Source organism: Metallococcus carri (assembly GCF_011440275.1).
GTDB classification, from domain to species: domain Bacteria; phylum Actinomycetota; class Actinomycetes; order Actinomycetales; family Dermatophilaceae; genus Metallococcus; species Metallococcus carri.
The window spans coordinates 57672-246140 of record NZ_JAAOIV010000005.1 but is presented as its reverse complement, the minus strand read 5'-3'; the positions used below and the strand labels follow the sequence as shown (position 1 = coordinate 246140).

Annotated in this window: 203 protein-coding genes, 6 tRNA genes, 1 pseudogene and 1 other annotated feature (1 of these 211 cut by a window edge); of the genes and pseudogenes, 115 read left to right on the top strand and 95 right to left on the bottom strand. The window is 69.3% G+C overall.

Annotated elements, in window-relative coordinates; genetic code table 11:
• Positions 1–223: 223 nt before the first annotated feature.
• The 6 genes from G9U51_RS09120 to paaA form a co-directional block, all read right to left on the bottom strand.
• Positions 224–1120, bottom strand: a complete 897-nt coding sequence (locus G9U51_RS09120) for an endonuclease domain-containing protein (RefSeq protein WP_166196176.1) — start codon at positions 1118–1120, stop codon at positions 224–226.
• 366 nt (positions 1121–1486) lie between these two features.
• Positions 1487–2611 (bottom strand): 1,2-phenylacetyl-CoA epoxidase subunit PaaE, encoded by a 1125-nt coding sequence (gene paaE / locus G9U51_RS09115; protein WP_166196174.1) that lies wholly within the window; start codon positions 2609–2611, stop codon positions 1487–1489.
• Entirely contained in the window at positions 2608–3081 is a 474-nt protein-coding gene (paaD, locus tag G9U51_RS09110) for a 1,2-phenylacetyl-CoA epoxidase subunit PaaD (protein WP_166196171.1), read from the bottom strand. Before paaD ends, paaE begins: the two co-directional genes overlap by 4 nt.
• 2 nt (positions 3082–3083) lie before the next feature.
• Positions 3084–3860, bottom strand: coding sequence for a 1,2-phenylacetyl-CoA epoxidase subunit PaaC (gene paaC, locus G9U51_RS09105; RefSeq protein ID WP_166196169.1), 777 nt, complete (start codon positions 3858–3860; stop codon positions 3084–3086).
• On the bottom strand, positions 3860–4162 hold the full coding sequence (paaB, locus tag G9U51_RS09100) for a 1,2-phenylacetyl-CoA epoxidase subunit PaaB (protein ID WP_166196167.1): 303 nt from the start codon (positions 4160–4162) through the stop codon (positions 3860–3862). Before paaB ends, paaC begins: the two co-directional genes overlap by 1 nt.
• Positions 4159–5199 (bottom strand): 1,2-phenylacetyl-CoA epoxidase subunit PaaA, encoded by a 1041-nt coding sequence (gene paaA / locus G9U51_RS09095; RefSeq protein ID WP_166196165.1) that lies wholly within the window; start codon positions 5197–5199, stop codon positions 4159–4161. Before paaA ends, paaB begins: the two co-directional genes overlap by 4 nt.
• A gap of 83 nt (positions 5200–5282) precedes the next feature.
• Here paaA and G9U51_RS09090 point away from each other — a divergent pair, with 83 nt between their 5' ends.
• From G9U51_RS09090 to G9U51_RS09080, 3 genes are read left to right on the top strand one after another with little or no spacing between them, the layout of a single operon-like run.
• On the top strand, positions 5283–5816 hold the full coding sequence (locus tag G9U51_RS09090; RefSeq protein WP_235945776.1) for a GNAT family N-acetyltransferase: 534 nt from the start codon (positions 5283–5285) through the stop codon (positions 5814–5816).
• Positions 5809–6498 (top strand): AzlC family ABC transporter permease, encoded by a 690-nt coding sequence (locus tag G9U51_RS09085; protein ID WP_166196161.1) that lies wholly within the window; start codon positions 5809–5811, stop codon positions 6496–6498. Before G9U51_RS09090 ends, G9U51_RS09085 begins: the two co-directional genes overlap by 8 nt.
• Positions 6495–6809: an AzlD domain-containing protein gene (locus G9U51_RS09080; RefSeq protein ID WP_166196159.1), complete on the top strand. Its 315-nt coding sequence runs from the start codon at positions 6495–6497 to the stop codon at positions 6807–6809. Before G9U51_RS09085 ends, G9U51_RS09080 begins: the two co-directional genes overlap by 4 nt.
• Before the next feature lie 102 nt (positions 6810–6911).
• On the opposite strand, the gene G9U51_RS17840 is transcribed toward G9U51_RS09080, so the two are convergent.
• The gene (locus G9U51_RS17840; RefSeq protein WP_166196157.1) at positions 6912–7649 is read right to left on the bottom strand and encodes a FadR/GntR family transcriptional regulator; all 738 of its coding nucleotides are present in this window, start codon (positions 7647–7649) and stop codon (positions 6912–6914) included.
• Between the two features lie 98 nt (positions 7650–7747).
• Between G9U51_RS17840 and G9U51_RS09070 the strand changes: the two genes are divergently transcribed.
• Genes G9U51_RS09070 through G9U51_RS09050 form a run of 5 tightly spaced genes read left to right on the top strand, consistent with a single transcriptional unit; the run spans position 7748 to position 13352 of the window.
• The gene (locus tag G9U51_RS09070) at positions 7748–9427 is read left to right on the top strand and encodes an L-lactate permease (RefSeq protein ID WP_166196155.1); all 1680 of its coding nucleotides are present in this window, start codon (positions 7748–7750) and stop codon (positions 9425–9427) included.
• Positions 9412–10167 (top strand): (Fe-S)-binding protein, encoded by a 756-nt coding sequence (locus tag G9U51_RS09065; RefSeq protein WP_328823394.1) that lies wholly within the window; start codon positions 9412–9414, stop codon positions 10165–10167. Before G9U51_RS09070 ends, G9U51_RS09065 begins: the two co-directional genes overlap by 16 nt.
• Positions 10164–11642, top strand: coding sequence for a LutB/LldF family L-lactate oxidation iron-sulfur protein (locus G9U51_RS09060; RefSeq protein WP_166196153.1), 1479 nt, complete (start codon positions 10164–10166; stop codon positions 11640–11642). Before G9U51_RS09065 ends, G9U51_RS09060 begins: the two co-directional genes overlap by 4 nt.
• A complete protein-coding gene (locus tag G9U51_RS09055) occupies positions 11639–12271 on the top strand; it encodes a LutC/YkgG family protein (protein ID WP_166196151.1) in 633 nt (210 codons plus the stop codon). The genes G9U51_RS09060 and G9U51_RS09055 overlap by 4 nt, the downstream gene beginning before the upstream one ends.
• 43 nt (positions 12272–12314) lie before the next feature.
• Positions 12315–13352 (top strand): LLM class flavin-dependent oxidoreductase, encoded by a 1038-nt coding sequence (locus G9U51_RS09050; protein WP_166196224.1) that lies wholly within the window; start codon positions 12315–12317, stop codon positions 13350–13352.
• 50 nt (positions 13353–13402) lie between these two features.
• Here the strand turns inward: G9U51_RS09050 and G9U51_RS09045 are convergent, their stop codons facing one another.
• Together G9U51_RS09045 and dapB are read right to left on the bottom strand one after the other, a co-directional pair.
• Positions 13403–14047, bottom strand: a complete 645-nt coding sequence (locus tag G9U51_RS09045) for a DedA family protein (RefSeq protein ID WP_166196149.1) — start codon at positions 14045–14047, stop codon at positions 13403–13405.
• Between the two features lie 322 nt (positions 14048–14369).
• A complete protein-coding gene (gene dapB, locus G9U51_RS09040) occupies positions 14370–15122 on the bottom strand; it encodes a 4-hydroxy-tetrahydrodipicolinate reductase (RefSeq protein WP_166196147.1) in 753 nt (250 codons plus the stop codon).
• A gap of 202 nt (positions 15123–15324) precedes the next feature.
• Here dapB and G9U51_RS09035 point away from each other — a divergent pair, with 202 nt between their 5' ends.
• Positions 15325–15966: a uridine kinase family protein gene (locus tag G9U51_RS09035; RefSeq protein ID WP_207948152.1), complete on the top strand. Its 642-nt coding sequence runs from the start codon at positions 15325–15327 to the stop codon at positions 15964–15966.
• Between the two features lie 6 nt (positions 15967–15972).
• Here the strand turns inward: G9U51_RS09035 and G9U51_RS09030 are convergent, their stop codons facing one another.
• From G9U51_RS09030 to rpsO, 6 genes are all read right to left on the bottom strand, one after another.
• On the bottom strand, positions 15973–17622 hold the full coding sequence (locus tag G9U51_RS09030) for an alkaline phosphatase D family protein (RefSeq protein WP_166196145.1): 1650 nt from the start codon (positions 17620–17622) through the stop codon (positions 15973–15975).
• Between the two features lie 21 nt (positions 17623–17643).
• Complete coding sequence (locus tag G9U51_RS09025) at positions 17644–18615, bottom strand: TRM11 family SAM-dependent methyltransferase (RefSeq protein ID WP_166196143.1); 972 nt, start codon at positions 18613–18615, stop codon at positions 17644–17646.
• A 44-nt stretch (positions 18616–18659) separates the two neighbouring features.
• The gene (locus tag G9U51_RS09020; protein WP_207948151.1) at positions 18660–19208 is read right to left on the bottom strand and encodes an AMIN-like domain-containing (lipo)protein; all 549 of its coding nucleotides are present in this window, start codon (positions 19206–19208) and stop codon (positions 18660–18662) included.
• Between the two features lie 184 nt (positions 19209–19392).
• The gene (locus G9U51_RS09015; RefSeq protein WP_166196141.1) at positions 19393–20481 is read right to left on the bottom strand and encodes a hypothetical protein; all 1089 of its coding nucleotides are present in this window, start codon (positions 20479–20481) and stop codon (positions 19393–19395) included.
• A 121-nt stretch (positions 20482–20602) separates the two neighbouring features.
• Entirely contained in the window at positions 20603–23110 is a 2508-nt protein-coding gene (locus G9U51_RS09010) for a polyribonucleotide nucleotidyltransferase (RefSeq protein WP_166196139.1), read from the bottom strand.
• Between the two features lie 128 nt (positions 23111–23238).
• A complete protein-coding gene (rpsO, locus tag G9U51_RS09005; RefSeq protein ID WP_166196137.1) occupies positions 23239–23508 on the bottom strand; it encodes a 30S ribosomal protein S15 in 270 nt (89 codons plus the stop codon).
• Positions 23509–23709: 201 nt separating this feature from the next.
• Between rpsO and G9U51_RS09000 the strand changes: the two genes are divergently transcribed.
• Positions 23710–24546, top strand: coding sequence for a phytanoyl-CoA dioxygenase family protein (locus tag G9U51_RS09000; RefSeq protein ID WP_207948150.1), 837 nt, complete (start codon positions 23710–23712; stop codon positions 24544–24546).
• Between the two features lie 62 nt (positions 24547–24608).
• On the top strand, positions 24609–25079 hold the full coding sequence (locus G9U51_RS08995; RefSeq protein WP_166196135.1) for an SRPBCC family protein: 471 nt from the start codon (positions 24609–24611) through the stop codon (positions 25077–25079).
• On the opposite strand, the gene G9U51_RS08990 is transcribed toward G9U51_RS08995, so the two are convergent.
• The 4 genes from G9U51_RS08990 to mreB are packed head-to-tail and all read right to left on the bottom strand — an operon-like array spanning position 25072 to position 29456.
• Positions 25072–27099, bottom strand: a complete 2028-nt coding sequence (locus G9U51_RS08990) for a penicillin-binding transpeptidase domain-containing protein (protein WP_328823392.1) — start codon at positions 27097–27099, stop codon at positions 25072–25074. The two genes, G9U51_RS08995 and G9U51_RS08990, sit on opposite strands and share 8 nt — an antisense overlap.
• 23 nt (positions 27100–27122) lie before the next feature.
• Positions 27123–27611, bottom strand: a complete 489-nt coding sequence (gene mreD / locus G9U51_RS08985; protein ID WP_166196133.1) for a rod shape-determining protein MreD — start codon at positions 27609–27611, stop codon at positions 27123–27125.
• Positions 27608–28438 (bottom strand): rod shape-determining protein MreC, encoded by an 831-nt coding sequence (gene mreC, locus G9U51_RS08980; protein ID WP_166196131.1) that lies wholly within the window; start codon positions 28436–28438, stop codon positions 27608–27610. The genes mreD and mreC overlap by 4 nt, the downstream gene beginning before the upstream one ends.
• Positions 28439–28442: 4 nt before the next feature.
• A complete protein-coding gene (mreB, locus tag G9U51_RS08975; RefSeq protein ID WP_171715598.1) occupies positions 28443–29456 on the bottom strand; it encodes a rod shape-determining protein in 1014 nt (337 codons plus the stop codon).
• A gap of 256 nt (positions 29457–29712) precedes the next feature.
• Between mreB and G9U51_RS08970 the strand changes: the two genes are divergently transcribed.
• Positions 29713–30249: a MarR family winged helix-turn-helix transcriptional regulator gene (locus tag G9U51_RS08970; protein WP_166196129.1), complete on the top strand. Its 537-nt coding sequence runs from the start codon at positions 29713–29715 to the stop codon at positions 30247–30249.
• Positions 30250–30386: 137 nt separating this feature from the next.
• Here G9U51_RS08970 and ndk read toward each other — a convergent pair whose 3' ends face one another.
• The 7 genes from ndk to G9U51_RS08935 form a co-directional block, all read right to left on the bottom strand.
• Entirely contained in the window at positions 30387–30809 is a 423-nt protein-coding gene (gene ndk, locus G9U51_RS08965; RefSeq protein ID WP_166196127.1) for a nucleoside-diphosphate kinase, read from the bottom strand.
• Between the two features lie 21 nt (positions 30810–30830).
• Positions 30831–31667, bottom strand: a complete 837-nt coding sequence (locus G9U51_RS08960) for an undecaprenyl-diphosphate phosphatase (protein WP_166196125.1) — start codon at positions 31665–31667, stop codon at positions 30831–30833.
• Positions 31664–32050 carry a DUF4233 domain-containing protein gene (locus tag G9U51_RS08955; protein ID WP_166196123.1) on the bottom strand — a complete coding sequence of 129 codons (387 nt, stop codon included), beginning with the start codon at positions 32048–32050 and terminating at the stop codon, positions 31664–31666. The genes G9U51_RS08960 and G9U51_RS08955 overlap by 4 nt, the downstream gene beginning before the upstream one ends.
• On the bottom strand, positions 32047–33399 hold the full coding sequence (locus G9U51_RS08950; RefSeq protein WP_166196121.1) for a bifunctional folylpolyglutamate synthase/dihydrofolate synthase: 1353 nt from the start codon (positions 33397–33399) through the stop codon (positions 32047–32049). Before G9U51_RS08950 ends, G9U51_RS08955 begins: the two co-directional genes overlap by 4 nt.
• Positions 33396–33908 carry a GNAT family N-acetyltransferase gene (locus G9U51_RS08945; RefSeq protein WP_166196119.1) on the bottom strand — a complete coding sequence of 171 codons (513 nt, stop codon included), beginning with the start codon at positions 33906–33908 and terminating at the stop codon, positions 33396–33398. Before G9U51_RS08945 ends, G9U51_RS08950 begins: the two co-directional genes overlap by 4 nt.
• A complete protein-coding gene (gene ileS, locus G9U51_RS08940) occupies positions 33905–37162 on the bottom strand; it encodes an isoleucine--tRNA ligase (RefSeq protein ID WP_166196117.1) in 3258 nt (1085 codons plus the stop codon). Before ileS ends, G9U51_RS08945 begins: the two co-directional genes overlap by 4 nt.
• Before the next feature lie 298 nt (positions 37163–37460).
• Positions 37461–38036, bottom strand: coding sequence for a GAD-like domain-containing protein (locus G9U51_RS08935; protein ID WP_166196115.1), 576 nt, complete (start codon positions 38034–38036; stop codon positions 37461–37463).
• Positions 38037–38141: 105 nt separating this feature from the next.
• Between G9U51_RS08935 and valS the strand changes: the two genes are divergently transcribed.
• The 6 genes from valS to G9U51_RS08905 all read left to right on the top strand — a co-directional run bounded on the left by valS (position 38142) and on the right by G9U51_RS08905 (position 44787).
• A complete protein-coding gene (valS, locus tag G9U51_RS08930) occupies positions 38142–40760 on the top strand; it encodes a valine--tRNA ligase (RefSeq protein ID WP_166196112.1) in 2619 nt (872 codons plus the stop codon).
• Between the two features lie 61 nt (positions 40761–40821).
• On the top strand, positions 40822–41490 hold the full coding sequence (locus tag G9U51_RS08925) for a DUF4129 domain-containing protein (RefSeq protein WP_166196110.1): 669 nt from the start codon (positions 40822–40824) through the stop codon (positions 41488–41490).
• Positions 41480–41998: a hypothetical protein gene (locus G9U51_RS08920; RefSeq protein WP_166196108.1), complete on the top strand. Its 519-nt coding sequence runs from the start codon at positions 41480–41482 to the stop codon at positions 41996–41998. Before G9U51_RS08925 ends, G9U51_RS08920 begins: the two co-directional genes overlap by 11 nt.
• On the top strand, positions 41995–42960 hold the full coding sequence (locus G9U51_RS08915) for an AAA family ATPase (RefSeq protein ID WP_166196106.1): 966 nt from the start codon (positions 41995–41997) through the stop codon (positions 42958–42960). Before G9U51_RS08920 ends, G9U51_RS08915 begins: the two co-directional genes overlap by 4 nt.
• Complete coding sequence (locus tag G9U51_RS08910; RefSeq protein WP_166196104.1) at positions 42947–44239, top strand: DUF58 domain-containing protein; 1293 nt, start codon at positions 42947–42949, stop codon at positions 44237–44239. The genes G9U51_RS08915 and G9U51_RS08910 overlap by 14 nt, the downstream gene beginning before the upstream one ends.
• Positions 44236–44787, top strand: coding sequence for a hypothetical protein (locus G9U51_RS08905; protein WP_166196102.1), 552 nt, complete (start codon positions 44236–44238; stop codon positions 44785–44787). Before G9U51_RS08910 ends, G9U51_RS08905 begins: the two co-directional genes overlap by 4 nt.
• Positions 44788–45063: 276 nt before the next feature.
• Here the strand turns inward: G9U51_RS08905 and clpX are convergent, their stop codons facing one another.
• The 5 genes from clpX to G9U51_RS08880 all read right to left on the bottom strand — a co-directional run bounded on the left by clpX (position 45064) and on the right by G9U51_RS08880 (position 49611).
• Positions 45064–46350, bottom strand: coding sequence for an ATP-dependent Clp protease ATP-binding subunit ClpX (clpX, locus tag G9U51_RS08900; protein ID WP_166196100.1), 1287 nt, complete (start codon positions 46348–46350; stop codon positions 45064–45066).
• A gap of 227 nt (positions 46351–46577) precedes the next feature.
• Entirely contained in the window at positions 46578–47213 is a 636-nt protein-coding gene (locus tag G9U51_RS08895) for an ATP-dependent Clp protease proteolytic subunit (RefSeq protein WP_166196098.1), read from the bottom strand.
• A complete protein-coding gene (locus G9U51_RS08890) occupies positions 47210–47827 on the bottom strand; it encodes an ATP-dependent Clp protease proteolytic subunit (RefSeq protein ID WP_286168604.1) in 618 nt (205 codons plus the stop codon). The genes G9U51_RS08895 and G9U51_RS08890 overlap by 4 nt, the downstream gene beginning before the upstream one ends.
• Positions 47828–47999: 172 nt before the next feature.
• A complete protein-coding gene (tig, locus tag G9U51_RS08885) occupies positions 48000–49415 on the bottom strand; it encodes a trigger factor (protein ID WP_166196096.1) in 1416 nt (471 codons plus the stop codon).
• A 122-nt stretch (positions 49416–49537) separates the two neighbouring features.
• Positions 49538–49611: transfer RNA gene (locus tag G9U51_RS08880), tRNA-Pro, on the bottom strand.
• A 106-nt stretch (positions 49612–49717) separates the two neighbouring features.
• Between G9U51_RS08880 and G9U51_RS08875 the strand changes: the two genes are divergently transcribed.
• Positions 49718–49791, top strand: a tRNA-Gly gene (locus G9U51_RS08875).
• 505 nt (positions 49792–50296) lie between these two features.
• On the opposite strand, the gene G9U51_RS08870 is transcribed toward G9U51_RS08875, so the two are convergent.
• The 3 genes from G9U51_RS08870 to G9U51_RS08860 all read right to left on the bottom strand — a co-directional run bounded on the left by G9U51_RS08870 (position 50297) and on the right by G9U51_RS08860 (position 52646).
• Positions 50297–51433 (bottom strand): PP2C family protein-serine/threonine phosphatase, encoded by a 1137-nt coding sequence (locus G9U51_RS08870; protein WP_166196094.1) that lies wholly within the window; start codon positions 51431–51433, stop codon positions 50297–50299.
• A gap of 93 nt (positions 51434–51526) precedes the next feature.
• Entirely contained in the window at positions 51527–51991 is a 465-nt protein-coding gene (locus G9U51_RS08865) for a ribose-5-phosphate isomerase (protein WP_166196090.1), read from the bottom strand.
• Between the two features lie 10 nt (positions 51992–52001).
• Entirely contained in the window at positions 52002–52646 is a 645-nt protein-coding gene (locus G9U51_RS08860) for a mycothiol-dependent nitroreductase Rv2466c family protein (protein ID WP_456238028.1), read from the bottom strand.
• A gap of 64 nt (positions 52647–52710) precedes the next feature.
• Between G9U51_RS08860 and pepN the strand changes: the two genes are divergently transcribed.
• Complete coding sequence (gene pepN, locus G9U51_RS08855) at positions 52711–55287, top strand: aminopeptidase N (protein WP_166196088.1); 2577 nt, start codon at positions 52711–52713, stop codon at positions 55285–55287.
• A 13-nt stretch (positions 55288–55300) separates the two neighbouring features.
• On the opposite strand, the gene malQ is transcribed toward pepN, so the two are convergent.
• Positions 55301–57421, bottom strand: coding sequence for a 4-alpha-glucanotransferase (gene malQ / locus G9U51_RS08850; protein ID WP_166196086.1), 2121 nt, complete (start codon positions 57419–57421; stop codon positions 55301–55303).
• Between the two features lie 67 nt (positions 57422–57488).
• On the opposite strand from malQ, the gene G9U51_RS08845 reads away from it, so the two are divergent.
• The 3 genes from G9U51_RS08845 to G9U51_RS08835 are packed head-to-tail and all read left to right on the top strand — an operon-like array spanning position 57489 to position 60559.
• A complete protein-coding gene (locus G9U51_RS08845) occupies positions 57489–58406 on the top strand; it encodes a mechanosensitive ion channel family protein (RefSeq protein WP_166196084.1) in 918 nt (305 codons plus the stop codon).
• Positions 58407–58425: 19 nt separating this feature from the next.
• A complete protein-coding gene (locus G9U51_RS08840) occupies positions 58426–58815 on the top strand; it encodes a globin (protein WP_166196082.1) in 390 nt (129 codons plus the stop codon).
• Positions 58816–58849: 34 nt separating this feature from the next.
• A complete protein-coding gene (locus G9U51_RS08835) occupies positions 58850–60559 on the top strand; it encodes a glycoside hydrolase family 13 protein (RefSeq protein ID WP_407941433.1) in 1710 nt (569 codons plus the stop codon).
• Positions 60560–60642: 83 nt separating this feature from the next.
• Here the strand turns inward: G9U51_RS08835 and G9U51_RS08830 are convergent, their stop codons facing one another.
• Together G9U51_RS08830 and G9U51_RS08825 are read right to left on the bottom strand one after the other, a co-directional pair.
• Positions 60643–61230 (bottom strand): hypothetical protein, encoded by a 588-nt coding sequence (locus tag G9U51_RS08830; RefSeq protein WP_166196080.1) that lies wholly within the window; start codon positions 61228–61230, stop codon positions 60643–60645.
• Positions 61227–61679: an acyl-CoA thioesterase gene (locus G9U51_RS08825; RefSeq protein ID WP_166196078.1), complete on the bottom strand. Its 453-nt coding sequence runs from the start codon at positions 61677–61679 to the stop codon at positions 61227–61229. The genes G9U51_RS08830 and G9U51_RS08825 overlap by 4 nt, the downstream gene beginning before the upstream one ends.
• Before the next feature lie 49 nt (positions 61680–61728).
• Between G9U51_RS08825 and G9U51_RS08820 the strand changes: the two genes are divergently transcribed.
• From G9U51_RS08820 to G9U51_RS08805, 4 genes are all read left to right on the top strand, one after another.
• Positions 61729–62691, top strand: a complete 963-nt coding sequence (locus G9U51_RS08820) for an acyl-CoA thioesterase (RefSeq protein ID WP_328823390.1) — start codon at positions 61729–61731, stop codon at positions 62689–62691.
• Positions 62692–62749: 58 nt separating this feature from the next.
• Positions 62750–63400, top strand: coding sequence for an NAD(P)-dependent oxidoreductase (locus tag G9U51_RS08815; RefSeq protein ID WP_166196074.1), 651 nt, complete (start codon positions 62750–62752; stop codon positions 63398–63400).
• A 231-nt stretch (positions 63401–63631) separates the two neighbouring features.
• Positions 63632–64417 (top strand): class I SAM-dependent methyltransferase, encoded by a 786-nt coding sequence (locus G9U51_RS08810; protein WP_166196072.1) that lies wholly within the window; start codon positions 63632–63634, stop codon positions 64415–64417.
• Positions 64401–64928 carry a GNAT family N-acetyltransferase gene (locus G9U51_RS08805; protein ID WP_166196070.1) on the top strand — a complete coding sequence of 176 codons (528 nt, stop codon included), beginning with the start codon at positions 64401–64403 and terminating at the stop codon, positions 64926–64928. The genes G9U51_RS08810 and G9U51_RS08805 overlap by 17 nt, the downstream gene beginning before the upstream one ends.
• Here the strand turns inward: G9U51_RS08805 and G9U51_RS17835 are convergent.
• The 5 genes from G9U51_RS17835 to G9U51_RS08780 all read right to left on the bottom strand — a co-directional run bounded on the left by G9U51_RS17835 (position 64922) and on the right by G9U51_RS08780 (position 71718).
• Positions 64922–65779: a DUF402 domain-containing protein gene (locus G9U51_RS17835; RefSeq protein ID WP_166196068.1), complete on the bottom strand. Its 858-nt coding sequence runs from the start codon at positions 65777–65779 to the stop codon at positions 64922–64924. The two genes, G9U51_RS08805 and G9U51_RS17835, sit on opposite strands and share 7 nt — an antisense overlap.
• A 5-nt stretch (positions 65780–65784) precedes the next feature.
• On the bottom strand, positions 65785–67467 hold the full coding sequence (gene ettA / locus G9U51_RS08795; RefSeq protein WP_166196066.1) for an energy-dependent translational throttle protein EttA: 1683 nt from the start codon (positions 67465–67467) through the stop codon (positions 65785–65787).
• 80 nt (positions 67468–67547) lie between these two features.
• A complete protein-coding gene (locus G9U51_RS08790; protein ID WP_166196064.1) occupies positions 67548–68096 on the bottom strand; it encodes a single-stranded DNA-binding protein in 549 nt (182 codons plus the stop codon).
• A gap of 269 nt (positions 68097–68365) precedes the next feature.
• Positions 68366–70009, bottom strand: coding sequence for a GTPase family protein (locus G9U51_RS08785; protein ID WP_166196062.1), 1644 nt, complete (start codon positions 70007–70009; stop codon positions 68366–68368).
• Positions 70006–71718: a dynamin family protein gene (locus G9U51_RS08780; protein ID WP_166196060.1), complete on the bottom strand. Its 1713-nt coding sequence runs from the start codon at positions 71716–71718 to the stop codon at positions 70006–70008. The genes G9U51_RS08785 and G9U51_RS08780 overlap by 4 nt, the downstream gene beginning before the upstream one ends.
• Before the next feature lie 74 nt (positions 71719–71792).
• On the opposite strand from G9U51_RS08780, the gene G9U51_RS08775 reads away from it, so the two are divergent.
• Positions 71793–71866 (top strand) — tRNA-Arg (locus G9U51_RS08775).
• On the opposite strand, the gene G9U51_RS08770 is transcribed toward G9U51_RS08775, so the two are convergent.
• The 7 genes from G9U51_RS08770 to G9U51_RS08740 all read right to left on the bottom strand — a co-directional run bounded on the left by G9U51_RS08770 (position 71835) and on the right by G9U51_RS08740 (position 77938).
• Positions 71835–73574: a recombinase family protein gene (locus tag G9U51_RS08770; RefSeq protein ID WP_166196058.1), complete on the bottom strand. Its 1740-nt coding sequence runs from the start codon at positions 73572–73574 to the stop codon at positions 71835–71837. The two genes, G9U51_RS08775 and G9U51_RS08770, sit on opposite strands and share 32 nt — an antisense overlap.
• Complete coding sequence (locus tag G9U51_RS08765; protein WP_166196056.1) at positions 73571–73957, bottom strand: recombinase family protein; 387 nt, start codon at positions 73955–73957, stop codon at positions 73571–73573. Before G9U51_RS08765 ends, G9U51_RS08770 begins: the two co-directional genes overlap by 4 nt.
• Before the next feature lie 172 nt (positions 73958–74129).
• Positions 74130–74276 carry a hypothetical protein gene (locus tag G9U51_RS08760; RefSeq protein ID WP_166195719.1) on the bottom strand — a complete coding sequence of 49 codons (147 nt, stop codon included), beginning with the start codon at positions 74274–74276 and terminating at the stop codon, positions 74130–74132.
• Between the two features lie 71 nt (positions 74277–74347).
• Positions 74348–74977, bottom strand: a complete 630-nt coding sequence (locus tag G9U51_RS08755; protein WP_166196054.1) for a hypothetical protein — start codon at positions 74975–74977, stop codon at positions 74348–74350.
• Positions 74978–75039: 62 nt separating this feature from the next.
• On the bottom strand, positions 75040–75564 hold the full coding sequence (locus tag G9U51_RS08750; protein ID WP_166196052.1) for a single-stranded DNA-binding protein: 525 nt from the start codon (positions 75562–75564) through the stop codon (positions 75040–75042).
• A gap of 119 nt (positions 75565–75683) precedes the next feature.
• Positions 75684–77411 (bottom strand): type IV secretory system conjugative DNA transfer family protein, encoded by a 1728-nt coding sequence (locus G9U51_RS08745; protein ID WP_328823395.1) that lies wholly within the window; start codon positions 77409–77411, stop codon positions 75684–75686.
• Positions 77412–77443: 32 nt separating this feature from the next.
• Positions 77444–77938, bottom strand: coding sequence for a hypothetical protein (locus G9U51_RS08740; protein WP_166196050.1), 495 nt, complete (start codon positions 77936–77938; stop codon positions 77444–77446).
• Between the two features lie 415 nt (positions 77939–78353).
• Between G9U51_RS08740 and G9U51_RS08735 the strand changes: the two genes are divergently transcribed.
• Together G9U51_RS08735 and G9U51_RS08730 are read left to right on the top strand one after the other, a co-directional pair.
• Entirely contained in the window at positions 78354–79601 is a 1248-nt protein-coding gene (locus G9U51_RS08735; protein WP_166196048.1) for a sodium:proton exchanger, read from the top strand.
• A 34-nt stretch (positions 79602–79635) separates the two neighbouring features.
• Positions 79636–80283: a metal-dependent transcriptional regulator gene (locus tag G9U51_RS08730; protein WP_207948148.1), complete on the top strand. Its 648-nt coding sequence runs from the start codon at positions 79636–79638 to the stop codon at positions 80281–80283.
• An 82-nt stretch (positions 80284–80365) separates the two neighbouring features.
• Here G9U51_RS08730 and G9U51_RS08725 read toward each other — a convergent pair whose 3' ends face one another.
• The 5 genes from G9U51_RS08725 to G9U51_RS08705 all read right to left on the bottom strand — a co-directional run bounded on the left by G9U51_RS08725 (position 80366) and on the right by G9U51_RS08705 (position 85828).
• The gene (locus G9U51_RS08725; protein ID WP_166196044.1) at positions 80366–81883 is read right to left on the bottom strand and encodes a TraC family protein; all 1518 of its coding nucleotides are present in this window, start codon (positions 81881–81883) and stop codon (positions 80366–80368) included.
• An 83-nt stretch (positions 81884–81966) separates the two neighbouring features.
• Entirely contained in the window at positions 81967–83424 is a 1458-nt protein-coding gene (locus G9U51_RS08720) for an SCO6880 family protein (protein WP_166196042.1), read from the bottom strand.
• Positions 83424–84980, bottom strand: a complete 1557-nt coding sequence (locus G9U51_RS08715; RefSeq protein ID WP_166196040.1) for a conjugal transfer protein TrbL — start codon at positions 84978–84980, stop codon at positions 83424–83426. The genes G9U51_RS08720 and G9U51_RS08715 overlap by 1 nt, the downstream gene beginning before the upstream one ends.
• Positions 84981–84990: 10 nt before the next feature.
• The gene (locus G9U51_RS08710; RefSeq protein ID WP_166196038.1) at positions 84991–85317 is read right to left on the bottom strand and encodes a DUF6112 family protein; all 327 of its coding nucleotides are present in this window, start codon (positions 85315–85317) and stop codon (positions 84991–84993) included.
• Between the two features lie 127 nt (positions 85318–85444).
• Complete coding sequence (locus G9U51_RS08705; protein WP_328823389.1) at positions 85445–85828, bottom strand: DUF6112 family protein; 384 nt, start codon at positions 85826–85828, stop codon at positions 85445–85447.
• A gap of 454 nt (positions 85829–86282) precedes the next feature.
• Between G9U51_RS08705 and G9U51_RS08700 the strand changes: the two genes are divergently transcribed.
• The gene (locus tag G9U51_RS08700) at positions 86283–86963 is read left to right on the top strand and encodes a dienelactone hydrolase family protein (RefSeq protein WP_207948147.1); all 681 of its coding nucleotides are present in this window, start codon (positions 86283–86285) and stop codon (positions 86961–86963) included.
• On the top strand, positions 86960–87370 hold the full coding sequence (locus G9U51_RS08695; RefSeq protein WP_166196036.1) for a VOC family protein: 411 nt from the start codon (positions 86960–86962) through the stop codon (positions 87368–87370). The genes G9U51_RS08700 and G9U51_RS08695 overlap by 4 nt, the downstream gene beginning before the upstream one ends.
• Before the next feature lie 129 nt (positions 87371–87499).
• On the opposite strand, the gene G9U51_RS17830 is transcribed toward G9U51_RS08695, so the two are convergent.
• The 7 genes from G9U51_RS17830 to G9U51_RS08660 form a co-directional block, all read right to left on the bottom strand.
• On the bottom strand, positions 87500–88672 hold the full coding sequence (locus tag G9U51_RS17830; RefSeq protein ID WP_166196034.1) for a C40 family peptidase: 1173 nt from the start codon (positions 88670–88672) through the stop codon (positions 87500–87502).
• A gap of 14 nt (positions 88673–88686) precedes the next feature.
• Positions 88687–89358 carry a hypothetical protein gene (locus G9U51_RS08685; protein ID WP_166196032.1) on the bottom strand — a complete coding sequence of 224 codons (672 nt, stop codon included), beginning with the start codon at positions 89356–89358 and terminating at the stop codon, positions 88687–88689.
• 118 nt (positions 89359–89476) lie between these two features.
• A complete protein-coding gene (locus G9U51_RS08680) occupies positions 89477–90640 on the bottom strand; it encodes a ParB N-terminal domain-containing protein (protein ID WP_166196030.1) in 1164 nt (387 codons plus the stop codon).
• Complete coding sequence (locus G9U51_RS08675; protein WP_166196028.1) at positions 90633–91529, bottom strand: hypothetical protein; 897 nt, start codon at positions 91527–91529, stop codon at positions 90633–90635. The genes G9U51_RS08680 and G9U51_RS08675 overlap by 8 nt, the downstream gene beginning before the upstream one ends.
• Before the next feature lie 513 nt (positions 91530–92042).
• Positions 92043–92819, bottom strand: a complete 777-nt coding sequence (locus G9U51_RS08670) for a DUF2637 domain-containing protein (RefSeq protein ID WP_235945809.1) — start codon at positions 92817–92819, stop codon at positions 92043–92045.
• Positions 92820–92878: 59 nt separating this feature from the next.
• Positions 92879–93796, bottom strand: coding sequence for a bifunctional DNA primase/polymerase (locus G9U51_RS08665; protein WP_166196024.1), 918 nt, complete (start codon positions 93794–93796; stop codon positions 92879–92881).
• Positions 93797–93798: 2 nt separating this feature from the next.
• The gene (locus G9U51_RS08660) at positions 93799–94863 is read right to left on the bottom strand and encodes an ArdC family protein (RefSeq protein ID WP_235945774.1); all 1065 of its coding nucleotides are present in this window, start codon (positions 94861–94863) and stop codon (positions 93799–93801) included.
• A 397-nt stretch (positions 94864–95260) separates the two neighbouring features.
• On the opposite strand from G9U51_RS08660, the gene G9U51_RS08655 reads away from it, so the two are divergent.
• Entirely contained in the window at positions 95261–95728 is a 468-nt protein-coding gene (locus G9U51_RS08655) for an XRE family transcriptional regulator (protein WP_166196022.1), read from the top strand.
• On the opposite strand, the gene G9U51_RS17825 is transcribed toward G9U51_RS08655, so the two are convergent.
• The 3 genes from G9U51_RS17825 to G9U51_RS08640 all read right to left on the bottom strand — a co-directional run bounded on the left by G9U51_RS17825 (position 95711) and on the right by G9U51_RS08640 (position 97951).
• Positions 95711–96178 (bottom strand): phosphatase PAP2 family protein, encoded by a 468-nt coding sequence (locus G9U51_RS17825; RefSeq protein WP_166196020.1) that lies wholly within the window; start codon positions 96176–96178, stop codon positions 95711–95713. The two genes, G9U51_RS08655 and G9U51_RS17825, sit on opposite strands and share 18 nt — an antisense overlap.
• A 130-nt stretch (positions 96179–96308) precedes the next feature.
• A complete protein-coding gene (locus tag G9U51_RS08645) occupies positions 96309–97457 on the bottom strand; it encodes an MAB_1171c family putative transporter (RefSeq protein ID WP_166196018.1) in 1149 nt (382 codons plus the stop codon).
• Positions 97454–97951 (bottom strand): hypothetical protein, encoded by a 498-nt coding sequence (locus tag G9U51_RS08640; RefSeq protein ID WP_166196016.1) that lies wholly within the window; start codon positions 97949–97951, stop codon positions 97454–97456. The genes G9U51_RS08645 and G9U51_RS08640 overlap by 4 nt, the downstream gene beginning before the upstream one ends.
• A gap of 511 nt (positions 97952–98462) precedes the next feature.
• Between G9U51_RS08640 and G9U51_RS08635 the strand changes: the two genes are divergently transcribed.
• From G9U51_RS08635 to G9U51_RS17820, 5 genes are all read left to right on the top strand, one after another.
• The gene (locus tag G9U51_RS08635; protein WP_166196014.1) at positions 98463–99404 is read left to right on the top strand and encodes an extracellular solute-binding protein; all 942 of its coding nucleotides are present in this window, start codon (positions 98463–98465) and stop codon (positions 99402–99404) included.
• Between the two features lie 65 nt (positions 99405–99469).
• The gene (locus tag G9U51_RS08630; RefSeq protein WP_166196012.1) at positions 99470–101041 is read left to right on the top strand and encodes an ABC transporter permease; all 1572 of its coding nucleotides are present in this window, start codon (positions 99470–99472) and stop codon (positions 101039–101041) included.
• 8 nt (positions 101042–101049) lie between these two features.
• Positions 101050–101619 (top strand): ABC transporter ATP-binding protein, encoded by a 570-nt coding sequence (locus G9U51_RS08625; RefSeq protein WP_235945771.1) that lies wholly within the window; start codon positions 101050–101052, stop codon positions 101617–101619.
• Between the two features lie 45 nt (positions 101620–101664).
• Positions 101665–102908, top strand: a protein-coding gene (locus tag G9U51_RS08620; RefSeq protein WP_166196010.1) for an IS3 family transposase whose coding sequence is annotated in 2 segments (ribosomal slippage) — positions 101665–101953 and positions 101953–102908 — 1245 coding nt in all. Because the reading frame shifts where the segments join, the coding sequence is not laid out codon by codon here.
• Positions 101952–102080: a sequence feature (AL1L pseudoknot), on the top strand. It overlaps the preceding gene by 129 nt.
• 58 nt (positions 102909–102966) lie before the next feature.
• Positions 102967–103464 carry a TOBE domain-containing protein gene (locus tag G9U51_RS17820; protein WP_166196008.1) on the top strand — a complete coding sequence of 166 codons (498 nt, stop codon included), beginning with the start codon at positions 102967–102969 and terminating at the stop codon, positions 103462–103464.
• A gap of 99 nt (positions 103465–103563) precedes the next feature.
• Here the strand turns inward: G9U51_RS17820 and G9U51_RS08610 are convergent, their stop codons facing one another.
• Positions 103564–104592: a cation diffusion facilitator family transporter gene (locus G9U51_RS08610; RefSeq protein ID WP_328823387.1), complete on the bottom strand. Its 1029-nt coding sequence runs from the start codon at positions 104590–104592 to the stop codon at positions 103564–103566.
• Positions 104593–104870: 278 nt separating this feature from the next.
• On the opposite strand from G9U51_RS08610, the gene G9U51_RS17635 reads away from it, so the two are divergent.
• The 4 genes from G9U51_RS17635 (at position 104871) to mobF (ending at position 111930) form a co-directional block, all read left to right on the top strand.
• Positions 104871–105158 carry an ArsR/SmtB family transcription factor gene (locus G9U51_RS17635; RefSeq protein ID WP_328823386.1) on the top strand — a complete coding sequence of 96 codons (288 nt, stop codon included), beginning with the start codon at positions 104871–104873 and terminating at the stop codon, positions 105156–105158.
• A gap of 394 nt (positions 105159–105552) precedes the next feature.
• The gene (locus G9U51_RS08600; protein ID WP_166196004.1) at positions 105553–107049 is read left to right on the top strand and encodes a ParB/RepB/Spo0J family partition protein; all 1497 of its coding nucleotides are present in this window, start codon (positions 105553–105555) and stop codon (positions 107047–107049) included.
• 85 nt (positions 107050–107134) lie between these two features.
• Positions 107135–108076, top strand: coding sequence for a DNA-processing protein DprA (locus G9U51_RS08595; protein ID WP_166196002.1), 942 nt, complete (start codon positions 107135–107137; stop codon positions 108074–108076).
• A gap of 281 nt (positions 108077–108357) precedes the next feature.
• A complete protein-coding gene (gene mobF, locus G9U51_RS08590) occupies positions 108358–111930 on the top strand; it encodes a MobF family relaxase (RefSeq protein WP_166196000.1) in 3573 nt (1190 codons plus the stop codon).
• 5 nt (positions 111931–111935) lie between these two features.
• On the opposite strand, the gene G9U51_RS08585 is transcribed toward mobF, so the two are convergent.
• A complete protein-coding gene (locus G9U51_RS08585; protein WP_166195998.1) occupies positions 111936–112508 on the bottom strand; it encodes a TetR/AcrR family transcriptional regulator in 573 nt (190 codons plus the stop codon).
• A 91-nt stretch (positions 112509–112599) separates the two neighbouring features.
• Here G9U51_RS08585 and G9U51_RS08580 point away from each other — a divergent pair, with 91 nt between their 5' ends.
• Positions 112600–113526: a zinc-binding dehydrogenase gene (locus G9U51_RS08580; RefSeq protein WP_166195996.1), complete on the top strand. Its 927-nt coding sequence runs from the start codon at positions 112600–112602 to the stop codon at positions 113524–113526.
• Positions 113527–113680: 154 nt separating this feature from the next.
• Here G9U51_RS08580 and G9U51_RS08575 read toward each other — a convergent pair whose 3' ends face one another.
• Together G9U51_RS08575 and G9U51_RS08570 are read right to left on the bottom strand one after the other, a co-directional pair.
• Positions 113681–115270, bottom strand: coding sequence for an NRAMP family divalent metal transporter (locus G9U51_RS08575; protein ID WP_328823385.1), 1590 nt, complete (start codon positions 115268–115270; stop codon positions 113681–113683).
• A complete protein-coding gene (locus tag G9U51_RS08570) occupies positions 115267–115635 on the bottom strand; it encodes an ArsR/SmtB family transcription factor (protein ID WP_166195994.1) in 369 nt (122 codons plus the stop codon). Before G9U51_RS08570 ends, G9U51_RS08575 begins: the two co-directional genes overlap by 4 nt.
• 412 nt (positions 115636–116047) lie before the next feature.
• Between G9U51_RS08570 and G9U51_RS08565 the strand changes: the two genes are divergently transcribed.
• From G9U51_RS08565 to G9U51_RS18000, 5 genes are all read left to right on the top strand, one after another.
• A complete protein-coding gene (locus tag G9U51_RS08565) occupies positions 116048–117724 on the top strand; it encodes an NRAMP family divalent metal transporter (RefSeq protein WP_166195992.1) in 1677 nt (558 codons plus the stop codon).
• A 54-nt stretch (positions 117725–117778) separates the two neighbouring features.
• Positions 117779–119086 (top strand): magnesium transporter MgtE N-terminal domain-containing protein, encoded by a 1308-nt coding sequence (locus G9U51_RS17815; RefSeq protein WP_166195990.1) that lies wholly within the window; start codon positions 117779–117781, stop codon positions 119084–119086.
• A 114-nt stretch (positions 119087–119200) separates the two neighbouring features.
• The gene (locus tag G9U51_RS08555; protein ID WP_166195988.1) at positions 119201–119887 is read left to right on the top strand and encodes a hypothetical protein; all 687 of its coding nucleotides are present in this window, start codon (positions 119201–119203) and stop codon (positions 119885–119887) included.
• Positions 119888–120037: 150 nt separating this feature from the next.
• Entirely contained in the window at positions 120038–120820 is a 783-nt protein-coding gene (locus G9U51_RS08550) for an MgtC/SapB family protein (protein WP_166195986.1), read from the top strand.
• Positions 120817–121299 carry a helix-turn-helix transcriptional regulator gene (locus G9U51_RS18000; protein WP_166195984.1) on the top strand — a complete coding sequence of 161 codons (483 nt, stop codon included), beginning with the start codon at positions 120817–120819 and terminating at the stop codon, positions 121297–121299. The genes G9U51_RS08550 and G9U51_RS18000 overlap by 4 nt, the downstream gene beginning before the upstream one ends.
• 20 nt (positions 121300–121319) lie before the next feature.
• On the opposite strand, the gene G9U51_RS08540 is transcribed toward G9U51_RS18000, so the two are convergent.
• The 5 genes and pseudogenes from G9U51_RS08540 to G9U51_RS08525 all read right to left on the bottom strand — a co-directional run bounded on the left by G9U51_RS08540 (position 121320) and on the right by G9U51_RS08525 (position 124307).
• The gene (locus G9U51_RS08540; protein WP_166195982.1) at positions 121320–121679 is read right to left on the bottom strand and encodes a sulfate permease; all 360 of its coding nucleotides are present in this window, start codon (positions 121677–121679) and stop codon (positions 121320–121322) included.
• 203 nt (positions 121680–121882) lie between these two features.
• A complete protein-coding gene (locus tag G9U51_RS08535) occupies positions 121883–122647 on the bottom strand; it encodes a ZIP family metal transporter (RefSeq protein WP_166195980.1) in 765 nt (254 codons plus the stop codon).
• A gap of 151 nt (positions 122648–122798) precedes the next feature.
• Positions 122799–123338 carry a cation diffusion facilitator family transporter gene (locus G9U51_RS17630; RefSeq protein ID WP_328823384.1) on the bottom strand — a complete coding sequence of 180 codons (540 nt, stop codon included), beginning with the start codon at positions 123336–123338 and terminating at the stop codon, positions 122799–122801.
• 79 nt (positions 123339–123417) lie between these two features.
• Positions 123418–123624, bottom strand: a pseudogene (locus tag G9U51_RS17625) (cation transporter); the annotation flags it as partial.
• 272 nt (positions 123625–123896) lie between these two features.
• Positions 123897–124307 carry an ArsR/SmtB family transcription factor gene (locus G9U51_RS08525; RefSeq protein WP_407941432.1) on the bottom strand — a complete coding sequence of 137 codons (411 nt, stop codon included), beginning with the start codon at positions 124305–124307 and terminating at the stop codon, positions 123897–123899.
• Between the two features lie 155 nt (positions 124308–124462).
• On the opposite strand from G9U51_RS08525, the gene G9U51_RS08520 reads away from it, so the two are divergent.
• Entirely contained in the window at positions 124463–124783 is a 321-nt protein-coding gene (locus G9U51_RS08520) for a TFIIB-type zinc ribbon-containing protein (protein ID WP_328823383.1), read from the top strand.
• Positions 124784–124802: 19 nt separating this feature from the next.
• Here G9U51_RS08520 and G9U51_RS08515 read toward each other — a convergent pair whose 3' ends face one another.
• The 3 genes from G9U51_RS08515 to G9U51_RS08505 all read right to left on the bottom strand — a co-directional run bounded on the left by G9U51_RS08515 (position 124803) and on the right by G9U51_RS08505 (position 127732).
• Complete coding sequence (locus G9U51_RS08515) at positions 124803–125387, bottom strand: cation transporter (RefSeq protein WP_207948146.1); 585 nt, start codon at positions 125385–125387, stop codon at positions 124803–124805.
• Between the two features lie 230 nt (positions 125388–125617).
• Positions 125618–125944, bottom strand: a complete 327-nt coding sequence (locus G9U51_RS08510; protein WP_166195976.1) for an ArsR/SmtB family transcription factor — start codon at positions 125942–125944, stop codon at positions 125618–125620.
• 621 nt (positions 125945–126565) lie between these two features.
• On the bottom strand, positions 126566–127732 hold the full coding sequence (locus tag G9U51_RS08505) for a PrsW family intramembrane metalloprotease (RefSeq protein ID WP_166195974.1): 1167 nt from the start codon (positions 127730–127732) through the stop codon (positions 126566–126568).
• Positions 127733–127788: 56 nt separating this feature from the next.
• On the opposite strand from G9U51_RS08505, the gene orn reads away from it, so the two are divergent.
• On the top strand, positions 127789–128406 hold the full coding sequence (gene orn, locus G9U51_RS08500) for an oligoribonuclease (protein WP_407941431.1): 618 nt from the start codon (positions 127789–127791) through the stop codon (positions 128404–128406).
• 73 nt (positions 128407–128479) lie between these two features.
• Positions 128480–128555: transfer RNA gene (locus G9U51_RS08495), tRNA-His, on the top strand.
• A 55-nt stretch (positions 128556–128610) separates the two neighbouring features.
• Here the strand turns inward: G9U51_RS08495 and G9U51_RS08490 are convergent.
• Positions 128611–130329: a YhjD/YihY/BrkB family envelope integrity protein gene (locus G9U51_RS08490; protein ID WP_166195972.1), complete on the bottom strand. Its 1719-nt coding sequence runs from the start codon at positions 130327–130329 to the stop codon at positions 128611–128613.
• Positions 130330–130465: 136 nt separating this feature from the next.
• Between G9U51_RS08490 and G9U51_RS08485 the strand changes: the two genes are divergently transcribed.
• Positions 130466–130538, top strand: a tRNA-Lys gene (locus G9U51_RS08485).
• On the opposite strand, the gene G9U51_RS17995 is transcribed toward G9U51_RS08485, so the two are convergent.
• Positions 130500–131069, bottom strand: coding sequence for a helix-turn-helix domain-containing protein (locus G9U51_RS17995; protein ID WP_166196186.1), 570 nt, complete (start codon positions 131067–131069; stop codon positions 130500–130502). The genes G9U51_RS08485 and G9U51_RS17995 overlap by 39 nt on opposite strands.
• Between G9U51_RS17995 and G9U51_RS17990 the strand changes: the two genes are divergently transcribed.
• From G9U51_RS17990 to G9U51_RS08465, 3 genes are read left to right on the top strand one after another with little or no spacing between them, the layout of a single operon-like run.
• A complete protein-coding gene (locus tag G9U51_RS17990; protein WP_407941430.1) occupies positions 131060–131380 on the top strand; it encodes a helix-turn-helix domain-containing protein in 321 nt (106 codons plus the stop codon). The genes G9U51_RS17995 and G9U51_RS17990 overlap by 10 nt on opposite strands.
• A complete protein-coding gene (locus tag G9U51_RS08470) occupies positions 131377–132207 on the top strand; it encodes a hypothetical protein (protein WP_166195968.1) in 831 nt (276 codons plus the stop codon). The genes G9U51_RS17990 and G9U51_RS08470 overlap by 4 nt, the downstream gene beginning before the upstream one ends.
• The gene (locus tag G9U51_RS08465) at positions 132204–132491 is read left to right on the top strand and encodes a hypothetical protein (protein ID WP_166195966.1); all 288 of its coding nucleotides are present in this window, start codon (positions 132204–132206) and stop codon (positions 132489–132491) included. Before G9U51_RS08470 ends, G9U51_RS08465 begins: the two co-directional genes overlap by 4 nt.
• Positions 132492–132601: 110 nt before the next feature.
• Here G9U51_RS08465 and G9U51_RS08460 read toward each other — a convergent pair whose 3' ends face one another.
• Positions 132602–132811 carry a hypothetical protein gene (locus G9U51_RS08460; RefSeq protein ID WP_166195964.1) on the bottom strand — a complete coding sequence of 70 codons (210 nt, stop codon included), beginning with the start codon at positions 132809–132811 and terminating at the stop codon, positions 132602–132604.
• A gap of 235 nt (positions 132812–133046) precedes the next feature.
• Here G9U51_RS08460 and G9U51_RS08455 point away from each other — a divergent pair, with 235 nt between their 5' ends.
• The 53 genes from G9U51_RS08455 (at position 133047) to G9U51_RS08195 (ending at position 171265) form a co-directional block, all read left to right on the top strand.
• Positions 133047–133421 (top strand): hypothetical protein, encoded by a 375-nt coding sequence (locus G9U51_RS08455; protein ID WP_166195962.1) that lies wholly within the window; start codon positions 133047–133049, stop codon positions 133419–133421.
• Between the two features lie 64 nt (positions 133422–133485).
• Positions 133486–133914: a hypothetical protein gene (locus G9U51_RS08450; RefSeq protein WP_166195960.1), complete on the top strand. Its 429-nt coding sequence runs from the start codon at positions 133486–133488 to the stop codon at positions 133912–133914.
• Positions 133911–134054 (top strand): hypothetical protein, encoded by a 144-nt coding sequence (locus G9U51_RS08445; protein WP_166195958.1) that lies wholly within the window; start codon positions 133911–133913, stop codon positions 134052–134054. Before G9U51_RS08450 ends, G9U51_RS08445 begins: the two co-directional genes overlap by 4 nt.
• Positions 134051–135112 (top strand): ParB/RepB/Spo0J family partition protein, encoded by a 1062-nt coding sequence (locus tag G9U51_RS08440; protein ID WP_166195956.1) that lies wholly within the window; start codon positions 134051–134053, stop codon positions 135110–135112. The genes G9U51_RS08445 and G9U51_RS08440 overlap by 4 nt, the downstream gene beginning before the upstream one ends.
• 136 nt (positions 135113–135248) lie before the next feature.
• Positions 135249–135530, top strand: coding sequence for a hypothetical protein (locus G9U51_RS08435; protein ID WP_166195954.1), 282 nt, complete (start codon positions 135249–135251; stop codon positions 135528–135530).
• 209 nt (positions 135531–135739) lie between these two features.
• Positions 135740–136030 (top strand): hypothetical protein, encoded by a 291-nt coding sequence (locus G9U51_RS08430; protein WP_166195952.1) that lies wholly within the window; start codon positions 135740–135742, stop codon positions 136028–136030.
• The gene (locus G9U51_RS08425; protein ID WP_166195950.1) at positions 136023–136220 is read left to right on the top strand and encodes a hypothetical protein; all 198 of its coding nucleotides are present in this window, start codon (positions 136023–136025) and stop codon (positions 136218–136220) included. The genes G9U51_RS08430 and G9U51_RS08425 overlap by 8 nt, the downstream gene beginning before the upstream one ends.
• Positions 136217–137050, top strand: a complete 834-nt coding sequence (locus G9U51_RS08420) for a hypothetical protein (RefSeq protein WP_166195948.1) — start codon at positions 136217–136219, stop codon at positions 137048–137050. Before G9U51_RS08425 ends, G9U51_RS08420 begins: the two co-directional genes overlap by 4 nt.
• Positions 137051–137075: 25 nt before the next feature.
• A complete protein-coding gene (locus G9U51_RS08415; RefSeq protein WP_166195946.1) occupies positions 137076–138554 on the top strand; it encodes a ParB/RepB/Spo0J family partition protein in 1479 nt (492 codons plus the stop codon).
• Positions 138551–138754 (top strand): hypothetical protein, encoded by a 204-nt coding sequence (locus G9U51_RS08410; RefSeq protein WP_166195944.1) that lies wholly within the window; start codon positions 138551–138553, stop codon positions 138752–138754. The genes G9U51_RS08415 and G9U51_RS08410 overlap by 4 nt, the downstream gene beginning before the upstream one ends.
• On the top strand, positions 138751–139017 hold the full coding sequence (locus G9U51_RS08405) for a hypothetical protein (RefSeq protein WP_166195942.1): 267 nt from the start codon (positions 138751–138753) through the stop codon (positions 139015–139017). Before G9U51_RS08410 ends, G9U51_RS08405 begins: the two co-directional genes overlap by 4 nt.
• Before the next feature lie 112 nt (positions 139018–139129).
• Positions 139130–139342 carry a hypothetical protein gene (locus tag G9U51_RS08400; RefSeq protein WP_166195940.1) on the top strand — a complete coding sequence of 71 codons (213 nt, stop codon included), beginning with the start codon at positions 139130–139132 and terminating at the stop codon, positions 139340–139342.
• 48 nt (positions 139343–139390) lie between these two features.
• Positions 139391–140563, top strand: a complete 1173-nt coding sequence (locus G9U51_RS08395; RefSeq protein ID WP_166195938.1) for an HNH endonuclease — start codon at positions 139391–139393, stop codon at positions 140561–140563.
• 2 nt (positions 140564–140565) lie between these two features.
• A complete protein-coding gene (locus G9U51_RS08390) occupies positions 140566–140778 on the top strand; it encodes a hypothetical protein (protein ID WP_166195936.1) in 213 nt (70 codons plus the stop codon).
• Complete coding sequence (locus G9U51_RS08385) at positions 140775–141365, top strand: hypothetical protein (RefSeq protein WP_166195934.1); 591 nt, start codon at positions 140775–140777, stop codon at positions 141363–141365. The genes G9U51_RS08390 and G9U51_RS08385 overlap by 4 nt, the downstream gene beginning before the upstream one ends.
• A 223-nt stretch (positions 141366–141588) precedes the next feature.
• Complete coding sequence (locus tag G9U51_RS08380; RefSeq protein WP_166195932.1) at positions 141589–142575, top strand: hypothetical protein; 987 nt, start codon at positions 141589–141591, stop codon at positions 142573–142575.
• Positions 142568–142780 (top strand): hypothetical protein, encoded by a 213-nt coding sequence (locus tag G9U51_RS08375; protein ID WP_166195930.1) that lies wholly within the window; start codon positions 142568–142570, stop codon positions 142778–142780. The genes G9U51_RS08380 and G9U51_RS08375 overlap by 8 nt, the downstream gene beginning before the upstream one ends.
• The gene (locus tag G9U51_RS08370; protein ID WP_166195928.1) at positions 142777–142977 is read left to right on the top strand and encodes a hypothetical protein; all 201 of its coding nucleotides are present in this window, start codon (positions 142777–142779) and stop codon (positions 142975–142977) included. The genes G9U51_RS08375 and G9U51_RS08370 overlap by 4 nt, the downstream gene beginning before the upstream one ends.
• On the top strand, positions 142958–143320 hold the full coding sequence (locus G9U51_RS08365; RefSeq protein WP_166195926.1) for a hypothetical protein: 363 nt from the start codon (positions 142958–142960) through the stop codon (positions 143318–143320). Before G9U51_RS08370 ends, G9U51_RS08365 begins: the two co-directional genes overlap by 20 nt.
• Positions 143321–144115: 795 nt before the next feature.
• Positions 144116–144418, top strand: a complete 303-nt coding sequence (locus G9U51_RS08360) for a hypothetical protein (protein ID WP_166195924.1) — start codon at positions 144116–144118, stop codon at positions 144416–144418.
• 247 nt (positions 144419–144665) lie between these two features.
• Positions 144666–145133 carry a hypothetical protein gene (locus tag G9U51_RS08355; protein WP_166195923.1) on the top strand — a complete coding sequence of 156 codons (468 nt, stop codon included), beginning with the start codon at positions 144666–144668 and terminating at the stop codon, positions 145131–145133.
• Entirely contained in the window at positions 145099–146682 is a 1584-nt protein-coding gene (locus G9U51_RS08350) for a terminase large subunit (RefSeq protein ID WP_166195921.1), read from the top strand. Before G9U51_RS08355 ends, G9U51_RS08350 begins: the two co-directional genes overlap by 35 nt.
• A 10-nt stretch (positions 146683–146692) precedes the next feature.
• On the top strand, positions 146693–147919 hold the full coding sequence (locus G9U51_RS08345; protein ID WP_328823382.1) for a phage portal protein family protein: 1227 nt from the start codon (positions 146693–146695) through the stop codon (positions 147917–147919).
• Entirely contained in the window at positions 147916–149199 is a 1284-nt protein-coding gene (locus G9U51_RS08340) for a head maturation protease, ClpP-related (RefSeq protein ID WP_166195919.1), read from the top strand. Before G9U51_RS08345 ends, G9U51_RS08340 begins: the two co-directional genes overlap by 4 nt.
• Positions 149199–149561 carry a capsid cement protein gene (locus G9U51_RS08335; protein WP_166195917.1) on the top strand — a complete coding sequence of 121 codons (363 nt, stop codon included), beginning with the start codon at positions 149199–149201 and terminating at the stop codon, positions 149559–149561. The genes G9U51_RS08340 and G9U51_RS08335 overlap by 1 nt, the downstream gene beginning before the upstream one ends.
• A gap of 11 nt (positions 149562–149572) precedes the next feature.
• Positions 149573–150514: a phage major capsid protein gene (locus G9U51_RS08330; RefSeq protein WP_166195915.1), complete on the top strand. Its 942-nt coding sequence runs from the start codon at positions 149573–149575 to the stop codon at positions 150512–150514.
• Between the two features lie 23 nt (positions 150515–150537).
• The gene (locus G9U51_RS08325; protein WP_166195913.1) at positions 150538–150900 is read left to right on the top strand and encodes a hypothetical protein; all 363 of its coding nucleotides are present in this window, start codon (positions 150538–150540) and stop codon (positions 150898–150900) included.
• An 82-nt stretch (positions 150901–150982) separates the two neighbouring features.
• Positions 150983–151450 (top strand): hypothetical protein, encoded by a 468-nt coding sequence (locus G9U51_RS08320; RefSeq protein ID WP_166195911.1) that lies wholly within the window; start codon positions 150983–150985, stop codon positions 151448–151450.
• The gene (locus G9U51_RS08315) at positions 151451–151783 is read left to right on the top strand and encodes a hypothetical protein (protein ID WP_166195909.1); all 333 of its coding nucleotides are present in this window, start codon (positions 151451–151453) and stop codon (positions 151781–151783) included.
• Between the two features lie 6 nt (positions 151784–151789).
• Positions 151790–152083: an HK97 gp10 family phage protein gene (locus tag G9U51_RS08310; protein ID WP_166195907.1), complete on the top strand. Its 294-nt coding sequence runs from the start codon at positions 151790–151792 to the stop codon at positions 152081–152083.
• A complete protein-coding gene (locus tag G9U51_RS08305) occupies positions 152083–152481 on the top strand; it encodes a hypothetical protein (protein WP_166195905.1) in 399 nt (132 codons plus the stop codon). The genes G9U51_RS08310 and G9U51_RS08305 overlap by 1 nt, the downstream gene beginning before the upstream one ends.
• 3 nt (positions 152482–152484) lie before the next feature.
• Positions 152485–152775: a hypothetical protein gene (locus G9U51_RS08300; protein ID WP_166195903.1), complete on the top strand. Its 291-nt coding sequence runs from the start codon at positions 152485–152487 to the stop codon at positions 152773–152775.
• Between the two features lie 70 nt (positions 152776–152845).
• Complete coding sequence (locus tag G9U51_RS08295) at positions 152846–153397, top strand: phage tail tube protein (protein ID WP_166195901.1); 552 nt, start codon at positions 152846–152848, stop codon at positions 153395–153397.
• A 101-nt stretch (positions 153398–153498) separates the two neighbouring features.
• Complete coding sequence (locus G9U51_RS08290; RefSeq protein WP_166195899.1) at positions 153499–153888, top strand: hypothetical protein; 390 nt, start codon at positions 153499–153501, stop codon at positions 153886–153888.
• Between the two features lie 417 nt (positions 153889–154305).
• Positions 154306–158034: a hypothetical protein gene (locus tag G9U51_RS08285; RefSeq protein WP_166195897.1), complete on the top strand. Its 3729-nt coding sequence runs from the start codon at positions 154306–154308 to the stop codon at positions 158032–158034.
• Complete coding sequence (locus tag G9U51_RS08280; protein WP_166195895.1) at positions 158031–158927, top strand: hypothetical protein; 897 nt, start codon at positions 158031–158033, stop codon at positions 158925–158927. Before G9U51_RS08285 ends, G9U51_RS08280 begins: the two co-directional genes overlap by 4 nt.
• 37 nt (positions 158928–158964) lie before the next feature.
• On the top strand, positions 158965–159921 hold the full coding sequence (locus G9U51_RS08275) for a hypothetical protein (protein ID WP_166195893.1): 957 nt from the start codon (positions 158965–158967) through the stop codon (positions 159919–159921).
• The gene (locus tag G9U51_RS08270; protein ID WP_166195891.1) at positions 159921–161345 is read left to right on the top strand and encodes a hypothetical protein; all 1425 of its coding nucleotides are present in this window, start codon (positions 159921–159923) and stop codon (positions 161343–161345) included. Before G9U51_RS08275 ends, G9U51_RS08270 begins: the two co-directional genes overlap by 1 nt.
• Positions 161342–164260 (top strand): phage tail protein, encoded by a 2919-nt coding sequence (locus G9U51_RS08265; protein ID WP_166195889.1) that lies wholly within the window; start codon positions 161342–161344, stop codon positions 164258–164260. The genes G9U51_RS08270 and G9U51_RS08265 overlap by 4 nt, the downstream gene beginning before the upstream one ends.
• Positions 164261–164271: 11 nt before the next feature.
• Positions 164272–164505 (top strand): hypothetical protein, encoded by a 234-nt coding sequence (locus tag G9U51_RS08260; RefSeq protein WP_166195885.1) that lies wholly within the window; start codon positions 164272–164274, stop codon positions 164503–164505.
• A complete protein-coding gene (locus G9U51_RS08255; protein ID WP_166195883.1) occupies positions 164502–164990 on the top strand; it encodes a hypothetical protein in 489 nt (162 codons plus the stop codon). Before G9U51_RS08260 ends, G9U51_RS08255 begins: the two co-directional genes overlap by 4 nt.
• A complete protein-coding gene (locus tag G9U51_RS08250) occupies positions 164987–165352 on the top strand; it encodes a hypothetical protein (RefSeq protein ID WP_166195881.1) in 366 nt (121 codons plus the stop codon). Before G9U51_RS08255 ends, G9U51_RS08250 begins: the two co-directional genes overlap by 4 nt.
• Before the next feature lie 64 nt (positions 165353–165416).
• Positions 165417–166193 (top strand): peptidoglycan-binding domain-containing protein, encoded by a 777-nt coding sequence (locus G9U51_RS08245; protein ID WP_166195879.1) that lies wholly within the window; start codon positions 165417–165419, stop codon positions 166191–166193.
• The gene (locus tag G9U51_RS08240; protein WP_166195877.1) at positions 166190–166909 is read left to right on the top strand and encodes a putative peptidoglycan-binding domain-containing protein; all 720 of its coding nucleotides are present in this window, start codon (positions 166190–166192) and stop codon (positions 166907–166909) included. The genes G9U51_RS08245 and G9U51_RS08240 overlap by 4 nt, the downstream gene beginning before the upstream one ends.
• On the top strand, positions 166906–167271 hold the full coding sequence (locus G9U51_RS08235) for a hypothetical protein (RefSeq protein WP_166195875.1): 366 nt from the start codon (positions 166906–166908) through the stop codon (positions 167269–167271). The genes G9U51_RS08240 and G9U51_RS08235 overlap by 4 nt, the downstream gene beginning before the upstream one ends.
• Positions 167272–167625: 354 nt before the next feature.
• Positions 167626–167838: a hypothetical protein gene (locus G9U51_RS08230; protein ID WP_166195887.1), complete on the top strand. Its 213-nt coding sequence runs from the start codon at positions 167626–167628 to the stop codon at positions 167836–167838.
• An 11-nt stretch (positions 167839–167849) separates the two neighbouring features.
• The gene (locus G9U51_RS08225) at positions 167850–168083 is read left to right on the top strand and encodes a hypothetical protein (protein WP_166195885.1); all 234 of its coding nucleotides are present in this window, start codon (positions 167850–167852) and stop codon (positions 168081–168083) included.
• Positions 168080–168568, top strand: coding sequence for a hypothetical protein (locus G9U51_RS08220; protein ID WP_166195883.1), 489 nt, complete (start codon positions 168080–168082; stop codon positions 168566–168568). Before G9U51_RS08225 ends, G9U51_RS08220 begins: the two co-directional genes overlap by 4 nt.
• Positions 168565–168930 carry a hypothetical protein gene (locus G9U51_RS08215; protein WP_166195881.1) on the top strand — a complete coding sequence of 122 codons (366 nt, stop codon included), beginning with the start codon at positions 168565–168567 and terminating at the stop codon, positions 168928–168930. Before G9U51_RS08220 ends, G9U51_RS08215 begins: the two co-directional genes overlap by 4 nt.
• Before the next feature lie 64 nt (positions 168931–168994).
• Positions 168995–169771: a peptidoglycan-binding domain-containing protein gene (locus G9U51_RS08210; RefSeq protein WP_166195879.1), complete on the top strand. Its 777-nt coding sequence runs from the start codon at positions 168995–168997 to the stop codon at positions 169769–169771.
• Positions 169768–170487, top strand: coding sequence for a putative peptidoglycan-binding domain-containing protein (locus tag G9U51_RS08205; RefSeq protein ID WP_166195877.1), 720 nt, complete (start codon positions 169768–169770; stop codon positions 170485–170487). The genes G9U51_RS08210 and G9U51_RS08205 overlap by 4 nt, the downstream gene beginning before the upstream one ends.
• Positions 170484–170849, top strand: a complete 366-nt coding sequence (locus G9U51_RS08200; RefSeq protein WP_166195875.1) for a hypothetical protein — start codon at positions 170484–170486, stop codon at positions 170847–170849. The genes G9U51_RS08205 and G9U51_RS08200 overlap by 4 nt, the downstream gene beginning before the upstream one ends.
• On the top strand, positions 170846–171265 hold the full coding sequence (locus G9U51_RS08195; RefSeq protein WP_166195873.1) for a thermonuclease family protein: 420 nt from the start codon (positions 170846–170848) through the stop codon (positions 171263–171265). The genes G9U51_RS08200 and G9U51_RS08195 overlap by 4 nt, the downstream gene beginning before the upstream one ends.
• Positions 171266–171627: 362 nt before the next feature.
• Here the strand turns inward: G9U51_RS08195 and G9U51_RS08190 are convergent, their stop codons facing one another.
• The 5 genes from G9U51_RS08190 to G9U51_RS08170 form a co-directional block, all read right to left on the bottom strand.
• Positions 171628–172308, bottom strand: a complete 681-nt coding sequence (locus G9U51_RS08190; RefSeq protein WP_166195871.1) for a type I-E CRISPR-associated protein Cas5/CasD — start codon at positions 172306–172308, stop codon at positions 171628–171630.
• Complete coding sequence (locus tag G9U51_RS08185; RefSeq protein WP_166195869.1) at positions 172305–172691, bottom strand: helix-turn-helix domain-containing protein; 387 nt, start codon at positions 172689–172691, stop codon at positions 172305–172307. Before G9U51_RS08185 ends, G9U51_RS08190 begins: the two co-directional genes overlap by 4 nt.
• 29 nt (positions 172692–172720) lie before the next feature.
• Entirely contained in the window at positions 172721–172945 is a 225-nt protein-coding gene (locus G9U51_RS08180) for a hypothetical protein (protein ID WP_166195867.1), read from the bottom strand.
• A 108-nt stretch (positions 172946–173053) separates the two neighbouring features.
• Positions 173054–173482 carry a helix-turn-helix domain-containing protein gene (locus G9U51_RS08175; RefSeq protein ID WP_166195865.1) on the bottom strand — a complete coding sequence of 143 codons (429 nt, stop codon included), beginning with the start codon at positions 173480–173482 and terminating at the stop codon, positions 173054–173056.
• A gap of 341 nt (positions 173483–173823) precedes the next feature.
• A complete protein-coding gene (locus G9U51_RS08170; protein ID WP_166195863.1) occupies positions 173824–174627 on the bottom strand; it encodes a tyrosine-type recombinase/integrase in 804 nt (267 codons plus the stop codon).
• A gap of 256 nt (positions 174628–174883) precedes the next feature.
• Between G9U51_RS08170 and G9U51_RS08165 the strand changes: the two genes are divergently transcribed.
• The 3 genes from G9U51_RS08165 to G9U51_RS08155 all read left to right on the top strand — a co-directional run bounded on the left by G9U51_RS08165 (position 174884) and on the right by G9U51_RS08155 (position 177581).
• Entirely contained in the window at positions 174884–175270 is a 387-nt protein-coding gene (locus G9U51_RS08165; protein WP_166195861.1) for a DoxX family membrane protein, read from the top strand.
• An 84-nt stretch (positions 175271–175354) separates the two neighbouring features.
• On the top strand, positions 175355–176392 hold the full coding sequence (gene tdh, locus G9U51_RS08160) for an L-threonine 3-dehydrogenase (protein ID WP_166195859.1): 1038 nt from the start codon (positions 175355–175357) through the stop codon (positions 176390–176392).
• A gap of 4 nt (positions 176393–176396) precedes the next feature.
• Entirely contained in the window at positions 176397–177581 is a 1185-nt protein-coding gene (locus G9U51_RS08155; protein ID WP_166195857.1) for a glycine C-acetyltransferase, read from the top strand.
• A gap of 213 nt (positions 177582–177794) precedes the next feature.
• On the opposite strand, the gene G9U51_RS08150 is transcribed toward G9U51_RS08155, so the two are convergent.
• From G9U51_RS08150 to G9U51_RS08140, 3 genes are all read right to left on the bottom strand, one after another.
• A complete protein-coding gene (locus G9U51_RS08150; RefSeq protein ID WP_166195855.1) occupies positions 177795–178706 on the bottom strand; it encodes an endonuclease domain-containing protein in 912 nt (303 codons plus the stop codon).
• Between the two features lie 167 nt (positions 178707–178873).
• Positions 178874–179170: a GroES family chaperonin gene (locus tag G9U51_RS08145; protein WP_235945780.1), complete on the bottom strand. Its 297-nt coding sequence runs from the start codon at positions 179168–179170 to the stop codon at positions 178874–178876.
• Between the two features lie 25 nt (positions 179171–179195).
• Positions 179196–179459 carry a DUF3618 domain-containing protein gene (locus tag G9U51_RS08140; RefSeq protein ID WP_166195851.1) on the bottom strand — a complete coding sequence of 88 codons (264 nt, stop codon included), beginning with the start codon at positions 179457–179459 and terminating at the stop codon, positions 179196–179198.
• Between the two features lie 78 nt (positions 179460–179537).
• Between G9U51_RS08140 and bcp the strand changes: the two genes are divergently transcribed.
• Both bcp and G9U51_RS08130 read left to right on the top strand, forming a co-directional pair.
• Positions 179538–180008, top strand: coding sequence for a thioredoxin-dependent thiol peroxidase (gene bcp / locus G9U51_RS08135; protein WP_166195849.1), 471 nt, complete (start codon positions 179538–179540; stop codon positions 180006–180008).
• 12 nt (positions 180009–180020) lie between these two features.
• Positions 180021–180102: transfer RNA gene (locus tag G9U51_RS08130), tRNA-Leu, on the top strand.
• Between the two features lies 1 nt (position 180103).
• Here the strand turns inward: G9U51_RS08130 and G9U51_RS08125 are convergent.
• Positions 180104–181636 carry a molybdopterin-dependent oxidoreductase gene (locus G9U51_RS08125; protein WP_166195847.1) on the bottom strand — a complete coding sequence of 511 codons (1533 nt, stop codon included), beginning with the start codon at positions 181634–181636 and terminating at the stop codon, positions 180104–180106.
• Between the two features lie 274 nt (positions 181637–181910).
• On the opposite strand from G9U51_RS08125, the gene hchA reads away from it, so the two are divergent.
• The gene (gene hchA, locus G9U51_RS08120) at positions 181911–182777 is read left to right on the top strand and encodes a glyoxalase III HchA (RefSeq protein ID WP_166195845.1); all 867 of its coding nucleotides are present in this window, start codon (positions 181911–181913) and stop codon (positions 182775–182777) included.
• 23 nt (positions 182778–182800) lie between these two features.
• Here hchA and rdgB read toward each other — a convergent pair whose 3' ends face one another.
• The 6 genes from rdgB to G9U51_RS08090 all read right to left on the bottom strand — a co-directional run bounded on the left by rdgB (position 182801) and on the right by G9U51_RS08090 (position 187648).
• Positions 182801–183406, bottom strand: coding sequence for an RdgB/HAM1 family non-canonical purine NTP pyrophosphatase (gene rdgB / locus G9U51_RS08115; RefSeq protein WP_166195843.1), 606 nt, complete (start codon positions 183404–183406; stop codon positions 182801–182803).
• Positions 183403–184158, bottom strand: coding sequence for a ribonuclease PH (rph, locus tag G9U51_RS08110; protein WP_166195841.1), 756 nt, complete (start codon positions 184156–184158; stop codon positions 183403–183405). The genes rdgB and rph overlap by 4 nt, the downstream gene beginning before the upstream one ends.
• Positions 184159–184244: 86 nt before the next feature.
• Positions 184245–185030 carry an MBL fold metallo-hydrolase gene (locus G9U51_RS08105; RefSeq protein ID WP_166195839.1) on the bottom strand — a complete coding sequence of 262 codons (786 nt, stop codon included), beginning with the start codon at positions 185028–185030 and terminating at the stop codon, positions 184245–184247.
• Positions 185027–185857: a glutamate racemase gene (murI, locus tag G9U51_RS08100; RefSeq protein WP_166195837.1), complete on the bottom strand. Its 831-nt coding sequence runs from the start codon at positions 185855–185857 to the stop codon at positions 185027–185029. The genes G9U51_RS08105 and murI overlap by 4 nt, the downstream gene beginning before the upstream one ends.
• 64 nt (positions 185858–185921) lie before the next feature.
• Positions 185922–186695, bottom strand: a complete 774-nt coding sequence (locus tag G9U51_RS08095; protein WP_166195835.1) for a fumarylacetoacetate hydrolase family protein — start codon at positions 186693–186695, stop codon at positions 185922–185924.
• Complete coding sequence (locus G9U51_RS08090; protein WP_166195833.1) at positions 186623–187648, bottom strand: DMT family transporter; 1026 nt, start codon at positions 187646–187648, stop codon at positions 186623–186625. Before G9U51_RS08090 ends, G9U51_RS08095 begins: the two co-directional genes overlap by 73 nt.
• Positions 187649–187692: 44 nt before the next feature.
• Between G9U51_RS08090 and G9U51_RS08085 the strand changes: the two genes are divergently transcribed.
• Entirely contained in the window at positions 187693–188190 is a 498-nt protein-coding gene (locus G9U51_RS08085) for a MarR family winged helix-turn-helix transcriptional regulator (RefSeq protein WP_166195831.1), read from the top strand.
• On the opposite strand, the gene G9U51_RS08080 is transcribed toward G9U51_RS08085, so the two are convergent.
• On the bottom strand, positions 188178–188469 hold the 3' end of the coding sequence (locus G9U51_RS08080; protein ID WP_166195829.1) for an SGNH/GDSL hydrolase family protein. The gene runs 566 nt beyond the window's last position; only the last 292 of its 858 coding nucleotides appear in the window; the start codon falls outside the window, past its right edge; it ends in the stop codon at positions 188178–188180. The two genes, G9U51_RS08085 and G9U51_RS08080, sit on opposite strands and share 13 nt — an antisense overlap.

The window sequence follows — 188469 nt, the reverse complement described above, 5'->3', positions numbered from 1 at the left end:
ACTGCACTCCTGGTGCAACGACCGACCCCCCGCCGAATACGAATCCCTGCACTACGCTCACCCGCAACACCCTGCCGAAAACCCCTCGGCGGGAAAACTCAGCCTCCACTGAACCCGGGGCGGTTCACAGGCGGCCACCGGCACACAACGCCCACTTGGGCGATCCGCGCCACCCGAGCAGGCGGCCACCGGCACACAACGCCCAACTGGGCCATCCGCGTGGTCAGGCTCGGACCGGGAAGTGGCGCTTCCACTCCGGGCTGATCGGGTATGCCGGCCCGCCCGCCGCCGCAACTGCGTCGCTCACTCGGCGGATCGTCCGGTCGGGCGTGGCGTAGATATCAGGTGCGACCACGACGACGAAGCGCCAACCGATCCCTTCAAGGTCTTCACGTCGGGCTAGATCGGCCTGCCATTGCTCTTCACGTTGAATGTGGTGGCGCCCGTCATACTCGATGGCGACCTTCCACTCGGGGTAGGCGAGGTCGAGCCGGCGGGGTCGGCCACGGGCGTCGGTGACCTCCAGATTGACGATCGGCTCCGGCAGCCCCGCCAGCACGAGGAGCAACCGGGCCCGAGTCTCCATCGCTGAGTCCACGCGGTCACTGACGAGTCGGGCGGCTCGGCGCGCGTTTCGCGATGGGCCGCAACGCTGCTGCAGTTCGGGCACCTCGATCAGGCCCAGTCGCACGAGTGAGTCGCCGAGCACGACGGCATCGACGAGGTCCAGCTTGGCGGCGTTCATCGCGAAGGTCTGAGCTGGCGTCGTCAGTCGCCGGTTGTTGCGTCGCAGCAGCGGGATCGGCTTGGAGTAGCGGTGCAGCACGAGCCCTGGACGCCGCAGCCGACGAGATGTGAAGGTGCCAAGGTGGATCGTGCTGGTGTCGGGCACGGTCGCACCCCACTGCCGGGCTGCTGTCTCCAGCACGAGGAAGGCATCGGGTGGCGAGATCGCCAGGGCCGCATCCAGCCACACCTCGCGGGTGATCTCGACGCTGGCATCGACGAAGCATCCCGCGTACAACGGGCGAAAAGCCTTAGACGTCAACCGATGTCGGCTGAGACCCGCTGCTTCGGCATCAGCGATCGTGAACGGGTGACGGAGGTCGAGATGGCGCATCACGAAACGCTGGCACAGATCGGGCCGCTCCCATCGAGGTTATCCACAGACCCGCGCCAGCTGCGCAGAATGCCCACTTGGGCGATCTGCGCCACCCGAGCAGGCGGCCACCGGCACACAACGCCCACTTGGGCGATCCGCGCCACCCGAGCAGGCGCCCACCGGCACACAACGCCCACTTGGGCGATCCGCGCCACCCGAGCAGGCGGCCACCGGCACACAACGCCCACTTGGGCGATCCGCGCCACCCGAGCAGGCGGTCACCAGCACAAAACGCCCACTTGGGCGATCCGCGCCATTCGAGCGAGCGGTCACCGGCACAAAACGCCCACTTGGGCGATCCGCGCCACCCGAGCAGGCGGCGCGTCAGGCGTCGTAGTCGAGGCGGACCTCGTCGGTCACCGGGTGCGACTGGCAAGCCAAGACGACGCCGGCGGCGACCTCGTCGGGTTCGAGCGCATAGTTGCGGTCCATCCGGACCTCGCCCTCCACGACGCGCGCCCGGCAGGTGCCACACACGCCGCCGGTGCAGCTGAACGGCGCGTCCGGCCGCTCGCGCAGCGTGGCGTCGAGGATCGTCTCCTCCCGTGACGCCATCTCGATCCGGGTGGTGCGCCCGTCCAGGTTGACGGTGACGACTGCCTCCGGCGGTGCGCCCGGAGCGACCTCCACCACTGGCCGCACGGGAGCCGCCCCGTCCTCGACATGGAAGACCTCGTGGTGCACGTGCGCTTCGTCAATTCCATTGTCGCGCAACAACTTTCGAGCGTTCTCGACCATCTCGAAGGGCCCGCAGAGGTACCACTCATCAACATCATCGACGGGCACCAGCGTGTCGGTCAGCCGCTGCAGTTTGTCCCGGTCGATCCGCCCGGAGAACAGCTCGATGTCCTGAGCTTCCCGCGACAGCACGTGCATCAGGTGCACCCGCCCGGGGTAGGCGTTCTTCAGGTCCTCCAGCTCTTCGAGGAACATGATCGAGTCGGTGCGCCGGTTGCCGAAGATCAGCCTGACCCGCGACTGCGGCTCCTCCTCCAACGCGGAGGTGAGCAGCGACAGCACCGGCGTGATGCCGGACCCGGCGGCGATCGCGACATGATGCTTGGCGCGCTCCGGGTCGAGCGGACAGGTGAACGACCCGAGCGGTGACATCACCTGGATGCGGTCCCCCGGCTGCACCTCCCGGTTCAGCCAGGTCGACATCACCCCACCCGGAACCTCGGCGCTGGCAATGCGAATCTCCTTGCGCCGCAACGCTTCTGAGCGCGAGCGGCAGATCGAGTAGGACCGCCGCACGTCCTGGCCGTCGACCGTTGCCCGCAGCGTGAGGTGCTGGCCGGGCTCGAAGGCGAATTCCTGCGCCAGCTCGTCCGGCACCGCGAAGGAGATCGCGACCGCGCCGGGCGTGAGGCGGTCGACCGCGGTCACTTCGAGCTCGTGAAACCTGGGCCGGTGCCGGGTCGGTGGGGTCGACAGCAAAGTGGGACTCACAGTGTCTTGAACTCCTCGAACGGTTCCTTGCACGAGCGGCAACGGCGCAATGCCTTGCACGCGGTCGCGCCGAAGGCGGAGGTGACCTCGGTGTCCTCGCTGCCGCACACGGGGCAGGCGACGATCCGCCGGCCGAGCGGCACGACGACCGCGCCACGCTCCCCGGGCGGGGCAATCCCGAACTGGCGCAACGCCGTACGGCCTCGCGCGGAGATCAGGTCGGTCGTCCACGCCGGCTGCAGGGTGACCTCGATCGCGGCGGTGAGACCTGCTGCTTCGATGACGTGCTGCACGCGTTCGCGCATCGCGTCCATCGCCGGACACCCGCTATAGGTCGGCGTCATGACCACGTGCACGATGTCGCCTTCGACCTCGATCGAACGGATCACGCCGAGGTCGTCGAGGGTGATCACCGGGATCTCCGGGTCGAGCACCGCCCGGATCGCCGCCTCGACGTCGACCGGCGCCATGGTCACCACGTCGTTGCGTCGGGGTGGGAACGGTGGATGTGCTGCATCTCGGCGAGCAGATAACCCATGGCCTGGGAGTGGATGCCGTCGCGGCCGCCCCGGGCGCGCCGGCGCGGCTCAGCGGGCATCGCCAGCGTCGCCTCGTCGACCACAGACCTGACGTATGCCGTTGCCGCAGAACGCAATTGGCTTGGGAGGACGCCGACGCCGGACGTGGTTGCGGCCTCATCGGTGGCGGTGTCGGTGAATAGCTCATCGACATACGGGGCGACCCGGTCGAGGGCAGCTTGCATGCGCGCGTGCGACTCAGGCGTGCCATCGCCGAGGCGCAGCACCCACTGGGTGGCGTGGTCGCGGTGGTAGGTGACCTCCTTGATCGCCTTGGCGGCGACCCCGGCGAGCACCTCGTCGGTCGAGGAGGTCAGCTGTGAGTAGAGCTCGAATTGGTAGGAGGAGAACCACAGCAGGCGCGCCATCTCGTCCCCGAAGTCGCCGCGTGGGCGCTCGACCAGGTGGACATTGCGGAACTCGCGTTCGTCACGCAGGTAGGCCAGGGCATCCTCGTCGCGGCCGGTGCCGTCGAGCTCACCGACGCGGGTGAGCAGCGCGCGCGCCTGCCCGAGCAGGTCGAGCGCGATATTGCCGAGCGCCATGTCCTCCTCGATCTGGGGAGCGCGCGACATCCACTCGCCGAGGCGCTGGGTGTAGATCAGCGCGTCGTCGGCGAGCCCGAGCAGGTAGGTCGCGGTCACGTCCGCCGGAGCAATTGTCTTGTCCATCAAAGGTATTCGACGTCGTCGGGGACCTCGTAGAAGGTCGGATGGCGGTAGACCTTGTCGCCGGCCGGGTCGAAGAAGCTGTCGCGTTCGTCCGGGCTGCTGGCGGTGATGTCGTCGGCGCGGACCACCCACACCGACACGCCTTCGCCGCGGCGGGTGTAGAGGTCACGCGCGTTGCGCAGGGCCAATTGCGGGTCGGGTGCGTGCAGCGACCCGGCGTGCACATGCGACAGGCCTCGCTTGGCTCGCACGAAAACCTCCCAGAGCGGCCACTCGGCGCGCGGCGTCTGCGCCTCGCTCATGCCACGGCTCCGGTCGAGCGGGAGGCGAGCTTGTCGGCATACGCGCTGGCGGCCTCGCGCACCCAGGCGCCCTCCTCGTGTGCGGAGACCCGGTGGGCGATCCGCTCCTCGTTGCAGGGACCGTCGCCCTTGAGCACGCGCCAGAACTCATCCCAGTCGATCGGGCCGAAGTCATAGTGACCGCGCTCGGCATTCCACCGCAGGTCGGGGTCGGGCAGGGTGACGCCGAGCTTGTCGGCCTGCGGCACGGTCATGTCGACGAACTTCTGGCGCAGGTCGTCGTTGCTGAATCGCTTGATGCCCCAAGCCATTGACTGCTCGGTGTGGCCGCCCTTGGCCGCCTCGCCGGTGTCCGGCGGTCCGAACATCATCAGCGCCGGCCACCACCACCGGTTGGCCGCGTCCTGCAGCATCGCGCGCTGACGTTCGGTGCCGCGCGAGAGGGTCCACAGCAGCTCGAATCCCTGCCGCTGGTGGAAGGACTCCTCCTTGCAGACGCGGATCATCGCGCGGGCGTAGGGGCCATAGGAGCAGCGGCACAGCGGCACCTGGTTCATGATCGCGGCGCCGTCGACCAGCCAGCCGATCGCGCCCACGTCGGCCCAGGTGAGCGTCGGGTAATTGAAGATCGAGGAGTACTTCTGCTGGCCGTTGTGCAGCTTGTCGAGCAGCTCGGAGCGGTCCACGCCGAGTGTCTCGGCGGCGGAGTAGAGGTAGAGGCCGTGGCCCGCCTCGTCCTGCACCTTGGCGAGCAGGATTGCCTTGCGCCGCAACGACGGAGCGCGCGAGATCCAGTTGCCCTCGGGCTGCATGCCGATGATCTCCGAGTGCGCGTGCTGGGCGATCTGGCGGATCAGCGTCTGCCGGTAGGCGTCCGGCATTTCGTCGCGCGGCTCGACCCGGCCGTCGGTGCTCACCAGCCGCTCGAAATCGCCACCCTCACCTCGCCGCGTCGCGGTCGGCAGCAGCTGATCCAGCGCGCCGCCCTCGGCCGCGTTGAGCTGCTCATCGGGGTCGCGGAAGTCGTTGCCGTACATGCCTCCATTGTGAGCGTTGTTACAGAAATTCGCAAACCTGCATGCTGACTGTCATAACCCCGCACCCCTGCGAGAATCGCCGGATGAGCGATGCCAGCGTGCGCCCCGCCCGCCCCGCGGACGTCGAGGAGATCGGGCGGATCCAGGACGCGGTCTTCCGGATCGCGTATGCCGACCTGCTCGCTCCCGAGGTCGTCGCCGCCTTCTCGCCCGGCGCGTTCGCCGGCGCCTGGCGCGAAGCAATCTCCGCCCCGCCCTCGCCGCAGCATCGCCTGCTCGTCGCCACCGAAGGAGACGACGTGGTCGGCTTTCTGGCGGCCGCGCCGGCCGGGGAAACCGGCGTGATCGAGGTGCTGACCGGTGGGGTCCACCCCGGCCGGCAGGGCACCGGCCACGGGTCGCGGTTGCTCAATGCGGTGGCCGATCTGGCCCGCGAGTCCGGCATACGGCGGTTGCAGGTGTGGACCCTGGCCGACGACGAACGCGTGCGCGCCTTCCTCGGCGGCGCCGGCTTCGGCCCCGACGGCTCGTGGCGCGACCGCGAAGTGGACCCCGACGGCCGCACGGTGCGGGAGGTGCGCCTGGTCACCGAGCTGGCCGATCCGATCGATGAGTGAGCCGGCCGCCACCGCGGTCGCCCGCAAGGGGCTGCTGATCGGCGTCGCGACCGGGCTCTACGGGATCAGTTTCGGAGCGCTCGCGGCAACCGCCGGGCTGGACGTCTGGCAGGCGGTCGCGCTGTCGGCGCTGCTGTTCAGCGGCGGATCGCAGTTCGCGCTGGTCGGGGTGCTGGGCGCGGGCGGCACCGGCGCGGCCGCCGTCACGACCTCGGCGATGCTCGGCCTGCGCAACGGGTTCTACGGGCTGCAGGTGTCGCGACTCATCCAGAAGCGCGGGCTGCGGCGCATCCTTGCCGCGCATCTGACCATCGACGAGTCGACCGCGGTGACCATCGCGCAGCCGAATACGCGGCTGGCCCGGGTCGGCTTCTGGGCGACCGGTGGGGCGGTCTTCGTCTTCTGGAATGCCATGACCGCGGTCGGTGCGGTCCTCGGCAACGCGATGGGCGATCCGAAAGCTTGGGGCCTGGACGCCGCCGCGGCCGCTGCCTTCATCGCCCTGCTCTGGCCGCGGCTCACCACCACTCGCGCCCGCCTCACCGCCCTTGCCGCCGCCGCGATTGCCCTGCTCACCACCCCGCACGCGCCGCCCGGCACGCCGATCCTGGTGGCCGCGACCGCCGCCGTCGTCGCGGGCCTGCTGCCGCACGGCGAGACGGTGGAGGACGAAGGACTGTGAACACCTGGACCGTCGTGTTGCTCGCCGGCGCGATCTCTATCGCCACCAAGCTGCTCGGCTATCTCGTGCCGCAGCGCTGGCTGTCCGGCCGGGTGATCTCCCAGGTCATGCACTATCTGCCGGTGGCCCTGCTGGGTGCGCTGGTCGCCGTGCAGACCTTCGGGTCGGGCTCGCACGGCCCGGCGATCGACGCGCGTTCGGCCGGGTTGCTCGTCGCGATCGTCGCTCTCGTATGCCGCGCGCCCTTCCTTCTCGTGATCGTGCTGGCCGCGCTGACGGCCGCGCTGTTGCGACAGGCCGGACTGGGCTGAGTGACGTCTCGCGGAGATTTACTGACGCTTCGCGAAGATCTAGTGACGTTTCGCGGGGATTTAGTGACGCTTCGCGGGGATTTAGTGACGTCTCGCGGGGATTTAGTGACGTTTCGCGGGGTTGGGGTGCAGGCTCGGCATCCGTTCGAAGGCCGACCAGATGTGGGCCTGCATCAGGTCGGCCGCGTCCTCGCCCCGGTGCTCCTCGATGGCGGTCATGATCGCGTGGTGCTCGTGCCGCAGGGCGTCGCGGGCGGGCAGCCAGTCGTCCAGCGCCTCCAGCCCGGCGAGGATCGGCCGGCGCATCGACTCGCGGATCGCCACGGTGAGGTCGGTGACCAGCCGATTGCCGGCGGCGCGGGCGATCTCGACGTGGAAGACCGTGTCGTGCAGGTTGAAATCCGCCATCGACAACTCGTCGTCGTCCATCGCAGCAAGGGCGGCCCGCATCGCAGTGCGCTGCTCGGGTGAAGCGTGCACGGCGGCGAGGCCGACCGAGGCGCGCTCGAGCGCGACGCGCGCCTGCGTCACGTCATACGGCGGGAAATTCGCGAGCGCGACGTGCAGCGACAGCAGCCGGGTGAGCGCCTCGTCGGGAACTCCGGAGATCGTGGTGCCGCCCGCCGTGCCCGCGCCGACCGCGGACCGCAGCACCCCGGAGGCCTGCAGCGTGCGCACTCCCTCGCGAACGGCGGCGCGGCTCACGCCGAGTTGCTGAGCGAGGTCGCGTTCGGCGGGCAGGGTCGCACCACGGACCAGCCGCCCGTCCAGGACGCGGTCCTCCACCCAGGCGACCACCTGCTCCCAAGCCCGCTGCGGCCTGGACCCCGACGACGTCACGGGCGAACTCTACGTCCCCCGTCCGGGCCCACGCCGCGTGTATGGTGTGCGTCACACTTTTAGTCAGACCATTCGGTCGCCGAAGCATCGGAGCCAGCATGATCAGCACCTACACCCCGCCCCTCACGCCGATCGGGAACGGCCTGTTGCTATCGGCACTCGTCGCACTCTTGCCGCTGCTGACGATCTTCATCACGCTCGGCGCGCTGCGCTGGAAGGCTCACTGGGCCGGCCTGGCCGCCGTCGCGGTGGCCATCGTCGTCGCGGTGCTGGCCTTCAAGATGCCGGTCAAGCTGGCGGCGCTCTCGGCGACCGAGGGCGCGGTCTTCGGCCTCTTCCCGATCATGTGGATCGTCTTCTGCGCGATCGTGCTCTACCAGATCACGGTGGTGAGCGGCCGGTTCGACGACCTGCGCGCGACCTTCCATCTGGTCTCGGACGACCCGCGCATCCAGGCGATCATCATCGCCTTCTGCTTCGGCGCGATGCTCGAGGCGCTGGCCGGCTTCGGCGCGCCGGTCGCCATCACCGGCGTCATGCTGATGGCGGTCGGCTTCTCCCCGTTGCGCGCCGCCGCCGTGGCTCTGCTCGCCAACACCGCGCCGGTCGCCTTCGGCGCGGTCGGCACGCCGATCATCACTGCGGGCAGCCTCACCAAGATCGACTACAACGAGATCGGCGCGTATGTCGGCCACCAGACTCCCGTGCTCGCGTTCTTTGTGCCGCTGCTGCTCACCGCCCTGGTGGACGGCGTGCGCGGCATGAAGCAGACCTGGCCGATCGCGCTGGTCGCCGGCTTCGCCTTCGGCATCGCCCAGTGGGTGAGCGCTACTTGGATCTCGGTCGAACTCACCGACGTCATCGCCTCGCTTGTCGCGCTGGCGGCCTGCGTGCTGATGCTGCGCGTGTGGCAGCCGAAGGGCCGTGACGAGGCCAAGGCCAGCCTCGCCGAGGCACGGCGCCGCGAACTCGGCGACGATGACCTGGCCCCGGCCGACGACCGCGCCCTCGACGAGCACGCGGCCTCACTGACGCCGGGCCGGATCGCCATGGCACTATTTCCCTACCTGCTCGTCATCGTGGTCTTCGCCGCCGCCAAGCTGATCGACCCGATCAAGGAGTTCCTCGTCGGCACCGACCGGCCGATCAAATGGCCGGGCCTGTATGGCGAGGTCGTCACCGCCACCGGCGCGCCGAGCAAGACGCCGATCTACAACTTCCAGTGGCTGTCGTCGCCGGGGTCGCTGCTGCTGATCTGCTCGATCATCGTCGCGCTCGTCTACCGGGTGTCCCTGGCCCGCTGGGCCAAGGAGTTCGGGTCGAGCGCGGTGCGGCTGCGGTTCGCCTTCCTCACCGTCGCCTCGGTGCTGGCCCTTGCCTATGTCATGAACCTGTCCGGCCAGACCATCACCGTCGGCACCTGGATCGCCGGGGCGGGCACGGCCTTCGCCTTCCTCTCCCCCGTGCTCGGCTGGCTCGGCACCGCGGTCACCGGGTCCGACACCTCCGCCAACGCGCTCTTCGCCACGCTGCAGCAGACGGCCGCCAAGAACGCCGGCCTCGACCCGACGCTGCTGGTCGCGGCCAACTCCTCCGGCGGTGTCGTCGGCAAGATGATCAGCCCGCAGAACCTCACCATCGCGGCCACCTCGGTGGGTCTGCTCGGCCAGGAGTCGGCGATCTTCCGCAAGGTGCTGCTGTGGTCGCTCGGGCTGCTCGCCGTGATGTGCGTGCTCGTCGGTCTGCAGGCGACGGTGCTCGCGTGGATGCTCCCGTGACGCGGGTCGCGCTCTTCGCCACCTGCTTCAACGACGCGATGTGGCCGGGCACGCCGATCGCGACGGTCACCCTGCTCGAGCGGCTCGGCGTCGAGGTGGATTTCCCTGCGGCACAGACCTGTTGCGGCCAGATGTTCACCAACACCGGGTATGCCGACGAGGCGATCCCCCGCGTGCGGTCCTTCGTCGAGGTCTTCGGCGGGTATGACGCCGTGGTCGCCCCGTCGGGGTCGTGCACCGGCTCGGTGCGCGAGCAGTATGCCGATCTGGCTCGCCGTTCGGGCGACGCCGGGCTGTCTCGCGCGGTGGCCGAGGTGGCACCGAAGGTCTACGAACTGTCGGAATATCTCGTCGACGTGCTCGGTGTCACCGACGTCGGCGCTTCCTTCCCGCACCGCGTCACCTATCACCCGACCTGCCACTCGCTGCGGATGCTGCACGTCGGCGATCGGCCGCTGCGGTTGTTGCGCGAGGTGCGCGGCATCGACCTGGTGGAGTTGCCGGCCGCGACCGAATGCTGTGGTTTCGGAGGGACTTTCGCGATGAAGAACGCCGATGTCTCGGTGGCGATGGGGTCGGACAAGGTCCGCCACATCCGGGACACCGGCGCCGAAATCGTCGTCGCCGGAGACAACTCCTGCCTGGCCCACATCGGCGGGTTGCTCGGTCGGCAGCGAGCTGGAGTGCGCACTATGCACCTGGCCGAAGTGCTGGCCTCGACGGCGGAGGCGTCGGCATGAGCGCTCGGCATACGGGACCGGTCGCGGCGACGACGCCGACCTTCATCGGTATGCCGAAATTCCCCGCGCTCGCGCGGGAAGCCCTCGGCAACACCCAGCAGCGGCGGAATCTGGCCTTCGCCACGCAGACGATCCGCGGCAAGCGAGCAGCCGTCGTCGGCGAGGTGGGCGACTGGGAAGCGTTGCGGCTCAACGGAGCCGCCGTGAAGGACGAGGTGCTCGCACACCTGGACGACTACCTGATCCAGCTCGAGGACAAGCTCACCGCGGCCGGCACGACCGTGCACTGGGCGCGCGACGCTGCCGAGGCGAACCGGATCGTGGTCGAGCTCGTGCGGGGCAAGGGCGTCGACGAGGTCGTCAAGGTCAAGTCGATGGCCACCCAGGAGATCGAGCTCAACGAGGCGCTCGAGGAGGCCGGCATCGCTGCCTGGGAGACCGACCTTGCCGAGCTCATCGTGCAACTCGGCAACGACCGGCCCTCGCACATCCTGGTGCCCGCGATCCACCGCGGCCGGGCCGAGATCCGCGACATCTTCCGCACCCGGATGGCGGCCGCGGGGCGCCCGGCACCGGAGACGATGACCGACGAGCCGGCGCAACTCGCCGAGGCGGCCCGACTGCACCTGCGGGAGAAATTCCTGCGCGCCAAGGTCGGCATCTCCGGGGCCAACTTCGCGATCGCCGACACCGGCACGCTCGTGGTGCTGGAGTCGGAGGGCAATGGCCGGATGTGCCTGACCCTGCCCGAGACGCTGATCAGCGTGGTCGGCATCGAGAAGGTGTTGCCGACCTGGGAGGACCTCGGCACCTTCCTGCAGTTGCTGCCCCGCTCCTCCACCGGCGAACGGATGAACCCCTACACCTCGATATGGACCGGGCCGGCCGACGGGGACGGTCCGCAGGAGACGCATGTCGTGCTGGTCGACAACGGCCGCACCCATGTGCTTGCCGATCCCGTTGGGCGACAAGCACTTCGGTGCATTCGGTGCTCCGCGTGCCTCAACGTGTGTCCGGTTTATGAGCGCGCCGGCGGGCACGCCTACGGCTCGGTTTATCCCGGGCCGATCGGTGCGGTGCTGACCCCCCAACTGCGTGGCATCGACAATCCGATCGACGCGTCACTGCCCTATGCGTCGAGCCTGTGCGGTGCGTGCTTCGAGGTGTGTCCGGTGCGCATCGACATCCCGCGGCTGCTGGTCAACCTGCGCACCCAGGTCGTCGACGCCCATCGCGGACGGCCGAGCGCCGAGGGCCTGGCGATGAAGTCGGCGGCGTGGATGTTCGCCGAGCCCGGTCGTTGGGCGTCGATGCAGAAGGGCATCACCGCCTCGTCAAAGCTGTTGCGCGGCAAGCGAACTCTGCAGCATCTGCCGTGGCCGGGGTCGGTCTGGACCGACGCGCGCAATGCACCCGTGCCGCCCCGCGAGACCTTCCGGCAGTGGTGGCAGCGCACGCATGGGGAGTCGCGATGACCACCGCTCGCGAAGAGGTGCTCGCCCGGATCCGAGCCGCCGGCGCTGCCCGCCCGGTGGAGGTCCCGCCGGCTCCCGAACCCTCGCCTCAGCCCGCGCCCGAGACCGTCGACCTCTTTGCCGAGAATGTCGCCGACTACCGCGCCGTGGTCGAGCGACTTGCTGAATCCGCTGTGCCGCAACGGATTTCCTCCGCCCTCGGCCAGTATGGCGTCACGTCCGTCGTCGTGCCCGACGGGTTGCCGTCCGGCTGGCTGACCGACGCTGCGCTGAGGGTGCTCGCGGACGAGAGGCTCACGGCATACGACCTGGACGCGATCGACGCGGTGGTGACCCAGGCGGCCGTGGGCATCGCCGAAACCGGCACGATCGTTCTCGACCACACGGCCGGCCAAGGACGCCGCGCACTGTCGCTGGTGCCCGATGTGCACCTGTGCGTGATCCGTGCCGACCAGGTGGTCGGCGATGTGCCAGCCGCGGTGCGCCAGCTGCGGCCTGCCGTCGAGACCGGCCGGCCACTGACCTGGATCAGCGGCCCGAGCGCGACCAGCGATATCGAGCTCAATCGGGTCGAGGGAGTGCACGGGCCGCGGCATCTGCACGTGCTGATCGTGGGTGACGAGGCCTAGGCTGCGGAGGGAATCATCCGACCCGCCGCGGAGTTGATTGAACGTGCAACGATTTGGTTTTCTCTCCTTCGGTCACTACGGACCGCAGCCGGGCTCGACCACCCAGACGGCGGCCGACTCGCTGCTGCAGGCGATCGAGTTGGCCCAGCTGGCCGACGAGCGCAAGGTCGACGGCGCCTACTTCCGGGTCCACCACTTCGCGACCCAAGGCGCCTCGCCGATCCCGCTGTTGTCGGCGATTGCAGCGACGACCTCGCACATCGAGGTCGGCACGGGCGTCATCGACATGCGGTATGAGAACCCGCTGCAGCTCGCCGAGGAGGCGGCCGCGCTCGACATCATCAGCGGCGGCCGACTGGCGCTCGGCGTCAGCCGTGGCTCACCCGAGCCGGCCCTGCGCGGTTACGAGGCCTTCGGCTACACCGGGTCGAGCGACCCGCGCGGTGCCGACATGGCCCGGGAGAAGTTCGACCTCTTCCTGCGGGCGGTGGAGGGAGAGGACGTCGCCGACGCCGACCCGCGGCAGTTCGGCCCCGGCGCGCGGCTGCCGATCGAGCCGCGCTCGGACACGCTGCGCTCGCACATCTGGTGGGGCGCCGGCACGCGCGAGACCGCCGAATGGGCCGGGCGGCTGGGCGTCAACCTGATGTCCTCCACGCTGCTCACCGAGACAACCGGTGCGAGCTTCGCCGACCTGCAGGCCGAGCAGATCCAGCGGTTCCGCGCCGCCTGGAAGGACTCCGGGCACGAGGGTGAGCCGCGCGTGAGCGTGTCGCGCAGCATCTTCCCGGTCGTCACCGAGCAGGACGCGCGGATGTTCGGGCTGCGGGGCGACCGTGACCAGGTCGGCACCATCGATGGCTTCGTGTCGACCTTCGGCAAGACCTACACCGCGACGCCGGATCGGCTGATCGAGGAGTTGCGCGCCGACGCGGCCGTGATGGACGCCGACACGCTGATGATCACCATCCCGACCCAGCTCGGGCCGCAGTTCGCGATGTCGATCCTCGACAATTTCGCGACCCATGTCGCGCCCGCGCTCGGCTGGCGGGGAGCCACCAGCGCGCCCCTCGGTGGTTGAGCAAGCAAGCGGTGTCCTGAGCGCGTCGACATCGCCCGGCCCGGCCTTCGTCATACCTCGGCGCGTTCACGCCGCTCGTCGGTGACCGGCTCGCTCGACCGACGGCGGTGCCACAGCCAGCGGCCGCCCTCGATCAGGACCGAGGCGAGCAGCGCCAGCCCGATGCCGAGGAGCAGACCCTTGGTGGGCTGGTTCTGGAAGGCCGCGCCGCCGATATAGCCGAGCAACGTGCCGTGCATCGCCCAGATGGTGACGCCGATCACGTCGAACGCGGTGAACTTGCGTCGCGGATAGCGGATGGCGCCGAAGGTCAGCGTGGTCGCGATCCGGCCCCACGGGATGAACCGCGCCACGATGAGCGCCGTCCCCCCTCGTTTGTCGGCGAGTGATCGGGCGCCAGCCAGGATCCGGCCGGTGCGCGTGGTGGCGGGGATGCGATCCAGCCGATCGGCTGCCGCTCGACCCAACAGGTATGTCGCGTGGTCGCCCAGCAGCGCGCCGACCCCGGCCGACAGGACGGCGAGGGCGACATTCGGCTCGCCCGTCGATCCGGCATACACCCCGGCCATGATGAGCGGCGCCTCGCTCGGGAAGACCGGCACGACCGCGTCGAGGAAGGACAACCCGGCCAGCAGCACGTAGATCCACGGCGAACCCATGAGGTCGCCGAGGCTGTTCAGCACACTGTCGAACACATCCGGCTCCTCATGCTGCGACCGTAGGAAGCCAAGGCGACGCCGCGCTGAACACGGCATGACGTGTCGGCTGCGCCCTGTCGGTGGTTGAGCGAGCGCAGCGAGTCGAAGCCCCGACAACCTCCGCGGCGGCCCCTGTCGGTGGTTGAGCGAGCGCAGCGAGTCGAAGCCCCGACAACCTCCGCGGCGGCCCCTGTCGGTGGTTGAGCGAGCGCAGCGAGTCGAAGCCCCGACAGTCCTCCCGAGAGGCGGTCGCTATAACCGCCAGATTCCTCTACTACGCCTGTCGGTCGTTGAGCGCACTAGCCGCCGGAAAGCTCTCCTACGGGTGGAGGCCGAGGTAGTGCTCTAGGCCCACCGTGACGCCGGGGTGGTCGGCGACCTGGCGGACGCCGGTGAGCACGCCCGGCATGAAGCTCGCCCGGTCGAAGGAGTCGTGCCGGATCGTGAGCGCCTCCCCCGGCCCGCCGAAATCGATCTCCTGGTGCGCCACCCGGCCGCGCAGCCGCAAAGCGTGCACCGGCACGCCCTCCACCGACGCTCCGCGAGCGCCGTCCGGATCGGATGACGTCGCGTCCGGCACCGAGCCCAGCCCGGCAGCCGAGCGCGCCTCGGCGATGATCCGCGCCGTGCGCGCCGCGGTGCCGGAGGGTGCGTCGACCTTGTCCGGGTGATGGGTCTCGACGACCTCGACGGATTCGAAGTACGGCGCCGCCTGCCGGGCAAAGCTCATCATCAGCAGCGCCCCGATCGCGAAATTCGGGGCGATCAGCACCCCGACCGGGCCGGCGGCCTCGACTTGGGCCCGCAGGGTCGCAAGCTTGTCCTCGCTCCACCCGGTGGTGCCGACAACGGCGTGCACGCCCTGCTCGACGCAGTGCGCGACATTGGCCGGCGAGGCATCCGGCACGGTGAGTTCGATCGCGACATCGGCCCCGCCGAGATCACCCAGGTCGTCACCGTCGTCGAACCGCCCGACCAGCTCCAGGTCGTCGGCCGCCTCCACGGCCTGCACCGCCTGGCTGCCCATCCGCCCGGACGCCCCGATCACCGCCACCTTGATCCGTTCGCTCATGGCAGCCCACCCTAGAGCGGCAGCCGGCCGGGCTCGGCATACGTCCAGGGACGACTGCGAAAGTCGGCGCACATGTGGACCTGGTCGCCGGCCGGCATCGCCGTGGCCGCTGCGCTCTTGCTCGGGTATGGCGGCCTCGTGGGTGCCGCTGCGCGGCGCGGTGTCCGCCCGCCCGTCTGGCGCATGCGGCACGATCGGGTCCATGCGTCTGCACCCCGGTGAACCGGAGGCCGGCACCTTCGTGCTGATGACCGATGCGGCGATCTCCGACACGATCGCGGATTTCACCGGTCGCGACGACCGCCTGCTGGTGCTCATCGACGGCCGCAGCGGCAGCGGCAAGACGACGACCGCCACCTGGCTGGCGCAACGGCTCGACGCCCCGGTGGTGCACACCGACGACGTGGCGTGGCACCTGCATCCGACCGAGTGGGTGTCGGCACTGCTCGGCGGGGTGCTCGACCCGTGGATCCGGCACGAGGAGGTGGCCTACCGGCCCCCGGGCTGGGTCGAGCGCGGCCGCGAAGGCGCGATCACCGTGCCGGTGTCCGACCGGCTGGTCATCGAGGGTGTGGGCGCCGCCCGGTCGGCGCTCGCGCCGTTGGCCAATGTCGTGCTCTGGGTGCAATCGGATGAGGACATCGCCAAAGAACGCGGCATCGCCCGCGACATCGAGCTCGGTCGCACGCCGGCCGAGGCGGCGGACTTCTGGGAGGAATGGATGGGCTTCGAGCAGCCCTTCCTCGCCCTCGAACGACCGTGGGAGCGAGCGGCCCTGGTGGTCAACGGCACGCCCGACACCCGGGTGCCAGCCCACAGCTGGATCGCGCGCGGGCCGCTGTGAACCGGCTCAGTCCATCAGCACGGTCGCGACGCGCACGAGCTGCGGGTCGTCATACTTCCCGTCGTGCACCTCGCCGCGATCCCAGGTGAACAGCAACCGCGAACCAAGCACCTCGACGCTCGCGAGGTTGTTGTCGAACCACGGGCCGTGCGTCGTTTTCCATTGATAGTCAGGCACTTTCACGCCGGACACCCGCTTGACCAGCCGACGCATCGGACCACCCATCCAGCCGGACAACGTGCCCTGCAGCATGCGCACGTGCGGCGGCAGCGGGTTGCGGATCGGCGAGCACACCGCCTGGATGATCATCGACTCGACCGGCTGCGAGGTCTCGGTGACCTCGTTGATGTAGGAATTGTGCACATCGCCGGAGAGGAAGCTGATCGTCGCCGGCGCCTTGCCGCGCTTGCCGCTCGCGACCTCCATCAGCATCTTCGAGACGGCCTTGAAGGAGGACTCGAAGGCCGCCCAGTGCTCGAGGTCGACCGCCTGGCGGATCTGCTCGCCGTATTTGGCGAGGCGCGGGCGGTCACCCTGGGCCATCGTCTCGTTCAGCGACTCCAGGTCGTGAATGCCGGTCGGCAGCAGGAAGGGCAGCGAGGTGCCGATGAACAGATGCTCCTCGCCTCCGACCATCTCGCGGTCCAGCCAGGCCAGCTCGTCCTCGTCGAGCATTGCGCGGTGCTCCGGGCGCAGGTCGCGCGCCGCCCGCGAGTCGATGACGATCAGCTTGGACTCGCCCAGGTCGCGGGTGAAGGAGAACCGGTAGGTCTTGGGGTCGCGGTCCACGCGCTCGGCGAAGTCGTGCAGCAGCGCGGTGAGATCGAGTTCCTCCGGGCCGGTATGCCGGGCAATCACCTGCCAGATCGGGTCCGCCCGCAGCGACTCGTGGTCAAGGTTGCCGGCGTGCTGGTAGACCCAATAGGACGCGAGCGCACCAACAATGCGGTCGTGCCACCAGGGCTTCTTATTCATCTCGACATGCCAGCTGTGCGAGGTGTTCCAGTCGTCGCGCACGTCGTGGTCATCGAAGATCATCGCGCTGGACAGCGTGGACAGCAGCCACCGGTTGGCCGGGTCGGACCACGCCAGGCGATAGAGCTCGGCATACTCCACGAAGTCCTTGACCTCTTCGCCGGGCGGTTCGTCCAATCCCCTTCTGCGCTCGATGAATTCGCGCATCGCGGGCGAGGTCTCGTCGGCATAGATCTGGTCGCCGAGGAAGAGCACGAAGTCGGGCCAGTGGCTGGGGTCCTTGGCCATGTCGTAGGCATAGGCGCGCAGCGCGTCGACGCCGTGCTTCTTGTTGCCTTCCTTGTCGTGCGACACCGAGGTGCGGCACGAGCCGAAGAGGAAGCGGGCCGGTTTGGACCGGTCGAGCGTGGCGATCTTGCTCGGCGGGAAGGCACTGTCGGACTCGGGCCACACTTGCTGCCCGTCGAGCGCGACGGTGTAGGGCTGGACCGATCCCGGCTGGAGCCCGTCGATGAGCACGATCGCGTAATGCTGGCCGTACGCGCTGAAGGTCGGCATGGCCCACTGCCGCCCGGCGGTCTCCACGGTGACCGTGGCGAAGCCGTCGGTCTGGACGAAGATCGTGGCGGTCGTCTCGCCGACGTGGCGCAGTAACGGACCGAGGACGAGAGCAGGTGCCATGCTCACATCCTCACAAATCCGTCAGCCGCGTGGGCGGCCGCGCTGTCCTTTGTCGTGACGCACCCTCGTCAGGGTGTAGGCAGTCGGGGTGACGCCGTTGTAGCGCAGCGGCTGCTCCTTGACGACCTTCAGGCCCCGCCGGCGGCGCACCGCGTCGGTGAACAGCCGCTTGTCGTCGGTGATCAGCACGGCCCGGCCCGCTGGCGTCAGCAGCCGGTCGAGCTCGGCAAGGATGCCTGGGTAGAGCGTGCGGTTGTCGTCGTGGCTGCCGATCCGCTTGCCGAAGGGCAAATCGGTGACGACCCGGTCGATGCTGCGGTCCGGCAGGTCGAGCCGGGTCGCGTCGGCTTCGGCCACCTGCACGACCACCCCGAGCGCGGCGACATTGGCACGGGCGAGCGCGACCGCCTCGCCACTCGCGTCGGTCGCCATCCGCGATCCGGTATGCCGGGTCAGGGCGTCCACGATCGGCATCGTGCCGACGCCGGCGCAGGGGTCGAGCAGCCGGTCGGCCCCGCTGACCTTGGCCAGCCGGAGCACGCCGGCGGCCACGACCGGCGGCGTGGTGGCCGGCAGCCGCTGCAGCCGTCCGAACCGCGCGGCCCACGCCAGCGGACCGACCTCGATCCGGTCGGCGACGGTGTCGATATTGAGCTGCCAGTCGTTCGCCGAGTTGGTCCAGCCGGTCTGGCGGCTGACCTGCTCGACGAGCTGCTGCCGGGCGGCGGTGTCACCCGGCAGGTGCACGCGGAAGCGTGGCTCGGTGTCGAGCAGCACCGCAGCGGCGCGCCGGGCGGCCTCGTCGGTGCCCGGCACCGCCATCCGGTCGATCATCGGCTGCTCGCGAAGGGTGGCGAGTTGCTCGGGCGAGACGTCGAGGGCAAGCAACTCACCCGCGGCGTGCACGCTGACCTGCAGCCGGGTGGCCTGTTGCACGTCGCCGCGGACGAGGTCCTCGAGCCCGACGGGGCAGGTCAGCAGCAGCGACGGCATCGCACCATCGTGCCAGCCGCCGCTGCCGCTTCACCGCGCGGTGATCAGCTCCAGGTGTGAGCCACGTCGACGACGAGCTTGGAGCCGGTGGAACTGTTGACCGTCCAGACCTTGAACGGCAGCCGGGCGCGCACGCCGAGCCCGATCGTGGTTTGGCCCTCGAAGCTTCCGGCATACGCCACCTGCCGGAAGGTGCGGTAGCCGGTGACATCCGCCAGCTCGGTCTTGTTGGCCACCGGCTTCATGGTCGGCGTCATCGCGACGATCTGCAGCTTCGCGCCGCCGCGCACCGGCACGACCTTGCCGCTGCCGTCCTCGCGGACCTGGTCGACGTACTTCACGATGTAGCCGGGCGCCTTGGGGCCGGAAACGTCGATGACGATCCGGTCGTAGCAGGCGTGCTGACCGGTGCGGACCCGGTTGAACTCGGCGGTGGTGTAGGTGCCGCCGCGCTTCTCGAGCGATCCCCACTGCACGGCACAGGTGCTGGTTGCCGCTTGGGCTCGGTCGGCGGTGCCGGCGATGGCGACGGGCGTCGCGATGAGCGTCGCTGCCGCGAGTGCCACGGCCGTGCGGACAGGTGTGAACCTCATGATGTTTCCCCCTTGTATGTCGTGTCCCCCTGCTCGGGCGGACCGTCGGTCCGACGCTCTGCGTCGCGACGGCGTTCCGCCCGGATCAGCCCGGACCGCTCCCCCATGTCGAGCGGCCCGATAACGGCCAGCGTAGACCCCACGGAGCCGGTCTCGATATGGCCGCCGGATCACGATTTGAGTGTCAGTCCGCTCCGCGCGGGAGCACATATCCCACCCGGCCCGCCACGATCGCCGGCTTGCCCTGATCGGGCACCACCAGCAGCAACTGCACAGCCGCCCGCAGCGTCACCTCCCTGCCCGTGGGGAGCTTGACGCCGTCGACCGTGGCGATGCGCGGGTCCAGGGTGATCCGCTGACCGTCGGGTGCGGTCAGGGTCTGGTCGCAGTCGAGGCTGACCAGCCCGAGCGTCGCGCCCTGCGCCCGCAGCGTGCGCACGGCCGGGGTGCCGAGCAAGGTGGCCGTCGTCGCGGGAGTCCGCTTGGCATCACCCCAGCCGGCGCACTGATAGTTCGAGTTCGCCGCCGCGCGGTCCTTCTGGGCGACCGAGTCGCCCCAGCCGAAGGCGCGGATCTGCTTGATCACGGCCGCGTAGCCGAAGTCGCTCGTGCCCCCGTTGGAGACCGCATAGGCGGCGTTCGACACGGCGTTGGCCATCGTTTGGCGCTGGGGCGCGGTGAGCGGTGCGGGCGCGGTGGTCACGGGTTTCGGCAGGGCCGGTGCGTCCGCTGGACTCCACACCGACCCGAACGCGGTCCACCCGGCCGTGCTCTGGCCGGGTTGCAGCGTGAGGTATTCCCGCCCCGCCGGCGAGGAGCTTGCTGACGAACTGGGCGTCGGGTTGGTCATCGTCTGTTTGCCCACGATCAGCGCCCAGGTGCCCTGGGTGTCGGTCGGTCCGACGCCGCCGTAGGCCGCGGTGGCCGTCGACCGCAGGGCCACCGGCGGCTCCTTGCGGGTCAGCGCCTTCGCGATCGCGGTCTGCCGACGGTCACTGGCGAGCAGGACGCCGGTGTCGGCACTCGCCCAACCGCTCGGGTCATAGCTCGCCGCCTTTTTGATCGCGGCGTTGTTGCGGCGGTCGTAGTCGGTGAGCACCGCATTCGCTTGCGCCACAGACAGATTGGGCGCGGGCGGCGGCGTCGAGGTGCGAGATGGCGTGGCTGGGGTGGTCGTGGCTGCACCACCCCCACCGCTGGAGCAGGCGGCGAGTGTCACGGTCACGGGGGCGACGAGGAGGAGGGCGGCGAGTCGCATCGTCGAGGTCGTCATGGCCGCCAGTGTTGCGCGGCAGGGTCGTCCAAAACGCTATCCACAGGAACTTTCGAGCGCGGATAGAGCGAAGGTGCCCGGCCGCGCGCGGCCGGGCACCCTCGTCATACTGGGGCGGGGTTCAGACCGTCTCGGTCTGCTCGCCACTGTCGGCGGGCTGCTCGTCGCCGGACGAACCGTTCGACTCACCGTCGCGGCCGCGACCGCGGCCACCGCGGCGGCGCTGACGCGGACGGCGCGGACGGTCATCGCCCGCCTCGCCGTCGTTCGGCTGCGAGCCGTCGTTCGCCTGCGCGGCGTCATCGGCCGGAGCTTCGGCAGCAGCGTCACCGGTCGCACTTGCGTCAGCCGAGCCGGCATCGTTCGAACCGGCGTCGGCCGTCGCAGCCGGGTCGCTCGTGCCCGCGTCCGAGGCGGCCGGCGCACCGGAGTCGCCGCCACCCTCCTCGACGACGGCCAGCGAGAGCTTGCCGCGCGGGTCGATCTCCTTCAGCTCCACCTGGACCTTCTGGCCGACGGCCAGCACGTCCTCGACCGCGTCGATCCGCTTGCCGCCGACGAGCTTGCGCACCTCGGAGATGTGCAGCAGGCCGTCCTTGCCGGGCAGCAGCGAGATGAACGCGCCGAAGGTCGTCGTCTTGACGACGGTGCCGAGGAAGCGCTCGCCGACCTCGGGCATCTGCGGGTTGGCGATCGCGTTGACCGCCGCACGGGCCGCCTCGGCCGACGGACCATCGGTGGCACCGATGTAGACGGTGCCGTCGTCCTCGATCGAGATGTCGGCGCCGGTGTCCTCCTGGATCTGGTTGATCATCTTGCCCTTCGGGCCGATGACCTCGCCGATCTTGTCGACCGGGACCTTCACCGAGATGACGCGCGGGGCGAAGGGCGACATCTCGTCGGGAGCGTCGATCGCCTCGTTCATCACGTCCAGGATGTGCATCCGGGCGTCGCGGGCCTGGGTGAGCGCCTTGGCCAGCTCCGCGGCGGGGATGCCGTCGAGCTTGGTGTCCAGCTGGATCGCGGTGACGAACTCACGGGTGCCGGCGACCTTGAAGTCCATGTCACCGAAGGCGTCCTCGGCGCCGAGGATGTCGGTCAGCGCGAGGTACTTGGTCTCGCCGTCGACCTCGGCCGACACCAGACCCATCGCAATGCCCGCGACCGGTGCGCGCAGCGGCACACCCGCGTTCAACAACGCCAGGGTCGAGGCGCAGACCGAGCCCATCGAGGTGGAACCGTTGGAGCCCAACGCTTCCGACACCTGACGGATGGCGTAGGGGAACTCCTCGCGGGTCGGCAGCACCGGCACGAGCGCCCGCTCGGCGAGCGCGCCGTGACCGATCTCGCGCCGCTTCGGCGAACCCACCCGGCCGGTCTCACCGGTCGAGTAGGGCGGGAAGTTGTAGTTGTGCATGTAGCGCTTGCGGGTCACCGGCGACAGGGTGTCCAGCTGCTGCTCCATGCGCAGCATGTTCAGCGTGGTGACACCCATGATCTGGGTCTCGCCGCGCTCGAACAGCGCCGAACCGTGCACCCGCGGCAGCACCTCGACCTCGGCCGAGAGCGCCCGGATGTCCTTCGGGCCACGCCCGTCGATGCGGACCTGGTCACGCAGGATGCGCTCGCGCACGAGCTTCTTCTGCAGCGAGCGGAAGGCCGCCGAGATCTCCTTCTCGCGCTCGGCGAAGGGCTTGCCCTCACCGGCGAGGTCGGCCTTGAGCTGCTCCTTGAGCTCATCGAGGCGCGTCTCGCGCTCCTGCTTGTCGGCGATCTGCAGAGCGGCGGTGGTGTCGGAGGTCGCAGCCTGCTCGACGGCGGCATACGCGTCGTCCTGGTAGTCCAGGAAGAGCGGGAACTCCTGCACCTCCTTGGCGGCCTGGCCGGCCAGCTCCTGCTGGGCCTCGCACAGGACGCGGATGAACTTCTTGGCGGCCTCGAGGCCCTCGGCAACGACGTCCTCGGTCGGCGCCTGCTTGCCCTGGGTCTTCACCAGGTCCCAGGTCGACTCGGTGGACTCGGCCTCGACCATCATGATCGCCACGTCGTCACCGACGATGCGACCGGCGACGACCATGTCGAAGGTCGAGCGCTCGATGTCGGAGAAGTTCGGGAAGGCGACCCACTGACCGTCGATGAGCGACACGCGGGTCGCACCGATCGGGCCGCTGAACGGCAGACCGGAGATCTGCGTCGAGGCGGACGCGGCGTTGATCGCGAGCACGTCGTACTGGTGGTCGGGGTTGAGCGACAGCACCGTGATGACGACCTGGACCTCGTTGCGCAGCCCCTTGACGAAGGCCGGACGCAGCGGACGGTCGATCAGCCGGCAGGTGAGGATCGCGTCGGTCGAGGGACGACCCTCGCGACGGAAGAAGCTGCCCGGGATCTTGCCGGCGGCATACATCCGCTCCTCGACATCCACGGTCAGCGGGAAGAAGTCGAACTGGTCCTTCGGCTGCTTGCCGGCAGCCGTGGTGGACAGCAGTGCGGTGTCCTCGTCCAAATAGGCGAGCACCGCGCCGGCGGCCTGCTTGGCCAGGCGTCCGGTCTCGAACCGGACCTTGCGGGTGCCGAAGCTGCCGTTGTCGATGACAGCCTCGGCGAAAGTGATCTCTGGACCCTCCATGGGCCCTCCTGTTCTTGTTTCTCTCTTGAGCGGGGCGCATCGTCGTTGTGCGCCCGCCTGTGCTTCGTCCTACGCCAGAAGGCGGCCACCGCGATGGGTGACCGCCTCCATGGTCGCAAGTTCGATGATTATCGGCGCAGACCGAGTCGCTTGATCAGCGAGCGGTAGCGCTCGATGTCGATCTCCTCGAGGTAACGCAGCAAACGCTTGCGCTGACCGACGAGCAGCAGCAGGCCGCGACGGCTGTGGTGGTCGTGCGGGTGCTGACGCGCGTGCTCGGTGAGGTCCTTGATGCGCTGGGTGAGCATCGCGATCTGGACCTCGGGCGAACCGGTGTCGCCCTCCTTCTGGCCGTACTCGGCGATGATCTTGGACTTGGTCTCGGTGTCGAGCGGCATGAAAGGGTGACTCCTTCGAGGTCGTTGCGCGGTGCTCCCGGGCTGATTCACCGGGGCGCTCTGGATCCGCGGCCGATTCACGGCATCGCTCAGACTACCGGCAACCCGCCACTCCCCCTAATCGCCCGTATGCCGGCGCGGCACGTTTGCGCGTGACGAGGGTCACAGTAGGGTGGCGTGAGGCCACTGGGAGGAGCCATCGTGCCGACACTGGGACAGCCCGTCGATGTCGACGGATTCTGGAAAGACGGCTACACCATCGTCAAGGGCGTTTATAGCCCGGAGGAGATCGCGGCCTTCCGCGAGCAATGCCGCGCGGGGGGCGGCGCGAAGGGCGGCGATCTGCTCGCCCGGCCCGGTCTGCGCTCGGTCCTCACCGATGGCGCAATGATCGAGATCGCCCGAAAGATCCTGGGCAAGGACGAGATCTACTACGCCGGCGACAGCGCCTTCACGATCAACGCGACCGGGCGCGGCTGGCACAAGGACAACGCCGACCGCACCGACGGCAATGCCCCGGACTGGCGCAGCCGTTACACCCAGTTGCGGTTCGGCATCTACCTGCAGGACCACACCAAGCACACCGGTGGCCTCAACCTGCGCAAGGGCTCGCACGAGATCCTGTCGCTCAAGGAGGGCGAGAACATCTACGTGCCCTTCGAGCCGGGTGACATCGGGGTGTGGAGCATGCGCATCACCCACTCCGGCAACGGTCAGCTGATCCGCTTCCCGCGCCGCAAGACCACCGACCCCGACGACAAGGACACCAAGATCCCGTCGTGGCGGATGGCGCCCAAGGACGGTGACCGGATGGCGATCTTCGCCGCCCTCGGCTTGGACGACGAGCACGCCGCGCGGTACACCGACTACCTCAAGACGCGCAAATATGCCGTCGACCTCTGGCGCGGTGGTCCGTACTCAGCCGAGGCTCTGGAGGAGGCCCGCCGCGCCGGGCTGAAGGTGCGCGACGTGCCGTCGGAGGTCATCAACGACCCCAACGCCGGCAAGAACGCCGACTACGCCCCGATCCCCTACTGACGGTCCGCAGCGGCCAGTCTCCTGTCGAGGAGAAGGCGACCGCTGCGGCATACGCTGAAGGTATGCCGCAAGTCGAGCGCGAGGTCACCGTCGCCGTCGAACCCGAGGTCGCGTTCGCGGTCTCCCAGACGACCGGCGAGGTGCGGCTGCGCTGGGATCCGTTCATCCGCCAGCAATACCTGATGGACGGCGCGGCGCGACCCGGCAAGGGCGTGCGCACCTTCACCCGATCGCGGCACGGCCTGTCGATGGTGAGTGAATACGTCTCCTACAACCCGCCGCGCAATGTCGGTATGACGATGCGCCGCGGCCCGTGGTTCTTCGCCACCTTTGGAGGCGGCTGGCGATTCACGCCCGTCGAAGGTGGCACCCGGGCGGTGTGGAAATACACCTTCGCGATCCGGCCGAAGTGGCTGGCGCCGATTGCCGACCCCATCGGAATCTGGTTGTTGGGCAAGGATATTCGCCGCCGCATCGACGCCTTCGCCGCGGCCTGTGGCGACCCGCAGATCGTGGCCGCGGCGTCTACCTGAGCGTGCGCAACACGTCCCAGATCGACCGTGCGGTCGGCGCCGCGGCGGTTGCGCCGGTGCCGCCCTGCTCGATCATCACCGCGACGACATACTGGCGTCCGCTCGGCAGCTTCGGCCCGAAGGACAGGAACCAGCTGGTCGCGTCCTTGCCGTAGACCTCGGCGGTGCCGGTCTTGCCCGACAACGGATAGCTGCTCAGGTCGAACCCGCGGAAGGCGGCCGCGGCGGTGCCGAGCGAGCCACTCACCACCCGGCGCAGGCCGGTCGTTTCGATCTGCCGGGCGGCCGCGGGCACCTGCACCGTGCCGGCCGCCTTCGGGGCGATCGTGATCCGGTCCGTGCCGTCCGGGCGCTGCGTCGCCGCGACGAGTTGCGGGGTCCACAGCGTGCCGCCGTTGGCGATCGCGCCATAGGCGACCGCCATCCGCAGCGGGGTGACGAGGGTGTCGCCCTGGCCGATGGCGAAGTTCACCGCGTCACCGGGCTGCCACTGGTAGCCCGCGGCGCAGTTCTCCTTGGCGAGCTGGGTGAAATAGGCCGCCTGCTGCTTGTCCTTCACCTCCGGATAGCCGGTCTTGGCCCGTCGGCAGTAGGTCGGGCGCATCGCCGTCCACTGGTCGAGCTTCCACTGCCGGCCGGGCAGCACGCCGGCGGCCTCACCCGGCAGGTCCACCCCGGTGCGCCGGCCGATGCCGAACCCGGCGGCCATCGCCCGGAACGGGTCGCTGACGCTCGCCGGGGCTGCGATCCCGCCCTGGGCCCGCCACGCGTCATACGCCCAGCGGTAGAACACGGTGTCGCACGAGACCTCCAGGGCGGTCGGCAGGTCGATGGTGCCGAAGGCCGCCGACTCGAAGTTCTTGAAGACCCGCGAGCCGATCGTCACCGCGGAGGTGCACGCATAGCGGCCCTTGGGGTCGATGCCGGCGTTGATCGCGCCGGGCAGGGTGATCGCCTTGAAGGTCGAGGCCGGCGGCTGCAGCCCGCCGATCGCCCGGTTGAGCAGCGGATCGCGCGCGCCGGGTGCGGTGAGCGCCCGGTAGTCGGCCGCGGAGATGCCGCCGGTCCAGATCGAGGGGTCGTATGACGGGTTGCTCGCCATCGCGACCACCGCGCCGGAGGACGCATCGAGCACGACCGCGGCACCACCGGTGACCGGCTTCTTGGCCGCCTTGAGCCGGTTGATCGTGGCGCCGAGCGCCTGCTCGGCGCGGGCCTGCACCCGCGGGTCGAGGTGGGTGAGCACGTCGCGTCCAGCCACCGGAGCGGTGCTGCTGACCGTGCGCTGCGGCAGACCCCGGGCGTCGACCGCCAGCACCGTGGCGCCGGGAGTGCCGCGCAGCGCCTTGTCGTAACCGAGCTCGAGGCCGGACCGGCCGACGAGGTCGTCGGCGGTGAGCGACGAATTCGCTTGCAGGTCAGCGGCATTCGTTTGCCCGAGGTAACCGATGAGTTGCGCGGCATTGATGCCCGACGGCGCAGGATAGGAGCGCACCTGACGCTGCACCACGTTGATGCCGGAGAAGTCCTCGGGGCGTTCGAGCAGGGTCATGGCCCGTGCCGTCGACACTCCGGTCAGCACCGGGATCGGTTGCACCGGGCTGCCGGAGAAACACACCGGCGTGGGGGGCGCGCCGCGCGACCCGCACGGTTTGGTGCGGGCGATCATGTCCTCCACCCGGCCACCCAGCAGAGCGGCAACCCGGGTGAGGATGCCGCGGCCACCGTCGCTGCTGTCGGCGAGCACCGTGGGGTCGATGGTGACGACCGAGGTCGAGCCGTTGGTCACCAGCGCGGTGCCATCGGCGAGCAGGATGCGGCCGCGCTGGGCGGGCACCGACACCGTGCGGGTGTTGATCTGCTGGGCGGCGCTGCTCATCCGATCGCCCTGCACGATCTGCAGTTGCACCAGCCGGCCGAGCAGCACGCCGGACACCAGCACGGTCACCGCGAGCATCGCCCAGATGCGGGCCGCATAGGGCGACCGCCGCTGCGGGCGGTGCCCGCGCGGGTAGAGCACCGACCGCCGCATCCCCCGGGGCCTCACGCCAGCCCCCGGTGCACGAGGGAGCGTTCGATCCGCAGGATCGGTGGGATCAGCACCGCACCGAGTGCCGTGGTGAGAGCCACCGTGATCGCAGCAGCCCCCAGGTCGTATGCCGTATCGCCCAGCACCGCTGCAAGCGCGCGAATCGCTTGAGCCGCAACGGAACTCACCAGGACGCAGCCAGCCGGCAACAGGACCGAAGCGCGCACCGAGCGTTGCACGAGACCGGCGCACGCGCCGAGCCCGGCATACATCAGGGCAGTGAGTCCGAGCGGTGCCCCACCGGGCGGCACCAGGTCGAGCAGCCAGCCGGCCGCGCACCCCATCAGCGCACCCGAGGCGGAGCCGGCGCGCAGACCGACGGCGACCACGAGGACGAGCGGCAGATCCGGCGGCGGCGCCCAGCGCGGGAGCACGCTCACGGTCAGCAGCACCCCGAGGACCAGCAGAACCGCGCGCACGACCGTCAACCGGTGCGGGATCATCGCCCGGTCACCGCCGGCCGCGGGCTCGTGCGGTCCGCGGGCAGCACGACGCCGACGAGCGCGAGCCGGTCGAAGGAGACGTCGGTGCGCACCACCGCCGTCCGGCTGCCCTGACCCCGATCAGGGTCGACCGACACGATCGTGCCGATCGGCACATCCGGCACATAGGGCCGGTTGTCCACGCTGCCGAGCGAGACGAGTTTGTCGCCGACCGCGACCGGGCCCAGCCCGGCGACGGTGAAGGTCAGCAGACCCGGCGCGCGCGTGGGCAGACCGACCGGTGCGACCGAGGACACCGAGCCGACGGTGCCCGACCCGCTCACCCGCGCACCCACCACCGCCGTGGGATCGGAGAGCAACTGCACTTCGCAGTTCCAGCGCGAGGTGGAGATCACCCGGCCGACGAGCCCGCCTGCGGCAATGACGGTGAGGTTGTTGCTCACGCCATCCGCCGAGCCCACGTCGAGCGTGAGTCGGCGCAGGCTCGAGGGCGTGGTCCCGGTGACATAGCCGACGATCTGGGCCGGCACGAACAACCGACCCTGGGCGGGAGCCGAACCCATCAGTGCGGTGAGGCGCTGCAGGGTGGCGCGGTCGGCCGCGTCGGCGGACACCTGCCGCCGGGCCGCGTCGCGTTCGCGGGTCAGCCGGGTGATCGTGCCGTCGCGGCCGGTGACCCAGTTCTGCACCGGACCGGCGACATCGGCGGCGGCGGAGCGCACCGGTGCCGTCAGGGACGGCGCCGCCTGGTCGATCACGATCGCGCCGCAACTGACCGCCAGCGCCCCGACCAGCACTCGGCGCCGCACGCTCGCCCGGAAGGCCACGGCGTCAGTACCGCCGGCCGTCGACCAGCACCCGGGACAGCGCGGCGAAGTCCTCGACGCACCGGCCCGAGCCCAGCGCCACCGAGCGCAACGGTTCTTCGGCAACCCGCACCGGCACGCCGAGCTCGTGCTTCATCCGTTCGTCGAGGCCGCGCAGCAGCGCACCTCCACCGGTGAGGACGATGCCGTGATCCAGGACGTCGCCGGCGAGTTCGGGCGGGCAGACGTCGAGGGTGGCACGCACCAGCTCGCAGATCTGCAGCAGCGGGGGCTCGATTGCGCGGCGCACCTCCTGGGAGCTCACGGTGACCGTCTTGGGCAGACCGCTCACCAGATCGCGGCCCCGCACCCGCATGGTGAGCTCCTCGCGCAGCGGGAAGGCCGAGCCGACCTGCACCTTGATGTCCTCGCTGGAGCGTTCGCCGAGCAGCAGTGAGTACTCGCTCTTGACGAAGGCGATGATCGCCTCGTCGATCTCGTCGCCGCCGACCCGGATCGATCGCGCGTTGACGATGCCGCCGAGGCTGATCACCGCCACATCAGTGGTGCCGCCGCCAATGTCGACGACCATGCTGGCGGTGGTCGCGTCGACCGGCAGGTCCGCGCCGAGCGCGGCGGCCATCGCCTCCTCGATCACGTAGACCCGCCGGGCGCCCGCGCGGGTGGCGGCGTCCTCCAGGGCCCGCCGCTCCACGCCGGTGACCTCGCTGGGCACGCACACGACCATCCGGGGACGGATCAACCGCGAGGGATGCACCTGGGCGATGAACCAGCGCAACATCCGCTCGGCGACATCGGCGTCGTTGATCACCCCGTCACGCAGCGGCCGGACGACGTCGACATGGCCGGGAGTGCGGCCGAGCATCTCGCGGGCGGCGGCGCCGGCCGCGAGCAGCTTGCCGGTGCCGACCTCGATCGCGACCACCGACGGCTCGTCGAGGACCACGCCCCTACCCCGCTCGTAGACGAGGGTGTTGGCCGTGCCGAGATCGACCGCGAGGTCACGTCCGGCGGGCATCAGGCGAGGCGACACCCGGCGATCCTAACGATCGGCTCGCGGTGCGCGGTCCTCGTCCGGCTCTGCGCAGCCGTCCCCGTCGCCGAGGTCGACACGACCGTCCCGTCGCAGAGGTCGACATCATGGAGACTTTCGCCAACCGCACCGGCCAGATCGCCGAGCCCGGGCCCGAAAACTCACCACTGTGGAGACTTTCGCGGGCAGGGCTCGGCCCTTTGGTATGACGCCGCCCGGTGCAATGGCACACTCTTGCGCCATGACGACGCGCAAGCGCACCGGCCCGAGCGAGCAGCAGCTCTACGAATCCGAGGTCGCCGCCTATGTTGCCGCTGGCGGCAACGAGCAGGTGCAGCGCGTCATCACCGCGGCGCAGGCCCTCACCCGCAAGCTGTCGCAGTGGTACACCCTGGCCCTGCAGGATGTCGGGCTGTCGGCCGGCGAGTGGACGGTGCTGTCCCGGCTGGCGCGCGCCGGCGCCGACGAGGTGCTCACTCCCTCTGCGCTGGCCGAGGCGGCCGCCATCGCGCCCTCGTCGATGACCCACCGGCTGGACAAGATGGCCGAACGCGGCCTGATCGACCGCACGACCGATCCGAGCAACCGCACCCGGATCATCGTCACCCTCACCACCGAGGGCTGGAACATGTTCCGCCAGGTGGTGCGCGACAGCGACATCCTGGAGTCGGACGTGCTGAACCGGCTCACGACCGGTCAGCGCGAGCAGCTAGCGACGCTGTTGGAGAAGGCGATCGCCGGTCTCGACGATCTGTCCGCCCAACGCGACCAACACTGACCGGAGCGGTTCGCCTCCAGCGTCCGCGCCTGCGCACCAGCGGTGCTGCAGATCCGCGGACGCGAGCCGGGGTCTCGACTCCAGCGTCCGCGCCTGCGCACCAGCGGTGCCGCAAAACTGCGGACGCGAGCGGCGGATCAGGCGAACCAGATGCCGATCTCCCGCTCGGCCGACTCCGGGGAGTCCGAGCCGTGCACGATATTGGCCTGCACCTTCTCGCCCCAGTCACGGCCGAGGTCGCCGCGGATGGTGCCGGGCAGCGCCGCGGTCGGGTCGGTGGCACCGGCGAGCGCCCGGAAACCCTCGATGCAGCGGTGCCCCTCGACGACGGCGAAGGTCGCCGGACCGCTCGACATGAACTCCAGCAGCGGCTGGTAGAACGGCTTGCCCTCGTGCTCGGCGTAGTGCTTGGCGAGACGCTCGCGATCGGGCGTGGCGACCTTCAGCTCGGCCAGGACGTAGCCCTTGGCCTCGATCCGGCGCAGCACCTCCCCGGTGAGGCCACGGCGGTAGCCGTCCGGCTTGACGATGACCAGGGTGCGTTCGCTCTGCGCTGTCACGCGGGACAGCGTAGCGAGGGGTCAGCTGGTCGGCGCCGCGGCGTCGAGCACGCCGACACCGAGCAGCACGAACAACGCCACCGCCAGCACGATCCGGTAGATCACGAAGGGCTTGAAGTCGTGACTGGAGATGTACCGCATCAGCCAGGCGATCACGGCATACCCGACGCCGAAGGCGAGCAGCGTCGCGATCAGGATCTGCCCCCACCCGGAGCTGTGGTCGCCGACGGCGTCCTTGAGCTCGAACAGGCCCGAGGAGAGCACGGCCGGGATGGCGAGCAGGAAGGAGTACCGCGTCGCGGCGGTGCGGGTGTAGCCCATGAACAGACCACCGGCGATGGTGCCTCCGGACCGGGAGACGCCCGGGATCAGGGCCAGCGCCTGGAAGAGCCCGTAGAGCAAGCCGTCGCGCCAGGTGAGCTGGGACAACTCCTTGCGCTGCTTGGCGGTCGCGTCGGCCACCGCGAGGATGAGGGCGAAGACGAGCAGCATCGTGGCGGTGATCCACAGATTGCGCAGCGGACCCTCGATGACCGACTTCAGCACCAGCCCGAGGATGCCGATCGGGATGGTGCCGATGATGACCAGCCAGCCCATCCGCGCGTCCGGGTCATCGCGACTCACCTTGCCGGTGAGCGAGAGCGCCCACTGGCGGATGATGTGCACGATGTCCGTCCAGAAGTAGATGAGCACGGCGGTCTCGGTGCCGAGCTGGGTGACGGCGGTGAACGCCGCGCCGCCGCCGTCGTTGCCGAAGGCCAGCCGGCTGACGATGAGCTGGTGTGCCGAGGAGCTGATCGGGAGGAACTCGGTGAGTCCTTGCACCAGGCCCAGCACGATCGCCTGCAGCCAGCTCATCCATTGCTCCTCAGATAGTCCTGCGTGAGTTCGTCCATGCGGCGGCCTTGCACGAGCGCGGTGACCCACAGCGCAGCGAAGACCACACCCACGATGAGCATCATCGGCACGATCACGGCCGAGGCGATGGTAACGACCTGCAGCGCCCAGCCGAGGGTGACACCCCACGGACGGCGCAGACAGCCCGCGGCGACGATGCACAACCCCGCGATCACCAGCCCGATGATCAGGTATGCCGTGTGCGCGGACTCCCCGCGCGCCCTCGCCAGCGCTTCGGCCACCAGGGTGCCGAAGAAGATCGCCAGCGACTGCGAACCGATCACCACGGCGGCCAACCGGCGGGTCATCCGCTCACCGACGCCGTAGAACAGCAACCGGCTCACGTGTCGGTCTTCCCCAACGCCTGGCGCACCTCGGCGGCGGTGACGATCGATCCGGTCGCGAGCACGCCACCACCGACCGCACCGCCCTCGTCGGCCAGCTCGACCGCCTTGTCGATCGCGTCGATCAGCACCGGTTCGATCGTCACCCGGTCCTCACCGAAGATGTCAATCGCCAACTGCCCCAACGTTTTCGGGTCCATGGCGCGTGGCGAGGAGGTGCGGGTGATGACGATCTCCTCGAGCACCGGCTCGAGCTCGATCAGCATCTGCTCGGCGTCCTTGTCGGAGAGGATCGCCACCAGCCCGACCAGGCGGGTGAAGGTGAACGAGTCCTCGATCGCGGCACGCAGGGCCCGCATGCCGCCGACATTGTGCGCGGCGTCGACGACCACGGTCGGCGAGCGGCGGACGATCTCGAGCCGACCCGGCGAGGTCACCTCGGCCAGCGCCGCCTGCAACAGCTCGTGGTCCAGCGGCTGCTCTCCCCCGCCGAGGAAGGCCTCGACGGCGGCGATCGCCGTCGCCACGTTGTGCGCCTGGTGCTCGCCGAAGAGCGGCACGAACAGGTCGGGGTAGACCGCGGCGAGGCCCTGGACGGTGATCTGCTGGCCGCCGACCGCGGTGTCGCGCTCGGTGACCGCGAACTGCGCGTCCTCCCGGGCGAGTTGGGCGTCGACCTCTTCGCAGCGCTCGGCGAGGAGGTCGTCGACCTCGGGCTCCTGCCTGCCGACGACGGCGATGGCCCCCGCCTTGATGATCTCTCGCTTCTCCAGCGTGATGTCCTCGACCCGGTCGCCGAGCAACCGGGTGTGGTCAAGGGAGATCGGCGTGACGACCGCGACCTTGCCGTCGGCCACGTTGGTCGCATCCCAGCCCCCCCCGAGCCCGACCTCGACGATGGCGACATCGACCGGAGCGTCCGCGAACGCGGCATACGCCATGACGGTCAGCACCTCGAAGTAGGTGGTGCGCGGGCCGCCCTCGGCGACCGACTGGTCGTCGACCATCTGGATGTAGGGCAACACGTCGTCGTAGGTGTCGATGAAGCGCTGGGCCTCGATCGGCTTGCCGTTCAACGAGATCCGCTCACGCATGTCGTGCAGGTGTGGCGAGGTGAACCGCCCGGTCGACAGCCCGCTCTCGCGCAGGATGCGCTCGACGAGCCGGGTCGTGGTGGTCTTGCCGTTGGTGCCGGTGAGGTGGATCAGCGGGAACGCGTGCTGCGGGTCGCCGAGCAACTCCATGATGCGGCGGACCCGGTCGAGCGAAGGCTCGGGTGAGGACTCCGGGGTGCGCGAGAGGATCTCGGCCTCGACCTCCCGCAGCCGGCTGAGCGTCTCCACCTTCATCGTGCCTCTCCCGTCTGTTGCTGGGGGTCCACCGATCGGCGCACCCAGACGCTGTCCGGCAGGCCGGAGCCACCGCACTCGCGGTCGAACTCCTCGAAGCCGGCCTTGGCGTAGAACCGCGCGGCGGAGGTGTTGCCGTCCAGATAAGACAGCCGCACCTGCGCGAAGCCGCCCTCGCGCGCCTGGTCGAGCACCGCGGCCATCAGGGCCTGACCGATGCCGTGACCCTGTTGGCCGGGCAGCACGTAGAGCTTCCAGAGCATCAGGTGCCCGTCCTGCGGCCCGACGGTCGCGACGCCGACGACCTTGCCGTCGACCTCGGCGACAGTGACCCGGCCGGCCCGGATCGCGGGGATCGTCGCGTCGGCGGTCCACCATTTGGCCAGGCCCATCGCGACATAGTCGTCGCCGGCGATCGGCCCGTAGGTCGGCGGCCAGGTCGAGTGCCCGACATACAGCACGGCCTGCAGGTCGTCACCCTGCGCCTGCCGGATCGTCACGTCGCTCACGCGCTCACCTTCTTGACCGCCACGGTCGCCTTGAGCCCGTCCGAGAGCGCCACCGTGGTGCCGCCCGGCAACTCCTGGTCGCCGCCGGCCGCGCCGAGCTGGACCGCGAGCGTCTCGCCCATGATCAGACCCTGGTGGTCAAGCACCGCCCGCCAGACCGGGTCGTCGCCGACGACGGCCAGACTGATCCGGTCGCTGACGTCCAGGCCCGCATCGCGGCGGGCCTGCTGGACCGCGCGGATGACGTCGCGGGCGACGCCCTCGGAACGCAGCTCGTCGGTGACCTGGGTGTCGAGCACGACGAAACCACCACCGGGCAGCATCGCCGGAGCCGCGTCGGCAGCCTCACCGGCGGATTCGACCACGGTCTGCAGGGTGTACTCACCCTCCACCAGCTCGATGCCACCGCTGGTGACGGTGCCGTCCTCGGCGACCGACCAGTCACCGCTCTTGCTGCCCTTGATCGCCTGCTGCACCTGCTTGCCGAGGCGCGGGCCGGCGGCGCGGGCATTGACGGTGAGCCGCTGCACCAGCCCGAAGTCCTCCGCCGACACCTGCTCCAGATCCAGCAGCTCGACCTGCTTGAGGTTGAGCTCGTCGGCGATCAATCCCGAGAAGCGTTGCAGCGCAACGGGATCGGCCACCACGACGGTGACCTTGGACAACGGCAACCGGGTGCGCAGGTTTTCCGCCTTGCGCAGCGCCGAGGTCGTCGAGCAGACCGCGCGCACCCGGTCCATCGCCGCCACCAGGTCGGCGTCCGCGGGCAGGTCAGCGGCATCCGGCCAGTCGGTCAGGTGCACCGAACGGCCGCCGGTGAGGCCCCGCCATACCTGCTCGGCGGCGAAGGGCAGCAACGGCGCGCACACCCGGCAGAGCACCTCGAGCACGGTGTAGAGCGTGTCGAAGGCCGCCTCGTCCAACTGGCCGTCCGCGGCCCAGAAGCGCTCGCGGGACCGGCGGATGTACCAATTGGTGAGCACGTCGACGAAGGCGGCCGTGGTCTCGCAGGCGCCCGCGACGTCATACGCATCCAGTTGTCCCTCAACGGTTTCCACCAGCTCGCGGGTCTTGGCGAGCAGGTAGCGGTCGAGGACGTCGGTCGACTCGGTCGACCACTTGGCGTCATAACCGGCCGCATTGGCGTAGAGGCTGAAGAAGTACCACGACGACCACATCGGCATCAGCACCTGCCGGACGCCCTCGCGGATGCCCTGCTCGGTGACGATCAGGTTGCCGCCGCGCAGGATCGGGCTGGACATCAGGAACCAGCGCATCGCGTCCGCGCCGTCGCGGTCGAAGACCTCGGACACATCCGGGTAGTTGCGCAGCGACTTGGACATCTTCTGCCCGTCCGAGCCGAGCACGATGCCGTGGCAGATGACGCTCTTGAACGCCGGGCGGTCGAACAGCGCGCTCGCCAGGATGTGCAGCGTGTAGAACCAGCCGCGGGTCTGGCCGATGTATTCGACGATGAAGTCGGCCGGGTAGTGGTGCTCGAACCACTGGGCGTTCTCGAAGGGATAGTGCACCTGGCCGTAGGGCATCGACCCGGAGTCGAACCACACGTCGAGCACGTCCTCGACGCGGCGCATCGTGGACTGCCCGGTCGGGTCGTCCGGGTTGGGCCGGGTCAACTGGTCCACGAACGGGCGGTGCAGGTCAGTGACCTTGACCCCGAAGTCGCGCTCGAGCTCGGCGAAGCTGCCGTAGACATCGACCCGCGGGTATTCCGGGTTGTCCGACTTCCACACCGGAATCGGGCTGCCCCAGAAGCGGTTTCGCGAGATCGACCAGTCGCGGGCGTTCGCCAGCCACTTGCCGAACTGGCCGTCCTTGACGTTGCCCGGCACCCAGTCGATCAGCTGGTTGTTGGCCAGCATCTTGTCCTTGATCTGGGTGACCGCGACGAACCACGAGGACACCGCCATGTAGATCAGCGGATTCCGGCAGCGCCAGCAGTGCGGATAGGAGTGGTCGTAGGTCTCGCGGCGCAGCAGCACCGTGCCCGGGTTGACCGCACCGGACTGCTCGCCGCGGGTGGTGGTCTTCAGATCGTCGATGATGTGCGGGTTGGCGTCGAAGACGAGCATGCCCTCGTAGTCGCTGACCGGATAGGTGAACTTCCCGTCGGGACCGACCGGGATCACCGGCGCGATGCCCTCGCGGTCGGTCACCACCATGTCGTCCTCACCGAAGGCACCCGCGCTGTGCACCAGCCCGGTGCCGTCGCCGGTCGTCACGAAGTCGGCCTCGACCACGCGGAAGGCCTTCTCGTGTCCCTCGAAATAGCTGAACGGCGGGGTGTAGTGGTGGCCGATCAGGTCGGCGCCCTTGAGGCGCTGCAGGACCGTCGGCTCCTCCCCCAACTCCCGGGCGTATGCCGCCAGCCTCGCCTCCGCGATCACGAACCGTTCCGCTGTGCCGGTCGGGCGGTCGGACTCGACCACGACATAGTCGATGTCCGGGCCGACCATCACCGCGAGGTTGGACGGCAGCGTCCACGGCGTGGTGGTCCAGACCAGCACCAGCGCGCCGGCCAGGTCGCCGTCGGTGATCCGGAAGCCGACGGTGACCGCCGGGTCCTGGCGCATCTGGTAGACGTCGTCGTCCATCCGCAGCTCGTGGTTGGACAGCGGGGTCTCGTCATTCCAGCAGTAGGGCAGCACCCGGAAGCCCTCGTAGACCAGGCCGCGGTCGAAGAGCTGCTTGAAGACCCACAGCACCGACTCCATGTAGTCGGGCTCGAGCGTCTTGTAGTCGTGGTCGAAGTCGACCCACCGGCCCATCCGGCCGACATAGTCGCGCCACTCGTCGGTGTACTTCAGCACCGAGGCGCGGGCGGCGGCGTTGAACTGCTCGACGCCCATCGCGATGATCTCGTCCTTGGTCTTCAGCCCGAGCTGGCGCATCGCCTCCAACTCGGCCGGCAGGCCGTGGGTGTCCCAGCCGAAGCGCCGCTCGACCCGCTTGCCGCGCATCGTCTGGTAGCGCGGGATGAGGTCCTTGGCGTAGCCGGTGAGCAGGTGACCGTAGTGCGGCAGGCCGTTGGCGAAGGGCGGGCCGTCGTAGAACACGAACTCGTTGGAGCCGTCGACGCCGGCGTCGCGCTGGGCGATGGAGGCCAGGAAGGTCCCGTCCTCGTCCCAGTAGCGGCGCACCGCCTGCTCGATCTGCGGGAAGTTCGGGCTGGGGGTCACGCCCGCGCTCTGCGCAGGGTCGGCGGCGGTCAGGTCCACCTTGGGGTAGCTCATCAGCGCATCTTTCGTCAGCGTCGGTCGATACCTCGGTGCGAGGACGACGTCACCGGCTCGCGCCGGCAGCACCGCGGTACCACCTCGCTTGTCGCACGCGCGCACTCGACGAACCGAGCACGCGGCATACGACCGCTTCGTGCTGGAGCTGTGACGGGCTCGTCCCGCCCGGTTCTACTGCGCCTCGCTAGGAGTCGGTTCTTCCGGGAGCTCGCCGCTGATGACGGCTCGAACGCTGGTGGTTTCAGTGTATGCCGGGGCCGCCGCTCGCCTCCAATCGGAATCGAGCGCGGCTGCCTCAGCCGGCGCGGCGCTGGCGCAGCCCGGCGTGGATGCGGGTGAACTCGGCGACGCCGTCGCCCTTGGCCAGGGTGTTCGGCGACACCTGGCCGCCGAGCGCGATCGCCGGGTCGAAGTAGTAGGTCTCGCCCTCGGCCAGTTCGCCGAACCGGGCGCGTGCGCCGCCGCGCGGTCCCTCGAGATCGGCCAGGTGTGAGGACGGGCCGGGCAGGTGCTCGCCGAGGAAGCTCGCCATGTCGGGCGCGACGACGGTGTTGGTGACGAAATGCGGGTCGAGGCATTGCACCGGCCCGCTCGGCCCTGCGTGGTAGAGGTGCCCGAAGCTGGTCACCGCGGCCGGCAGCGTGCCGGTGTCGTGGCCCAGCCAGGTGGTGAGCACCGGCAGCCACACGCCCGGGTCGACCAGGGCGATGCGCTGCTCGCCGTAGAACCCCAGCCCGGTGCTGCGCCAGACCTGCAGCAACTCCGGGGCGACCTTGCCCTCGGCATACGCGAGGAAGGCACCGCTCGGCACGCGGGCGTCCCCGTCGGGCGGGTAGGCCTCGGTGAAGCGCTCGGGCTGCTGGTCGGTCATCGCACGCTCCTTGGAGGAAATCAGCCGGTCTCGGCGGCCCAGCCTAACCGGAGGCCGGCGAAACCGATGTGACCGTGCGGCGGGCGGTCTGGGACGATTGGACGCATGACCGACCCGCGTTCCTCCCGTGTGCCCGACAAGCCGACCGTCGACGGTTTGGAGGACAAGTGGGACGGCGTATGGCGCGAGCAGGGCACCTACCGCTTCGACCGCCAGCGGGCGCTGGAGCTGCCACGCGAGCAGGTCTTCGCGATCGACACCCCACCGCCGACCGCGAGCGGCAGCCTGCACGTGGGTCACGTCTTCGGCTACACCCACACCGACTGTGTGGCCCGCTATCAGCGGATGACCGGCAAGGAGGTGTTCTATCCGCTCGGCTGGGACGACAACGGCCTGCCGACCGAGCGCCGGGTGCAGAACTACTACGGCGTGCGCGGCGACCACGCGGCGGCATACGACCCGAATTTCGTGCCCCCGCTGCAAGGCGCCGAGGGCAAGTCGGTGAAGGCGGCCGACCAGGTGCCGATCAGCCGCGCCAACTTCATCCCGCTGTGCGAGCAGCTCACGGTCGAGGACGAGAAGGCCTTCGAGTCGCTGTTCCGCCGGCTGGGGCTGTCGGTGGACTGGGAGATGACCTATCGCACCATCGACGACCGCTCGCGGGCTGCTGCCCAGCAGGCCTTCCTGCGCAATGTCGAGCGCGGTGAGGCCTACCAGGCCGAGGCGCCGGGCCTGTGGGATGTGACCTTCCAGTCCGCGGTGGCCCAGGCCGAGCTGGAAGCGCGCGACTACCCCGGCGCCTTCCACAAAATCGCCTTCCACCGCACCGACGGCGGCACGATCGAGATCGAGACCACCCGCCCCGAGCTCATCCCGGCCTGCGTGGCGCTGATTGCCCACCCGGACGACGAGCGCTATCAGCCGCTCTTCGGCAGCACGGTCACCTCCCCGCTCTTCGGGGTCGAGGTGCCGGTGCTCGCGCACCCGGCCGCCGAGCCGGACAAGGGCGCCGGCATCGCGATGTGCTGCACCTTCGGCGACCTCACCGACGTGCTGTGGTGGCGCGAGCTGCAGCTGCCGATCCGCTCGATCATCACCCGCAACGGCCGCCTCACCGGCGACCTGCCGGAGTGGATCGCGGGCGGCCCGGGCGAACAGCTGTATGCCGAGCAGCTGGCCACCAAGACCGTCCACTCGGCCCGCGAGGCGATCGTGGCGGCGCTGCGCGAATCCGGCGACCTGATCGGCGAGCCGGTGAAGACCCAGCGCAAGGCCAACTTCTTCGAAAAGGGCGACAAGCCGCTGGAGATCGTGACCAGCAGGCAGTGGTACATCACCAACGGTGGTCGCAGCGAGGCGCTGCGCGAGCAGCTCATCGCCCGCGGCCAGGAGATCGACTTCCACCCGGCCTTCATGCGCAGCCGTTATGCCAACTGGATCAGCGGCCTCAACGGCGACTGGCTGATCAGTCGCCAGCGGTTCTTCGGCGTGCCCTTCCCGGTGTGGTACCCGCTCGATGAGCAGGGCGAGCCCGACTACACCCGCCCGATCCTGGCGCCCGAAGCATCGCTGCCGGTCGACCCGCAGAGCGACGTGCCGGAGGGTTACACCCCCGAACAGCGAGGCGTGCCAGGCGGATTCGTCGGTGACCCGGATGTGATGGACACCTGGGCGACGTCGTCCTTGTCACCGCAGATCGTGTCGGGGTGGCCGGTGACGAGCAACGCCGGCGGCCGCAATGACGAGGAGCTGTTCGCCAAGATCTTCCCGATGGACCTGCGCCCGCAGGGGCACGACATCATCCGCACCTGGCTGTTCGCCTCGGTCGTGCGCGCGCACTTCGAGAATGGCTCGGTGCCGTGGACCGACGCCGCGATCAACGGCTGGATCCTCGACCCGGACCGCAAGAAGATGTCCAAGTCCAAGGGCAATGCGGTCACCCCCGAGGACGTGCTCAAGCAGCACAGCGCCGACGCGGTGCGCTACTGGGCGCTGGCCGGCCGGCTCGGTGCCGACGCGGCCTATGACGAGAGCCAGATGAAGGTCGGGCGGCGCCTGGCGATGAAGCTGCTCAACGCCTCCAAGTTCGCGCTGTCGATGGGCGACCCCGGCGACGCGCAGCCGACCGAGCAACTCGACCTGGCGATGCTGGCCGCGCTGCGCGAGGTGGTGGCCGACGCGACCCGAGGCTTCGAGAGCTGGGACTACACCCGCAGCCTGGAGCTCACCGAGGCGTTCTTCTGGACCTTCTGCGACGACTACATCGAGCTGGTCAAGGACCGCGCCTACGGCGGGCAGGGTGAGCAGGCGGCGGCGAGCGCCCAGGCGGCGCTGCGGCTCGCCCTGCGCGTGCTGCTGCGGCTCTTCGCACCCTTCCTGCCCTATGCCACCGAAGAGGTGTGGTCGTGGTGGCAGGACGGCACCGTGCACCGGCAGCCGTGGCCGACCGTCGACGAGCTTCCTTCCGGCGGCGACCCGCGCTCGCTGCACGTGCTGGGTGAGGCGCTGGCCGGCGTGCGACGGGCCAAGTCGGACGCCAAACTCGGCATGCGCGCCGAGGTGACCGCGATGACGCTCGCGCTGCCCGCCGCCGACGCCGAGCTGGTGCGCCGGGCCGAGGCCGACCTGCGCGCCGCGGGCAAGATCACCGGCATGACGTATGCCGAGGGTCCCGCTCTCGCGGTCTCCGAGGTCGCGCTCACCCCGCCGCCGCCGCGGAAGTAGCCCGGCCACGATTAGGTGACGATCGGCGGCATACCGCGAATGCTGGGCTAACGTCGGCCGGGTGCGCAGGGGGATCGTCGGGGCGGCCGCGGGGCTGCTCGTGCTGGTGTGCGTGCTCGCGGTCGGTGTCGACAGCGGGCCGCTGGTGCGCACCAACGACGTCACCTACACCCCGCCGCGCACCCCGACTCCGACGGGCCCGACCGGTGGCGCCCCTCCGCCGCCGAGCCCGCGCACCCTCGACCTGGGCGGTTTCGGCGTCGACATGGTGCGGATCGTCACCGCGCTGCTGCTGATCGGCCTGGTGGTCGCCGCCGTCGTGCTGGCGATCGCGGTGATCCGCGCGCTGCGCCAGCGGTGGCTCGACCGGGCGAAGGCCGTGCACCTGCCGACACCGCAGCAGGCGGTCACCGAGTCGGTCGACCAGGCGCTGGAGGAGCTGTCGGTCGGGTCGCCGGACAACGCGATCATCGCCTGCTGGGTGGGCTTGGAGCAGGCGGTGCGCGCCGCCGGGCTGGAACATCACCCGAGCGAAACCTCCGCGGAGCTCACCCTGCGCGTGCTGAGCGACCTCGACGTCGACGACGACGCGCTCACCCGGCTGGCCCACCTCTACCGCGAAGCGCGCTTCTCCTCCCACCCCCTCACCGAGGGCGACCGCGCCGCTGCCCGCGCCGCGCTGGAGCAGATCCGCACCGACCTCGGCCGGCCGGTGAGCCATGCCGGCTGAGTGGTGGCGCCGCTGGGTCAAGCGCGGCGTCGGGGCGGTGGTGGCGGGCGCCGCCTTCTGGTTTCTCGCCGGTCTCGCCGGCTGGCACGCCCCGCTCGCCGTCGTGCTCGCCGTCGCGGTGGCTGCCGTCGCGATCGGTGGGTATGCCGCCGACACCGGGCCGCAGTGGCCGATCGCGATGCCGACGGTCGACCCGGCCGAGCCGCACTACCGCGGCGCCCAGGAGGCCCGGCTGTTCTACCTGCGCCGCATCAGCGAGGACGCGACCAGCCGCGCCGGGCAACTCGACACCGGCCGCGCCTCCCCCGTCGCCCTGCAGCGGGGCCTGCGCGCGGTGGCCCGGCACCGGGTGGCGACCCGCACCGGCATACCTCTGGAGGCTGACGACCTGGACGGGCTGGCCCGCGCCCTCGACCCGGTGCTCGCCCGCTATCTGTGCACGCAGCCGCCGCCACCGATCAACCCGGCCCAACTCACCGACGTCATCCACCGGATCGAGGAATTGTGAACGACACCGCCGCCACCACCGAACTCGCCGGACGCGTCCTGGACCAGGTCGAGGAGGTCGTCGTCGGCAAACGCGCGCCGCTCGAGCTGGTGCTCGCCGCGATCCTCGCCGGCGGGCATGTCTTGCTCGAGGACAATCCCGGCCTCGGCAAGACGCTCGCCGCACGCTGCCTCGCACAGAGCCTGGGCCTGGAGTTCGCGCGGGCGCAGTTCACCCCCGACCTGCTGCCGGCCGATCTCACCGGCTCCTATGTCTTCGACCAGTCGCGCGGCGAATTCGTCTTCCGCAAGGGGCCGGTCTTCACCGGCCTGCTGCTCGCCGACGAGATCAACCGCACCCCGCCCAAGACCCAGGCCGCGCTGCTGGAGGCGATGCAGGAGCACCAGGTCACCGTCGAAGGCCACACCTTCCCGCTGCCGTCGCCCTTCGTGGTGCTGGCCACCGCGAACCCGGTGGAATACGAGGGCACCTACCCGCTGCCCGAGGCGCAGCTGGACCGCTTCCTCGCCCGGGTGTCCTTCGGCTATCCGAGCCCGCAGGAGGAATTCGACGTGCTGCAGCGGCGGATGCTGCGCCGCCAGGAGGCCGTGCAATTGCCGGCGATCACCGACGCGGGCGGGGTGCTCGCGATGCAGCGGCAGGTCGAGACGATCGAGGTGGAGCCGACCGTGCTGAAGTATTGCGTCGACCTCACCACCGCCACCCGCTCGCACCCGCAACTGCTGCTCGGCGCCTCGCCGCGCGGGTCGCTCGCCCTCATGCTGATGGGCCGGGCGATCGCGGTGATCCGCGGCCGCGATTACGTGACGCCCGAGGACATCAAGCGCGTCGCGGTGGCCGTGCTCGGGCACCGCGTGAGCGTCAAACCGGAGCTGTGGATGGCCAATGTCGCCGGGTCCTCGGTGGTGCGTTCGCTGCTCGACCAGGTGCCGGCACCGCAGGCGCAGCATGGCGCAGCCTGACCCGCCGGCCGGCTGGGTGCCCGGGCCGACCTTCCTCGCCGGCTCCACCGCCGCCGCGGGTCTCATCCTGCTCGCGGTGATGACCCGACGCCCGGATCTGTTCGTGCTCGTGCTGCCGCTGCTCGGGGTGACGGTGTGGTCCCTGCTGACCCGGCCGACCGGCATACCGCAGGCACGCACGGCGATCGCGCAGGACGCTCCCGAGGAGAGCAGCGCGGTGGCCTGGACCGCGTCGCTGACAGGTGCGCGCGGCGCCGAACAGTGGCATGTCGTCGTCGCCACCAGCGAACGGGTGACCTGGGACGACCAGCGCCGGTCGGTGACCCGGCTCCTCGACGGCGACGCTGACACGAGTTCGTTGACCTTCGCCCTCCAGCGGTGGGGCCCGGCGACGATCGGCGCCAGCGAGGTGGTCGCCACCTCACCCTGGGCCGGCTTCGTCTGGGGCCCGGTGCACCTGCCCGGTCAGGAGGTGCGGGGTGTGCCGCGCACCGACCCGTTCAGCGGCCGGGCGCCGGTGCCGCATCCCGTCGGGCTGGTCGGCCCCAACCGCAGCCGCCGGTTCGGCGAGGGTGCGGAGTTCGCCGACATCCGGCCCTTCCGCCCCGGCGACAAACTGCGCACCATCCATTGGCCGGTCACCAGCCGCACCGGGCAGTTGCATGTGCGCACCAGTTACGCCGAGCAGGACGCGCAGGTGCATCTGGTGCTGGACGCCTCGGTGGATGTCGGTGGGCGCGACGACAGCGCGACCTCCCTCGACCTGGGGCTGCGGGCCTGCGCGTCGCTGTCGCAGTATTTCCTGCGGCGGGGCGACCGCGTCGGCCTCGACGTCATCGGTGCCGTCGGCCGCCCGCAGGTGCCGCTCTCGCTCGGTGACCGCCAGCACCGGCGGGTGCTAGACGTGTTGTCCCAGGTGCGGGTCGGCCGGCTCACCGACCGCCAGCCGGACCGGGTGCGCCTGCACGCCGGCCCTGGCGCGATGGTCTTCCTCATCTCCCCGCTCATGGGTGACTTCGCCGCGAAGGTCGCGGCCGACCTGGCCCGACGCGGCCTCGCGGTCGTCGTCATCGACTGCCTGCCCGCCGATCCCGCCTCCCTCGCTGGAGATGCGTGGGACGCCGTGGCGCTGCGCATCCGGATGCTGGAGCGCTCGGTCGAGATCGACGAACTCGGGACTCACGGCATACCGGTGAACCCGTGGCGCGGCCCCGGCAGCCTGGACGCCGTGCTGCAGGTGCTGGCCCGGCGGCCACCGGCGCGGATGCGGGCGCGATGACCCTCGTGCCGCGCTTGGACCGGCTGATCCGCATCGATCGGGGCCGGGTGGTCGCCCTCGCGATGGCGGTGGTGGCTGCGCTCGCCTTCCACCTGTGCGCCGTAGCCGCCGGATCGACGCAATGGTTCGAACTCGTGCTCGTCGTGCTGGCCTGCCTGTTCGTGCTGATCCGCACCGACGGCACGACCGAACTGCTACTGCTGGCCGCGCTCGTCCTGGACTGGTGGGTCGCTGACCCGCCGTCGACCAGCTGGTGGGCCCTGCCGGCGGCGGTCTGCCTGCTGGCCGTGCACAGCGCGACCGCGTTGGGCGCGAGCGGACCGGACGCCGCGCCGCTGCCTCGGCCGCTCGTGCTGCGTTGGGTGCTGCGCACCGCGGTGGTTGCCGCCGGGGGCGTCGCGGTGGGCGCTCTCGTGATCGCCCTCCGCCGGTCGGACGTGTCGGGCCCGTGGTATGCCGTGCCGGCCGCTCTGGTCACCCTCGCGCTCGCCGTCGTCGCCGTGGGCGCCTGGCTGACGCGTCACCCCCGTCCCCCGAAACGTCACTAAATCCTCCCGAAGCGTCACTCATGCCTCGCGAAACGTCACTAAAACCTCGCGAGACGTCACTGGGCGATCGGCGCCATCCCTGCCGGCGCGCCCACTCGCGAACCCGGCGCCGACTCGCGAACCCGGCGCGCACTCGCAGGCACCGGTGCGACCTGCATGCCGTGATCACGGCATGCGAGTGCGACCACGGCATGTGAGTGGGCTATCTGCCTGCGGGTCGGACGATCAACTTCGTTGCCCAGAACGCGAGCAGCGGATGCGCCGCTGCGGCTGGGCTCAGGCGGATTCCTTGCGCTGCTGACGCTTGCGCGAGGGAGCGGCCTCGCGGCGCACAATCGTCGGGTTGACGTTGTCCAGCACCACCTCGCGGGTGACGACCACGCGGGCGATGTCGTCATCGCTCGGCACGTCGAACATCACCGGCAGCAGCACTTCCTCCATGATCGCGCGCAGTCCGCGAGCGCCGGTGCCGCGCTCGTTGGCCTTCTCGGCGATCGCGAGCAGCGCGTCGTCGGTGACCTCCAACTCGGCGCCGTCCAGCTCGAACATCCGCTGGTATTGCTTCACCAGGGCGTTGCGTGGCTCGGTGAGGATCCGCACCAGCGCCTCTTCGCCCAGGCTTTCCAAGGCGGTGACCACGGGCAGGCGGCCGACGAACTCGGGGATCAGTCCGAACTTCAACAGGTCATCCGGGGTCACCGAGGAGAAGAGCTGGTCGGCGTTCTGGGCGTTGCGCAGCGCCGCGCCGAAACCGAGGCCCTGCTTGCCGATCCGCTGCTCGATGATCTGGTCCAGGCCGGCGAACGCACCACCCACGATGAACAACACATTGGTCGTGTCGATCTGGATGAACTCCTGGTGCGGGTGCTTGCGGCCACCCTGCGGCGGCACCGAGGCCGAGGTGCCCTCCAGGATCTTCAGCAGCGCCTGCTGCACGCCCTCACCGGAGACATCGCGGGTGATCGAGGGGTTCTCGCTCTTGCGGGCGACCTTGTCGATCTCGTCGATGTAGATGATCCCGGTCTCGGCCTTCTTCACATCGAAGTCGGCGGCCTGAATCAGCTTGAGCAGGATGTTCTCGACGTCCTCGCCCACATAACCGGCCTCGGTGAGCGCGGTGGCGTCGGCGATCGCGAACGGCACGTTGAGCATCCGGGCGAGGGTCTGAGCCAGATAGGTCTTGCCGGACCCGGTCGGGCCGATCAGCAGGATGTTGGACTTGGCGATCTCGACATGCTCGCCGTCGCGCTTGGCCGAGGAGTCCTCGGCGGCCTGGATGCGCTTGTAGTGGTTGTAGACCGCCACCGCGAGCGACTTCTTGGCCGCGTCCTGGCCGACGACATACTCGCACAGGAACTCGAAGATCTCCCGCGGCTTGGGCAGCTTCTCCAGCCCGAGCTCGGAGGACTCGGCGAGCTCCTCCTCGATGATCTCGTTGCACAGATCGATGCACTCATCGCAGATGTAGACCCCCGGCCCCGCGATGAGCTTCTTGACCTGCTTTTGGCTCTTGCCGCAGAACGAGCACTTCAGCAGGTCGCCGCTCTCTCCCATACGTGCCACGTGGCTCGTTTCCCTTCACTGCTCGGGGCCGGATCAAGGTGACGCTACTGCCCCACCACCATGCTCCCTGTCATTGAAACCCGGTGTGGCGGTGCGCGTCACCCCTGTCCGCTCACAGCGCAATCGCGCTGGACCCACGGTAAGCGGTGGGTATGACGAAGCGCCGGCCCGCCCCCGCGAACGCGGGGGCGGGCCGGCGCTTGACGGCATACGCACCAAGAAGACGCTCAGTCCTGCAAGGACGCCTTACGGCTGGCGAGCACCTCGTCGATCAGGCCGTACTCCTTGGCCTCATCAGCGGTGAGGATCTTGTCCCGCTCGATGTCCTGCTCGACCTGCTCGACCGACCGGCCGGTGTGGTTGCTCAGCGTCTCCTCCAGCCAGCGGCGCATCCGGAAGATCTCGTTGGCGGTGATCTCCAGGTCCGAGGCGGTGCCGCCCGAGCCCTCCATCGCCGGTTGGTGGATCAGGATGCGCGCGTTGGGCAACGCGAACCGCTTGCCCTTGGCACCGGCACCCAGCAACACCGCCGCAGCCGAGGCAGCCTGACCGAGCACGAAGGTCTGCACATCCGGCTGGATGTACTGCATCGTGTCGTAGATCGCGGTCAGCGCGGTGAACGAACCACCGGGGCTGTTGATGTACATCAGGATGTCGCGGTCCGGGTCCTGGCTCTCCAGCACGATCAGCTGGGCGATGATGTCGTCCGCCGACGCGTCGTCCACCTGGGTGCCGAGGAAGATGATCCGGTCCTCGAACAGCTTGTTGTAGGGGTCGGACCGCTTGATGCCGTAGGAGGTGCGCTCCTCGAACTGCGGCAGGATGTAGCGGCTGCTCGGGGTCTGCAAACGCTCGTTCGTCATGCCTTCACCTCACCGGGGGCGTCGATCGACCGCTCGAAGACGTGGTCGACGAAGCCGTAGTCCTTGGCCTCCTTCGCCGTGAACCAGCGGTCCCGGTCGGAGTCCTTCTCGATCTGCTCCGGCGTCTGGCCGGTGTGCTCGGCGATCAGCTCCGCCAGCTCCTTCTTCATGCCCAGCAGCAGCTCGGCCTGCGTCTTGATGTCCGACGCGGTGCCGCCGATGCCACCGGAGGGCTGGTGCATCATGATCCGGGCGTGCGGCGTGGCATAGCGCTTGCCCTTCGCGCCGGCGGACAGCAGGAACTGACCCATGCTCGCGGCCAGGCCCATCGCCACGGTCGCGACATCGTTGGGGATCCAGTTCATCGTGTCGTAGATCGCCATACCCGCGGTGACCGAACCACCGGGGCTGTTGATGTAGAGCCAGATGTCCTTCTCCGGGTCCTCCGCGGCGAGCAGCAGCAGCTGCGCGCAGATCGCGTTGGCGTTGTCGTCCCGGACGTCCGAGCCCAAGAAGATGATGCGTTCCTTGAGGAGCCGGTTGTAGATCTGGTCGTCCAGTCCGACGACGGGCTGTGTGCTCATCGTCGGCTGGGCGTCATTGCTCAGCGTCATCGTCACTCCATCTCACACGTAGTGCGTGTGCTCGTACTTTCACTGGACCCTAACGTCGGGCCTCGCCCTTTTCGTCCCGGGTCCCGGGCACGTTCGCTCACAGCGCAAAGCAACGGGAGGGGCCGACTCGTCGTCGACCGCCTCCCGTCGTGCTTTTCGATCCGGTATGCCGTCAGCTCTTCGCCGGCTCGCCGTCCGCGTCCGCCTCCGGCTGGTCGTCACTCGCCTGCTCGCTGGCCGGTGCGTCGGTGTCGGCGTTGGTGTTGTCGGCCTCATCGGCCGGGCTCTCGCCGGCGTCGTCGTGGCTCTCGGCCGCGTCGTCGCCGGTGTTGAGCTCCTCGAGGTCGACCTCGTTGCCGTCGGTGTCGACCACGGTGGCCTTCTCCAGCACCGAGGCCAGCGCCTTGCGACGCGCCACCTCGCTCAGCACGGCCGGCACCTGACCCTGCTGGTCGAGCGCCTGCGCGAACTGGTTGGGGTCCATGCCGTACTGCTGCGCCGACATGATGAGGTACTCGATCAGCTCCTCCTGGGAGACCTCGATCCCGTCCTGCTCCACGATCTTGTCGAGCACCAGCTGGGTCTTCAGCGCCTCGCGGGTGTTCTCGTCGACCTCGGCGCGGTGCTCGTCGTCATCCAGCCGGTCCTCGCCCTCGAGGTGGCTGTGCACCTCGGCCTCGACGACGCTCTCGGGCAGCGGCACGTCGACCTTCTCCAGCAGCTGCTCGAGCACCTTGTCGCGGGCCTGCAGACCCTGCTCGAAGCGCTTGCGCTGCTCGGCCTGGGTGGTGAGGTCGGCCCGCAGCTCGTCCACGGTGTCGTGTTCGGACGCCAGCTGGGCGAACTCGTCGTCGACCTCGGGCAGCTGACGCTCCTTGAGCGACTGCAGCGTGACGGTGCACTCGGCATCCTCACCCTCGCGGTCGCCGCCGGCCAGGGCGGCGGTGAAGGTCTTGGACTCCCCGACCTTCAGGCCGATCAACGCTTCGTCCAGGCCCGGCAGCATCGTGCCGCTGCCGATCTCGTAGGAGACACCGGAGACATCGTCGATCTGCTCGTCGCCGATGGTGGCCGCCAGGTCGATCGTGGTGAAGTCGCCGTCCTGCGCGGCGCGGTCGACACCCACCAGGGTGCCGAAGCGGGTGCGCAGCGCCTCCAGCTCGGCCTCGACATCCTCGTCGGTGACCTTCAGCGGCTCGACCTCGACCTTCAGGTCGGCGAAGTCGGGCAGCGTGATCTCCGGGCGGGTGTCCAACTCGGCGGTGAAGGTCAGCGGCCCCTCGGCCTCGACCGGCACCTCAGTGACCTCCACCTCCGGCTGACCGAGCGGGCGGATGTCGTTGTCCTCGATGGCCTTTGCGTAGAGATCGGGCAGCACGGCGTTGACCGCCTCCTGCACCACCATGCCGCGCCCGAACCGCTGGTCGATCAGCCGCGCCGGAACCTTGCCCTTGCGGAAACCGGGGATCTGCACCTGCTGGCCGATCGAGGTGTACGCCTCCTCGATGCTCGGCTTGAGCTCCTCGTAAGGAACCTCCACGGTCAGCTTGACCCGGGTCGGGTTCAGGTTTTCGACGGCGCTCTTCACTACGGGCACTCCAGAGTTTGCGAATCGGTGGATCGGGTGGATGGCGTTGGTCGCACCCGCGCCGGACAGGCGCATCGCGCACGTCCGACGTGGACGCACGCCTTCGCCCAGCATCGTATCGGTCGGGGTAGCCGGATTCGAACCGGCGGCCTTCCGCTCCCAAAGCGGACGCGCTACCAAGCTGCGCCATACCCCGCGCGCCAGACGCCTCCCGGATTGGGAACCACACCGGCGAGCAAGTAGGCTAACCGCTCGTCATCCACGCACCACGGTCGCCCCGTGGTGGCCGCGGATCGACGCCCGCGGGTGTAGCTCAATGGTAGAGCCCCAGTCTTCCAAACTGGCTACGCGAGTTCGATTCTCGTCACCCGCTCCACCCTGCTTCGCGCATCTGGCGGGTCCGAACTCGTTCGGACCCGCCACATGCGCTTCGCGGGTGGATTCCCTCTCGCGCGCTCCGCAAGCGTCGCCGCGCGGTCCAGCTACGCGGGTGATCTTTTCTGCGGCGCTCGGCAAGCCTCGCCGCCGCACCGCTCCACCACCCGCGGGTGATTTCTTCTGCGGCGCTCGGCAAGCGTCGCCGCGCGGTCCAGCTACGCGGGTGATGTCTCACCCGGCCCCGGCGAACGAGTTCGCCGGGGCCGTTTCGACAGCTACGCGGGTGATCTTTTCTGCGGCGCTCGGCACGCCTCGCCGCCGCGCCGCTCCACGACACCCGTAGTAGAGGAATCCGGCGGCTATAGCGACCATGACGCTGGGGCCATGTCGGGCCTTCGACTCGCTGCGCTCGCTCAACCACCGACACGAGCGCTGTCGGGGCTTCGACTCGCTGCGCTCGCTCAACCACCGACCGCGCTCGCTCAACCACCGACACCGGCGGGTCAGACGCGGCGCAGGATGACGACCGTGCGGTCGTCGGTCTCGCCCGCGGGCGCAGCGGCGCAGATCCGGTCGGGCGCGCCCTCCCAGCCGCGGGCGATCTCCTGGTCGGCGATGCCCATCATCCGGTCGGTGCCTTGGGTGAGGTCGCCGTTGCGCGACTCGATCACTCCGTCGCTCACGATCAGCAACGCGTCGCCGTGGTCGAGATGCCCGGTCTGGCGCGGGAAATCGGAGGGATCGAGCTCGTCGATCACGCCCAGCACGACACCGGAAGCGGCGCTGAGCGACTCCCACCGGCCGGACCCGGCGTGATACTGCACCACCGCCGGATGGCCCGCCGAGCCCAGACTGAATCGGCCGGTCTGCAGATCCACCGACAGGTGCGTGGCGGTGGCGAATCCCTCGCCCCACTGCTGGCGGACGAGGTAGTTGTTGGCCGCGGCGAGCACGAGCTCGGGCGCCATGACACCGAGCAGACCCGAGATGGCGCCGCCCATGAGCAGCGATCGGCCCGCGGCGGTGAGGCCCTTGCCGGAGACATCGACCACGGCGACGTCGAACCGCTCGTCCGCCCCGTTGACGCAGCCAACGACGATGTCACCGCAGAACGGCTGACCATGTGCGGCCCGCACGCAGTAATCCGCCCGCCACCCCTGCGGCAAGGCCGGCAGTCGCGTCTGCACCGCCTGGCGATAACGCAGGTCGCTGATCAACCGCGATGCATTCTGCTGCGGCATCCCGAGTCGGCTCCAGGTGCGCTGCATCGTCAGCGCGAGCCCGAGCATCACGAGCAGCAGGGCCGCGGCGGCGAGCGTCCGGCTGGTCAACTCGCCGGGGATCACCGTGGTGGCGACCACGAAAGCGGCGAAGGCAACGCCGAGCACCACCGCACGGATCATCCCGATCAGCATGAAACCCGCGGCCATCACGACCGGGAGGAACACCCCGAAGGTGAGATCGGGCCAGCTGACGACCAGCACCATCGCCACGAAGGCGAAACAGATAAGCACTCCGGCGAGGGTCCGCTCGAGGTATTCCGGCGTGCGCCGACCGGTGACGTCGGCCAGATGCCGCAGCGGCGTCCTGGTTGCGGACGCTGCTGCGGGAGGTGCAGCTGCGGCTGGGCTCGTCGCCATGCCTCACACGGTAGGCGAGGCACGGCGTGAGGGAAATCCCTGACGGCAGTTCATGGACCCTTTCGGCCCTTTTTCACCCGCCTGGGTGAGACACTATGCGGTCGGCAGCGTCCCTTCCTGCTCATAGGCGGTCACCATGGCGACCCGGCGACTGTGACGCTCGATGCCGGAGAACGGAGTGTTCAGGAAGGTCTCGACGATCGCCTTGGCCTGGTCGACGGTGTTGAACCGCGCGCCGATCGAGATGACCTGAGCGTCGTTGTGCTCGCGCGCGAGCTGGGCCAGCTCGTCGGTGTAGCACAACGCAGCGCGGATGCCCTTGACCTTGTTGGCCGCGATCTGCTCGCCATTGCCGGAACCACCCAGCACGATCCCCAGCGAACCGGGGTCGCCGGCGACTCCCTCGGCCGCGCGCAGCACGTAGACCGGGTAGTCGTCCTGCTCGTCATACTCCTTAGGACCGTGGTCGATCACCTCGTGCCCCTGCTGCGCCAGCCAGTCGACGAGCGCGCGCTGCATCTCGTATGCCGCGTGGTCGCCTCCGATGTGAACCCGCATCGTCGTCCTCTCAGTCGAAGTTGGGGCCTTCGGTGCGGGTGCGCTTGAGCTCGTAGAAGCCCGGCGTGCCCGCCACCAACAGGCAGCCGTCCCACAGCCTGCCCGCGTCCTCGCCCTTGGGCGCGGGCGTCACGACCGGCCCGAAGAACGCGATGTCACCGATGCCGACCACCGGCGTGCCCACGTCGTCGCCGACGAGGTCCATCGCGCGCTGGTGGGAGGCCCGCAACCGCTGGTCGATGTCGTCACCCGGGGTGTTCTCGCCGGCGTCGATCAGCTCCGGCGGCAGGCCGCACTCCTGCAGCGCCTCGATCACGACGGCGCGCAGGTCGGCGTCGTCCTTGCCGCGGCCACCGGGGTGGATGCGGGTGCCGATCGCGTCATACAGCTTGCCGACGACCTCGTCGCCGTGCTCCTTCTGGGCCGCGATGACGACCCGGACCGGCAGCCAGGCGCGGTCGAGCAGGGCGCGGTAGTCGTCCGGCAGGTCGCGGCCCTCGTTGAGGACCGACAGCGACATGACCGTCCAGGTCACCTCGATCGGCCGCACCTGTTCGACCTGCTTGAGCCAACGGGAGGTCATCCAGGCCCACGGGCACACCGGGTCGAAGAACATCTCGGCGCGCTGGCGCCCTGTCGTCGTGTTCTCAGTCACGTGCTCATCCTGCCACCCGCCCGTGACACCATGACCCGGCCCACGAAGCACCGGAAGGATGAGCATGCCCGGCACCAACCTGACCCAGGCCGAGGCGATCGCACGGTCGTCGCTGCTGCAGGTCGAGTCCTACGACATCGACCTCGACCTCACCCGCGACGAGGCGACTTTCGCGACCTCGAGCCGGATCCGATTCAAGGCAGCCGAGGCGGCCGACACCTTCGTGGACTTCGTCGGCGACTCCGTCGAAGAAATCGTGCTCAATGGCGAATCCCTCGATCCCGCAACGCATTTCAGCGACAGCCGAGTCTCGCTGCCGGGGCTTGCGCAGGGCGCTAACGAGGTACTGATCCGCGCGACCGGGCGATACACCAACTCCGGTGAGGGCTTGCACCGGTTCGTCGACCCGGCCGACAACGAGGTCTACCTCTACAGCCAGTTCGAGGTGCCGGACAGCCGCCGGATGTTCCCGGTCTTCGAGCAGCCGGACCTCAAGGCGACCTTCCGGTTCAGGGTCACCGCGCCCGCACACTGGCAGGTCGTGTCGGTCCAGCCGACGCCGGAACCCGTTGCGGCACAAGGGGTATGGCGTTCGCCTGGCGGCGACGAGCTGCCCACCGCGACCTGGAGCTTCGAGGCCACGCCGCGGCTGTCGTCATACATCACGGCGCTGGTGGCCGGCCCGTATGCCGTCGTCCGCGACAGCGTGACCAGTGGCGCCGGCGAGGTGCCGCTCGCGATCTACTGCCGCAAGTCGCTGCGCGAATATCTCGACGCGGACAACATCTTCGACTGCACCAAGCGCGGATTCGCGTTCTTCGAGCAGATGTTCGGCACGCCCTATCCGTTCGCGAAATACGACCAGCTGTTCACGCCCGAATACAACATGGGCGCGATGGAGAACGCCGGCTGCGTCACCTTCAACGAGATCTACATCTTCCGCGCGGCCGTCTCCGAGGTGCTGGTCGAACGCCGCGCGCTGACGATCCTGCACGAGCTGGCGCACATGTGGTTCGGCGACCTGGTGACCATGAAGTGGTGGGACGACCTGTGGCTCAACGAGTCCTTCGCCGAGTGGGCCTCGACTGCCGCCCAGGCCGAGGCGACCGAGTGGACCGAGGCGTGGACCACCTTCACGGCGATCGAGAAGAACGGGGCGTATGTCGCCGACCAGCTCTCCTCCACCCACCCGATCGTCGCGGACATCCCCCACCTGGAAGCGGTCGAGTCCAATTTCGACGGCATCACCTACGCCAAGGGCGCATCGGTGCTCAAGCAGCTGGTGGCGTATGTCGGCCGCGAGCCTTTCGTGGCCGGGCTGCGGTCCTATTTCGCCAAGCACGCGTGGGGCAACACCACGCTCGCCGACCTCCTGATCGAGCTGGAGGCCACCTCCGGCCGGGACCTGCAGTCGTGGTCGACGAAGTGGCTGCAGACCGCCCAGGTCAACACGCTGCGCGTCGAGCTCGAGACCGACGATGAGGGCGTCATCACCGCCGCTCGCCTGGTGCAAACCGCACCGGAGGACTATCCGACCCTGCGCCCCCACCGCCTGGTGATCGGGTTCTATGAGCCCCGCGCTGCGCAATGGGTCCGCACCGAACGGGTCGAGGTCGATGTCGACGGTGCCGTCACCTCGCTGCCGGGGCTGGTTGGCCTGCGTCGCACGCCGCTGGTGCTGGTCAACGACGAGGACTTGACCTTCGCCAAGGTGCGGCTGGACGAGCAGTCCCTGGCCGCGGTGCGCGAGCACCCCCACGGTCTGCCCTCGCTCCCCCGCGCGCTCGTGCTCGGCGCGCTGTGGGATATGACCCGCGACGGCGAGCTCGCCGCCTCGGACTACCTCACCGCGGCCCTCGGCCTGCTGCGCGACGAGCGCGATCCGGCGCTGCTGAAGATCCTGCTGCTGTCGGTGCACACCACCTCCCGCCGCTATGTGCGGCCCGACCGGCGCGATGCTGCGATCGCTCAGGTCACCGCGACCCTGCGCGAGGTGGCGCTGCAGGCGGAGGCCGGATCGGACACCCAGCTGCAGGTCGTGCAGGCCTTCGCCGGGGCGGCGCAGGAGCCGGACGACGTGGCGCTGATCCAGGGATGGCTCGACGGTTCGCAATCGCTGCCCGGGCTCGACATCGACACCGAGATGCGCTGGACCCTGCTGACCTCGCTGGTGGCGGCCGGTGTCGCCGGTGAGCCGGAGATCACCGCCGAGCTCGGCCGGGACGCCACCGCGACCGGCCAGGAGCGAGCGGCACGCGCGCGGGCCGCCATACCGACGCCGGAGGCCAAGGCGAGCGCCTGGCAACGGCTGGTGCACGACACGGGCGTGCCGAACGAGACGATCAACGCGATCGGTCAGGGGTTCAACCGGGTGCACGACCGGACACTGCTCGAGCCGTATGTCGCGGCGTACCACGCGATGCTGCGCTCGATGTGGCAGGCGCGCAGCTTCCACATCGGCGAGAGCATCGCGCAGCTGGCCTATCCCGCGGCGCTGGCCGACCAGTCCTTGCTGGACGCCACCCAGGGGTGGCTGGACGCCAACACCGACGCGCCGGACGGACTGCGCCGGATCGTCGCCGAGCATCGCGACCAGCTCACCCGGGCCCTGCGCGCGCAGGAGCGGGACGCCGGGGCCTGATCCGGCGCGGCACTCAGCGCGTGTCGCGCTGGTTGACCGCGCGGATCAGCCGCTTGGCCCGGCGCGACACCATCACGTCGTCGAGCAGCAGCGGCTGGTGGTCGCCGTCGGCGAGCGGGAGCCGCCAGTTGGGATATTCCTCGTCCGTGCCGGGCTGGTTGATCGTGCGCACGTCGCCGACGAGGTCGTTGATCGACACTCCGAGCAGCCGGCTCGGTGACCAGGTGAGGAACCGGTGCAGCGCGTCCACCTGCTCTTCGACGGTCGACGTCTGCTTGAGCAGCCCGCGCTCACGCAGGGCGTGCAGCATCGACTCGCGCTGCGCGTCGTCCTCGGCGATCTCCTCCTCCAGCGGCCGGGTGAGCAGCCCGAGCTCATGCCGGACCGCGATGTGCTCACCCTGCAGGTAGCCGGCGGTCGGTGGCAGGTCGTGCGTGGTGACCGATGCCAGGCACAGCGCCCGGTAGGTCTCCGGCGGCTTGGGCCGGTCGCCCTCGCGCTCGAACCACAGGATCGAGGTGCCGAGGATGCCGCGCTCGGTGAGATAGCTGCGCACCCAGTCCTCGACCGTGCCGAGGTCCTCGCCGATGATGACCGCCCCGGCCCGCTGCGCCTCGAGCGCGAGGATGCCGATGAGCGCCTCGTGGTCATAGCGCACATAGGTGCCGGTGGTCGGTGACTGACCGGCCGGCAGCCACCACAACCGGAACAGCCCGATGATGTGGTCGACCCGCAGGCCGCCGGCCATCCGCAGCAGGCTGCGGATCATGTCGCGGAAGGGCGCGTAGCCGCTGTCAGCGAGCCGGTCGGGGCGCCACGGCGGCTGACTCCAGTCCTGGCCGAGCTGGTTGTAGTCGTCCGGCGGCGCTCCAACGCTGATTCCCTGCGCGAGCACATCGCCGAGGGCCCAGGCGTCGGCGCCGTCGGGGTGCACGCCGACCGCCAGGTCGTGGATCGTGCCGATCCGCATCCCGGCCGCGCGCATCTCCTGGTCGGCGTCGGCGAGCTGGGTCTGCACGATCCACTGCAGCCAGCACTGGAACTCGACCTCGTCGGCGAGGCGCTCACGCTCGGCAGTGACGGCCTCGCTGTGCGGCATCCGCAACTCCGGCGGCCACTCCTGCCACGGCAGGCCACGATCGACGGCGATCGCGCACCAGGTCGCGAAGTCGACCAGCGCCTGCCCCTCCCGGGCGCAGAACTCCTCAAACTCCCGGGTGCGCCGGTGGGTGTGCTCGGCGCGGAACAGCATCCGCAGGGCCGCCCGCTTGGACTGCCACGAGCCGTCGCGGTCCAGTTGCGGCAGGCCGTTGAGCCGCCGGGCGTCGTCGCTGTGCCACTCGATCAGCTGGTGTTCGGCGGCCGAGAGGTAGCCCATCTCGGCCACCTCCTCGACCCGGATGTACATCGGGTTGACGAACCGTCGCGAGGTCGGCAGGTATGGCGAGGGCTCCATGGTCGGGATGGGTTCGGCGGCGTGCACCGGGTTGACCAGCACGAAGTCGGCGCCCTGCCTCGCCGCCCACGTGCCGAGCTCGGCGAGGTCTGCGGCGTCGCCGATCCCCCACGACCGGGCCGAGCGGACGGCATACAGCTGGGTCGTGAGGCCCCACGCGCGGTCCTTGCTGATCGACTCACCAAGCTCGAGGCGTTGCGGGGTGACGATGACCGGCGCGGTGTGCGCGCCCTCGCCCGCCCGCACGACCAGCCGGTGATAGCCGAGCGGCAGATCGCCGGGCAGCTCGACGGTGAGCTCGGCGACCCGCACGCCGTCGATCTCGCGCGGCTCGATCCAGTGTTCGACGCGCGGGACCGGGCGGCGGCCGCCGTCCTCCAGCTCGAGCTCGGCGGCGATCTCGGTGCCCTCGGACACGTGCACCGGCACCCAGGGCGTCCACCCTTCGCGCAGCACGACCACACGGGGCAGCGGCCGGCGCCAGGGCTCGATCTGCTTGTCCGCCAACGCTTTTGCCACGGCGTCCGGCGTGCTCGTGTCGATATCGAGCGCGGCCAGCACCGCCGCGATCGTCTCGTCGCTGACGACGACGTGATTGCCCTTCCAGTCCCAATAGTCGGTCGCGACGCCGTAGGCGCGCGCGAGATCGGTCAGCGGCGACGAGGGCTGCGCGGGCATGGCGGCAGTGTGTCACGGGCGCACCGGGTCCGTGAGCCCACCAGGACAGCCCTGCGAGGATAGGAGCATGCGTGCCCTCGACCCCTTGCTCGACAACCGGTCCTCCACCATGGACTGGTTGCTCGGCACGCCGCTGATGATCCTCGGGATCGTCGTCGTCGCCTTGCTGCTGCGGTGGATCCTGCACCGCGCCATCAACCGGGCCGTCGCGTTGATGGAGCGCCGCGGCGCCGAACGCCGTTCGTCGACACCCGGGCGCGCGGAGCGGGTGATCCTGCAGGCGACCGGGCTCGACAGCGAGCGCCGCCGCCAGCGTGCCGCCACGATGGGGTCCCTGCTGCGTTCGGTGTCGACCTTCGTGATCTTCGGCATCGCCGCGCTCACGATCATGGCCGAGGTCGGGGTGCCGCTCGCCCCGCTGCTCACCTCCGCGGGCATCGGCGGTGTCGCGATCGGTTTCGGCGCGCAGAGCCTGGTCAAGGACTTCCTCTCCGGCATCTTCATGATCCTCGAGGACCAATACGGCGTCGGCGACATCATCGACACCGGGCAGGCCGTCGGCGAGGTCGAGGAGGTGACGCTGCGGATCACCCGCATCCGGGACGCCAGCGGCATCGTGTGGTACGTCCGCAACGGCGAGATCCTGCGCATCGGCAACAAATCGCAGGGCTGGGCCACGGCGCTCGTCGACGTGCCGATCGCCTACGACCAGCCGATCGAGCAGGCGCTCGCCACGCTGCGCGAGGTGGTCACCGAGATGGACCAGCAGGAGCCGTGGACCTCCAAACTGCTCGAGGAGCCCACGGTCGCCGGTGTGGAGTCGGTGAGCGGCGGCGTCGTCACGCTGCGGATCATCGCCAAATGCGTGCCCAACGAACAGTTCGCGGTCTCCCGGGAGCTGCGTGAGCGCAGCAAGCTCGCTCTCGACGCGGCCGGCATCCGGGGGCCGCAAATGCCGCTGTTTTCCCCGCCCACTCAGCCCTGATGTATGACGAGGAGTCACCTTGACCTTCTATGACGAGGTCGGCGGTGCACCGGTTTTCGACCGGCTGGTGCACGAGTTCTACCGCGGGGTCGCCGGCGACCCCGAATTGCGCGCACTCTACCCGGAGGAGGATCTCGGCCCCGCCGAGGTGCGGTTGCGGATGTTCCTCGAGCAGTACTGGGGTGGGCCCAACACCTACTCCCAGGAGCGCGGGCACCCGCGACTTCGCATGCGGCACATGCCTTTTCGGGTCACGCCGAAGATGCGCGACCACTGGCTGATGCACATGATGACCGCCGTGGACAGCCTCACCCTCGACGACGCGCACGACGCGCAGTTGCGCGACTACCTGACGCGGGCGGCATACATGTTGGTGAACACCCTCGAGGACGAGCCGGAAGCGACTTGAATCGAGGCGGCGCAGGGTCCCAGACTGGTGCGCCGTGTCCCTTTCGACCAGCCCCCTGACCTTGCCCGACGCCACCACGGTGGTCCACCAGGCGACCGCCGCCCACGAATGGTGGCGGCACGCGGTGATCTACCAGATCTACCCGCGCTCGTTCGCCGACGCCAACGGGGACGGCATGGGCGACCTGCCCGGCATCACCGGCAAGCTGCCCTACCTGCGAGCGCTCGGCGTCGACGCCGTGTGGCTCTCGCCGTTCTACACCTCGCCGCAGGCCGACGCGGGCTATGACGTTGCCGACTACCGCGACGTGGATCCGCTCTTCGGCACCCTCGCCGATGCGGAGGAGCTGGTCACCGAGGCGCACCGGCTCGGTCTGAAGGTCATCGTCGACCTGGTGCCGAACCACTCCTCGGACGAGCATGCGTGGTTCCAGGCGGCGCTGGCAGCAGGCCCGGGGTCAACGGAGCGGGAGCGCTATGTCTTCCGCGACGGGTCGGGCGACGGGTCGCAGCCGCCGAACAACTGGGAGTCGGTCTTCGGTGGCCCCGCGTGGACGCGCGTCCCGGACGGCCAGTGGTATCTGCACCTGTTCGACCCCAAGCAGCCGGACTTCAACTGGGACAACCCGCAGGTGCGCGAGGAGTTCGAGTCGATCCTGCGGTTCTGGCTGGACCGTGGCATCGACGGCTTCCGGGTCGACGTCGCGCACGGACTGATCAAGCAGGCCGGGCTGCCGGACTATGGCGGCCCGCTGGCACTGCTGGACGCTGCCGACGACGCGAGCCAGCACGCGGGCGAGGTGGCCCGGCCGCCGATGTGGGACCAGGACGGTGTGCACGAGATCTACCAGGCCTGGCGGCGCATCCTGGAGTCCTACGCGGGCGAGGACCGGATCATGTGCGCCGAGGCGTGGGTGGAGCCGCCGGAGCGGCTCGCGCTCTATGTGCGACCCGATGAATTCCAGCAGGCCTTCAACTTCGACTTCCTGCAGGCGCCGTGGGAGGCCGACGAGCTGCGCCAGGTCATTGCCAGCTCGTATGCCGCGAACGACCAGGTCGGCGCCCCCACCACCTGGGTGCTGTCCAACCACGACGTGGTGCGGCACGCCAGCCGCCTCGGCCTGCCGATCGGCACCCGCCGGCCCAACGGCATCGGCGCCGACGACCCGCAGCCGGACGCGGTCGCCGGACTGCGGCGCGCCCGCGCGGCGACGACGCTGATGCTCGGGCTGCCCGGCAGCTCCTATCTCTACCAGGGCGAGGAGCTCGGGCTGCCCGACCACACCACGATGCCCGACTCCTACCGGCAGGACCCGGCGTGGGAGCGCAGCGGACACCAGGAAAAGGGCCGCGACGGCTGCCGGGTGCCGATCCCGTGGGTGGCGGATGCGCCCGGGTACGGCTTCGGCCCGTCGGAGCGGACCTGGCTGCCGCAGCCGGAGACCTACGGCCCGCTGGCGGCCGACCGCCAGGAGGGTGACCCCACCTCCACCCTCTCGCTCTACCGCCAGTTGCTGCGGCTGCGCCGGGAGCTGCGCCTCGGCGAGGGCTCGCTGGCCTCGTGGGATGCCGGCGCCGACGTGATCGCCTACCGCAACGAGGCACCGGGCGGTGTGGTGCAGCTGCTGGTCAACCTCGGCGCATCACCGGTCGAACTTCCTTCTGGCGCAACGGTGCTCATCGCGAGTGAGCCGCTGGAGGGCACGGCGGTGCCGACCGACACGGCGGTGTGGTTCACGGTCTGAGGACTGTCGGCGGGGCCTTTCGGGCTCGGTCGAGCTTGTGGCGGCCGGCCGGCCGGGCCTTCGGGCCCGGCCGGTCGCCGGCGTTAGCGGGTGAGCACGTGACCGGCGGCGGTCGACAGCCGGGTCCAGTTGCCGGCGGTGCGCACCTGCGCGGGCTGGTCACCGAGGAAACCCAGGGCGTATGCCGCGAAGGCCGCCCCCTTGGTGACCGCGTCGGTGAGGGCTTCGGCCCACACCGTCTCGGCCGACTCGCCGGCCTTGATGCGCGAAATGCCTTGCAGCGCAGCGCTTTTCAGGCCTTCTGGGTCTATTTCTCCGGCGGCTGCCCAACCGCTGCGGGGTGGCGACATGGCTGCCCAGGCGGCGACCACCTCCTGCGGCGGGACGGGCAGCGAGCGGCCGTTGTCCTCGCGGGCGAGGCGATCACGGATCGCGACGAGGGGCACGACGACGTCCAGGTCGGCCGGCTGCCCCAGGGCGACCGCGCGCATCGCGACGGCCACATTGCGCAGCACGAGTCCGGACCCGGAGAGGGCACCGACCCACAGCGCGAGCGTCATGCCCTGCGCCTGCAACCGGATCGCCCCGTTGCCGTCGACGCGCAGCGCCCGGCCGACGAAGGTCGCCACATCGGCGCGGGTCTGCTCATCGGACAGGATCAACTCGGTCATCCGCGCGCACCCCGGCGCTTCATCTCCACGGGCGCCCCGGCATACCGCTGGAGGATCTCGCGGGCCTCGGTGGGGATGCGCACCGGACGCTGGGCGTCCATGTCGAAGGCGACCTGGGTCGTCTCGGCGCGCACGATCGCCGGTGCGTCGTCGGTGTCCTCCTCGACGATCTCGTAGCTGAGGTCGAAGGACGCGCCCGCAATCCGCGAGGTCCACATCCGGATCACCACCGGCTCAGGCCGGTAGTGCAACTGGCGCAGGTAATCGATCTCACACCGGGCGACGAGCAGCCGCGGGTGGTGCGCCTGCTCCTCGGCGAACCACTCGCGCAGACCGAGCACGCGCGCTTCCTCCAGCAGGCGCGCGACCTGGACATTGTTCACATGGCGCAGCGCATCCATGTCGGACCAGCGGAGGGGCACGCGGACGGCATACGGGCGAATCGGCATACGGACATCATGGCAATCCCCCCGCGCGTGCCTCGCTAGAGTCTGCCGGGTGACCAGCGAGCCCGCGAACAGCGAAGACGTCGACCCGGTGCGCACCCTGCTGGAGGTGCTCGACCTGGAGCCCGCGGGCACCACGCCGTTCGGCCCCGACCCGAGCCCGGCCGACCTCGACGAGGACGACGTGCCGTCGCGCGAGCTGGAGCTGTTCGTCGGCCGCAGCCAGATCACCCCGCACAAGCGGGTCTTCGGCGGACAGGTGCTGGCCCAGTCGCTGATCGCGGCCGGCCGGTCGGTGCAGGCGGTCGACGGGCTGCAGGCGCGGCGGCCGCACTCGCTGCACGCCTACTTCATCCGCCCGGGCGACTCGCTGGAGCCGATCCGGTTCGCGGTCGAGAACCTGCGCGATGGCAACTCCTTCTCGGTGCGGCGCGTCTTCGCGATGCAGAAGGGCCGCACCATCTTGTCGGCGACGCTGTCCTTCCAGGAGCCGGCCGACGGGCTGGACCACCAGGCGCAGATGCCGTCGACCCCCGACCCGGACCGGGTGCGCACCACGGCCGAGGAGCTGAAGGGCATCGACCACCCGGCGGCCGACCATTGGCGCTCGCGGGCGATCGACGTGCGCACCGTGGAGGGGGCGCTCTACTACCAGCCGGGGCGGCAGCACAACGCCCATCAGAACGTCTGGATGCGCTGCGCCGGTCCGCTGCCGGACGACCCGCTGCTGCACACCGCGATCCTCGCCTACGCCTCGGATTACACGCTGCTCGAATCGGTGCTGCGCCGGCACGGTATGGCGTGGGCCGACCGCCGGTTGCGGGTCGCGAGCCTGGACCACGCGATGTGGTTCCACCGACCGGTGCGCATCGACAATTGGGTTCTCTACCAACAGGAATCGCCGTCGGCCTCCGGCGGTCGCGGGCTCGGGCTCGGCAAGATCTTCGGCCTCGACGGCACCCTCGTCGCCTCGGTGGCGCAGGAGGGGATGGTGCGGGTCAAGCAACCGGAATAGCCGCCTGGTCGCGGCGGTTGCCGCGAGCACTCTGGAGAACTGCAGGAGGACTCCCCTCATGGCACGTATCGCACTCATCGGTGGTCACGGCAAGGTGGCCCTGCTCGCCGAACCGTTGCTCGCCGATGCCGGTCACCAGGTGACCGCGTTCGTCCGCAATCCCGACCACGCAGCCGACGTGCGCGCTGCGTCGGCCACGCCGCAGGTGGCCGACATCGAGACGCTCGGGGTCGACGGGCTGACCGAGTTGTTGCGCGGCTTCGACATCGTCGTCTGGTCTGCCGGCGCGGGAGGCGGCTCGCCCGAGCGCACGTATGCCGTCGACCGCGACGCCGCGATCCGCTCGATGGATGCCGCGGTGGCGGCCGGTGTGCGGCGGTACATCATGGTGTCCTATTTCGGCGCAGGGCCGGATCACGGTGTGCCCGAAGGGGATTCGTTCTTCGCGTATGCCGACGCCAAGGCTGCCGCGGACACGCACCTGCGGTCCACCGATCTGGACTGGACGATCCTGATGCCGAGTCGGCTGACTCTTGAGCCCGCCCGCGGCATCGACCTCGACCCGGCGGACAAGGGGTCGGTCTCTCGTGAGGCCGTGGCTCAGGTGATCGCCGCGGTGGTCGATGCGCCGGCCACCGTCGGCAAGGACCTGCCGTTCAACGACGGTGACACCCCGGTCGCTCAGGCCCTCGCCTCCCTCGGCGCGTAAGCGTCGCCCGGTGACTGCGACGCGCCGAACAACACGCCCCACCCGGCGCGTAAGCGTCACCAGGTGACCGCGACGCGCCGAACAACACAACCCACCCGGCGCGTAAGCGTCACCTGGTGACTGCGACGCGCCGAACAACACGCCCCACCCGGCGCGTAAGCGTCACCAGGTGACCGCGACGCGCCGCAAATTGGGTCGCGGCCGATGGTCGGTAGCGGGTAGGGAGGAGTCATGACCTCCGACGACGCACTGCTGGCCGCCTGGCGCGCCGAAGAGCGTGCGCAGCCCGAGGGCTGGGACTTCTCCAGCCTGGCGGGGCGCATGCGCGAGAGCCGCGAGCCCTGGGACCTCGAGTCGTTCTATCGCGAGGCGCTGGCGAGCGCACAGCACGTGCTCGACATGGGCACCGGCGGTGGTGAATACCTCACTCGCTTCGTCGACCACCTGCCCAACGACACCACCGCCACTGAGGGGTGGCCGCCGAATCTCCCTGTGGCACAACGTCATTTGGGTGACCTCGGCATACCCGTCGTTGAATACGGGGCACCCGACAACGACGTCGACGCGGTGTCGATGCCCTTCCCGGACGACCGGTTCGACCTCGTGCTCAACCGGCACGAGTCGTTCTCTCCCCGTGAACTCGCCCGGGTGATCGCGCCGGGAGGCACCTTCCTCACCCAGCAGGTTGGCGGGCGCGACACGGCCGACCTGCTGGAGTTCCTCGGGCGCCCACTGCCCTTCCCGCAGGTGTCGTTCATGGCGTTCTCCACCGACCTCGCCGCTGCCGGGTTCGAGATCATCGACGGCGCGGACGACGTCGGCTGGTACGAGTTCGATGACGTGGCGGCGCTGGTGGCCTTTCTGCAGCTTGCGACCTGGCCGCCGCCAGCCGAATTCTCGGTCGACCGGTATGCCGATCGGCTGCTCGCCCTGCACGCACGGACCGGTGGTCGACCGTTCCGGGTCGAGCGAAATCGCTTCTGGCTCAAGGGAGTTCGCTATGCAAGTCAGACCTGAGCAACCAGCCGACTTCGACGAGATCCGGGTGCTGGTGGCGGCCGCCTTCGGCTCGCAGGTCGAGGCAGACCTGGTCGACCGGATCAGGGCGACACCCGAATACCGGCCGGAGTACAGCCTGGTCGCCGATGACCGCGGTGACCTCGTCGGGCATGTGATGCTCGATGGTTGCGTCGTGCGCAGCGAGGCCGGGAACCGACCGGTGCTGATGCTGTCGCCGCTCGCCGTCCGGCCCGATCGGCAGGGCCAGGGCATCGGCACGGCGCTGATCGAGGCAGCCATCGCCCTGGCCGACAAGGACGGTGAACCCTTCGTGGTGCTTGAGGGCAGCCCGGTCTACTACGGCGCGCGTGGATTCGTCCCGGCACTCGATCACGGGCTGCAGCTCCGGCTGCCCGACTGGGCTCCCGCGGAGGCGGCGCAGGTGCGGCTGCTCAGCGCCTACGACCCGGCCGATCGGTCACTGCGCGGACCGGTCGTCTATCCCTCGTCCTTCGACGCGCTCTACTGATCCGAGATCGCCGCGCGCAGTTCGCGGATGAGTTCGGTGTCCGGCAGGGGCAGCGGCGCATCGAACTCCGGCGTCGGTCGCCACTGCTCGAAGGCTTCGGACAGCGGCCAGGCCCACGGTTCGACGATCTCGCGGCAGAACCGCTCGGCCGCCGCCCGGATGCCGTCCGCCTCCGCCTCGGTGTAGCGGCCCGCCGGGACCGTCTGCTCCAGCTCGTCGGCGTCCTTCAGCCACACCTCCACGGTGCCGCTGTCATCCGGTGCGAGCCACAGGTCGAGGACCAGATCGCGCGTGTGCGTGCGCGTGGTCGCTTCCCCCGGTTCCGTCGAACGCCGGTGTGGCAGTTCGAGATTCACATACCAACCCTCGAACTCGCCGGCGTCGTTCCAGAACCACCACACCGACCACGGTGCACCGGCCGGGATGACGCGCAGCACGCCCGGGCCACGCCATACCGACTCGCGCATGACCCATGCCGAGCGGAACCGCTGGTCCAGCGGCACCGACCGTGCTCCGCCACCCGCGGGCGTGGTCGGGACCAGCCGACCCGCTCCGCTCGGCACCCACAGCACCAACCCGCGCTCGTCCTCGCGAACGACCCGGCTCATGTCGACCGAGCGGCCGAAATGCAGCGCCATCGGTTCACCGGGCTGAGCGTATGGCGGCGCGCCGGTCACCGGCGCCAGGTCACCCAGGGCGGTTGTCCCAAAAATCTCGCGCGGCGCGGTGTGCAGCCAGTCCTCGCGAGCACCCGCAGGAGCGATCGGGATCCAGCCCTCGCCGCGACGGCCGATCAGCGCGATCGTGCCGCCGCTGGGTGTGATGTCGGTGGCACCGACCTCGCGGGTCACCGAGGTCAGTCGCGGGTCAGCTTGCGGTAGGTCACGCGGTGCGGTCGCGCCGCCTCCGGGCCGAGCCGCTCGATCTTGTTCTCCTCGTAGGAAGCGAAGTTGCCCTCAAACCAGTACCACTTGGCCGGGTCCTTCTCGTCACCCTCGTAGGCGAGGATGTGCGTCGCGACGCGGTCGAGGAACCACCGGTCGTGGCTGATGACCACGGCACAACCGGGGAAGTCCAGCAGCGCGTTCTCCAGGGAGCCGAGGGTCTCGACGTCCAGGTCGTTGGTCGGCTCGTCGAGCAGCAGCAGGTTGCCGCCCTGCTTCAGGGTCAGCGCCAGGTTGAGGCGGTTGCGCTCACCACCGGAGAGCACCCCGGCCTTCTTCTGCTGGTCCGGGCCCTTGAACCCGAACTGCGAGACATAGGCCCGCGACGGGATCTCGACGCTGCCGACCTGGATGTGGTCCAGTCCGTCGGAGACGACCTCCCACAGCGTCTTGCTCGAGTCGATGCCGCCACGGCTCTGGTCGACATACGAGATCTTCACGGTGTCACCGATCTTGACCTCGCCGCCGTCCGGCTCCTCCAGGCCGACGATCGTCTTGAACAGCGTGGTCTTGCCGACGCCGTTCGGGCCGATGACGCCGACGATGCCGTTGCGAGGCAAGGTGAACGACAGCCCGTCGATGAGCACCCGGTCGCCGAAGCCCTTCTTCAGGTCCTTGACCTCGATGACTTGTGCGCCGAGGCGCGGGCCCGGCGGGATCTGGATCTCCTCGAAGTCGAGCTTCTTGGTGCGCTCGGCCTCGGCCGCCATCTCCTCGTACCGCGCGAGGCGGGCCTTGGACTTGGTCTGGCGGGCCTTGGCGTTGGAGCGCACCCACTCCAGCTCCGACTTCAGCCGCTTGGCGAGCTTGGCGTCCTTCTTGCCCTGGACCTGCAGGCGCTCCTGCTTCTTGGCCAGGTAGGTCGAGTAGTTGCCCTCGTAGGGGTAGAGGCGGCCGCGGTCGACCTCGGCGATCCACTGAGCGACATTGTCCAGGAAGTACCGGTCGTGGGTGATCGCGAGCACGGTGCCCGGGTAGGCCGCGAGATGCTGCTCCAGCCAGGTCACCGACTCGGCATCGAGGTGGTTGGTCGGCTCGTCGAGCAGCAACAGGTCCGGCTTGGACAGCAGCAGCTTGCAGAGCGCGACGCGGCGCCGCTCACCACCGGATAGGACCTTCACGTCGGCGTCGCCCGGCGGGCAGCGCAGCGCGTCCATCGCCTGCTCCAGCTGGGAGTCGAGGTCCCACGCATCCGCGGCGTCGATCTTCTCCTGCAGCTTGCCCATCTCGGCCATCAACGCATCGAAGTCCGCGTCCGGGTCGGCCATCTGCTCGGAGATCTCGTTGTAGCGGTCGAGATCGGCCTTGATCTGGCCGAGGCCCTCCTCGACATTGCCGCGAACGTCCTTGTCCTCGTTCAGCGGCGGCTCCTGCTGCAGGATGCCGACCGAATACCCCGGTGACAGCCGTGCCTCACCGTTGGACGGCTGGTCCAGGCCGGCCATGATCTTCAGGATCGTCGACTTGCCGGCGCCATTCGGACCCACCACGCCGATCTTGGCGCCGGGGTAGAACGACATGCTGACGTCGTCCAGGATCAGCTTGTCGCCGACCGCCTTGCGCGCCTTGGTCATGGTGTAGATGAACTCAGCCATGGCGTGCAGGCTATCTGGGGCAGGCCTCCCCCTCCGAATCGAGGGACCGCATCGAGGGACCGTATGCCGGCCCGCTCACCTCAGCCGGCGCGCTGCTCGAGCTCCCCGCTGTCACCCGCACCGGCGGGCCGCGCCCAGGGGTCATGGTTGGGCGGGGTGTCGACACCGTCGAAGCGGTCGTCCCGGGGCGCGTCACGATCGTCGTCCGAACCGGATTGCGACCCAGCCGGCACCGTCTCCAGCATCGGACCGGAGGCCTGCTGCGCCTTCTCCTTGGTGAACTTGCTGGTGCCCATCATCAGGTCGTGGCCGACATAGGACGCCACAATCTGCATGCTGGAGTGCTGACCACCGTCGTTGCCGGTCCAGGTGTTGGTCTCGACCCTGCCGACCACCATGACCTGCTCGCCCTTGCGCACGCTGCGGTCGATATTGGTGGCGAGCCGCCGGAAGGCGGTGACGCGGTAGTACTCGGTCGTGCCGTCCTTCCACTCCCCGGTGCGATTGTCCTTATAGCGCGGGTTGACGGCCACGCGGAAGTTGACCAGCGGGTCGCCGTTGCGGGTCGTGCGGCTCTCCGGTTCGGCAACGACATTGCCGACGATGGTGATGGTCGCCTCGTGCTTCATCTGTCCTTCTCCTTGTGCTCCGGGCCGCGGCACTCGCGGCTGGGCTGCCAGCGTGCGCCGCTCGGCACACGGCAGGACAGAGGGACCGGGGCTGGATGTGGACAACCCGAGTTAGCCGATCGGACCGCCTGTGGACAAGCTCGCCGGCCGGCCGAGGCACCGCGGAGGCAGTCCTATAGCAACCGAAATCCTCTACTACGGGTGCAGGAGGGGTCAGCGAGCGGTGGTCGCTATAGCCGCCAGATTCCTCTACTACGGGTGTAGGAGGGTCAGCGGGTGGCTTCGTCGAGGCGTTCGCGCGCCACGCGGTGGTCGTCGAGCACCTGCTGCACCGGCTCGACCACTTGGGCCTGGGCGACCTCGGCCACCGCCTCGCGCAACCGGCGCTCGACCTTGCGGCCACGACGGTCGGCGCCGCGGGCTGCCAGCCAGCGCGATACGAGCGCAAGCAACAGCCCGAGCAGCACGCCGGCGACGAGCATGACCACCGGCACCGGCGCCCAGCCCCACAGGTTGGGCACGCCGACGTGGATCTGGGCCATGTTGAAGCCGACGAGCACGAGCAGCCACACCAGGCCGGCGATGGCCACGATCGCGAAGAGCCACTGCAGGGCACCGACGACGCTCCACCAGGCCGGGGTCTTGTCGCGCAACTCGGTGCCGAGGACGGCCTTGTCGAGCGCGTCCCGCAGGTTTTCGTCCCCGGGCGTCGCGGCATCCTGCACCGCTTCCGCCCACGGCCCGGGCAAGCCGTCCGAGACCCGCTCGCCGAGCCGGTGGGTGGCCAGGTCGACCGAGGCCTTCGCGGCCGGGCTCGCCGGCGGCAGGGATGAGCGGCCGAGCGCCATCTTCAGGTCGCTGCGGCTCATCGAGCCGGCCACGCGATCCAGCCCGAGCCGGTTCAGCGGGCGTGGCCGCAGCCGGCCGACCCAGCGGGTGAACGGCCAGCCACCCTTGCCGGCGGCCGCCATCCGGTAGTCGCGCTTGACCGCATCGACCACCAGCGGCACGGCCGCCGCGCGGCAGAGGGCGTCGTTGAGTTCGTTCGTCGCGCCCTTGCCGAAGCCAGCCTCGTTGTCGCCCACGTGCTGGCGCAGCGCACCGGCCTGCTGCCGCAGGTCGGCGAGCAGCCGCTGCTCGGCGGCGTTGCGCCGCTCGACGACCGAGGAGATCTCGCGCACCAGCGCATCGAGCCCGGTGCCCTGCACCGCGGAGGTGGTGACGACCTTGGCCTTGCCCAGGCCGTCCCGGGCGAGCAGCCGTTCGAGGTCCTCGACACACGCGCGCACGGCCTCGCGGGACAGCCGGTCGATCTGGTTGAGCACGACCAGCGTCACCGCGTCGTGCCCCGCCATGCGCTTGATGTATTCGTCGTGCAGCACGGCGTCGGCATATTTCTGCGGGTCGGTGACCCAGATGAAGACGTCAGCGAGTTCGAGGATGCGGTCGGCCTCGGCACGGTGGGCCGCCACCCTGGAGTCGAAGTCCGGCAGGTCGAGCAGGACAAGGCCGGCGAGGCGGTCGGCATACGGCGCAGTGGGGGGCACCTGGTGACGTGCGCCGACACCGAGCCAGTCCATGAGTTCGGCGGACGGCTCGTCACCCCAGAGCGCCGCAGCGGTCACCGAGGTGGTGGGGCGGCGTGCTCCGATCCGCGAAACCGGTTCTCCCGCAAGGGCATTGAACAAACTCGACTTGCCGCTGCCGGTCGCTCCGGCGAGCGCGACGACGGTGCGCGAGCCGGCGATGCCGGTGCGCTCCCCCAGCCGTTGCCGGATGGCGCGCAACCGCTCGACCTGGTCGGCGGGCAGCCGGTCGCCACCGGCGCGCAGGGCTTCGTCGATCGCGTCGACCCGCCGGGTGAGCTCCTCGCGGGAGACCGGCGCATTGGCGTCCTTGGTCCACAACCTCATCGGGCCGCGTTCACCCCCTGCAGTGCGGGGCCGAGCAGGTCGCGATCAGTCGCACCCTCGGTCACCGTGTCGAGCACTGTCCCGAACCGGCCGGACTCGGCGTCATACAGCTCCTTGGTGCGTTCGAGCAGACGGGCGCGCGCCCGCATCGACAGAGTGCGGACCGCCTGGTCGCCGAAGACCGCTTCGAGCAGCCGCTGGGCCAGCACGGCCGAGCCACCGGCAATGCCGATCTCGGCGCCGGACAGGCCCGCGGTGGCGGAGAAGGTGATGATCATCAGCATCACCGCGATGCCGTTGACCCCAAAGGCGAGGAAGCGAGCGGTGGAGCGCTTCTCCCCCGCCTCGTCGCGGACCATCTGCAGCACGTCGCCCTGCCAGTCGCGCACCAGGCGTTCGACGCGCTCGTGGAAGGCCGGGGACACCGCGGCCAGCTCCTTGTGCCCGTCGGCTAGCGGCGCACCACCGGGCAGTGCCCGCCACTGCCGCACCGTGGTGATCGCGGCGGTCTCGGCGTGCGCGAGCAGCAGCGCTGCCACACCCTCGTGCAGCGCCTCGCCGAGGTTTTCGGCCGGCTCCTGCTTGCCCCGCCCGCGGGCGAACGCGACCACCCTGTCGCGCAGCTTGCCCACGCCGGCTTCGAGCTGGCGCAGGAGTTCACCGGTGCCGACGAACTCCTGCCAGCGGGCGAGCACCTCGCCGCGCAGCAGAGTGCCGTCGCGCATGCCTTCCTTCACACCCTCGATCGCCCCCGCGTATGCCGTCTCGGGCGCCTGCCGCAGCGCCCGCACCGCGGCGACCTGGTCGCTGGAGGCGTTGCGCAGAGCGTTCGCGCGCTGGTCGAGCGAGGCGAGCGCGCCATCGAGCGTGCGCCGGATGACGATCTGGCGAGCATGCGCGTCGGAGGCGAGCGAGCCCAGCCAGCCGCGGATGCGCACCACCTCCGACAGCGGGAGCATGCCGTCGGCGGACAGTTTGGACTCGGCGACGGCGAAGACCGGGCTTTGGCCTAGACCCTGGTCGGCGAGCATGCCGGCGAGGTCGGAGCGCACTTCCTCCATGGCGTCCAGCGGCACGCGGTCCAGCACGATCGCCAGGGACGTGCCCCGCTGGGCCGCCTGGTGCAGCAGATCCCAGGGGACGGCATCGGCATACCGGGTCGCGGTGGTGACGAAGATCCACAGGTCCGCCGCCGACAGCAGCTGGCGCGCGAGGTCGCGGTTGGCCGACACGACCGAGTCGATGTCCGGTGCGTCGAGCAGCGCGAGGCCGAGCGGCAGGTTGTCGGAGGAGACGAGGCGCAAGGTCGCCGGGTCCTGTTCGCCCTGGTCAGCGCCGCTCAACCGGGCGAGCCCTGGCAGCACCCGGTCCCCGGTGAACCAGCGCTCGTCGCGCGGGTTGTGGATCAGCGTCGACGCGCGGGTCGTGGGCCGCAGCACGCCCGGCTTGGTGACGATCTCGCCGACCACCGAGTTGACCAGGGTCGACTTGCCGGCGCCGGTGGATCCGCCGACCACGGCGAGCAACGGAGCGTCGAGCGAAGAGGCGCGCGGGATGATGTAGTCGTCGAGCTGGTTCAACAACTCGGTGCGCGCCGAGCGGGCCGTCGGTGCGTCGGGGGTGTCCAGGGGCAGTCGGGTCGCCTCGACCGCCGCTCGCAACTGGTGCAACGCGGCCGGCAGGGTGGTGGGGTCGTCGGCCGGAGTCACGGGCGTCAGTGTAGGCGGCCAGTGGTCACGCCGTGGGCTCCCGGCGACCCTCCGCCTAGACTCGTGGCCGCCATGCCCCCTTAGCTCAGCTGGATAGAGCAAGGGCCTTCTAATCCCTAGGTCGCAGGTTCGAATCCTGCAGGGGGCACCTGATCGTCGACGTTCAAACCTGGTACCAGCGAAATGGGTTCGCGGGTGTCCAGGCTGCCCGCGTAGGCGGCGGGGTCGTCGGCCCAGGTTTGGGCGCGCTGGTGGGTGCCGGTGTCGAGCAGGATCGCGAACGGGCGGGCCAGTTCGGCGCGGACCGTGTTGTCCTCGTCGAGGTAGAGCTTGGTGAAGAAGGCTTGGTTGCACAGTCGGCGGGTCTCGTCGTCGCCGCGTTCGTAGATGGCGGCGGCGTCGCCGAGCAGGTTGAGGCTGTCTTCCAGCTCGGTGCGAGCCTCCGTGTAGTCGCCGTAGAAGACCTGAATCCGGGAGTTGATGTACTCCAGGTCGGCGTTGATGCGGTCCTGCTCGCGTTTGAGGGCGGGCAGCGCGATGGCGTCGGCGTAGTAGGCGTGGATGAGCTTGGTCTGCTCGGCTTCGAGCTGATCCCGCCGGCTGGTCAGCTCGGCCAGTTCGGTCTCACTGGTGGCGAGCAGGTGGTCGAACTCCGCGGCGAGCATCCCGCGTAGCTGTTCGCGGACGTGCGCTGGGACTTCGATGTTGTGCTGGTAGTAGTCGATGACCAGCCGCTCGGCGTCATCGAGCAGGATCGCCCCGCGGGTGCAGGGAGTGACCTTGCGGTGCCGACCGGCGCACACGAAGTACGGGTAGATGTCCCCGGACCGGCTCTTGGCGTTGGAGACCATCAGCCGCGACCCGCATGAGCCGCAGTACAGGCTGCCCTTGAGGTAGTGGTCGTGACGCTGAGTGCGATCCCCGGCGCTGTTATGAGCCATGAGCACGTTCTGGACCTGATACCACACCTCGGGCGCGATCAGCGGCTCGTGGCTGCCGGCGTACTTGACGCCGCGGTAGATGACGTCGCCCTTGTAGTAGGGGTTGGCCAGCAGCCGGTGCAGCGAGGACAGCGAGATCGGCTTGGCCGGCCGCTTCGGGGTGGCCGGGATCGTCAACCCGCGGGCGACCAGGTCGTCGTGCAGTTGGGAGAGTGTCCAGTTGCCGGTCGCGTATGCCTGGAAGGCCCAGCGGACCAGCTCGGCGCGGTCGGGATCGACCTGCACGGTGCGCACGACGCGGCCCATCTCGTTGCGGACGTGGACGTTGAGGTAGCCGACCGGCGCTTTCGAGGGGGTCCCGCCGGTGGCCGCCTTCTGCGTCATACCTTTGACGACCTCGGTGGCCAGGTTGCGGGAGTAGAACTCCGCGATCGTGGACATGATCCCGTGCAGCAGCATCCCCGAGGGGGTCTCGTCGATGTTCTCCGTGGCCGAGACGAGCGTGACCCCGGCCGCTTGGAGGGCGAGGTGGATCGCCACGTCGTCGGCTCGGTTGCGGGCCAGCCGGTCCACCTTGTGCACAATGCAGTAGGCGACCCGGTGAGCTTTGACGTAGGCGATCATGCGTTGCAGATCGGGCCGGTCCGCGCTCTTGGCCGACTCCCCGGCGTCAACGAACTCAGCGACGATCCGCGCCCCGATCGCCTCCGCCTTGTGCGCGTTGGCCTGCCGCTGCGCCGGGATGGAGAATCCCTCGTCCTGGCCGCCCTTCTCGGCCTGTTCCTTGGTCGAGACCCGCAGATAGGACACGGCCACCGCCAGCTCGCGGACAGTCTCGGGGGTCAGGGCGGCCGGAGCCTGCTCGGCGAACGTTGAACCGATGGCTCGGACTTCTGTGAGGCTGGGGCGGCTCATCGGATCGTCTCCCCCGGCCGGCGGGAGGCGTCCACGATCGCCACCCCGGCGTCGGACAGTGCCTGGTCAATGTCGGCGTAGTGCTCCGCGTCGCGGGAGAACCGGTCGGCCTGGGCGACGATGCAGTAGCCGACGCGGCCGGTCGCCGCCCGGTCGAGCAGCCGGAGTAGGCCGGGCCGGTCGCGGCTCATGCCGGAGTAGCCGAGGTCGATGAACTCCTCGGTCACGGTCAGGCCGAGCCGGTCGGCCGCACGGGTGATCGCGGCGCGTTGCCGGTCGACGGCAGCGCTCTGGTCGGCAGGGAAGGGTGAGGCGACCCGGAGGTAGGCGACGGCGGTCAGGTCGTCGCCTTCGGATGAGGGGGACTGATCGGTGCGGCACATGCTGGCGCTCTTTCTCTGGACTGCGGTGGCGCGCCCTCGCCGTGTGCGGCGGTGAAACAGTCCTAGAGAGAAAGCACCCAAGGCCAGCTTGGGTTCCGACGTTCCGGCGCCGTAGCGCCGGGGTCTTGATATTGCCTGTCCACCTCACACGCTGGGTGCGAAGGCGTTACGTCTAGTCTACCGGTCCTTCGACCTGCGGGAGCGAGACGCGCTGCGGTTCGCGCTGCTCGCGTTCGGCCCGTGCCCGCTCGTAGCGGACCAGGGCGTAGCGCAAGTAGGCCGCGGCCAGCTTGTGCAGGTCGGGCGGGTCCCTGTGCACGGCGCGGATGCTGAACTGCCGCTCGTGGTAGGGGCGGTAGTCGGTCTTGCGCTGGTACGGCCGTCCCCGCGCTACTCGTCCTGTCCGGCGCGCAGGAACTCCGCTTCGGCCTCGGCGCGGCGGTTGACGTCGGCGATGACGAAGGTCACGAAGTCCTCATCGCGATGGGTGATCGGCGTTTCGGCGCCGGCCGGTTCGGCGTCCTCGCCGGGCCAGGTGGTCTGGCGGGTGGGTCGGTCGCGGTCCAGGCGGGTGCCGGACAGCGCGACCCATTCGCGTAGCCGCTGCTGGGCGGCGTGGAAGTCGGCCAACCAGCCGATCGGGGCTGAGGCGTGCTGGGCGGGGTCGTAGGCGCCGAGCCAGTGCAGGTGCAGCGCGGACAGCTCCCACACCAGCTCGGGGTGGTGGTGCCAGTACGGCGGGATGACCGAGGTGGGCAGCCCGAAGGTGTGTCGCAGCCAGTCGACCCACTCGTTGAGGGCCAGCCATTCGTACTCGGCGTCCTCGGCAGTCAGCGAACGCCAGTTGACCGGGTGCGGCACAGCCGTTTCAGCGGTGTCTTCGCCGTCATCGAGGTCGTCGTCACGGCCGGTGTCGTCGTTCGGTGCCTGCGCGGTGACCTCGTCGGGTTCGTCGCGTACGGGCTGGAACTCCTCGTCAGCGCCGCTTTCGGTGGGCTGGTCGGAAGGTGGTGTCGTCATGGTCGGTGGGTCCTTCTCGGGAGTCGACGTCGCTCGGAGGCCGATAGCGGAGTGCAGGAAGGTCAGCGGCTGAGGCCGTCCTGCCCGGCGGGCGCCGGAGCGGGGTGGGCTGGGGCTGGCGGCGGGAGCTGGTCGCGTCGGGAAGCGCCAACGGTCGGCCGGTCTGCGACGGTGCGCCCGTCCCGGGCGACTGGGTCGCGGTCGGCGGCGGGTGTGTCCCGGCTGCTGCCGGTCCGGCGCTGCACTTGGTAGGTGGTGGTGTTCGGGTCGTGACTCATCCGGCTGGTCACGAACTGCTGGTCGGTGACCTGTTCGCTGTTGACCGTGTGGGTGTAGTCGCGCACGTAGCCCTGGGCGAGGAAGTCATCGCCCTTGCGGAACCGCTCGGCGGATAGCTCCGCGCCTTTCCCGAACTGGATCAGGTCGTGGTAGCTGGGGTCCAGCTTCGTGAAGCTGCCGTCGTCCTCACGCTGGTAGTGGTTGATCCCGACCCGGGCGTAGAAGCGGGCCTGTCCCTGCTCGCTGAAGGTGAGCTTGGGGTCGGTGGCGATGAACCCGTTGATGGACTGTGAGGTCTTGATGTCCACGGTTGCCTCCGTCGCTTCCTGTGGTGTCGCGTCGGTGGATCGGCGCTCTACCGGGCAGGTACGTGACGGGTCCCAGCCGGGAGGTGGGTGGGTCGTGGCGGTGGAGTTACGCGGTGGAGTTACACCGCGGCGCGGCGGAGGGCGTGCTCAATCTCGCGACGCTCCGCGGTCAGCTGGCCGGCGTCGGGTCGTCCGGTCCACGGGCGTAGGTCGGAGATGATCGGTGGGGCCGCGCGCAGCAGGATGGTGCCGGTACCGAACGGCATCGTGCGCAGCGCGTCCGGGGGCAGGATCGGCACCCGGCGGATCGAACGTTGATGCGACCGCGCGCCGGTGGCGTCGGTGGTGGTGGAGTCGGTGGTCTCGTCCCGCTCTCCGATGAGGGTGGAGAGGTCTTGCAGGTCGCGGCTGTGCGAGGCGCCGCCGAGGATGATCTTGCTGATCGCCGCGTCCCAGATCGCGGCGGCCTGGTTCTCGCCCCACTTCTGTCGTGCCTGCGCCATTGACTGAAGCACGGTCACGGTGGTGATGCCGGTGCCGCCGCCGTCGGCCATCAGGACTGGCAGGGAGGGCAGGGGCGCGAGGTTGCCGATCTCATCCAGGGCCAGCAGTAGCGGTGGGTCGAGACGTGCGCCGGGTGAGCGGGCGGCGTGACGGCGGGCGGTCTCGGTCAGGTCTTCGATGAAGGCGGCCACCAACGCGGCGCTCGCGCCGGCTCCGGCACCGGTCGCCAGCAGGTAGAGAGTGCCGTGCTCGCCGAGGAAGGCGTCAGGGTCGAAGTCCTCGCCCTCTCTCGGGGTCACCGCATCCAGGACGCGGGGATCGGCGAGCGCACCGAAGGCGAGGCCCACGCCTTGCCAGATCGAGTCGCGAGTGCGGGGGTCGGAGTCGATCATGGATTCCAGCGAGTCCGCCCACCCCTCCGCCGCGCGTGTGTCGGTCTGGAGGATGTGCACGGCATCGGCGGCCGCCGTCGGGTTCAGCGCCCACTGATACAACGTGCGGGCATCCCGTCCGTCGAGGGCGGCGGCGTGCAACAACGTCTGTATCGCCCCGGCAGTCTTCCCTTCCCAAAATCCGCCGCCCTCGACGCCGCCACCGCCGAGTCCGGTACCCGCCGCGAGGCCGGCGGCACGGATCATCGCGGTCAGCGGGTCGTCGCAGCCGCGGACCGGCGACCATCGCAGCCCGGCCGGCAATCCGGCCGCGAGACGTTGCGGGTCGAACACCGCTACCGGCCCGATGCGTTGACGGGCGGTGAGGGTGACGGTGAGGTTGTCCGGGCGAGTCGACGTGGTCACGACCGGGCCGGGCGCGTCGAGGATCGCATTAATCACGATGTGCAGGCCCTTACCGGAGCGCGGCGGGCCGATCAACAGCATCGAGTCTTCGACTGACGCCCAGACCTGCCGGCCCTTCGCCCGCCCCAGCAGATACCCCACCTCGGCCGGAGCTGGGTGGTGCAGCGAAGGGCGCAGGGTGGCGGCGCGGCGACGCAACGCTCGTCCGGAGGCAACGCGTTCGATCTCGATGCCGGTGGCCAGGCCGGCTCGCCGGCGAGGGTCGTTGCCTGGATGGTTGCCGCGGACCAGGCGCACGGCCAGCCAACCGACAAGGCTGGCGGCGAGCAGCAGGACCGCGACGACAGCCCAGTAAGCGATCGGGTTCAGACCCGGTGCGTGCAACGCCGCCGCGGGGTGGACTGGGTGGGCGAGTACGGCCAGCCCCGACCCCAGGTTTGCGGTGGGCTGCGGGATGCCGGTGAGCCAGGCGGCGATGCTGCCCGAGGCGCGCAGGAGTCCGGCCAACACGGCGACAGCGGCGATGCCGCCCAAACCGAGGTTGATCGCAGTGTCGTTGCCCGGCCGGGCCGGGCCAGTCACCGCTGTCGCCGGGGCCACCGGCGGCTCGACCGGGCCGAGCGTGCCGGGGCCGTTCCGCGGACGATCGTGCCCGAGCCGGTGCCGAACAGGATCAACTCATCGACCCGACGAGGCACCCTCGGGGAAACCGGCAGCCGTACGGCGCCGTCGGCGTCGGCGGGAATGCTCGTGGCGACAACCGCCACCAGAACCGGTTCACCCGGCAGGAACCCCTCGCCCCGCAGCACCGGCCCGTCTCCCGTCGGGGCGGGCGCCGGTTCGTCGTCCTCCCGGGGCTCAGGTGTACGGGGTTGGAGGATGTCGGCGTAGCGGGACCCGTCGTGCTCGCGCACCTCGACACGGATGGGGCCGCCGGCTTGTTCGGCGATTGCGGTGAGCGCGGCGCCGAGCCCGCGCCGGTCGACCGGCCCGCCGCTGTTCCCGAGGTCGCTGCGCTCGCCGCTGTCAATGACGATCCGCGCCTGGCCGGCATCGTCGATCGTGACGACCACCTCGGGTAGCACTGCGGGTACCGCCGACGGGGGGTCTAGGTGGGTATCGGGTCCGCTGTGGCGCGACATCACGCGGCCTCAAGACCCGCGTCTGTTTGCGCGCGACTCATACCCATGAGGTGCGCGTCCCCGGCCGTAGACCTTAGGCGCAGTCGGCTCTCGGAACTCCCAAGGATGTTTGAGAAACCAAACATTCAGGTGTGCGTAGACACACCCAGCCCGGTTGGGTCAGGGTTGTCTTTCGAAGGGGAGTAGTTCCTGGCAGCCACCCGGCTGCCAGCGATGTGTCGACATGCTGGCCGTCATAAGGGACGAGCCCGGCGCATCACCCCGCATCGTTTGGGCGAACGAGACCTTCGGCCATTTCGTCGTGGCCGGAGTCTCCGGGTGCGGCGCGTTTCCAGGAGCCTTCCTCATGCCCGCTGCACTGATCCGCCGGGTCGTCCTGTGCGTCCTCATCGCAGCCCCCGCCCTCGTGCTGCGATTCACCGGCCTATCCTTCGCGCCGGTCATCGAGATGGTGGTATTCGGCGCGGCCGTCGTCGCTGCCGCGTTTCTCCTCGCCTGGGCGGCCGAGGCTGCGCAGAAGGACATCTCGGGTGCACTGGCGATCGCACTGCTCGCGCTGATCGCCGTGCTCCCCGAGTACGCCGTCGACCTGTACTACGCGTTCCGGTCCGGTTCTGACCCGACCTACCTGCACTATGCGGCGGCGAACATGACCGGCTCGAATCGACTCCTGCTCGGTTTCGGCTGGCCGCTCGTCGTACTCGTGGCGCTGTTTGTCGCCCGCAGGGCCGCAGCTCGCGCCGGTACCCGCGCGCCCCGGTTCCTTGTCCTCCCGAAGGAGAGCCGTCTCGACATCGGATTTCTTGCCCTGCTTGCCGTGGTCGCGTTCGCGATTCCGCTGCTGGGCACGATCCCGATGTGGTTTGGCATCGTTCTCGTGATGGTGTTCGGCCTCTACCTGTGGCGTGCCGGTCAAACCCAGGACGAGGACGACGAAGACGAGTTCGTCGGCGCCGCCGCGCTGATCGCGAACATGAGCACCCGGCCTCGCCGCGCCACGGTGATCTCCCTATTCGTCGTCTCGGCGGCGATCATCCTGCTGTCGGCGGAACCGTTCGCGGAGGCCCTGGTCGCGTCGGGCTCTGCACTGGGCATCGACAGCTATTTCCTCGTGCAATGGCTCGCCCCGGTCGCCTCGGAAGCGCCCGAGTTCATCATCGCCGTCATGTTCGCCGCCCGCGGCATGGGCTCCGCCGCCATTGGCACCCTGATCGCGTCGAAGGTGAACCAATGGAGCCTGCTCGTCGGCTCCCTACCGATCGCGCACTTCGCCGGCGGCGGGTCCACGGCGCTGCCGTTGGACGCTCGTCAGATAGAGGAGTTCACCCTCACTGCCACGCAGACGCTGCTGGGTGTCGCGATCATCCTCGCGCTCCGGTTCCGCTGGCAGGTTGCCATCGGCCTCGCGGTCCTGTTCGCAGTGCAGTTCGCCATCACGGACACCACCGGGCGGTACGTGCTCAGCGCCACCCAGGCGCTCCTCGCAATCGGATTCCTGATCGCGCACCGCCGCGAGGTTCTGCCTACCCTGGCCGCGCCATTCCGCCGCGCTCAGACCGCACCGGCTCGGACGTCGGCAGGGGTGGCTTCGTAGGATGAGGCGAATGGCGCGTCCCGCAGTCACCCGAATGGTCGAGGACTACCTCACGCTGATCTGGAAGGCGTACGAGTGGCCCGGCGGTCAGCCCTCGACCACCGACATGGCCGCCCGGCTGGGCGTAACACCGTCTACGGTGTCCGCGAACCTCAAGAAGCTCGCCCGTGACGGCTTCGTTCACTACGAGCCGTACGGCGTGGTTGAGCTCACCGGCGTAGGGGGTCAGGTAGCTGTTGAGATCGTGCGTAGGCATCGGATCATCGAGACCTACCTCATGCGGCAGCTCGGACTCGGCTGGGATCAAGTACATGACGAGGCTGATCGGCTCGAACACGCCGTCTCCGACCTCGTCCTCGAACGAATGGACGCCGCCCTTGGCCATCCCTCGACGGACCCGCATGGCGACCCGATCCCTACTGCGGACGGCCGCGTGTTGGTCGATGACACAACTATCTTGAGCGACGCGCTGCCCGGGTCGGAGGCTACGGTTGCCCGCGTCTCTGACCGATCACCGGATATCTTGCGCTACCTCGAAGAGCGGGGAATCGTCGTCGGCGCGCACATCCGCGTGAATCGAGTGTCTAAAGCTGCGGCTGCGATCGGCGTCGCTGTGGGCGACGCCAGCTTCGACATGAGCCTCACTGCCGCTCAGGCCGTACGAGTACAAGTACGGGAATGATCTTTACGAGGCTGTAGAGGGCGCATGTTTGTGCGCTCGACGAGTCCCCGTCACCGTGCAGTCAGGCTCTGAATCCATATAGTCACGCGACTTCACCTTCAGGCGCCGTGAGGTTGCGGGAATCGGCCCGCATCCGGGCCGTGGTGTCGAAGACGGCCAACTCGTCCGGGTGGAGCTGGTGTTGCACGATGAAGGAGCGGTCCTTGATCCGCCACAGCCCTTGCCCAGTGCCGAGCTGGGGCAGCATCTTCTGCTCGGTGCCGGTCAGGTTCAACGTCGTGGCCGTGGTGCCGAGCTGGTCGGACTCTTGGCGGTAGATGATCCGGGTCTCGGCGTTAGCCAGCAGCGACGTAGCCAGCGCGTGCGCGGCGGTGCCCTGGTCGCCCACGTTGTCCAAGTCGCTCAACTTGTGGAAGATCAGCATGTTCGCGATCCCGTAGTGGCGAGCGAGCCGCCAGTGGGCATCCATACGCCGCAGCAGGGCGGGGTGTTGCATGAGCTGCCAGGCTTCGTCATAGACCACCCAGCGCTGCCCGCCATTCGGGTCGAGCAGCGCCGACTCCATCCACGCCGACGAGCAGGTCATCAGCACGGAGATCAGCGCGTTGTTCTCCGCGACCCGCGACAGGTCCAGGCTGACCATCGGCAGGTCGGGGTCGAACGCGACGGTCGAGGGTCCGTCGAAGATGCCGGCCAGGTCTCCGGCAACCAGCCGGCGCAGGGCATGACCGACGTTGCGGCCGTCCTCTGCCAGCCGCGCGTCGTTTCCGGCGTCGGGGTTGAGGATGTGGTCGACGACCATCGGCAGGATCGGTGTCTGCGATCCTGCGACGGCGGCGTTGAGGGCGATGTCGACGGCGGTGTGCTCCACGGGCGTCAACGCCCGCCCAAGGACGGTCTCGGTGAGCGCGCCGATCAGGTCGCGGCGGCGGGCGCTGACCATCGCGTCCCACTCGATGTCCGAGATGCCCGAGGGGCGTCGTCCGGCATCGAGGGGGTTCAGCCTGTTGGGTAGGCCGTGGCCGAGCACGATTGCTTGACCGCCGACCGCGCGGGCAACTGGGGTGTGCTCGCCTTTCGGGTCGCCAGGCACATACACCCTTCTCCCGAAGCCGATGGAGCGGGTGTAGAGCGCTTTGGCGAGCGCGGACTTGCCGGCGCCGACGATCCCGGCCAGCACGACATTGGGGGCAGTGATGAGCCCGTGTTGGTAGAGGACCCAGGGGTCGTAGACGAAGCTGCCGCCGGAGTAGAGGTCCTGGCCGACGAACACGCCCTCGCCACCCAGGCCGCCCTCGGCCAGGAAGGGGTATGCCCCGGCCAGGGTGGCGCTGGTGTCTTGGTGGGACGGCAGTTTGAATCGCCGCCATGCCCGCAGCGCGGCCGGGCCGGGGTCGCCGCTGCGCGGCAGGTAGGTGATGGCCGCCCGCTCGGCACGCTCGGCGTCCGCGTCGGCTTTGGCGGCTGCTTTGCGTTCGGCCGCGTCGGCGGCGTAGGCGTGGGCGGCGGCCCGGCGCGCCGCGCGCCTGTCGCGGCGGTGTTGGCCTGCCCGGCCGACCAGGACGGTTGAGTACAGCTTCTTGTCAGTGCGGGGATTCATCAGCGGCCGGCGCCTTTCAACGACAGATCGGTGGTCTGCCGTTCAGGTGCGCGACCCTCTCCAGTCGTCCTCGGCCGGTGTGGCTAGAGCCCGCGGCCGAGTGGGAGGGCGGCGGCGGTGAAGGCTTGGGCTTGTTGGCCGACCAGGCGGCGGGTTTCGCAAGAGGCTTGGACAGCGGCCTGTTCGAGCGCGGCGACCGCGGCGTCCAGCTCGTCCACGGTCGGAGCGCTCACGGCGATGAGACCGATGTCGCGCAGCACGCCGTGCCCCGCGATAAGGTCGGCTTCTTGCTGGAGGACGTCGCGGTATTCCGCGTTCTGTTCGGCGTCTTCGATCTGCCCGGCCTTCGCGCGTTGGGCGGCGTCGGAGAGGTAGCCGGTCTTCTTCTTGCGGATGTCTCGCGCCGCTTGATCGGCGCGCACGGGGTCGTAAAGCAACGTGAACGCCCGCCGCACCCCTGACGACAGCAGGATCGGGGCCAGGAAGCCGGGATAGACCTGCGAGCGGGGCCACTCGCTGACCCACAACACGACGTGGTACGCGGAGTCCGAGCGCAGCCGGTCCCAGGTCTCCTCAACCGCCACCGGCCCCGCGGTGGCCAGGTCCCGGCCGAGCGCGCTGCGCTCCAGCGTTGCCGCCACCGCCGGGTCATAGGCCGAGCGCAATAGCACAGCGAGCTGGCCGGGCGCGTACCACGCGCTCGGCGTGAGGTCGGCCGCCCGCAGTGCCGTCGTGAGGGTGCGCATTTCCGCGCGCAGCACAGCGGCAGCACCGCGCATCCCATGCCCGGCCGAGCGGATCGCCCGCGCCGCCGCCTTCATATCCAACGACAGCGACAGCGTGGTGACATGGCGCTCGGCGGTCGGCCCGGCCCGCTCGATCAACTCGGCGTAGGTGCGGGCGACCCACGAGCCATCGTCGGTGCCGTGGGCAGCCCACCATTGCTCCAGCCCTGTCCCGGAGTCGGGCACCGTGCGTTCCAGCACTTGTAGGCGGGCGATGCGCCCGGACCGGCAGACAGTGGCCAACACCCGTCCCCAGGCGGTGACCCGGCGTTGCTGCTCATCCGGGTCGAGCAGAATAAAACTCGGATGCGTCACCTCCACCAGCGCCGTCAACGTCGCGCGGTGGGGGTCGTGGACCATGACCGCCCCGGTGTCTGGGTCGAGGTACTGACGCAGCGCCGCCGCGTCACCGGGCAGCGCGAGGGTTCCAGCCGGGCGCGGCTTGGTGACCCGCCACCGATACACGGTCTGCCCGAGGACCACGCGCAGCGCCCAGTGGCCGGCCAGCGATATCCACTCGATCGCCTTGCGACCGCTGATCGGCACCCAGACCAGCAGCGCGCACAGCCCGCACACCGGCCCGGCCAGCAGCAGCCCTTGGCCGCCAGCCGTGTAGAGCGCGCCGATCAGCGCGGCAGCGCCGAGGCCGAGCACGATCACCTGCGGCAGCGACAGGCCCAGCAACAGCCCACGGCGGGTCAGTCGGGAGAACTTGACCGGCGCCAACCCACGGTCGGGGTTCTGCTCGCCAGCCATCACAGGTCACCCTCGGACGGGGACGGCCCTGGGCGCGGTGGCGCTGCCGGCGGCGGAGACGGCCGCTGCTCGCGCGGACTCGTCGCGTCCGGGCCGGACGGCGCCGGGACCGGCGGCGGGGCCGTGCCGCCGGTCGGCGCGGCTGGCGCTGGCTGGCCGGACTGGCTCGACGGACTACTGGTCGGTGTGGGTGTCGATCCTGCGGACGCAGGGGTCGCCGGGGCAGGTGGTACCGGGATCGACCCCGACCGGCTCGACCCGCTCGGCCCGTCGCCGGAAGCTGATTGGCCGGCCGCAGCCTGGCCCGCGTCGGCGTGCTCCTCGGCGGCCCGCCCCACCGCGCGGCCGGTCTCCGGTCCGGCTTTCGCCGCCGCAGTGACGGCCTGCGCTCCTGCGACTGCGGCCAACCCGACCGGGCCGCCGGCAGCACCGGCTGCTTCACCCGCGCCGGCCTCGGATGCACCACCAGCCGCGGCATCACCACTGCCGCCACCGACCGGACTGCCACCGCCAGGTGGGGGCGACCCGCTACCGCCACCGCCACCGCCACCGCTGCCGCTGCCGCTGCCGCCACTGTCGTTGGAGCCGCCACCCAACACCTTGCGCGCGTTGGACAGTCCCGGCAGGACAGGAACCGGGATGGGCCGGTTCATCGCCCCCTTGGCCTCGCTCTCGGCCGACATGGCGTGGTGCAAATCGAAGCCGACGAAGGAGATGAACTTGTAGGCCATATAGGGCGCGAAAGCCGCGACGAACATCAACACGATCCCCGCTACCGGATTGGAGATCGAGGACAAGTCCAGGTTCAGCGGGGCGTTCATCTGGTTGATCGCGACCAGGAAGATCACGACCACCACCAGCTTGGAGACGATCAACGCCACGACGAAGCTGGCCCACTTGCTGAACCAGCCCCGGGCGTGATCCCACGACTGCCCGGACAGGGCGATCGGGGCCAGGACGACCGCGACCAGCAGCAACGCTTTGCGGATCAACAGGCTGAACCACACGATCGCGGCGCCGGTAATGGCCAGGCAGCCGAGGAAGATGATGATGACCGCCCCGGCTCCCGGCGCGGACAAGCTGATCGCGCCGATCCCGGCGGCGAGGGCGGCGATCTTGCCGCCCATCTCGTCCAGGGTGGTGCCGGTGGCCTGGATGATTCCGACGCACAGCTCGTCGACGATCGTCAACGCCAGACCGGTGACGGTGATGACGAGAAAGGACCCGAGCACGGATTTCGCCAGCCCGATCCCTGCTCGGTGCAGCGCGCCGGGGTCGCGGCGGATCAGGCCGGTGAGCAATTGCAGGAGGAAGAACAGCAGCATCAGGAAGACGGCGATCCCGAACAGGACGTCGTAGACCTTCAGGTAGTTCGGGTCGGTGACGTCGACGAGCGTCGTGCTGTCGAAGAGTTGCCAGACGCCTTTGAACATCCACTCAGCGGCGTTGCCGACGCCTTGGGCGATCCAGTCGAACGGGGCGGAGACCACGGTCGCGGCGGCTTTACCGGCGACGTGGCAGACGGTGGAGATGACCGGGACATTGCAGACACCCATTGGAATCCGCCTAGATTCCCTGGCCGACGTTCCAGAAGAAATTGATGAACGCCACCGCGCCGCCGGTGATGATCGCTGCGCCGCAGGCGATCAAGACGCCGGTCTTGCCGCGGGTCGCGAGGTGTGGGTTCGCGGAATGGCTGCCGAATGCCCACACCACCGCGGCCACGATCAGCGCGAGAACGGAGAGGATGAGGCCGACCGTCATGACCGCGCCGACGATGGTGCGCAGCGCGGCGATGCCGGGCAGCCCATTGTCGTTCGGGTTGACGTTGATCGGCCCAGCCGCGATCGGAATGGCGGCGACCAGGTGGGTCACGGGAAGGACGGAGATCATCAGTGGGGCTCCTTGCAGCGGCACGGGACCCGCACACCACCGGTGAGAGCGCCGGATTGCTGGCGGGGTTCACCCCGCAGGTGCGCGTGGTCTTCCGCGCGGCGGCAAGGACTGCGGCAGGGACCGGCTACAGGGTGGGACCGATACCGAGCAGGAAGTTCAACCAGGCGATCGCGGCCCCGTCCAACGCGGCGGCACCGACAGCAACCAGCAAGCCCGTGCGTGCCTTCATCGCCGCCCCGTAGTTGCCGTGCGAGGACGCCACCGCCCACGTGGCGGCGCAGACGACGATCATCAGCACGGCCACGACCAGCACGATCGTCATCAGCGCGCCGATCACCGTCTTCAGGTCGCCGGCACCGCCGATACCGCCGAAGTTCGGGTACACGCCCGTCGCGACCACGGTGGACGCCAGCGAGCGGAGCGCGGTTGAACTGATCACGCCCGTCAGGTGCGCCGCGTAGCCACTTCGCAGATGCACCGCGCTAGCCAAGGGAGCGTGAGTGATCACGCCGCCGAACTCGGACAGGGTGCCGCAGCGGAGGTTCCCACCGGTCTCGCGTGCTTTGCCCGGCCTCCTCGCCACCGCCCCTGGTCACCACGTGACGTGGCACGGCGTCCTGCGGCGAAAGCTAGCCGTCGGTCGGGCGTCGGGGCAGGTAAAGGGCGCCTAAGCGGCCACGGAAACCGGGCACTGAGTTGTCCAGCCAAGCGAGGACCATGAACAGCCCTGACCGGCGGACAAACGTCAGCCATCGACGCCGGCCCGGAGATAACCGGATGAAGCCGCCCCCGGAGGCGCCGACCGAATGGATCACCGGACCGTCGGGCATTACGTCATCATGGCACCCGCAGGAGCCCAAATGTAGATGCGTACCCGCCGCCTGAGCTGGGCGATGGCGTGCGTGCGGTCGACCGGACGAGTTTCGCGGTGCCGCCGAGCGCGGCTGCGTAAGGTACTTGAGGTGCGTTCGCTGACCGGTCGCGGCGACCGGGCCGACAGTGCGAGATCCGCTCCCGGCGTGCGGCGCGGGATCGCAGAGCGGGTCACGATCGCCCTGTTTCACTCGATGTTCGGTCTGCGCCCGGTCGAGCGGGCGGCGGCTGCGCGGTTGCGCGGTTGCGGCTATCGCGTCCTCGTGCCCGACTTGTTCGCGGGGGCGACTGTTGGCGGCGGGGAACCCCCGGCGTGGGAGGAGGGGTTCGCGCTCATGGAGCGCGTCGGCTGGGAAACGATCGTGTCGCGCGCTGAGGCGGCCGTGCGCGACCTCCCGCCAGCCACGGTGCTCTTCGGGGTTTCGATGGGCGCCGGGGTGGTCGGCAGTCTGTGGCCCAGCCGGCTTGACGCGGCCGGCGTGATCCTCTTACACGCTCCCGCCTCGGTGCCCCGGGGCGTCCCCCGCGACACACCGGTCCAGCTCCATGTGGCCGACGACGATCCCTTCGCCCCGCGGGAACAGCTCACGGCATTTCGCGACAGCGCCGCCTCGGCCGGAGTCGATGCGAAGCTGTACACGTATGCCGGCGTCGAGCACTTCTTCATCGATCCCCATCTGCCCGACTACGACTCCAGGGCGGCCGAACTGGCGTGGCGCCGCTCCTTGGCGCTGCTGGACGGCTTGGCGAGAAGGCGAGATGAGACATGACGGGGCCGCTCGATGCCGCACACGTGGTGACGAAACTCCCTGCCCAGGACCTCGAACGCGCCCGTCGCTTCTACCGCGACCGGCTCGGGCTGGAGCCGGTCGAGGAACGCGAGCACGGGCTGCGGTACGTCTGTGGGGCGACCGAGTTCCATCTGTTCTCCTCCTCGGGGAGCGCGTCGGGCACCTCGACGCAGATCGGCTTCGAGGTCGAGGACATCGAGCAGGTGGTCGCCGAGCTTGAGGCGCGTGGGGTTCGGTTCGAGGAGGTCGACGTCGATCGCTTCGAGACGGACCGGCCTATCGTGACCGTCCGTGGCAACTATCCGAGCAAAGGACGCGGAGAGCGCGGCGCGTTCTTTCGCGACAGCGAGGGCAACCTCCTCGCGATCGGACAGGCCACGCCATAGCTGCGCACCTGAATACGAATTTCGATCACGTTTCACCGCGGCTACACCGCCGCCGCAGCCGTCATTGCGGGCAGCGGAGGCCGTGCGCAGGCCGTTGTTCGACTGCCGGGTTCACCGAACCCATCCGAGCTAGGCAAGCCGACGGACGGTGGTGATCTCGTCGCTGAACTCGGACAGGGTGCCGTAGCGGACGTTCTCGCCGGTCTGGGGTGCTTGCACGATCTTGTTGCCGCCGAGGTAGATCACGACGTGGTGGGGCACGGTTTCACCTTGGTAGGTGTAGAAGATGATGTCGCCGGGCTGTTTGTCGTTCCAGGCGACCGAGGTGCCGTCGTGGATTTGGTCGCCGGTGAAGTGCGCCAGCCGCAGCTTCCCGCCCGAGGCTTGATAGGCGGCGTACATGACCAGGCCGCTGCAATCGAAGCCGGGGCCGCGTCCGTCCGAGCCAATGCCGGACGGGCCGGTGAAGGTGCCGCCGGCCCACACGTAGGGCAGGCCGACTTCTTTCTCCGCCGCGCTGATGAACTTGCCGGCGAATCCTGGCGGCAGGTCCCCTGGAGGGTTGGTCCCGGTGTTACCGGTGAGGCATTGGCTGCCGCCGGTCAGGGACACTCCGGTAAGCGTGCTGGCGATCTTCTCGGCGACGGGCTGGTAGTTCGCGTACCGGTCCGGGTACTCGGAGACCTCGACCGCCTGTGCTGCCGCGCCGAGCGACAGCTGTTGCCAGTTGGGGACGTCCAACAGTCCGGCCGGGCTGCCGTGGTTGGGGCCGTCCGGTCCGCCGTAGAACGCTCTGGACGACCAGATCGGGTCCATCAGATTCCCCACCGACCCCCAGCCGGACGCGGGCCGCATCTGAAACAGCCCGAGGCTGTCGTGATCGTGGCCGTCGCCGTCATGGGGGTAGTTCGCGGAGTCGGGGTAGGCACCGACGTTGGACAGCACGCGCAGGGTGGACTCGGTGAGCGCGGCCATCAGGGCGATGACTTGCCCGTTGGCGTCGATGTTCTCGCTGTTGCCGGTCGCGAGGATCGCCGCCGCGCGTTCCAACTGCGTGTGATTCAGCGTGACCGTCTGGCCATCCGCGGTGGTCGCGGTCAGGCTCTGCGGGACGGTCCCAGAGACCGACAGCGACGGACCCGACGGCCCGCTCCCGTTGCTGTTCGCGTTGTCGCTGGCGTTGGTGGCGCAGGTGGCGGCCTGCGCCACGGCTGGGTCGAACAGTGCGGCCAGACCCACGAGCCCTGCGACCGGCAGGAGGAGCACCAACGTCGCCACGATGACCACGGCCTTGCGCCACATCGCACTCACCTCTGCTACTTGAGCGGGTCGTTCAGCTGGGACAGCCGCAACGTGTGACACCGGGGGAACGCCGGGGTGCACGCCTCGAAGACGGTGAAGGACACCGGCTCACTCGTGGCCGCCTGGTCGCCGTACCAGACGCCGGTGCGGTGCCGGGTTCCGCTGATCGTGATCGCTGTCGTCCCCGGACGGAGCTGTCCGTGGGCCTGCGCCAACGCTTCCGGCCACTGCGACGGCACGACGGCGCTGCTGATCGTCAAGTGCTGGGCGACCTGCATGGTGGCCAGTTGCGTCCATTGGTCAGTGGTGGGCTCGTAGCTGGCGACATCGCCGACTAGGCCCGAGACCTCTTCCCCGGAGGGGTCGGCGTCGGTCAGCACCGGGGCCTCGTAGTCCGAGGGCGTGTATCCCGAGGTGGTGTCCCAGTCGAACAGCGCCGACGCGACGGCCTTCGCGTAAGCCACCGGGTCGTCGGTCTGCGGCAAAGCCGCCGGTGCCTGGCCATCGGTTGACGGGCTCGTCTGGCCCGGTGTAGCTGGTCCTCGGCTGGCCGCCGTGCCGCCGCCCGGTGCGCTTGCCGAGTGGCCGGGTCCGCGGAGCAGGCCGTAGACACCGACACCGACCGTGGCCACCGCCAGGACAGCGACAACGACGAGGACGATCAGGCGGCGAGGTGGTGTGGGCACGATGGGCTCCCGTACGAGTCGGCGAGGGGTGGGTTCGCCGGTCAGGTGCGTCAGCTGTGCCTGCGCTGGCCGACGTTCGGCCGGCCTGGCTGATCGGGGTGCGGTACGGGCGGGAGTGTTAGAAGCAGGCGGCTTCGGGCGACCCGTCGGTGCGGTCGCCGCGCTCAGCTCCTGTCGCGTGCTCGCGGGCCGCGGCGATGGCATCGATGAAGGCGAGGCTGGCATCAAGGTTGGCCCGCACTCGCAGCCATTGCGTCTCACTGAGGCCGGCGCCGATCTCGACCGCGTCGTAGTGCTGCCACCAGCCGTCCATATCCTCGATGGTGGCTAGGAACGCCCGCAGCCCGTACCGCTTGATCGGCACGGGCCGAGCCGCACTCGATTCCTCTTCGCGGTCGTCGGGTCGGTCTGATGTCGTCCCGGTGGCGCGGGCGATCGCGGCTTGCGCAGCCTTGACCAGCTCGGCCGGGGGTTGCCCGTGGTCGAGCACGCTCAGCTCTCGGGCGGCGTGGTCGCGGACCGTCGCAGGCTGGGCCACGTCGTCGGCCAGACGGGCGAGGGCTGTGGTGCTGGCGGCGGCCTGCACGGTCAGGTAGTGCGGGTGGATCGTGCCGTCGGCGTCCATCGCGGCCAGCTCGCGACGGGCTAGGTTCCGCAGCGCTTCGGGGGCGCCCCGGTCCTCGGCGATGCGTTGGACGTCCGCCACATGCTCCAGCGACCAGTAGGAGCTACGACCGGTGATGGCGCGGGCCGCCTGCCGACGCGCCTTGCCGATCCCGGCCACTCCGACGCCGGACAGGTCTGAGCCTGTCGGGTCTGGTGGTGGCTGGTCTGACGGTGGTGCAGAGTCTGCACCACCGTCGTTTCCCCCGTGGTGGCGAGGGTTGTGCTCGCTGCTGAATCGGGTGGCGTGCTGGCGACGGGCGGCGTCGGCGGCGTAGAGCTGCTTCAGCTCCGCGTAGAGGGCAGTGGCCTCGGTCGGGGTGAGCGGCTTTCGGGTGGTGTTCTCGTGCTGCTCGGCCAGCACCTCCGCCAGTCGCGAGGAGATGGCCGAGTTGACCCAGACCTTGATCCGGTCCCAGCCGAGCTTGCGCACTGCGGCCAGTCGTCGTGCGCCGCAGACCAGGGTGCCGTCCGGGGTGATCGTGATCGGCTGTAACAGCCCTACCGTTTGGATGGAGGTGCACAGCTCGTCCAGGTCGCCCAGGTCGCCGCGGAAGCGATAGCCGACCTGGATCGAGTCGACCGCCCGGTCCAGTTCGACACCCCCGCCGCTACGCATCGTCCTCACCCCGAGCGGGTCCGGTGGCAGCGATGCCCTGTTGCGGTAGCACGACGATCACGCTGCGGACGAGGGTGTTGTCGTCCAGGAGGTCGCGGATCGTGTCGCCGAGCAGCAGCCGGGCCAGGACGCCCCGGCGGGTTGGTCGGCCCGGCTGGGGACGGCCGCCCAGCAGCACCCCGACCAGTGTGGTCCAGACCGTGCGGTCAAGGTCGAGTTGAACGCGGATCGCGGTGTCGCGGCGCAGCGTCTCGTAGGCCGCGGGAATGCTGCCCGCATCAGCCAGGCGCGCGGCCACGTACTCGACGACGGTGGCCGCCACCGGCTCGGGCCAGCCGAGTAGTTCCAGAAGCGTCGTGGCGTCGGCAATGACCGGTTCAGTGTCGTCGGGGTCCGCTGGCTCGCCGTCCCAGGCTGCTCCCAGGTAGGCGGAGGGGTCGGCGGTCTGGGTCGTGAGGGTGTCGGTGTAGTCGCCGGCGCGCAGAGGTGCGTCGGCGTCGGCGTGCTGGGTGCGGCGCGCCTTTTCGGCCGAGGTCAGGTGTCGGTCGGCGTGGTTCTCGGCCGAAAGGCTGACCTGTACGGCGCGGGTGACGACGGCCCACGGATCGGCGGCGTGGCGTACGCCGTCGTGACGCATGGCCAGGAACGCCGCCGTTGCCGCCTCGCCGGGGTCGCGGTGCCAGGTCCGGGCCAGTGGTGCGTAGCGGTCGATGGTGTAGGCCAATAGCTCGCTGGCGTCCGGGTCCTCTCGCCACGCGTTCGCGCCGGCGTCGTGCAGGCGGTCCAGCAGTGCGCGAAGACCCGCCGAGCTGGCGAAAGCCGGCTCGGGGCTCCTACCCGGCTCGGTGGCCGGGTCCGGAACGGCGGTGGGTGGCTGCTGGGTGGACATCTCAATCTTTTAGGTACGTGGCCCGCCCCATCCGGGCCGCTCGGAGTTCACCGAGGCTCATCGGCGCGGGATGGTGGTGGGCCGGCCAATCGAGGTCATGTCATCGGCTCATCCCGGAGCGTCGTGCTGTCAGCGAGTCCGGGCTGGCGTGCCGGCCGAACGCGGTTAGTGGTGCGAGCCGCCCATGCGAGCTGGTCCGGTCGCGGGTCCTGGATAGCGCGGCCCGTAGTTCGGCGCGTGCTTGCAGATGCGCGGCCGTGTGGGCCGTGATCGCACGAGCCGCGGTTCGGCTGGCGACCTGAGTTGCCAGCTCAGTCGGTCGGAGCCACTGCATCGTCACTACGCCCGCGCGTCTGGGCGCCTGTCGGGTGGGTCTCCGTCTAGAGGGGTCGTCCACGGCGAGGAGGTTGTGCGCTGACTCCGCCTCCCTCGGCGCCAGTTGCTCGTGCCGCGGGTGGTTGTCCCTGTGGGGTAGGTCGTCGCGCGCGGTCTGCAAGGGGTGTTCGTTGATGGTCATAGCGCTGGGCTCCTTTCCGTGCCGGCTTGTTCTGTCGCGGTCTCGGACAGCTCCGGTGGCCCGCTGGCCTCCGCGCCGGCCGGTGGTTCTGCGGATGGCACTTCCGATGGCTGGCGTGCAGGCGTGGACTTCAGCCAGCGGCCGACGGTCGACGGGTGCACGCCGAGGTGGGCGGCGATCTGTCGGTTCGTCAAACCCCTGTCCGTCCGCAGCCGCAGTGCCTCCTGCACGGCCTCGCCGCTCCGCGCGTTGGGTGCGGCAACGATCGTGTTCGGTAGCTCAGTCAGTCGCTTTCGCGTCTCGGTGGCCGGTACACCCCGATCCGGACTGGCGGCATCTGCTCTGGTCACGCCCGCATGCAGCGGGAGATCGGCGTGACCGTCCGAGACCGGGTGGTGAGTGAGTTGGACGGTCAGGTGGGTGGTGGCGACAAGCACGATCGGTGGCACCGCCGCCACCAGCGCGGCGAGGACCGCGGGCACGCGGGCATCAGCGGCGACGACGGCGTGGCTGGCGTTGGCGAGCACGGACACGCCCGCTCCGGCCAGCAGCAGCGTCCACGGGTAGCGGGCCGCCCGCCGTGGTTGTCCGGTGCCGGTGAGGGCGACGACCGAGACGGTGGCAATCACGATCACGCCATCGACCAGCAACGGCCAGACCCAGGACCGGTCGGCCCCGATGCCGCAACGACGGGCGAGATCAGACAGCGAGGTGAACGACAACCAGAACGCACCAAGCGCGATGAACACCGTGCCGGTCACCGCCACCGCCAGCACGCCACGGCGAGTGCGGCGGGCGGTCGTCTGCGTCGTCGGTGGGGTGGTCCAGGCGATCATGGGCCGGGCCGATCCAGCGCGGTGGGCGGCGGCCCGTTCGCGGTCGAGCGGCGCGCCGTGGTGCGGTAGGCCGAGGCCAAGGTGGCGGTGATCTCCCGCTCGTCCAGGCCCGTTCGCGCCGCGGCTGGACCGAGCACGTCGCGGGCCTCGGCTTCGGCGATGCCCGCTTCAACCGCGCGGCACGCCGCCCAGAACAGTGCTCGATTCCGGTTACCTTCCGGCTGGCCGACCAGCCACGCTCCGAGCCGGGCCGACGGTTCACCGGCAACAGCCCGGCCGGATCGTCTCGGCGGCGGTGGTGGGGGCGCGAGCAACTGCCGCAGGGCGCCCGCGTCTAGCGGGTGCGGGTCGCGGCCAGTCCCGATCAGGGTGTAGCCGCGCGGTCGGCCGCGGCCGGTGATCACCCGCGAGGGCGCAGCGATGACGTAGCCGCCGATGCCGCGAAAATCCACGTGCGCAGAGGGCAGCGCCCACGACACTTGACCCTGCTGTCCGCTGGCGGGGTAGTAGAGATGAAGTCCGCCTGACGGCGTGCGGATCAGGCAGGCCCACCCCCCGACCAGACCGGCGCGGCGGGCGCGGGCCAATGCAAGGAAGCCGGACCCACCGGGGTGGATGTCGATGTCTAGAACGTCGAACCCGCCCGCCTCGCCAGCGGCGTGGCCGTCCGTTCGGCCGGTGGGGAGGCCGATGTTTGCGTTCGGCCAGCGTCGCCACCACACCCTGACCTGCTCGGCGTCGCTGCTCGCGTCGAGGTAGCCGTGGCGAGTCAGTGGTCGCTTCGCTCCCGGCGCGCATGGGAACACGGACACTCCCGCCGCCGCATACGCGGCGGCGGCATCGACCAGCGGCAGCCGCGCGGCTGTGGTCAGCACCGTGGCCGGCAACACGACGAGTGATCGTCTGACGGTCATGGTCACCACCCCACGGCCGCGGCTCGTGTCGGCCCGGGTTCTGTTGCCGTGGTTACCCGCCGATCGGGCGGCGGGAGTCGATCGACCCTGTCTGCGCCTCGCTCGGCCGCCTGCTTGGGTGCGGCGCGTTCTGGCCCGGTCTGGTCGCTGGACCGGTCCAGACCAGGTGGTGTGCCGTCGCCGCCCGGTGGCTCGGGCAGCCGGTCCAGAATCGCCAAGGCGGTGCCGCGCACCCGCTCGCCGGTGGCTCGGATGACCTCGATCGGATTCTGGTCTTTCACGGTCGATGACCAAGAGGCGACGTACGGCACGGTGTAGCCGGTGGAGTCCAGTCCAAAGGCGGTGCACACCATGAGGGCGACCGACTCGGCTTCGACCTCGCCGATCCCGCGGTGCAGCCCTTGTGGGCCGCGGTCGCCGTGGTCGAGGGCGACGTGGCCCAGCTCGTGCGCCAGTGTCTTGACTCGTGCGGCGTCATCCATGTCTGCCCGCACGGTCACGGTGTGGGCCACGAAGTCCGTGACGCCGTTGGCTCCGCCCAACGCGAGCGCGTCCGGAGCGTCGCTGAGCGTGTAGCCCCGCTCGGCCACGGCGGCGGCGAGTCCGTCCCACAATCCGGCCGGTGCCTGCCCAGCGAGGAGGAGGGGGCGGGGCCGTTCGGGGATCGGCTCGCCGGTGGTCTGCGAGACGTCCCACACGTACGCGGGTTTGACCGTGACCATCTTGGAGCGGACCGTCTCGCCCGGCCGGGGCTTCTCGCCTCGATCCAGTCGGCGCCAAGACTCGGGATCAGTCGGGTTGGTGCTGGCGAACCGACGCGTCACCGGCGCGTAGATCATGTAGCCGGGCTGGCCTTTGATCACGTGCCGGCCCAGAGTGTTCCACTGCTTGATCCCGGCGACGTAGCTCGGAACCGGATCGGGCACCCGGCCCTTCTCGTAGGCTTCTTGATGCTGGGCGAAGATCAGCAACGTGTTGCCGAACGAGCGCGACCGGAACCGGGCCGCGAACGCCATCACCGCTGCCCAGTCTTCGCCCGACACCAGCTGGCCGACCGCGGTCTCCAACCGATCGGACAGCTCGGCCAGCTTCGCCTCGCGCGCGGCCTGATACTCCTCGGCTGTCGCCCGGGATCGTGTCGTCTGCCGTGCTCGCGGTGCTTTCGTGCGTGCTGCTGCCATCGCGGGGCCTCCTGCCCGGCACCACCTGCGATGCCATCGGTCAGGTGCGTTCCGCGACCCGGCGCACGTGCATGCGCTGTGCGTGGCGCGCTGCGGCGTGCGGCGGTGAGGACACCGGCAGAGATGACACATCACTGGGTCCAACTCTGGGTCAACAAGCTATGATCGGTTCTGACTTCTAGTCAGACCAGACTAACCAGTGGTCAGAGCTATGCCAAGTTGGACGCTTGCGCTAGACTCTTGGTCAGAGAAATGGGTGTTTATCCGCGGGAGAAGGACGGTCATGTCCGCCGGATCAGACGACAAGCCGGGCTCGCTGGCGGATCGCTTGGACCTGCTGTTCCGCACCAAGCACCCGGCCGGCAGCACCGAGCCCGGGTACCAGGAAGTCGTGGACGCTATCGCCGCCGCAGGCGGGCCGTCGGTGACGGCCGCCTACCTCTACGCCTTGCGTACTGGTCGCCGCTCGAACCCCCACACGGAGTTGTTGACGGCCCTGGCTCGGCACTTCGGTGTGCCAGTCTCCTACTTCTTGGACGAGCAGGACGCCGAAGACCTCACCGGTCAGCTCCAGTTGCTCGTCGCCTTGCGCGACAGCGGCGCGGAACGTCTGGCGCTGCGCGCGCACGGCCTGTCTGACGGCAGCCGACAGGTCTTGGCCGCGATGGTCGAGCAGCTTCGCAAAGCCGAGGGCCTGCCCGAGGACGACGAACCTGCCCTCGACGCTGTTCCGTCAAGTCATCAGCGGTAGGACGACTGCGCACACTGCCGCGCCCACCAGCGCACCGGCCGCGACCTCGGCCACCGTGTGCCGGCCGAGCACGACCCTGCTCCACCCCACCGCCGCCGCGATCAGCACCCCCAGCAGGAAGATCGGTCCGTACAACACCGCCAGGATCACGCTGCCGCCCGCCGCCGCGCACGCGTGGTTGGACACCCGGTAGCGCGTGTTGATCACGGCCGCCACCGCGAGGCCGGCCACCATCGTGACCACCACGGCGACCACTCGGTGCGGCCCGCCCAGCAACCCGACCAGCACGACACCGGCGACCGCGCAGCCCAGCGTCACCAACAGATACGCGACGCGTACTCGCCGCGGGACTGGCTTCTGCTCTCGCGGGTGCCGCAGCCGCCAGGTCACGACATAGGGCAGCACTGCGGCGAACCCGGCGGCCAGCAGCCCCCACCCGGCGCCAGCCACCTCCCGCTCGCAGCGCCCACGGCGACGCACACCGCGAGACCGAGCGGCACCGGGCCGAGCACCTCGGACAGCATCCGTGCCCAGCGCTGCCGGTCCGCTTCGGGGACCTCGACCGGGTGCGTCACGCCGATCACGTTGTCACACGCGGCCGGCGCCGATGGCCCGGCTGCCAGGTGCGAGCCAACTCCAGCAGCGGCCGCAATTCTCCACCGGCGTCCTCGGCGGGGTGGTGGCCGCCGCTGGCGTCCGGCGGCTCGTCCCCGTTCCAGCGATCGGTGGCGCTCAGACCCGCCAGCAACGCCGAGACCTGCTCTGGAGTCAGCGTGGGCACCTCCTCGCCCACCCGGGCCGCGAGCGCCACGTCGCGAATCTCAATCGCCCGCCGGTACAGGCGAAACGACGGGTCGCGGCCACACAGGTCTGCCCACAACGACGGACGCCCTCCCAGTACCACCTCCGGCATCGCCCTGGTCAGATCGCGCCACAGTGGGCGCAACCGCAGCAGCGTCGCCCGGTCTCGCAGCCCTGCTGCGAGGTGACGCCAGGTCGTGTCGGCGGCCGGCAGAAGCAGCCCGACGCCGATCACGACGGCACCGGTGACCAGCACGATCGGATCGAGCCGGTCTGCCGCCCGACGTACCGTGCCGGCCCGACCGTCCTCGTCGAGGACCAGCTCGACGATCTTGATCGCTGAGTACACCACCCCGAGGGCGACGCCGACCCCGACGATGCGCAGTCCGATCCGCAACGTCGCCCTGGTTGCGCGCGCGCTGCGGGTGGCCACCATCTGCGCCAGCTCGATCAATGCGACACCGAAGTAGGCCAGGGTGATCGACCAGTACGCCGCGATCACCGGCAGATGCCCGTACTCCTCGGTGAAGTGCGCGGTCTCCACGGGCAATCGCGCCGCGAAGAACAAGACCACCGACGCGCCGACCGCCGCCGCCAGCACCGCCAGCCGCGTCCACCCCCATGCTGTCCAGGTTTGTCGTGCGTGCGCGCCCGACGGCGTGCCGAGGTAGTTCAACGTGACCAGCAGGGCGAACACCCCAACCATTCCGAAGACGTGCTCCACCAGGTCGGCGACGTTGGCAATCCCCAGCCAGCCGTCCACCCGCACGTACACCGCGGGGACGTCCGCCGTCAGCGCGACGGCGAAGGCCAGCAACGCCGCGCACAGCGGACGGCGCTCCCGTGCGTGGACCGCGGATGGCGCGCGGGCCAGTCCACCAGCCCAGAACACGACCGGCACGACCGGCGCTACCAGACCCAGGCTCATCCGAACGCAGTCTCGATCCGGGCCGCCACAGGGTCACCGCCCATGCCTGGCGGCGCGCCGCGAGCGTGGTCCATCACCAGTGATGCAAGCGTCTCCGCCTCGCGTTCCTCCGGGTCGCTGTACCCGCCGCGAGCCAACGCCGCGCGCACCAGACCGGGGTCCAGACCCGGCAACAGCCGCTCCAACACGTCGGTTGAGAACCCTCGCAGCCCGCCGTGCTCGAACAGCAAGTGCATCAGTTCGTGCTCGATGATGTGCTGCTGATGCCGGGGCGAGGTTCCCGTCGCGTAGTAGACGTGATCGACCGCAGGCAGCGACACGTACAGCCCGCAGACCCGTCCTATCCCGACCGGGAGTTCGTGCAACTGCACCCGGCGACCACGCTGAGCTGCGACGTTGGCGCAGAACAGGTCAACGTCGAACGGCTCCGGGACCCCGACCTCGCGCAGCACCGATGCGTACCGGCCCCGGTAGGTCACCGCCTTCGCACGCATACACCCAGCCATACCTACTCGCCCATCCAGACACGCGCCGAGAGCGTCAACATGCGACCAGCGGAGAAGAACTTGCGTCGCACGTCCACTCGCGTGCGTCACGGGCGCACCTCGCTGCGTAGTCGCATCGTCGGACTTGCCAGGCGATCGCGGTCTTCCGGTTCAAGCCCCCGGGCCAACGCGACCAAGGTCGACCGTGTGCCCCGGACTTGGGCCTAGAAAAAGCGAAGCTCAAACCCTGTTACACGTAACGCGAGGCCGCCCGGTTCAAGGGATCAGGGGCGAGACTTCTCACGTTCTCTAACGTGTTAGGTTCGCCTAACCTCACCTGTGTTTCCGGGTTTGAGGAGGTCTGATGAAGCGATCCCTGTGGCTGTTCGCGGTGGCGGGCGTGGGTGCGGTTGTCCTGGTGTCAGGGTGCAGTAGTAGTGGCGGCTCGGCTGGGCCGACGGGCACGTCGGCGGCGAGCGGGCCGGCCGGCGCGGGGTCGGGGGCTTCTTCGAGTGCGTCGTTGGCGGGGCAGACGATCACGCTCTACAACGGCCAGCACGAGCAGACCACGGACGCGTTGGTGAAGGCGTTCGAGCAGCAGACCGGGGTGAGGGTCAAGGTCCGCAATGACGACGAGGATGTGCTGGCGCAGCAGATCGAGCAAGAGGGGTCGCACTCACCGGCCGATGTGTTCTTTACCGAGAACACGCCGCCGCTGGCCCGGTTGGAGGAGAAGGGGCTGCTTTCGCCAGTGCAGCGCACGACCCTCTCGCAGGTGCCATCCCAGTACGACGCGGCCAGTGGTGACTGGGTGGGGGTGTCGGCGCGGGTCAGTGTGCTGGTGTACAACACCACGGACCTCACGCCGGCGCAGTTGCCGAAGTCTGTGCTCGATCTTGCCGATCCGAAGTGGAAGGGCAAGCTGGACATCGCCCCGAGTGAAACCGACTTCGCCCCGATCGTCACCTCGATCGCACAGGACAAGGGCGACGCCGCCGCGGTGAGCTGGTTGAAGGCGCTGAAGGCGAACGCCGGCTCGCATCAGGACCCGGACAACGAGACGCTGGTCGCGAACGTGAACAAGGGCGTCACCGAGCTGGGCGTGATCAACCACTACTACTGGTACCGGTTGCGGGACGAGGTCGGGCAGAAGGGTCTGCACTCGGCCCTGGCGTACTTCGCGGGCGGCGATGATGGCTACCTGCTCGACGTGTCCGGTGCGGGTGTGTTGAAGTCGAGCACTCATCAGGCCGCGGCCCAGGCGTTCGTTGCGTTTCTGGTCAGCCAGGCCGGGGAGCAGGTGCTGACCAAGAGCGACAGTTGGGAGTACCCGGTCGGCTCCGGAGTCACCAACCCGACACTGCCTCCGCTGGACTCCCTGCATCCGCGCCAGTTCGATCTGAGCCAGATCGGTGATGGCACGAAGGCAGTCACCTTGTTGCAGCAGGCCGGGCTGCTCTGAACGTTGCGACGGCCGCCGCGATCCACGCTGTCGCCCGTGCATGGCGAAGTCCGCGGCGGTCCCCGGTGCTCTACCTGGCCGGCGCGCTCGTGGCGCTGGCGTTGCTGTTGCCCGAACTGTTTCTGATCCTGCAAGCGCGCGACGCGGGCTGGTCGGAGATCACCCGGGTGCTGGGCCGCCCGCTGACGGTCGAGTTGCTGCGCAACACGATTGAGCTGACGGTCTTCGTCGCGGTCGCGACTGGCGTCATCGGCACCGCCGCGGCCTGGTGCGTGGTTCGCACGACCCTGCCGGCCCCGCGGGTGTGGGGGGCGCTGATCGTGTTGCCGATCTCCATCCCGGACTTCATCGTCGGTTACTCCTGGCACTCGATCTCGCCGAGCTTCATCGGCCTGCACGCGGCCGGCATCGTCATGACCCTCGACCTGTACCCGCTGGTGTACCTGCCGGTCGCCGCCGCGCTGCGCCGCACCGACCCGAGCTTGGAGGACAGCGCACACGCACTCGGCGTCGGTGCCTGGGGCACGTTCTGGCGCGTGGTGTTCCCGCAGATCCGACCTGCCCTGATCGGCGGCATGCTCGTGGTCAGCCTGGCCATGCTGGCCGAGTTCGGCGCCTTCGAAATCCTCGACTTCCGCACCTTCACCACCGAAATCTTCACCGAGCTGCGCATCGACACCCCTGCTGCGTCAGCGCTGGCCCTCGTGCTCGTCGCCCTCGGTGTGGTCATCCTGATGGCCGAAGTGCCGGGATCGGGGCGGCGACGGCTGGCCCGGACCGGAGCGCAGTCACCACGGCCCCCCGAGCGGCACCGGCTTGGGTGGGCCGCGGTGCCGGTGCTGCTCGGGCTCGCCTCGCTGGTCGTGGCCGCCCTCGGTGTCCCCCTCGGCACGATCGGCTACTGGCTGACCCATTCGCACACAACCACGTTGCCGGCCACCACCACCCTGCTCGGCGCGACCCTCGCGACCGCGCGGTACGCGGCTCTGGCTGCCGCGCTGGCCACCCTGCTCGCGATACCCGTGGCGCTGCTCGCCGCACAACGCCGAGGACGGCTCGCCCGTCTCATCGAGAGCAGCACGCTGCTGATCCAATCGGTGCCCGGCGTGGTGATCGCGTTGAGCCTGGTCTTCTTCGCCATCCGCTACGCATTCTCCTTCTATCAGACCAGCACACTGCTGGTCCTGGCCTACGCCCTGCTGTTCTTTCCGCTCGCGCTCGTTTGTGTCCGCGCCTCCGCCATGCAGGCTCCGCCGCAGCTTGCCGAGACGGCCCGCGGTCTCGGCTGCTCGCCCGTGGCCGCTCTGTTCCGCGTCACCGTGCCTCTGATCGCCCCGGGCATCGCCGCCGCGTTCAGCCTCGTGTTCTTGTCCTCAGTCACCGAACTGACCGCGACACTCGTCCTCGTTCCCACCGGCGTGCAGACGCTGGCTACCGAGTTCTGGGCCTACCAGACCAACACGGCCTACGGCGCGGCTGCCCCCTACGCCGCCACCATCCTCCTGCTCTCCGCCGTGCCGAATCTGCTTCTCGCCGCACTGTTCGCCCGCCGCCGCGGCGGCGACGCCAGCGCCGCAGCGACCCGACCAGCTACCTCAGCCGTCCCGGCCATTCCAGCGACCCCACGCACGTCATGACTAGCACCATGACCGCCGAACCGAGCGCCATGCTGCGCCTGCGCGGAGTGCGGATCGCCTACGGCCCGGTCGCCGTGCTCGACGGGGTCGACCTGGCGGTGCCCGAGCACTCCTTCACCGCAGTCCTGGGCTCCTCGGGCAGCGGCAAGACAACGATGCTGCGCACCATCGCCGGGTTCCACCGTCCCGACGCCGGCACGATCGAACTCGCCGGACACGTCGTCGCCGGACCAACCACCCACGTCCGACCCGAACGCCGCCGCCTCGGCTACGTCGCCCAAGAAGGCGCAATATTCCCGCACCTCACCGTTGCCGGCAACATCGGCTTCGGCCTGCCCCGCCGCGCCCGCACCCCGGACCGCATCGACGAACTGCTCGAACTCGTCGGACTCGCCGGCCTGCGCCGCCGTTACCCCCACGAACTGTCCGGCGGCCAACAACAGCGCGTCGCTCTCGCCCGCGCCCTCGCGCTCAAACCATCAACCGTCTTGCTCGACGAACCATTCGCCTCACTGGACGCCGCACTACGCACCAGCGTCCGCACCGACATCGCCCGCGTGCTGCACGAATCCGGTTGAACCGCCCCGGGATGTCCGGAGACTCCATTACTGGAGGATGGAGTCATGGCACGTCCGTTGAAGTACCCCCGGGAGCTCCGGGAGCGCGCGGTGCGGATGGTGAGCGAGTCGGTCGCGGGCGGCGAGTGTGCGACCGAGTTTGAAGCGATCCGCACTATCGCCGGCAGGCTTGGGGTCGGGTCGCCGGAGACGGTGCGTAAGTGGGTCCGCCAGGCTGAGATCGATGGCGGCGGGCGGCCGGGCAAGACGACGGCGGAGCTCGCCGAGATTCGCGAGCTGAAGAAGGAAGTCACCGAGCTGCGGCGGGCGAACGAGATCCTCAAGGCTGCCTCGGCTTTCTTCGCGGCGGAGCTCGACCGCCCACCGAGGTACTGACTGCTTTCATCGAGACCCACCGTGAGACGTTCGGGGTCGAGCCGATCTGCCGGGTGCTTGCTGAGCACGGGCTGCAGATCGCCCCGTCGACGTACTACGACGCGCGGAACCGCTGCCCGTCGCGGCGCACGCTGCGCGATCGTGAGGTGCTCGGGCTCATCGCCGAGGCCCGGGGCAACCGGTTCACCGCCCGGTTCGGTGCCCGCAAGATGTGGCTGCACCTGCGTCGGGGCGGTCATGACGTGGCGCGCTGCACGGTCGAACGGCTGATGACACAGCACGGATGGGTGGGTGCCACCAGAGGCAAGCGGGTGCGCACCACGATCGCCGATCAGCAGGCGCCGCGGCAGCCGGATCTGGTCGAACGCGACTTCGCCGCCCTGGCCCCGAATCGTCTCTGGGTGGCCGACTTCACCTACGTCGCGACCTGGTCGGGCACCGTCTACGTCGCCTTCGTCTTCGACGTGTTCTCCCGTCGCATCGTGGGCTGGCGGGCGGCCACCCGGATGGACACCACTCTGGTGTTGGACACCCTCGAAATGGCGATCTGGGACCGCGGCCGGCACGGCGTCGAGGACCTGAGCGGGTTGGTGCACCACACCGACGCCGGCAGTCAGTACACCTCATTCGCGTTCACCAGCAAGCTCATCGAGGCAGGCGCCGCACCATCCGTCGGCTCAGTCGGTGACGCCTACGACAACGCCCTCGCCGAGTCTCAGATCGGCGCCTACAAGACCGAGCTGATCCGCCCCGAAGGCCCCTGGCGCGATCTCGAACACGTCGAACTCGAGACCCTGCACTGGGTCCACTGGTTCAACCACGAACGTACCCACGAGTCGGTCGACGACCTCACACCTGTCGAAGTTGAACAGGCCTACTACGCTTCACGAAACCGGCTCCGCCCGGCCGGGTAGAGCCACAACCTGGAGCCTCCGGAAACTCCGGGGCGGTTCAGGTAGCACCGTGGTGCTCGTGACCCACGACCAACAAGAAGCCCTCTCACTCGCCGACCAGGTCGCCGTCCTCCGCGCCGGACGCATCGCACAGATCGGCACCCCCCACGCGCTCTACACCCGACCCATCGACCCCGACATGGCCCGCTTCATCGGCGAAGCCAACCTTCTACCAGCCCAACTACACGGCACCGACGCGATGACCCCACTCGGAGTCATGCACACCGAAACCAGCAAATCCAGCGGCGACCCGTCCGCCAACCACACTCACGTACTCGCACTGGTCCGCCCAGAACAGATCGACATCCTCGCCCCTGACGCACCCGACGGCGTGCCCGCCATCGTGGTCGACCAGACTTTCCACGGTCACGACTCCATCGTGACCGTACGACCGAAGCACGGCTGCGGACCCGATCTAATCCGAGCCCGCGTATCAGGCAGCCGAATCATTGACCCCCACACGCCCGTACGAGTGTCCGCAGCCGGCTCGACAACGACCTGGCCCATCGCCGAATGATCATTGAGTTCCGGCGCGGCCGTTCGATGCGGCTGCAACTTGTGTAATGGGTTGAGAAGAACTTGCGTCTCCTGTCCACCAAGCTCGCGTGGTGATGTTCTAGGACGACCCGCCAACAGCGGAGTGTGCTCCGACCGGGCTGACGTGAATGGTGGCAGCGCTGAGGCGTTTGACCTCGGCGAGCAGGTGGCCTTCCGCATGGTGGGCCAGGTCGTGAGCCTCCCCGACGCTCAAAGTCGGGTTGACGGTGATGTCGGCTTCGGCGCGCAAAGTGTGCCCTATCCAGCGCACGCGGAGTTCGCGGACGGAGTTCACGCCGGAGACGCTGGTGATCGCAGCGCTGGCCTGGTCGACCACGCCAGCGTCGACGGCGTCCATGAGCCGAGCGCCAACCTGTTTGACCGCGGAGCGCAGCACGCCGAGGATGGCGACGGTGATCAGCAAGCCGACGATCGGGTCGGCGGCGCGCCAGCCGAGGGCGACCCCGCCGGCCCCAAGCAGCACGGCCAGGCTGGTAAAGCCGTCGGTGCGGGCGTGTAGGCCATCAGCGACGAGGGCGGCCGAGCCAATCTGTCGGCCGACGCGGATGCGGTAGCGGGCCACGATCTCGTTGCCGGCGAAGCCGATCAGGGCTGCGATGGCCACGGCCCAGAGGTGGGTGACATCGCGGGGGTGGATGAGTCGGTCGATGGCTTCGTAGCAGGCCATCGCGGAAGACAGGGCGATCATGGCGATGACGAACAGTCCGGCGAGGTCTTCGGCGCGGCCGTAGCCATAGGTGTAACGCTTGGAGGCTGGCCGTTTGGCCAGAGCGAAGGCGATCAGCAGCGGCACCGCGGTCAAAGCGTCGGCGACGTTGTGCAGGGTGTCGCCCAGCAGCGCCACCGACCCGGACAGCACGACGACGACGGCCTGAATGCTCGCGGTGACCACGAGGCCGGCAAGGCTGATCAGCAACGCCCGCCGCCCGGCCGCATCGGCTTCCATCGCCTGATCGACCTGGTCGGCCGCGTCGTGGGAGTGCCCGCCGATCACCTCCGACAGGACGTGCCGTACCCGCCCGCGCGACGGTGGGTGCTGGTGATCATGTCCGTGATCGTGCTCATGCACATGTCCGCCGTCGAGCACGTGGCTGCGATCGGCACTGCGGTGGCTGCGTTGGCGTCGCTGGGCGGCCTGGGTCGTCTGACGGTGCGACTGCTTCATCGGATGGTCCTCGCGGCGGGTCCTGGATCATCGTGATACTACCAAGATATTCATGACTGCGAATATCTGCAAAAGAGTGGCAACAGGATAGTCTCGGGAGTGTGGCCGCCAAGAAACCCGTACGCACCCGGCGACCGGTCGCGTCGCGTTCAGTCCAACCGGTCCAGCATCCCAATGAACTCACCGAGGACCAAGTCGCGGTGGCCGTGACGGCGTTCGCGCTACTCGCTGACCCCACCCGAGTGCGGATGCTGTGGGCGCTGCGCGAGGCGGACCTGGACGTGGGAAGCCTCGCCGCCGTCGCAGGCTGCCGACCGACGGTCGCCAGCCAACACCTGTCCAAGCTGCGGTTCGCCGGCCTGGTCGACGGTCGCCGGCAAGGGCAGCGAGTCGTGTACCGACTGCGCGGCGGACACGTCCGCGCTCTGCTGACCGAAGCGCTGTTCCAAGCCGATCACCACGTCACCGGAACACCCACGCACGACTAGCGAACGGCTTTCGCAAACGGCGGCAGCACGATGTCGCGGGGCGCGTCACCCTACTTGTTCTTGCCCGATCCAAGTCTTCCAGGATCGTTGAAGCCCAGTTCGCGAGTGGACACAAACAAAAGGCTGGAGGCGATGATTCTTCTCGAATAGCCTCGTTGCCTTTCGGCTGTGAGATTGTGCGGGGCCATTCCCTTCTGCGCAAGCCACAGAAAAAACTCCCCACAATCGCCATCCCTTCGTCTCCCGAGTAATCGGGAGACTTTTTTCTTCTTCGGGCTTGCCCATTCATTCCTGACCCCGCTTCTCGGCAGCTGCCGAAAGGCAGCGGGGTTCCAGGGAGGACTCACATCAGGTGGGTCCGGGAACCTCCACCGTCCGGTAGGAGGACACCGCCATGACCGCAACAACCACCAGCCGCACCCGCAAGCGCACCCGCACCGAGCAGCCCGCCGTCGAGCCGACCGGATCGGCAACCGGGGTGCGGATCGAGCAGGTCGACCCGGCAAGCCTGATCGTGGAGAACAACATCCGCCGCGACACGGCCCTGTCCCGCTCGTTCCTGTCCAGCGTGCGCCAGCACGGCGTGATCGTGCCGATCCTGGCCCACCCCGACACCGAGGGGCGCATCGTCGTACGCGACGGACAGCGCCGCACCCTGGCCGCGTGCGAGGTCAACCTGGCCTCCATCCCGGCCTACGTGGTGGACGCCGCCGACGAGGCCACGGTACGGATCGTGCAGCAACTCATCGCCAACGAGCACCGCGAAGCCCTCTCCGACGCCGACCGGGCCGAGGCGTGGCGGCAGTTGGCGTTGGAGGGCATGAGCACGACCAAGATCGCCCGCGCCACCGGGGCGAAGAAGGCCGTCGTGGAGGCCGGGATCGCGGTCGCCAGCAACGACCTCGGCGCGGCCGCACTGGTCGAGCACGACCTGACCCTGGACCAGGCGTTGGTGCTGATCGAGTTCGAGGACGACCCGTCCACGGTCACCGAGTTGCGCAAGCTCGCTCAGACCAACCCCGGCAACTTCGCCCACGTCGCCCAGCGCCGCCGGGACGAGAAGGCCGCTCGCGAACAGATCGCCGCCCTCACCACCGAGTACGAGGCCAACGGCGTCCCGGTGGTGGAGTGGCCCGACTACGGCGACACCACCACCCTGTTCCTGTCCGACCTGGCCACCGCCGACGGCGAGCCGCTGACCGAGGACACCTACGCCGGGAAGCCCGGCTACGCGGTGTGCCTCCGCGACTCGTGGCGTGGGGTCGAGGTCGGGCACGTGGTGGACGAGTGGAAGTCCCACGGCCTGCGCAAGCTCAGCCGCACCGGCGCGCCGGTCGGCAAGATGACCGACGAGCAGAAGGCCGAACGGCGGGAGCTGATCGCCAACAACAAGGCGTGGGCCTCGGCGGAGAAGGTGCGCCGTGCCTGGGTGACCGGCCTGTTGGCCCGCAAGCGGCTACCCGCAGGTGCGGCAGCGTTCGCGGCAACCACCCTGGCCAGCTGCCCCGGGGAGGTCGGGCGGGCCGTGCAGGACCGACACACGATGGCCTGCACTCTGCTCGGCACGGACTACCAGTTCGGGCAGCGACACCCGCTGGCCCGCATTATCGAGGCCAACCCGAGCAAGGCCGGACATGTGACCTTCGCCCTCGCCCTCGGCGCGTTGGAAGCCGCCACCAGCAAGAACACCTGGCGCTACCCCGATCGGGAAGCGGTCGGCTACTTCCAGGCCCTCACCGCCTGGGGCTACACCCCCTCCGAGGTCGAGCAGATCGTCCTCGACACCGCCACCACCGGCACCAACGACGGGGACGACAGCACGGACAACATCACCGACGAGCAGGCCGACTCCGGCACCGGGACGGACCACAGCGAGCACCAAGCGGCCTGACCGTCCCTGGCAGGCCGGACGCCCCACCCCTCAGCGTCCGGCCTTGCCAGGACGGCCTCGCCCCTGTGAAGGGAGAAGCCTTGCCATGACCACCTCCACCACCACCCACGCGAACGATGTGCTCGCCCTAGTCGCGAACAGCGACCGGACGGCGCGGATCGCGCTCGCCTGCGGTATCGAACCCGGCAACCGGCTCGCCGGATACCTCACCCAGCAGCACGGCCCGGTCGGGCTGATCCGGCTGATCGTCGGCGCAGACCAGCCCGACCCGACCCAGCCATACCGCGACGAGACACGACGACTACTGGCCGATGCCGCCCGCCGACTTACCCTCGACGCGCTGACCCGGATCACCGAGCAGAACGCCCACATGCTCACCCCCAGCGATGCAGACTGGCCCGAACCACTGATCGACCTCGGTCACGCCCAACCGTTCGCTCTATGGGTCCACGGCAACACCGACGCACTCGGCGGGTCACACCTGCGGCGGGTCGCCCTGGTCGGGTCACGCGCCGCTACCGCCTATGGCGAACACACCGCGACAACCCTCGCGGACGGGCTTGCGCAACGCGGCTACACGGTGGTGGCCGATGGCGGATACGGCATCGCCGCCGCTGCCCACCGCGCCACGCTGGCCGCAACGGGTTGCACGGTCGCGGTCCTCGCTTGCGGCACCGACCGGCCCTTCCCACCCGGCAACGCAACACTGTTCCAGCACATCACCGACACCGGCGGCGCGCTGGTCAGCGAGCTACCACCGGGCACCGGCCCGACGCGGCACAGGTTCACCACGCGGGCACGACTCATCGCCGCCCTGTGCGCGACCACCGTCGTGGTGGAAGCCAGCGCCCGCTCCACCGCCCTGCGGATCGCCGAGCACGCCCTCAGCATGAGCCGCACCGTAGCGGGGGTCCCCGGCCCGGTCACCAGCATCACGAGCACCGGGGTCCACCGGCTCATCCAAGACGGCGAAACCCATCTGGTCACCACCGCCGAGGACATCACCGACCTCATACCAACCGGCTGACCCGGCCCGCCGCTAGCACGAAGCGCCCGACTCCGCCAGGAGTCGGGCGCTTCTCCATGCCCACGCTTTTTCGCGTGCCACGTCGCTCCCGCGACGTGGCACGGACGCCCGACGTACCGGCTCGAACCCGAGCCGTGACCCGCCGAAGCGACAGCCAGCCGCCCCGCGTACTGGCCACGACCGCCCTGCCCTGAGCTGCCGCCCGCGTACTGGCTACTCCGGCCGCTGCACACGTCTTGCATCACGGGGTCGACCGGGTGTGCCGGTCGCACCTGACTGGTGTGACGGTCTCTATGCGGGTGATGTCGGCGGGCGAGGGGTACCGCTACCTGCTGTCCTCGGTCGCCGTCGGCGACGGGCACCGACCGCTGACCACGCCGCTGATCCGCTACTACACGGACAAGGGCACACCGCCCGGGTACTGGCTCGGCAGCGGCACCGCCGGCCTCGGCACAACGGACCGCCGGATCGAGTCCGGCGAGACCGTGACCGAGGACCAGTTGCGCCGCCTGCTCGGCCAGGGGCGCGATCCGGTCACCGCCGCTCCGTTGGGTTTGCCGTACTACCGGCACAAGAGCGCCGAGGAACGCGTCGCCGCACGAGTGGACCGGCTCGACGCGGACCTCGGGCCTGCCGAACGGGCCGCCGCGATCGAGCAGATCACCACGGAGGAACAGGCGCGCGAGACGCGGCGGGTGGTGGCCGGCTACGACTACACGTTCTCGGTCCCCAAGAGCATCAGCACGTTGTGGGCGGTGGCCGACGCAGCGACGCAAGCCGCCATCGTGAGAGCGCACCATGTGGCGATTGCGGACGTGATTGCTCTGATGGAGCGCGACGTTGCCGCTACCAGGGTCGGGCACAACGGGGTTGCACAGGTTGCGACCCGCGGCCTGATCGCAACGGCCTACGACCACTACGACTCCCGCAGTGGCGACCCGCAGTTGCACACGCACGTCGTGGTGCCGAACAAGGTGCAGGGCGAGGACGGCCGATGGCGCTCTCTGGATGGCCGGCCGATGCACGCCGCTGTGGTCACGCTGTCCGAGCATTACAACGCGCTGCTGTTCGATCGACTCAGCCGCGACCTCGGAGTCGGCTGGGACCAACGCGACCGGGGCAAGGATCGCAACCCGGTCTGGGAGATGAGCGGCGTTCCCGACGAGCTGATCGGTGAGTTTTCCTCCCGCAGCGCAGCGATCGACGCGGAGAAGGACAAGCTCATCGCCGCCTATGTGGCCGAGCACGGTCACCAGCCCACCACGACAACGATCTTGCGGCTGCGGCAGCAGGCCGCCCTGTCGACCCGACCCGACAAGGACTTGCACTCGCTCGCTGAACTGACCGATCAATGGCGCCACCGTGCTCACGGTGTGCTCGGGCAGGACGCCGCTGCGTGGGCGCGGCGTCTGCTGGACACCGGCGACCGGCCAGCCGTCGTCCGTGCTGAGGACGTGATCCGTGAGGACCTGGCCGCGCTCGCACGCAGTGTCGTCGAGCAGGTGCAGACCAAGCGCTCGACGTGGACGCGGTGGAACCTGCACGCCGAAGCCTCCCGGCAAACGATGGGACTGCGGTTCGCCACCACCGCCGACCGCGAGGCTGTGGTCGGACTCATCACCGACGCGGCCGAAGCGGTCTCACTGCGTCTGACGCCGCCCGAGTTGACCACGGCCCCGGCCGCGTTCCGACGCTCGGACGGGTCGAGTGTGTTCCGGCCCCGCCACGGCGTCGTCTACACCTCGGCCGCGTTGTTGGCCGCCGAGGACCGGTTGCTCGACCTCTCCCGGGCGACGACCGGCCCAGCGTCTGACCCAGCGGTCGCCGCCCGCGTTGCCGCTGTCCCGGATGACCACGGTCGGGTGTTGTCGGCCGACCAACAGAGCGCGGTCGCGCGAATCGCGGTATCCGGCCGTGCCGTGGACGTGCTGGTCGGCCCGGCTGGGGCGGGCAAGACCCTCGCGCTCGGTGGGCTGCGTCGCGTCTGGGAGTCAGAGCACGGGCCAGGCAGCGTGATCGGTCTCGCCCCCTCCGCCGCAGCCGCCGACGTGCTCGCCGCCGACCTCGGTATCGGAACGGAGAACACGACCAAGTGGGCTCACGAACACATCAAAGGCCGGTGGAATCTGACCGCTGGCCAGTTGGTGATTGTGGACGAAGCCTCGCTCGCCGGCACCATGATCCTCGACCTGCTGACTGCGCACGCCGCCGACGTCGGCGCGAAGGTCCTGCTGGCCGGCGATCCCGCCCAGCTCACCGCCGTCGATGCCGGCGGCGCGTTCGGGATGCTCGTCCGCGACCGCAACAATGCTGAGGGCGACGGCGCCCCCGAGTTGGCGGACATCCGCCGATTCAAGAGCAGGTGGGAGAGGACCGCCTCCCTTGCGCTGCGCCGTGGCGACACCGACGTCATCGACGTGTACAGCGAGCACGGCCGCATCGTCGACGGCGACCACGACCAGGTTCTCGACGCCGCCTACCGCGCGTGGCAGACCGATGTGGCCGCCGGCCGGTCGAGCATCCTGATCGCCGAGACCAGCGACACCGTGACCGCCCTCAACCAGCGCGCCCGCATCGACCGGGTGCTCGCCGGCCAGGTCGCCGTCGACGGCGTGAGTCTGCACGACGGCACTACAGCCGGCCGCGGCGCCATCATCGTCACCCGGGAGAACGACCGGCGCCTGTCCACCGGGAAGGGGTGGGTGAAGAACGGCGACCGCTGGACCGTCGAGCAGACCCATGACGACGGACGCCTGACCATCCACCGTTGCGGTGCTCGCGGACGCCGCAGCCGGGTGACATTGCCCGCCGCCTACGTCACCGAGCACGTCGAACTCGGCTACGCGATCACCGCCCACCGCGCGCAAGGCGCGACCGTGGACACCGCCCACCTTCTCGTCCACTCGTCCTCGATGACGCGGGAGGCGTTCTACGTCGCCATGACCCGCGGGCGCCTCGCGAACATCGCCTACGTCGCCACCGACGAAGCCCACCTCGAAGACCACCAGCACACGCCCGGCTTCGACGATGGCAAGATCGCCGCTCATTCCGTCCTCTACGGAGTGCTCCAGCACGAAGGCGCGGAGAAGTCCGCCCACGACACCATCACCGCCGAGCAGGAGAAGTGGTCGAGCATCGCCCAGCTCGCCGCCGAATACGAGACCATCGCTCAAGCCGCGCAGCAGAACCGTTTCGCTGCTGTCGTCACGACCAGCGGACTCGACACCCACCAGGCCCAGAGGATCGTCGAGGCAGAGTCGTTCGGGTCACTCGTCGCCCAGCTCCGTCGCACCGAAGCCGACGGCCACCAGGCCGAACAACTCCTGTCCCGAGCCGTTGACGCGGGCAGGCTCGACAACGCCAAGGACCCCGCCGCGGTCCTCGCTGCTCGCCTGGCCAAGCTCACCGTCGCCCGCTCCGGTGGTACCAGGCCGCGTCGCCGCGCCCGCTACCTCGCCGGTCTCATCCCCGAAGCCACCGGGCCGATGCCCGCCGATCTACGTCAGGCCCTCACCGAGCTGGACGAGCTGATCGAGCAGCGTGCGATCGCTCTGGCCAACCAGGCAATCCACCAGGACCAGCCCTGGGTGCGACGGCTCGGGCCGTCACCCTCTGATCCGGCCAGGCACGCGGCCTGGGAACGGCAGGTCGCCACCGTCGCCGCCTATCGCGACCGTTACGGCATCACCGGCAGCGACCCGCTCGGCCCCGTACCGAACGGCCAAGGCCAGCGGCTCGACCACCAACGCGCTGAAGCGGCGGTCCGGCAGGCGCAGACCGCGGTCAATGACGAGGCGCGGCGCAGGCGCGGCCCTGGCAGGCAGATCGACTCGGGTCGCGACCTCAGCCGGTAACTGGGTCAGCTGCGCCAGGCGCGAAGGAGCTGATCGATCAACCGGGCGCTGTCGTGGCTCGGGTCAGGAGACCAGCGCAGGATGCCGTCGTTGGCCATCAGCAGCGACATCAGGTCGCCTTCGGCGACGTCGGCTCGTAGTTGACCAGCTGTCTTCGCAGCTGTGAGCAGGGCGCGCAGGGCGTCACCAGCATCGCGGCGCGACTCCGCGACCGGACTGTCCTCCGGGAAGGCGTAGAGGAAGACAGCCGTGAATGCGCGGTCCTCGGCCTGCAAAGTGGTCAGGTAATGGATGTGGTCGGTGAGGCCCTTCCAGGCGTCGGGATTCTGGAGAGCGGCGCGCACCGAGTCCTCGCAACTGGTGAGCCGGCCGGCGAAAACCTCAGCGACGAGGGATTCCCGCGTCGGGAAGCGCCGGTAGAGCGTCGCGGACGCCACGCCTGCGCGGCGCGCGATCTCCACCATCGGCGCCTGTGCGCCCAGCTCCCGGAAAGCCCCCCGAGCCGCGTCGAGCAGCCGGTCGCGATTGCGCTCGGCATCCGAGCGCAAGCTCTGCTGGGTGGGCCTCGCCGGGGTCATGGTCGTGCGCCCTCGATAAGTGAACAGGGGTGTTCGGTTCGGTGTAGGTTCTAAGTGGACACCCTAGTTCACTTCTTGAGGAGACTCACCCATGCGCGCGATCAGCACCACGCCACAGGGCGGTGTCGAGATCATCGAGGTCGCCGACCCGCAGCCCACCCCGCACCAGGTCGTGATCGCCGCAACGGCAGCGAGTATCGCCCGCGGTGACCTGAACACCTCGCGGCTCAGGCCGCCCCCGTCGCTGCTCGGCTTGGACGTAGCCGGTGTCGTCGTCCGCGCTGCTGCCGACGGGTCAGGCCCCGCGGAGGGGACCCGGGTGCTCGGCTACAGCGCGGGCAACGCACCGACCTGGGCACAGCGGGTGGCGCTGGACACCGACCTCGTAGCACCGGTCCCGGACGGGTTGTCCGACGAGACCGCCGCTGCGTTGCCCAACAGCGGACTGGCCGCGTTCGACGGCGTCGCTGCCGGCGGGTTCCTGCTCGGCGCCCGCGTGTTGATCACCGGGGCGACTGGCGGCGTCGGCATCCTCGCCGCCCAGCTCGCTCTCCTGGCCGGAGCCGCATCCGTCACCGGACAGGTCAGCTCACCCGCCCGCGCCTCGGCACTTCCCCGCCTCGACGGATTGACAGCAGCAACGCTTGACGAACTCCAAGGACCGTTCGATCTGATCGTGGACCTGATCGGCGGTGACGTTCTCACCCGTGCCCTGTCCCTGGTCGCCGAGGGCGGAACCGTGGCCAGCCTCTCCCAGACCGCGGACGAGACCGCGACCGTTCCCCGGTTCTGGTTCGCTACCCACCCCGGCGCACGACTGATCGGCGTGGACAACCGCGTCGCCCTTCGAGTGCCCGGCGTCGGAACCCGCCACCTGACCCTGCTGGCGCAGCTCGCCGCCTCCGGCCAGCTCGACCCGATGGTCTCCACCGTCGCGCCGTGGGACCAAGCCGGAGACCTGATGGCCAAGATGGACCGACGCGAACTGTCCGGCCGAGCCGTCATCCGCATCGCCTGACACCAGGGCGGCTCAGCCGTTGCTAGTGATGCCGTCTCAGTGGACAGCAAGTTGGTCGGCCCTGGTTGACCATCCGCCACGCACATATCCGCCCCGCATCAAGTGGAAGCCGACGTCGGCATAGCCGGGGCTGCGCCAGTAGCGTCGTGCTCGGTCATGCGCCCATCATGAGCCTGACGACTTTGACGACGACCGCGATTACGGCCAGGACGAGGTAGCCGCGTAGGAGGATCAGGCTGAGGGTGCGGGATCGGGAGGCGGCCGGGGGGCGCAGTGACTCGATGGGAGGCATGGTCCACCACGAATCGCTTGTCGGAGAACGCGGAGAGGGGCCAGTGCCCCCGTCGCCCAGGCGCAGGCCGGCGAGTGCCCCGAGGGCGGCGGCGGCGGCTTCGCTGATGGCGATGACCGACCAGCCGAGGGCAAGGTCGGGGAAGAGGGTGGCGATGACGAGCAGCCCGGAGAGCACAAGGAAGGCGGCGACGACCGCCCCGGCGATGACGTTGAGCCAGCGGGGGTTGGTCCACGGGCCGAGCACTTCGCGGTCGTTGCACAGCAGGACCAGGAACACCAGGGCACTGGGGAGGAGGACCCCGGCGAGGGCCTGGACGCCGGTGGTGACGACGCCGAGGGGCGCGCCGGGGATGAGCACGATGGCCGCGGCGAGGATCACGAGCACGGTGTAGCTGCCGTAGAAGCGGGGGGCGTCCCGCCAGGACCGATGCAGTGAGTGCTTGGTGCCGGTCACATCCCCGATCGCGTAGGAGGCGGACAGGGTGACGGCTCCGGCGCCGAGGACTGATCCGTTGAGCAGGACGACGGCGAACAGCGCTCCGGCCCAGGGGCCGGCCTGGCGGCGCAAGTCGTCGGCCACGGTGCCGGCATTGACGAAGGCGCCGTGCAGTGCGGTGCCGTCGAAGGCCAGCGCGCAGGCGACGAGGACCGCGACGGCGCCGAGGGCGAACAGCACCGTCCCGATGGTGGTGTCAGCCCGTTCGTAGGCCAGCCACCGGGCGGTGATGCGCTTGTCGATCACGTTGGACTGGTGGAAGAACAGTTGCCAGGGGGCGACCGTGGTTCCGACCAGGGCGATGACGACGAGGGGCACGGCGACCAGGCTGAGTGCCACGAACACGCACACGGCCCGCTCCCAGCGGCGGAAGCTCCCGGTAGCGGGCAGTCCGATCAGCACCAGCGCAGCAAGAGGGACTGAGATGTACTTAGAGACGCCGAAGTAACCGAGACCGAAGGCCACGCCGATGAACTCGGTGACCACGATCAGGAAGTTCACCACCAGCAGGTCCCCGAGCGCGAAGGCACCCCATCGGCGCCCGAAACGCTCGTAGATCAGTCGGGCGTGGCCGGCCCCGGTGACTGCCCCGAGACGGCCCACCATCTCTTGGTTGACCCACAGCGCGGCAGCCAGGACCACCAGCAGCCAGAGGAACCGCAGGCCGTCGTTCTGCCCGATCTGGGCGTACGTGGCGACACCGCCGGCATCGTTGTCGGCCACCAGCACGACGACCCCCGGCCCCATCACCGCGGCGAGGGTGGCTAGCCGACGCCGCCAGGAGCGGCGAGGTTCGGTGTCGAGCGACGACACCCGCCCCAGCGCCCCGACAACGTCACCGCGATGCGCCCGGTCCAGCGCCGAGCGCCGGTCCGCGGGGGGCGAGAACGACACCCGGGTCAGACCGCCGTCCTGTCCGGTGCGGTCGTGGGGACGACTGAGCGTGCGGTTCACGACGAGTCCCCCACCACCCGGCCCGAGGGTGGACGCCGTTGAGCGGCGGACGGCGACGAAGCGTGATCTCGGGCGACGTGTTGCAGTCCAGCGTCGAGCAGCGTACTGACGTGATCGTCGTAGAGGGCATACAGCCGGCGGCGCCCGGCTTTCTCGGCCCGGACCAGGCTGTGCTCCCGCAGCACCCGGAGCTGGTGCGACACGGCCGACTGCTCCATACCCAGCATGTCCATCACGTCGCTGACCGAGCGGGGACCGTCGAGCAAGGTGCCCAAGATCAGCACTCGGCCAGGCGACGACAACGCGAACATGATGTCCGCCAGCCGCTCGGCCACCGCCTCGCTGATGGGTGGCTCACCACTCATCCTGACACGCTCTCTTCCTCGGTCCTGTCGGTCGTTGGCGACACTCCTACGTCGTATGGTAGATTCTTCATGCTTGAGTCGGTTACCGGAACCGGTAGTGCGGCACGTGAAGACAGAGAAGAAGGAGGTGGCAGTCGTGAGTTTGGACTCAGACAAACCTCACAGTACCGGCGACCCTCTGCCGCCTCCTGGGGCCTGACCGGCCCATCAGCGGCGGCGTGGTTAACCGGCGCCAGGACGAGTCCTGGCGCCGGCGGCTTGTCCTGCGCGACGAGCCATTCGTAGCAGCTTCTCAAGCTGTCTGATCCGAATCCGTGAGGGCTGCGCGCCCTGACGTGACGCCCTCCTCGGGTCGTGGCGCCAGGACGCTGGGTCAACCCTGCCTCTTGCCTGCTCGAAAGCTGGTTTCGTCATGTCTGAAAACACCCCTCGCCTGCCCCCGGAGGCATCCAACACGCCCTTCCCGCGCTCGACACCAGCTGCGTCGGTCGCGGTGCTCGACGATGCCCACGTCGGCGATATCCGCGGCGCGCTGGGGACTATCCGGCGTGAGGACACCGGCGCCCGAACGGGCCTGGGCGCGAAGTTCCGCACGCTGATCGCGATCATCGGACCGGGGCTGATCGTGATGGTCGGCGACAACGACGCGGGCGCGTTCGGCACCTACACCCAGGCCGGGCAGAACTACGGCACTCGCCTGCTGTGGACGCTGCTGCTGTTGATCCCGGTGCTGTACGTGAATCAAGAAATGGTACTGCGGCTGGGCGCGGTCACCGGGGTCGGGCACGCCCGGCTGATCCTGGAGCGGTTCGGGAAGTTCTGGGGCGCGTTCAGCGTGATCGACCTGTTCCTGCTCAACGCGCTGACCATCGTCACCGAGTTCATCGGGATCAGCCTGGGATTGACCTACCTCGGCATCCCGAAAGTGCCTGGAGTCGTTGTCGCCGCGCTGTTCGTCATCGGCGCCGCCAGTACCGGCTCGTTCCGCCGCTTCGAACGAGTCTGCCTGGTGCTGGTGGCCGGCAGCCTACTGCTGGTCCCGATCTTGGTGATGGCGCACCCCTCGGCCGGCAGCGTCGGTCACGACTTCGTGGTCCCTGGCTTCCCGCCCGGTGCCGAGCTGTCCACCGTGATGCTGTTGATCATCGCGATCGTGGGCACCACGGTGGCGCCGTGGCAGCTGTTCTTCCAGCAGTCCTACATCATCGACAAGCGGATCACGCCGCGGTTCATCCGCTACGAGAAGGTCGACCTGTGGATCGGCATCGTGATCGTCATCGTCGGCGCCGCCGCGATGATGGCCTTCACCACGGCCGCGTTCGCCGGCCACCCCGAGGCAGGTCAGTTCACCGACGCCGGCGGCGTCGCCACCGGGCTGGGCAACTACGTCTCGCGCACCGCCGGGGTGCTGTTCGCGATCGCCCTGATCGACGCCTCGATCATCGGCGCCGCCGCGGTCGGGCTGTCGACCTCCTACGCGGTGGCCGACGTCGTCGGCATCCGGCATTCGCTGCACCGCAAGCCCACCGAGGCCAAAGGCTTCTACGCGGTGTTCGTCGCTCTCATGGGCATCGCCGCCACGATTGTGCTCATCCCGGGTAGCCCGCTGGGGCTGCTCACCGAAGGCGTGCAGACCCTCGCCGGGGTGCTGCTGCCCTCGGCGACGGTCTTCTTGCTGCTGTTGTGCAACGACCGGGAAGTGCTTGGCCCGTGGGTCAACGGACCCAAGACGAACCTGTTCTCCTCGGCCGTCGTCGCGGTGCTGGTGATGCTCTCGATCGTGCTGACCGCCAGCGTCCTGTTCCCTGCGATCACCAGCACGCAGATTCTGCTGATCCTTGGCGGCGGAGCCGTCCTCGCGCTCGTTGCCGGCATCGTGCTGGCCCTGCGGCGGCGTGGCCGTCCCGCGGCGCCCCCGCCGAACCGCGAGGGGGCGGCCACCTGGCGGATGCCCCCGCTGGCGCTGCTGACCCGGCCCCAGCTCTCGACCGGCCGGCGACTGGGCCTGACCGTCCTGCGCGGCTACCTGCTCATCGCGATGGCCCTGGTCATCGTGCGCGTCGTGCAACTCGCCCTTGCCGGCCACTGACAAACCCATCACGACCACTTGCAACTAAGAACACGCACGGAAAGGAACCGAGCCGTGACTGCCACACCCGCCGACGTCGTCTTCCTCTCGACCCTGCTCAAGCACCCGGTTCGTGACCGCGACGGTCGCGAGCTGGGACGCCTCACCGACCTGGTTATCATCCTGGGCGGCGATCACCCCCGCGTCTCCGGTCTGGTGGTGACACCGGGCCAGCAGGGCGTGTTCATCGACGCCACGAAGATCGGCGCGATCACCACCACCCACGTCGAACTGGCCACCACCACCGTCGACCTACGCCCCTTCGAACGCCGCCCCGGCGAGGTCCTGCTGCGAGCCGACGTCCTCGGACACCGGCTCGTCGACCTGGCCGACGGACACCTGGTCCGCGCCTTCGACGCGACCCTGGCCCGAACCGGCGACAGCTGGGTGGTCACCGGCGTGGACATCCATCACGCCGGCTGGTGGGGCCGGCTGACCGGCCACGCCACGCATCAGATCCGCGACTGGCCGGCGGTAGAGGCCCTGATTGGCCACCAACCTTCCGCGGCGCATCGCAGCCCGATCGCTCGGTTGCGCCGACTCAAGACCGCCCAGCTCGCTGACCTCATCGAAGCGGCCGACCGCCACGAACGAGACGAAATTCTGGCCCGCCTGCACGCCGATCCCGATCTGGAAGCCGACGTGTTCGAGGAACTCGACGAGGGCAGCCAGTCCCGGCTTCTGGCTGCTCGCAGCGACGCCGACATCGCCGCGGTGCTCGCCAACATGAACGTCGACGACGCCGCCGACGCGCTCATGGACCTACCGCAGGAACGCCGCCGCGCCGTGCTCAGTGCGCTGCCCGACTCCCGGCGCGAACAACTGCTGCGGCTGCTCGGCTACAGCGAGAACAGCGCCGGCGGACTGATGACCACCGACATGCTCACCGTGCCGATCACCGCCACCGTCGCCGACGCTCTGGCGGCCGTCCACAACGCGCCCACCGGCCAGCCGCAGGCGCTGACCAGCGTCTACGTCTGCGACAACGACCACCGCCCGGTCACCGCGGTCACCCTCGTCGCGCTCGTCCAAGCCGACCCCGACACGGCGGTCACCGCGCTGAGCAGCTACGAACCCACCCGGGTGCTGCCCGACACCGACCCCGTCGACGTAGTCACCCTGATGGCCGACGACAACCTCCTGCTGCTGCCCGTCGTCGACACCGACGACCGCCTGCTCGGCGTGATCACCGCCGACGACGCCCTCGACGCCGCGATCCCCCGACAGTGGCGAGACCGAGACCACGGCGGCCGCGTCATCCGCACCAGCACCAGAACCGACCCCAACGCCCAAGCGCCACCGGCCACGGCAGCGCCGAACTGACCCTCGCCCTTGTGGGTCACGCCGCCGCGCCCACACATCTGCCAACCGCTGCGCTCCCGGAGTCCAACCCAATCCATTCGCTCACAGCATCCCTGCCGAAGGAGGCGGACGACGATGCACGCATTCCGCCCTTTCACCTACTGGCGCCGTCGTACCCGGCACCACACGGCCGCGCCTCCGCCGGTGCCACCGTCGCTGACCGCGACACCGAGCTTCGATACCTCCGCGGCGTACCTGCTGGGCGGTCGAGTCCCCCCGCGCTCGTTCGACACGCCCCCCGCAGGTATTGCTGGCCGCCGTGACCCGGACCATCGCGCCAGCTACCGCGTACTGCTGGTGGCAGCGCGGCTGCGCCGCGGTGACGACCCCGCCCGCGTCGCCGCCAGCACCGGTGTGCCCCTGGCCCTGGTCGAACTGATCGCCGACGAACTCGCCACCCGGGCCGGCGACGACAGCACCCGGAAACCGAGCGCGCACCCGCGACCACAGCGCCGCCGACGCCGGCGAAAGACCTTCATTGCCGCGGTGATCGCTCTCGAAGCCGTCGCGATCGGCAACATCGTCGCCACTATCACGGCGGCGCTCCACCACGTTCCGGCGCTCGCGGCACTCACCGGCGTGCTCTCGATTCTGCTGATCCTGTCCGTGTGGGCACTGGCCCGCAGCATCACGCCGCCCCCGCCCGCAACCGATCCGTACGGGCGCGGCGGCTCGGCCAACCTCGACGGGCTTGATCAAGCACGGGGCCGCAACGAGAGGCCGAACCCCGACCCTCCGCGCGATGACGCGGGATCGCCGTAGCCAACCGAGCCACCCCGAGAGAAGGACAAGCACCAGCATGACCGCACGCCTGAGCGCCAGAATCGCGACACAACCACACACACCTGGAAGCGTCGTGCGGCGACGTCCCATGCGTGTATCGCGACTGCTGCCAGCGGTGAGCGACCCGCGATGAGCGGCAGCCTCGACACCTTCAGCACGCCCGGCGTGGCCGGCCAGATCGGCTACTTCGCTGCGCGTGCGGCCCTGGCACTAGTGCTGGGCGCGTGTATCGGTGCCGAAAGGCAGTGGCGCCAGCGCGGCGCCGGGCTGCGGACGAACGCACTCGTCGCGCTCGGTGCGGCGCTGTTCGAGCTATTCGCGGTGCTCCTCGCAGGCGAGCAAGGGGCTGATCCCACCCGCATCGCCGCCTACATCGTCTCCGGCGTCGGGTTCCTCGGCGGCGGCGTGATCCTGCGCCAAGGCATGAACGTCACCGGCATCAACACCGCCGCCACCATCTGGTGCTCCGCCGCTGTGGGAACCCTCTCCGGCGCCGGATACCCCCTGGAGGCGACCATCGGGGCGGCCCTGATCATGATCGTGCATCTGGCGCTGCGACCGGTCGCCCGCCATATCGACCGCTTGCCGATCACCGACGACATCGAGACCGTCTACCGATTCCGCGCGGTCTGCCGCGCCGAGCACGAAGCCCACATCCGAGCCCTCGTCGTCCAAGCCCTCACCCACGGCGAGTTCCATCTCCGCGCAGTACACAGCAACGACCTCGACCTCGGCAGCGACCTCGTCGCCGTCGAAGCCGAAATCAGCCGACAAGGACGCGACGACATCGCTCTCGAAGCCGCCGTCAGCCGCCTCAGCCTCGAACCCAGCGTCAACTCGGTGAACTGGACCGTCGTCCACGACGAAGCCCTTCCACTGGCCAGCACGACACAGGGCACCGACGAGTCATGAGCCCGAAGCCGCCAGCTGACGGCACGCCGGAAAACGCGCTGCCTCGCCAGCCCGGCGCTGGCGGCTCAGGGGACCGCCGGCCCGACGACGTGATCTCGGAGTGCCCGGACATCATCGAACGCACAGCGGTCCCGCGCGGAGTCACACGGGGCCATGCCGTCGTCGTGCTTCGGCTGTTGTCATCGCGATTGGCCGAGCCGTGGACCTTGGACTCGCTGGCTGAGGCAGTGCATTTGTCGCGTTCACAAGTCGTGCGGGTACTCGAAGCCACGGTTGGCCTGAGCCCGATGGCCTGTCTCCGCCAGCTACGGGTGCAGCACATGGCCCGGCTGCTCGCGTCAACAGACCTCCCGGTAGCTGCCGTCGCCCGGGCCGTGGGGTGGGACGCGAAATACGCCAGCCGGGCCTTCCGTGCCGTCTACGGAATGTCACCTACGGAGTTCCGCCGGCAACGCCCGCCGCTGCTTCGCGACGGCTGACATTCCGTTGCAGGCAGCGCTCAGGCGTTTGTCGCGGTGACCCCCGCTCGGCGTTCGTACTCGCGAACGATCGCCCGTTCTTGATGGCGGACGCGCAGCAGCCGGACAACCGACACCGGGACCAGCACAGCGAACTTGATGATGTTCCAGAACGCGATCAGCACGATGAGGTTGATCCAGCCGGGCGCTCCGTCGTGGAGCAGCGCGACCGCCCCGACCATGACAGCGCCGTAGACGACCACACCGAACGCGCCGACGAGCGCGCCCCACTTGATGCCGGAACGAGTATGTACGCGGCGGATGACGATGTTGCTAAGCGCGTAAGACTGGAACGCACCGTGGAGGCGGGAGCTGAGCGACCAACTTGCGGCGAACAACATGACGGGCGTTCTCCTTCTCTAGGACGTCAGGGACTGTGCCGTGGCAGTTCCTAGAGAGTTAGCTGCCTCGATCGGAGCCGAGGCCCGGCGCTACGCGCGAGATATCACACTGCCAACCCCAACTATAGAACTCGGCGCGCCGAACGTGAAGTCAGCTGCGCTTACCAACGCCCTGCCATCGGCAAGGAGGCGTGGCACCGCAGTCACCCGCCCAGTTCGGCAAGGATGTAGAGCCCGAGGAAGCCGGCGAAGAACATCGCCCCGAGCAGTGCGGTTTCGCTCTGTTCGTGAGCTTCGACGAGCAGTTCTTCCACGACCAGATACAGCAGCGCGGCGGCGCCGAAGGCCAAGACGGCGGCGAGCACGGTCTTGGAGGCGTCGCCGAGCAGTAGTGCTGAGCCGATGGCGCCGACGGCGGTGGCCAGGCCGAGCGCCGCACAGATGACCGCCGCGCGCGTTCGCGCAACGCCGGCTTCGAGCAGTTCGATGCACACCGACACTGCCAGGAACAGAATTTCCAGGGTCAGGGCGACGGTGAGGATCAGCCCTTGTCGTGAGCCGAGGGTGGCGCCCAGCCCGACCAGCGTGCCGTCGATGAGCAGGTCGATACCGACAGCGACGAGCATCCCCAGCGGCAGCGCCGAGGTCCCGGCGGCGCCGAGGTGTGCCGACGACGCCGCCGTGCCGGAAGTAGCTGCGGCCTCGCGTCGGCGGGACCAGGCTCCCAGGGCGAGCAGCAGCGCTACACCTGTGGCAAAGCCGACGACGACCGCGCCGAGGCGACCTTCGGAACGAAGGTCGGGTAGCACCTCACCGGCGACCGCGGCGAGGACCACCCCGGCGGCGAAGTGCTGGACCGCGCTGGTCAGCCGCGGCCCGGGCTTTCGCCAGGCGGCAAGCGCCGCGCCTGCGATCCCGGCGCCGACCGGAAAGCTGACCAGACCTGCCGCTGTGGCGACCGCGCTCACCGGCTGACCCGCCCCGGGCCGCGCAAGGTTCCACCGCCAACGCTCACAGGCATCCGCTCCTTCGCGACGAGCACTACCGTCGCGACTGCTGCGCAGCGGAAGACCCGCCGCACGCGCGCAGATGTCGGCGCAGATGTCGAATGAGGCCGCATCAGTGCATGCCGGTTTCGTGGCGAGCGTGCCCGGCGGGTTCGAGCTGGAACGTCGAGTGCTCGACGTCGAAGTGGCCGCCCAGGCAGGCTTGCAGTCGGTCGAGGACCTGGGGAGCGAACCCGTTCTGGAAGCACAGCTCATCGACGACGACGTGGGCGGAGACCGCGGACAGGTTGGAGGTAACCGTCCAGACGTGCAGATCGTGCACCGCCACGACCTCGGGCAAGTCGAGCAGGTGTCCGCGAACCTCGTCGAGGTCGACCTCCCGGGGCGCGGCTTCGAGCAGGACGCGGCCGGAGTCTCGCAGCAATCCCCACGCCGCGTGCAGCATCAGCGCTACCACTACCAGCGAGGCGATGGCATCTGCGCGGGTGTAGCCGGTGACCAGGATGACGATCCCGGCGACCGCGGTCCCGATGAACGCATACAGGTCGGTCAGCACGTGAGCGAAGGCGCCGGCCACGTTGAGTGACGAACGGTTGGCCCGCGCGAGCGCCCAGGTCGCGGCGATGTTGACGACCACCCCGACCAGCGCCACCACCAGCACCGGACCCCCCGCTGACTGGCGGAGGATCAATCAGCCGGCGGATCGCCTCGAACCCGATCAATCCGCTGATCACCAACAAGGTGATGCCGTTGCCGGCCGCAGACAGGATTTCGGCGCGCTTCCACCCGAAGGTCCAACTCCCCGCCGCCGGACGGGCCGCCAGCCGCATCGCCCACAGCGCCGCCGCCAGCGCGGCGACGTCGGAGAGCATGTGTCCAGCATCGGAGAGCAGCACCAGCGACCCGGAGAGCACCGCCACGACCACCTCAGTGAGCATGAAGCCGGCGAGCAGCAGCAACGCCATCCACAGGTAGCGGCGGTCGGCGTCCGCGCTCACCCCGTGCTGATGCCCAGCGTGACCCTCGCCGCGTTGGCCCTCCTGCCCCTCGCTGTCATGCGGGTGGTCGGCGTGGTCATCGGCGGCGGCACCGGTGTTGACCGGCTGTCGGTGGTCGGCCGCCGCGATCGGTTGCTGTCGTGCTCGGCCGCCGACCTCGTGCCCCGGCGTAGGGGGGTGGGTGCCGGGGCGGTCCGATTCGAATGCCGGGCTCACGAGGTCGTCCGCTCCGGTCGACCCGGCTCGGGCGCAGTAGTGAGCGTGCTGGTGTGCTGGGTGTGGGTCAGGCCAAGGTCGAGCAGCATCCGCACGTGGCCGTCGTCGAGGCGGTAGTAGGCCATCCGGCCGCGCCGCTGGACCGAGACCACTCGCGCCGCGCGCAGCAGCCGCAGCGCGTGACTGACCGAGGACTCGCTCAGCCCGCTCGTCGCCGCCAGGTCGCACACGCACAGCTCGCCGGCCTCCAACAAGCTAGTCAGCAGCCGCAGCCGCCCCGGCTCACCCAGCAACACGAACACCCGCGCCAAGTCCTCCACGTCCGCCGGCGACGGCATCACCGCCCGCACGGCCGCGACCCGTTCCTGGTCGACCACGCGCTCCCCGCAGGTATCAAGCGCGCTCACCGCGGCTGACTTCTCGGAGCGGCTGGCGTCCCCGGTACCCACCAATAACCTCCACGTATGAACAACTGATCAGACGATGCTAGTGTTGTTGATACGGCCGAGCCCGTCAAGGCAGAGCCGCCCGTCGACGAACCCGACCCCGCGAGGTGATCACCGTGACCCAGCTAGACCGAACGCTGACCTGCCCTAAGTGCACCGGCACGATGCGGGCATACGAACGCAACGGCGTCACCGTCGACCAGTGCGGCGAGTGCCGCGGCATCTATCTCGACCGCGGCGAGCTGGAACGACTCATTGACGCCGAGAACGGCTTCTACACCCAAGGCGGTCCCCAACAGGCGCCGTACGCGCCTCCCTACCCGGCCCGAGAAGGCCACCACGGCGACCGCCGATCCGGACACGACAGTGGCTACGACACCAGCGGCTACGGCAAACGCCGCAAGCGCGGAGGGTTCCTGTCCGACCTGTTCGACTGAACGCTCCCCGGGCGGCCGGTCAACAGCAGTCGTCGCCGCGCCAGGCACTGATGCCTTCCCTGACGGCCCACCCGGCAAGCAGGAGGGCAACGGCCGGATCGAGCCATGACCAGCCCCAAGCGGCCGTCGCGGCAAGACCGATCAACACCGCGCCGGCCTGCGCCGCGCACAACAAGTTCTGCGTGCCCTCGCCGGCGGTCGCACCCGAACCGAGTCGCTGTCCCAGATGCCGCTTCGCGTGACCCAGCAGCGGCATCACGATAAGGCTGGCTGCGGTTACCGCCAGACCGAGGGCAGTAGCGCTCGCGGCGCGACCTGTGATCAGATCGCTGATCGCTTCGACCGCCACGTACGGCGCAAGCAGGAAGAAGGACACCGCAACCGCCCGCTGCGCGCCCCGTTCCGCTCCTTCGGACAACGTGCGGCTCCCGGTGAAGCGCCATATGACGATCACCGACGCCGCAGCCTCGATCACCGACCCGAGCGCCCAACCGACCAGCGCGATCGACCCGCCGTCCAACCCTGCGACCAAGCCGAGTACCCCCTCGGCCGCCATCCAGACCAGCGAAAACCACGACAGCCATCGCGCCCGCCGTGCTGCCACGAACCACCCCGTGTCAGGCACTGGGACGGCTGCACAGCACTGATCGACGCAGCGGTCGGCAGCAGGAGCCTGTGGGTCGACCTCGCCGGGTCCCCCGCTCACCACCAAGTCGAGCAGCGGCAAGCCGGCTTCGAACCGAGGGGCCGCCGCGCTTGCGCAGCAACGGCCCCCTACCTCCGCGTCACTAGCGATCGGTGCCACCGGGCGGCGCGCTGGCTCGCCACCGGACATCAGCAGCAGCCCTCGTCCGCGTCCGGACACGCTTGCGGATCGACGGCCAGCACCACGCCAAGCAGATCAGTCAAGGCATGCGCCAACCGGACGTCGGCCAACTCGTAGCGAACCCGCCGCCCCTCAGGTACCGCAACCACCAGGCCACAGCCCCGCAGGCACGCCAGATGGTTGGACAGTGACTGCCGCGAGACCGACAGCGACTCGGCCAACTCCGCCGGATACCCCGGCGACTCCCGCAACGCAAGCATGATCCGAGCCCGCGTCGAGTCCGACAACGCATGCCCGAATCGGGCCAGCACGTCACCCTGAACCACCACTTCCACCCGGCAAACAATACACTCAACGCTGTACTATCAGAGGACGCGGACTCGCGCATCGGCCGCTCAAGGCAATGACCATCACCCCGCTACGCGACGCCGAGCCGCTGGACGCAGGACGACACCCTGCCGCAGCAAGCACGACCTCACCGTGCTCGCAGCGACCCCGTACCGGACTGCGATCTCTGCCAGCGTCAGTCCGTCGAGGTACAGCTGCCTGGCCTTCGCCGACTCATCACCGTCGAGCCCGAGGCGCAGACGCTCGACCCCCGCGCGAACAAGATGACGGACGACAGTCTCGCGGTGCGCACCGGACCACGCGGCCAACTCGCGGACCGTCGCGCCCGCCTCGTAACGGGTCACCATCTCGGCGCGAACACCGGGACTGATCGAGGTTTGAGGCTTCTCAAGTGCGGCCACATTGCGGCCCCGGCGGTCGGTAATCCGCCGTCCCACACCCTGCTCACGCCACCGCAGAGACCCCTTCTTCCACCGTCGCAGCAGGGATTTCGCGGCGGGGGTGAGGTTTGAGGACTGTCCCGTTGGGTGCGCCACGTCGTCACCGCGGTGGTGGCGGCTTCGGGAGTCGGTGGCCCCACCAACGTGCTGCTCAGCGCCCGGCTAAACTCAGCCGTAGGTGCGTTGCCAGCCGTGGAAGCGGTAGAGCGGGGTGCCGAGGAAGGGTTGCCGCAGCGCCCAGGCCGCGTCGAGCAGTTGGCGTTCGTCCTGCACGTCCCGGGGCGTCACCGGGCCGCGCACCAGCCGGGCCCGGGTCATCGCGAGTTCGGTGGTGACATCCTGGAACAGCCGCATCTGGCGACTGAGCGGCCGGCCCCCATGTGACGAGGCCCATGCCCGGGCGTATCGCCGTTCGGACAGCGTGCTCACCATGTAGACCTCCGCCGGCGTGAGCCACCCGAGCGGGACGTATGCCGACAGTTGCGCTGCGATCTTGCGTCCCTCGGCCCGCCGCAAGGACACCAGCAACACCACGAAACCGACGAAGAGCGGCAGCTGCACCACGACATACAGCAGCAGCCAACCGCGCTCGGAGGCGAGCGCGAGGCTGTTCCAGAGGGCGTGCAACACCACCGCGCAGCACCAGCCGAGCAACGGCGCGAAAATCCGCGCGGCCCACGACCGCCGGGTGGCCGCGATACCCAGCCCGATGCCGGTGCACGCGGTGAACATCGGGTGCGCGAAGGGCGACATCAGCACCCGCACGATGAAGGTGGACAACAGCCCGTTGCGGCCGGACTCGGCATACCCATTGGCCAGATAGAGCACGTCCTCGACGACCGCGAAACCGGCGCCCGCAAGCCCGGCATACACGATCCCGTCCAGGACGCCGTCGATCTCGCGGCGGCGAAAGAGCAGCAGCAGAAGCGGCCCGAGCGCCTTGAGGGTCTCCTCGACCGGCGGCGCGATCGCCATGGCGACCAGCGGATTGTTGTCGCCCGTCGCCCCGATCAAATAGGCGCCGATGTCGTTGAGGAAGGCCGCACCGAGCGTCGCGAAACACGCGCCCCACGCGAACGCGAACAGCAGCATCCCCGGCGGCTCGGGCTCGAACCGGTCGGCCCACAGCAACACCGGCACCACGATGCCGACGACCATCAGTGACAGGCCGATGCCCAGCACCATTGCGGTCAGCCCGGTCTGCGCGCGCACCAGGGCGAGCATCAGCGCCAGGCCGAGCAGGAAGACGACCGCGGCGAGCGACCACACCAGCAACCGGATCGCGAGCGGCCGGCGGCGCAGGCTCGCCGGCAGCGCGAGGTCAGTGCTGGTCATAGCCGGCGACGATAGTGGTTGAGAGACGCTCAGATCGCCGCCATAGGCTGTCGGCTGTGAACGACACGAAGGCCACGAACGACCGCATCATCTGGATCGACTGCGAGATGACCGGGCTCGACCTGCGCCAGGACGCCCTCATCGAGGTCGCCTGCCTGGTGACCGACTTCGACCTCAACCAGCTCGGGGACGGCGTCGACGTGCTCATCAAACCGCCGCAGGAGGCGCTGGAGCAGATGGGCGACTTCGTGCGGGAGATGCACACCTCCTCGGGCCTGCTCACCGAGCTCGAGCAGGGCCTGACGATGGAGCAGGCGCAGGAGCAGGTGCTGGCCTATGTGCGTGAGTTCGCACCGGACGCCGGCCGTTGGCCGCTCGGTGGCAACTCCGTCGCGACCGACCGTGCCTTCCTCGACCGCGATATGCCGCAGCTGGCCGAGCACCTGCATTACCGGCTGATCGACGTCTCCTCGATCAAGGAGCTGTCGCGCCGGTGGTATCCGCGGGCCTATTTCGCCGCGCCGCGCAAGGAAGGCGGTCACCGCGCGCTCGCCGATATCACCGAGTCGATCGCCGAGCTGCGCTATTACCGCGAGGCCGTCTTCGTGCCGCCGCCCGGCCCGGACAGCGCGACCGCGAAGGAGATCGCGGCACGGCATACGGCCGGGGGTTGAGGCGCGGTTACGAGCACTCCTCGCGGACCGGTACGATAGTCCGCGCTGCCTCAGCGAGGCGGCACTTTCCATGGTGGGTGTAGCTCAGCTGGTAGAGCATCGCGTTGTGGTCGCGAGGGTCGCGGGTTCAAGTCCCGTCACTCACCCCAAGCGAAGGCCCGGGATCTTGCGACAAGATCCCGGGCCTTGCTCGTTGCGGACCGCTTATCGACCCCGGTCGGAGTACCACGCGTCGCGGCGCTGCGCGCGTTCGGCTTCAATGTCGGCGCGCAACGGCCGCGGCTCCTCGTCGTAGCTCTTGGCCCGCTTCTTCGGCTTCTTGTCCTGCTTCGGCTTCGGGGGCGCCAGCTCGGCCCGCTTGCGCGCCTCCTGCTGATTCGCGCGGTATGCCGCCCGCCGTTCCTCGCGCGCCGCTCTCACCTCGTCGCGCGAGGGTGAGTCGGCGCCCGAGCCGAACTGGGCGCGCACCGCGTCGACCGACTCCCAGCGCTGCTGGGCGGTGACATAGCCGCGGGATTCCTTCTCCTTGCGCTCCTGCTCCTTGCGACGCTTGTCGGCGGCCGCCTGGCGCTTGCGCTCCTGCGCCTCGAGGCGCTCGCGGATGCGGCGCTGCTCGGACGCCTCGGACAGCGCCGCCTCACGGCGCTGGTTGCGCGCGGCGGCGATCGCCGCCGCCTCGGCTTCACGGTCGAATCCGGTTGTCCGCGAACGCTTTTCGCCGCCCTTGTCAGAGCCGCCGCTCGTGCTCGTGTCGCCGTCGCCGAGCCGGCGGCCGGCCGGGCTGGTCGGCGTGGCTCGCGACCCGTGCTGGGAGGGGCCGAGACCGGCGCCGAGCACCCGCGCACCGGTGTCCTTGCCCGCGCGCGCCTGGGAGCGCGCAGCCGGGTCGGACTCGCTGCCGAGCCGCAGCTCGTAGGCCCGGTCGACGAGTTGATCGTCCTTCTCGATCGTCTTTTCGACCTTCGCGTCCGACTTCAGCGGCAGCAGCACCAGCCGCTCCGCCGGCAGGCCCGACTTCAACTGACGGGTGCGCAGCAGCTCGGCGTCCATCTCCGCACCGAAGAGCAGCGCGATATTGGTGATCCACAGCCACAGCAGCAGGATGATCGCGCCAGCGAACACGCCATACGTCTTCTGGTAGGACGCACCCTTGGTGAGGCCGATGTAGGTGACCAGCGCGAACGAGGCGACCACCCACACCACAAAGCCGATCAGTGCGCCCCAGGTGAGCAGCTGGCGACGGGCCTTGCGCACGTTCGGGGTCGCCCAGTAGAGCATCGAGATGATCGCGACCACGATCAGCACCACGAACGGCCACTTGACGATGTCCCACACCATGACCGCCTGGTCGCCCAGGCCGATGCTCTTGCCGATCTCGCGGGCGATCGAGCCGGACACGACGATGGCGAGCATCGCGATGACGATGAGGATCAGCTCAATGGCGGTGACGGCCAGCAGGGTCGCCTTCAGCGGGACGAACTTGCGACCCTCTTGCGCGGCATAGATCTTGTTGAGCGCCCGGCCCATCGCACCGACATACCCCGACGCCGACCACAGCGCGCCGACCAGACCGATGATCAGCGCGACGACCCCGCCGCCGGTGGTCTGGACGTTGTTGATGACATCGGTGACGAAGGTGAGGTCCTTGGGGTCCTTGCCGACGATCCGGCCGATCGAGGCCACCAGCGAGGTCGTGGTGCTCTTGCCATTGCCGAAGATGTTGAGCAACGACATGACCGCGATCAGCCCGGGGAACATCGACTGGATCGAGTAATAGGTGAGCGCGGCCGCAAGATCGGTGCACCCGTCCTGGGAGAACTTGCTCCGCGCGCGACCGAAGGCGACCTTCCAATCCGGCTTGGCGGTGAGCTCTGGAGGGTCCTCGAACGGTCGCTCCACGGTTTCGTCGTGCAGGATCGTCATGCGCTTGGTCCTTCGCATCGGCAGCAGTCGGGCGTCAGGAGCAACCTAGCGAGTGTGCGGTCCTCACGGGGCGGGTGCCGGTGCACGTCACCGATTTCGTTCCCACCCGGGCCGCCTGCTAATGTTTTCCGTCGTTGCGCCATTAGCTCAATTGGCAGAGCAGCTGACTCTTAATCAGCGGGTTTGGGGTTCGAGTCCCTGATGGCGCACCGCTCGACCGCCTCGCGGAGTTCTTCCGCGAGGCGGTCGCTGTCTACGTAGGCCGGAACAACGCTGTCAGCGATTCCCAAGCTCTTCGCGTCGAATCCCGAGGCTGTCGCGAGGATCCATGCGGTAAAGCTCGCCTTGGCCAGGGTGGCCTCGTCCCGCTGGCCGATTGCCTCGACCAACACGGCGAACGTCACCATGTCGATGTCACGTCCGGTGACTTCGGCGATGGCAGCTCGAATTGCACCGACAGAGGCGACCGACCGCAAGGCGCCGCCGTCACCAGGGCCGCGCGGATCGAGGTTGCCGCTCTCAAGCCAACTCAGCGGCACGCCTGTCGCTAGCGCCCATCCCTTCAGCGTGCGGGGCTCCGGTGTGGTGCGGCCAGCGAGGTAGTTGCTCACCGTGTTGCGGTGAGCTCCGAGGTCCTCTGCGATCTGCGATGCCGACTTACCGGCCACTCGCAGAGACTTGTGAAGGCGGTCGGCGAGGTCGAAGTTGAGGTCCTCGCGCTCAATCGGCGATGTGCTCATGCGCACAGTGTTGCACAACCTTGCCCTATGCGGAAGCAACTTGGTCGGCACTACTTGACAATCTCCTACATGTGCATTTGCATAAGCACATGCACACCGAGCTCACTAGCGCCGAGGCGTGCGAAGCGCTAGGCGTCCACCCCAGCACTCTCAGCCGATGGGTCCAGAACGGCCGCATCATCCCCGCGCGGAAGCTGCCCGGCCTTCGAGGACCATTCCTCTTCCCTCCCTCTGAGATCAAGCGACTCAAGGCAGAACTCGCGCGCGACGCGCGAACAGCTGGGCGCTCGCGGAAGGCGGCCTCGGCATGAGCTGGGTCGTCCGTGCGGCTGAATCAGCCGAGGTCGTGTTCCGGTTCCGCGAACCGAGCCGGTTTACGCCAGCTCCGAAGGCGCCGACAGCCGTAGCAGTCGTTCGAACACAGTGGCCGGCCGACGGGAAAACCCATCACGCTTGGTTCGCGCGTCTGCCGTTCTGGGACGAGTGGATCGTGGTCGAGGGCGAGTTTGCTCCTAGCGCCGCAATCGGTGACCGGTTCCGCTGGGCTGACCTGGCCGGGATGGCGTACGACATCGAGATCTACGAGGGCCCGTCGGCGTCAGTCGCGGACGAACAGGACGCTCAGAATGGGTCCGTCATCGTCGATGACGACGTGGTGGCTGATCGGGGTCCATCCGCCGGCGAGGACGTGACCGCCGGCTCCGGTGTCATCGACGGGGTCGATGAACATAGTGGCGGCGTTGGCGGCGGAGGCGGTCTCGATGCCGTCGCTGAGAAGGACGCTGGGCTCGGGCCAGCAGCCGGTGAGAGCGCTAGGAATGCGCCAGCTGAGCAATCGCATGTGAGCCATGGCGCGCCCTCCTCGAATCCGGTGCCAGAAACCTACCCGGAGCCCACCAACGAAGGCGCCATCGTTCGCGACCAGTTCGGTCGCTCCTTCCTCCTGGTTGACGGGGGTTGGGTTGACCTGCCGACCGGATGGCAACTCGGCGCCTCCGTCGCGGAACTCCGCGAGGCGGGCGGCACCACGTGGGAGTGGATCGTCGCCAACGGTGGACACCTCATCCTCACCGAGCCAGGCCGCACCTACTGCCCGACGTGCGGCACCGAACGCTCGCAGAGGAAGGCCTCCGCATGAGCACAGCGAAGCGGGAGTTCGTCCCGGGCGTCGGCTACGTCGACGTCAAGCCGCGGAAGGTGGTGTGGCGCTCGCGGCAGCGTAAGGCGGGGTCGCGCGGCAATGTGCCGTTCGAGCGGGTGGACGCGATGCGACTGTCCCGCAAGCGGATTCGGCGCCTGGGTGACCGCCCGGTGCTGGTGCCGCGGGCTCTACGGCCCGGCGAGGTCGAGGTCGTGCCCGCGCGTGACCTGCTGAAGCGCCCCCAGCAGCAACGGGTCGCGCTCGTCAGGAGCGTCCGATGAGAGACCGACTTACTCTCCTGCCCGAGGACGTGACCGTCCTTGACGTGGCGTGCTGTGAATACTGCGGACCGGCCACCCCCGGCGAGCAGGCTGCGGCTCCCCTGGGAGATCTAGTCGTTGGCGACGGGGTGGGCCTCGACCATGCCGCGGACGACCTCAGCCAAGCCGCTGATGTCGGCGATAACCAGCTTCAGCGCAGCGCTCGCGGTGAGCGGGTCGGCCGGGTCAGTCATCTTCTGCAGGTGGCTCTCGATCATGTCGAGCGTGGCAAGTGCAGCATCACGGTCGAATTTGGTCGGAGGCTGTGATGAGTCGTTCATCGAATCGCCCTCTCGGTTCCGGCACTCGTCGTGCATCGACGGGTGCGTACGGGTCGGAGGCGCGGGCCTGCGTCCCCGACATGTCCCGGATCCTTGCAGGGTTCACCGGCGGGTGGCGTAAACCTGCCCCGGTGAAGGCGCCGGCCCTGGCCACAGGCCCGCAGCCGGTGCAGCGCGCGGGCGGGGTTGAGCCGTCCCCCCTGGGCTCCCCCGCCCGCGCGTCCGGAGGTGACTGGTGACTACGCACCCGCTGTCCCCGCTGTCCCCGTTTGGTGACGTGTTCACGCTCGAGGCCACAGCGGACTACCTGACCCAGTTATACGCGCTCGAGTACGCCGCCCGCTCGCGCATCACCCGAATCCACCGCGCTTGCCGCACCGTGCCGCCTCAGGATGTCGCCGCAGCTTTGCGCGCGAGCGAGAGGCTCGCGGTTGAGCGGGAGGCGTTCCGGGCCCGGTTTTTCCCGCGGGCCACGCGTGTGGTGGTGGGTGGCGATCGGGTGCTTGTCGACGGGCGCCTGGTGTTCCGCGACACGGGTGACCGTGTCGTCATGTCCGGTTCGCCCGCGGCGGCGCCGGCCAACGTGATCCCGTTTCCGACCCGCACATAAGCAGCGGCCGGGTCCCTGTCGTTTCGCGGCGCCAGGACCCGGCCACCTAACAAGGGAGAGTGTAATGCCAACCCCGTATTCCGTCGTCACTCTGGCGCGGCCGGCCGCGGTCGACCGCGATCCGGGTGGCAGCCTGTCCGACCGGGACGTGCTCGGCCGGTATGTCGTGCCGCTGGCGATGGCCGACCGGTTGATACCGACCCGTGTGCTGCAGCTCGCGCGTGGCCACGCCACGGTGCGGCACGCGATGGCCGCCCGCGTGGGCCACGGTGTGATCCGGGTGACCTCGGGCACGACCCCGGTCGCGTACGCCCTGGTCGTCGACCTGCAGATGCAGGCGAGGCGCACACCGTGCCCGCGCTGCGGTGACCCGTGGTCCTCGCTCGAGGGTTTGCGTGAGCACGCAGGCGCGGTCGAGGTGGTCTTGTTCGTCTGCCACCAGTGCGCGTTCCGGTCGGTGCAGCCGGCGTTCTCGTTCGAGGCGGTCGCGTGATGTCCCCGGGTGGTGCACCGAACGGGCTGACGTTCGTCGTCGCGACCCTGGCTGCGCTGGCGTTTGGTGCGGGCGTGTATGCCGTGCGCTGGCTCGTCGACGTGGTCCGCGAGTTCGGCGCGGGCGGTGAACAACGGTGACGTTCACATCGCATCTGCTGACCGCGCAGCAGCGTTACGAGGTGGCGGTGTGGTTGGCGCGGCTGGAGTCCCCGCAGCGCACAGCTGAGCTGGTCGAGGGCGTGAAGGTGTCGCAGGTCGAGGAGATCGCGCACGCGATCGGGTTCCCGACGAACGAGCAGCGGATGAACCTGGCGGTCCAGCAGTTCCAGAGCAAGCCTGGCGTCACTCGTATTGACCCGGAGCAGCTGGAGGCCGGCCAGAGGCTGGCGAGCTCGTCGGCGTCACCGTCGGGGCCGCGATCGGTGGGCTCGGAGCGTCGCCTCGTCGACGTGGCCGATCTGCATCCTGACCCGTCGAACCCGCGCACCGACGCCGGCGACGGGGTCGAGGACCTGGCCGCCTCGATCGCGGACGTGGGACTGCTGCAGGACATCGTCGCCCGTCAAGACGGTGACCGCCTGGTCGTCGTGGCCGGCCACCGCCGCCTCGCCGCGGTGAAGCACCTCGGCTGGGACCAGGTGTGGACGGTGATCCGGCCGGAGATGACCCGCGGCCAGGTCCTCGCCGCGATGATCAGCGAAAACAGCCAGCGCCGCGACCTTGACCCCATCGAGCAAGCGCACGCGCTGGCTGCGCTGCGCGTCGCGATGGGCGGCCAGGAAGTCACGCACGCGATGGTCGCCAAGCGGGTCGGCCGTAACCAGGTGTGGGTGTCCGACCGGCTGTCGCTGCTCGAGCTGCCCCGGGAGGAGCAGCGCAAGCTCCGCGCCGGCGAGATGGGCCTGCGGGAGGCGATCGGTCTGTCCCGCATCGAATCCGGGCGCGCCCGCGGGCACGTACCGACCCGCGTACCCCACCTCGGGGCCTCACACCCGCTGTCACCGCTCGCCCGCAACCGCTGCCAGCGGATGGGCCACCCCAAGGGTGTCCGTCTCGCGTCGGTCGCGTGCGGTGAGTGCTGGGAGGCGGTGATCCGCGCCAGCGAACGCCAGGACGCGATCGCCGACTCCTACGAGCACGGCGAGTGCGCGATCTGCCGGCAGACGATGCCCGAAGCGAAAGTGAGCGCGTTATGAGCTGGGTCCGAATGCTGTTGTGTCGCCTGGATCTTCATGCCTGGCGGGTCGAGGAACGCTGGCAGGGCAACGCGCGGTGGCGGGTGCTGGTGTGCACCCGACCCGGGTGTGACGGCCAGGAATGGAGGCCGCTGCCGTGAACGCGTACGAGACCACGCACACCGTGACCGAGGCGCAGCTGCTCGAGGTATTCGACTCGGGCATGGCCACTGGTATCTGCAACTTCCTCGTCCTGTCTGCGGGTATCCCACCGTCGGTCGCCGCGGGCATGGCAACGAACTTCGCCCAGCACATCAAGGCCATCCAGATGCGAGACCCGGCGGTGCGCGAAGAGACCCTGCGGGCGCTGCGGGATCTCCTAGCGGGCACCGGTGACCCTGTCCGCTTCCTACGGCTGGGAGGCGACGGTCATGACTGACGGCCGCGGTTACCGGTCGAAGGTGCCGTCCTGGTCGGAGCTAGAGCTGCGAGGCCTCGAGCGGGTCGCCCGCCCGGACTTGGTCCGCGTCGGATCAGAGGCCCGCCGCGACGTGTTCGACCGGTGGGCCGACGGCGAGTTCGACATCGCCCCTAACGCCTATGAGCGCGCTTCGCGCATCAACGACCCCGGAAGGTGGACAGGCGCAAATGACTGACCACGAACGCGCACGGATAGCCCGATCGGTGCATATCAATCGCGCCGGCGTGTTTGTCGACGGCCGCACCTTCCCATGGCTCTGCGTACGGAAGGTCACGGTCGACGACAGTCGCAGCGCCGACCGGATCGTCTGGCTAGGGCTGATCGTCGACGGGCCCGTGGTCGTCGACGCGGACGCACCCGAGCACACCAGCACGGATCGTCCAAACAGCGGGGGATGCCCTTGGTGCCGGAACGAGGTGATTGCCGGTGAGCACGACCCACATTTGCCCGGTGCGTGACTGCGGTGCTCGGATCCCGGTGTTCCTGGCCATGTGCAAGGTGCACTGGCGGGCGCTGCGCCAGGCCGATCGTGACGAGGTGTGGGCGTCCTATTACGCGAACGGCCCTGGCTCGCCCGCGCACATGGCGGTGATCGTTGCTGTCGCCCGCCGGGCGTATGAGCGCAGCCACGGTGGTGAGGCCCGGTGAGCACCGTGGTGGACATCAGGGACCTGCATCAGGCTCTCACCGCGGTGTTGCCGCACGCGTCGTCGGTGGACGTGTCGGATCTTGCGCGGGTGCGTCTGGTCGTTGACCGCGTGAACATGGCTGTCCTCGCTACGGACGCTCACAGCTCAGGGCTGGCGATCGTTTCGGTGGTGGGCGGCTCGGATGACTCCGGGCTGGCGATCGACCTGTCCGTGGAATCGGTGAAGAAGCTCCTCGCGGTGCACCGGCCGGTCAAGGTGACCGGGAAGGACGTTGAGCCGGACCAGCAGCTCGAGCTCGCCGTCGCCTCGACGCGTGAGGGGCAGGTGCTCTCGACGAGGGACATTTCGGGGCTGCTGTCGATCGGTGAAGAGCTCGTCTTGCCGACGTTGGGCACCTCGACATTGTTCCCCGACATCGAGGGCTACCTCGGTGAGGCGGTCCATGGTCATTTCCAGGTCCCACCGGAGTATGACGGGCAACCGCTGATCGCGTCGTTCGCGGTGTTCGACGCCGCGGTGCGCGCCTACAAGCGGCCGATGGCTGTCCGGTTGCTCGGTCAGGGCCGGCACCGGTTCCTCGTGACCGTCGGTGACTCGTTCATCGGCGCCGTGTCGGTGCGGCACCCGCTTGGGTCGTCCTTCGACGACGACCAGGAGGTGCTAGACGCGTGGGGTGCCTGGCTCGAGCGGCTCCCGTCGACGATGCGCCGCACCGACGACGACGAGGACGCCGCCGAGCCCGACGCCGGCGCCGCTGACGGCGACGTGACCTCCGACGCCAGCCCCGCAGACCCCACCAGCACCCGGCACCTGTCGCCGGTGCCGTGACCCGCACACCCTGAAGGAGACCCGCATGAACGCTGCGACCGTGCAGCTGCTCGATATCCCGACCAAGGACATCGCCGAGCACCCCGACAATCCCCGCCAGCACCTGGGCGACCTGTCCGACCTGGCCGCGTCGATCCAGGCTCAGGGCCTGCTCGAGCCGCTGGTCGTCGAGCCCTCCGGCGAAGGGGTGAAGAAGAAGTACCAGCTGGTCGCCGGCCACCGGCGCCTCGCCGCAGCGATCCAGGCCGGCGTGAAGACCCTGCCGGCGATCCTGCACCCCGCCTCTGAACGGGGCGAGCAGGTCGAGCGGATGCTCGTCGAGAACGGGCAACGCGTCGACCTGTCCCCCGTCGAGGAGGGAACGGCATACCAGCTGCTGATCGACCTGGACTACAAGCCGGAGGACATCGCGGCGAAGGTGGGTAGGTCGAAGAAGGCCGTCACCGACCGGATCAAGGTCACCAAGCTCCCGGGCTCCACGCAGGCGCAGATCCTGAACCGTGACCTGACCCTCGAGGACGCGGTCAGGATGGCGTCGTTCGCGAACGACCGCGACGCCATGACCCGCCTCGACCGGGCGGCGCAGGCCGGCCCGATCGCGCTCGCGACCGCTCTGGAGCGGGAGAAGCAAGCCCGCACCGAGCGGGCGAACTTCCAGCGGGCCGAGCGTGCGCTGAAGAAGCGGTGCACGGCCGACGGCGTCCCCTACGTGAAGGTCGACGACGTCGAGCCGGAGTGCTTCGTTGACTCGCTTCTCTCACCAGCTCAGCAACGAGAAATCGGTGGCGACCTCCGGCAGGTCGACGACCAGGACTACTACAACAAGCTGATCGAGTGGCACAAGGACTGCCCCGGGCACGCCCTCACCATCGACGAAGACGAAGCCGTTATCGGTGTCTGCACGTCCCCGTACGACCACCACGGCGACGAGCTCGGTGTCTCCCCCGACGAGGCAGTACCAGCCCCCACCACTGACCCGGAGGAACAGCCCCAGCAGGCCGCAGACGAGAAGGCACTGGCGGAGCTGGAGGCGCGCCTGCGCGCCACCGCGGTGGTGCGCAGACGGTTCCTCGGTGACGTGGCCCGATCGGACGCGGCCGAGCAGATCGCCCGCGAGATGGTCGTGGGCGACTTCGAGCCGATGCTCGCGGCGAAGCACCCGGCCGGTGTACGGCAGCGTCGCGTGTTCGCCCAAATGCTGCTGCCAAACGCGTCGGACAAGACCCTGGACTCCGACGACCTCCCGGACAAGCTCCGTGCCGCGCTGAAGGCGACACCGCTGCCCGCGTTGGTGGTCTTCCGGCGGCTGCGTTTGGACGCCGCGACCGACGACAGCCTGGACAACCCCCGCACCTGGCTCTGGCGTGACGCAGCCAACGAGCACTCGTGGGTCCACCAACTCGTCAGCATCTACAAGTGGGAGCCCACCCCGGAAGAGCAAGCACTCATCGACGGCGGCGACCCGGCCGAGGTCGCCCGCACCCTGTGCGGTGACGCCTCGTGAACATCGGCGAGGCCAACGCTGCTGCCGTCGTGCTGAGCAAGGCCAAGCACCTCCTGGTCTCCGACGACGAGATCCTCGCGGGCGGGCTGCTCGCTCAGAAAGCGAGCCATACCCTGCGGGTGCAGATTCACCCCGACCTGGTCGCGATGGCCGAGCGAGTCCACGCCTCGCGCAAGAACGCGAAGCGGGCACGGTCGTGACGCTCGAGGTGATCGACGTCGCCCGCGGGCTCGTCGCCGGCCGCGGCCGCCCCGTGAACGACCCGGAGTTCATCGCGGCATACCTCGCTGTCGAGCTCGACCGGGACCCGTGGTGCCACCTCACCCCACGACAGCGACAAGCCCGCCTCGCCCGCGAAGCGCTCCACGCCCAGGTGAAGGCAATCATCGCATCCGCTCAGCAACTCGCTGCGTCCTTCGAGCACTTCGGGAAACAGCTACGCCCCTGGGTTGGCCGGCCGTGATCGAGGTCCTCGCCTGGACGGCGCTCGCGATCACCGGGTTCGCGGCCGCCGCCACCGTGGTGCTCGGCGCGATCGCGCTCTGGCGCAACGGTCAAAGTCGGAAGGGGCCACTGTGAGCACGCGCGCCCAACTCGTCGTCGATGCCGCCGACAGGACCGCCGGCATGACGCTCGGCGACATCCAACGGTTCGTCGACCAGGCGTTCCGCAACGGGTTCGACGTCACTGACCAGGTGCGCGCGAAGGTCGGTTTCCGCGCCCAACTGCAGCAACTCACCGCGCGCCCCGGTCCGCTGCGACCCGACCCGGGCGGTGACCCTCCGTGACCCTGCCCGCGCTGCTCACGACCGTGACCATGACCTGGAAGGACATTCGTGCCCTGGCTCCGATTGGGCGACAACGCCGCTACCCACCCGCTGGTGACGGCGCTGGCCGGCGTGCCGGGATCGGACGACCGCACGATCAACGAGGTATTCGGTTTTGTCGTGCGCTGCGCGACCTTGTCCGCGGGGCACATGACCGACTACCGAATCGACCTCGGCACCGCCCAGCTCCTCGCCGGACCGCGCGCATCGAAGCTCCTCAAGCAGGCCGTCGCCGCGGGACTGATGACCTCCACCGGATTGGGGCGCTCGCGCTACTGGCAACTGGTCGAGGACCCCGATCTGTGGCACATGCGCTCCAAGGAGGAGATCGACTGGGAACGTCGCCGCAAGGTCGACAACGGCAACCCCAAGCTGACAGTGCCGGTAAGGCTGCGGGACGGCGACGCGTGCCGCTACTGCCGCCGCATCGTGCAGTGGGGCTCGAACCGGAACGACCGTGGCGGCACGTACGACCATCGGGTGCCCGGCCAGGGAGCCGAGTCACCGGACGACTTGTTCGTCTCGTGCCGTGCCTGCAACGGCCGCCGCGGCGATGACCCGGCCGCCGACACCCGGGTGCCTCGACACCCGGCACCCGTGTCGCCCTTCTACTCACCGGCCACTGTCGAGTGGCTCGCGAGCAAGGGCGTGACCGTCAAGACTTCCGGCCCGCCGACGGGCGAGCTGGAGAAGCGTGCACCTGACCGACGGGCCAGGTCACGCCAGCGCGACCCGTGGGAGACGTCCCCGGACACCGCGCACCCACAAGAGCGACCCGACGATCACCGCACGTCGGATCCCGCTTCCCTCACCCGCGGCGACTCGCCACCGGCACCTGCCGGCGGCCAGGAGCGCGAGCCGGACCCCGGTCCGGGGAACGCGCAACCGTCAGAGCGGCCGGGCACCCCTGGGCCCGGGATCGCTGCCCCAACACAGGGCCATGACCCGCCTCCAGGCGGGCCAGCACCACCCACCTGGGCCCGGGCCGCACCCGAGGACTCCACCGTCGGCCCGAATACGGCCCGAATTGGTGAATCCGAGGACTACGGCCCGGGTCGGGTCGGGACGGGTAGGGACGGGACGGGCGCAGCGCCCGCTCCTGCGGGCGTTCCTGCTCTGAATCGTTCTTCTCCCGCACCCTCTCGCCCTCGCTCACGTCGGGGGCGGCGTGGAAGGAGCTGACCATGCCCGCTGGGGCTGTGGATCAGGAGTATCTGTTCACCGACGTCGATCCCGATGCGGATCTGGGTCTGTTGCTGCGGACGGTGTTCCGGGACATCCAGTCGGATCTGGCTCGCCGAGGTTTGCTCGAGGTGGGTGCCCCGTCGTTCGCGGTGCGGCAGCTGGCCGGTGGCGCTGTGGTGGTGTCGTCGGTGATCGCGGCGAGGGTCGCGTGAGTGTGATGACGCGCCGGCGGCTAGTGGACACGGTGTCACCGCTCGCGCTCGACCTGGCGCGAACCGCGGTGAAGGCCGGGATGGTGTTGTCGGAGCTCGCGGATCCGCAGGAGCGCGTGCAGCTGCAGTTGGCGGCCCGGGCGGGTGCGGTGCGCGAGCACGAGTGGCAGCAGGTGCGGCAGCTGCTCGCGGATGCGACCGAACGCGCGGCTCGCGCGCATCCGAACTCGTCGGGGTTCTGCACGGCGTGCGGTCAGGCGCTGCGGTGGGTGGTGACGTCGAACGGTCGCCGTATGCCCTTGGACCCGTTGCCGACGCGTCGCGGGAACGTGGAGCTGCGCCCGTCGGGGCGTCAGCTGCTCGCGTTCGTGCACGGCAACCATGAGATCCCGATCAAGGCCGAGTCGGCATACCGGGCGCATCAGGCGACCTGCCCGAACCGCGTGAAGCCGCGCCCGGACGGCGAGGCCGTGGTGAAGCAGTTCGTGCCGCGATGCCGGGTGTGCCGGCATCCGATGGACCCTGATCTGTTCGCCGCGGGTGAGCGGTCGCACCCGTGCTGTGACCCGGACGAGGTGCCGTCGTGAGCTTCGAGCGGCCGCGGGTGTTACGGGCCATCCGCAGGTCGGCGCGCGGCCCGAGCGTGTGGTTGTGGCGGTGCGCCAGAGACGAACACCTTCGACCCACGATCGACAGCGGGTCCGCGTTTATCGGCTATGGCTTCACCGACAGCCACCGGGAGGCGCTCGACGCGCTGTGCGCTCACCTCAAGGTGCATCACACCGTGGTGATGTCGTGGGAGGGACCTCGGTGACGTTCGAGAGGCGTAAGACGCTGGAAAACCTGCTGCTGGATCTGACTAGGTCTTTCCACCCGAACGATGTGCCGGCAGATCACGTGTGTCGGCCGACCCGGTATCAGGTGTGCTCGCACGGTCGTGGTGGCGCACCGTTGCTGGACCGCTTGGCGTTGTTGGTGCCGGCGTCGCAGTCGACTGCCCCGGAGAACCCGGACGCGCCTGGCCGTGGTTCTGGTGCGCGGAAGTCGGTGGGTTCTCCGGCGCCGTGGTCGGCGCCGGCGGCGGAGCTCCTCGACGAAGTGATGCGTGGTGCGGCCGAGCTCGAGCGGCAGGCCCGGTGCGCGCTCGGGTTGCCAGAGTTCCAGGAGGAAGAGATCGCGACTGTGCGGCTCGGCCGACGCGTGGTGGAGGCGCCGACACCGGTGTACGACAGCGGGGGTGGTCGCGGCCGTCGCGCCCTGGCCCGGCTGCCGGGGTTGGCGATGCAGCTGCGGGAGGTCGGGCACCCGTTGGGTGTGATCGAGCTGGCTGATGGACGGTTGCGTCCGGGCCGGATCGAGCAGGCGGTGTCGCGCTGGCACACCAGGGCGATGGAGCTGACCGGGTTCGAGGTTCCCTGGCAGCGGATGCCCCCGGGGTTGAACCCTGACCGTGCGCAAGACGCGGAGCGTTGGATCCGGACCCAGGCGGGCCCGGTGTGTGCGTCGCCGGCGTGCAGCCACGACGTGTGTGGACTGGCGCGGGTGGTCGAGGCGCAGGGCCGGCCCCGCCTGGGTCCGGTGTGCGCGTCGTGCGCGCATCGCTCGTGTGGGCGGATCCGTCGCCGACGGCAGCGGTATCTGGCGTGGTCGTGCCCGACGTGCTTCGCGGACTCGCTGCGGGTGAACCCGCTCACAGGGACTGTCCGGTGTTTGCGGGAGTCGTGCTCGGATCAGGACTGGACGATGGAGGAGCTCGAGGAGAACGCGAGTGACCCGTGGGGTGACTTCGATGGGTGACTCGATCTTCCTGCGCACGGCTGATGCCGCGCAGATGGTCGGTGTGGGCGAAGGCTCGTTCCGGACCTGGGCTCGGCGCAGGGATCTGGCGCCGGCACGCGTGGTGCGGATGGGTAGGGCTCGGGTGGCGGTGTGGGACGCGGGCGAGGTGCTCGCGGCTACGGGACGGACGCCACGGCCGTGGCGGGAACAGGAGCAACAGTGAGGTCGTCGATCAGGCTTGAAGCGGACACACCGTTCGAGGTGTCCGCCTCGGTGTCGAACGAGGTGCGCGAGCAGGTGGGTGTGCACGTCCAGTTGCAGTATCTGCCGGGCTCGCAGGCGGCTGCGGCCGCAGCGCTCGAGCGCACGTGCCTCGAGCTGCGCCGGCAGCTGCTGGGCGGTGCTGACCGTGCCGAGTGATGACGTGGACGCGTTCCTCGCTGAGTGCGACGACGTGATCGACGACTGGAACGGCTCGGCTGACTCGGCGTCCTGGTCTGCGGATGGCAGTCACGAGGTGGACACCGACGGGAACTACTACGCCGAGGACCCTCGCCCGCGTTCGACCTTGTTCAGGCCTCCGGCGACGCTGTCACCACCACCACGGGTAAGGGTCACGCTCGAATGGGAGGGCTTGCAGGTCGCGACGTTCCGGGCCGAGCTCGAGATCGAGCGCAACGGGCGTGACATCATTCGCGTGATCGCCAGGCCGATCGGGCCGGCCATCCCGACCGCGAGCACGGCCAGGTTGTATGACCAGTAGCGAGACGCGATCGTGTGCGGTGCGCGGTTGTCGCCGTCGTCGTGCGCGTGGTGACACGGGTGCGTTGTGCGCGACGCACTTCCGCGAGTTGGTCGAGGATAAGGACTCACCGCTGGTGCTGGCCGGCGGGTCGTGGGTTGTCTCGCCGGGTGGTGTTCGTCGTTGGGTGTACGACACGCCGCGCTCGGCTGGCCGGTGACGCGCTGGGGTCCGTGGTTGGGATACGCTGTCAGCCGTGGGACGTATTGTGCCCACTCGCTGAGCCCCGACCGGTGACGGTGCGGGGCTTCGTGTTTTCTCGGAGGGCTGGTGATCGGTGATGCCGGCGTGTATGCCTCGGCTCGATGGTGTCGAGCATGACCCGGACTGTGCGGAGCAGGCTAAGCCGTTGCGGTTTCGCGGGTCGTCATCGTCGTGGGACGGTGACGTCGAGGTGACGACGGTGCGGTTGTCGTGCAGCACGTGCGACCTAGACGTCGAAGTCGTCTCGAAGCGCGCCACCTGAAACCTGTTGCGACAGTAGCGAGTACGAGTCACCAACTTCGTTGCGGCACAGCGTAATTCGTCGAGCCGATCGCGCAACGCGGCGCAGAAAAATTCGGGCTTGCGGTCTGCGACAACCACACCTGTCGCACCACATCCCCCCGGGAACGGCCACGTTTTCGGACCACTCGCCTCGATCCTGGCGGCACACGAATCCTGTTGCGGCACAAGCAGATTCGCGCCTCGAAAACCGTTGCGACACACGGTGTTTCCCGGGTGTGGAAACACCACCTGATCTGGGAGGTTCCGCGCATGGGCTTGACCGATGACCGCAACGACCCGGGGCTGGGCCAGATGCGTCCGGACGGCCAGCAGGAGACCTACCTGGTGCTCAGCGAACTCGAGCGAGCCAAGGGATTCGTCCGGCCGGTCCGCCGAACGTACCGCCACGACGTCTGTGGCACTGTCACCACGATGGGTCTGCCGATCGCGGAGACTTATGCGCGCAATCCCGGGTTCTATGGCGGGACGTTCTGTGCCGGCTGCTGCGCGCACTTCCCTGTTGGGGAGCAGGGCGAGTTCACCTGGCTCGACGGGACGAAGGTCGGCACCTGATGGTGTCGCCGGCCTACGACGGGGCGCACCGTGGCCGACGCGCAGAACTCCTTCCGTTGGCATACGGCAAGCCGTGTCCACGCTGCGGGCTGCCCATGTTGAAGGGTCAGGACCTTGATCTCGGCCACTCCGTCGATGCCGCGCTGAACCCGCGCGCAGTCGGCGACCGCATCGAACACGCTCATTGCAATCGATCGGCAGGCGCCGCCACCCGCGACGCTCTCTCGAAGTACAGGATGCGCCGCTGATGGCCGGCTCTGCGCAAGAGCGGGTCGAGAAGGAACGTCTCGCGCTCGAACTGCGGCGAGCAGGGGCAACCTTCGACGAGATCGCCCGGGAAGTCGGCTACCGCAACAGGTCAGCCGCGAAGAAGGCGTTTGATCGGGCGCTCGCGAACAGCGGGGGCCCCGAGGTCGACCGCGCGACGGCTAGAACTCACGAGGTGGACCGCCTCGACCGCTTGCTCCTGGCGGTGTGGCCGAAGGCGATGAAGGGTGAGCTCGATTCGGTGAGAGAAGCACGCCAGATCGTTCGGTTGCGGACGCACTTGCTCGGCTTGGCGATCGCGCCGTCTCCGATGTTCGTGCCTCAACTCGGTGACGACGACGTGGAGGAGCCCACCGGCACCGACGGTGGCGAAGTCATTCCGCAGTCGCGCCTCGAGCAGCGCAGGAGAGAGCTTGACGACATCCGACGGCACGCCCCCAAGCCGTGACCTGATCGGTAGGCAGCAACCCACTCACCAGCTTGTCGCCCCATACGAACGGTCCTGGGCGCAACCGGCGATCGACCTGATGGCGGACTGCGGCAAGCAGTTGCGCGAGTGGCAGTGCGACGGGCTCCGCGATGGCCTGGGCGTGAACGGTCCGCTCGGCGACGAGCGCTGGGCGGCATACGAGAATTGCGACATCCTGTCGCGCCGTAACGGCAAGACCGTCAAGCTGGAAGCGCGGGCGCTCGCTGGCCTGTTCCTCTTCAATGAAACCAACATCCTCTGGACCGCCCACCGGTACGACACCGTGCTCTTGTCGTTCCAGGAGCTCGCACGCCTGATCAAGTCGCACCCGGGTCTGCGCTCGGAGTTATTGCCCAAGCGCAACGAAGGCATCGTTACCCAGAACGGGGTCGAGTCGATCACGCTCCGCTCGGGTGCCGTCATCAACTTCCGAACGCGCGGCCCCGACACAGGCCGCGGGTTCGATGGCGACCTTCTGATCGTCGATGAGGCGCAGGCTGCAACGGTCGAGCAGATGAAGGCGATGGGTGGGTCCCTCGTCAACGGTCGCAACCCGCAGATCTGGTACTCGGGCTCGGCTGGAGGGCCGAAGTCGCAGGTGCTTGGTGATCTCGTGCACCGGGCGCTCAACACCGAGCCGGGTGACCCGGCCCGGGAGCGTCTCACCTTCAACCAGTGGTCGGCCGAGGAGGACGACGACCCAGAGGATCCCGCCACCTGGGCGAAGACCAACCCTTCGTACAACCTGCCGGGCAGTGAGCTCGGCTACGCCAACATGCGGGCGAAGTACATCGAGTTGAAGTACCGCCCGCACGAGTTCGCCCAGGAGCACCTGGGTGTCGGAACATATCCACGACCGGAATCGGAGACATGGGTCATCCCGTCGGTCCAGTGGACTCGGCGTGAAGACTCGGAGTCCAAGCCCGTCGGCAAGGTCGTGTTGATGGCGCACGCGGATCCGCACCAGACGTGGGCGTCGATCTCGCTCGCCGGGTTTCGCCGAGACGGAGCCGTCCACGTGCAGCTCGTCGCCCACGACCATGGAACTCGCTGGGTGCCGGAGCGAGTGATCGAGCTGCAGGAGACTTACGACAGCCTCCCGGAGCTCCTGCTGGCCGCGCGGGGTCCGCTGAGCTATCTCGTGGCCGACATGCAGGCCCTTGGTATCAAGGTTCGCCTGATGACGCCCGAGGAGCAGCAGGAAGCGTCGAGCTGGTTCGTTACCGCCGGCAATGAGGATCCACCCGAAGCGGGCGACCTCACTGGCTGGGTGCGGTCACCACGCCACCTCGGCCAGCCCCCACTGACGGTCGCCCTCGCCGAGGTCAGCCTGCGCACCGTTGGTGAGCGTTACGTCCTGTCGAACCGGGCAGCGATCGACGTGTCACCGGTCCTGTCAGCGGCGTACGCGGGCTACGGCCTGCAGTTGCTGGGCCGTGCAGCGTCGCCGCCTCCGCCGCCGGTGGGCGTGGAGTCGTCCTCCTCGGTCGGTGTGTCGACCGAGGACCTGATGAGTACTGAGTTCTGAGAGGGGGCCGGTGACCGTGGCGCAAATCAAGGAGCCGCCGGCCCCGCAGTCCGCGAATCTGGTCGAGCAGGGCTCGGCTGGCGGGTCTGGTGGCAGCTGGTGGTCGTGGAACCCCGCGGAGACGAACACCGAGCTGCAGTTCCCGCACTCGATCGAGGTGTTCGACGCCATGCGCCGCACCGACGCGCAGTGCACCTCGGTGCTGCGCGGGCTGAACCTTCCTCTGCTGCGCACCCCGTGGCGCCTGGACCCCAACGGCGCGAAGCCCGAGGTGGTCGCACTGGTCGCCGAGGACCTCGGTTTGCCGGTGAAGGGCGAGGATTCGGCGGGTGTGCGGGCCCGCTCGCGGGATCGGTTCTCCTGGAAGGCCCATCTGGCGTCCGCGCTGCTGATGCTGCCCTTGGGTTTCATGCCGTTCGAGCAGGTATACCGCCTCGACGACCGCGGCCGAGCCCGATTGTGGAAGCTCGGGCCACGCCACCCTCGCACGATCACCGACATGAAGGTCGCCCGCGACGGCGGCCTGGTGTCGATCACCCAGTCCGGCACGAAGAACCCAATTCCGGTGCGGGACCTGGTGATGTACGTGCACGAGCGGGAGGCCGGGAACTGGCTAGGCACCTCGGTGCTGCGCCCGGCATACAAAAACTGGCTGATCAAGGACCGGCTGCTGCGCGTGCAGGCCCAAACGATCGACCGCAACGGCATGGGTGTGCCGCGATACACCGCCGCGGAGAACGAAACGGACCTCGAGCCCGGCAAGAAGCTGGCGACAGCATGGCGCTCCGGTGAATCGGCTGGGGCGTCGATCCCCTACGGCGCGAAACTGGACTTGGTGGGCGTGCAGGGCACCCTGCCAGACGCCGACAAGGTGATCAGGTATCACGACGAGCAGATCGCCCGCTCCGTGCTCGCGCACTTCTTGAATCTGGGCACTCAGACCGGTTCGTGGGCTCTCGGCAGCACGTTCGCGGACTTCTTCACCATGTCGCTGCAGGCGATCGCCGACCAGGTCGCCGACACCGCCACCCAGCACGTCGTAGAGGACTTGGTCGACCTGAACTGGGGCCCGGACGAACCGTCCCCGCGGCTGGTGTGCGACGAGATCGGCTCCCAGTCCGATGCCACGGCCGCCGCGATCAAGCTGCTCGTCGACGCCGGCGTCCTCACCCCGGACGAGGCGGTCGAGAAGTACGTCCGCACCAAGTTCCAGCTACCCGAGAAGGAGCCGGCATGACCGATCAGTTCCCGGCGTTGCCAGCTGCACAGCTGGTGGTGCCATCCGCGAAGGCCGTGCGGGCCGCTCGCGCCAACGCCAAGCGCATGCAGCCACTACGCGCCGAGAAGGCCTCCCCGACCACGGCCAGGGTCTACCTGTACGCCGAGATCGGCGGTTGGTTCGGGGTGCTCGCCGAGGACTTCGCGGCCGAGGTGAACGCGCTCGAGGTCGACCAGATCCACCTGCATGTCAACTCTCCCGGCGGGTCGGCGTTCGACGGCCTGGCGATGGCGAACGTGCTGCGCCAGCACGACGCGAAGGTCATCGCACACGTCGACGGGCTCGCAGCGTCCGCAGCATCCCTGGTCATCCTCGGCGCCGACGAGATCGTGATGGAGCCTGGCTCGCAGCTGATGGTGCACGACGCGTGGGCGGCCTGCATCGGCAACGCGGCCGACATGACCAAGACCGCCAGCATCCTGGACAAGCTGTGCACCGACATGGCCGGCCTCTACGCCGTCCGCGCCGGCGGAACCCCGCAGGAATGGCGGGCGGTCATGCTCGAGGAGACCTGGTACACCGCCACCGAGGCGGTCGACGCCGGCCTCGCCGACCGCGTCTCAGCTGACGCCCCTGGCGGGCGGCAGGACGCGGCGGCGGCCGCGGCCGCGTGGGACCTGTCCATGTTCGCTCACGCCCCCGAACCGCACACTGCCGCGCACTCGGCTCCGCAGTCCCCGGCCGCATCCGCGACCGGGTCCACCCCTTCGGCCGCGGCAGCGTCCGGGTCCGAAGACACCCACGATGAAGGGAGCACCCTGATGGACTTGACCGAGTCCCAGGTCGCCGCTCTGTGCAACGCCGTCGGTGTCGGTGTCGACGCCGACCCCGACACAATCGTCGCGGCTGTGCAGGAGGCGCTCACCGAGCGCGCCGAGCAGCCCGAGGAGCGGCCGGCCGCGCAGGACGACGAGACCACGGTCCGCGTGGACCGTGACATGTTCGACCAGCTGCGCGCGGACGCCGCCCTCGGCCGGAAGGCGCACGAAGCCCAGCTGCGCGCCGCCCGGGAACGCACCGTCGACGCCGCGGTCAGCGAGGGCCGCATCGCACCGGCCCGGCGGGACGCCTGGCTGGCCCGCCTCGAGGCCGACCCGGAGGACGAGCAGCAGCTCGCCCGCCTGGAGCCGGTCTTCAACACCACCGAACACGGCCACGCCGGCGACATCGACCTGGACGGCGACACCGCGCTCGCCAAGCAGGTCGGGTGGGCCGACAACGAGCAGGAGGCTTCCTGATGGGCGAGTACGTTCCGAAGTTCACCCCGGGCGCGACACGCCCCCGGACCGCGTCCGCAGCCATCACCGGCGGCCAGGTGGTCGAGATCACCGGACCCGACCAGGTCGGTCCGGCCTCGGCCGGCTCAACGAAGTGGTGCGGCGTCGCCGGGTTCGACGTCAAGGCCGGCGAACGGGTCACCGTGTATGCCGGCGGTGTGCAGTTCCCGATCGCCTCCGGTGCCGTCGCCGCGGGTGACGCGGTCGCGTGCGCGGCGAACGGCCGAGTGTCCAAGACCACCAGCAGCGACGGAACCGTCGTCGGGGTGGCCGAGTCCAGCGCGACCGACGGTCAGCCCGTCGAGATCGCCTTCAACCGCTGAGGAGGGGGCACATGCCTACCTACACCTACCCCGCGGCTCCGGCGAAGGTGGTCGACGACGCGCTCGTCGTGCACCGGCTGCTGAAGTCACCCACCCTGATCTCCCGGCGCATGCAGTCGCTGTTGAAGCAGCGCTATATCGCCGACGCGATTCTCACCGGCCGCTACTCCGCGGTGGGTGGCGCGATCGCGTTCGAGTCCGACGAGCCGCTCGGCACCAATGAGGAGCCCCGCGAGATCGTCGCAGGATCGGAGTACCCGATCGTGCAGCTCGGCGGTGGCGCGCTGACCACGCTGCCGGCGACGTCCTGGGGCCAGGACGCCCTGGTCACCTACAAGTCGATCAACCGGATGCGGATCGACCCGGTGAACCGTGCCCTGAACCGGCTGGCGAACCAGAACGTCATGAAGGTCGACAAGGTCGCCCTCGGGGTCGTCGCTTCGGTGGTGCCCACGTTCACCAACCTGTCCACGCCATGGGACGCAACGGTGTCGGCTGACACCGTCACGGGCGCGATCCGACGCGCCGCCGACGATATCGACCTGGAGGGCAAGGGCTTCGTCGCCGACCAGGTCGTGCTCGACACCCGCACCTACACGAACGTGATGCTGTCGTTCGTGCGCGCCGGGTACCTGCCCCGGGAGGCCGCCTCCCAGAACCCCATCCTGACCGGTTCGTTCCCGAGCATCATGGGTCTGACCTGGCTGGCGTCTCCGCACGCCCTGCCGGGCACGGTCCTCGTGGAGGACTCCAGCGCCCTGGGTGGCATGGCCGACGAGCCGACCAGCGACCCGGGGTACACCTCGGCCGCCGGCGAGGGCACCGCTGCGGTGCTGGTCAAGTCGATCAACGAAGAGGTGCCCGAGCGGTACCGGCTGCGTGCTCGGCGTGACACCGTCCCGGTCGTGGTCGAACCGGGCGCTGGCCGCAAGATCACCGGGGCGGGCAACTGATGGGCGCCCGGGTGACGGCGGACATGATCGCCGTGGTGAACGACGCCGGCCAGCAGCAGCTGCTCCGCAAGGGCGCCGAGCTGCCGGAGTTCGTCAGCAAGGACAAGATCCGCGACCTCGTCGACGCCGGCCTGGTCGAGAAGACCCGGAGCCGGTCCTCGAACACCCCGACCGGTGGCGACGCGGAGGGCAAGCCCGCCGTCGACGTCACCCCGGACGCGATGACGCTCGCGCAGCTGAAGGTCTACGCCACCGAGCACGGCATCGACCTGGGCAAGGCGACCAAGGTCGACGACGTGCGCGCCGTGGTCCTGGCCGCCGGCGCGCAGACCGACGCGTCGTCGCCGGCCACCGGCTCCGACTCGGGGGATTCCCAGGCCGATTGAGGCCAGCACGGGGTGAGGGCCCTGCACGCTGGTGCGGGGCCCTCACCACCAACTTCCACGCGGTGAGGGCGGGTGAATCACGGTGTCGCTGTTCACGATCGACCAGCTTGCCCACTACCTGCAGGTCACCCACGACCCGGGCAAAGAGGACAACACCGTTGAGACAGGCGGTGACGTCGACGAGGCCGGGTCGGCGGAGCTGACCACCGGCACCTACACGGTGATCGAGGCGGTGGTGACCGGGTGGCTGTTGGACGCGACCGGGCTCACCACTTTTCCCGACCGGCTCCCGCCGCAGGTGTTCTCCTGGGCGCTCGAGCTCGCCGCGATCGCCTACGAGAACCCGGCCGCGGCCGCGGCCGCAGGCACTGACCGGGTCACCAACGCCTACACCGAGCAGCGCCGCGAGGCGATCCTGGCCCGGGCCGCCCGGTGGGCCGCCAAGGTCCCCACCGCACCCCAGGTCGCCGCCCCGGTGGGTGACTTCCCCTGCCCTGGACCGTGGCCCACCGATCTGGAGCCGCCGCGCCGTTTGCGCGGGTGGTGCTGAATGCCGACCACGTACAAGGCCACCGTGGTCCGGGTGCGCGCCGGCCGGGTCCGCAGCCGCTACGGCAATGGGCCGAGCGAACCCGACTGGGATAACGCCTCCCGGGCCCGCATCCGGCACTGCTCCATCCAGCCTGAAACCGGCGCGGAAGACACCTTCCGTCGTGACGCTCAGACCGCGAAGTGGGTGCTGCGTCGTCGCGGGGACGCCGACCTGACTTCTCACGACCGGGTCGAGTTCGCAGGCGCGACCTTCGAGGTGGGTCAGGTGTTGCGCAACCGTGAGGGTCGCCGCCCGCACCTGGTCGCCGAGCTGACGCGCACGGAGGGGTGACCCGGGATGGCGAGACCGTCTGCTCGCGTCGAGGTAGATGAGCAAGCTCTGCAGCGGTTCCTCGACACCGACGCGATCAAGCTGGCCACTGTTGTCGGGGAGAAGGTCGCCGCCCGGGCTCGCACCACCGCGCCGGTGCTCTCCGGCGCCTACCGGGACGGTATCGACGTGCAGGTCGCCCGGGACGCCTCGACGGGTCACAAGACGGTGCGTGTGGGCTCCAGCGTGGCCTACACGATGGTGATTGAGGCGCGCACCGGAAACCTCGCCCGAGCGCTCGACGCGGCTCGGGAAGCCTGATGGCGCTTCTCATCCCGCCGGACGCCGAGCAGGTCCTCACCACCGTCCTCGCCGACCGGCTCGCGGACCGCCCCGAGGTGTACGCCCAGGCTGGTGTCGACATTCGTGTGCCGAACCCGATGCCGGCCCGGATGGTCGTGATCAACCGTGACGGCGGGACTCGCATGGCCCCTGGGATCTGGCGGTGCCGCATGCGGATCAGGACCTGGGCGCGCTCCGAGGGGGAAGCGACCGACCTGGCCGGCCTGGTCGAGGCCCTCATTTACGACTCCCGGAACGTCCCGCCGATCTGCGGTTGGGCGGACCTGGGTGGACCGTCCTCGGCCGAGGACGAGTCAGGCAAACCGATGCGGGTGCAGTGGGTCGAGCTGCTCATCCGCGGCACCGAGAAGGAGTAACGCATGGCACGCAAGACCGCCGCCACCAAGCCCGCCGACGACCAGACCGAACCGGACACCGTCGACCTGACGCACCCGCTCACCGGCAACACCATCAGCGCGCGGCCGCAGGACGTCGCCCTGTTGCGCGGCGACGGGTGGGTGCCCGCCGGCGAAGAGGGCGGCACCGACCCGGCCGAAGGTGAGCGCATCGTCGCCTCCGACGGCTCCGCGACCGGCGACGCCGACGCGACCTCCCAAGACGCGGAGACCGGCGACGGCTCCGAGAACCCCTCCACCTCCACCACCGACTGACCGACCACCGGTCACTCGTCCGGCTGCGCACTCAGCGGACCGATCGCCTACGGGCTGAAAGGAATCCACCATGCTGAATTCAGGCAACGTGCGCGTGGGCGTGACCGGTGAGGTCAACGTCGGACCCACCAGCACCACCCCGCCAACGGGCACCACGGGACCGGTCCCGACCGGGATGAAGGGCCTCGGCTACGTCGACGACAAGGGCGTCACCGAGGACCCGAACAAGTCGACGAAGGTCATCAAGGCCTGGCAGAAGGGCGCCACCGTGCGCACCCTCGTCACCGACGGCACCCTGACCTACAAGTTCCGGCTCATCGAGACCACCGCCGAAACCACGGCCCTGTTCTGGGGCACCACGGTCACCCAGACCGCGACCGAGGGCAGCTTCGTGAACGACCCGACCGCGACCGGTGGCCGCAAGTGCTTCCTGATCGACGTGCTCGACGGAGGCAACCTGCGCCGCATCTGGATCCCGCAGGGCGAGGTCACCGACACCACCGCTCTCACCTACAACAACGGTGACGAGTACGGCTACGAGGTCACCGTGACCGCGTACTACGACAACGCCCTCGGCGGCAACGCCAAGACGTTCGACACCGCGCTGAAGAACGCGGCATAACCCCCTAAACCCCTCCGGGCCCGAGGTCAGTGCGGGTCGCGGGCCCGGAGGTCTCCCCATCACATCGACCCGCACCGACCACTCCAAGGAGCAGACCCGCAATGGCAAACAAGACGAACCGCACCCCCGCGCCCGTCCCGGACAACGCGCCCCGCCCCACCGATCACCAGGCCAAGCAGACCGGCCAGGAAAACGACGATTTCACCTTCACCGGCGCAGACGGCAACACCTACACCATCCCCGACGCCACCGAAGCAATGCGGAAGGTTCCTGGTTCGGCTATCCACGAGATGATGTTGAACCCCTCCGACATTCAGATGCAGTCCCGCCTCACCGCGTTCGCGCTCGAGCAGTCCAACATCGAGCCCGTCGCCAAAGCTCAGCTGCTCGCCCTGCCGTGGGAGGAGTACGTCGCCATTGTTGGTGACTGGTTCGAGTCCGCTGACGTCGAGGGCGCCTCGGTGGGGAAATCCTCTGGCTCCTCCGACTGAAGGAGGAGCATTACCGGGCGCTCGCCGCTGACCTGCGCGAGACCTTTCACTGCTCGATCGAACATGCCGGCACGGAAGCGCTGCCGTGGCGCGAGGCCGTCGCGCTGGTCGAGGACCTGCAGGAGACACCCGGGTGCCGCCTGCACCAGCATGCCGCCGGGTGGGCGTTTCGCGCCTCCCGTGACTACCTGCTGGCCAGCCTCGGCATTCTGCGCCTGATCCAGGGCCTGGGGTTCAAGAACATCGAGCAAGCCCGCCCCCGGATGCCGTGGGACATCGAGCCCGAACCCAAGCGTCACGGCGATCGCGCCGTAACGGTGCAGCAGCTGGGCCGCATCCTCGCGGCGCACCGGGCCCTACCGCCGGCCGACACCGATGAAGGCCAGACCGTGACCGCGTAGGGAAAGGGGTGCGCCCATGTCGGAGATCCTCCGGTCATTCCTGACCCTGGTCCCCCAGCTCGAGGCGGGCGCCCTCACCCGCGCTGTCGAGCCCGGCGCGAACCGCGCCGCCGCGACAATGTCGCAGGCAATCTCCAACGGGCTGCAGCGCGGCGCCAGCGAGGGTGGCCGGCGCGCCGGCTCAGCACTCACAACGGCGGGCCAGACCGGCGGACGCGACTTCTCGGCCGCGGTCGAGGGTCAAATGCGCGGTCGTCTCGGCCCTGCAGTCGCTACCGCCCTTCGCTCCGCGTCCTCACGCGCTACCGCCGAAGGGCAGTCCACGGGGTCACGGTTCGCGGGCGGCGTTGAGGCCAAGGTCAAAAGCGGGCGGCTCGACACCAGCATGCGCGGGCTGTTCGCTCGCGCGAAGGCGATCGCCGGTGCTGACGGCAAGACCGCGGGCTCCCGCTTCGCATCCAGCGTGACCGGGCAGCTGTCGAAGCTCTCCGGTGCAGTCGGACTGGGCGGACTGCTCGCCGGCGGCGGACTGCTCGGCTTCGCCAAGTCATCCATCGACCAGCTGAAGGCGACTACTGGTGCGGCGACCGGGCTGCGGCGTGTCATCGGCGGCACGGTCGAGGACGCCTCACGGCTCAACTTCGCCGCGCAACAGTCCGGCGTCGACACGGCGCTGATGGCGAAATCGATGGGCATCCTGTCCAAGAACATCGGCGAAGTCGGTGGCAAAGCTGGTCCTGGAGCGAAAGCGCTTGCGGCACTAGGCATTTCAACGAAGGACGCCCAGGGCAAGACCCGCTCCATGGCTGAGCTCCTGCCTGACATCGCCGACAAGTTCAAGTCGATGCCCGCCGGCGCGGACAAGTCGGCGCTTGCGCTGAAGCTGTTTGGTAAGGCCGGTCTCGGGATGATTCCCTTCCTCGACAAGGGGAAGGCTGGCATCGCCGACCTGATGAAGCAGTCGGACAAATTCGGCACGACCGTCGGGTCGAAGCAGGCTGACGCCGTCAAGAAGGCTGCGGTTGCACAGCGCCAGTTCTCTGCGGCCATGGATGGGCTCAAGGTTCAGGTCGGTAACGCCCTGCTCCCGGCGCTCACCAAGTTCCTCGGCTTCTTCCGCGACAAGCTCGCACCGGTCCTCATGGCGGCCGGGAAGCGGCTCGGGGATGCCCTCGCGCCCATCGCCTCCACCGCGCTGACGATCGTCGACAACTTCGACCGGTGGAAGGGCGTCCTCCTACCCGTCGCTGGCGTGGTTCTCGGCCTTGCCGCGGCCATCAAGACCTACACCACGGTCACCCGGGTCGTCACTGCTGTCACCAAGGCCTGGCAGATTGCCCAGGCCATCCTGAACGGGACGATGGCCCTCAATCCGATCGGCCTGGCCGTTGTCGCCGGCCTCGCCCTGGCCGCCGTGTTCGTCCTGCTGTGGAAGCGCTCAGAGACCTTCCGCAACATCGTCACCGGCGCCTGGAACGGCATCAGGGGCGCAGCACAATTCGTGTGGAACTGGATGTCGGGCACTTTGTGGCCAGGCATCAAGGGCGTGTGGGACAAGATCTCAGGCGGTTTCATCGCCGCGAAGGACAAGCTCGCCAGCGGCTGGGACTCGATCACCACCAAGTTCTCCACCGCGTGGACCTGGGTCAAGACGACCTTCTCGGCCAACTGGCAGACGATTCTGGGGATCCTCACCGGTCCAGTCGGGTGGGCCTGGTTGGCCATTAGAGGGCACTGGGACTCCATCACATCGAAGTTCACGTCGGCGAAGAGCTGGGTGTCCGGAGCGTTCTCGGCTGCGTGGCGTGGCGCGAAGGCTGTGCTCGTCTGGCCGCTCGAGCAGGCCAAGGCCTCGATCGTGTGGTGGTGGGACCAGATCACCAGCAAGTTCACGTCGGCGAAGAGCTGGGTGTCCGGAGCGTTCTCGGCTGCGTGGCGTGGCGCGAAGGCTGTGCTCGTCTGGCCGCTCGAGCAGGCCAAGGCCTCGATCGTGTGGTGGTGGGACCAGATCACCAGCAAGTTCACGTCGGCGAAGAGCTGGGTGGTCGGCGCATTCAAGCGCGAGTGGGACGGGCTGAAGAAGCTCCTCACCGACCCGGTCGACGCGGCGAAGACGGTCATCGAGCGGATCCTCGGCAAGGAGGGCCTGCAGAAGGTGTTCTCGACCGCGGTCGCCGCGGTGGGCCGCATCTGGGATGGGCTGAAGAAGCTCACCGCGACCCCGATCAACGCTGTGATCCGGATCATCAACGACCCGTTCATTGCCGGGTTCAACAAGCTCGCGAGCCCCTTCGGGCTGACCCTGCCCAGCATCCCGGTGATCCCCGGGTATGCTCGCGGGGGCATCTTGCCGGGCACCTCGTCCTGGCGCGACGGCGACGACCAGCTCGCGACCCTGCGCCGCGGCGAGGGCGTTTCCGTCTCGGAGATGCTCCGCGACCCTTACGAGCGCACCCGCCTACTCGCCGCGAACAAGTGGGCGATGGCGGGCCGGTCGATGACGGAGTTCCGGGAGCGTTTCGAGGGGTTCGCGCTGGGCGGCATCGTCGGCGGCGGTTCGGGCGGTTTCACCCCGTTCCAGGATCGGCTGATCAACCTGGGGTTCCTGCTGCGCCGCCTCGGCTTCACCGTGCAGGAGGGGCCGGGCCCGTTCGGCCCGGTCCACCCCGTGCACCGCAACAACTCTGACCACTACCGCGGCAACGCCTTGGACGTGAACTGGTCGCCGACCTCGCAGGAGCCGGCGAAGATGGACGCGATCCTGTCGACGGTGTGGAAGGCCGGGTTCGGCACGATGTGGCGCGTCCCGGGCCACTTCGACCACCTGCACATCGGCCCGGCCCAGTCGGTACTCGCCGCCGGCGGGTCATACAACGGCCAGGGTGGCGGCAACATGACCGGCACCGGCACCGCGACCGGCGGCTTTTCGATCCCGAACCCGTTCGACGCGATCAAGAACATCCTCACCGGGCCGCTGTCCGGACTCGTCTCGCGGTTCCCTGGGTCATTTACCGGCACCCTCCTGTCCGGGCTGGCGAAGAAACTCGTCGGGTCGGCGGTATCGAAGGGCTTCGACCTGGTCACCTCGATGTTCACCGACGCCTCGACCGGGAACGTGTCCCTGGACGACTCGGCGATCGCAGGCACCGCCGTGGGCCGGTGGGCGCCACTGGTGCGCCGCTCGCTGGCGATGAACGGGTTGCCGACCAGCGAGGCGTACGTGAGCGCGTGGCTGCGGCAGATCAACACCGAATCCGGTGGTAACGAGAAGGCGATCCAGGGCATCGTCGACGTGAACTCACGATCGGGCAACCTCGCCCGCGGCCTGCTGCAGGTGATCCCGCCGACCTTCGCGGCATATCACTTCAAGGGCTTCGACCAGATCATGCGTGGCTTCGACAACATGCTCGCCGCGATGAACTACGCCAAGAATCGGTATGGCGTGACGGAGATGCTCGGCGCGATCGGTCGCGGTCACGGGTATGCCGCCGGCACGCGCCGTGCGCAGCGCGGCTTGTCTGTGGTCGGCGAAAACGGTTGGGAACTGGTCGATTTCGGTGGCGGTGAGCGTGTCTACTCCCACCAGGAGTCGGTGCAGTTGCAGCCACAGGGCGCCGCGGCGGCTGGCCCGACGCTTAGCTTCCACGGTGTGCCGATGGACTCCGCTGGTGACCTCGCCGACAAGGTCCTGCTCGAGCTGCGCCGGGCGGACCGGGCGGGCCGGTATGCGGGGGTGGCCGGGTGATCGACGGCACGCACATTCTCGACGGGTCGTTCGAGTTCGGCACCGAGGCGCACGACGTGGTGATCTTGACCGGTGGTATGGACCCCGGGTCGGCTGACACTCGAGCTCAGGATGTTGAGAACCCGGTCGCGGACGCGACCTGGTTCGGTCGGGACTTCCTGACCGGGCCGAGTATCCAGTTCACCCTGGGGATCCGCGACCTTCGCGCCGAGATGACCGGCGGTCCGGGCGACATGTGGGCGATCCAGGCTCGGCTGGCGGCCGCGTGGCGCGCGGACCGGGTGCGATCGACGCCGGGTGCGTTGAGCTCGCTGGTGTTTCAGCGGGCCGGGCGTGTCTATCGGGTGTGGGGCCGGCCTCGAGGGTTCGGGCTCAAACCGTCCGAGCGCGCTGACGATACGTACACCGAGGCCGTCGGCTCGTTCAAGCTCGCGGCGCCGACGGTCGAGTATGACCAGCTGAATCAGGTGACGGCACAGCTGCTGGAGGCCTCGAGTGACGGCGGTCTGGTGTTGCCGGCGGTGGTGCCGTTTGAGTTGCGGCCGGGGTCACAGACCCGGCAGGGCACGGCGACGGTCGGTGGCACGGTTCCGGCGTGTTTCACGGTGACGATCCGGGGCCCGGTGACGGGTGCCCTGTCGCAGGCGCGGGTGTATGGGCCGGGCTGGTCGATCAGCCTCACGAAGCCGGTGGCGTATGACCAGACGGTCGTGATCGATACCCGCACTCAGATGGTGACGGTGAACGGGGCGTCCTCACCGGGGCTGATCGGACCGCGTGACCGCCTCGATGCGCGGCTGAACCCTGGTGCGCAGATCCTCGGGTTCGACGGGTCGGACCCGTCCAACACGGCGCGGGCCACGTTCGCGTGGCGCGACACCATCCCCTGCTGAAACCTCTGAATCTTGTTGTCTGACAAGGAGTTACGCCATGGCACTGATTCCCGCGTATGCCGTCGACGGCGGCCGCGTTCCCGCGTCGATGCTGCGGATGGTGCTGTGGGCTGCCACGGGCGGCGCGAACGGGATCGTCACCAGCAGCGACCTTCGGGTGTCGGCGTTGTCGACGCCGGGCGCTGCGGTGAACGTCGGCCCTGGTGGCGCGCTGCTGGCGAACCGGTTCTCGGGGGCGCCGGCGTCGCAGTCGTATGCGGCGATCAATGACGCCACGGTGCAGGTGTCGATCCCGGCCACCGGGTCGTCTGGTGGGCGCACCGACTACGTCATCTTGAAGATCGACGACTGGCACTTCGACAACTCCCAGGCACCAGCGGACCCGCTCGCGGCGCTGTACTGCTCGCTGCAGCGCGTCGGCTCGATCACCGGGCTGCCGTACCCGTTCGTGCCGCTGGCAAAGATCACCATCCCCGCCTCGACAGGGGCAATCACGGGCGCGATGATCACCGACCTGCGGACCTTGGCTCGCCCGCGCAAGGAAAGGGTGCTGCTGCCGAACCCGAACACGGCGGCCGGCATCGAAACCCTCACCGCGACCACGACCGAGTACTTCCCGAATCAGGGCGGCGGCCGCCGGGTGGACATCCCCTCGTGGGCGACCCGGGTGGCGATCCGCGCTGACTGGCTGCAGATGATCGCCCCGGCCGGCAACTGCCAGGGCTCCCTGTGGGTGGGGTGGGGTGACTGGACCGGCACCGATTTCGAGCAGCACACCCAAACCTTCGCGTTCGACAACGTCGCCGCCACCAACGCTTCCCGTATGTCGGTAACGGTGGCGGAGGAGATGTACATCCCGCCGAAGTATCGGGGCGTGCAGAACGTCAGCTTCCAGATGCAGGGCCACCGCAACAGCACGTCGGTGCTCGGGTTGAAGGCCGACAACTGGTCCGGGTCCGTGCTGGACCTGGAGTTCAAGGAGACCGCTGACTGATGGCCGGGTGGCGGTACTTCGCGACCCGCCTCAATGGTGACGGCACCGAGACCTACCTGGCCGGCGACCTGCCGCTGAAGGACGTGCAGATCTCCCAGGTGCTGTCCGGGGTGGACAACCTGGACGCGACGGTCCCGGTCGAGCACGACCGGCTCCGGGCGGCCGGGGTGGATTACGGGATCTTCGTACCGTGGTCGACGGCGGTGTATGCCGAGCTCGACGGGGTGATCCGTGCCGGCGGGATCGTCGTCGACGTCGACCTCGACGGCCCGTCGCTGAAGCTTTCCTGTGACGGGTTCACCGGGTACCTGTCCGGGATGCCGTACGGCGACGTCACGAACCTGGTGCAGGTCGACCCGCTGAAGGTCGCCGGGATGATCTGGGGCCACGTGCAGTCCCAACCGGGCGGCAACCTCGGCATCCGCCTGGACATCGACCCGCCCACCTCCCCGATCCGGCTCGGACTGCTGCCGGTCGAGCAGTGGCCGATGCTCCGGAACGGCTCCACCGGGTACCCGCTGCTGCCGGAAGGCTCCCGGTTCCGCTACACCTGGCCCAAGACCACCGCCGACGCCGAGGAGAAGATCGCTTACGGCGTCGCCACACGCACGTTCTCACCGATCAGCGGCACCGCCCGGTGCGTGTACCGGCGGATCAGCGACGGCGCGGTGGCCGAGCAGACCAAGACGACCGCGACGCTGCCGGCCGGGTGGGAGGTCCTCGGTCGCATCGTCGACGAACAACCCCAGGCCGCCGACGACGGGTCGGCTTGGGAGCCCTACAAGCTGGAGTGGTTCGCCGATTTCGACCTGGGTCAGCGCTGGGCCGACCTGGCCCAGCTGGGCCGGTTCGACTACTGGGTGGAGCACGCCTGGGGCGACGCCGACGGGATCACCGCTGGCGGCACGGTCTACCTGACCCACACGCTGCATGTCGTCTACGGCGGCATCGGGCGCCGCCGCGAGGACTTGCGGTTCGTGGTCGGGGAAAACGTGCAAGTCGTCCCCGCGGTCGAGGTGCGCGGCGTGGAGTATGCCGACGAGATCATCACCCTCGGCGCCGGCGAGGGCCGAGCCATGGTCCGCGGCACCTGGCGCGGCGACTCCCCCAGGCTGCGCCGCCCGAAGGTCGTCACCGACAAGCTGCTGCGCACCACCGCCGCAGCCAACCGGGCCGCCGCCACCGAGGGCGCCCGGATCGCCCCAGACGTGCGCGGCGACGTCAAGCAACTCGTGGTCCGCCACCACCCGAACGCGCCGCTGGGCTCATGGCAGCCCGGCGACCAGATCCGCCTGGTCGGCGCCGTCTCCGGGTGGGCCTCCCGCCTCGACCTGTGGGTGCGCGTCCTGGAAACCCAAATCAGCCCCGACACCGGTGACGTCGCCACCCTGACCGTCACCCGATCGGAGAGGGCAGCACCATGACCGATCCGCGGGTACGCCGACTCGCCCGCGAGATCGCCGACCTCCGCAAGGCCCAGGCCGCCCAGAACGCCCCCCAGCTCGCAGCATCCTCGATCGAGGACGGCGCGATCGAGGCCTATGACCGCGACGGGCAACTCACCCTGCGCGTGGGCCTGCAGCACGACGGCACGCACACCAATGCCGTCCTCGCCGGCCCACCCCCACCGGCCCCGGCGGGCTTGACTGCGACCGGCGGGCAACTGTCGGCCACGGCCACCTGGGACGGCACCTTCGTCGGTGGCGCTGTCGCCCCGATGGACCTCGCCCGCATCGAGGTGCACACCACCACCGCCGCGGTGCTCCTGCCCGACACCGGGCCCGGATCACAAACCCGGGTCGGCACCATCGAAGCGCCCGCCGGCGCGTCTGTGACGTTCGCGGCCGCGCCCGGTGAGGTGTGGGTGTGGCTGGTCGCCCGCTCCCAAGCCGGGAAGGTCTCACCCCCGGCCGGACCCGCCAAGGTGACCGTCACCTCCGCGGTCGACCCGGCCATCTTCGCCCAGCTCACCAAAGACCTCGAGGCAGCCCGTGCCCGCCTCGCCGACGCCGAGCAACGCCTGACCGCCGCCCAGGCCGAACTCGACGCCAACGACGGCCGCATCACTCAGGCGCTCGCGGACATCGCGGCGAACAAGACCGCCATTTCCGACGCGATGGCCGGTCTCGCCGCAGCGCAGGTGGACCTGTACCAACCGGGCGGCACGGTCGACCAGATCAAGACCACCCTCACCGCCGCGCAAGTCACTGCCGATGCCGCGCAGACCACCGCTTCGGGCAAGAACCAGATCCTGTGGTCCACCGCCGACGCGCCCGTCTCCGCGGCCGGCACCCGGACCGGCGACGTGTGGAACAAGTACGTCCTGGCGGGCAACAAGACCACCATTGTCGCGTCGTGGACCTCCGACGGCACCAGCTGGAAGCCGTCCGGGATCTCCGAAACCTACGTCCCGCAGATCGCGATCGGCACCGGCACCTACGGCGAGCTCGACGGGTTGCGGCTGAAGGCAAAGTCGGTGCAGGCCAACGCGATCCTGGTCGACGGCTCGGTCGGCACGGTGCTGATCGCTGACGGCGCGGTCGACGCGACCAAGGTCAACGCGCAGTCCGTGGCCGCCGCAACTGGCGCGTTCATCAAGCTGAACGTCGACCAGATCGTCGCCAACTCCGGCACCTTCTCCAGCGCGGTGGCGGCGCGGATGTTCACCGACATCTTCACCGCGAACAAGATCACGGCGAACGAGATCGACGTGCAGAGCGTGGCGGCCGCGACCGGCGCGATCATGAAGCTCGACGTCGGCCAGCTCACCGTCACCGACACCAGCAGCTTCGCCGCCGCGGTCGTCGACCGGATGTGGGTCAACCTGTTCGCCGCGAAGAAGGTCACCGCCGACCAGATCGACGCCGGCAGTGTGGCGGCCGCGACCGGTCAGTTCGTGAAAATCAACGCCGACCAGATCAACGGCGGCTGGCTCAACGCCTCCATCGCCATCTCCTCCCAAGGCGGCATCACATCCGGCGACTGGCTCGCCAAGTGCGCCCGCATGGACGGGGCCGGCTTCTCCACCTACCAGGTCGCTGAGGACGGCTCCCAGTACCTCACCACCAACCTCGGTCGGTCCGACGCACCCGACACCCTGTCGATCTACCCCGGGCCCAACTCGCCGCCGGTGTTCGAGGTCACCCAGGACGGGATCGTCACCGCGGAGGACGCGTTCATCCGACAGGACCCGGTCATCGCCGGGATGCCGCTGCTCGGACAACTCAACGACGCCAACTCCGACGTGGGCTGGCTCGACCTGCTCCCCCGCGGCGTCATCGCCACCGCCGACTTTGCCCACGCCGGCCTCGCCACCCAGAACTTCTCGACCACGGGCGGGTCGTCCCTGGCGTATGCCGGGCTGGGGTTCATCTCCGCGACGGTGCTCCCCGGCCGCACCTACCGGGTGTCGATGCCCTACGCCTACTACGTCACCTCCCTGACCGGCGGGTCCACCCCGGCACGCGCCGGGATCCAGGTCACCTGGACCGGCGCCGACGCCACCGCTGCCGAGCCAGCCAACCCGACCACGTCCAGCACCCGCCTGCACGACATGCTGGTGAGTCACACCGCCGCGACCCCTACCGGGTCGAGTGCGGCACCAGTGGCAGGCAAGATCTCGTTCGAGTGGATGCCGAACGTGCAGTCACCGACCAACGTGAAACTGCTGGTCGCGCTCGCGGCGCAGTACTGCACGATGACCAGCGCCGGGTCCGCGGTGCACTGGCGGTGCACCATCGAGGACACCGGCGTCGTGGTGGCTGACACCGCCACGCTGGTCGCTCAGTCCTCCCAGCCACCGCCGAAGAAGACCTACACCACCATCTGGCGGGCCAGCGACTCTCAGGGCTACTACGGGTCCGGCTCAGTGGCGTCGTTCTACACCGGCAAGAACCTGCTCCCGTCCGGGTACTACTCGTCCACCACCGGGAATGCCCGGTCGGCAATCGTGTTCAACGGCAACGGAATCCAAGGCGAGGCCAAGACCATCTCCTCGGCTCTGTCCGGGGCGACGCTCACCAAGGCCGAGATCTACATGCTGTCGCTGCACTGGTATATGCCGACCGGCGGCTGGGCGAGGTTCACGCCCCTGAACGGCACCACCCTGCCGTCAACCCTGGCGTCGGTGACCGGCACACCCGTGGTGTCGAAGAAGTGGACGGCACGGGTGCAGGGCCTGTGGGTCACCGTGCCGACGTCCTGGTTCTCCGGCTCGAAGACGGGCTTCGTCGTCGGCCCCGCCGGCGACAACTCCCAAGCGAACTACGGCTACTTCGCCTCCCACGCTCATCCGACGGTCACCAACCGGCCGCTGCTGCGCCTCACCTACACCCGATAGGAGCCACCGCTATGCCCACCGGTATCGACCCCACCCAACTCGGCGACGCCGACCTCGCCTCCCTCGCCGAAGCCCTCGAGCAAGAGAACCGCAAACGCGGCATCCGCGCCCGCGCCGTCGCCCAGGTCGAGAAAGTCCTCGCCGAGTACGACGTCGCCGGCGGCGACCCCACCGAGCTCGTCGCCGCCGCCCAGGCGTGGGTGAAGGACCACACACGCGCCGACACCGCCGAGGCCCCGCAGTGACCGGCAAGCGGGCCGGTGCGATTACCTGGCAGCGCGGTGGGTCCCGCACCCGGGACCTGCCCGCGGCGTTCGTCCGAGTCCTGATCATCGCGTCCATGGTGCAGGCCTCGCAGCGTGCCCTGGACTACCTGACCGACCCGCCGATCACCTCCACGACCTACGCGATCGTCGAGCAGCTGCTCACGATCCAAGGATGGGGGTGGCTCATCGTGGCGAGCCTCACCGTGCTCGCGGTCGGGATGGCCGGCGGGTGGCTGCTGCTGCGCTGGCTGGGACACCTGATGCTCGCCCTCACCTACGGGACTCTGATGACGGGCATGTACTGGCAGATCCTGTCCGAGACGAGCTTCCCGTGGGACGGGTTGCGCGGCCCGGGCGGCCTGCTGCTCGTGTTCGTGTTGCACGCGCTGCTCGCCTGGCGGCGCACCCAGGACATGCAGGACGCCATGGTCGCCCGCGACCGCCGCAAGGGAGCTCGGCAGTGATCGGCGGGGTTGACCTCGAGGCGTACCTACTCGCGCTCGGCTCTGCTGTAGCCGCGCTCGGAGCGCTGCTAGCGGTGTTTTCCAAGACGGTTCGGCAGTTCGTCACCGAACGGCGAGAGGCCCGCAAGGAGCGCGTCGACACGGTCCGGGCGAGCCTGCGCGAGCAGGTCGCCTACCACCAGGGGCTCGCCGACGCGCGGTCCCAGGAGCTGCAGCAGCGCGACCGGCTCGCCTACATCCACATCGCCCAGGACCGGCAGATGTACGCCGCGCTGCTGCAGTCCAACCCGGCCGAGGCCAAGCGGATCGGTCCACCTACCCCGCTGTTCCTATCCGACTCTCCGACCGAGCCGACCACCTGACCATACGGTCGGACCACTGAAACCCCCTGCGGCGCAGGGGGTTTCGTCATGAAAGGAGGCGCCCATGTCGGCGCTGACCATCCTGTCCCGCAACGGCATCCGCGCCAACGCGGACGCCCTGATCACCGCCGCCAACAAGGTCGGCGTCCCCTTGTGGATCGCTGCCGCGTTCTGTGAGCAAGAGTCCGGCGGCGCCAACGTGTACGGCAACGACCGCGGCGGTGCCATGGCCGGCGCCGGCGCAGTCACAGAAACCAACTACCGGCAGTTCCTCCAACTGGTCAACAGCGGTCACACCAGCAACGGCGTCGGCCCGTTCCAGATCACCTACAAGGGCTACTTCGCCCAAGCCGCCCAGCAGGGCCTGCGGCTGTGGCTGCCGCTCGACAACATGATCTTCGGGCTGCGGATCGTCAAGTCCTACCTCGGTGGCCACACCGACGACGCCACCCTGAATCGGGCCGGGCAGCGGTACAACTCGGGCCGGCCCGACGGCGCCCCCTTGTATGGCGCCTCGATCGTGAAGCGCGCCACCCGGTGGCGTGGCCTGCTCGCCGGCGTCAGCACCACCCCGGCGACCCCGCCAACCACGACCGCACCGGCCGGGTTCAAGGCGGGCGCGACGCTGCGCCGCGGCTCCACCGGTTACCGAGTGAAGGCCCTCCAACAGGGCCTGCGCGGCCGCTTCAACTCACAGGTCGCCGTCGACGGCGACTACGGCGCCTACACCGAGGGCGCCATCAAAGCCGTGCAGAAGCTCGGCCGCCTCCAGATCGACGGGGTCTGCGGCCCCGCCACCCAGCAGTACCTCTACTCACGAGGAGTCGTGATCCCCCAATGACCTACCGCAGCATCGCCACCAGCCAACCGCAGGTCACCCACGAGACGATCCGCAGTTTGTTCGTTGAGCGCGTGTTCGTCCCGGCCGCCGGCAAGGCCGCCCTGGTCTACGAGGACGGGGTCTACGACCCGGTCGACTACGGCAAGCACGTCGACCAGACCGCCGCCGGCTACCAGAAGACCTGGCACACCGAGCTCGCCCAGTGGTTCGGCCAGACGGTCGCATTCGCCGCCGACCTCAACTGGACCGGCGCCGGTTCAGAACGCGACTGGTTCTACGCGAACATCGTCCCCAAGCTGAAGCACTGGGGGCTCGGTTTCCACTGGGAAACCAATCACCTGCACATCGACGTCGGCCAATATTCCAACGACGGCGCCCGCTGGTACCGAGGCGGCTGGGAGGGCAAGCCCGCCTGGGACCGGTCCTCGGTCATCGCCTGCGACGGCGTGTGGGGATACAGCACCACCCGATCCCTGCAGAAGCTGCTCAAGGTCGCCCAGACCGGCTCCTTCGACCGGGCCACCATCGTCGCCCTGCAGAAGTGGCTCATCGCCCGCGGCGCCCGAGTGAAAGCCGACGGCATCGTCGGTCCCGCCACGAAGGCCGCCATGCAAGCCGCGCTCGGCACGAGCTCACCTTGGGGGTCGACGTGGTTCACCACCGTGCTGCAGGTCCGACTCAACGCCACCCACTGGAACGGAAGGGGCAAGCTATGACCAACACATCCACTGACAGCTACACCAAGCCGCAGCCCGTCGCCAAGAGCTACCGTATCCAAGCGGCACTCACTGGCGTGTCGACGGCGCTCGTCGGTGCCGGCGCGCTGAGCCAGAACGAAATCGTGACGTGGGCGGCGTTCATTGTCAGCGTCGTCGCTGCCGGGTGGGCCGGATATAACGGCACCAGCAGTGGTGTTGCCTCGCAGGTCGTGCCCAACTCCGACGTCGCCGCATATCGTGCTGCCGGCGGCGCGCTCGTCGCCGGACCCGCAGCCGACGTCGGGCTCGGTACTCCGGTCGAGCAGCCCGTCGCACAGGCCACCGCGACAGACGACCCGGCGGGACCGGGCCAGCCGTGACCGAGCCGCTCGCCGCGGTCCTCGCGCCCGACCAGTCGTATGCCGCCACGGTCACCCGGGTGATCGACGGCGACACCCTCGACGCAGACGTGACCCTCGGCTCGCTCGAACTGGCGGGACTGGCCATCATGCTCGTGCTGCAGGAGCTGCGCATCCGGCTGCGCGGGTGCAACGCCGCCGAGATCCGCACCGAGGGCGGTAAGGCCGCGAAAGCTCACCTGGCTGAGCTACTCCCGGTCGGCGCACCGATCACCCTCACCCGGGTGACGCCCGCTGCACTGGTATATGCCGACCGGCGGCTGGGCGAGGTTCACGCCCCTGAACGGCACCACCCTGCCGTCAACCCTGGCGTCGGTGACCGGCACACCCGTGGTGTCGAAGAAGTGGACGGCACGGGTGCAGGGCCTGTGGGTCACCGTGCCGACGTCCTGGTTCTCCGGCTCGAAGACGGGCTTCGTCGTCGGCCCCGCCGGCGACAACTCCCAAGCGAACTACGGCTACTTCGCCTCCCACGCTCATCCGACGGTCACCAACCGGCCGCTGCTGCGCCTCACCTACACCCGATAGGAGCCACCGCTATGCCCACCGGTATCGACCCCACCCAACTCGGCGACGCCGACCTCGCCTCCCTCGCCGAAGCCCTCGAGCAAGAGAACCGCAAACGCGGCATCCGCGCCCGCGCCGTCGCCCAGGTCGAGAAAGTCCTCGCCGAGTACGACGTCGCCGGCGGCGACCCCACCGAGCTCGTCGCCGCCGCCCAGGCGTGGGTGAAGGACCACACACGCGCCGACACCGCCGAGGCCCCGCAGTGACCGGCAAGCGGGCCGGTGCGATTACCTGGCAGCGCGGTGGGTCCCGCACCCGGGACCTGCCCGCGGCGTTCGTCCGAGTCCTGATCATCGCGTCCATGGTGCAGGCCTCGCAGCGTGCCCTGGACTACCTGACCGACCCGCCGATCACCTCCACGACCTACGCGATCGTCGAGCAGCTGCTCACGATCCAAGGATGGGGGTGGCTCATCGTGGCGAGCCTCACCGTGCTCGCGGTCGGGATGGCCGGCGGGTGGCTGCTGCTGCGCTGGCTGGGACACCTGATGCTCGCCCTCACCTACGGGACTCTGATGACGGGCATGTACTGGCAGATCCTGTCCGAGACGAGCTTCCCGTGGGACGGGTTGCGCGGCCCGGGCGGCCTGCTGCTCGTGTTCGTGTTGCACGCGCTGCTCGCCTGGCGGCGCACCCAGGACATGCAGGACGCCATGGTCGCCCGCGACCGCCGCAAGGGAGCTCGGCAGTGATCGGCGGGGTTGACCTCGAGGCGTACCTACTCGCGCTCGGCTCTGCTGTAGCCGCGCTCGGAGCGCTGCTAGCGGTGTTTTCCAAGACGGTTCGGCAGTTCGTCACCGAACGGCGAGAGGCCCGCAAGGAGCGCGTCGACACGGTCCGGGCGAGCCTGCGCGAGCAGGTCGCCTACCACCAGGGGCTCGCCGACGCGCGGTCCCAGGAGCTGCAGCAGCGCGACCGGCTCGCCTACATCCACATCGCCCAGGACCGGCAGATGTACGCCGCGCTGCTGCAGTCCAACCCGGCCGAGGCCAAGCGGATCGGTCCACCTACCCCGCTGTTCCTATCCGACTCTCCGACCGAGCCGACCACCTGACCATACGGTCGGACCACTGAAACCCCCTGCGGCGCAGGGGGTTTCGTCATGAAAGGAGGCGCCCATGTCGGCGCTGACCATCCTGTCCCGCAACGGCATCCGCGCCAACGCGGACGCCCTGATCACCGCCGCCAACAAGGTCGGCGTCCCCTTGTGGATCGCTGCCGCGTTCTGTGAGCAAGAGTCCGGCGGCGCCAACGTGTACGGCAACGACCGCGGCGGTGCCATGGCCGGCGCCGGCGCAGTCACAGAAACCAACTACCGGCAGTTCCTCCAACTGGTCAACAGCGGTCACACCAGCAACGGCGTCGGCCCGTTCCAGATCACCTACAAGGGCTACTTCGCCCAAGCCGCCCAGCAGGGCCTGCGGCTGTGGCTGCCGCTCGACAACATGATCTTCGGGCTGCGGATCGTCAAGTCCTACCTCGGTGGCCACACCGACGACGCCACCCTGAATCGGGCCGGGCAGCGGTACAACTCGGGCCGGCCCGACGGCGCCCCCTTGTATGGCGCCTCGATCGTGAAGCGCGCCACCCGGTGGCGTGGCCTGCTCGCCGGCGTCAGCACCACCCCGGCGACCCCGCCAACCACGACCGCACCGGCCGGGTTCAAGGCGGGCGCGACGCTGCGCCGCGGCTCCACCGGTTACCGAGTGAAGGCCCTCCAACAGGGCCTGCGCGGCCGCTTCAACTCACAGGTCGCCGTCGACGGCGACTACGGCGCCTACACCGAGGGCGCCATCAAAGCCGTGCAGAAGCTCGGCCGCCTCCAGATCGACGGGGTCTGCGGCCCCGCCACCCAGCAGTACCTCTACTCACGAGGAGTCGTGATCCCCCAATGACCTACCGCAGCATCGCCACCAGCCAACCGCAGGTCACCCACGAGACGATCCGCAGTTTGTTCGTTGAGCGCGTGTTCGTCCCGGCCGCCGGCAAGGCCGCCCTGGTCTACGAGGACGGGGTCTACGACCCGGTCGACTACGGCAAGCACGTCGACCAGACCGCCGCCGGCTACCAGAAGACCTGGCACACCGAGCTCGCCCAGTGGTTCGGCCAGACGGTCGCATTCGCCGCCGACCTCAACTGGACCGGCGCCGGTTCAGAACGCGACTGGTTCTACGCGAACATCGTCCCCAAGCTGAAGCACTGGGGGCTCGGTTTCCACTGGGAAACCAATCACCTGCACATCGACGTCGGCCAATATTCCAACGACGGCGCCCGCTGGTACCGAGGCGGCTGGGAGGGCAAGCCCGCCTGGGACCGGTCCTCGGTCATCGCCTGCGACGGCGTGTGGGGATACAGCACCACCCGATCCCTGCAGAAGCTGCTCAAGGTCGCCCAGACCGGCTCCTTCGACCGGGCCACCATCGTCGCCCTGCAGAAGTGGCTCATCGCCCGCGGCGCCCGAGTGAAAGCCGACGGCATCGTCGGTCCCGCCACGAAGGCCGCCATGCAAGCCGCGCTCGGCACGAGCTCACCTTGGGGGTCGACGTGGTTCACCACCGTGCTGCAGGTCCGACTCAACGCCACCCACTGGAACGGAAGGGGCAAGCTATGACCAACACATCCACTGACAGCTACACCAAGCCGCAGCCCGTCGCCAAGAGCTACCGTATCCAAGCGGCACTCACTGGCGTGTCGACGGCGCTCGTCGGTGCCGGCGCGCTGAGCCAGAACGAAATCGTGACGTGGGCGGCGTTCATTGTCAGCGTCGTCGCTGCCGGGTGGGCCGGATATAACGGCACCAGCAGTGGTGTTGCCTCGCAGGTCGTGCCCAACTCCGACGTCGCCGCATATCGTGCTGCCGGCGGCGCGCTCGTCGCCGGACCCGCAGCCGACGTCGGGCTCGGTACTCCGGTCGAGCAGCCCGTCGCACAGGCCACCGCGACAGACGACCCGGCGGGACCGGGCCAGCCGTGACCGAGCCGCTCGCCGCGGTCCTCGCGCCCGACCAGTCGTATGCCGCCACGGTCACCCGGGTGATCGACGGCGACACCCTCGACGCAGACGTGACCCTCGGCTCGCTCGAACTGGCGGGACTGGCCATCATGCTCGTGCTGCAGGAGCTGCGCATCCGGCTGCGCGGGTGCAACGCCGCCGAGATCCGCACCGAGGGCGGTAAGGCCGCGAAAGCTCACCTGGCTGAGCTACTCCCGGTCGGCGCACCGATCACCCTCACCCGGGTGACGCCCTACAAATACGGCATCGAGGTCGTCGCGGCGATCCAGACGCGCACCAGCGTCGACCTGATCGCCGACCTCATCGCCGACCAGTGGGTCGCACCCTGGGACGGCACCGGCACCCGGCCCGTCCCGCCCTGGCCGCGCACCGTGTGACGCCATGCCTCACCACCCGGTCACCCGCTACAGCGTCACCCCGGGCGTCCTGCACCATGGTCGCTGCCCCCGGTGCGGTCAGTGGCACCGGATCGCTGAGTCCTGGATGGTCCCCGACGACCCCGACCAGCCGATAGTGCCGGCACCCCCGTGGGCGCACCCGAGCACCTGCCCGCGGTAGCCGCACGACAAAGAAGGCCCCGCTCCTCCATCACGGAGGGGCGGGGCCATTTTCGTTATGTCCCCGCTACGCGGGGAACGGGCGAGCCGTAGCTGCCCCCACTCTAATTACTCATGGGCTATGCCCGCTACGCGGGCCAGGCCGACTCGCGCCAGCCTCGCCGGCAAAGATAACGCCCCGGTCACCGCCCGTCCATACCTGCCACGACCGCGAAGAAGTCGACGACCTCCCGACCGAGCGGGTTGTCGATGGTGACACTCTCCAGCCAGTCGTCCGGGATCAGCGTCTCCCGGTACGGGAACACCGGGTACAGCGACAGCGCCACGACAGGCGGGCACGTGCGGCGATACCAGTCGGAGGCAAGCCACGGGTGAGCCCGCGCCACTTCCTCACCGTCCCGGTCATCGAGGCCGAGCAGGATCGGCAGCGTCGGCGGGTACTCCCGCCGTCCCAGGTACAGCGGCCACCGCGGCGCCACCAGCGCATCCGCTACCTGCTCGAGCAGGCCTCGGTCGCCGGACACGGTCACCAGGAAGGCCGCGTCGTCCACCACGCCCTCGACGAGCGGCTGCGAGTACACCCGGCCGTTGCCGTCACGCCTGCGGGTGACGCGGAACTCCCGGGCGAGATGCCCGGGCTGATCCTCACGCACCAGGTACTCCAGTGCCCGCAGGTCCGACATGTCGGTGCCCCGCTCCCGCCCGAGCGCGCACCCGACGAAACCGACCAAACCGGTCCCGGTGGGCCGCGTTCGGGCGCTCGCATGAGGTTGCTGCGGCCATGTCGGGTTCGGCGTGATCGCCAGTTTTCGGCCCGCCCACGCCTGGGTGGGCGCGGCCAGGCGCAGCAGCAGCGTGGTCATTGCGGGTCCTCGTCTCGCAGGTAGCGCACCCGCAGGCCGGGGATCTTCTGCGCGACCCGGCCCATCGCGGCCCGGTGCCAGCCCGCCGGCCAGTCCAGGTCGGGCCACTCGTCCCGGTATGCCGCATCGCTGGGGTAGGTGATCACCCACTGCGACCCGTCCTCGTCCGGCTCGGTCAACTGCAGCTCGGCGACGACCTTGTCCACGAAGTCGTCAGTGGCGTCCTGGATCGAATACAGGTCGGCGGCGGCGCCGTCAGGGATCGGGGCTGCACCTGCCTCCCAGCGGCGGATCGTGCGCTCAGCGACCCCGAGCTCACCGGCGAGCCACTCCATCGTGACCCCCAGCCGCTCGCGGGCAATGCGGAACTCCGCGGCCGTCATGACCGCGGAGCCCGTTCGTGTGGTGTCGCTCACTGAGCGCCCCGCTCGGTGGCGACCCGCTCGACGATGGCCCAGAACTCCTCGGTGCCGATCGTGTCGGTGTAGTACTCGAGCTCGTCGAGGTACCAGGTATCGACCGGGGCGGCGTCCAGGATCGCGTCGGTGATCGCGTCGACCGTCTCGGTGTCGTACTCGCCGGCGAGGGCGGGCTCGATGACCTGGGCGCGGATGTCGAGGTCGGTGAGGGTGTTCATGGCTTCCCCTTCGGGGTCTCGGTCTGGGGCTGCTCCCCTGACCTGATGACACCAATCTATGTCCTAAAACAGGACATGACAAGAGTTGGGAATGTGATCTGCATCACATCATGCACCCTTGCTCCCGGTAACGTCGGCAGCGCGCACGACATATGCCTTGCCGACCTTGGTGGCAGCGATGGCACCGGAGTCGATGCGCTGCAGGATCGCCTGCCGGGTCACGCCGAGGCGTTCTGCCGCGTCGGCGACGCTCAGGAGCTCGGGGATGGGCGGGCGCCCCTGCGCGCGGTCGACGTCGGCGGTGGGTGCGACGTTGACGGCGACGGCCGGCGAGCCGAGCGCGTCGGCGACGACGGCGACGGCGGTCTGTGTTGCCTGCCGGAGGGTCTCGGCGTCGAGGGTGATCGTGGCTTCGAGCCGGCCGAGCACGCTGGTGCCGATCGCGCCGTGGTACGCCTCGAGGGCATCGATGGCGGCGTCAAGGTCGGCCGGAGTGCGACGGGCCGCGGTTTCGACGGTCGCGGTGTAGCTGGTCATGGTGTGCTCCCTGCGATAAGCGTTGCTGGTGGGAAGATGAGGTCCCTTCCTTCACCGCTGAGGCGGCCAGCGGAAGCCCGCCCGGCGAGCCCTGGCGAGACTGTTCAGCCAGGACCGGCGATCGCTCGGGGTGCCAGAGAACGTGGTCACCAGCTTCCCGTCGCGGTATACGACAGGGTGTCCCTTCTTCGAGACTGTGACCTCGAACCCCTGCGCCTTGAGCGCCTGAACGATCTTCCGCAGGTCCTTGTGCATCTTTCCACCCCCCTCTCTCGTTGACAAGACGATTCTACTACGTAGTTTGTCGTATGACAATACGAGAGGGGGGAAACTCAGAAATCTCAGGCGGCGGCAGCGTTCATCGCCGCCCGCACGGCCGCCTCATCGATCTTGGTGTAGATCGCCGTCGTCTCCGGCTTCGCGTGCCCGAGCAGCTCCTGCACCGCGCGCAGGTCACGCGTCGCCCCGTACGAGACCGTCCCGCACCGGTGCCGCAGCGTGTGCGTGGTGTAACCGTCCGGGAGGTGCTTCACCACGATCTTGCCCAGGTGGTGCGGCGTCAGGTGCTTGCCGTGCGGCGAGGGGAACAGCCACCCGGCCGGCGCTCGCACAATCGTCGCGGCGAGCGGGTCGGGCAGCGGCACCATCCGGATGTGGCCGCCCTTGCCTTCGACCCGCAGGGTGTAGCCGATCAGCGCCGGTTCGAGATCTTCACGGCGCGCTCGAGCGATCTCCCCGCGGCGCAGCCCACACTGCGCAGCGAGCTGAATCGCCATCAGCGCCCGCGGGTCGCGCGAGGCGCTCGCGATCGCGGCCCGGTAGGCGTCCTCGGGTGTCGGGCGAGGCAGGCCTCGAGGGACGCGCACGGGCGGAAGTAGGTGTGCCGGCGACGCTGCGGCGCGCCCGGTGGCGAGCCGCCATGACCAATACGAGCGCAGGCTCCCGCGGTAGGACCGGCGAGTGTTGGGCGCCCACTCGTGCGCGGCGAGCCACTCGACCAAGTCGTCGAACGTGACCGCGCCCGGGTCGTCGTAGTCGGCCGCCAGGCGCTCGAGGTGGTACGTGCGCATCTCGACGGTGGTCTGTGGTCTGCCGGTGGCTTTGAGGTAGCCACCCCAGCGCTGGATCTCCCATCCCCTTGTCATGGAGTACCCCTACCAGGTGTGACTCAGGTCACGCCGCCGGTTCGTCGCAAATCACCCGCCGGGGCGAATCCCCCGGGAAGTCGATCACGTTGTCGCTGGTCAAGCTGAAATGCTCCATATCAGCGGGTTTGGGGTTCGAGTCCCTGATGGCGCACCACCCACCTTCGAGGCCCCGCCGGGCATGGTCCGGCGGGGCCTCGAACATCTCCCCCCGGCCCCTGGGCTCGGGTGCAGCTGCGGTCGTAAGCTCCCCATCATGAACCCGCTTCGCATCCCCGCCCGCATGCTCACCGGCTCGACCTATGCGCTTCTCGGGTATGACGCCGCCACCAACCCCGGCGGCCGGGTCCAGGCCGCAGCGCCCACCCTGGCCGCGATCCGGCAGGTGGTGCCGATTCCGAATGACGACGAACTGCTCGTCCGGGTCAACGGCGGCGTGATGGCCGTCGGCGGCACGATGATCGCCCTCGGCATCCGCCCGCGCCTGGCCGCGCTCGCCGTCGCCGGTGCCCTCATCCCGACCACGATCGCCGGCCATGCGTTCTGGAAGATCGAGGACCCCGCGCAGCGCAAGATGCAGCAGACCCAGTTCGTGAAGAACATGGCGATGCTCGGCGGTCTGCTCTACGCCGTCATCGACTGATCGTCCGGCTGACCGGCCGACCGGCCGTCGGCGCGGACCGGGGCGGTCCGGCATACCCGATCCGGTAGGGCAGAATCGGCGAACGTGCGCGCACTCGTCAAGACCGACGCCGGTCCCGGATTGCAATTGCTCGACGTGCCCGAACCCGAGGCGGGCCCGGGTGAGGTGAAGATCCGCGTGTTGCGCGCGGGTCTGTGCGGCACCGATCTGCACCTCGAGCAATGGGACGACTGGGCCGCGAGTGTGGTCAGGCCGCCGCTCACGATCGGTCACGAGTTCTACGGCGAGGTCGTTGCCGTCGGTTGCGGGGTCACGAATGTCGCTGTCGGACAACGGGTTTCGGGTGAAGGTCACGTCGTCTGCGAGGTATGCCGCAACTGCCGTGCCGGCCGGCGTCACCTGTGCATCCGCACCAGCAGCGTGGGCGTCAACCGCGATGGCGCGTTCGCCGACTATGTCGTGATCCCCGCCTCGAATGTCTGGGTGCAGCCCGAGGACATCGATCCCGACCTCGGTGCGGTCTTCGACCCCTTCGGCAATGCCACCCACACCGCGCTGTCCTTCCCGATGGCCGGCGAGGACGTGCTGATCACCGGCGCCGGACCGATCGGCGTGATGGCGGCCGCGATCGCACGTCACGTCGGCGCCCGGCATGTCGTGGTGACCGATGTGTCCGACTACCGGCTCGACCTGGCGCGCGGCGCGGGCGCCGACCTCGTGATCAACATCGGCCGCGACACGATCGCCGGCGCGCAGCGCGCGCTTGGCATGCGCGAGGGCTTCGACATCGGCCTGGAGATGTCCGGCAACCCGGTCGCGGTCGCCGACATGATCGACAACATGAACCACGGTGGCCGGATCGCGATGCTCGGGCTGCCCAAGGACCCCTTCCCCGTCGACTGGGGCAAGGTGATCACCCACATGCTCACCATCAAGGGCATCTACGGTCGCGAGATGTACGACACGTGGTACGCGATGAGTTCGATGCTGTCGACCTCCGCGCGGCTGCGCGAGGCGGTGCGCTCGGTGGTGACCCACCGGGTGCCCGCGGACCACTGGCAGGACGCCTTCGCCGCCGCCCGATCGGGCGAGTGCGGCAAGGTCGTCATGGATTGGAGCTGATCCGATGTACCCCGTCAAGGACGATCTGCGCGCCGAGCTCGACGACATCGAGCAGGCCGGCCTGACCAAGCACGAGCGTGAACTCACCTCCCCGCAGTCGGGGCACGTGACGACCGCCTCGGGTGAGGCGCTGAACTTCTGCGCCAACAACTATCTCGGCCTGGCCGACCACCCCGAGATCGTCGCCGCGGCGCGAGATGCGTTGCAGCAGTGGGGATTTGGTATGGCGAGCGTCCGGTTCATCTGCGGCACCCAGTCCCAGCACCGGGACTTGGAGCGGGCGATCGCGTCCTTCGTCGGCACCGACGACGCGATCCTGTATTCCTCCTGCTTCGACGCCAATGGCGGCATCTTCGAGGTGCTCTTCGGCGCTGAGGACGCGATCATCTCCGATGAGCTGAACCATGCCTCGCTGATCGACGGCATACGGCTGTCCAAGGCCGCTCGTTATCGCTACAAGAACGCCGACATGGACGACCTGCGTGCTCAGCTGGAGGCTGCCTCGGGTGCTCGCCGCAGGGTCATCGTCACCGACGGGGTCTTCTCGATGGACGGCTATTTCGCTCCGCTGCAACAGATTTGCGATCTCGCCGAGGAGTACGGCGCGATGGTCATGGTGGACGACTCACACGCCGTGGGCTTCGTCGGCGAGGGCGGTCGTGGCACGCCGGAATATTGCGGGGTGATCGACCGGGTCGACATCGTGACCGGGACGCTCGGCAAGGCGCTCGGGGGTGCCTCCGGTGGTTATGTGGCCGCGCATCAGGAGATCGTCGACCTGCTGCGGCAGCGGTCCCGGCCCTACTTGTTCTCCAACGCGGTCGCACCGTCGGTGGTGGCCGGGTCACTGAAAGCCCTTGAGCTGGCTCGGGATTCGTCATCCGGACGAGCGGCCTTGGCGCGCAACGCCGAGCTCTTCCGGTCGCTGATGACCGGCGCCGGCTTTGAGTTGCTGCCGGGCGAGCACGCAATCATCCCGGTGATGTTCCCCGGCGACGACGGTGCCCGCAAAGCCGCTCAGATCGCCGACGCGATGCTGCGTCGTGGCGTCTACGTGATCGCCTTCTCCTATCCGGTGGTGCCCAAGGGGCGGGCCCGCATCCGGGTGCAAATGTCCGCCGCGCACTCCGAGGACGATGTGCGGGCGTGCGTGCAAGCGTTCATCGACGCCCGCGACGACGTGGGCTGACACCCCCCACCCGCCACACCCCGGCGCGTCGCCGTCACCCGTTGACGGCGACACGCCGACCACCCGCCTCACCCAGGCGCGTCACCACCACCCGTTGACGGCGACACGCCGAACACCCGTCACGCCCCGGCGCGTCCGCGCCACCCCGTTGACCGCGACACGCCGAACACCCGTCACGCCCCGGCGCGTCGCACCGTCAGTGGGTTGGCGCAATCACGCAGCCGACGGGAAGAAGCGACGCCAGGCCCGGCCGATGGCCACTTCGGGCGCACCGGCCGCGACCAGGGCGTCCACGATCCGTCGCAACACCTCAAGCGGCTTGGTGTGCAGGTCGCTCGAGGTAATCACCACGAACCGCCAGCCCTGAGCTTCCAGGTCTTCACGTCGCACGATGTCCGATTGCCATTGCGCAGCGCGTTCGATGTGGTGGCGCCCGTCGAACTCGATGGCGACCTTCCACTCCTCGTAAGCCAAATCGATCCGACGCTCGCGTCCGGCGCCGTCGGTGCACTCCAGGTTTACCTGGGGCTCCGGAAGGTCTGCGGTCACGATGAGCAGTCTCAACCTCGACTCGTAGGGCGAGTCGACCCGCTCCCGCGCGAACGCGACGATCTCGCGCAGCCGGTCGCCGGGCCGGCCTGGCACGGCACAGACCGCCTCCGTGAGCGCGTCCAGCCCCAGCGCGGTTCGTCGCAGCAGCGAATCCGCGAGCACCAAGCCGTCGACGAACGTCAGATGCGCGGCGCCGTCGATGAACGTCTGAGCAGGAGTGGTGATCGGCAAACCAGACCACTCAGTCAGCGGCGGACGGAGCGCGTACCGGTGCAGCGTAATGTCGGGCTGGCGAGAGGCCACCCGTTGCAGCGTGCCGAGGTGGATGCTTCCGCTGCTCGGCGCCGCTGCACCCCAAATGCGCGCGGCCGTTGTGCCACAGACGAATTCGGCTGCTGGCATCACCTTCACCGCGGCGTGGACGTCGAGCAGCTCTGAATCGGGAACCCGCGCATCGACATAGCAGTTGCGTCGCACCCTGCGGTACTTCGGCGAGGTGAGTTGGCTGCGAGTGATGCCCCGCAGCTTCGCTTCGGCTGCGGTGAACGGCAGCCGGATGTCGAACTCGTTCATCGCTGCAGGGTCGCAGCTTCCGGGCGACCGACCCCCAAGTTATCCACAGGCGCCGACAGCCCCCGCGCGTCGGCGTCGCCCGTTGACCGCGACACGCCGACCACCCGGCTCACCCCGGCGCGTCACCACCACCCGTTGACGGCGACACGCCGAAACAAGACGCGCGCCTAGAGGTAGAGCCCGGTGTTGCCGTCGTCGACTCGGCGCGCCGCGACGGCGTGCAGGTCGCGCTCGCGCAGCAACACATAGGTCGCCTGCTTGATCTCCACCTCGGCGCGCTCCTCGGGATCGAAGAGCACCTGGTCACCGAGTTGCACCTGCCGCACATGCTGACCGACGGCCACCACCTCGGCCCACGCGAGTCGTTTGCCCACGCTCGCGGTCGCCGGTATGACGATGCCGCCGCCGGACCGTCGTTCGCCGGCTTCGGTGTCGGGCCGCACGAGCACGCGGTCGTGCAGCATGCGGATCGGGAGGGAGGAGGCTCCCTCAGCCACGGGCGCGGCGCAGCAGCCCGAGCAGGAGCAGCCCGGCGCTCGCGCCACCCAAGATGGTGGCGAGCTTGTCCTGACGCAGGTCGCCGTCGGCGGTGCGCAGCGTGTCATCCGCCTTGAGCTTCACCGACTCCACCTGCCGCTTGGCGATCTCCTGGGGGCGCGCGCGGAACGCGAGCTCATCGATCGTTCCCGCGAGGCGTTCGCGGGTTGCCTGCAGGTCGGCCTCGATCTGCTTGGCGGACGGCTTGTCGGCCATGGGTCACTCCTTGGGCATCGGGTACTGCCTGAGACGATAACGCAGCCCGCCCGTGCCCATGCGCCCCCAGGAGGAAGAATGCCCAAGCTCGAGATCGGCGACTCCGCTCCCGACTTCCGTCTCACGGCCGCCGACGGATCGGCCGTGTCGCTGGCGGACTACCGCGGCAAGCACCTGGTCATCTTCTTTTACCCCGCCGCGATGACCCCCGGTTGCACCAAGGAGGCGTGCGACTTCCGCGATTCGCTCAGCACGCTGCAGGGCGCCGGCTACGAGGTGGTCGGCATCTCACCCGACGCGCCGGCCAAGCTGGCGAAGTTCGTGGAGAAGGAGTCGCTCACCTACCCGCTGCTGTCCGACGAGGACAAGGCGACGTTGACGGCATACGGGGCCTATGGCGAGAAGAAGCTCTACGGCAAGACGGTCACCGGGGTGATCCGCTCGACGATCGTGGTGGACCCCGAGGGCAAGGTCGAGCTCGCGAAGTACAACATCAAGGCGACCGGCCACGTCGCCTCGCTGTCCAAGGCGTTGAATCTCGCCGGATAGGCTGACCGGCACGCGCGAGTGGCGGAATTGGCAGACGCACCAGGTTTAGGTCCTGGCGCCTTCGGGTGTGCGGGTTCGACTCCCGCCTCGCGCACTCAGCGGACTGTCACCGAGATCGTGTGATAGCCGGTCGACCCGTCCGGCGCCGGGGGCGCCTCCTGCGCGATCTGGACCGCGCCGCTCGCGTCGATCGCGCGGACCTTGACCGTATGCCGTCCGCTGGTCGCCTTCCAGCGCACCACCCACTGCCGCCATGCGTCGATGGTGGCTTCGGTGCCGAGCTCCGCGGGCTGCCAGGGGCCCGAATCCACTTGCACCTCAACGGCTTTGATGCCGCGATGCTGCGCCCAGGCCACCCCGGCGATGGCGACGGTGCCCGCGTCGACGGTGTCGCCGTCGGCCGGGACGTCGATGCGCGAGGAGGTCTTGACCGGGCCCTTGGCCGACCAGCCGCGCGGCGTCCAGTAGCCCTGATCGGCGGCGAAGGTGGTGACCTTGAGCTCGACGACCCACTTGGTCGCCGAGACATAGCCATAGAGCCCCGGCACAACCAGCCGCACCGGGAAGCCGTGCTCGGGCGGCAGCGCGCGGGAGTTCATCGCGACGGCCAGCAGCGAGTTGCGGTTGTCGGTGAGCGCCTCCAGCGGGGTGCCGGCGGTGAACCCGTCCGAGCTGCGGGACAGCACCATGTCGGCGCCGGGCTTCACCCCGGCCTCCTTGAGCAGCTCGCGCACCGGCCAGCCGGTCCAGATGGCGTTGCCGTTGAGTCGCCCGCCGACCTCGTTGGACACGCACATCAGGGTGATCAGCGCCTGCTGCATCGGCTTGGCGAGCAGTTCGTCCCAGGTGAGGGTGATCTCGCGCTCGACCATGCCGGTGACCTTGAGCTGCCACTGCGCCGGGTCGATCTGCGGCACGCTCAGTGCGGTGTCGATCCGGTAGAACTGGCCCCAGGGGTCGAGGAAGGGGGTCACGCCGGGCACACCGACCGATACGCCCGACGGGATCCGCACCGGCGTCTTGACGAAGGGCACCACGAACGCTTTGCGGGCGGCGTCGACCGCTCGGGCCGATCCGGACACGACCCGCCCGGCCACGATCCCGAGCACGCCGAGCGCAGCTCCCCCGGCACCGAGCCGCAGGAGCGCCCGTCGATCCGGGCCGGTCGCGCCCTCGGAGGTCCCCCGCGCCCGGTGCCACCAGGCACGCAGGGTGAGCAGGCCGGCATACGCCCCGACGAGCAGCGGGACGGGATCGAAGGCACCCGAGTCGGGCCGGGTCACGATCGCGAGCGCCGCCACCGCGACGAGCACGACGAAGAGCGTCACGCCGGCGGCGAACCGGCGGAAGGCGAGCAGGCCAACTACGGCGCTCAACACGGTCAGCACCAGCGAGATGCCGATGAGCAGCACGGTCTTGTCGGCCGTGCCGAAGGTCGAGACGGCGAAATCCTTCAGCCACGGTGGAGTCCGGTCGATGAACGCGCCGCCGACCGACAGCACCGGGGAGCCCGCACCGGAGGACCAGCCGAATCTCGTCAGCAGTCCGGCGAGCAGCTCGGCGAGGCCGAGGGTGACCAGACCGGTGACCAGGCCACCGACGATCGCCCGCCAGCGCGTCGCGGTCATGCACACCTCCCCGGAACTGTTCGGACTTCAGAATCCCACGCGAGGGGATTCGGAGCCCGCGCCCGGTGGGATGGGACGGCTGCTCGGCGCGTCGCGGTCAACAGGCGACGCCGACGCGCCGAGACGAAGCGGGCCCTCGGCGCGTCGCGGTCAACAGGCGACGCCGACGCGCCGAGACGAAGCGGGCACTCGGCCCGTCGCGGTCACCAGGTGAACGACGAACAGCAGCGGCCGATGGCCCCGAGTCTCCCGCAGCATGCGAGAGGGTGACGTCATGACCGACAACACCGCCTCCCAGGACCGCAACCCGACGCCTGACCCGGCGGAGGACAACGCGTTCTTCCCCAGCCCCTACTCGCTGAGCCAATACACCGCAGACAAGACCGATTTCGACGGCCTCAGCACCGAGGACACCTATGCCGGTGGCAGGTGGAAGGTCCTCACGATCGCGACCGGTGAGCGCTACATGCTGATGAAGAACGGGACGTTCTTCTCCACCGGCAACCATCCGGTCGAGACCCTGCTGCCGCTGCACCACATGCTCGAGGCCGGGTATGACGTCGACGTGGCGACCGTGTCGGGTGGCCCGGGCAAGTTCGAGTGGTGGGCCTATCCCAAGGACGACGAGGCGGTGGCCTCGGCCTGGCGGCGGCTCGAGGACAAGTTCAAATCGCCGCGCACGCTCGCGGACGTCATCGCCGGTGGCCTCGACGACTACGCCGCGATCTTCATTCCAGGTGGCCACGGCGCCATGAACGTCATCCCGTTCAATCAGGATGTCCAGGCTGCGCTGGAGCATTTCCTCGACAACGACAAGCTCCTGGTGACGCTCTGCCATGGCCCGGCCGCACTCCTCTCTGCGAGCATCGGCCGCGACACCAATCCCTTTGCGGGATACCGGATTACGGCTTTCCCAGACTCGCTGGACTTCGGGGCGAACCTCGAGATCGGATACCTGCCGGGTGAGATGCCGTGGAAGCTGGGCGAGACCCTTCGCAAGGAAGGCATCGAGATCGTCAACGAGGACATGACGGGCGCGACCACCCGGGACCGCAACCTGCTCACGGGTGACAGTCCGCTCGCCGCGAATCAGCTGGGCAAGGACGCCGTGGCAGCCCTGCTGGAGAAGTTCGGCAACTGAGGCGGACGCGGGGCGATCGCGGGTCAGCTCATCAGGGCGACCAGCTGTGGCAACAGGGCGCGAAACGCCTTGCCCCGGTGGGAGATCGCGGCCTTCTCGTCGGCGGTGAGTTCGGCCATCGTCCGGCCGTCCGGCAGCTCGAAGATCGGGTCGTAGCCGAAGCCGTTGTCGCCGCGCTGGTTGCGCGTCAGCCGACCGTCGACCCGGCCCGCGACCGCGACCGACCGGCCGTCCGGCCACGCGAGCACGACACTGCAGTGGAAGGCCGCGGTGAGCAGGTGCTCCGGCACATCTCGGGTCTGCGCGAGCAGCAGGTCGATATTCGCCTGGTCCGCCCCGTGCCGGCCAGACCAGCGGGCCGAGAAAACCCCGGGACAGCCGTTCAGCACGTCGACGGACAGTCCCGAATCGTCAGCAACCGCAGGCAGATTCGTCTCGCGCGCGACCTGGTGGGCCTTGAGCGAGGCGTTCTCCTCGAAGGTCACCCCGCTCTCGACGACATCCTCCAAGTGCGCGTATGACGCGACGCTCACCACCTCGAGCGCGGCCAGCCGGTCGTCGGCGGCGACGAGATGCTGCAGCTCCGCGAGCTTGCCGGCGTTGCGGGTGGCGAGGACGATCGTGCTCATCGCACTCGCTCGCGCGGGGCGGTGGCGAGCGCGGCCTGCTGGGCGGCGGTCAGGTCGTCGATCCCCTTGGCCGCCAACGCGAGCAAGGCGTCGAGTTCGGCGCGGTCGAAGGGCGCACCCTCGGCGGTGCCCTGCACCTCGACGAAACCGCCTTCGCCGGTCATCACGACGTTCATGTCGGTCTCCGCGGTGGAGTCCTCGGGGTAGTCCAGGTCGAGCACCGGCGTGCCACCGACGATGCCGACGCTGACCGCGGCGATCGAGCCGGTGAGCGGCTTGGCCCCGGCGGCGATCAGGCCACGCGCGCGGGCGTCCTCGATCGCGTCGACCAGCGCGACATACGCCCCGGTGATCGAGGCGGTGCGGGTGCCACCGTCGGCCTGCAGCACGTCGCAGTCGAGCACGATGGTGTTCTCCCCCAACGCTTTTGTGTCGATCACGGCGCGCAGGCTGCGGCCGATCAGACGGGAGATCTCATGGGTGCGGCCGCCGACCTTGCCCTTGCGCGCCTCGCGGTCAGAGCGGGTGTTGGTCGAGCGCGGCAGCATCTCGTACTCGGCGGTGACCCAGCCGGTGCCCTGCCCCTTGAGCCATCGCGGCACGCCCTCGGTGAACGACGCCGCACACAGCACGCGGGTGCGGCCGAACTCCACCAGCACGCTGCCCTCGGCGTGGTCCAGCCAGTTGCGGGTGATGCGCACCTCGCGCAGTTGGTCGGGGGCGCGGCCGTCGTGGCGGGGGGAACTCGTCATACGGGCCAGCGTATGGCGCCCGCTCACCCCGCCTGCGCGCCGACCCAATCCGCTGGGTCGCGCCGGACTTGATCGTGCTTGCCGACTTAGATGTCGTATGCCGTGCCGGCGCGGGCCAGTTCGACCTCACCCGGCCACACCGCGGCCGCCTGGGATCGGCATACCTGGGGGTCGTTCCACGGCGGGATGTGGGTGAGCATCAACCGGCTCACGCCACCGGCGGCGACGGCCGCTTCGGCGGCGCGGCGGCCGGACAGGTGGATGTCGGCGACCTCGTCACGACCATCGACGAAGGCCGAATCCATCAGTGCGACATGGGCATTCGCGAGCAGCGGGGTGAGTGCGGGGCACGCGTCGGTGTCACCGGTGTAGGCGAGCACCCGGCCGTCGGCCTCGACGCGCACCCCGAACGCCTCCACCGGGTGGTTCATCAGGTGCGGGGTGATCGTGAACGGACCGACGGTGAACGCCCGGCCGGAGGTGAGCACCCGGAAGTCGAACTCGGTGTCCAGGCCGCGCGGATCGATCGCCTCGGCATAGGTCACCCCGTTGGCGCGCGACATCCGCGCGGCGGTGTCCTGGGGCCCGTAGACCGGCAGCCGGCCGGGCAGGCCGCCGGTGCCCGGGTGATATTTGCGCACGACGAACAGACCGGTCAGGTCCAGACAGTGGTCGGGGTGCAGGTGCGAGATGACGATCGCGTCGATCTGGTCGAGCGCGACGAACCGCTGCAGCGGGCCGAGCGCGCCGCTGCCGAGGTCGAGCACGAGATTCCAGGTGCGCCCGTCGTGCTCGGCCTGCAACAGATAGCAGGACGCCGCCGAGTCCGGGCCGGCGAAGGACCCGGAGACGCCGATCGGGATCAGCCTCACGAGACCACCACCTGCGTCGCCGGCTGGAACTCGCGGGTGAAGACGTGGTCGAACTCCGGCCCGAGGCCAAGGAAGCGGCGCGCGAGCCGGCGGAACTCCTCGGCGTTGCCGGTGGTGGTGAACGACAGCCCCGGTGCGGGTAGGTCGTCCGGGCGCAGCGCGTCGGCGTCGGCCAGCACCCGGTAGACATCCTTGGCGGTCTCCTCCGCCGAGGACACCAGCGTGACGTCGTCGCCCATGACATAGGAGATGACGCCGGTCAGCAGCGGATAATGCGTGCACCCGAGGACGAGAGTGTCAATCCTTTTGTCCCGCAACGGTTCCAGATAGTCACGCGCCGCGGCGAGCAACTCCGGACCGCCGGTGATCCCAGCCTCGACGAATTCCACGAAGCGCGGACACGGCTGGGAGAAGACGTCCAGCTGAGGCGCCGCGGCGAAGGCGTCGAGATAGGCCTTGGACTGGTGGGTGCCCTTGGTCGAGATCACGCCGATGCGGCCGTTGCGCGTCGCTCTCGCAGCGCGGCGGACGGCGGGGCGGATGACCTCGACCACCGGCACGTCATACCGCTCTCGCGCGTCGTGCAGCACGGCCGCGCTCGCGGTGTTGCAGGCGATCACGAGCACTTTCACACCGTGCGCGACCAGGCGATCCAAACACTCCAGCGCGAACGCGCGCGTCTCGGCAATCGGCCGCGGACCATAGGGCGCACGGGCGGTGTCGCCGAGATAGGCGACCGACTCGTGCGGCAACTGATCGAGGACCGCGCGGGCGACGGTCAGCCCGCCATACCCACTGTCGAAGATCCCGATCGGCGCGTCAGACACGCCTTCCAGAGTAGAGCCGGCGGGACACTGCTCCGGACCGCCGCAGGCGTGGAACGCCTCACAGTCACTCGTGCCGCACGAACGGATTGCCGAGCGTGCCGAGGTCCTGGATCTCGACCTCGACCCGGCTGCCAGCCTGCACGGGGCCGACCCCGGCGGGCGTGCCGGTGAGGATCACATCACCCGGCAGCAAGGTGAACGCCTGGGAGGCAAAGGACACCAGCGCGGGCACCTTGTGCACCATGTCGGCGGTCGTGCCGTCTTGCACGGTCTCGCCGTCGACCCGGGTGCGCACACGCAGGTCGGCGACGTCCAGGTCGGTCTCGATCCACGGCCCGAGCGGGCAGAAGGTGTCGAACCCCTTGGCGCGCGCCCACTGCCCGTCGGACTTCTGCAGGTCGCGGGCGGTGACATCGTTGGCGCAGGTGTAGCCGAAGATCGCCGAGGCCGCCTCCTGCTCGGTGACGTCCTTGCACAGCCGGCCGATGACGACCGCGAGCTCACCTTCGTAGTGCACGTTCTGCGACTGCGGCGGCATCACCACCGGGTCGTCCGGCCCCACCACCGCGGTGTTGGGGATGAGGAACATCATCGGCTCGGCCGGCACCTCGTTGCCCATCTCGCGGGCGTGGTCGGCGTAGTTGCGGCCGATGCCGATCACCTTGCTGCGCGGGATGACCGGCGCCAACAGACGCACCTCGTCGACCGTGGTGGTCTTGCCGGTCAGCTCGATCCGCGAGTAGAGCGGGTCGCCGGTGATCTGGGCTATCTTCTCGCCGGCTCCGTCGACCAGTCCGTATGACGGGTCGTCACCATCGGTGTATCGGCAGATGCGCATGAGGTGACCTTACCGACGGGCTGGCCGGGGCTGGCGGTCGCGCCGGACGCCACCGCGGGCGCGTCCGGCGACGCGTCCGGCGGCGTGGTCCGCGAAGCGCGCCCGGCGCGGGTGCGCAGGCCGAGGACCACCCCGATGACGATGAGCACCGCGCCGACGACCTGCCAGCTGCCGAGGCGTTCGCCGGCGAGCAGCACGCCAAGCAGTGCTCCGGAGAGCGGATTGAGCAGACCGACGATGCCGACCGTGCCGGCGGGCAGCGCGCGCAGCCCGTGGAACCACGCCCAGTAGGCGAGCGCCGTGGCGATCAGGATGAGATAACCGAAGGCGACCACCGCCGATGTCGGCATCACCGGCGGCAACCCCTCGGTGGCGAGGGCCACCGGCGCGACCATCAGCCCGCCGAAGGTCAGTTGCCAGGCGGCGAAGGTCACCGGTGGGACGGGTGGTTGCCACCGCTTGGTGAGCACGAATCCCAGTGAGGCACACAGCATGGCGAGCAGCGACGCACCCACGCCGAGCGCGTCGAGGTGCACCTTCGTGGCGCCCAGGAGGAGGGCGACGCCCAGGACGCCGACGGCTGCCCCGGCATACGCCCGGCGGGTGGCCCGCTCCCCGATCAGGGCGCGCGCCATCAGCAGGGTGACCACCGCGGAGGTGGCCATCAGCACCGAGGCGACCGAGCTCGGCAGCCGCTGCCCGGCGACGTAGATGAGCACGAAGAACCCGCCGACGGTGAGCGCGCTGATGAGCGCGGCGCGCCACCACCACGAGCCGCGCGGCAGCTGACGGGTGACCGCGAGCAGCAGCAGACCGGCGGGAAGAGCGCGAATCACCGCGCCGTTCAACGGGATTCCCGCCGGGAGGTAATTGCGGGTGACGTAATAGGTGGAGCCCCAGGCGATCGGAGCGATCGCCGTGATCGCTGCATCGCGCAGCACTTTCGCTTCCATGGAAGCGAAGTTATCACTTCCGCGGAAGCGATACCATCGGCGTCATGGACCACGTCGATCGGATCCAGCAGCAGTGGCGCCGCGAGCGCCCGGATGTCGACAGCTCGCCGCAACGCGTCTTCGGCCGGCTGCACCGCCTCGCTCAGGCGCTGACCGCCGAGCTGGTCGCGGTCTACGAGCAGTTCGGCCTCAGCGAGCCGGAGTTCGACCTGCTGGCCGCGCTGCGGCGGTCGGGCGAGGCGGACGGCATACAGCCCGCCGACCTCGCGCGCTCCACCATGGTGACCACGGGCGGACTCACCAAACGGCTGGACCGGCTCGAGGAGCGCGGGCTCGTGCAGCGCACCCGGCCCGGTGACGGCGACGGCCGCGCCAAACTCGTCCGGCTGACCCCAGAGGGCAGGACGCTCATCGACGAGGCGTTCACCGCGCACATGGCCAACGAAGCGCGGCTGCTCGCCACGCTCCCCCGCCGCGATGCCGATGCGCTCGAGCGCATCCTGCGGACCTGGCTGGCCGACTTCGAGGATCAGCGCACGTAGGGCCGCACCGTGGTCGCGATCAGCGCGTAGCCCGCGTCATTGGCGTGGATGTCGGATTTGGCGCACATCCAGGTGTAGCCGCAGATCATCGCCACATTGGTCGGGATCGTCCCGTAGGGCGTGGGCGTCGGCGTCCAGTCCGTGCTCTTGAACGCGGTCGCGACATCGGCGACCTTCGCGTCACCGGCACCCGCGCCCGCGGCGATCGCCCCGTTGAGCGCCGCCTGCAGGCCGACCGACTGCTGCGCGACCGTGACCTGCCCGAGCAGATAGACCGCG

What these genes read in the sequence shown, in the direction of transcription:
- G9U51_RS09120 (WP_166196176.1), bottom strand. Translation starts at nt 1,120, where the DNA reads ATGCGCCATCTCGACCTCCGTCACCCGTTCACGATCGCTGATGCCGAA.
- paaD (WP_166196171.1), bottom strand. Translation starts at nt 3,081, where the DNA reads ATGGCGCCGGTCGACGTCGAGGCGGCGATCCGGGCGGTGCTCGACCCG.
- paaC (WP_166196169.1), bottom strand. Translation starts at nt 3,860, where the DNA reads ATGGACAAGACAATTGCTCCGGCGGACGTGACCGCGACCTACCTGCTC.
- paaB (WP_166196167.1), bottom strand. Translation starts at nt 4,162, where the DNA reads ATGAGCGAGGCGCAGACGCCGCGCGCCGAGTGGCCGCTCTGGGAGGTT.
- paaA (WP_166196165.1), bottom strand. Translation starts at nt 5,199, where the DNA reads ATGTACGGCAACGACTTCCGCGACCCCGATGAGCAGCTCAACGCGGCC.
- G9U51_RS09090 (WP_235945776.1), top strand. Translation starts at nt 5,283, where the DNA reads ATGAGCGATGCCAGCGTGCGCCCCGCCCGCCCCGCGGACGTCGAGGAG.
- G9U51_RS09085 (WP_166196161.1), top strand. Translation starts at nt 5,809, where the DNA reads ATGAGTGAGCCGGCCGCCACCGCGGTCGCCCGCAAGGGGCTGCTGATC.
- G9U51_RS09070 (WP_166196155.1), top strand. Translation starts at nt 7,748, where the DNA reads ATGATCAGCACCTACACCCCGCCCCTCACGCCGATCGGGAACGGCCTG.
- G9U51_RS09060 (WP_166196153.1), top strand. Translation starts at nt 10,164, where the DNA reads ATGAGCGCTCGGCATACGGGACCGGTCGCGGCGACGACGCCGACCTTC.
- G9U51_RS09055 (WP_166196151.1), top strand. Translation starts at nt 11,639, where the DNA reads ATGACCACCGCTCGCGAAGAGGTGCTCGCCCGGATCCGAGCCGCCGGC.
- dapB (WP_166196147.1), bottom strand. Translation starts at nt 15,122, where the DNA reads ATGAGCGAACGGATCAAGGTGGCGGTGATCGGGGCGTCCGGGCGGATG.
- G9U51_RS09035 (WP_207948152.1), top strand. Translation starts at nt 15,325, where the DNA reads ATGCGTCTGCACCCCGGTGAACCGGAGGCCGGCACCTTCGTGCTGATG.
- G9U51_RS09030 (WP_166196145.1), bottom strand. Translation starts at nt 17,622, where the DNA reads ATGGCACCTGCTCTCGTCCTCGGTCCGTTACTGCGCCACGTCGGCGAG.
- G9U51_RS09025 (WP_166196143.1), bottom strand. Translation starts at nt 18,615, where the DNA reads ATGCCGTCGCTGCTGCTGACCTGCCCCGTCGGGCTCGAGGACCTCGTC.
- G9U51_RS09020 (WP_207948151.1), bottom strand. Translation starts at nt 19,208, where the DNA reads ATGAGGTTCACACCTGTCCGCACGGCCGTGGCACTCGCGGCAGCGACG.
- G9U51_RS09015 (WP_166196141.1), bottom strand. Translation starts at nt 20,481, where the DNA reads ATGACGACCTCGACGATGCGACTCGCCGCCCTCCTCCTCGTCGCCCCC.
- G9U51_RS09010 (WP_166196139.1), bottom strand. Translation starts at nt 23,110, where the DNA reads ATGGAGGGTCCAGAGATCACTTTCGCCGAGGCTGTCATCGACAACGGC.
- rpsO (WP_166196137.1), bottom strand. Translation starts at nt 23,508, where the DNA reads ATGCCGCTCGACACCGAGACCAAGTCCAAGATCATCGCCGAGTACGGC.
- G9U51_RS08995 (WP_166196135.1), top strand. Translation starts at nt 24,609, where the DNA reads ATGCCGCAAGTCGAGCGCGAGGTCACCGTCGCCGTCGAACCCGAGGTC.
- mreD (WP_166196133.1), bottom strand. Translation starts at nt 27,611, where the DNA reads ATGATCCCGCACCGGTTGACGGTCGTGCGCGCGGTTCTGCTGGTCCTC.
- mreB (WP_171715598.1), bottom strand. Translation starts at nt 29,456, where the DNA reads ATGCCCGCCGGACGTGACCTCGCGGTCGATCTCGGCACGGCCAACACC.
- G9U51_RS08970 (WP_166196129.1), top strand. Translation starts at nt 29,713, where the DNA reads ATGACGACGCGCAAGCGCACCGGCCCGAGCGAGCAGCAGCTCTACGAA.
- G9U51_RS08960 (WP_166196125.1), bottom strand. Translation starts at nt 31,667, where the DNA reads ATGAGCTGGCTGCAGGCGATCGTGCTGGGCCTGGTGCAAGGACTCACC.
- G9U51_RS08950 (WP_166196121.1), bottom strand. Translation starts at nt 33,399, where the DNA reads ATGAAGGTGGAGACGCTCAGCCGGCTGCGGGAGGTCGAGGCCGAGATC.
- ileS (WP_166196117.1), bottom strand. Translation starts at nt 37,162, where the DNA reads ATGAGCTACCCCAAGGTGGACCTGACCGCCGCCGACCCTGCGCAGAGC.
- G9U51_RS08935 (WP_166196115.1), bottom strand. Translation starts at nt 38,036, where the DNA reads ATGACCGACCAGCAGCCCGAGCGCTTCACCGAGGCCTACCCGCCCGAC.
- valS (WP_166196112.1), top strand. Translation starts at nt 38,142, where the DNA reads ATGACCGACCCGCGTTCCTCCCGTGTGCCCGACAAGCCGACCGTCGAC.
- G9U51_RS08920 (WP_166196108.1), top strand. Translation starts at nt 41,480, where the DNA reads ATGCCGGCTGAGTGGTGGCGCCGCTGGGTCAAGCGCGGCGTCGGGGCG.
- G9U51_RS08910 (WP_166196104.1), top strand. Translation starts at nt 42,947, where the DNA reads ATGGCGCAGCCTGACCCGCCGGCCGGCTGGGTGCCCGGGCCGACCTTC.
- G9U51_RS08905 (WP_166196102.1), top strand. Translation starts at nt 44,236, where the DNA reads ATGACCCTCGTGCCGCGCTTGGACCGGCTGATCCGCATCGATCGGGGC.
- G9U51_RS08895 (WP_166196098.1), bottom strand. Translation starts at nt 47,213, where the DNA reads ATGACGAACGAGCGTTTGCAGACCCCGAGCAGCCGCTACATCCTGCCG.
- G9U51_RS08890 (WP_286168604.1), bottom strand. Translation starts at nt 47,827, where the DNA reads ATGACGCTGAGCAATGACGCCCAGCCGACGATGAGCACACAGCCCGTC.
- G9U51_RS08870 (WP_166196094.1), bottom strand. Translation starts at nt 51,433, where the DNA reads ATGGCGACGAGCCCAGCCGCAGCTGCACCTCCCGCAGCAGCGTCCGCA.
- G9U51_RS08865 (WP_166196090.1), bottom strand. Translation starts at nt 51,991, where the DNA reads ATGCGGGTTCACATCGGAGGCGACCACGCGGCATACGAGATGCAGCGC.
- pepN (WP_166196088.1), top strand. Translation starts at nt 52,711, where the DNA reads ATGCCCGGCACCAACCTGACCCAGGCCGAGGCGATCGCACGGTCGTCG.
- malQ (WP_166196086.1), bottom strand. Translation starts at nt 57,421, where the DNA reads ATGCCCGCGCAGCCCTCGTCGCCGCTGACCGATCTCGCGCGCGCCTAC.
- G9U51_RS08845 (WP_166196084.1), top strand. Translation starts at nt 57,489, where the DNA reads ATGCGTGCCCTCGACCCCTTGCTCGACAACCGGTCCTCCACCATGGAC.
- G9U51_RS08830 (WP_166196080.1), bottom strand. Translation starts at nt 61,230, where the DNA reads ATGACCGAGTTGATCCTGTCCGATGAGCAGACCCGCGCCGATGTGGCG.
- G9U51_RS08825 (WP_166196078.1), bottom strand. Translation starts at nt 61,679, where the DNA reads ATGCCGATTCGCCCGTATGCCGTCCGCGTGCCCCTCCGCTGGTCCGAC.
- G9U51_RS08815 (WP_166196074.1), top strand. Translation starts at nt 62,750, where the DNA reads ATGGCACGTATCGCACTCATCGGTGGTCACGGCAAGGTGGCCCTGCTC.
- G9U51_RS08810 (WP_166196072.1), top strand. Translation starts at nt 63,632, where the DNA reads ATGACCTCCGACGACGCACTGCTGGCCGCCTGGCGCGCCGAAGAGCGT.
- G9U51_RS08805 (WP_166196070.1), top strand. Translation starts at nt 64,401, where the DNA reads ATGCAAGTCAGACCTGAGCAACCAGCCGACTTCGACGAGATCCGGGTG.
- ettA (WP_166196066.1), bottom strand. Translation starts at nt 67,467, where the DNA reads ATGGCTGAGTTCATCTACACCATGACCAAGGCGCGCAAGGCGGTCGGC.
- G9U51_RS08790 (WP_166196064.1), bottom strand. Translation starts at nt 68,096, where the DNA reads ATGAAGCACGAGGCGACCATCACCATCGTCGGCAATGTCGTTGCCGAA.
- G9U51_RS08785 (WP_166196062.1), bottom strand. Translation starts at nt 70,009, where the DNA reads ATGAGGTTGTGGACCAAGGACGCCAATGCGCCGGTCTCCCGCGAGGAG.
- G9U51_RS08770 (WP_166196058.1), bottom strand. Translation starts at nt 73,574, where the DNA reads ATGAGCCGCCCCAGCCTCACAGAAGTCCGAGCCATCGGTTCAACGTTC.
- G9U51_RS08765 (WP_166196056.1), bottom strand. Translation starts at nt 73,957, where the DNA reads ATGTGCCGCACCGATCAGTCCCCCTCATCCGAAGGCGACGACCTGACC.
- G9U51_RS08755 (WP_166196054.1), bottom strand. Translation starts at nt 74,977, where the DNA reads ATGACGACACCACCTTCCGACCAGCCCACCGAAAGCGGCGCTGACGAG.
- G9U51_RS08735 (WP_166196048.1), top strand. Translation starts at nt 78,354, where the DNA reads ATGCCCGCTGCACTGATCCGCCGGGTCGTCCTGTGCGTCCTCATCGCA.
- G9U51_RS08730 (WP_207948148.1), top strand. Translation starts at nt 79,636, where the DNA reads ATGGTCGAGGACTACCTCACGCTGATCTGGAAGGCGTACGAGTGGCCC.
- G9U51_RS08725 (WP_166196044.1), bottom strand. Translation starts at nt 81,883, where the DNA reads ATGAATCCCCGCACTGACAAGAAGCTGTACTCAACCGTCCTGGTCGGC.
- G9U51_RS08720 (WP_166196042.1), bottom strand. Translation starts at nt 83,424, where the DNA reads ATGGCTGGCGAGCAGAACCCCGACCGTGGGTTGGCGCCGGTCAAGTTC.
- G9U51_RS08715 (WP_166196040.1), bottom strand. Translation starts at nt 84,980, where the DNA reads ATGGGTGTCTGCAATGTCCCGGTCATCTCCACCGTCTGCCACGTCGCC.
- G9U51_RS08710 (WP_166196038.1), bottom strand. Translation starts at nt 85,317, where the DNA reads ATGATCTCCGTCCTTCCCGTGACCCACCTGGTCGCCGCCATTCCGATC.
- G9U51_RS08695 (WP_166196036.1), top strand. Translation starts at nt 86,960, where the DNA reads ATGACGGGGCCGCTCGATGCCGCACACGTGGTGACGAAACTCCCTGCC.
- G9U51_RS17830 (WP_166196034.1), bottom strand. Translation starts at nt 88,672, where the DNA reads ATGTGGCGCAAGGCCGTGGTCATCGTGGCGACGTTGGTGCTCCTCCTG.
- G9U51_RS08680 (WP_166196030.1), bottom strand. Translation starts at nt 90,640, where the DNA reads ATGCGTAGCGGCGGGGGTGTCGAACTGGACCGGGCGGTCGACTCGATC.
- G9U51_RS08675 (WP_166196028.1), bottom strand. Translation starts at nt 91,529, where the DNA reads ATGTCCACCCAGCAGCCACCCACCGCCGTTCCGGACCCGGCCACCGAG.
- G9U51_RS08665 (WP_166196024.1), bottom strand. Translation starts at nt 93,796, where the DNA reads ATGACCGTCAGACGATCACTCGTCGTGTTGCCGGCCACGGTGCTGACC.
- G9U51_RS08655 (WP_166196022.1), top strand. Translation starts at nt 95,261, where the DNA reads ATGTCCGCCGGATCAGACGACAAGCCGGGCTCGCTGGCGGATCGCTTG.
- G9U51_RS08645 (WP_166196018.1), bottom strand. Translation starts at nt 97,457, where the DNA reads ATGAGCCTGGGTCTGGTAGCGCCGGTCGTGCCGGTCGTGTTCTGGGCT.
- G9U51_RS08640 (WP_166196016.1), bottom strand. Translation starts at nt 97,951, where the DNA reads ATGCGTGCGAAGGCGGTGACCTACCGGGGCCGGTACGCATCGGTGCTG.
- G9U51_RS08625 (WP_235945771.1), top strand. Translation starts at nt 101,050, where the DNA reads ATGACCGCCGAACCGAGCGCCATGCTGCGCCTGCGCGGAGTGCGGATC.
- G9U51_RS08600 (WP_166196004.1), top strand. Translation starts at nt 105,553, where the DNA reads ATGACCGCAACAACCACCAGCCGCACCCGCAAGCGCACCCGCACCGAG.
- G9U51_RS08595 (WP_166196002.1), top strand. Translation starts at nt 107,135, where the DNA reads ATGACCACCTCCACCACCACCCACGCGAACGATGTGCTCGCCCTAGTC.
- G9U51_RS08585 (WP_166195998.1), bottom strand. Translation starts at nt 112,508, where the DNA reads ATGACCCCGGCGAGGCCCACCCAGCAGAGCTTGCGCTCGGATGCCGAG.
- G9U51_RS08580 (WP_166195996.1), top strand. Translation starts at nt 112,600, where the DNA reads ATGCGCGCGATCAGCACCACGCCACAGGGCGGTGTCGAGATCATCGAG.
- G9U51_RS08570 (WP_166195994.1), bottom strand. Translation starts at nt 115,635, where the DNA reads ATGAGTGGTGAGCCACCCATCAGCGAGGCGGTGGCCGAGCGGCTGGCG.
- G9U51_RS08565 (WP_166195992.1), top strand. Translation starts at nt 116,048, where the DNA reads ATGTCTGAAAACACCCCTCGCCTGCCCCCGGAGGCATCCAACACGCCC.
- G9U51_RS08555 (WP_166195988.1), top strand. Translation starts at nt 119,201, where the DNA reads ATGCACGCATTCCGCCCTTTCACCTACTGGCGCCGTCGTACCCGGCAC.
- G9U51_RS08550 (WP_166195986.1), top strand. Translation starts at nt 120,038, where the DNA reads ATGAGCGGCAGCCTCGACACCTTCAGCACGCCCGGCGTGGCCGGCCAG.
- G9U51_RS18000 (WP_166195984.1), top strand. Translation starts at nt 120,817, where the DNA reads ATGAGCCCGAAGCCGCCAGCTGACGGCACGCCGGAAAACGCGCTGCCT.
- G9U51_RS08540 (WP_166195982.1), bottom strand. Translation starts at nt 121,679, where the DNA reads ATGTTGTTCGCCGCAAGTTGGTCGCTCAGCTCCCGCCTCCACGGTGCG.
- G9U51_RS08505 (WP_166195974.1), bottom strand. Translation starts at nt 127,732, where the DNA reads ATGACCAGCACTGACCTCGCGCTGCCGGCGAGCCTGCGCCGCCGGCCG.
- G9U51_RS08490 (WP_166195972.1), bottom strand. Translation starts at nt 130,329, where the DNA reads ATGACGATCCTGCACGACGAAACCGTGGAGCGACCGTTCGAGGACCCT.
- G9U51_RS17990 (WP_407941430.1), top strand. Translation starts at nt 131,060, where the DNA reads ATGTGCTCATGCGCACAGTGTTGCACAACCTTGCCCTATGCGGAAGCA.
- G9U51_RS17995 (WP_166196186.1), bottom strand. Translation starts at nt 131,069, where the DNA reads ATGAGCACATCGCCGATTGAGCGCGAGGACCTCAACTTCGACCTCGCC.
- G9U51_RS08470 (WP_166195968.1), top strand. Translation starts at nt 131,377, where the DNA reads ATGAGCTGGGTCGTCCGTGCGGCTGAATCAGCCGAGGTCGTGTTCCGG.
- G9U51_RS08465 (WP_166195966.1), top strand. Translation starts at nt 132,204, where the DNA reads ATGAGCACAGCGAAGCGGGAGTTCGTCCCGGGCGTCGGCTACGTCGAC.
- G9U51_RS08460 (WP_166195964.1), bottom strand. Translation starts at nt 132,811, where the DNA reads ATGAACGACTCATCACAGCCTCCGACCAAATTCGACCGTGATGCTGCA.
- G9U51_RS08450 (WP_166195960.1), top strand. Translation starts at nt 133,486, where the DNA reads ATGCCAACCCCGTATTCCGTCGTCACTCTGGCGCGGCCGGCCGCGGTC.
- G9U51_RS08430 (WP_166195952.1), top strand. Translation starts at nt 135,740, where the DNA reads ATGACTGACCACGAACGCGCACGGATAGCCCGATCGGTGCATATCAAT.
- G9U51_RS08415 (WP_166195946.1), top strand. Translation starts at nt 137,076, where the DNA reads ATGAACGCTGCGACCGTGCAGCTGCTCGATATCCCGACCAAGGACATC.
- G9U51_RS08390 (WP_166195936.1), top strand. Translation starts at nt 140,566, where the DNA reads ATGCCCGCTGGGGCTGTGGATCAGGAGTATCTGTTCACCGACGTCGAT.
- G9U51_RS08375 (WP_166195930.1), top strand. Translation starts at nt 142,568, where the DNA reads ATGGGTGACTCGATCTTCCTGCGCACGGCTGATGCCGCGCAGATGGTC.
- G9U51_RS08360 (WP_166195924.1), top strand. Translation starts at nt 144,116, where the DNA reads ATGGGCTTGACCGATGACCGCAACGACCCGGGGCTGGGCCAGATGCGT.
- G9U51_RS08355 (WP_166195923.1), top strand. Translation starts at nt 144,666, where the DNA reads ATGGCCGGCTCTGCGCAAGAGCGGGTCGAGAAGGAACGTCTCGCGCTC.
- G9U51_RS08340 (WP_166195919.1), top strand. Translation starts at nt 147,916, where the DNA reads ATGACCGATCAGTTCCCGGCGTTGCCAGCTGCACAGCTGGTGGTGCCA.
- G9U51_RS08335 (WP_166195917.1), top strand. Translation starts at nt 149,199, where the DNA reads ATGGGCGAGTACGTTCCGAAGTTCACCCCGGGCGCGACACGCCCCCGG.
- G9U51_RS08330 (WP_166195915.1), top strand. Translation starts at nt 149,573, where the DNA reads ATGCCTACCTACACCTACCCCGCGGCTCCGGCGAAGGTGGTCGACGAC.
- G9U51_RS08325 (WP_166195913.1), top strand. Translation starts at nt 150,538, where the DNA reads ATGATCGCCGTGGTGAACGACGCCGGCCAGCAGCAGCTGCTCCGCAAG.
- G9U51_RS08315 (WP_166195909.1), top strand. Translation starts at nt 151,451, where the DNA reads ATGCCGACCACGTACAAGGCCACCGTGGTCCGGGTGCGCGCCGGCCGG.
- G9U51_RS08310 (WP_166195907.1), top strand. Translation starts at nt 151,790, where the DNA reads ATGGCGAGACCGTCTGCTCGCGTCGAGGTAGATGAGCAAGCTCTGCAG.
- G9U51_RS08305 (WP_166195905.1), top strand. Translation starts at nt 152,083, where the DNA reads ATGGCGCTTCTCATCCCGCCGGACGCCGAGCAGGTCCTCACCACCGTC.
- G9U51_RS08300 (WP_166195903.1), top strand. Translation starts at nt 152,485, where the DNA reads ATGGCACGCAAGACCGCCGCCACCAAGCCCGCCGACGACCAGACCGAA.
- G9U51_RS08295 (WP_166195901.1), top strand. Translation starts at nt 152,846, where the DNA reads ATGCTGAATTCAGGCAACGTGCGCGTGGGCGTGACCGGTGAGGTCAAC.
- G9U51_RS08290 (WP_166195899.1), top strand. Translation starts at nt 153,499, where the DNA reads ATGGCAAACAAGACGAACCGCACCCCCGCGCCCGTCCCGGACAACGCG.
- G9U51_RS08285 (WP_166195897.1), top strand. Translation starts at nt 154,306, where the DNA reads ATGTCGGAGATCCTCCGGTCATTCCTGACCCTGGTCCCCCAGCTCGAG.
- G9U51_RS08275 (WP_166195893.1), top strand. Translation starts at nt 158,965, where the DNA reads ATGGCACTGATTCCCGCGTATGCCGTCGACGGCGGCCGCGTTCCCGCG.
- G9U51_RS08270 (WP_166195891.1), top strand. Translation starts at nt 159,921, where the DNA reads ATGGCCGGGTGGCGGTACTTCGCGACCCGCCTCAATGGTGACGGCACC.
- G9U51_RS08265 (WP_166195889.1), top strand. Translation starts at nt 161,342, where the DNA reads ATGACCGATCCGCGGGTACGCCGACTCGCCCGCGAGATCGCCGACCTC.
- G9U51_RS08260 (WP_166195885.1), top strand. Translation starts at nt 164,272, where the DNA reads ATGCCCACCGGTATCGACCCCACCCAACTCGGCGACGCCGACCTCGCC.
- G9U51_RS08245 (WP_166195879.1), top strand. Translation starts at nt 165,417, where the DNA reads ATGTCGGCGCTGACCATCCTGTCCCGCAACGGCATCCGCGCCAACGCG.
- G9U51_RS08240 (WP_166195877.1), top strand. Translation starts at nt 166,190, where the DNA reads ATGACCTACCGCAGCATCGCCACCAGCCAACCGCAGGTCACCCACGAG.
- G9U51_RS08235 (WP_166195875.1), top strand. Translation starts at nt 166,906, where the DNA reads ATGACCAACACATCCACTGACAGCTACACCAAGCCGCAGCCCGTCGCC.
- G9U51_RS08225 (WP_166195885.1), top strand. Translation starts at nt 167,850, where the DNA reads ATGCCCACCGGTATCGACCCCACCCAACTCGGCGACGCCGACCTCGCC.
- G9U51_RS08210 (WP_166195879.1), top strand. Translation starts at nt 168,995, where the DNA reads ATGTCGGCGCTGACCATCCTGTCCCGCAACGGCATCCGCGCCAACGCG.
- G9U51_RS08205 (WP_166195877.1), top strand. Translation starts at nt 169,768, where the DNA reads ATGACCTACCGCAGCATCGCCACCAGCCAACCGCAGGTCACCCACGAG.
- G9U51_RS08200 (WP_166195875.1), top strand. Translation starts at nt 170,484, where the DNA reads ATGACCAACACATCCACTGACAGCTACACCAAGCCGCAGCCCGTCGCC.
- G9U51_RS08190 (WP_166195871.1), bottom strand. Translation starts at nt 172,308, where the DNA reads ATGACCACGCTGCTGCTGCGCCTGGCCGCGCCCACCCAGGCGTGGGCG.
- G9U51_RS08185 (WP_166195869.1), bottom strand. Translation starts at nt 172,691, where the DNA reads ATGACGGCCGCGGAGTTCCGCATTGCCCGCGAGCGGCTGGGGGTCACG.
- G9U51_RS08180 (WP_166195867.1), bottom strand. Translation starts at nt 172,945, where the DNA reads ATGAACACCCTCACCGACCTCGACATCCGCGCCCAGGTCATCGAGCCC.
- G9U51_RS08175 (WP_166195865.1), bottom strand. Translation starts at nt 173,482, where the DNA reads ATGACCAGCTACACCGCGACCGTCGAAACCGCGGCCCGTCGCACTCCG.
- G9U51_RS08170 (WP_166195863.1), bottom strand. Translation starts at nt 174,627, where the DNA reads ATGACAAGGGGATGGGAGATCCAGCGCTGGGGTGGCTACCTCAAAGCC.
- G9U51_RS08165 (WP_166195861.1), top strand. Translation starts at nt 174,884, where the DNA reads ATGAACCCGCTTCGCATCCCCGCCCGCATGCTCACCGGCTCGACCTAT.
- G9U51_RS08155 (WP_166195857.1), top strand. Translation starts at nt 176,397, where the DNA reads ATGTACCCCGTCAAGGACGATCTGCGCGCCGAGCTCGACGACATCGAG.
- G9U51_RS08150 (WP_166195855.1), bottom strand. Translation starts at nt 178,706, where the DNA reads ATGAACGAGTTCGACATCCGGCTGCCGTTCACCGCAGCCGAAGCGAAG.
- G9U51_RS08145 (WP_235945780.1), bottom strand. Translation starts at nt 179,170, where the DNA reads ATGCTGCACGACCGCGTGCTCGTGCGGCCCGACACCGAAGCCGGCGAA.
- G9U51_RS08140 (WP_166195851.1), bottom strand. Translation starts at nt 179,459, where the DNA reads ATGGCCGACAAGCCGTCCGCCAAGCAGATCGAGGCCGACCTGCAGGCA.
- bcp (WP_166195849.1), top strand. Translation starts at nt 179,538, where the DNA reads ATGCCCAAGCTCGAGATCGGCGACTCCGCTCCCGACTTCCGTCTCACG.
- G9U51_RS08125 (WP_166195847.1), bottom strand. Translation starts at nt 181,636, where the DNA reads ATGACCGCGACGCGCTGGCGGGCGATCGTCGGTGGCCTGGTCACCGGT.
- hchA (WP_166195845.1), top strand. Translation starts at nt 181,911, where the DNA reads ATGACCGACAACACCGCCTCCCAGGACCGCAACCCGACGCCTGACCCG.
- rdgB (WP_166195843.1), bottom strand. Translation starts at nt 183,406, where the DNA reads ATGAGCACGATCGTCCTCGCCACCCGCAACGCCGGCAAGCTCGCGGAG.
- rph (WP_166195841.1), bottom strand. Translation starts at nt 184,158, where the DNA reads ATGACGAGTTCCCCCCGCCACGACGGCCGCGCCCCCGACCAACTGCGC.
- G9U51_RS08095 (WP_166195835.1), bottom strand. Translation starts at nt 186,695, where the DNA reads ATGCGCATCTGCCGATACACCGATGGTGACGACCCGTCATACGGACTG.
- G9U51_RS08090 (WP_166195833.1), bottom strand. Translation starts at nt 187,648, where the DNA reads ATGGAAGCGAAAGTGCTGCGCGATGCAGCGATCACGGCGATCGCTCCG.
- G9U51_RS08085 (WP_166195831.1), top strand. Translation starts at nt 187,693, where the DNA reads ATGGACCACGTCGATCGGATCCAGCAGCAGTGGCGCCGCGAGCGCCCG.